Source organism: Microbacterium sp. A20, assembly GCF_004794515.1.
Taxonomy (GTDB): domain Bacteria; phylum Actinomycetota; class Actinomycetes; order Actinomycetales; family Microbacteriaceae; genus Microbacterium.
In genome coordinates this window covers 1-206166 of record NZ_SSDF01000082.1, presented here as the reverse complement: position 1 = coordinate 206166, position 206166 = coordinate 1, and the positions used below count along the sequence as shown (strand labels likewise).

The 206166-nt window shown below is 68.9% G+C and carries 193 protein-coding genes; 108 read left to right on the top strand and 85 right to left on the bottom strand.

Annotated elements, in window-relative coordinates:
• From DW298_RS19370 to DW298_RS12825, 5 genes are all read left to right on the top strand, one after another.
• Positions 1–487: hypothetical protein (locus tag DW298_RS19370; protein ID WP_168443200.1), on the top strand; the 487-nt coding region annotated here is incomplete at its 5' end.
• Between the two features lie 90 nt (positions 488–577).
• A complete protein-coding gene (locus DW298_RS12840) occupies positions 578–751 on the top strand; it encodes a CsbD family protein (protein ID WP_136042862.1) in 174 nt (57 codons plus the stop codon).
• 125 nt (positions 752–876) lie between these two features.
• Positions 877–1443, top strand: coding sequence for an RNA polymerase sigma factor (locus tag DW298_RS12835; RefSeq protein ID WP_136042861.1), 567 nt, complete (start codon positions 877–879; stop codon positions 1441–1443).
• Positions 1440–2060: an Asp23/Gls24 family envelope stress response protein gene (locus DW298_RS12830; RefSeq protein WP_136042860.1), complete on the top strand. Its 621-nt coding sequence runs from the start codon at positions 1440–1442 to the stop codon at positions 2058–2060. The genes DW298_RS12835 and DW298_RS12830 overlap by 4 nt, the downstream gene beginning before the upstream one ends.
• Entirely contained in the window at positions 2042–2416 is a 375-nt protein-coding gene (locus DW298_RS12825; RefSeq protein WP_136042859.1) for a hypothetical protein, read from the top strand. Before DW298_RS12830 ends, DW298_RS12825 begins: the two co-directional genes overlap by 19 nt.
• A gap of 59 nt (positions 2417–2475) precedes the next feature.
• On the opposite strand, the gene DW298_RS12820 is transcribed toward DW298_RS12825, so the two are convergent.
• Positions 2476–3321: an SDR family oxidoreductase gene (locus DW298_RS12820; RefSeq protein ID WP_136042858.1), complete on the bottom strand. Its 846-nt coding sequence runs from the start codon at positions 3319–3321 to the stop codon at positions 2476–2478.
• A gap of 93 nt (positions 3322–3414) precedes the next feature.
• Here DW298_RS12820 and DW298_RS12815 point away from each other — a divergent pair, with 93 nt between their 5' ends.
• From DW298_RS12815 to glmM, 7 genes are all read left to right on the top strand, one after another.
• Positions 3415–3780, top strand: a complete 366-nt coding sequence (locus DW298_RS12815) for a helix-turn-helix domain-containing protein (RefSeq protein WP_136042857.1) — start codon at positions 3415–3417, stop codon at positions 3778–3780.
• A gap of 97 nt (positions 3781–3877) precedes the next feature.
• Entirely contained in the window at positions 3878–5419 is a 1542-nt protein-coding gene (locus tag DW298_RS12810) for an APC family permease (RefSeq protein WP_136042856.1), read from the top strand.
• A gap of 43 nt (positions 5420–5462) precedes the next feature.
• The gene (gene truA, locus DW298_RS12805; protein ID WP_136042855.1) at positions 5463–6347 is read left to right on the top strand and encodes a tRNA pseudouridine(38-40) synthase TruA; all 885 of its coding nucleotides are present in this window, start codon (positions 5463–5465) and stop codon (positions 6345–6347) included.
• Between the two features lie 12 nt (positions 6348–6359).
• The gene (locus DW298_RS12800) at positions 6360–7028 is read left to right on the top strand and encodes an endonuclease/exonuclease/phosphatase family protein (protein WP_136042854.1); all 669 of its coding nucleotides are present in this window, start codon (positions 6360–6362) and stop codon (positions 7026–7028) included.
• A 265-nt stretch (positions 7029–7293) separates the two neighbouring features.
• The gene (gene rplM / locus DW298_RS12795) at positions 7294–7740 is read left to right on the top strand and encodes a 50S ribosomal protein L13 (RefSeq protein ID WP_029261158.1); all 447 of its coding nucleotides are present in this window, start codon (positions 7294–7296) and stop codon (positions 7738–7740) included.
• A gap of 27 nt (positions 7741–7767) precedes the next feature.
• Positions 7768–8253, top strand: coding sequence for a 30S ribosomal protein S9 (gene rpsI, locus DW298_RS12790; protein ID WP_017828210.1), 486 nt, complete (start codon positions 7768–7770; stop codon positions 8251–8253).
• 14 nt (positions 8254–8267) lie between these two features.
• On the top strand, positions 8268–9626 hold the full coding sequence (gene glmM, locus DW298_RS12785; RefSeq protein ID WP_136042853.1) for a phosphoglucosamine mutase: 1359 nt from the start codon (positions 8268–8270) through the stop codon (positions 9624–9626).
• Between the two features lie 84 nt (positions 9627–9710).
• Here the strand turns inward: glmM and DW298_RS12780 are convergent, their stop codons facing one another.
• Together DW298_RS12780 and DW298_RS12775 are read right to left on the bottom strand one after the other, a co-directional pair.
• Positions 9711–11159 carry a hypothetical protein gene (locus DW298_RS12780; RefSeq protein ID WP_136042852.1) on the bottom strand — a complete coding sequence of 483 codons (1449 nt, stop codon included), beginning with the start codon at positions 11157–11159 and terminating at the stop codon, positions 9711–9713.
• The gene (locus tag DW298_RS12775; RefSeq protein ID WP_136042851.1) at positions 11156–11941 is read right to left on the bottom strand and encodes a glycosyltransferase family 2 protein; all 786 of its coding nucleotides are present in this window, start codon (positions 11939–11941) and stop codon (positions 11156–11158) included. Before DW298_RS12775 ends, DW298_RS12780 begins: the two co-directional genes overlap by 4 nt.
• 54 nt (positions 11942–11995) lie before the next feature.
• Between DW298_RS12775 and DW298_RS12770 the strand changes: the two genes are divergently transcribed.
• On the top strand, positions 11996–12439 hold the full coding sequence (locus tag DW298_RS12770) for a GtrA family protein (protein WP_136042850.1): 444 nt from the start codon (positions 11996–11998) through the stop codon (positions 12437–12439).
• A 20-nt stretch (positions 12440–12459) separates the two neighbouring features.
• On the opposite strand, the gene DW298_RS12765 is transcribed toward DW298_RS12770, so the two are convergent.
• A complete protein-coding gene (locus DW298_RS12765) occupies positions 12460–13917 on the bottom strand; it encodes a polysaccharide biosynthesis tyrosine autokinase (RefSeq protein ID WP_136042849.1) in 1458 nt (485 codons plus the stop codon).
• A gap of 111 nt (positions 13918–14028) precedes the next feature.
• Positions 14029–15378 (bottom strand): polysaccharide biosynthesis tyrosine autokinase, encoded by a 1350-nt coding sequence (locus DW298_RS12760; RefSeq protein ID WP_136042848.1) that lies wholly within the window; start codon positions 15376–15378, stop codon positions 14029–14031.
• Positions 15379–15448: 70 nt separating this feature from the next.
• Between DW298_RS12760 and DW298_RS12755 the strand changes: the two genes are divergently transcribed.
• From DW298_RS12755 to DW298_RS12700, 12 genes are all read left to right on the top strand, one after another.
• Positions 15449–16654, top strand: coding sequence for a hypothetical protein (locus DW298_RS12755; RefSeq protein ID WP_136042847.1), 1206 nt, complete (start codon positions 15449–15451; stop codon positions 16652–16654).
• Positions 16655–16788: 134 nt separating this feature from the next.
• Complete coding sequence (locus DW298_RS12750; protein WP_240745124.1) at positions 16789–18597, top strand: nucleoside-diphosphate sugar epimerase/dehydratase; 1809 nt, start codon at positions 16789–16791, stop codon at positions 18595–18597.
• A complete protein-coding gene (locus DW298_RS12745; protein ID WP_205820367.1) occupies positions 18594–19721 on the top strand; it encodes an aminotransferase class I/II-fold pyridoxal phosphate-dependent enzyme in 1128 nt (375 codons plus the stop codon). Before DW298_RS12750 ends, DW298_RS12745 begins: the two co-directional genes overlap by 4 nt.
• A 26-nt stretch (positions 19722–19747) precedes the next feature.
• Positions 19748–20713, top strand: a complete 966-nt coding sequence (locus tag DW298_RS12740) for an ATP-grasp domain-containing protein (RefSeq protein ID WP_168429465.1) — start codon at positions 19748–19750, stop codon at positions 20711–20713.
• Entirely contained in the window at positions 20706–21416 is a 711-nt protein-coding gene (locus tag DW298_RS12735) for an HAD family hydrolase (RefSeq protein ID WP_136042845.1), read from the top strand. The genes DW298_RS12740 and DW298_RS12735 overlap by 8 nt, the downstream gene beginning before the upstream one ends.
• A complete protein-coding gene (locus DW298_RS12730) occupies positions 21413–22627 on the top strand; it encodes a polysaccharide pyruvyl transferase family protein (protein ID WP_136042844.1) in 1215 nt (404 codons plus the stop codon). Before DW298_RS12735 ends, DW298_RS12730 begins: the two co-directional genes overlap by 4 nt.
• Positions 22624–23307 carry a sugar transferase gene (locus DW298_RS12725; RefSeq protein ID WP_136042843.1) on the top strand — a complete coding sequence of 228 codons (684 nt, stop codon included), beginning with the start codon at positions 22624–22626 and terminating at the stop codon, positions 23305–23307. The genes DW298_RS12730 and DW298_RS12725 overlap by 4 nt, the downstream gene beginning before the upstream one ends.
• Positions 23304–24527, top strand: a complete 1224-nt coding sequence (locus DW298_RS12720; protein WP_136042842.1) for a glycosyltransferase family 4 protein — start codon at positions 23304–23306, stop codon at positions 24525–24527. The genes DW298_RS12725 and DW298_RS12720 overlap by 4 nt, the downstream gene beginning before the upstream one ends.
• Positions 24528–24585: 58 nt before the next feature.
• Positions 24586–25632, top strand: a complete 1047-nt coding sequence (locus tag DW298_RS12715; RefSeq protein ID WP_136042841.1) for a polysaccharide biosynthesis protein — start codon at positions 24586–24588, stop codon at positions 25630–25632.
• An 11-nt stretch (positions 25633–25643) separates the two neighbouring features.
• On the top strand, positions 25644–26723 hold the full coding sequence (locus DW298_RS12710; RefSeq protein WP_240745123.1) for a capsular biosynthesis protein: 1080 nt from the start codon (positions 25644–25646) through the stop codon (positions 26721–26723).
• 1 nt (position 26724) lies between these two features.
• Positions 26725–27858, top strand: a complete 1134-nt coding sequence (gene wecB, locus DW298_RS12705) for a UDP-N-acetylglucosamine 2-epimerase (non-hydrolyzing) (RefSeq protein WP_240745122.1) — start codon at positions 26725–26727, stop codon at positions 27856–27858.
• Positions 27859–27860: 2 nt separating this feature from the next.
• Positions 27861–29174 carry a hypothetical protein gene (locus DW298_RS12700; RefSeq protein ID WP_136042839.1) on the top strand — a complete coding sequence of 438 codons (1314 nt, stop codon included), beginning with the start codon at positions 27861–27863 and terminating at the stop codon, positions 29172–29174.
• On the opposite strand, the gene DW298_RS12695 is transcribed toward DW298_RS12700, so the two are convergent.
• The 4 genes from DW298_RS12695 to DW298_RS12680 form a co-directional block, all read right to left on the bottom strand.
• Positions 29144–30421: an O-antigen ligase family protein gene (locus DW298_RS12695; RefSeq protein WP_168429464.1), complete on the bottom strand. Its 1278-nt coding sequence runs from the start codon at positions 30419–30421 to the stop codon at positions 29144–29146. The genes DW298_RS12700 and DW298_RS12695 overlap by 31 nt on opposite strands.
• 79 nt (positions 30422–30500) lie before the next feature.
• Positions 30501–31643, bottom strand: a complete 1143-nt coding sequence (locus tag DW298_RS12690) for a glycosyltransferase family 4 protein (RefSeq protein WP_168429463.1) — start codon at positions 31641–31643, stop codon at positions 30501–30503.
• Positions 31644–31795: 152 nt separating this feature from the next.
• The gene (locus DW298_RS12685) at positions 31796–33004 is read right to left on the bottom strand and encodes an O-antigen ligase family protein (RefSeq protein ID WP_136042836.1); all 1209 of its coding nucleotides are present in this window, start codon (positions 33002–33004) and stop codon (positions 31796–31798) included.
• Between the two features lie 36 nt (positions 33005–33040).
• The gene (locus tag DW298_RS12680; protein ID WP_136042835.1) at positions 33041–34732 is read right to left on the bottom strand and encodes a DUF4012 domain-containing protein; all 1692 of its coding nucleotides are present in this window, start codon (positions 34730–34732) and stop codon (positions 33041–33043) included.
• 254 nt (positions 34733–34986) lie between these two features.
• Here DW298_RS12680 and DW298_RS12675 point away from each other — a divergent pair, with 254 nt between their 5' ends.
• Entirely contained in the window at positions 34987–35919 is a 933-nt protein-coding gene (locus DW298_RS12675; protein WP_168429462.1) for a nucleotidyltransferase family protein, read from the top strand.
• An 87-nt stretch (positions 35920–36006) separates the two neighbouring features.
• Positions 36007–37254 carry a PqqD family protein gene (locus DW298_RS12670; protein WP_205820366.1) on the top strand — a complete coding sequence of 416 codons (1248 nt, stop codon included), beginning with the start codon at positions 36007–36009 and terminating at the stop codon, positions 37252–37254.
• Between the two features lie 8 nt (positions 37255–37262).
• Here the strand turns inward: DW298_RS12670 and lepB are convergent, their stop codons facing one another.
• Positions 37263–37940 (bottom strand): signal peptidase I, encoded by a 678-nt coding sequence (gene lepB / locus DW298_RS12665; RefSeq protein WP_168429461.1) that lies wholly within the window; start codon positions 37938–37940, stop codon positions 37263–37265.
• Positions 37941–37991: 51 nt separating this feature from the next.
• Between lepB and DW298_RS12660 the strand changes: the two genes are divergently transcribed.
• Positions 37992–39056 carry an acyltransferase family protein gene (locus tag DW298_RS12660; RefSeq protein ID WP_136042831.1) on the top strand — a complete coding sequence of 355 codons (1065 nt, stop codon included), beginning with the start codon at positions 37992–37994 and terminating at the stop codon, positions 39054–39056.
• A gap of 64 nt (positions 39057–39120) precedes the next feature.
• On the opposite strand, the gene DW298_RS12655 is transcribed toward DW298_RS12660, so the two are convergent.
• On the bottom strand, positions 39121–39669 hold the full coding sequence (locus DW298_RS12655) for a hypothetical protein (protein WP_136042830.1): 549 nt from the start codon (positions 39667–39669) through the stop codon (positions 39121–39123).
• A gap of 195 nt (positions 39670–39864) precedes the next feature.
• On the bottom strand, positions 39865–40761 hold the full coding sequence (locus DW298_RS12650; protein ID WP_168429460.1) for a helix-turn-helix domain-containing protein: 897 nt from the start codon (positions 40759–40761) through the stop codon (positions 39865–39867).
• Positions 40762–41124: 363 nt separating this feature from the next.
• On the opposite strand from DW298_RS12650, the gene DW298_RS12645 reads away from it, so the two are divergent.
• Positions 41125–42240 carry a hypothetical protein gene (locus DW298_RS12645; RefSeq protein ID WP_136042828.1) on the top strand — a complete coding sequence of 372 codons (1116 nt, stop codon included), beginning with the start codon at positions 41125–41127 and terminating at the stop codon, positions 42238–42240.
• Between the two features lie 7 nt (positions 42241–42247).
• Here the strand turns inward: DW298_RS12645 and DW298_RS12640 are convergent, their stop codons facing one another.
• The 4 genes from DW298_RS12640 to DW298_RS12625 all read right to left on the bottom strand — a co-directional run bounded on the left by DW298_RS12640 (position 42248) and on the right by DW298_RS12625 (position 46020).
• Positions 42248–43705 (bottom strand): polysaccharide biosynthesis tyrosine autokinase, encoded by a 1458-nt coding sequence (locus tag DW298_RS12640; protein WP_136042827.1) that lies wholly within the window; start codon positions 43703–43705, stop codon positions 42248–42250.
• A gap of 94 nt (positions 43706–43799) precedes the next feature.
• Positions 43800–44573 carry a low molecular weight phosphatase family protein gene (locus DW298_RS12635; protein WP_240745121.1) on the bottom strand — a complete coding sequence of 258 codons (774 nt, stop codon included), beginning with the start codon at positions 44571–44573 and terminating at the stop codon, positions 43800–43802.
• On the bottom strand, positions 44570–45040 hold the full coding sequence (locus DW298_RS12630) for a VanZ family protein (protein WP_136042826.1): 471 nt from the start codon (positions 45038–45040) through the stop codon (positions 44570–44572). Before DW298_RS12630 ends, DW298_RS12635 begins: the two co-directional genes overlap by 4 nt.
• Before the next feature lie 35 nt (positions 45041–45075).
• The gene (locus DW298_RS12625) at positions 45076–46020 is read right to left on the bottom strand and encodes a Ppx/GppA family phosphatase (protein ID WP_136042825.1); all 945 of its coding nucleotides are present in this window, start codon (positions 46018–46020) and stop codon (positions 45076–45078) included.
• A 147-nt stretch (positions 46021–46167) separates the two neighbouring features.
• On the opposite strand from DW298_RS12625, the gene DW298_RS12620 reads away from it, so the two are divergent.
• From DW298_RS12620 to DW298_RS12565, 11 genes are all read left to right on the top strand, one after another.
• Positions 46168–47655 (top strand): dicarboxylate/amino acid:cation symporter, encoded by a 1488-nt coding sequence (locus tag DW298_RS12620; RefSeq protein WP_136042824.1) that lies wholly within the window; start codon positions 46168–46170, stop codon positions 47653–47655.
• Positions 47652–48536 (top strand): fibronectin type III domain-containing protein, encoded by an 885-nt coding sequence (locus tag DW298_RS19365; protein WP_168429562.1) that lies wholly within the window; start codon positions 47652–47654, stop codon positions 48534–48536. The genes DW298_RS12620 and DW298_RS19365 overlap by 4 nt, the downstream gene beginning before the upstream one ends.
• A 40-nt stretch (positions 48537–48576) precedes the next feature.
• Positions 48577–50673 carry a fibronectin type III domain-containing protein gene (locus DW298_RS12605; RefSeq protein ID WP_136042822.1) on the top strand — a complete coding sequence of 699 codons (2097 nt, stop codon included), beginning with the start codon at positions 48577–48579 and terminating at the stop codon, positions 50671–50673.
• A gap of 84 nt (positions 50674–50757) precedes the next feature.
• Positions 50758–51711 carry a type I pantothenate kinase gene (coaA, locus tag DW298_RS12600; RefSeq protein WP_136042821.1) on the top strand — a complete coding sequence of 318 codons (954 nt, stop codon included), beginning with the start codon at positions 50758–50760 and terminating at the stop codon, positions 51709–51711.
• Between the two features lie 63 nt (positions 51712–51774).
• A complete protein-coding gene (glmS, locus tag DW298_RS12595; protein ID WP_136042820.1) occupies positions 51775–53622 on the top strand; it encodes a glutamine--fructose-6-phosphate transaminase (isomerizing) in 1848 nt (615 codons plus the stop codon).
• Between the two features lie 94 nt (positions 53623–53716).
• Positions 53717–54076, top strand: coding sequence for a holo-ACP synthase (locus DW298_RS12590; protein WP_136042819.1), 360 nt, complete (start codon positions 53717–53719; stop codon positions 54074–54076).
• Positions 54073–55179: an alanine racemase gene (gene alr, locus DW298_RS12585; RefSeq protein ID WP_136042818.1), complete on the top strand. Its 1107-nt coding sequence runs from the start codon at positions 54073–54075 to the stop codon at positions 55177–55179. The genes DW298_RS12590 and alr overlap by 4 nt, the downstream gene beginning before the upstream one ends.
• The gene (gene tsaE / locus DW298_RS12580; protein ID WP_136042817.1) at positions 55176–55673 is read left to right on the top strand and encodes a tRNA (adenosine(37)-N6)-threonylcarbamoyltransferase complex ATPase subunit type 1 TsaE; all 498 of its coding nucleotides are present in this window, start codon (positions 55176–55178) and stop codon (positions 55671–55673) included. Before alr ends, tsaE begins: the two co-directional genes overlap by 4 nt.
• Complete coding sequence (locus tag DW298_RS12575; RefSeq protein ID WP_136042816.1) at positions 55670–56479, top strand: response regulator transcription factor; 810 nt, start codon at positions 55670–55672, stop codon at positions 56477–56479. The genes tsaE and DW298_RS12575 overlap by 4 nt, the downstream gene beginning before the upstream one ends.
• Positions 56480–56685: 206 nt before the next feature.
• Entirely contained in the window at positions 56686–58281 is a 1596-nt protein-coding gene (locus DW298_RS12570; protein ID WP_136042815.1) for an ATP-binding protein, read from the top strand.
• A complete protein-coding gene (locus tag DW298_RS12565; RefSeq protein WP_136042814.1) occupies positions 58278–59417 on the top strand; it encodes a hypothetical protein in 1140 nt (379 codons plus the stop codon). The genes DW298_RS12570 and DW298_RS12565 overlap by 4 nt, the downstream gene beginning before the upstream one ends.
• Positions 59418–59439: 22 nt before the next feature.
• On the opposite strand, the gene csrA is transcribed toward DW298_RS12565, so the two are convergent.
• The 28 genes from csrA to DW298_RS12425 form a co-directional block, all read right to left on the bottom strand.
• A complete protein-coding gene (gene csrA, locus DW298_RS12560) occupies positions 59440–59691 on the bottom strand; it encodes a carbon storage regulator CsrA (protein ID WP_136042813.1) in 252 nt (83 codons plus the stop codon).
• Positions 59692–59695: 4 nt separating this feature from the next.
• Positions 59696–61756, bottom strand: a complete 2061-nt coding sequence (locus DW298_RS12555) for a flagellar biosynthesis protein FlhA (protein ID WP_136042812.1) — start codon at positions 61754–61756, stop codon at positions 59696–59698.
• On the bottom strand, positions 61753–62844 hold the full coding sequence (locus DW298_RS12550) for an EscU/YscU/HrcU family type III secretion system export apparatus switch protein (RefSeq protein WP_136042811.1): 1092 nt from the start codon (positions 62842–62844) through the stop codon (positions 61753–61755). The genes DW298_RS12555 and DW298_RS12550 overlap by 4 nt, the downstream gene beginning before the upstream one ends.
• Complete coding sequence (locus DW298_RS12545) at positions 62841–63602, bottom strand: flagellar biosynthetic protein FliR (protein WP_136042810.1); 762 nt, start codon at positions 63600–63602, stop codon at positions 62841–62843. Before DW298_RS12545 ends, DW298_RS12550 begins: the two co-directional genes overlap by 4 nt.
• Positions 63603–63606: 4 nt before the next feature.
• Positions 63607–63879: a flagellar biosynthesis protein FliQ gene (gene fliQ / locus DW298_RS12540; protein WP_017828226.1), complete on the bottom strand. Its 273-nt coding sequence runs from the start codon at positions 63877–63879 to the stop codon at positions 63607–63609.
• Positions 63876–64691, bottom strand: a complete 816-nt coding sequence (fliP, locus tag DW298_RS12535) for a flagellar type III secretion system pore protein FliP (RefSeq protein ID WP_136042809.1) — start codon at positions 64689–64691, stop codon at positions 63876–63878. Before fliP ends, fliQ begins: the two co-directional genes overlap by 4 nt.
• Entirely contained in the window at positions 64688–65152 is a 465-nt protein-coding gene (locus DW298_RS12530) for a flagellar biosynthetic protein FliO (protein ID WP_240745120.1), read from the bottom strand. Before DW298_RS12530 ends, fliP begins: the two co-directional genes overlap by 4 nt.
• Before the next feature lie 32 nt (positions 65153–65184).
• Positions 65185–65844 (bottom strand): flagellar motor switch protein FliN, encoded by a 660-nt coding sequence (gene fliN, locus DW298_RS12525; RefSeq protein ID WP_136042807.1) that lies wholly within the window; start codon positions 65842–65844, stop codon positions 65185–65187.
• Complete coding sequence (locus tag DW298_RS12520; protein WP_136042806.1) at positions 65841–66773, bottom strand: flagellar motor switch protein FliM; 933 nt, start codon at positions 66771–66773, stop codon at positions 65841–65843. Before DW298_RS12520 ends, fliN begins: the two co-directional genes overlap by 4 nt.
• A 46-nt stretch (positions 66774–66819) precedes the next feature.
• On the bottom strand, positions 66820–67629 hold the full coding sequence (locus DW298_RS12515) for a flagellar motor protein MotB (protein ID WP_136042805.1): 810 nt from the start codon (positions 67627–67629) through the stop codon (positions 66820–66822).
• Positions 67626–68435, bottom strand: coding sequence for a MotA/TolQ/ExbB proton channel family protein (locus DW298_RS12510; protein WP_136042804.1), 810 nt, complete (start codon positions 68433–68435; stop codon positions 67626–67628). Before DW298_RS12510 ends, DW298_RS12515 begins: the two co-directional genes overlap by 4 nt.
• Positions 68435–68677 (bottom strand): flagellar FlbD family protein, encoded by a 243-nt coding sequence (locus tag DW298_RS12505; RefSeq protein ID WP_136042803.1) that lies wholly within the window; start codon positions 68675–68677, stop codon positions 68435–68437. The genes DW298_RS12510 and DW298_RS12505 overlap by 1 nt, the downstream gene beginning before the upstream one ends.
• 296 nt (positions 68678–68973) lie before the next feature.
• Positions 68974–70134: a flagellar hook protein FlgE gene (locus DW298_RS12500; RefSeq protein ID WP_136042802.1), complete on the bottom strand. Its 1161-nt coding sequence runs from the start codon at positions 70132–70134 to the stop codon at positions 68974–68976.
• Positions 70135–70162: 28 nt separating this feature from the next.
• Positions 70163–70600: a flagellar hook capping FlgD N-terminal domain-containing protein gene (locus tag DW298_RS12495; protein WP_136042801.1), complete on the bottom strand. Its 438-nt coding sequence runs from the start codon at positions 70598–70600 to the stop codon at positions 70163–70165.
• Positions 70601–70615: 15 nt separating this feature from the next.
• On the bottom strand, positions 70616–72067 hold the full coding sequence (locus DW298_RS12490) for a flagellar hook-length control protein FliK (RefSeq protein WP_136042800.1): 1452 nt from the start codon (positions 72065–72067) through the stop codon (positions 70616–70618).
• Positions 72064–72486 (bottom strand): hypothetical protein, encoded by a 423-nt coding sequence (locus DW298_RS12485; protein ID WP_136042799.1) that lies wholly within the window; start codon positions 72484–72486, stop codon positions 72064–72066. Before DW298_RS12485 ends, DW298_RS12490 begins: the two co-directional genes overlap by 4 nt.
• Positions 72483–73778, bottom strand: a complete 1296-nt coding sequence (locus DW298_RS12480; protein ID WP_136042798.1) for a FliI/YscN family ATPase — start codon at positions 73776–73778, stop codon at positions 72483–72485. Before DW298_RS12480 ends, DW298_RS12485 begins: the two co-directional genes overlap by 4 nt.
• Positions 73775–74380: a FliH/SctL family protein gene (locus DW298_RS12475; protein WP_168443199.1), complete on the bottom strand. Its 606-nt coding sequence runs from the start codon at positions 74378–74380 to the stop codon at positions 73775–73777. Before DW298_RS12475 ends, DW298_RS12480 begins: the two co-directional genes overlap by 4 nt.
• The gene (gene fliG / locus DW298_RS12470; RefSeq protein WP_136042796.1) at positions 74370–75374 is read right to left on the bottom strand and encodes a flagellar motor switch protein FliG; all 1005 of its coding nucleotides are present in this window, start codon (positions 75372–75374) and stop codon (positions 74370–74372) included. The genes DW298_RS12475 and fliG overlap by 11 nt, the downstream gene beginning before the upstream one ends.
• Complete coding sequence (fliF, locus tag DW298_RS12465) at positions 75371–76999, bottom strand: flagellar basal-body MS-ring/collar protein FliF (protein ID WP_136042795.1); 1629 nt, start codon at positions 76997–76999, stop codon at positions 75371–75373. Before fliF ends, fliG begins: the two co-directional genes overlap by 4 nt.
• Positions 76999–77301, bottom strand: a complete 303-nt coding sequence (fliE, locus tag DW298_RS12460; protein WP_136042794.1) for a flagellar hook-basal body complex protein FliE — start codon at positions 77299–77301, stop codon at positions 76999–77001. The genes fliF and fliE overlap by 1 nt, the downstream gene beginning before the upstream one ends.
• The gene (locus tag DW298_RS12455; protein WP_136042793.1) at positions 77301–77693 is read right to left on the bottom strand and encodes a flagellar basal body rod C-terminal domain-containing protein; all 393 of its coding nucleotides are present in this window, start codon (positions 77691–77693) and stop codon (positions 77301–77303) included. The genes fliE and DW298_RS12455 overlap by 1 nt, the downstream gene beginning before the upstream one ends.
• The gene (locus tag DW298_RS12450) at positions 77690–78031 is read right to left on the bottom strand and encodes a flagellar basal body protein (RefSeq protein ID WP_136042792.1); all 342 of its coding nucleotides are present in this window, start codon (positions 78029–78031) and stop codon (positions 77690–77692) included. The genes DW298_RS12455 and DW298_RS12450 overlap by 4 nt, the downstream gene beginning before the upstream one ends.
• Before the next feature lie 109 nt (positions 78032–78140).
• The gene (locus DW298_RS12445; RefSeq protein ID WP_136042791.1) at positions 78141–78464 is read right to left on the bottom strand and encodes a hypothetical protein; all 324 of its coding nucleotides are present in this window, start codon (positions 78462–78464) and stop codon (positions 78141–78143) included.
• The gene (locus DW298_RS12440; RefSeq protein WP_136042790.1) at positions 78461–78847 is read right to left on the bottom strand and encodes a flagellar export chaperone FliS; all 387 of its coding nucleotides are present in this window, start codon (positions 78845–78847) and stop codon (positions 78461–78463) included. The genes DW298_RS12445 and DW298_RS12440 overlap by 4 nt, the downstream gene beginning before the upstream one ends.
• Before the next feature lie 2 nt (positions 78848–78849).
• Positions 78850–80232 carry a flagellar filament capping protein FliD gene (fliD, locus tag DW298_RS12435; protein ID WP_136042789.1) on the bottom strand — a complete coding sequence of 461 codons (1383 nt, stop codon included), beginning with the start codon at positions 80230–80232 and terminating at the stop codon, positions 78850–78852.
• Positions 80233–80307: 75 nt separating this feature from the next.
• Positions 80308–81138: a flagellin gene (locus DW298_RS12430; protein ID WP_136042788.1), complete on the bottom strand. Its 831-nt coding sequence runs from the start codon at positions 81136–81138 to the stop codon at positions 80308–80310.
• 84 nt (positions 81139–81222) lie between these two features.
• Positions 81223–82197: an NAD(P)-dependent oxidoreductase gene (locus tag DW298_RS12425; protein WP_136042787.1), complete on the bottom strand. Its 975-nt coding sequence runs from the start codon at positions 82195–82197 to the stop codon at positions 81223–81225.
• 91 nt (positions 82198–82288) lie between these two features.
• Between DW298_RS12425 and sigJ the strand changes: the two genes are divergently transcribed.
• The gene (sigJ, locus tag DW298_RS12420; protein ID WP_136042786.1) at positions 82289–83212 is read left to right on the top strand and encodes an RNA polymerase sigma factor SigJ; all 924 of its coding nucleotides are present in this window, start codon (positions 82289–82291) and stop codon (positions 83210–83212) included.
• A 51-nt stretch (positions 83213–83263) separates the two neighbouring features.
• Here sigJ and DW298_RS12415 read toward each other — a convergent pair whose 3' ends face one another.
• Positions 83264–84064 (bottom strand): sigma-70 family RNA polymerase sigma factor, encoded by an 801-nt coding sequence (locus tag DW298_RS12415; protein WP_136042785.1) that lies wholly within the window; start codon positions 84062–84064, stop codon positions 83264–83266.
• 196 nt (positions 84065–84260) lie between these two features.
• Between DW298_RS12415 and flgN the strand changes: the two genes are divergently transcribed.
• Genes flgN through DW298_RS12360 form a run of 10 tightly spaced genes read left to right on the top strand, consistent with a single transcriptional unit; the run spans position 84261 to position 92431 of the window.
• On the top strand, positions 84261–84743 hold the full coding sequence (gene flgN / locus DW298_RS12410; RefSeq protein WP_136042784.1) for a flagellar export chaperone FlgN: 483 nt from the start codon (positions 84261–84263) through the stop codon (positions 84741–84743).
• Between the two features lie 13 nt (positions 84744–84756).
• On the top strand, positions 84757–86166 hold the full coding sequence (flgK, locus tag DW298_RS12405; RefSeq protein WP_136042783.1) for a flagellar hook-associated protein FlgK: 1410 nt from the start codon (positions 84757–84759) through the stop codon (positions 86164–86166).
• A 12-nt stretch (positions 86167–86178) separates the two neighbouring features.
• Complete coding sequence (locus tag DW298_RS12400) at positions 86179–87060, top strand: flagellin (RefSeq protein ID WP_136042782.1); 882 nt, start codon at positions 86179–86181, stop codon at positions 87058–87060.
• A complete protein-coding gene (locus tag DW298_RS12395; protein WP_136042781.1) occupies positions 87057–87428 on the top strand; it encodes a flagellar assembly protein FliW in 372 nt (123 codons plus the stop codon). Before DW298_RS12400 ends, DW298_RS12395 begins: the two co-directional genes overlap by 4 nt.
• A 60-nt stretch (positions 87429–87488) precedes the next feature.
• The gene (gene tsaB / locus DW298_RS12390) at positions 87489–88106 is read left to right on the top strand and encodes a tRNA (adenosine(37)-N6)-threonylcarbamoyltransferase complex dimerization subunit type 1 TsaB (RefSeq protein ID WP_136042780.1); all 618 of its coding nucleotides are present in this window, start codon (positions 87489–87491) and stop codon (positions 88104–88106) included.
• Complete coding sequence (rimI, locus tag DW298_RS12385) at positions 88103–88591, top strand: ribosomal protein S18-alanine N-acetyltransferase (protein WP_136042779.1); 489 nt, start codon at positions 88103–88105, stop codon at positions 88589–88591. Before tsaB ends, rimI begins: the two co-directional genes overlap by 4 nt.
• Complete coding sequence (gene tsaD, locus DW298_RS12380; RefSeq protein WP_136042778.1) at positions 88588–89655, top strand: tRNA (adenosine(37)-N6)-threonylcarbamoyltransferase complex transferase subunit TsaD; 1068 nt, start codon at positions 88588–88590, stop codon at positions 89653–89655. Before rimI ends, tsaD begins: the two co-directional genes overlap by 4 nt.
• Positions 89652–90140, top strand: a complete 489-nt coding sequence (locus DW298_RS12375) for a hypothetical protein (protein ID WP_136042777.1) — start codon at positions 89652–89654, stop codon at positions 90138–90140. The genes tsaD and DW298_RS12375 overlap by 4 nt, the downstream gene beginning before the upstream one ends.
• A 4-nt stretch (positions 90141–90144) precedes the next feature.
• Positions 90145–91272: a hypothetical protein gene (locus DW298_RS12370; RefSeq protein WP_136042776.1), complete on the top strand. Its 1128-nt coding sequence runs from the start codon at positions 90145–90147 to the stop codon at positions 91270–91272.
• Positions 91256–92431 carry a hypothetical protein gene (locus DW298_RS12360; RefSeq protein ID WP_168429498.1) on the top strand — a complete coding sequence of 392 codons (1176 nt, stop codon included), beginning with the start codon at positions 91256–91258 and terminating at the stop codon, positions 92429–92431. The genes DW298_RS12370 and DW298_RS12360 overlap by 17 nt, the downstream gene beginning before the upstream one ends.
• A 22-nt stretch (positions 92432–92453) precedes the next feature.
• On the opposite strand, the gene DW298_RS12355 is transcribed toward DW298_RS12360, so the two are convergent.
• The gene (locus DW298_RS12355; protein ID WP_136042774.1) at positions 92454–93659 is read right to left on the bottom strand and encodes a class I SAM-dependent methyltransferase; all 1206 of its coding nucleotides are present in this window, start codon (positions 93657–93659) and stop codon (positions 92454–92456) included.
• Between the two features lie 157 nt (positions 93660–93816).
• Here DW298_RS12355 and groES point away from each other — a divergent pair, with 157 nt between their 5' ends.
• The 3 genes from groES (at position 93817) to DW298_RS12340 (ending at position 96623) form a co-directional block, all read left to right on the top strand.
• Positions 93817–94113, top strand: coding sequence for a co-chaperone GroES (groES, locus tag DW298_RS12350; protein WP_028502311.1), 297 nt, complete (start codon positions 93817–93819; stop codon positions 94111–94113).
• 179 nt (positions 94114–94292) lie between these two features.
• A complete protein-coding gene (rarD, locus tag DW298_RS12345) occupies positions 94293–95225 on the top strand; it encodes an EamA family transporter RarD (RefSeq protein ID WP_136042773.1) in 933 nt (310 codons plus the stop codon).
• 144 nt (positions 95226–95369) lie between these two features.
• A complete protein-coding gene (locus tag DW298_RS12340; RefSeq protein WP_136042772.1) occupies positions 95370–96623 on the top strand; it encodes an ABC transporter substrate-binding protein in 1254 nt (417 codons plus the stop codon).
• A 422-nt stretch (positions 96624–97045) separates the two neighbouring features.
• On the opposite strand, the gene DW298_RS12335 is transcribed toward DW298_RS12340, so the two are convergent.
• From DW298_RS12335 to DW298_RS12320, 4 genes are all read right to left on the bottom strand, one after another.
• Positions 97046–97837 (bottom strand): ABC transporter ATP-binding protein, encoded by a 792-nt coding sequence (locus DW298_RS12335; protein ID WP_240745119.1) that lies wholly within the window; start codon positions 97835–97837, stop codon positions 97046–97048.
• A complete protein-coding gene (locus tag DW298_RS12330) occupies positions 97834–98730 on the bottom strand; it encodes an ABC transporter ATP-binding protein (RefSeq protein WP_240745125.1) in 897 nt (298 codons plus the stop codon). Before DW298_RS12330 ends, DW298_RS12335 begins: the two co-directional genes overlap by 4 nt.
• Positions 98731–98830: 100 nt before the next feature.
• The gene (locus DW298_RS12325) at positions 98831–99808 is read right to left on the bottom strand and encodes a branched-chain amino acid ABC transporter permease (protein ID WP_136042770.1); all 978 of its coding nucleotides are present in this window, start codon (positions 99806–99808) and stop codon (positions 98831–98833) included.
• 3 nt (positions 99809–99811) lie between these two features.
• Positions 99812–101098, bottom strand: a complete 1287-nt coding sequence (locus DW298_RS12320; protein WP_136042866.1) for a branched-chain amino acid ABC transporter permease — start codon at positions 101096–101098, stop codon at positions 99812–99814.
• A 317-nt stretch (positions 101099–101415) separates the two neighbouring features.
• Here DW298_RS12320 and guaB point away from each other — a divergent pair, with 317 nt between their 5' ends.
• The gene (guaB, locus tag DW298_RS12315; protein WP_136042769.1) at positions 101416–102918 is read left to right on the top strand and encodes an IMP dehydrogenase; all 1503 of its coding nucleotides are present in this window, start codon (positions 101416–101418) and stop codon (positions 102916–102918) included.
• 70 nt (positions 102919–102988) lie between these two features.
• On the opposite strand, the gene DW298_RS12310 is transcribed toward guaB, so the two are convergent.
• The gene (locus tag DW298_RS12310) at positions 102989–103543 is read right to left on the bottom strand and encodes a DUF4190 domain-containing protein (RefSeq protein WP_136042768.1); all 555 of its coding nucleotides are present in this window, start codon (positions 103541–103543) and stop codon (positions 102989–102991) included.
• A 160-nt stretch (positions 103544–103703) separates the two neighbouring features.
• Between DW298_RS12310 and DW298_RS12305 the strand changes: the two genes are divergently transcribed.
• The 12 genes from DW298_RS12305 to DW298_RS12255 all read left to right on the top strand — a co-directional run bounded on the left by DW298_RS12305 (position 103704) and on the right by DW298_RS12255 (position 115669).
• Complete coding sequence (locus DW298_RS12305; protein WP_136042767.1) at positions 103704–104018, top strand: DUF2277 domain-containing protein; 315 nt, start codon at positions 103704–103706, stop codon at positions 104016–104018.
• Between the two features lie 214 nt (positions 104019–104232).
• A complete protein-coding gene (locus tag DW298_RS12300; protein WP_136042766.1) occupies positions 104233–105276 on the top strand; it encodes a response regulator in 1044 nt (347 codons plus the stop codon).
• Positions 105276–106265, top strand: coding sequence for an ATP-grasp domain-containing protein (locus DW298_RS12295; protein ID WP_136042765.1), 990 nt, complete (start codon positions 105276–105278; stop codon positions 106263–106265). Before DW298_RS12300 ends, DW298_RS12295 begins: the two co-directional genes overlap by 1 nt.
• Positions 106262–106975: a PHP domain-containing protein gene (locus DW298_RS12290; protein WP_136042764.1), complete on the top strand. Its 714-nt coding sequence runs from the start codon at positions 106262–106264 to the stop codon at positions 106973–106975. The genes DW298_RS12295 and DW298_RS12290 overlap by 4 nt, the downstream gene beginning before the upstream one ends.
• Positions 106975–108462 carry a glycosyltransferase gene (locus DW298_RS12285; protein ID WP_136042763.1) on the top strand — a complete coding sequence of 496 codons (1488 nt, stop codon included), beginning with the start codon at positions 106975–106977 and terminating at the stop codon, positions 108460–108462. The genes DW298_RS12290 and DW298_RS12285 overlap by 1 nt, the downstream gene beginning before the upstream one ends.
• Positions 108459–108602 carry a hypothetical protein gene (locus DW298_RS19360; RefSeq protein ID WP_168429499.1) on the top strand — a complete coding sequence of 48 codons (144 nt, stop codon included), beginning with the start codon at positions 108459–108461 and terminating at the stop codon, positions 108600–108602. Before DW298_RS12285 ends, DW298_RS19360 begins: the two co-directional genes overlap by 4 nt.
• Positions 108603–108613: 11 nt before the next feature.
• Positions 108614–108946, top strand: a complete 333-nt coding sequence (locus DW298_RS12280) for a response regulator (RefSeq protein ID WP_240745118.1) — start codon at positions 108614–108616, stop codon at positions 108944–108946.
• On the top strand, positions 108943–110748 hold the full coding sequence (locus tag DW298_RS12275; RefSeq protein WP_136042761.1) for an ATP-binding protein: 1806 nt from the start codon (positions 108943–108945) through the stop codon (positions 110746–110748). Before DW298_RS12280 ends, DW298_RS12275 begins: the two co-directional genes overlap by 4 nt.
• Positions 110749–110785: 37 nt before the next feature.
• Positions 110786–111034 (top strand): AbrB/MazE/SpoVT family DNA-binding domain-containing protein, encoded by a 249-nt coding sequence (locus DW298_RS12270; RefSeq protein WP_136042760.1) that lies wholly within the window; start codon positions 110786–110788, stop codon positions 111032–111034.
• Positions 111031–111396, top strand: a complete 366-nt coding sequence (locus DW298_RS12265; RefSeq protein ID WP_136042759.1) for a type II toxin-antitoxin system VapC family toxin — start codon at positions 111031–111033, stop codon at positions 111394–111396. Before DW298_RS12270 ends, DW298_RS12265 begins: the two co-directional genes overlap by 4 nt.
• 71 nt (positions 111397–111467) lie before the next feature.
• Complete coding sequence (locus tag DW298_RS12260; protein WP_136042758.1) at positions 111468–113156, top strand: ATP-binding cassette domain-containing protein; 1689 nt, start codon at positions 111468–111470, stop codon at positions 113154–113156.
• A gap of 146 nt (positions 113157–113302) precedes the next feature.
• Positions 113303–115669 (top strand): LuxR C-terminal-related transcriptional regulator, encoded by a 2367-nt coding sequence (locus DW298_RS12255; protein ID WP_168429500.1) that lies wholly within the window; start codon positions 113303–113305, stop codon positions 115667–115669.
• Positions 115670–115731: 62 nt separating this feature from the next.
• Here DW298_RS12255 and DW298_RS12250 read toward each other — a convergent pair whose 3' ends face one another.
• Positions 115732–116121, bottom strand: a complete 390-nt coding sequence (locus DW298_RS12250) for an SHOCT domain-containing protein (RefSeq protein WP_136042756.1) — start codon at positions 116119–116121, stop codon at positions 115732–115734.
• A 202-nt stretch (positions 116122–116323) separates the two neighbouring features.
• On the opposite strand from DW298_RS12250, the gene DW298_RS12245 reads away from it, so the two are divergent.
• From DW298_RS12245 to DW298_RS12210, 8 genes are all read left to right on the top strand, one after another.
• Positions 116324–117439, top strand: coding sequence for a GuaB3 family IMP dehydrogenase-related protein (locus DW298_RS12245; protein ID WP_136042865.1), 1116 nt, complete (start codon positions 116324–116326; stop codon positions 117437–117439).
• 58 nt (positions 117440–117497) lie between these two features.
• Positions 117498–118256: an SURF1 family cytochrome oxidase biogenesis protein gene (locus DW298_RS12240; protein ID WP_205820368.1), complete on the top strand. Its 759-nt coding sequence runs from the start codon at positions 117498–117500 to the stop codon at positions 118254–118256.
• 237 nt (positions 118257–118493) lie between these two features.
• A complete protein-coding gene (locus DW298_RS12235) occupies positions 118494–123116 on the top strand; it encodes an ExeM/NucH family extracellular endonuclease (protein WP_136042754.1) in 4623 nt (1540 codons plus the stop codon).
• A 259-nt stretch (positions 123117–123375) separates the two neighbouring features.
• A complete protein-coding gene (locus DW298_RS12230; RefSeq protein ID WP_136042753.1) occupies positions 123376–123888 on the top strand; it encodes a DUF3817 domain-containing protein in 513 nt (170 codons plus the stop codon).
• Positions 123885–125471, top strand: a complete 1587-nt coding sequence (gene guaA, locus DW298_RS12225; protein ID WP_136042752.1) for a glutamine-hydrolyzing GMP synthase — start codon at positions 123885–123887, stop codon at positions 125469–125471. The genes DW298_RS12230 and guaA overlap by 4 nt, the downstream gene beginning before the upstream one ends.
• 8 nt (positions 125472–125479) lie before the next feature.
• On the top strand, positions 125480–126865 hold the full coding sequence (locus tag DW298_RS12220) for a glycosyltransferase (RefSeq protein WP_240745117.1): 1386 nt from the start codon (positions 125480–125482) through the stop codon (positions 126863–126865).
• A 191-nt stretch (positions 126866–127056) separates the two neighbouring features.
• Entirely contained in the window at positions 127057–127482 is a 426-nt protein-coding gene (locus DW298_RS12215) for a YciI family protein (protein WP_136042750.1), read from the top strand.
• Positions 127482–128777 (top strand): RNA polymerase sigma factor, encoded by a 1296-nt coding sequence (locus DW298_RS12210; RefSeq protein ID WP_136042749.1) that lies wholly within the window; start codon positions 127482–127484, stop codon positions 128775–128777. The genes DW298_RS12215 and DW298_RS12210 overlap by 1 nt, the downstream gene beginning before the upstream one ends.
• A 60-nt stretch (positions 128778–128837) precedes the next feature.
• Here the strand turns inward: DW298_RS12210 and DW298_RS12205 are convergent, their stop codons facing one another.
• Both DW298_RS12205 and DW298_RS12200 read right to left on the bottom strand, forming a co-directional pair.
• Complete coding sequence (locus DW298_RS12205) at positions 128838–129110, bottom strand: GlsB/YeaQ/YmgE family stress response membrane protein (protein WP_028502343.1); 273 nt, start codon at positions 129108–129110, stop codon at positions 128838–128840.
• A 161-nt stretch (positions 129111–129271) separates the two neighbouring features.
• The gene (locus tag DW298_RS12200) at positions 129272–130198 is read right to left on the bottom strand and encodes a Bax inhibitor-1/YccA family protein (RefSeq protein WP_136042748.1); all 927 of its coding nucleotides are present in this window, start codon (positions 130196–130198) and stop codon (positions 129272–129274) included.
• 89 nt (positions 130199–130287) lie between these two features.
• On the opposite strand from DW298_RS12200, the gene DW298_RS12195 reads away from it, so the two are divergent.
• Complete coding sequence (locus DW298_RS12195) at positions 130288–131274, top strand: glycerophosphodiester phosphodiesterase family protein (RefSeq protein WP_136042747.1); 987 nt, start codon at positions 130288–130290, stop codon at positions 131272–131274.
• 26 nt (positions 131275–131300) lie between these two features.
• Here DW298_RS12195 and DW298_RS12190 read toward each other — a convergent pair whose 3' ends face one another.
• Both DW298_RS12190 and DW298_RS12185 read right to left on the bottom strand, forming a co-directional pair.
• A complete protein-coding gene (locus tag DW298_RS12190; RefSeq protein ID WP_136042746.1) occupies positions 131301–131762 on the bottom strand; it encodes a hemerythrin domain-containing protein in 462 nt (153 codons plus the stop codon).
• A 25-nt stretch (positions 131763–131787) separates the two neighbouring features.
• Positions 131788–132186, bottom strand: coding sequence for a YccF domain-containing protein (locus DW298_RS12185; protein ID WP_136042745.1), 399 nt, complete (start codon positions 132184–132186; stop codon positions 131788–131790).
• Between the two features lie 89 nt (positions 132187–132275).
• Between DW298_RS12185 and DW298_RS12180 the strand changes: the two genes are divergently transcribed.
• The 8 genes from DW298_RS12180 (at position 132276) to DW298_RS19665 (ending at position 143162) form a co-directional block, all read left to right on the top strand.
• Positions 132276–133322 (top strand): ABC transporter ATP-binding protein, encoded by a 1047-nt coding sequence (locus tag DW298_RS12180; RefSeq protein WP_136042744.1) that lies wholly within the window; start codon positions 132276–132278, stop codon positions 133320–133322.
• The gene (locus DW298_RS12175) at positions 133319–134338 is read left to right on the top strand and encodes an ABC transporter permease (protein ID WP_136042743.1); all 1020 of its coding nucleotides are present in this window, start codon (positions 133319–133321) and stop codon (positions 134336–134338) included. Before DW298_RS12180 ends, DW298_RS12175 begins: the two co-directional genes overlap by 4 nt.
• A 239-nt stretch (positions 134339–134577) precedes the next feature.
• On the top strand, positions 134578–137691 hold the full coding sequence (locus DW298_RS12170; RefSeq protein WP_136042742.1) for a lamin tail domain-containing protein: 3114 nt from the start codon (positions 134578–134580) through the stop codon (positions 137689–137691).
• Positions 137692–137795: 104 nt separating this feature from the next.
• The gene (locus tag DW298_RS12165) at positions 137796–140270 is read left to right on the top strand and encodes a UvrD-helicase domain-containing protein (protein ID WP_136042741.1); all 2475 of its coding nucleotides are present in this window, start codon (positions 137796–137798) and stop codon (positions 140268–140270) included.
• A 62-nt stretch (positions 140271–140332) separates the two neighbouring features.
• On the top strand, positions 140333–141490 hold the full coding sequence (locus tag DW298_RS12160) for an SseB family protein (protein WP_136042740.1): 1158 nt from the start codon (positions 140333–140335) through the stop codon (positions 141488–141490).
• Positions 141491–141551: 61 nt separating this feature from the next.
• Positions 141552–142625: a non-homologous end-joining DNA ligase gene (ligD, locus tag DW298_RS12155; RefSeq protein WP_136042739.1), complete on the top strand. Its 1074-nt coding sequence runs from the start codon at positions 141552–141554 to the stop codon at positions 142623–142625.
• 37 nt (positions 142626–142662) lie between these two features.
• Positions 142663–142926 carry a ribbon-helix-helix protein, CopG family gene (locus DW298_RS12150; RefSeq protein ID WP_136042738.1) on the top strand — a complete coding sequence of 88 codons (264 nt, stop codon included), beginning with the start codon at positions 142663–142665 and terminating at the stop codon, positions 142924–142926.
• On the top strand, positions 142923–143162 hold the full coding sequence (locus tag DW298_RS19665) for a toxin (protein ID WP_136042737.1): 240 nt from the start codon (positions 142923–142925) through the stop codon (positions 143160–143162). Before DW298_RS12150 ends, DW298_RS19665 begins: the two co-directional genes overlap by 4 nt.
• 46 nt (positions 143163–143208) lie before the next feature.
• Here DW298_RS19665 and DW298_RS12140 read toward each other — a convergent pair whose 3' ends face one another.
• The gene (locus tag DW298_RS12140) at positions 143209–144252 is read right to left on the bottom strand and encodes an ATP-dependent DNA ligase (protein WP_136042736.1); all 1044 of its coding nucleotides are present in this window, start codon (positions 144250–144252) and stop codon (positions 143209–143211) included.
• 56 nt (positions 144253–144308) lie between these two features.
• Entirely contained in the window at positions 144309–145760 is a 1452-nt protein-coding gene (locus DW298_RS12135; protein ID WP_136042735.1) for an NAD(P)/FAD-dependent oxidoreductase, read from the bottom strand.
• Between the two features lie 64 nt (positions 145761–145824).
• Here DW298_RS12135 and DW298_RS12130 point away from each other — a divergent pair, with 64 nt between their 5' ends.
• Complete coding sequence (locus DW298_RS12130; protein WP_136042734.1) at positions 145825–146313, top strand: hypothetical protein; 489 nt, start codon at positions 145825–145827, stop codon at positions 146311–146313.
• A gap of 133 nt (positions 146314–146446) precedes the next feature.
• Here DW298_RS12130 and DW298_RS12125 read toward each other — a convergent pair whose 3' ends face one another.
• The gene (locus DW298_RS12125; protein ID WP_136042733.1) at positions 146447–147682 is read right to left on the bottom strand and encodes an acyl-CoA dehydrogenase family protein; all 1236 of its coding nucleotides are present in this window, start codon (positions 147680–147682) and stop codon (positions 146447–146449) included.
• 63 nt (positions 147683–147745) lie between these two features.
• Complete coding sequence (locus tag DW298_RS12120) at positions 147746–148405, bottom strand: TetR family transcriptional regulator (RefSeq protein WP_136042732.1); 660 nt, start codon at positions 148403–148405, stop codon at positions 147746–147748.
• A 59-nt stretch (positions 148406–148464) separates the two neighbouring features.
• Between DW298_RS12120 and DW298_RS12115 the strand changes: the two genes are divergently transcribed.
• The 3 genes from DW298_RS12115 (at position 148465) to sucD (ending at position 151020) form a co-directional block, all read left to right on the top strand.
• Positions 148465–148818, top strand: coding sequence for a DUF2510 domain-containing protein (locus DW298_RS12115; RefSeq protein WP_136042731.1), 354 nt, complete (start codon positions 148465–148467; stop codon positions 148816–148818).
• A gap of 114 nt (positions 148819–148932) precedes the next feature.
• The gene (sucC, locus tag DW298_RS12110) at positions 148933–150099 is read left to right on the top strand and encodes an ADP-forming succinate--CoA ligase subunit beta (RefSeq protein WP_029262293.1); all 1167 of its coding nucleotides are present in this window, start codon (positions 148933–148935) and stop codon (positions 150097–150099) included.
• A gap of 18 nt (positions 150100–150117) precedes the next feature.
• Positions 150118–151020 (top strand): succinate--CoA ligase subunit alpha, encoded by a 903-nt coding sequence (gene sucD / locus DW298_RS12105; protein ID WP_136042730.1) that lies wholly within the window; start codon positions 150118–150120, stop codon positions 151018–151020.
• Positions 151021–151113: 93 nt separating this feature from the next.
• Here sucD and DW298_RS12100 read toward each other — a convergent pair whose 3' ends face one another.
• Positions 151114–151692 (bottom strand): TetR family transcriptional regulator, encoded by a 579-nt coding sequence (locus DW298_RS12100; RefSeq protein ID WP_136042729.1) that lies wholly within the window; start codon positions 151690–151692, stop codon positions 151114–151116.
• 70 nt (positions 151693–151762) lie between these two features.
• Here DW298_RS12100 and DW298_RS12095 point away from each other — a divergent pair, with 70 nt between their 5' ends.
• Positions 151763–152170, top strand: coding sequence for a VOC family protein (locus DW298_RS12095; protein WP_342670893.1), 408 nt, complete (start codon positions 151763–151765; stop codon positions 152168–152170).
• Positions 152171–152223: 53 nt separating this feature from the next.
• Here DW298_RS12095 and DW298_RS12090 read toward each other — a convergent pair whose 3' ends face one another.
• Positions 152224–153699 (bottom strand): NCS2 family permease, encoded by a 1476-nt coding sequence (locus tag DW298_RS12090; protein ID WP_136042727.1) that lies wholly within the window; start codon positions 153697–153699, stop codon positions 152224–152226.
• Between the two features lie 90 nt (positions 153700–153789).
• Here DW298_RS12090 and DW298_RS12085 point away from each other — a divergent pair, with 90 nt between their 5' ends.
• The 3 genes from DW298_RS12085 to purH all read left to right on the top strand — a co-directional run bounded on the left by DW298_RS12085 (position 153790) and on the right by purH (position 157477).
• Positions 153790–155181, top strand: a complete 1392-nt coding sequence (locus DW298_RS12085) for a DUF6350 family protein (protein WP_136042726.1) — start codon at positions 153790–153792, stop codon at positions 155179–155181.
• A 65-nt stretch (positions 155182–155246) separates the two neighbouring features.
• The gene (gene purN / locus DW298_RS12080; protein WP_136042725.1) at positions 155247–155834 is read left to right on the top strand and encodes a phosphoribosylglycinamide formyltransferase; all 588 of its coding nucleotides are present in this window, start codon (positions 155247–155249) and stop codon (positions 155832–155834) included.
• 35 nt (positions 155835–155869) lie between these two features.
• Positions 155870–157477, top strand: coding sequence for a bifunctional phosphoribosylaminoimidazolecarboxamide formyltransferase/IMP cyclohydrolase (gene purH, locus DW298_RS12075; RefSeq protein WP_136042724.1), 1608 nt, complete (start codon positions 155870–155872; stop codon positions 157475–157477).
• Positions 157478–157593: 116 nt separating this feature from the next.
• Here the strand turns inward: purH and DW298_RS12070 are convergent, their stop codons facing one another.
• From DW298_RS12070 to DW298_RS12025, 10 genes are read right to left on the bottom strand one after another with little or no spacing between them, the layout of a single operon-like run.
• Positions 157594–158118, bottom strand: coding sequence for a hypothetical protein (locus DW298_RS12070; protein WP_136042723.1), 525 nt, complete (start codon positions 158116–158118; stop codon positions 157594–157596).
• Positions 158115–159212 (bottom strand): C45 family peptidase, encoded by a 1098-nt coding sequence (locus DW298_RS12065; protein ID WP_136042722.1) that lies wholly within the window; start codon positions 159210–159212, stop codon positions 158115–158117. Before DW298_RS12065 ends, DW298_RS12070 begins: the two co-directional genes overlap by 4 nt.
• Positions 159209–159886 carry an FMN-binding negative transcriptional regulator gene (locus DW298_RS12060; RefSeq protein ID WP_136042721.1) on the bottom strand — a complete coding sequence of 226 codons (678 nt, stop codon included), beginning with the start codon at positions 159884–159886 and terminating at the stop codon, positions 159209–159211. Before DW298_RS12060 ends, DW298_RS12065 begins: the two co-directional genes overlap by 4 nt.
• Positions 159856–160875, bottom strand: a complete 1020-nt coding sequence (locus DW298_RS12055) for a P1 family peptidase (protein WP_240745116.1) — start codon at positions 160873–160875, stop codon at positions 159856–159858. Before DW298_RS12055 ends, DW298_RS12060 begins: the two co-directional genes overlap by 31 nt.
• Positions 160872–161663 carry an ATP-binding cassette domain-containing protein gene (locus tag DW298_RS12050; RefSeq protein ID WP_136042719.1) on the bottom strand — a complete coding sequence of 264 codons (792 nt, stop codon included), beginning with the start codon at positions 161661–161663 and terminating at the stop codon, positions 160872–160874. Before DW298_RS12050 ends, DW298_RS12055 begins: the two co-directional genes overlap by 4 nt.
• Entirely contained in the window at positions 161660–162655 is a 996-nt protein-coding gene (locus tag DW298_RS12045; protein ID WP_136042718.1) for an ABC transporter ATP-binding protein, read from the bottom strand. The genes DW298_RS12050 and DW298_RS12045 overlap by 4 nt, the downstream gene beginning before the upstream one ends.
• The gene (locus DW298_RS12040) at positions 162652–163536 is read right to left on the bottom strand and encodes an ABC transporter permease (RefSeq protein ID WP_136042717.1); all 885 of its coding nucleotides are present in this window, start codon (positions 163534–163536) and stop codon (positions 162652–162654) included. Before DW298_RS12040 ends, DW298_RS12045 begins: the two co-directional genes overlap by 4 nt.
• Positions 163533–164498 carry an ABC transporter permease gene (locus DW298_RS12035; RefSeq protein WP_136042716.1) on the bottom strand — a complete coding sequence of 322 codons (966 nt, stop codon included), beginning with the start codon at positions 164496–164498 and terminating at the stop codon, positions 163533–163535. Before DW298_RS12035 ends, DW298_RS12040 begins: the two co-directional genes overlap by 4 nt.
• Position 164499: 1 nt before the next feature.
• A complete protein-coding gene (locus tag DW298_RS12030) occupies positions 164500–166110 on the bottom strand; it encodes an ABC transporter substrate-binding protein (protein ID WP_136042715.1) in 1611 nt (536 codons plus the stop codon).
• Between the two features lie 36 nt (positions 166111–166146).
• Complete coding sequence (locus tag DW298_RS12025) at positions 166147–168174, bottom strand: primary-amine oxidase (protein WP_136042714.1); 2028 nt, start codon at positions 168172–168174, stop codon at positions 166147–166149.
• A 141-nt stretch (positions 168175–168315) separates the two neighbouring features.
• On the opposite strand from DW298_RS12025, the gene DW298_RS12020 reads away from it, so the two are divergent.
• Both DW298_RS12020 and DW298_RS12015 read left to right on the top strand, forming a co-directional pair.
• A complete protein-coding gene (locus tag DW298_RS12020) occupies positions 168316–169335 on the top strand; it encodes a LacI family DNA-binding transcriptional regulator (RefSeq protein WP_136042713.1) in 1020 nt (339 codons plus the stop codon).
• Complete coding sequence (locus DW298_RS12015; protein ID WP_136042712.1) at positions 169332–170483, top strand: CoA transferase; 1152 nt, start codon at positions 169332–169334, stop codon at positions 170481–170483. Before DW298_RS12020 ends, DW298_RS12015 begins: the two co-directional genes overlap by 4 nt.
• Here DW298_RS12015 and DW298_RS12010 read toward each other — a convergent pair.
• Positions 170480–171829, bottom strand: coding sequence for a PucR family transcriptional regulator (locus DW298_RS12010; protein WP_136042711.1), 1350 nt, complete (start codon positions 171827–171829; stop codon positions 170480–170482). The two genes, DW298_RS12015 and DW298_RS12010, sit on opposite strands and share 4 nt — an antisense overlap.
• Before the next feature lie 89 nt (positions 171830–171918).
• Here DW298_RS12010 and gabT point away from each other — a divergent pair, with 89 nt between their 5' ends.
• The 8 genes from gabT to DW298_RS11970 all read left to right on the top strand — a co-directional run bounded on the left by gabT (position 171919) and on the right by DW298_RS11970 (position 183137).
• Positions 171919–173244, top strand: a complete 1326-nt coding sequence (gene gabT, locus DW298_RS12005; protein WP_136042710.1) for a 4-aminobutyrate--2-oxoglutarate transaminase — start codon at positions 171919–171921, stop codon at positions 173242–173244.
• On the top strand, positions 173241–174422 hold the full coding sequence (locus tag DW298_RS12000; protein ID WP_136042709.1) for an acyl-CoA dehydrogenase family protein: 1182 nt from the start codon (positions 173241–173243) through the stop codon (positions 174420–174422). Before gabT ends, DW298_RS12000 begins: the two co-directional genes overlap by 4 nt.
• Positions 174422–175873, top strand: coding sequence for an aldehyde dehydrogenase family protein (locus DW298_RS11995; RefSeq protein ID WP_136042708.1), 1452 nt, complete (start codon positions 174422–174424; stop codon positions 175871–175873). The genes DW298_RS12000 and DW298_RS11995 overlap by 1 nt, the downstream gene beginning before the upstream one ends.
• A 187-nt stretch (positions 175874–176060) precedes the next feature.
• Positions 176061–177581, top strand: coding sequence for an AlkA N-terminal domain-containing protein (locus tag DW298_RS11990; RefSeq protein ID WP_136042707.1), 1521 nt, complete (start codon positions 176061–176063; stop codon positions 177579–177581).
• Positions 177578–178075 (top strand): methylated-DNA--[protein]-cysteine S-methyltransferase, encoded by a 498-nt coding sequence (locus DW298_RS11985; RefSeq protein WP_136042706.1) that lies wholly within the window; start codon positions 177578–177580, stop codon positions 178073–178075. The genes DW298_RS11990 and DW298_RS11985 overlap by 4 nt, the downstream gene beginning before the upstream one ends.
• Positions 178076–178436: 361 nt before the next feature.
• The gene (locus DW298_RS11980; RefSeq protein ID WP_240745115.1) at positions 178437–180389 is read left to right on the top strand and encodes an ABC transporter ATP-binding protein; all 1953 of its coding nucleotides are present in this window, start codon (positions 178437–178439) and stop codon (positions 180387–180389) included.
• Complete coding sequence (locus DW298_RS11975; RefSeq protein WP_136042705.1) at positions 180386–182200, top strand: ABC transporter ATP-binding protein; 1815 nt, start codon at positions 180386–180388, stop codon at positions 182198–182200. The genes DW298_RS11980 and DW298_RS11975 overlap by 4 nt, the downstream gene beginning before the upstream one ends.
• A gap of 121 nt (positions 182201–182321) precedes the next feature.
• Positions 182322–183137 (top strand): hypothetical protein, encoded by an 816-nt coding sequence (locus DW298_RS11970; protein WP_136042704.1) that lies wholly within the window; start codon positions 182322–182324, stop codon positions 183135–183137.
• 28 nt (positions 183138–183165) lie between these two features.
• Here the strand turns inward: DW298_RS11970 and DW298_RS11965 are convergent, their stop codons facing one another.
• The 7 genes from DW298_RS11965 to DW298_RS11935 all read right to left on the bottom strand — a co-directional run bounded on the left by DW298_RS11965 (position 183166) and on the right by DW298_RS11935 (position 191861).
• On the bottom strand, positions 183166–184605 hold the full coding sequence (locus DW298_RS11965) for a GH1 family beta-glucosidase (RefSeq protein WP_136042703.1): 1440 nt from the start codon (positions 184603–184605) through the stop codon (positions 183166–183168).
• Complete coding sequence (yicI, locus tag DW298_RS11960) at positions 184602–186836, bottom strand: alpha-xylosidase (protein ID WP_136042702.1); 2235 nt, start codon at positions 186834–186836, stop codon at positions 184602–184604. The genes DW298_RS11965 and yicI overlap by 4 nt, the downstream gene beginning before the upstream one ends.
• Positions 186836–187723: a carbohydrate ABC transporter permease gene (locus DW298_RS11955; protein WP_136042701.1), complete on the bottom strand. Its 888-nt coding sequence runs from the start codon at positions 187721–187723 to the stop codon at positions 186836–186838. Before DW298_RS11955 ends, yicI begins: the two co-directional genes overlap by 1 nt.
• The gene (locus tag DW298_RS11950; RefSeq protein ID WP_136042700.1) at positions 187723–188688 is read right to left on the bottom strand and encodes a sugar ABC transporter permease; all 966 of its coding nucleotides are present in this window, start codon (positions 188686–188688) and stop codon (positions 187723–187725) included. Before DW298_RS11950 ends, DW298_RS11955 begins: the two co-directional genes overlap by 1 nt.
• Positions 188689–188744: 56 nt before the next feature.
• The gene (locus DW298_RS11945; RefSeq protein ID WP_205820364.1) at positions 188745–190052 is read right to left on the bottom strand and encodes an extracellular solute-binding protein; all 1308 of its coding nucleotides are present in this window, start codon (positions 190050–190052) and stop codon (positions 188745–188747) included.
• Between the two features lie 128 nt (positions 190053–190180).
• Entirely contained in the window at positions 190181–191197 is a 1017-nt protein-coding gene (locus DW298_RS11940; RefSeq protein ID WP_136042699.1) for a LacI family DNA-binding transcriptional regulator, read from the bottom strand.
• 205 nt (positions 191198–191402) lie between these two features.
• The gene (locus tag DW298_RS11935) at positions 191403–191861 is read right to left on the bottom strand and encodes a GNAT family N-acetyltransferase (RefSeq protein ID WP_136042698.1); all 459 of its coding nucleotides are present in this window, start codon (positions 191859–191861) and stop codon (positions 191403–191405) included.
• Positions 191862–192037: 176 nt separating this feature from the next.
• On the opposite strand from DW298_RS11935, the gene DW298_RS11930 reads away from it, so the two are divergent.
• Entirely contained in the window at positions 192038–194257 is a 2220-nt protein-coding gene (locus DW298_RS11930; RefSeq protein WP_136042697.1) for an NADP-dependent isocitrate dehydrogenase, read from the top strand.
• A gap of 63 nt (positions 194258–194320) precedes the next feature.
• On the opposite strand, the gene DW298_RS11925 is transcribed toward DW298_RS11930, so the two are convergent.
• Together DW298_RS11925 and DW298_RS11920 are read right to left on the bottom strand one after the other, a co-directional pair.
• The gene (locus tag DW298_RS11925; RefSeq protein WP_136042696.1) at positions 194321–195811 is read right to left on the bottom strand and encodes a L,D-transpeptidase family protein; all 1491 of its coding nucleotides are present in this window, start codon (positions 195809–195811) and stop codon (positions 194321–194323) included.
• Positions 195812–195917: 106 nt separating this feature from the next.
• Entirely contained in the window at positions 195918–196322 is a 405-nt protein-coding gene (locus tag DW298_RS11920) for a RidA family protein (RefSeq protein WP_136042695.1), read from the bottom strand.
• 26 nt (positions 196323–196348) lie between these two features.
• On the opposite strand from DW298_RS11920, the gene DW298_RS11915 reads away from it, so the two are divergent.
• From DW298_RS11915 to nagB, 5 genes are all read left to right on the top strand, one after another.
• Entirely contained in the window at positions 196349–197566 is a 1218-nt protein-coding gene (locus tag DW298_RS11915) for an alanine racemase (protein WP_136042694.1), read from the top strand.
• On the top strand, positions 197557–200826 hold the full coding sequence (locus DW298_RS11910) for a family 20 glycosylhydrolase (RefSeq protein WP_136042693.1): 3270 nt from the start codon (positions 197557–197559) through the stop codon (positions 200824–200826). The genes DW298_RS11915 and DW298_RS11910 overlap by 10 nt, the downstream gene beginning before the upstream one ends.
• Before the next feature lie 79 nt (positions 200827–200905).
• Positions 200906–202093 carry an ROK family transcriptional regulator gene (locus DW298_RS11905; protein WP_136042692.1) on the top strand — a complete coding sequence of 396 codons (1188 nt, stop codon included), beginning with the start codon at positions 200906–200908 and terminating at the stop codon, positions 202091–202093.
• A gap of 43 nt (positions 202094–202136) precedes the next feature.
• Complete coding sequence (locus DW298_RS11900) at positions 202137–203102, top strand: ROK family protein (RefSeq protein WP_205820363.1); 966 nt, start codon at positions 202137–202139, stop codon at positions 203100–203102.
• Positions 203095–203874 (top strand): glucosamine-6-phosphate deaminase, encoded by a 780-nt coding sequence (gene nagB, locus DW298_RS11895; protein ID WP_136042691.1) that lies wholly within the window; start codon positions 203095–203097, stop codon positions 203872–203874. Before DW298_RS11900 ends, nagB begins: the two co-directional genes overlap by 8 nt.
• Before the next feature lie 16 nt (positions 203875–203890).
• Here nagB and DW298_RS11890 read toward each other — a convergent pair whose 3' ends face one another.
• The 3 genes from DW298_RS11890 to DW298_RS11880 are packed head-to-tail and all read right to left on the bottom strand — an operon-like array spanning position 203891 to position 206051.
• Positions 203891–204298: an NUDIX domain-containing protein gene (locus tag DW298_RS11890; protein ID WP_136042690.1), complete on the bottom strand. Its 408-nt coding sequence runs from the start codon at positions 204296–204298 to the stop codon at positions 203891–203893.
• On the bottom strand, positions 204291–205655 hold the full coding sequence (locus DW298_RS11885; protein ID WP_136042689.1) for an FAD-linked oxidase C-terminal domain-containing protein: 1365 nt from the start codon (positions 205653–205655) through the stop codon (positions 204291–204293). Before DW298_RS11885 ends, DW298_RS11890 begins: the two co-directional genes overlap by 8 nt.
• A 24-nt stretch (positions 205656–205679) precedes the next feature.
• The gene (locus DW298_RS11880; protein WP_136042688.1) at positions 205680–206051 is read right to left on the bottom strand and encodes a YrdB family protein; all 372 of its coding nucleotides are present in this window, start codon (positions 206049–206051) and stop codon (positions 205680–205682) included.
• Between the last annotated feature and the right edge of the window lie 115 nt (positions 206052–206166).

The window sequence follows — 206166 nt, the reverse complement described above, 5'->3', positions numbered from 1 at the left end:
GCCGGCGACCCAGGTCGCCGCCGCGTGGGAATCAGCCGAAGGCTGGACGTGGCAGGCAATGGGCATCGGCCCGGTGTCGATGCCGGTGCTGCTCGCCCTGGCGGCCGCGGTGGTGCTGACAGTGCTGCTTGTCGTGTTCCTGAGCTCCCGCCGACGGGGACGCTCGAAGACCGTGCTCGACGTCGTCACCGCCACCGGGCGGACGACGGTCGACCGCAACGTGGTCGACGCCGTCCTCACCGAGCCGCTGATCCGGCGACCCGACGTGCTCTCGGCACGCACCGGCACCTACCGTGTCGGCTCGACGCGCGCGGTCGAACTGGCGGTCACCGTGCGTCCGGGGGCCCCACTGGCGACCGTCGTCGCGGCGGCCGAGGCGGCGATCGGCGAATGGGACGACCTGTTGGGGTCCCGCATCCCGATCCTGCTGCACCTCTCGGATCGGCGCTGGCGCGAGGGTTTCCGTTCGCCGACCAGGGTGCAGTAGCCGGTCGTGGCGACGATACAGAGCCACGCGCGGACCACGCGCGTGCGGATACGCACCCGACATACGGGTGCGCTGAGGAAAGGAGACGCCATGGGCGCTGAGGACAAGATCAAGGCCGCTGCGGAGAAGGTCGCCGGGAAGGCGAAGGAGGCCGTCGGCAAGGTCACCGGCGACGACAAGCTCGTCGCCGAGGGCAAGACCGAGCAGGCCAAGGGCGAGATCCGCGACACGGCCGAGAACGTCAAGGATGCGTTCAAGAAGTAGCGGGTGCGGGGAGGGACCCGGACGGGTCTCTCCCGATCACTCCCAGGTGGGTCGGCGAGGATCCGATCCGGTGAGGCGTCCGTTCCGAATCCCCTGGGGGGATCGGATCGAGGGGTGGGGAACAGATGGAAGAGGAACGCTTTCGCAGAGCGCTCGAGCACGCTGACGACGGCATCGTCGCCGGGCGCGCGATGGACGGCGATGTCGAAGCGTTCGCCGTGCTCGTGCGGAGATACACGCCGATGATGCGCGCGTACACGCAGCGGATGCTGAACGCCTCGGCCGATGTCGATGACATCGTGCAGGAGTCCTTCGTCACCGCATGGCAGCGGTTCGGCGAGCTCGACGACCCGTCGAAGGTGAAGAGCTGGCTCATGCGGATCGTGGGCCGCAAGGCGGTGGATCGCATCCGCGCGACGCGACCGGTCGTGGACATCGACTCCATCGACCGCCCCGCGCCGCTGCACGCCTCGCCGTCGACGGTGGTCGAGGTGCGCGCCGGAGTCGCCGCGGTCGGTGCGGCGCTCCGCGAGCTGCCCGACGCGCAGCGCGAATGCTGGGTCCTGCGCGAGATCGGCGGCTACTCCTACGAGGAGATCGCGGAAGAGCTCGACATCCCCGTCTCGACCGCGCGCGGACTCCTCGCGCGGGCTCGGAAATACATGATCGTACGGATGGAGGAGTGGCGATGACCGACGAGAGAGACGTCCCCGAAGTCCGCCGTCTCGGTCTGGAACCGAGCGATCTCGACGGGCACACGCTCGACGAGCTCACCGACTACCTCGAAGCGGGACGACAGCCCTCCGACCGCTCGATCGACGAGTCGCCCGGATGTCAGCTGGCGCTGGACGCACTCGAACGACTGCACGGCCTGGGTGCAGAGCTGATGGCCGCCGAGACCGCAGCGGAACCGGAGGTCGATGCGAGCTGGGTCGACCGCATCCTCAGCGGCATCGCCATGGACGCGCGCTCGGGCAGACGCATCCCGTTCGATGCCCCGGATCCGTCGACGGATCTCGGGATCACCGAGGGTGCGGTGCGCGGACTCATCCGCGCGTCCGAGAGCACTGTGCAGGGACTGCTCATCGGGCGCTGCCGCCTCATCGGCGACGTGACCGTCGCGGATGCTCCGATCCGTGTGGAGATCGATGCCAGCGCGCTGCACGGGCAGCCGATCCCCGTGATCGCGGATCGGCTCCGGGTCGAGGTCGATCGGGCCCTTCGCGCGCACACGGAGTTGAACGTCGTCGCGATCGACATCGCGATCCGGGACATCAGGGAGGTGTCGTCATGGACGCAGGAGAGCTGACGGCGGCGGATGAGCGTGCGGCGCTCGCCGCCGCGATCGAGGCAGCGGTGCGGGCGACTCCTGGTGTCCGCAGCATGTACCGCTCCGGCTCGCTCATCTCGAACCTGCTCCGTGCGGGCGCCGCGGCGCTCGGCGGGCGACAGGAGGACGAGCCGCTCGTGTCGGTCGCTCCCGTGGGCGACGGCGTCGCGGTGGAGTCGTCGATCGGGGTGGACGCCGACGCGAGGTCGGGGGAGGCCATCCGCGCCGCGCACGCCGCGATCGAGGCTGTGCTCGAGGCGCGCGGGCTCCGGCGGGACAGCATCACCCTGACGGTCGTGCACGTGCAGTCCGCCGAGGCGGCGCACGCGGGGTGAGGCGGCGGGTGCCGCTCGTTCCTGGGTGAGGGGAGCGGCACCCGCCGGGCGCACGGCGATCAGGCGACGGTGCGCAGTCCCTCCACGAGCGGGGTGGTGGGGCGTCCGATCAGGCGCGCGAGCGTTCCGTCGGTGTCGGCCAGGGCACCATCGCGGATCCCGGCGTCGAGAGCGGCGACGAATCCGGCGGTTCCCTCATCCAGACCGGCTTCTCGGAGGGCCGCGAGCTGATCGTCGAACGAGACCGGGACGAACGTGACCTCGCGCCCCGTGACCTCGGAGAACGCCGAGGCGAGATCGCTGTAGGTCCAGGCGACGTCGCCGCCGAGCTCGTAGACCTCGCCGACGTGTCCGTCTTCGAGTGCGACGACCGCCGCAGCCTCTGCGAAGTCCTTGCGGCTGGCCGAGGCGACCCGCCCGTCACCGGTGCCGGCGGTGAGCACTCCGGTCTCGGCGGCGCGCGCGAGGTCGGCGGCGTAGTTCTCGGTGTACCAGTTGTTGCGGAGGATCACGGAGGGGAGTCCCGCGGCGGCGATCAGCTCTTCCGTCGCCTTGTGCTCGGGCGCCAGGACCAGGTCGCTGGTGGTCGCCTTCGGCGCGCTGGTGTAGACGAACTTGGAGACCCCGGCGGCCTTCGCGGCGTCGATGACAGCCTGGTGCTGGGCCACGCGCTGCCCGACCTCGGACCCCGATACGAGCACGACGGTGTCGACGCCCTCGACCGCCGCGGCCACCGAGGCGGGGTCGGTGTAGTCCAGACGCACGACGCGGACGCCGAGGTCGGCCGCCTTGACAGTGTCGCGTGCCCCGGCGACGATCGACTGCGGGTCGGCTCCGCGCTCGAGCAGGCTGGCGATGATGAGGCGTCCGAGATTGCCGGTCGCGCCGGTGACGAGGATGGTCATGAGGGTCCTTTCGTAGGTGACACCCTCGACAACCTCGCGACGGGCAGCGCGCATTCCGCCTTGACGGTACCCACTTTGAAGTAAGGTACCCACATGACGGTTAGTTTCGCGCAGATAAAGGAATCAACGCCGTTCGTCTTCGATCAGAACTGCGGCACGCGGGTCGTACTCGACCACATCATGAGCAAATGGGGCGTGCTCGTGCTCTCGTGCCTCTCCGACGGCACGCTCCGCTGGGGCGAGCTGCGCCGCGAGGTCGACGGCATCAGCGAGAAGATGCTCGCCTCCACACTGCGCACCCTCGCCGACGACGGTCTCGTGCATCGGGAGTCGCTCCCGACGGTGCCCCCGCACGTCGAGTACAGCCTGACCCCGCTGGGCCGCGATCTCATGGAGCGGATGCTGCCGTTGATGGAATGGGTCGCCGACCATGCCGACGGGATGCTCGGAAGGGTCTGAATCTGCGGATTCCGTCGCCCATCGCGCTGTCGGCTGCGGATTCGGTTGGCGAAAGAAACCATTGACGCGATAACCGCGGTGGCTCTACTGTTCTGACATGGCAGCAACGACGCCGATTCATCTGGAACGACCCGACGGCAAGGGTCTGGCTGCGGGGACGCTGGGACTCTGGGGTTCGACCGTCATCGGTCTGGCCTCGACGGCCCCGGTCTACTCGCTCGTGGCGACGCTCGGCTTCGTGGTGCTCGCCGTCGGTGCGCAGGCACCGATCGCCTTCATCATCGCCTTCGTCCCGATGCTCCTGATCGCCTTCGCGTATCGAGAGCTCAACAACGCGGTGCCCGACTGCGGCACCACCTTCACCTGGGGGACCAAGGCGTTCGGTCCGTGGGTGGGGTGGATGGGCGGCTGGGGCGTCGCGGTCGCGGGCATGGTCGTGCTCGCCAACCTCGCGCAGATCGCCTCGGTCTACTTCTGGTCGCTGATCGGACAGGACCTCGAGAACAACGACTGGCGCGTCGTCGTCGTCGCCGTGCTCTTCATCGCTGCGATGACCTGGGTCAGCTGGCGCGGTGTCGAGATCGGCGAGCGCATCCAGAACATCCTCCTCGGCATCCAGTACCTCGCGCTCGCGATCTTCGTGGTGACCGCGCTGTGGCAGTTCTTCGCCGGCACCGCCCCGAATCCCACGCCGTTCTCGTGGGAGTGGATGAACCCGTTCGCGTTCACCGACTGGTCGGGCTTCACCGAGGCCATCCTCCTCGCGCTCTTCATCTACTGGGGCTGGGACACGTGCCTCGCCCTGAACGAGGAGACCAAGGACCCGAAGCGCATCCCCGGCCGGGCCGCGCTGCTGACCACGGTCATCCTGCTGTTCACCTACGTCGCCGTGACCATCGCGGCCATGATGTACGCCGGGCTCGGCGAGGACGGCACGGGGCTGGGCAACGAGGCGAACGCCGACGACTTCTTCCTCGCCATCAAGGACGGGCTGCTCGGGCCGTTCGGCTGGGTGCTGGTCGTGTCGGTGATCATCTCGGCGATCTCGTCGACGCAGACCACCATCCTGCCGACCGCCCGCGGCACGCTCGCGATGGGCGTGTACCGCGCACTGCCGGCGAAGTTCAAGGAGGTGCACCCGACCTACAAGACGCCGTCGTTCTCGACGATCGTGATGGGCGTGGTCGCCTCGGTCTACTACATCGGCATGACGCTGATCAGCGACAACATCCTCCAGGACTCGATCCTCTCGCTCGGCCTCGCGATCGCCTTCTACTACGCCATCACCGGCTTCGCCTGCGTCTGGTACTTCCGGAAGGACCTGACCGCCTCGCCGCGGGAGTTCTTCTTCAAGGGGCTCTTCCCGCTGCTGGGCGGGCTCATGCTGACCTGGGCATTCGTGCAGTCCGCGATCGACATGTGGGACGTCGACTACGGGTACACGGTGCTGTTCGGCATCGGCGGCACGTTCGTGATCGGCGTCGGCTCGCTCGCGTTCGGTCTGGTGCTGATGTTCGTCTGGTACCTGTTCCCGCGGTCGAAGCGGTTCTTCCGCGGCGAGAGCCTGAACCGGGAGACCCAGGTGATGGTGCCGGATGAGCCGTCCGTCACGATCCGCTCGATCGACGGCGGCATCTGAGGTCGCCTCGGGCACGTCTGCGGACGTGTCCTAGGCTTGCTCCGTGCGCATCCGGCTCGACATCGCCTACGACGGCACCCACTTCCGCGGGTGGGCGAAGCAGCCGACGCTTCGCACGGTGCAGGGCACTCTCGAGGCGGCGCTCGCGCGGATCGTCGGGTCCGACGTGCAGTTCGTTGTCGCCGGTCGTACCGACGCCGGCGTGCATGCCAGCGGTCAGGTCGCGCACGTCGACCTGGACGAGAGACAGTGGGCGCGCATCGAGGCCAGGCAGGGGCGCGCGCCGATGGCTCCTGCGGAGACGATCGCCGGTCGCATGCGCGGGGTGCTCGGCGCGTACTCCGACGTCACCGTCACGAAGACGTCCATCGCTCCCGAAGGCTTCGACGCCCGGTTCTCGGCCGTGTGGCGGCGCTACCGCTACCGTCTCGCCGATGCGCAGGCCGGATTCGACCCGCTGCGACGGCACGACACGACGAACATCCGCGGGCGTCTCGACGAGCAGGCGATGGATGCCGCGGCGCGCAGCCTCATCGGACTGCACGACTTCGCGGCGTACTGCAAGCCCCGCGACGAGGCGACGACCATCCGCACCCTGCTCGACTACCGCTGGGAGCGCGACGCCGAAGGGGTTCTCGTCGCCGAGGTCAAGGCCGACGCGTTCTGCCACAGCATGGTGCGTGCGCTCGTCGGCGCGTGCGCGGCCGTGGGGGAGGGGCGCCTCGACGTCGAGGACGTCGTGGTCTTGCGCGACGCCTTGACGCGCACCAGCGAGTTCAAGGTGCTGGCGGCCCGAGGGCTCATCCTCACCGAGGTCGGGTACCCCGCCGATGAGCTACTGTCGGCACGAGCGGAGCAGACGAGGGCGCGTCGTGACGGTGTGAGCCGTCTTCGCGATCCGGAGCCCGACCACAGCCTGGGCGAGTAGCGTGGAACGGTCATGAAGGTCATCTCCTATAACCTCCAGAAGCATCGCGCGGCCGGAGAACTCGCGGCCCTCGTCGGCGAGCACGACCCCGACATCCTGTGTCTGCAGGAGTGCGACGTTCCGGAGCTGCCCGCAGAGATCGGCGACCTCGTGCTGGCGGATGCGACGCAGGGCAACCGACTCGGACTCGCGCTGTTCTACCGATCGAGCACCTACCACCTGCAGTCGATCCGCACCCTCGGGCTGAAGAAGTCGCTGCACGACCGCATCGCGAAGCCCGCTCACGAGCGTGTGCTGGGGGCGCGGCTGCGTGACATCGACGATGCCCAGGATTTCATCGTGGCCTCCTTCCATGCCGCCCCGCTGACGGCGCTGAACTCGCTGCGTCGGCACCAGATCCGCGCAGCGCTCAGCGAGCTCGCGACTCTCGGTGAGGGGCTGCCGCAGCTCATGGTCGGCGACTACAACTACCCGATCTTCAAGGAGAACCTCGGTCAGGCGGTGCGCGACCACGGTTACGCCCTCTCGCTCAGCGACGACCACACGTACACCCGCTACCGCGTGTTCCGCGGGCACTACGACTTCGCGACCTCGGCCGGTTTCGAGATCGAGCGCATCACGACTCTGCCGCAGGGGTCGAGCGACCACCGCCCGATCCTGGTCACGGTCAAGCCCGATTGACTCGACCCTCGTCCGCTCCGGTCGCACTTGCTGCCGCTCTCAGCCGCCGACAGCGGGAGAAAGTGCGACCGGAGCGAGCCGAGGGGGTGGGTTTGGGCATCCGCGCCCGGTGGCGTATGATTTCCCTTTGGTGCCTTTCCCGTCCGCGGGAGAGCGCATCGTCCGAACGTGAGCCCTCCACTGGCGTGTTCCTCCCTGTCGGGAAGAACCACCCCGGAGTGGGATTCACGAACTTCTCCGTTCGACACAAGAAAGCAGCACTATCGTGACGCGCACTTACACCCCCAAGGCTGGCGAAGTCCAGCGCGATTGGGTCGTCATCGACGCCACCGACGTCGTTCTCGGCCGTCTGGCTTCGCACGCCGCTACGCTCCTGCGTGGCAAGCACAAGCCGACCTTCGCCAACCACATCGACTCGGGTGACTTCGTCATCATCGTGAACGCCGACAAGGTCGCGCTCACCGGTCAGAAGCTCCAGAAGAAGCTGGCCTACCGCCACTCGGGTTACCCGGGCGGCCTGAAGTCGGTCACCTACGCCGAGCTCCTCGAGAAGAACCCGGTCCGCGCTGTGGAGAAGGCCATCCGTGGCATGCTCCCCAAGAACAGCCTCGGCCGCCAGCAGCTGACCAAGCTCAAGGTGTACGTCGGTGCCGAGCACCCGCACGCCGCGCAGCAGCCGCAGACGTACACCCTCGACCAGGTCGCCCAGTAAGCGCCGTAAAGACTTAAGGACATACTCGTGGCTGACATCCAGGACACCACCGAAACCCCCCAGAACTTCTCGACGTCGACTCCCGAGACCGACGTGGTCGAGGCGGCTCCCCGCCCCGTCCTCAGCGTCCCGGGTGCCGCTGTCGGCCGTCGCAAGCAGGCCATCGCCCGCGTGCGCATCGTCCCCGGCTCGGGCACGATCACGGTCAACGGCCGCACGATCGAGGACTACTTCCCGAACAAGCTGCACCAGCAGCTGATCAACGACCCGTTCACGGTGCTGAACCTCGCGGGTGCGTACGACGTCATCGCGCGCATCTCCGGTGGTGGCCCCTCGGGTCAGGCCGGCGCGCTCCGTCTCGGCATCGCTCGTTCGCTGAACGGCATCGACGAGGAGAACAACCGTCCGACCCTGAAGAAGGCCGGCTTCCTCTCGCGCGACGCTCGCGTCAAGGAGCGCAAGAAGGCCGGACTCAAGAAGGCCCGTAAGGCGCCCCAGTACTCGAAGCGTTAAGGTCCACTGCTCCGATGCCGATCTTTGGCACGGACGGCGTGCGAGGACTTGCCAATGGCATCCTCACCGCCGACCTGGCGCTCACCCTGGCCCAGGCGACTGCTGTCGTCCTGGGCCAGGGCCGTACTGCGGAGGCTCGCAAGGCCGAAGGCAAGCGACTCACCGCAGTGGTCGCCCGGGACCCTCGGGTCTCCGGACACTTCCTGACGTCGGCCGTCTCGGCCGGTCTCGCCTCCTCGGGGGTCGACGTGCTCGAGGCCGGTGTCATCCCGACCCCGGCTCTGGCGTTCCTCGTCGCCGACCGTGACGCCGATTTCGGCGTGATGATCTCGGCGTCGCACAACGCCGCTCCCGACAACGGCATCAAGATCTTCGCCCGTGGGGGCCGCAAGCTCCCCGATGAGGTCGAGCAGCGCATCGAAGAGGCGATGTCCGGTGAGATGCTGCGCCCGACCGGCGCCGGCGTCGGTCGTGTCGACCGCTTCTCCGACGCGGAGGACCGCTACGTCGTGCACCTCCTCGGCTCGCTGCCGAACCGTCTCGAGGGCATCCACGTCGTGCTCGACTGCGCCCACGGCGCGGCATCCGGCGTCTCGCCCGAGACGTTCCGCGATGCGGGCGCCGAGGTGACCGTCATCGGGGCCGACCCCGACGGCTGGAACATCAATGACGGCGTCGGCTCGACCCACCTCGACAACCTCGCCGAGGCCGTCGTGCGTCTGGGTGCCGACATCGGCATCGCCCACGACGGCGACGCCGACCGCTGCCTCGCTGTGGACGCCGAGGGCAACCACATCGACGGCGACCAGATCATGGCGATCCTCGCGGTCTCGATGAAGGAGCGCGGACGCCTCACCGACGACACGCTCGTCGCGACCGTCATGAGCAACCTCGGCCTGCACGTCGCGATGCGCGAGCACGGCATCACGGTGCGTCAGACCGCCGTCGGCGACCGCTACGTGCTCGAAGACATGAACGAGGGCGGATACGCGCTCGGCGGCGAGCAGTCGGGTCACGTCATCATGAGCGAGTTCGCCACCACCGGTGACGGCATCCTCACGGGGCTCCACCTGGTGGCGGAGATGGCACGGCAGAAGAAGTCGATCGCCGAGCTCGCGTCGATCATGACGGTGTACCCGCAGGTGCTCATCAACGTGCGCGACGTCGACAAGGATCGCGTCGCCGACGACGAGGTCGTGCAGCAGGCGGTGCGCGACATCGAGAGCGAGCTGGGGGAGTCCGGTCGTGTGCTGTTGCGCAAGTCCGGCACCGAGCCGCTCGTGCGCGTCATGGTCGAAGCCGCGGATGCGGAGTCGGTGCACGCCTTCGCCGGACGTCTGGCAGAGGTCGTCCAGGACCGCCTCGCGCTCTGACGCTCGCAGAACCTCGAACCGGCCGGTTGCTGATCTCAGCGGCCGGCCGGTTCTCTGTCTTCGGGGCGTCGCCGAGCTGCGCGGTCAGGGCGCCGCGCAGATGCGGTACTGGCCGGCGTCGACGAGGGTCTCGGTCGCGCAGGGCCGAGTGGTCAGCCGGGGCGCGTCGGCCATGGCGGGAGCGTCGAAGAGCCCGACGTGTGCACCCGTCAGGACGATCGGCGCGACCGCGTACCCCCAGGGCTCCGCCGCCAGCCATTCGATGTCGTTCGCCTCGACCCAGGCCGTGAGCGGCACAAGGGCGACCCGCTGGCTCTCCAGCGTCGTGCGGGGCTCGTACGTCGACACGACGTGGGAAACCCCGCCGCCGGCGATGATGGCGGCCAGTGCGGACGCGGCGACGACGCCGATGACACGGACGCCGTTGCGGCGCGGCAGGGCGGCCACGGCCCACAGGGCGACCGCGGCGATCACGGGGAAGAACGCCAGGATGCCGGGTGCGGGGTGTCGCACCCACAGCGGCAGTCGGGAGGCGGTGGCCCACCAGCCCACGAACGCGAGTGCGCCGACGATGGCCGCCAGAGCGTAAGCGATCACGATCCGGTCGGCGGCGCTCGCGTCACGCCAGCGCAGCACGATGCCGGTGATCGCGAGAGCGAGGGCGATGACCGCTCCGATCACGGCGAGGAAGCCGGGCAGCGACCACGAGTCCGCCAGCGTGCCGAGCTTCTGCAGCACCGTGGTCGCGGCGTCGCCCTGACCGCCGGTGCGGAGGAAGTGACCGAAGTCGCGCAGGTGCTGCACGAAGCCGCCGAAGCCCAGCGACAGCAGCGCGCCGAGCTCCAGGAGCAGCGTCGGCACGGCGGCCAGCAGGAGGGGCAGCCACGACCGCCGGAGGGTGTCGCTCACGCGGGCCCAGCCGGTGCCGTCGGAGAGCACCCACAGGGCGATCGCGAACGCCGGCAGTGCGAGGGCGGCGATGAGCTTCGCCTGGATCGCGAGACCCACGAGGAGGCCGGCCAGCCACGCGCGGCGGGGAAGGAGCGTGAGCGCCCAGACGAGGAGCGCGGCCGCGGGGATCTCGCCGAGCAGATCGGCGGGGCCCTGGATGGGGGAGAACCCGGCATCCGCGGTGAACGCCAGGGGGACCGCGACGGCGAGTAGAGCTGCCCAGCGTCCGCCGATGCGCCGTCCAATCACGGCGAGCCCGGCGAGGAGCGTCACCCAGAAGGCCAGAGGGACCAGCCGTGCCGCCAGCACCGGGTCCATCCCGGTCGCGAGGAGCGCGGCCACGGGCAGGAGCACGACGGGCCCGGTCGAGATGCGCGGGTCGAAGGGTGTGATGGTCGACCCGGAGAGGGCGCCGTCGCTGGAGTATCCGAGACCGTCGAGCAGGTTGAGCGGAACGGTGAGGTTGAAGGCCTCGTCCTCCCAGAAGCGCCAGACGAAGAGGCTGTGCCACGCGACGATGACGTGCCCGATCAGCAGGGCGACTGCCGCCGCCCAGAACGCGATCGTGCGTGCTCGCGTCATCGCGCGACGGTCTCCGGTCGACGGATGTTGCGCAGGGGAGCGGATGGCCGCAGTGAGAGCGTCCACGCCTCGACGAGGGCGACGCGCACGAACCGGCGCAGGCGCTTCGGCGGCAACGTGACGGAGTTCCCGCGCCCCCACATGGTGCCGGTGGTCGATTCTCCTCGTCGGGGGATGCTGGCCACACGGAGGTAGCGCACGGTGAAGCCCGCGCGAGCCTCGGCGAGGGAGAAGTGCACGTGCGGCACCGTGGCGTCGGCCGGGGTCGCATCGACGAGCAGTCGCAGGGCGTCGGGGCGGTAGGCGCGCAGCGGGGTGTTGACGTCGGGGATGCGGCGTCCGGCGGCGAGGGCGATCAGGAGGCCGACTGCGCCCGTGAGCACCTTGCGATACCAGGGGTCGTTGCGACCGTCGCGCACGCCGTGGACGACGTCGGCATCCTCGGTCGTGAGCGCGGTGATGAGTCGGGTGAAGTCGCTGCCGTAGAACTGGCCGTCGCCGTCCACGTGCACGAGCACGTCGGGGTCGGCGGCGAGTCCGGCGCGGTAGGCGGAGAGCGCGGTCGGGCCGTGACCGCGGTTGAGGGGCTGCACCTCGACGGTGACGTCGGAGACACCGTCGAACACCGAAGCCGTGGCATCCGTGGAGCGATCGTCGGCGACGTGGAAGGTGACGCGGTCGGCCAGGGGAGACACGCAGTCGCGGATCTCGTCGATGAAGCCCCGGATGCCTTCGGCCTCGTTATAGGCGGGCATGACGACGGCGAGATGGCGAAGGGTCACAGGGTCCTTGGGGTGGCGGAGGGCGCGGGGATCAGCAAGTAGCCTAGTTGAGCCATGAACCCTCCCTCTCGCATCCGTCGCCTCGCCGGCGTCGGCAGCCGTTTCCTCGTCGTCGGCGCTCTGAGCACCCTCATCGAGGTCGGCGTCTTCAATCTGCTGGTCTTCGCGTGGGGATGGGATGTCGTCGCCGCGAAGATCGTCGCCTCGCTCGTCGCGCTGGTCAACGCGTACATCGGGAACCGCGAGTGGACGTTCCGCCATCGCGACCGTCGCGGACGGGTCTCCGAGGTCACCCTGTTCCTCGTCACCAATGCCGTGTGCACGGCCATCGGCGCCTTCCTCGTCTGGGTGGGCGTCGAGGCGGTCGCCGCGGTCCTCGGCCGGGAGCCCGGAGCGGTCGCCGTCAACGTGGTGAACCTGACGAGCATCGTCATCGTGGTGCTGCTGCGCTTCGTGCTCTATCACGGCATCGTCTTCCGGGTGGCGCCGACCAAGTAGTACGGGTCGGTCGGGGCGGATCAGACTCGAGCGGTTTCGCGCTTCTTGGCGCTCTTCGCCTTCTTGGCACGCTTGGCCTTCCGACGATCCGTCGAAGTCTCGCCGTCCAGGTCGTGCGTCGACCCGTAGGTGTACGAGCCGTAGCCGTAGCTGTCCGGGCCCTTCGTGGGCAGCATCGTGACGACGACGCCGAGCATCTGCACGCCGGCGTTCTCGAGTGCGCGCAGTGCCCCGGAGAGCTCCTGCTTCTTCGTCTTGCCGGAGGCCGCGGCGAGGATGACGCCGCGGGTCTTGCTTCCCACCACGGCCGCATCGGTCACCAGCAGCAGCGGCGGCGCGTCGATGAGCACGTAGTCGAAGTAATCACCGAGCGACGTGAGCACCTGATCCATCGCGGCCGAGCCCAGCAGCTCGCTCGGGTTCGGCGGCACCTGCCCGCTCGGCAGGGCGTACAGGTCGGTGGTGCCCCACTTCTGCAGCGCGTCGGCCACGTCCACGCGTCCGATGAGCACGTCGGTGAGTCCGACGCCGCCCTCGATGCCGAGGTAGTCGGCCACGCGGGGCAGTCGCAGGTCGCCGTCGACCAGGGCCACACGGGCACCCGTCTCGGCGAGAGCGATGGCGAGGTTGGCGGTCGTCGTCGACTTGCCCTCACCGGGGCCTGCGCTGGAGACGACGAAGATGCGGGGGCCGGCGTCGAGGTTGAGGAACTGCAGGTTCGTGCGCAGGCTGCGGAACGACTCGGCGCGCGGGCTGCGCGGATCGGCGTGCACGATGAGCGGGCGCTTGGTGGCATCCGGGTCGTACGCGATGCCGCCGAGGACGGGGCGATCGGTGACTGCCTCGATGTCGTGGAGCGTGTGGATGCGGTTGTCGAGCACGGTGCGGAGCATCGCGATGCCGAGACCGAGAGCCAGGCCGATGATGCCGCCGAGGATGATCAGCAGGCGCACGTTGGGGCTCGTCGGGGTGGAGGAGGCGATGGCGGGCTCGGTCACGGTGATGCGCACCGGGCTGACGGCGTCTTCGGTCGCGGGCTGCTCGAGCGTCTTCTGCACCGCGTCCTGGAAGCTCACGGCGACGGCGTTGGCGATGGCCGCGGCCTGCTCGGGGTCGCCGTCGGTCACGCTGACGTCGATCAGGACGGTGTTGAGCGGGGTCGTCGCTGTGACGCGGCTGCTGAGGCCCGAGACCGAGTCGTCGAGGCCGAGTTCTTCGATGACGGGTTCGAGCACGAGCGCGGTGCCGACGACGTCGACGTAGCTGGTGACCATCTGCCGTGCGAAGGTCGTGCCCTGCACGAGGTCACCGGTGGCGGCGCCCTCGGTGCGGACCGAGACGTACAGCTGCGTCGATGCGACGTACTTCGGCTGCTGCAGCGCGGCATAGCCGGCACCGCCGGCGAGGCCGAGGACCATCAGGACGAGGATCAGGATCCAGTTTCTGTGCAGCACACGCACGTAGTCGCGAAGTTCCACGCGGCAGATTCCCCCTGATGCAGTGCGACCTCTGCCGATCAAGGCGGGCCGTGAAAACGGTATCCCAGTATTCTTCCACAGCGACGGTGGGACGACCGGCGCTGCGCGTGTTCAGTGCGTCGCCGGCGCGGCGGTGCCGTAGGTCGTGCTCGCGGCAGCGGTGACCGGAGCCTTCGTCAGCACCGTGCCGAGCACTCTCGCTCCGACCGACTCGATGCTCTTGGCCGCGTCGGCGAGCCGGTTGGCCTGCGACGATCCGGCGGCGGCGATCAGGAGGGCTCCCGTCGTCACGCGGGCGATCACCGCGGCATCCGTCACCAGCAGCAGCGGCGGGGCATCGATGATGACGACGTCGAAGGCCTCGGTGAGCGTCTCGATCAGGCTCTCCATCGCGGGGGAGCCGAGCAGCTCGGCCGGGTTCGGTGGCACGGTGCCGGCCGGGAGCACGAACAGGGCGCTGCGGCCCCAGCGCTGGATGACGTCGTTGAGCTGCACGCGGCTGGCCAGCACATCGCTGAGTCCGATGCCGCCCTCGATGCCGAAGTACTCGGCCACGCGGGGGAGGCGGAGGTCGCCGTCGAGCAGGGCCACGCGCTGACCCGCGTCGGCGAAGGCGAGCGCCAGGTTCGCGGCCGTGGTCGACTTCCCTTCACCCGGACCGGAGCTCGTCACGACGAAGACGCCCTGGTTGCCGGAGAAGAAGAAGCGCACGTTGGTGCGGAGGCTGCGGTAGGCCTCGGCGCGGAGACCGTGCGGTGTGGTGCTCATGGCGAGGGGGTGCTCACCGGTGTCGGGGTCCAGCGGGATCTGTCCGAGCACCGGCACCGGCACGGCCGCCTCGACATCCGCCGCGACGCGCACCCGGCGGTCGAGCGTCGCGCGCAGGAGAGCGATGCCGACGCCGACCGCGAGGCCGAGGAGGGCGCCGATCGTGAGAGACAGGGAGAGGTTCGGCGCGACGGGCTGCGTCGGCACCTGGGCCGGTTCGAGGGTGACGATCCGGATGCTGAACGCGGCGGTCTGCTCGCGCTCTTCGAGAGTGCCGGTGACGACGGTGGCGAAGCTCTCCGCGACGGCGTTCGCGATGCGCGCGGCCTGCCCCGGGTTGCGGTCGCTGACGCTGATCGTGATGATCGCGCTGTTGAGCGGTGCCGACGCGCTGATGCCGGAGGGCGCCGAGGAGAGGCCGAGGTCTTCGACCACGGGGTCGAGCACGAGCGAGCTCGTGATGATCGAGCGGTAGGTCTCCACAGCCTGCTTCGCGTAGCCGGTGGCGAGCGCGCGTTCCGCGGGGGTGGCGGTGTCGGCGACCTGCACGGCCACCATGACCTCGGTCGAAGCCTGGTAGCGGGGAGGGGTGAGCATCGCGACCAGCGCGCCGGTGGAGAGTCCGATGAGAATGCTCGCGACGATCACGACGATCTGGCGACGGAACACCCGAAGGTAGTCATGGATGTCCATAGCTCTCCAGCATGGTCGGGTGCGATCGGCGGTATCGTCTTCCGAGACTACCCATTCCTATGAAGGCGACATGACTCACCTCGACGAGCTCTTCCCCGACGGGCCCCGCGCCGGCGACGCAGGGACGGCGGTGCTGGACGACCATCACACCGCTCGCCGGTTGCGGGAGATGATCGGGGAGCCGAGGCAGAGTGGTGCATCGGCGACATCGGACGCGGACGCCCGAGCACTCGCTGACATGGTCGAGGCCGCCGCCCGCACCGCCGTTCCGGTCGGTGCAGGATCCGGTGAGTCGTCCCGTCCGAAGAAGCGCCCGAGACGATCGATCGACGCCGTCACGCTGTCGGCAGCCTCCCTCGCCGTCGTGGCCCTCGTGGTCGCCGGCACCGTCGGCGGCATCCAGATGGCGACGGCCAGCCCGGCCGCGAGTGCCGTGGAGTCGTTGGAGGCCGATGAAGCCTCCCTCCTGAACGCTCACCAGTCGTTGAAGACCGCGGGGGACCGCCTTGTCGCCGACATCGATGCGCAGACGGCGGAGGCCGCGCAGCTCCGCAGCGCGCTCACCGGGACGAGCACCGCCGCCGATCCGGCCGGCGAACTCGACGATGCGCCGCTCGCGGTCACCGACGCGGCCGCGCTCGCCACGGCGCTCGCGGCCGTCGATGCGTACGCCTCGGGGTTGGCGGGGATCGCCGTCCCCTCGTTGCCTGCCGACTACGTGCGCGACGATATCGACGAGGACTCGCTCGTGGAGGTCGGCGGCGCGATCGACGGCGTCCAGGAGCGTTTGGTCGCGATGGACGCTGCGACCGCCGAGGCACGGGCGGTCCGCGAGCGGCTCGATGCGCTTCGCCCCACGGCCGACGCGGCGGTCGCTGCCTACGCTGCGTCGTTCGTCGCCGCGGCGGATGCGGCGATCGCCCGCTACCCGGACGCTGAGGAATCGTTGCGCACGGCCGTGTCCGACGCCGCGACGCGTGTCGCTGCCGCGGATCTGTGGGCGGCGGAGGGTCGTTCCGCGCTGGCGGCGTACCGGGACGCGTTCGTCGCGTTGGCTGCGGACCAGCTGCGGTTCGAGATCGAGCGCGAGCAGCGTGAGCAAGAGAATCAGTGGCAGCCCCAGCAACAGCAGCAGCAGGGTGACGGGAACCAGACGCCGCCCACGGACGGGAGCACCGACCCGGGGACCGGTGTCACTCCGCCGGTGACGGGCCCTGGCGACGGCGAGACGGATCCCGGCACCGACCCGCCGGCGGACGGTGAGGGAACGCCATAACGGACGGACCTGCTCATTCGCTGTGAGAACATATCTCCAGGAGAGTGAATAAGTCTGAGGGGGCTCCGCACGTGAATCCGGATGGGTCGACCGACGTGTCTACCGGCAATATTCCAATATTGTCCGAGGTGTCCGTGAAGCAGCGACGACGCCGGATGCTGGCCGCGGTGGTCGATGGGCTCGCCTGGACTTTCGGCGTCGTTCTCGCGATCGCCCTCCGTTTCGAGTTCATGATGGACGCGCGGGGCTGGATCGCGACGATCGTGCTCGCGCTCTCGGCCGGTGTCATCCAGATGGCCGTCGGATTCGCGACAGCCCTCTACCGTGGACGATTCACCTACGGTTCCTTCGACGAGGTCCGCGCGGTGGCATTGATCGTCGTGGTCGAAGCAGTGCTGCTGTCGCTGATCGTGATTCCGATCGGGCCGATCGTCGGCATCCCGCGCGGAACGCTGCTGCTCGCGTTCCCGTTCGTGCTGCTGCTGATGTTCGGCGTGCGGTACGTGGCACGTCTGGCCATCGAGCGTGCGCGCAAGCCCGGTGCGGATGCCGAGGCGGCACTGATCATCGGTGCCGGATTCCTCGGGGACAAGCTGCTCGCGAACGTCACGACCGACCCGTCCTCGCCCATCCGGCCGGTCGGTCTGCTGGACGACGATCCGGCCAAGCGCAACCTCCGTCTGCGGGGCGTTCCGGTGCTCGGCACCACGCGCGACATCGCGACGGTCGCGCGGAGCACCGGCGCGAAGCTGGCCGTCATCGCGATCCCGAGCGCCGACAGCGCGTTGCTGCGTGCGCTGAGCGACCTGGCCGAGAGTGCCGGCCTGCGGGTCGCGGTCACGCCCACCCTGGCGACGCTCGCCTCGGGGGAGCAGTCGGTCACCGACGTGCGCGACATCAGCATCGAGGATCTGATCGGACGCCACCCCGTCGACACGAACGTCGAGCTGATCGCCGGGTACATCACCGGTCGACGCGTGCTGGTGACCGGCGCCGGCGGCTCCATCGGTTCGGAGCTGTGCCGACAGCTCGCCAAGTACGGTCCGAGCGATCTGATCATGGTGGACCGCGACGAGACCGGGCTCCAGGTGGCTCAGCTCGGGACGCTCGGACACGGGCTGCTCGACTCTCGCGACGTCGTCCTCGCGGACATCCGTGAAGAGCAGAATCTTCTCGACATCTTCGTCGACCGTCGCCCCGAGGTCGTGTTCCATGCCGCCGCTCTGAAGCACCTGCCGATGCTCGAGCAGTATCCCGACGAAGCGTGGAAGACGAACGTGCTCGGCACGCTCAACGTGATCAACGCCGCCCGCTCCGTCGGCGTCGACACCTTCGTCAACATCTCGACCGACAAGGCGGCCAACCCCACGAGCGTGCTCGGACACTCCAAGCGGGTCGCCGAGAAGCTCACTGCCTGGGCAGGCGCCGAGACCGGGATGCGGTACCTGTCGGTGCGGTTCGGCAACGTGATCGGCAGCCGCGGGTCGATGCTGCCGACGTTCCAGCGACTCATCGCGGAGGGCCGGCCGATCACGGTCACCCACCCCGAGGCCACGCGGTACTTCATGACCATCCCCGAAGCGTGCCAGCTGGTCGTGCAGGCGGGCGGTATCGGTCGGGCGGGCGAGGTGCTGATCCTCGACATGGGCCAGCCGGTGTCGATCCTCGAGGTCGCGAAGCGCATGATCGCGATGTCGGGCAAGAGCGTCGAGATCGTTTTCACCGGGCTCCGTCGCGGCGAGAAGCTGCACGAAGAGCTCGTGGGATCGCGCGAGAACCTGGAGCGGCCCTTCCACCCGAAGGTGTCGCACACGAAGGCCGACATCATCACGCCCGAGCGGCTCAACAAGGCGGGATGGCTGGACCGGATGTACGCGAGCCCGCGGATCAATGACACGGTGGCGATCGAGCCCATCCGTATGGAGAAGGGCGCTGACGCGTGAGTGAACGCATCTACATGTCTTCCCCCGATGTCGGCGAAGCGGAGGAGCAGGCGGTCGTCGCGGCGATGCGTTCCGGATGGATCGCGCCCCTCGGCCCCGACGTCGACGCCTTCGAGCGCGAGCTCGCCGAGCGAGTCGGAGTCGCTCATGCGGTGGCGCTGAGTTCGGGAACCGCTGCCCTGCACCTCGCACTTCTCACGCTCGGCGTGAAACCGGGCGACGTGGTGCTCACCTCGTCGATGACGTTCGCCGCGACGGCCAACGCCATCGTGTACACGGGTGCCGAGCCGTATTTCATCGACGCCGACCCCGCGACCGGGAACATCGACGCGGCGCTGCTTCGTGAGGCGCTCGCCGAGTTGCGCGACGCCGGCGAGCACGTGTCGGCCATCGTCCCGGTCGACCTGCTCGGCAAGGCCATCGACTACACGGCGATCCTCGCGATCGCCGACGAGTTCGGGGTGCCGGTCGTGGCGGACGCCGCGGAATCGTTGGGTGCCACGCACGCCGGCCGTGCAGCAGGCAGCTTCGGCCGAGCCTCCATCGTGTCGTTCAACGGCAACAAGATCATGACCACGTCCGGCGGCGGAATGCTGCTCACCGACGACGCCGAGTTCGCGCAGCACGTGCGCTACCTGGCCACACAGGCCCGACAGCCGGTGGTGCACTACGAGCACACCGACATCGGCTACAACTACCGGATGAGCAACCTGCTCGCCGCGCTCGGTCGCGCACAGCTCACCCGCCTCGACGCGATGATCGCGCGGCGCCGGGAGATGCGTGAGCTGTACAAGCAGCTCTTCGCCGACGTCGACGGCGTGGAGGTCTTCGGGGCTGAGGGAGACGAGGCGGACAACGTCTGGCTGACGTCGATCCTGGTCGACTCGTCGATCACGGGCTGGGAGCCGTCGGAGCTCGCCGCAGCGCTCGCCGCCGACGACATCGAGAGCCGTCCGCTGTGGAAGCCGATGCATGCGCAGCCGATCTTCGAGGGCGCGCGCAGCAAGACGAACGGTGCGTCCGAGAGCCTGTTCGCGCGCGGACTGACTCTGCCGAGCGGCTCGGCTCTGACCGACACGCAGCGCGAACGCGTGGTCACCGCGATCCGTGGCTTCCTGAAGTGATGGTGACGTCAGTGGGTGGGGAGAACGTGACCTGGCTGGTGTCCAGCGCAGGACGAAGAGGGTCTTTGGTCCGGCTGTTGAAGCAGCAATCGGCGGGGTCAAGGGTAGTAGCGACCGACCGCTCAATGCTCTCCGCCGCCGGTCATCTAGCGGATACCTTCGAGCTGGTTCCCTCTGTCGGGGATGATGAGTTCATCGCGAGGACGTTGGATATCGCGTTACGTCATGGTGTCGACGTCATAATCCCGACGATCGATCCGGAGATCGAGGTCTTTGCAAATCATCGTCAGGTTTTCGCCGAGCACGGCATAGATGTCTGGGTGTCGACCCCGGAGGTTTCTCGGCTCGGGTGGGACAAGTGGGAACTGTATCTCTGGTTGCGGGAACGCGGCCTCCCCACCGTCGACACCTTCCAGATCTCGGACCTGCCTGGGGCGACTATGCACGGGCCAGTGGTGGCGAAGCCTCGGTCAGGGTCGGCTGGGATCGGGGTACTGTTCGCCGAGACCGCAGACGAACTGGACTCTTCAAGCCTTGACATCAGCTACATCGTGCAGTCCCGCGCCCCCGGCGTTGAGGTGACTGTCGATTTTGCCGTCGGGCGTGAGGGGCGGGTGCTCGGTGTCGTCCCTCGTCGCCGCATCGAAGTCCGAGGTGGTGAGGTATCCAAGGGCGTGACGGTGGACTACCCCGCGGTCATACAGACCGCGCGTGCCGTCGCTGAGAGCCTGCCTGGTGCGTACGGTGCGCTCAATGTGCAGGTGTTCTACGAGCCTTCCACTGAGGAGATCAACGTCATCGAGATCAATCCGCGTTTTGGTGGCGGCTACCCGCTGACGCATCTCGCCGGAGCAAACTTCTTCGATGCGCTTACTCGCTCGGCGCGCGGAGAAGTCGTCGAAGACCTGGAATGGTCCCCCGGGACGCTCCTCCTGCGCTACGACGCAGAAGTAGCGGTCGCGGGTTTCGACGTTCGGACGCTTGATGCCTGAGCGCGTCTATGTCTTCGACCTCGACGACACGCTGTATCTCGAACGGGACTATGTGCGCAGCGGGTTCTCGCACATCGGCGAGGTTGCGCGTGATCGCTACGACGCGATCGGAGTGGGTGACTTCGCATGGTCCCTATTCGATCGCGGGGTTAGAGGGAACACCTTCGATCTCATCGTTGCTCGATTTGGCCTGCCCGCAGATGCGAGAGACGTCTTCATCGAGGAGTATCGCCATCACGAACCTGACATCGCGCTCCAGCCGGACGCGGGCTCCTTCATCCGTTCCTTGCCCGACGACGCCGTTGGAACGGGTGTGATCACAGATGGGTTCGCGGAGGGGCAGCGAAAGAAGTTGAATGCTCTGGGGGTCGCGGGGCTCCTCGAGAACATCGTCGTCACCGCGGAACACGGGCCCGATTGGACGAAGCCCAGCGAGATCGCATTCCGCCTGATCGCCTCAAGGTTCTCAGCACCGGGCATCGAATTCGTGTACTTCGGCGACAATCCGCGAAAGGACTTCGACGCGCCCCGTCAGCTGGGTTGGCGCACCGTCCGCGTTCGTCGACCGCTCGGACTCCACTACGGTGTGGAAGATGCCTTTGACGTAGATGAAACCGTTGCGGCGTTCCCCCCCACGGAAGCCAAGCCATGTAGTGCGGTGGGCGAAGCGTCCGACTGCGAGAAAGGAACACTTCTGCAGTGATCGGATTCACGGGGCCATATTCCGACGTCAACTTCGGTGACTACGCGATGCTGGTCAACAACATCTACGCACTCGACGCACAGGAAGCTTGTGTGTTCGTCTATGACGAGGGCTTCATGCGGCGGATTTGCCAGGACTACTTCCATGAGCGCGGCGTGCGTCTCGTCGAAGTATCCATGCGGCCCGGAGCTTTCTCGAGCGATCGCGAGATTCGTCACCTGACGCCGATCGAGATAATCGATCAGATCCAGAATCTCGACGAGGTGATCGCTGCCGTCTCAACGATGAGCACTCTGTACGTCAACGGCGGCGGGTACCTGAACTCTCTTTGGACTCAACCGCACCGCTTCGAAAGGTTGGTCCAGATCATCGCCCCCGCGCTCGTCGCCGCGACGCTTGGAGTACCCGTCAAGTTCACCGCGAATGGCTATGGCCCTTTCCGAGGTGACACGGAGTTCTTTGCGGCGTTCTTCGGATCACTACCAGGGGCAGAGTTCGGCATGCGGGATAAGATCCTCTCCCCGTATTGGCTGAACGCGGCCGGAGTCCCGCGAGACCAGATCCGGGCTCTTCCAGACGACCTCCTCTTTATCGAGGACGAGCTTGCCCCGGTGGTCGAGCGCGAGGGCGATCGATACGTCCTCATGGAGACCTACCTCCCGACGACGTTCCTCGAGGAGAATTTCTCGCACTTCGAGGCGTTTACCCGCAATCTCGCTGACCGGTACGGTTTGCGTGTTATTTTCGTCCCGTTCAATCTGGGTCACGGAGGGGTCGACCAGGGGGAGTACCTCGCATCTAGGCTTGCCGGGGTTGAGACCTTCGACATCAGCGGCCGCGGGTATCTGCCGATCGAAGAGGCAGTCTCGCTCGTGCGGAACGCGGAACTCGTGATCTCCAGCCGCTATCACGCCGTGATCCTCGCCCTGTCCGTTGGCACCCCTTTTGTCAGTGTGTTGAAGGACGTGCTCGGCGACAAGCAGTACTACTACGGGAAGAACGTCGGAGCATTGCAAGGCGTGTTGGAAGGGCAACCGCATGATGTTCGCGACTACTTCTTCATGGAGTACGTCGACGCCCTCACGGCTGTTGTCGACGATTTCGACGGCATCACCCGCCGACAGCGCGAAGCGTATTCTGCGGCTTTTCCGCGTACGAGCGTGACCCTCCGCGCAGCTCGCGAGGAGTACCTCCTGGAGAAGACCAAATGAGCACAGCCGTGCCGCGATCGGGGATCCGTAGCTTCTATGCCCGGGTGGGCAAGCGGATCATCGACCTGCTCGGGAGCGCGGTGGCGATCGCAGTGTTGAGCCCGATCTTCCTGGTCGCGGCGGCACTCATCAAGGTCTCGTCGCGCGGTCCCGTCTTCTTCTATCAGGACAGGCCAGGTCTGCGGGGGCACACATTCCGCATCGTGAAATTCCGCAGCATGCGGACGTTCGAGGACAGCTACGACGCCGAGGGCAACGAGCTGACTAACGATCAGCGAGTGACCCCGGTCGGAGCCGTGCTCCGCAGAACCAGCATCGATGAGCTTCCGCAGCTGTTCAATGTTCTCGTTGGGCAGATGTCGCTGGTTGGGCCACGCCCTGCTCTTCTGTACCAAGTCGAGCGATACACCCCCGAGCAACGGCAGCGGATGGCTGTGCGGCCGGGCATGACCGGCCTGGCCCAGGTGAGCGGGCGAAACAGCCTCACGTGGGAACAGAAGATCTCTCAGGACTTGAAGTATGTGCGGAACGTCAGTCTGGAGCTCGACGTGAGAATCGTCGTCCGCACCCTCGGGGTAGTTGTGTCCGGTTCTGGGCTTCGATTTGAAAAGCACGACGATTTGAGCGAGCACGGCGGACAATTGCGACGACACATCGGCGAGATTAAGGATGGCGCGTGAAGATCGCCATCGTCTCGCAGTATTTTCCCCCTGACAAGCCCGGTCGCATCACGGACGAACTTTCCCAGGAACTCGCACGCCGGGGGCACTCGGTGCGTGTGATCACAGCCTTTCCTCACTATGACGGTGGCAAGTTGGCGCCCGGCTATCGTCAAAGTTGGCGACACCAGGAGTCTCGCGGTTCGGTCGCAGTTCGCCGCGTACCCATTTTCGCCAGCCATTCGCGTAACGCGCTCGGCCGGATTGCCAACTACTTGAGTTTTCCGATCTCGGCGCGTGTCGCCGGCGCCTTCGTGAAGCAGGCAGATGTCATCTACGTCCATGGGACCCCGGCGACAGCCGCGCATGCGGCGTACGTCTGGTCGAGAAGATTCGGGATCCCGTACCTGTATCACGTCCAGGACATCTGGCCGGAGTCGGTGACCGGGTCCGGGTTCCTGCCGGCACGGGTGAGCAAGGTTGCGGATCGGGCTATCAGCAGCTGGTTGAGCAAGGTGTACGCACGTGCCGCGGCCGTGGTCGCCATCGCGCCGAGCGCGCAGCGCTTGTTCGAAGAGCGCGGTGCTCGGCCCGAGTCCATCCACCTCGTCTACAACTGGGCACGTGACGCCGATGGACTCGCCCCGGCAAGCGGGACGAGCCGCGACGGGCTGACGCTCCTATACGCAGGGAATCTCGGCGCACTGCAGGACCTCGAAACGCTGCTTGCGGCAGTTGCTCGTGTAGCGGATCTCGATGGGGTCCGCTTGCGGATCGCGGGCGCAGGAGTCTTGGAGAAGCGGCTCAAAGACCTGACGGTCGCGCTTGACTTGGGTGATCGTGTGGAGTTCCTCGGTCGGTTGGGGCCGGACGAGATGGCGGCTGAGTACGCACATTCGGACTTCCAGATTGTTCCGCTCAAAGACCTGGAAGTGTTCCGGAGTACGATTCCGTCCAAGTTTCAGGCAGGGCTCGCGCACCGGGTGCCGATCATCACGACAGTGCAGGGGGACGTGTCGGACCTGGTCGCCGAGCACCGCTTGGGCTTCGTGGCTCGACCGCAAGACGAGGAATCTCTCGAAGCGGCGATCCGGGAGGCTTACGGGACCACTGTCGACGAACGTGACGCGTTCCGAGAACGCGCCTCCGCCTTCTATGACCAGCACTTGACGAAGCAGCAGGCTGTCAACGAAATAGAAGCAATCCTGACGGCGATCAGAAGGGCCGGCGAGCCGCGATGAGCGCGTGTCTCCGGAAGCGCTGGTCGAATCGCCGAGATGACAACGAAAGAAGAGGAAGATGACGACCTACGCGAACAAGAAGATACTCGTCACCGGCGGAACAGGTTCCTTCGGGCACACGGTCACCTCGAAATTACTGCTCAGGGACGCTGCCGAGATCCGTATCCTCAGCCGAGATGAGGCCAAGCAGGATCTCATGCGACATGAGATCAACGATCCGCGCCTTCGTTTCTATGTCGGTGATGTGCGCGACTACGAGAGTGTTGAGCGAGCTACGCGCGACGTCGACTTCGTCTTCCACGCCGCTGCCCTGAAGCAAGTTCCGTCGTGCGAGTTCTTTCCGATGGAGGCAGTGCGCACCAACGTCACAGGAAGCGAGAACGTCGTGCGCGCTTCCGATCAGAACGGCGTGAAGTCTCTCGTCTGCCTCAGTACGGACAAGGCTGTGTACCCTGTGAACGCGATGGGCATGTCAAAGGCGCTGATGGAGAAGGTCGCGCAGTCCCACGGTCTCAACAATCCGAACGCCTCGACCACGGTCTCGTGCGTTCGATACGGCAACGTGATGTACTCGCGCGGATCTGTCATCCCGCTCTTCATTAGGCAGCTGAAGGCAGGCAAGAACCTCACCCTGACCAACCCGGACATGACGCGGTTCATGATGTCGCTCGCCAATTCCGTCGACCTTGTGGAGTTCGCCTTTCAGAACGCACAGCAGGGCGACCTCTTCGTCCGCAAGGCGCAGTCCTGCACAATCGGAGACCTCGCGCAAGCGCTCATCAATCTGTTCCGGACCAAGGCCGAGATCGAGGTCATCGGGACGCGCCATGCGGAGAAGCTGTCGGAGGCGCTGGCCACGCGTGAAGAGCTCGCTCGCGCTCAGGACATGGGCGAGTACTTCCGAGTCTCCGCCGACAACCGCGACCTGAACTACAGCGTCTACGTCGACGAGGGCGACATCACACAGAACCGCTTCGAGGACTACGACTCGCACACCGTCGAGCGCATGACGGTGCCCGAGGTCGAGAAGCTCCTCCTCACGCTTCCTGAGGTGCGAGCTGAACTCGCACAGGCCGGTATTGACTGGGAGAGCGCATCAGCATGACACACGTCGCAATGACCGGGGCAAACGGCTTCCTCGGTTGGCACACTCGTCTCGCGCTCCGCGCACGAGCTCTCGACGCCGCAGCATTCACCGTCGGATCCGGGTACGACGGCGATCGGGCTGCGCGCGCGATCAGCGGATCGGCGCGTGCAATCCACATAGCGGGAGTCAATCGGGCGAGCGATCACGAGGTGAGCGAGGGCAATCTACTCTTCGCGACACAGTTCGCTGATGCATTGCGTCGTGCGGAGGAGCCGCCGCCGGTTATCGCATACGCCAACTCGACTCAGAGCGCCAATGCCTCGATATACGGTGAGGCGAAGCTCAGGGCTGGCGAAATCGTGCGCAAAGCAGCCGAGGACGTCGGCGCGGCTTTCGAAGATGTGGTCCTCCCCAATATTTTCGGTGAGCACGGACAGCCGTTCTACAACGCGGTCACCGCCACGTTCTGCCACCTTCTTGCGGAGGGTGAAGTGCCAACCATCGCGCAAGACAAGGAGATGACTCTTCTGCACGCGCAGAACGCCGCGGATCTTCTCTCGGGCGGTACACAACTGGTGGATCAGGGCGCGTTCGAGGTGCACGAGTCAGTGAGTGGGCTGCTGAGCAAGCTTCAGCAGATCGCGAGAACCTACGCACGCGGCGAGATTCCCGACGTAGCGGATCCATTCGACAGGGATCTGTTCAACACCTATCGGTCCTACACTTTCCCGGCCGCCGCGCCGATTCGTCTGACCCGGCATGCGGATGCGCGAGGATCTTTCTTCGAGATCATCCGTGCCCACGGCGGCTCTGGTCAATCTTCTTTCTCGACGACGCTGCCTGGAATCAGCAGGGGCGACCACTTTCATCGACGGAAGATCGAGCGGTTCACGGTTCTCGCTGGTGAAGCCACGATCTCGTTGCGGAAGATGTTCACCGAAGATGTGATCGCATTCCCCGTTAACGGCGTCGAGCCAGCGGCAGTAGACATGCCGGTGGGCTGGTCCCACAAGATCCAGAACACTGGAACCGAGACGCTCTACACGTCGTTCTGGACGAACGAGATATTCGATCCCGAAGAGCCCGACACGATTGCAGAGGCAGTTTGACATGATGAAGAAACTCAAGGTAGTGACGGTGGTCGGAACGCGACCCGAGATCATCAGGCTCGCCGCGACCATCAAGTTGCTGGATCGGCACACCGACCACGTACTGGTCCACACTGGCCAGAACTACGACTACGAGCTGAACGAGGTCTTCTTCGAAGACTTGGGGCTGCGCCGTCCCGACCACTTCTTGGCGGCAGACACGTCATCGCTCGGTGCGGCTCTGGGGAGCATCCTTGCCCGCACCGAGGTCGTGCTCAAGCAGGAGTCGCCGGACGCATTCGTCGTCCTGGGCGACACGAACAGTTGCATCTCCGCGGTGATCGCAAAGCGGCTCAAGGTCCCGGTCTTCCACATGGAGGCGGGAAACAGATCTTTCGACGAGAACGTACCGGAGGAGACCAACCGGCGACTCGTCGATCATGTTTCCGACTACAACCTCGTCTATACCGAACACGCTCGACGGAATCTGCTTGCAGAGGGGATTCATCCGTCGCGGATTCTGCTCACGGGCTCTCCCATGCGCGAGGTCCTCGAGCAGAATGCAGACAGCATCGATGCGAGCGATGTCCTGGAGCGTCAGGAGCTCCAAGCGGGTCAGTACTTCCTCGTCAGTCTGCACCGTGAAGAGAACGTCGACAACGCAGACAGGCTTCGCAGCGCTCTTGCCTCCCTGCAGGCGCTGAGAGCGGAATATGGGCTCCCGATCCTCGTTTCCACGCACCCGCGTACCCGGAAACGACTCGAAGAACTCGACGACGACAGCAAGGAAGGGATCACCTTCCACCCGCCATTCGGATTCAACGACTACGTGAAGTTGCAGCAGGAGGCGAAGCTCGTGCTCTCCGACAGCGGCACGATCAGTGAGGAATCGTCGATCCTGCGGTTCCCTGCCGTGACCTTGCGTGATGCGATCGAACGTCCGGAGGCATTGGACGTCGGAGCGATCATCGCGGCAGGTGTGGACCCCGATTCGGTGCTCGATGCTGTGAGGATCACGCTTGCGCGGGCCGTCGAGGAGTCCCGGTACCCGATTCCCGCTGAGTACATGATCAGCGATACTTCGTATCGTGCTTTGGGCTTCATCCGGTCGAATGCGATCACGCATCACGCGCGCAACTCGATCCGAATGACGTAAGCATGGGTGCCAGCGGTGCGCCGGGACCTGGAAGGGTGCCCAGCGGGGCGATAAGGACAATCGGTGCGCGTGGGGGGTCGCTGCTCGCGACTTTTCTCCTATCGGCGAGCGCAGCTCGGTTTCTCGGGCCCGAGCTCGCGGGCGCCTTCTTCCTGACATACACAATCGTCGCCCTCTTCGCTACCGTCGGGCGCCTCGGTACCGACAACCTCGCGCTGCGTCTGATGGGGGGAGATACGAAAAGTCCGCTCACCGACATCACGCGGCTGCTGGTCCTCGCGAGCGTTGGCGGGATCGCGGCGTTCCTCGTCGGTGCGGTGGTGCTTCTCCTGGTCCTTGGCGATCGCCTGAGCCCCGCAATCGGCCTTATCGTCGCCACGTGTATCTTTGCGCAGGCATTGGCTGTCGTTTCAGGAACGGTCCTGCGAGGGCTGGGAATGCTCGCGTCGGGCGTCTTCGCTGAGCTCGGTTCGCTGCCAGCAATCGCCACCATCATCCTCGCCAGCCTCGGACTTATCGGTCCAGGACAGGTCACGCTGTCTGCCGCACTGCTGGCGATGACCGTGGCTGCGTGGGCAACTATGGCCTGGGCGGTTCCTCTCGCGGTGCTGATGGTGAGACGCAAGCTTAGCGATCAGGGGACTGCTCCGGCGCGGGCGGTTGAATTCCTACGAGAGCATCGCAAACGGCTGGCTTCGATGATGGGCACGTCTGTGCTTGCCTATGGGATGGTTTGGGCGCCGGTATTCGTTCTATCGATCGTCGGCGACTTGACGCAGGTTTCGTACTACTCGGTCGCTCTGCGATTGGCGAACATCGTCGCCCTCCTTCCCACGATTCAGATCTCCTATCTTGCCCCCGAGTTCGCACGCCGCTTTTATGCGCACGACCTGACCGGGCTGAACGCGCTAGCCGGGCGGTCCGCATTCCAAGTCAGCGCCATCACGGCTGTACCCCTGATGATCCTCATCGTGTTCGCATCACCGATCATGACGATCGCTTTCGGTTCTGAATTTGCCCCAGCGGCGCCGATCATGGTGATCCTGAGCGTGGGTGTCTTCCTCGTGATGCTCATGGGCCAGGTGAACCAACTCATGCTGTTGTGCGGCTTGGAGAGTACAGCCCTCGCGCTCTCGTTCTCGGGCCTGGTGATATGGGTCACCGTGGGGACCTGGCTGAGCGCGCAGAGTGGGGCGGTAGGAACTGCGTGGCTGGGCGCAGTCGTAGGCGTGAGCTATTCCGCGGCAGCAGCGGTTGCCCTGAAACGACGACAGGGCATCAGGTCCTACGCGCGGATTCCTTCGCGGCTGCGGTAGGCGGCGCTGGATGTTCGCGCTGCCACCAGTTCTGCACCGCGAAGGTCGCCCGGATCGTGGAATGATCGACCGTTCGCGGCGAACGCCAGGATCACGATCCATGCCGAGAGCGCACTGGGGCCGCCGAAGCCGAAGACCGACGATTCGGTGAGTTCCACGACGGCGATCGCCACGACCGGAATGATGAGTTCGTTCGTAGCGCCGCGACGGATCGATGCGGCGACCACAGAGATGATGAGCAGAAGAAACGTGCCTGCACCGACCAGACCGAGTTCGACAAGGATGCTGAGGTAGACGTTGTGCGCCGCGAGCCCGTCTGCGACGAGTTCCGTGGTGCGATACCCGATTCCAAAATACGGTGCGGTCGCGAAGAGCTCCAGCACGTTCTCGTAGATCGCCAGCCGTCCGGACGAGATGTCTGCGTTCGCATCCCGCAGAAAGAACTGTTGAATCGCCAGGACGAGCGCCGGATTGAACAGCGCGATCATGGCGCCGACCCCGGCGGCGATACCAGCCATCGTCAGCGCGACCCGGCGTGAACGTGACATCAGGAACATCACCGCAACGGCGACCGCAGTTGCCAGCAGGGCGCCTCGGGAACCCGACATGATCATCGTCGCCGTAAACACCAGCATTCCCGAGAACGTGGCGATCACGTGGCGATTGTTCTGAAGCAGGTAGAGGCCGAGCGTTAATCCTGTCGCTGACGCGATGCCTGCATAGTTCGCATTGGAGAAGAGACCCACGTATCGCCCGTAGTCGGGGTCATATGCCCAAGAAGCTGTCGCGGCTCCCAATAAACCAATGAATTGCAAGGAAAGGAGAGCTGCGAAGACGGTCGTGAGGTCGTGCCGAATTACGCCCGCAGACGACCACCGTCGACTGAAAGTGATGCCCAGGAGCGCGAAGACGGCCGCGAGAAGCGCGGATTGTGCGAGTGTCGTTGCGGGAACCGAGCTGACGAACGAACTTCCGGCTGCGACGAGCACGAGAAGGAAGAGACTTGCGAGGACGGCTCGGTCACTACCGCGAAGACGCACGGGCTTCGCCGCGGCTGCGGCTGCTGCTGCGATGATCACCGGCGCGAACTGCATGACGTACCACGTCGTCTCCGGAAATGTCTCGTTGAAAGACGAGGACCGTACTGCTGAGACGACGATCGACGTGAACACCATGGTGCGCCAGACGCCGAACTTCGCGATCCCGATACACAACGTGATCGCCGCGAAGATCGCGGCACCCGCCACCGGGTAGGCGAGGAAGAGGAACACGATAGCCAGGCAGGGGAGCGCGCACAACGCCACCCATTTGAACTGCACGCTGAGGTTAGTCTGCATCGTCGCCCTCGGGGACGATGCGTTCGAGCGCCTCGACGACCCGTTCGGCGCTGAGGCGGGCGTCGAATAGACGTCGTGCCGCAACCGACATGGTGCTGAGCCCGCCATCCTCGATCGAGCGTTCGAGCTCCCCGATTGCGGTGGCAAGTGCTAGAGCATCACCAGCAGGTACGGAAACGCCTGCGCCGTTCACAGCGACGAATTCGCCCGCGTCGGATGAGTCTTCGACGCAGACGAGCACGGGAATGCCGAGGCTGCAGTACTCGACGATCTTGGAGGGGAATGAGGGTGGGCTGATCCCCGGGACGGTGATCGCTATTCCGACGTGCGCGCTGCGAGCCAGCTCGCGGTAATGCTCTCGAGGAAGAGCGCCCAGGAAGTCGATGTTCGTAAGGCCGTGGGCGGCGGCCCTGCGCTCGAGGGCAGAGCGCTCAGGTCCGTCGCCGGCGACAAGGATCTGGACGTCAGCCGCTCGCTCCTGCAAAAGAGCCGCCGCGTCGACGAGCGTGTCGACTCCGCGGCCCTTGGCGATCTGCCCTCCGAACACGACGCGGAGTGGACCTTCCTCTGACGCAGTTCGGTCGATGAGTGGCTTCGTCGACGACCACGGTGGAATCTCGATGGTGCTGTTCGTGGCGCCCCGATGATAGCGAAGGAAGAACGATCTGTTGGCGGGGCTCATCACGGCGACGACGTCAGCCGCGTCGATGGCCTTTCTTTCGAGTGCCTTCATCGGCCGAGCAAGCCAGGGGATGTTGATCCGGCCGATTTCCATCTGATGGATGGGAAAGAAATCCCAGAGGAAGAGCAAGTTGCGTCGTGACACGCCAGCGCTTCGGATCCTTCGGGGGAACCCCCAACTGAAAGAGGCAGGCGATGTGGATACACACACGTCGTAGGAGCGGTGCCTTACCCACGAGTATGCGCGTGTGTGCAAACCGAGACCGACCCGGATATGCCCGATCAGCCGGCCGAGAGCACCTGAGGTTTTCTTCCGAGGGCCCACGCTGAATAGAGTGATCCGCGGGTCCTCCGCACGTTGTTCACCCGCGGCGCGCGGGGTCTTCGGATCGCCGACGATCACATCTACGCTGTGTCCCGCGTTCACGAGGGCCTCGGCAAGATCATCCATCAGCCATGGCTGACGACCGGGGCCCGCGAACCCGCCGGTGACCAACAAGAACCGCATCTCTCCCTCTCCGGCCGCTGGCCACGTTCGAATGGGGCAGCGACGGTCAGCTTCGGAGAGAGCGCAAAGTGTTGCGCGCCCGAGCCGACTGAATTCTATCTCCCAGAATACTGAGCTTCGGTTGTTCCCTCGCCGCGCAGGTCATCCTTCGATGATGTCGAAGTCGTCAGAACGGTGACCCGCGCGAAGAGGACAAGCGCTACCCAAGCAGCCGGCGCCGTGACCCACGCGCCGGTGAGATAGATCGGGGCGCTCACTGCGATGAAAGTTCCGATCATCAGCGCTCGGTTCGAGCCGGGCATCGTTCGAGTGCCAGTCCACAGCGCCGATCGGAGGACCCAGACATACAGGATGACTCCGATAATCCCGACGCCGACGGCGAGATCAAGAATGACGTTGTGCGCCGCAATGAGGTACCCACTTGCATAGGCGAAGCCGCTCGCACCGACGCCGACGATGGGGTGTTCAGCCCAGAGCGTTCGAGCGGAGTCCCACAGGGGCAGGCGCCCAGACCACGTCCCGGTCGCACGGTCTCCGGTTTCGAATTGAAGTGATGCGAGGTCGGCTACTCCGGAGACCACGACGATCGTTGCGATGATGAGCGCGAGTGTTATCGGGACCAATGTGCGAATGCGAAAGAGCCGCCAAAGGACGATCCAGATTGCCGCGCATACGACGCCGATCAACGCTCCGCGGGTTTCAGTCAGGACGATCCCGATCACGATGGCGAGAGCTGTCGCGATCAACCCAACTCTTGAGCGCAGTGTGAGGCGTGTCGCGCTGTTCCACAGAAGGACCACGAGAGCGAACCCAGTGGCCAGCGCGTAAGCGACGTAGTTCACGTTGACGTCTTCGAAGACCGTCGTCACGCGGGTGGACGCCGAGCCTGTCAGGTCGCCGGGATTCTCGATCAGCAATCGGACCACAGCAAGAAATGAACCCAGCAGGTATCCGATGGCTACCGCGCGTAACTGCTCCCGGGTCTGCACGAGGTGCAGGCCGGAGATGAACAGCAACCCAACAGCGACCCAGGTGATGGTGACGTTCACGCTGTACGGATTGACGGACCAAAGTCCGGAAAGGCTGGTCCAGACCACCAGGAAAAACATCGACGCGACCGGCGCCGTCACCTTAAACCGTGCCAGGTTGCTGAACAACAGGATGGCCGCTCCGCCAACCGCGCCGACGATGGTCGCGAGTGAGGGATCGAATGTGGAAAGTGCTCCGATACCCCCGAGCAGATATGTCCTCGGACCGACCCGGGGGCGGGATTCGGAGACTCTACCGCTCCGGGAGGAAACCACGGATCAACTCTACGGTAAGGAGATGCCCCCGACTAGTCAGCAGCCGTCTACGCTGTCGATGGTGGTCTCGCGAGTCATCGGCGTGTGCCAGACCTGCAGAGGAGCGACCGTGACCGTTGTCTCGAAAGCGAACGACAGGGTGTGCGAACTCACAAGATGATGGCCGACCTCGACTTTGACGGCGGGGCGCCCGAGGTGCTCTCCAGCGCTGAGAACACGCGCAGGAGCTCCGTCGATCGCGACGTCCGAGATCTGAGAACCCACCGGGCCGTAAAGCACGACGTACGTGCTGATGTCCCCCGGCGTGAAATACGGTCCCGCGATGTACCGGGGCAGACGTGCGGCTTCTTCTTCGGTCACAGACGAGGCGAGCGTCACCTCACCTTGAATTGTGCGATCGGCGACGCAGGTGGCGATACCCATGTCGAGGTAGTAACTCATCTTCGAACCGGTGTTGTCGTTCACGAAAACGCCGATAGTCGTCTGCTCCGCCGAGTCTGCCGGCATCACACCGCTGGCGCGTAGCGGTTCGATGAGCTTCATCTCCGCCGGGGAATCGCTCAGATACAGAAGGCGCCCTTCGTCGGCCGCCTTCGTCAGGGAAGACATCAACCCGGCCGGAGCGAAGTTTCCTCCGATGACGGCGTCGAAGACAGAGTCGGCTGCGGCCGTGAAGAACACGTTTTGGGCTAGCGGATCCTCGTAACGGAAGTACACCTCGTTAAGGAGGAGGGCGGCCGCGTTGTCGGAGTTGAGGACATCGCCCGTCGGCAAAGTCACGGGTCCTGTAGCAGTGAGCACATACGACAGGGCGACCGGGTCAAGGGAGAGAACCGCATCGAACGGATGGAACCCCTCGCGCGCCCACCATGCCTTGAGAATCTCGACTGCGTCAGGGTAGTCGGGAACCATGGTGAAGTCTGCGGTGAAACGGCCGATCTTGTCGCCGAAGATCGCTTCTGCTTGCGGGTCCAGGTCGAGGATCGGCTCCGGCGGACCATTGCGGAAATCTTGACTGGTGATGTGCTCGACGATGGTGAGTGCGCCTTGATCGGCGCGCAGCACCATGAAGACAGCAGCGTTGCCTCCAAGGCTTCTCGCTTCGGAAGTTCCTTGGAACATGAGGAGATAGTCCCGGGGTCCGTCGGCGCCGAGTGCCGCGGGAAGCACTGAGGCGATATCGCGGAGCGGGGAGACGACAGGCTTCAGAGCGGTGAGCTCGGTCTCTAGCCGAGAAACGCCCTCGGCCACCGCAGGTAGCAGGGCAGTCCGATCGACGGATGCGAGCGTATCTAATGCGCTGTCAAGCCCGGATGCCACCTGGTCGAGCAGCGGTGACAACCCCGACATCGCAGCGAGGTCCATGCGTCCATTGGACGGACGGAACGCGTTGAAAGAGATAGAGCTCGCGGGGGTCACGATCTCCGTGGAGAGCTCGTGAGATACCGCCGCAACGGTGCGAAGCGCTGAGAAGTTGTTGCCCGCGAAGGGGACCGCTTCGGCCAGCTTCCAGCGCCAACCCTGTGTTCCGGAAACCGCAGCCTGGGTCTCGTCGGCGAACCGGACCGAGGCAGAACTGGCGCTTTCCGCGTCTCCGGTGAGGATCGACGACTTGACCTCGCCGGCATCCGCGATAGCGGACTCAAGGTGGTGTCGAACCCCCATGGCCTGGTCATAAACCTGCTTGGCGACGATCGCGCCGCCGCCCACCAACAGAAGGAGAACCACCACACTTGACCACACCCAGAGCGCACGGCGTGAACGTCGTCTCGGTTGCTGGGTGAGCCGCTCTCCCGCGGCGGGGGTCGTCGCCACCGCCTGAGATCGGGCTTCGCGTCGACTTCGGGGCGGATGCGGCTCATTCACGGTCCCATCTAAGCATCACCGAATCACGTAATCCTGAGCGCAGGCCGCAGCGCATCCGCGCGAAGAGGTGATAGACATTCGGGCCCGCGTCCGCAAAACGTCCCTAAAGTGTGTACGTGAAGGAATTGAACGCGGAGGCAGCATCGTCAACTGTCCCGCTCTCACAGATCGTTGCGACAGACCTCGCTCATGCCTTCATAAGCCAATTGGCGACGTCCATCAACCTGCGCGTGCTCTCGATCAAGGGCCCGGTCGCGGACCGCTACCTCCTGCGAGATGCGCGAGTGTCGGCAGACGCCGACGTCTGGGTTGAACCCGCTGGATTCGATCGGTTGTGCGTCGCCCTGGAAAGCCGCGGCTGGCACAAGCGCGTCGGCAGGGCGATGCCGTCGTTGCTTCCGCCGCATGCGTCCACGTACATTCATGACGATTGGCCGTGCGACCTCGATGTCCACCGGACGTTTTCGGGCTTCTTCGCGGATCCGGACGAGGCGTTCGAGGCCGTCTGGACGACCCGCGCGACCATGATCATCGCGGGTCATCCGGTTGTCGTTCCCTCGCGCGCGGCAGCGGCACTGATCGGAGCGTTGCACTCCCTCCGCAACTCGGGGACGCGAAGGGCAGAAGAAGAAGGTCGGAGGGTGAGGGAAGTCATCGCCGACGAGTTTTCCAACGCTCAACGTGATGAGTTCTATCGGGTTGCACGCGAAGGCGGCGCGGTCTGGGTTCTGCGCGAGCTCATCTCGGATACGGGTCTCGGGGAGGTTTTTCTCGACCTCAGCCCCGAACAGGAACGCGCGTGGATGCTCCACGTGGCTTACGCGGCCGATGGATCAAGCGTCGGGTGGTGGGAACAGCTTCGAGGTGCGCGGTGGCTCTCGAAGCCGGGGCTGCTTGTGCGCGCTCTGTGGGTGCCTCGCGCCGAAATCCCGCGGAATAGCTACTCTGCGATGCCGAGTCGTCGGGATGCGCGTCGATATCAAGTTCGACGTTGGCGCCGAGGTCTCATCGCAATGTGGCGCTTCGCCGCGAAGCGAACTCCGTCCTGACGCTATCTCCGTGCAGGCAACTCGATAGGCTACGAGAATGTGCGATCGGTTGCTCCTCCGCCGCTGCCGGGGCTGTGGTGGGGTGGCATGAATAGCGTGGATCGAAATCCTGATGTCGTCGCCGCCCGGAGTGCAGGCGCCACTCACACGATGCTGACGAGGCCGTCCAGCAATGTGAGCGGAGCCGTGATCGAACAGCATTGTGGCGAGCTGTGGTTGCTTCACGCAACGGCGGTTGCGGACTCGTCCGGCAACGTCGTCGTGGCTATGTCTCCGAGCCGTGACGACGCTCGGTTCCACGTCGCGATCAAGCATCTCTCCCGGAGATTCTTCTGTGTCGGAACCGACGCGGTGGGTATCGATCACCAGGCAGGTGTGACACTGATCCGAACCCGATCGCGGGACGCCAATGGTACTGACGAGCGAGGTACCTCACGTGTGCCCGCTTCTCTGGTGGATGACGAGATGCTCCCATCGACGCTCAGGTTGGCGAAAATCATCTTGCTGGATGGCGATGATGAACACCCTCTGGAGCCAGTCGTCGAGTCCTTGGATCTAGGTGAGTCTCTTGAACTGCTGGCTCCCCGAAGCCCATTTCTTGCTCAATGGCCCGCCCCCCTACGGGCGGTCGCATCGATCCTCACAGCGAGCCAGGGCTCTGTCCGAGTGGCCTATCGTGATGCCGAGACGTTGATTCCCGTGGTCGAGCGTCTGATGGCGTCGGGACTTCGGGCTACTGTGTCGTCTGTTCGTCCCAGATCTGCTCGAGGTACGGCGGCGCTGCCGGCGACGGACGACGCGCTCTTTCGTGCCGCGACAGCCGACTCTGTGGAGCTGCCGGACGGGCGGACCGCCGTGCTTGGACTCCGTGGTTCCGACGAGCGCCTCCGGATTCTGGACGAGGTCTCGTCCGTGGTATGGCGTGCCGCGGATGGAAGCCCGCATGCCGCGCTCCGACGTGCCGTTCTTCGCCAACTCGATCCGCAACACGCTAATACGGATGCCGCGGCGGTGGATCAGGCCATCCAATCGCTCCGCGATGTCGGGATGCTGTCACGCACGCCAGCGTGGCGCATCGGAGATTCCTCCGTGTGGACGACGCATGCAGCCCAGACCTATGTGTTGAACACGAGTTTGACGCACACGCGACCGCTCGCTTTGCAGGGATCCGCGCACACCGTGTGGGAGGTGCTGGCGTCGCAGCCGGAGATTTCGCAAGAGCTTCTGATCCGCGAATGCGCGTTGGCGTTCGGAACCGACGCCGAACACATCGAAGCGGATATCGTCCGGTTACTTGCTGACCTATCGGAGCAGGGCGTGATCTCCCAGTCCTGAACTGCCCCCTACGGCCCACCCCACCGCCCGATCGGCCACAGAATCGCCCCGGCCTGACCGAACACGTCGTCGCGCGTCATCCAGCGCCAGCAGCTGTCGTCCGGCGCATCCGCACCGCGGCAGAGATACGCGGAGTCGGCCGAGTTCGCCCGGTTGTCGCCGAGCACGAAGTACGACTCTTCCGGAACGGTCACCGGCCCGAAGCAGCGGGTCGACATCGGCACGCTGTCGCAGTCGAGCGACCCGGCGACGAAGGGGAGGTCCTTGACGACGTAGGGCTCATCGAGCGGCTCTCCGTCGACGAGCACTCTGCCCTGGGCGTCGCAGCACTCCACGGTCTGTCCGGGGCCGGCGATCACCCGCTTCACGAGCACGTAGGGCCGGATCCCCGTGGTCTCGCCGACCCAGTGGAGGGCCTGCGTGAACCAGTTCCCGCCGGCTGGTTTCTCGCCCCAGGCCTCATCGGGGCGGAACACGACGATGTCGCCCGGCGCGGGGTCTGCGGCGACGTACGCGAGGCGGTTGACGATGAGGCGGTCGCCCGGCTCGAGCGTCGGGGACATGGATCCGGACGAGGGCTGGCCGATGAACGCGACGATGATGCCGGTCAGGGCGAGGGCGAGCGCGATGTTGACCCAGATGTTCCCGAGGAGTCGCCGACGCGGTCTCGGTGCATCTGTCGTCATCATCTGCTCTCCGGCTCGCGCGCTGCGGTGTCGACACAATACTGTCAGTGAATGGCCCAGTATTCCGGTGATGGCAGTCGCCGCCTGATCGAGTCCGCATCGGCGTCGCAGGCGCAGCGTCTGCTCATCCCCGATGTTCTCCGTGGCGTGGCGATCGTGGCGATGGTGATCGCGCACGCGAACCCCTTCCTTCCCGAACTGCCCTGGGCCGCCAAGTTCGTGACGGCGATGTTCAGCGACCTGGCATCGCCGCTGTTCGCCCTGGTCATGGGCATGTCGGCCGAGCTCGTCTGGCGCCGTGGCGGACGCGTCGGCGTGACCCTCCTGCAGCAGGTGATCCGTGGGCTGTTCCTGATCGCCCTGGGCGTCTGGATGGCGGCGTGGGGCTCGTGGGTCGATGTGATCCTGGCCTACCTCGGCGTGACCATCATCCTCGGAGCGCCGATCCTCCTGGCGCGAACGCCCGTGGTGATCGCCGTGACGGCGGTCCTGCTGCTCATCAGCCAGCCTCTGGTGGGGCTCGCCCGGACCTGGACCTGGGTGTACATGGCGCCCGCGCCCGTCCGCGACATCATGCAGTGGCTCCTTCTCGGGTCGCACTACCGCGTGCTCAACCTCCTGCCGATGTTCCTCATCGGCGCGCTGCTGATCCGACACGGTCTGCGGCGAGACCGGCTGCTCACGGCGCTGGCGATCGCTGCTCCCCTCGGATACCTGGCGTGGGCCGTCGGTCAGCGGCTCGGTGCGGTGCAGTCCGGCGACTACCTCGACACGCTGAAGGACTTCGGCCTCGTGTTCGCGGTGTACGTGATCGTGGTCTTCGCCGCGACCGCTCGACGCGACGGCGCGAAGCGGTTCTGGAGCCCGATCTTCGTACCCCTGGTCGCCTGCGGCCAAGTCGCGCTGAGCCTCTATCTGCTGCACGTCGGGCTCATAGCTCTGTGGAACAACGCGAACGGTCGGCCCACCGAGAACTTCTGGCCGGGCTGGCTCGTGATCGTCCCCGGCATGATCCTGGTCGGTTGGCTCTGGTGGCGGTTCGTCGGCACCGGCCCCGTCGAATGGGTGATGGGCTGGTTGACCGGTCGACGCAAGCCTCTGCTCCGCGCACGGTAACCCGGCAGCACAGACGAAAGAGAGCGCCGGCCCTGGGGCCGACGCTCTCTTTTCTCGGATCCGCTCAGAGGAGCGTGATGCCGACGTTCTGCGAGGTCGCGTTGTTGCCCGTGACGGAGTCGCCGGAGACGGTCGCGGACATGACCTGCTGCGGCCCGCCGAGGAGCGTGGTGAGCAGCCCGACGTTGAGCAGCGAGTCGAGCGTCGTGCCCAGACCGATCACGATGTTGCCGCCGGCGGGGATCGAAGGCAGCGTCAGCGTGTAGTTGCCGTCGGCTCCGCCGACGGACACACCGGCCACGTTCGCGATGTTCAGGCTCAGCAGGCCCGGGTTGTACTGCACGACAGCCGTAGCGCCGGCAGGCGAGGCAGCGGTGCCGCTGTTCGTGATGGTGAGCGTGTTCACCGTGTTGATCGTCGCCAGCGTCAGCGGCGGCAGGCCGAGGTTGAGGGTGATCGGGCCGCTGAGAGCCGGTACGAGATCGTCGCTCAAGACCGATGCGGCCGCGAGCGGCGTGGCGACGGCTGCCGCGATGACGGGGACCGACCATGCAGCGCCCTTGACGAGCGTGCGGCGCGAGACGCCCTTGTTCTTCTGGATTTCTTCGGTCACGTGAGTGCCCTCCCTGTTCGATGCAGATGCGGTTTCCCGCGGTGTCGTGAAGAGGCGACACGTTGTCTGCATCCCCCAGGAGCCTCTTCGTGCTCATCAAAGTAGGGAGCGGAAAAGGGGGAGGAAGGGGGTTTCGGTGAACTACGCGCGGGGTGCGCTCAACCTGCGCGCACTGTGCGTTCCGCGTGCGCGCAGCTAGGCCCGGCGCGAGGAGCGGAGCGTGCGCGGAGTGGCCTGGTAGGCCTCGTCGAGTGCTCTGCGCATGCTCATCGGAGAGTGGAATCCGGCACGCTGCGCGATCTGATCGATGCTCAGCACGTCGTACCGGCTGTCGACGAGCAGCGAGTGCGCCAGCCGAGCGCGCTGTCGACGGATCTCCGCCGCGACGCTGTTGCCGGATTCGGAGAAGACGAGCTGCAGCTGCCGCAGCGACGACTGCACCTCGTGCGCGACGCGGGACGGGTTCAGGGAGGGGTCACCGCACTGCTGCGAGATCACGGCGATGGCGCGCTCGCGCAGCACGGCATGCGGTGAGCCCTGGGCGCTGACGCCGCCGATCCGGTCGAGCAGCACCGCGCCGCACATCTCCATCACCAGCTGCTCGATCGCGTACTGCTCGATCGCCGACGCCCTGTCGTCGGTGTCGAGCAGGCACCCGACGAACTGCTGCATCGAGGTGTCCAGAAGCCTGCGGTCGGGGAACACGCTCGCGTCGGGAGGCAGCGACGGCACGAACGAGGCGATGGCAGAGCGGGGCACGAGCGCGGCGACGAAGCGCCATTGCCCTGCCCACCGCAGCCGGCGCGTGATGCCGTGTGCGGCGACGACGAGGCCTCCCTCGGTCTCGACCCAGGGCTCGCCCTCGACACGCGACCAGAGGGCCTGCGCCTCGACGAACGCGAAGACCGAGTGATCGGGGTAGCTGCTCGTCGTGTCGACGTGGAGCTCGGAGGTCCCTCCGCTCGTGGTGAGCAGGCGCACGCCGCCCGACGCTCGCTCTCGGGAACGCAGCCCCGGCCGGTCTCCGATGCGTCGGATGCCATGCTTCGCGAGCTCTTTGTCGTCGATGACCTGAGCGTATGTGTGACTCACGAGACGTTCCCCCTCAGGGTGCTGGAATGCAGCAGCGGCGCCTCTGTGGTTGGTGCGATCATGCCGTTCCGATCGACGCGCCGCGTCCCCGGTTGTCCGTCCTGATGCCTCGATACAGCGGTGAATTGAATATAGATTCAAGCATCCTGGACCTCCTGTCAACACAGATCGCGACTTCGTGCGGTGAGACGACACGAAACTCATCTGCATCCCCCAGGAGCCTCACTGCGAGCCACCGTAGAACGCCTTCCCGAGAATGTCCGGCGAATGGACGAAAAGCGCGCAATGTGCGTTGTTCCTGCGCGCAGTGTGCTTTACGTTCCGCGGCTCGCCGAGCCGAGGAACGTGGATAGGCTTGCTGCCATGTCCGATCGCTTCCTCGTCAACGCGGTCGGGGCCGTCATCGAGATCGACGCCTCTCAGCGCGATGAAGACTTCCGAGCTCGCGCCCTCGCGGCGTGGGTCGACGCACTCCACAACGGTGATCGCGTCGCCGATGCGGTCGCCGTCGTCCCCGCCGACACGGAGGATGCCGCAGCGTTGTCCGCGCTCTCGACCGACGTCACGATGAAAGCCCTCGCGCACCGCCGACACGACCCGGTCTGGATGCTGCACGCCGCCGGACTCGCCACCGACGACGGTCGTGTCGTAGTGCTCAGCGCGGCATCCGGCACGGGCAAGACGACGGCGGCCCGGCACCTCTCCCAGCGCTACGCCTACGTGAGCGACGAGACCATCGGCATCGACGACAGCGGACGCATCGTGCCGTACCGCAAGCCGCTGTCGATCATCGAACAGGCCGCCGTTCCCAAGGCTCAGCTCGCGCTTTCGAGCATCGGCGGATCGCACCCGCTCCCCGACGAGCTCCGCGTCGCGAAGATCGTCGTGATCGATCGGTCACCAGAGGGCCCAGAAGAGCCTGAGGTCGAACCGCTGGACATCGCCGACGCCCTGGCGCTGTTGGGCCCGCAGACCAGCTATCTCTCCGACGGCCCCGCACCCCTGCAGCGGATCGCTGCGCTGCTCGCGGCCACCGGCGGCGCCGTGCGCCTGCGCTACCGGGAGGTTTCGGGCATCGACGGGATCATCGACGATCTGCTCGACGTGGAGCCTGCTCCAGTGCCACCGATCGCGACCGGAGTCGTGCCCGCGGCCGATATGTCAGCGGCCGATACGTCAGCGCCCGATGCCTACCGCCGCGCGGAGACGGTCGACGAGCTGGTGCTCGATCAGCGCGTCGTCGTGCTGCGTCGGACACCGACCGGGGGACAGGTGCAGGTCCTCGACGGCATCGGTCCGACGATCTGGACCGCGACCGCCGGCGGAAGCACGCTCGCCCAGATCGTCGACGCGGTGGTCGCCGCGCACGGAGAGCCCGCGGACGGAGACCCCGCGTCGATCGTGCAGACGGCCGTGCAGGTGCTCGTCGACGATGGACTCCTGCTGCCGCCTCAGACCCCGAGCGGGCCTCAGACCTGAGCGGGCCTCAGACCTGAGCGGTGCCGCGCCGGCGCACGCCGGGTTCGGCCTCGGACTGCGTGCTCGCGTCGTCGTCCTTCGCGTAGCGCTCGTAGGCTCCGTAGTACTCGCGTCCGTAGTACGCCGACTCCGCACCCTTGCGGGGCACGCGGTTCAGCACCACGCCGAGCACCCGGCCCGTCGTGCGGGTGATGTTGTCGATCGCACGCTGCAGCATGTCGAAGGTGGTCTTCCCCGAGGAGACGACGATCAGCACGCCGTCCGCGCCGGCGGCCAGCACCGCGGCGTCGGTCACCGGCAGCACCGGCGGCGAGTCCAGGATGACGATCGCCGACTTGCTGATCTCCGCCAGGAAATCGCGCATGCGCTGCGACCCGAGCAGCTCGCTGGGGTTCGGCGGGATGCGCCCCGCGCCGACCACGGCCAGCGGGATGTCGCGGGATGGCCGATGCGCCACGTCCTGCAGTTCGGCACGACCCGCGAGCACGTCGGTGAGACCGACATCGTGGGACATCCCGAAGATGTCGGCGATCACCGGACGACGAAGGTCGCAGTCGATGAGGATGGCCCACTGTCCGGCGGCGGCGAGACTGGAGGCGAGGTTGACCGAGACGGTCGACTTGCCGTCTCCGGGCACGGAACTGGTGACCACGATCACGCGCGGCGGGTTGTCGACGTCGATGAACTGCAGGTTCGTGCGCAGCTCGCGCATCGACTCGATGAGGTGGTGCGACACCCCGTGCTGCGATTCGAGCGAGAAGTCGATCACCTGTCGCTCGTCGGCGATCGACTTCTCGAGCGGCAGGGTGCCGATGACCGAGACGCCCGTCTCGCGCTCGATGTCGCGAGGATGACGCACGCGACGGTCGACGGTGTGCCGCACGAACGCGTAGACGAGGCCGAGGGCGAGCCCGGCGAGAGCGCCGATGATCACGTTCAGCCGGGTGTTCGGAGACGACGGGCTGCTGGGGAGCCGCGCGGAGTCGCCCACGATGAGGGAGATGGCCGCGGGCGTCTCGGCCGTGCCGCCCTCGAGTTTCTCGATCTCGATCGCCATGCCGTCGAGCCAGGCCTGCGCGAGCGCCTGCGCCGACTCCGGCGTCGACCCGGTGGCCGTGACCTTCAAGGCAGTGGTGTCGATCGGGTTCGTCACCGTGACACGGTTCACCAGCGCGTCGGGCGAGGCATCGAGGTCGAGTTCGTCGATCGCGTGCTCGGCGACCGCCCGCCAGGAGCCGAGGTTGAGGTACGACTTCACGCGGCTCTGGGCGAGCTGGTTGCCGACCAGCGCGGAACCGCTCGTGCCGTCGCCGCCCACGGCCGTCACGATGCCGGTCGTATCGGCCGAGTACACCCGCGGCTGCAGGGAGCTCCAGCCGAACGCCAGCGCCGCGCCGACGAGCGTTGCGGCGACGATGACGATCCAATGCGCACGCAGAATGCGCGCGTAGTCTCTCAGTTCCAACTCTTCATCCCCTCGCACATCCCGCGGGGAGGTCGGGATGCAGACATGAGAATGAGCATACGGCGAACACCTCTCCGCCGGAGGCGCACACGGCTCACTTCAGAGCAGCACGCACGATGCGTTCGACCTCGACCAGTGCGGGAGTCAGCTCCGCCGCCGACCGGGCGTAGGTCTCGCGGGACCGACGGTACGGGTCGATCACGTCGTCGTCCTCGCCCGAAGAAGGGGTGACCCCACGCTGATCGTTGACCGCGCGCAGCACAGCGGCGAACCGATCGTGAGGGGACGAGCCGGCTGCATCGGCCGCAGCGCGGGCGTCGTCAGTGCTCAACGTCGACGCGAGGCGGGCGAACTCGCGGACCGTGAACGTGCGACGAAGCCGATTCGGCATCATCTTGACCACGTGCGACCGATGCTCGCGCGCCATGGTGAGCACGAGGTCGGCGTCCTCGAGGAGAGGGTCGACCAGGTATCGGGCCAGATGGGCGGATGCCGTCGCGGGATCGACGCCGGCCTGCGCGGCCAGCTCGAGAGCCTGCTCGGGCATGCCGTGACCCACGAGGGCGTGGGTCCCCGCGCTGTGCACGCGCACTCCGAGGGGTTCGAGGTCGGCCCGCAGCATGACCTCGGCGAGCGGCGACCGGCAGATGTTGCCGGTGCACACGGTGAGGATGGTGAGCTGCGACGTCGGAGCGTCCGACTCCGGTGCGCCCAGGATCGCGGCGAGGGGTGCGGAATCCTCTGCGGGGGTCGACGCGGGAACGACGGGTGCGGACGGCCCGTCCGTGGCGGTGGCGGAGTTCTGTCGCTCGCGCCATTCCCGGCGGCTCATACCTGCCGGGGGTCCATCGTCGTGCGGGGGGTTCACGCCACCAGCCTAGGGCTCCTCGCGGGCCGGGCCGGCAGGATCAGGACGAGCAGGGCCGCGATCACGCCGCCCACGAGCGTTCCGAGACTGTTCGCGATCACATCGGAGATCGTGGGGAATCGCGAGGGCATGAGCCCCTGGACCGACTCGATCAGACCGCTCATCAGCGCGCCGATCAGCACCACCTGCCACAGCCGCAGGCGCGACCAGGCGAACGGGAGCAGGAACCCCACCGGGACGAAGAGCGCGACGTTCGCGAGGAACTCGAACACCACGGCGCTCTGATAGTAGGGAGCGATGCCGGCTTCCGACACCCACCGGGCCATCACCCCGACCAGACCGGTGACCTTCGCCGAGACGTTCGCCGGCAGCCACACCGTGAAGCCGATGAAGAGCAGGTAGCCGACGAGTGCGATCCGGGCCGTCGCAGCCCCGGCGCGGACGGGAGCAGCGGTGGCGGAGGGCATGCCGTCATGGTAGCCGCGGCACCCCGGTGCGGCTCTCAGCTTCGGTCGTCGCTCCAGCTCAACTGCTCGATGTAGCGCAGCAGCACACCCTCGCGCAGCGCCCACGGCGACACCTCGAGCTCCTCCACCTTCAGCGCCGTCATCGCGGCATGCAGCGACACCGCCGCCGCCACGATCTGGAACGTGCGATCCGGGGTGATGCCGGGAAGCTCCTGCCGAGCCGACGCGGGCAGCCGCGCCAGCCGCGGGATCCACGAGCCCAGCGATGCCCGGGGGAGGAGCATTCGTTCGGTCCCCGACCACCCGGGCGCCGGGTAGCCGACCAGCCGCGCCAGGGAGCGGATGGCCTTCGACGAGCCGACGACGTGGTCTGGCCGGGGGAGCGCGGCGAACTGCGGCAGGACCGCGGCGAGCGTCTCGGCCGCGTGGATGCGCAGCTTCTCGACATCAGCCTCGCCTGGTGGGTCGTTCGGCAGGAATTGCACGGTCATGCGTCCGGCACCGAGGGGCACGGATGCCGCGGCATCGGGCATCTCCTCCGCGCCCGCGGCGATCTCCAGCGACCCTCCGCCGATGTCGAGGAGCAGCAGCTGTCCCGCCGACCAGCCGACCCAGCGGCGCACGGCGAGGAACGTCAGCTCGGCCTCGGTCTCGCCGTCGAGCACCTGGAGCGGCTGCCCGAGAGCCGCCTCGATGCGGGCGATCAGCTCGGCTCCGTTGCGCGCGTCGCGCACCGCGCTCGTGGCCGTCGCGAGCAGCGCATCCACCCGTTCGGTCTCGGCGACGCGGCGGGCCTGCGCGACCGCGGCTTCGAGCGCGACCACGCCCTCCTCCGAGATCGCGCCGTCGGGCGTGAGGTAGCGCATGAGGCGCAGCACCGTCCTGTCGCTCGTCGTCGCGAGCGGACGTCCACCGGGGCGGACGTCGGCCGCCAGCATGTGGACGGTGTTGGATCCGATGTCGAGGACTCCCAGGCGCACGGGAAGAGACTACTCGCGCCCGGAGCCGTCATCGCGCTCGTATCGTATGGCTGCCCTCGGGAACAGGGCGCCGACACGGTTCGTCACACATGGCAACAGATCGACCTGCCCGAAATGCGACTCACAGCAGATCGATAATCTCGCGCCATGCCCGACAGCACCGTCCTCCTGCCCATCGCAGCGCTCGCCGTCACCGTCGTCGCGTTCGTCGGCATCGCCCTGCTGCGTCGCCGCGGTGCGGGATTCACCTCGCTCGTCCTGATCGCGCTGGGTGTCGGCATCGGGATCGGGATCGCCTTCCGCGACGGTCTCGAGTACGTCGCCGTGCTGGGCGACCTCTACGTGCAGGTGATCACGGCGATCGTGGCTCCGCTGATATTCATCTCGATCCTCTCCAGCGTCACCTCGCTGGGCTCGGCCGTGAAGCTGCGCACGATCGGGTTGTCGAGCGCCTTCTGGCTGCTCCTCACCAACGCGATCGCCATCGTCCTCACCCTCGCCATCGCGCTGAGCGTCGGACTCGGCCAAGGCGTGCAGCTCGATCTGCAGGAGGGCAGCGGCGACACGCTGACCGGGCTGATAAAGCCGCTCGACGAGGTGCTGCTCGGCCTGTTCCCCTCGAACATCGCCGGCGACTTCGTCAGCAACAACATCACCGGCATCATCCTGTTCGCCCTGCTCTTCGCCGTCGCCTACCTGGTGGCCAATAGGGGGGACGACCCGAACCTGCGCTCGTTCAAGAGCGTGATCGACGGGACCAAGAAGGTCATCATGACCGCGGTGGGCTTCATCATCGAGCTCACCCCGTATGCGGTGCTCGCCCTCGTGGCCACGACGACCGCGACCGCCGTCACGCGCATCGAGACCGTGCTCGCGCTGCTCCTGGTGCTCGTGCTGGCGCTCGGGATCGCGTTCATCGACGCCTACGTCGTGAACGGCGTCCTGCTCCGGGTGTTCGCCGACGTGAATCCGATCCGGTGGTTCCGGCTGCTGACCCCCGCCCAGTACACCGCGTTCACGACCCAGTCGAGTGTGGGGACGCTTCCGCTGACCATCCCCACCCTCACCCGTAAGGTCGGCGTTCCCGAGGACGTGGCCGCGTTCACCGCCCCGATCGGCACGACCATCGGGATGCCGGGATGCGCCGGCATCTGGCCGATCATCGTCGCCGTCTTCTCGATCAACGTCCTCGGCATCCAGTACTCGGCATGGGACTACGTGGCGCTCGCCGGCTTGTGCCTGCTCGTCTCGCTCGGCACCGCCGGTGTTCCCGGGACCGCGATCATCACCGCCACCGCGGTGCTCAGCGCATCCGGATTGCCCGTCGAGGTGCTGGTCGTGCTCATCCCCATCAGCGCCGTCGCCGGGACCGCGTCGACCATGGCCAACGTCACCGCTGCGGCGACGGTGGCGACGATCGTCGCCCGCCGCCTCGGAAAGCTCGACGACGCCGTCTTCCGGGGCGAGCGTCCGCCCGTCGAGAGCCCGGCCGAGCCCGTCTCCCGACGCGAGCGCCGCCGTGCCCAGACCGGTCCCACACCCGTCGTCTCCGACCTCGGCATCCCCGCCGACCTCCCCATCGGGCAGTGCGAGCTGCCCGCCGCCCGTCCGATCCACGAGAGAGTCTCCCGATGAAATCCGTCCGCCGTTCCCGGCTGCTGTCCGCCCTCGCGGTCTCCGCCGCGTTCCTGCTCGCCCCGATCGCGATCCCGACCGCCGCTCACGCCGCGGGCGACGTCTGCGACCTGTGCTCGATCAACTTCGACCTGGGAGCCTGCGAGGGCCTCGGCGGCTACCCCTACGACTCGACGGTGGAGGCGCCCCCGGCGGCGATCTCCGGCGGTGGCGGAGGCGCGCCCAAGCCCGCGCCTGCTCCTGCCCCCGCTCCCGCGCCGAAGCCGGCACCCGCCCCGGCTCCCGCACCCAAGCCCGCGCAGCCGCCCGCGACGGGCAACGACAAGCCCGCGGCCGGCACGTCGAACTCCACTTCCACCACGACCACGACCACGAACACGAGCACGGAGAAGGCAGCGGTCGCGGCTACCGTTCCGACGGCGCCGACCGGCCTCTCCCACGAGGTCGACGGAGCGACGCTCGCCCTCGCCTGGACGGCTCCGGCCGACGGCGGCTCCGCGCTCACCGGCTACAAGCTGATCCTGAACGAGGGCACGCCGATCGCCCTTCCGGCAGATGCCACCGAGTACGAGATCGAGCTCGGCGAGGGCACGTACGACCTCACGCTGATCGCGACGAACGCCGTGGGCGATTCGCCCGCGTCTGAGTCGATCGAGGGCGTCGAGATCGCCGCCGAGGAGCCGGAGACGGCGGAGACCGCGAAGCCCGCCGCCGCCGATGCGCCCGTGCAAGCCGGGATCCCGCTGGCGGCGCCGCTGACGCTCGGCGGCATCGTCATCATCGCCGGCGGGCTGCTCACCTGGTGGTGGCTGCGTCGTCGCGCGACGATCGGTGCGTCCGTCCCGGCCGCGGCATCCGACGACGGCACCCCCATCCTCTGACCCGAACACACACACGTAGCGAGAACAGGAAACCCTCAACATGTCCACAGCAGCACGAGGCAGACGCCTCGCCGCCGGGTCCGTCATCGCGGCTCTCGTCGCGGGCGGAGCCGTGGGGCTCACCGCCCTCCCGGCAGCAGCCGCCCCCGCCCCGGCGCTCGACTACTTCGCCGACACCATCCCCGGCCTCCGCGCCGGCTCGGTGTTCGAGTCCGTGACGTTCGAGCGGTTCGAGAGCCTCCTGAACAGCGACGGCACGTACGCGTTCCTGCTCGGCGGCCCGAGCGATCCGACCACGCTCGCCACCGCGCCGCAGATCGACCAGGTCGCTCAGCAGTACGGCGTCGATGCGATCTACACGTTCGACCCGCTCCTGGACGGCGAATCCGTCGACATCCGCACCTTCGTGACGGGAGTGGCCGGCGAGGCCGCCGGTGCGCTCTACACGCGCCTCGTCGACGGCTACCTGAACAAGGACGCGACTCCGGAGTTCGGCGCGGGGACCGACCCCTACCTCTTCGTCTACGACGGCGACCGGCAGGTGGCGGGCGTCGAGGACCGCATCGTCTCGTCTCTCGGCGGGAGCGAGGACGCCACCTCGGCGGCGACGGACGGATACCGGCAGAAGGTGGCGTCGGTGTTCGACGCGGTCGCGGTGAACGGCCAGGCGAAGCTGGACACCCAGTCGCAGTACGAGTTCTTCTCGACCGCGGTCAACTCCCGCCACCGTGCGGCGTACAGCAGCAACCTCGCCGCCTACGGCGAGACCATCTTCACGGACGCGGACGCCGAAGACTTCGTGCTCCAGTCGATCACATACCCCGAGCTCGTCGACCTGCTCGAGTCGGACGGGGAGCACACGATCCTGTTCGGCGGCACCTGGTGCCACAACACCCGCGCCGTGATCCGCGACGTGAACCACAAGGCCGCGGAGTCCGGCGTGCAGACCGTGTACATGTTCGACCTGCGCCTGGACGGCTGGAGCGGGGCGAACGCGCACATCCGCGACACCAACTCGTCGATCGCCCATCTCTACGGCGACCTGGTGCAGAAGCACCTCCCGAACCTCAAGACGCAGTACGTGCTCGACGGCAGTGCCGGTCAGCGCGTCGAATACCACCCCGGCGGCGACACCTCCGCCGCGAAGGTGGCCGCCCGCAAGCTGCAGGTCCCGTACCTGTTCGACTACGACGGCTCCGCAACGGCGGCCCCCGTCACGAAGAACTGGATCCAGGACAACGGCCAGGCCGGCTTCCGCGAGTACATGACCGAGTGGTGGTGGATCTCCGACCTGCAGGGCCCCGCGAAGCGGCCGAACCAGACGGATGAGCAGTACGCGGCCGGCCGCGCGACGAGCCTCGCCTTCGCCGACGAGGCGCTCGTGAAGCTCGACGAGTTCTTCGGCCTGGGCGTCGAGCCCGTGGCGACCGCTCCCGCAGCGCCGTCGGCTCCGACGGTGACCGCCGTGGGCGATGCGGTCACGGTCAGCTGGGCCGCGCCGGCATCCGACGGCGGATCGCCGCTCACCGGGTACTCCGTCACGCTCGGCTCGACCACCGTCGCCATCGCGGCCGGGGTCACCAGCCACACCTTCACCGGGGTCGCGGTCGGCACCCACACGGCATCCGTGACGGCGCTGAACTCGGTCGGCAGCTCGCCGGCTTCCGCCACCGCTTCCGTCGTCGTCGGTGGCGACCAGCCCGGTGAAGGCGAGCCGGGCGGCGGCGAGGAGGGCGAGCTCCCCGTGGCAGGGGAGGCCTCGGTCACCGTGACCGGCGACCTGCGTCCCGGTGGCGAGATCCGCGTCGAGGGAGAAGGTATCGACCCCGAATCCGACGCCGTGCGCATCGAGCTGCACTCCGTGCCCACCGTGCTCGGCAGCACGACCGCCGCGGCCGACGGCACGTTCGCGCTGAACGCCACGATCCCGGCATCCATCCCGGCCGGTGGCCACGCGGTCGTCGTGTTCGTGGACGGCGTCGAGGTGGCTCGCACCTCCGTGACGCTGGCCGCATCGGGTCTGGCGAACACGGGAGCCGATGCCGGGCTGCTGATCGCGGGCGGCGTGACCGCCCTGGTGCTGCTCGGCGCCGGCGGACTGCTGGTGGCCCGCCGTCGGGCGGCGTCGGCATCCTGACGCACGCACGTCACACCCGGACGCCCCTTCCCTCCCGCGGGGGAAGGGGCGTCCGCGCATCCCGGGCGCGAGCACGCGGATACGATGTACTCCGTGACCACCGTCGACCCCACGCTGCCGCTGTCGCCCTATCGGGAGATCGGCCGCGCGGAATGGGCCCGGCTCGCCGCCGGACTGGAGCAACCGCTCACCGAGACCGAGGTCGTGGAGCTGCGCGGCATCGGCGACCGGCTCTCCCTCACCGAGGTGCGCGAGGTGTACCTGCCGCTGAGTCGTCTACTCAGCCTCTATGCGACCGCGACCAAGCGTCTGGGGGCGGCGACCTCGTCGTTCCTCCAGGAGGACGACACCACCACCCCGTTCGTCGTCGGCGTCGCCGGATCGGTCGCGGTCGGCAAGTCGACCATCGCGCGCCTGCTGCGCGAGCTCATGAGCCGTTGGCCCGGCACGCCGCGCGTCGAGCTGGTGACCACCGACGGCTTCCTCTATCCGAACGCCGAGCTCGAGCGTCGCGGGATCATGGACCGCAAGGGCTTCCCGGAGTCGTACGACCGCCGCGCGCTGATCGAGTTCCTGACGAACGTGAAGAGCGGTGCGACCGAGGTGCGCGCCCCGTTCTATTCGCACATGCGCTACGACATCGTGCCGGACGCCAACGTCGTGGTCCGTCGTCCCGACGTCGTCATCGTCGAGGGACTCAACGTGCTCCAGCCGCCGCCGGCCCCGAACGACGTCGCCGTGAGCGACCTGTTCGACTTCTCGATCTTCGTCGACGCCGAGACCTCGCACATCGAGAAGTGGTACGTCGACCGCTTCCTCGCCCTGCGTCAGGCCGCGTTCGCGAATCCCTCCTCCTACTTCAACGTGTTCGCGCACCTCACGGACGAGGAGGCGATCACGACGGCGCTCGGATATTGGAATGAGATCAACATGCCCAACCTCGTCGAGAACGTGATGCCGACGCGGCACCGTGCGCGACTGGTGCTGCGCAAGGGCGCGGATCACGACGTGGAGAGCGTTCTGCTGCGCAAACTCTGAGCGCCGTCGGGGGCGGGAGAATGTACGGACGACTCGCAAAAAACCCGCCTTACTCTTGATCCCATGTGTGGAATCGTCGGATACGTGGGCCCGCGCCCCAGCCAGGACATCCTTCTCGCCGGTCTCGCCCGGCTCGAGTACCGCGGCTATGACTCCGCGGGTGTCGCCGTGATCGACGGCGACGGCTCGCTCGGCATGCGCAAGAAGGCGGGCAAGCTCGCCATGCTGCGCGACTCGCTCGCCGACGCGCCGCTGCCCGACGGGTCGACCGGCATCGGTCACACCCGCTGGGCGACGCACGGCGGCCCGACCGACGTCAACGCGCACCCGCACCTGGCCGACGACGACAAGCTCGCGGTCATCCACAACGGCATCATCGAGAACTTCTCGGCCCTGCGCGAAGAGCTGCTCGCCGACGGCGTGGTGTTCCGCAGCGAGACCGACACCGAGGTCGCGGCCGCTCTGCTCGGGCGCGAGTACGCCGGCAACGGCGGCGACCTGCAGCTGGCTTTCCGCAGCGTAGTCAACCGCCTCGAAGGCGCCTTCACCCTCCTCGCGATGCACCAGGACCACCCGGGCCTCGTGGTCGGCGCCCGCCGCAACTCCCCGCTCGTGATCGGGCTCGGCGAGGGCGAGAACTTCCTCGGCTCCGATGTCGCCGCGTTCATCGAATACACCCGCAAGGCGCTGTCGATCGGACAGGACCAGATCGTCTCGATCACGCCGGAGGCCGTCACGGTCACCGACTTCGCCGGCACGCCCGTCGAGGCGGAGCCGTTCGACGTGTCGTGGGACGCCGCCGCCGCCGAGAAGGGCGGATGGTCGAGCTTCATGGCCAAGGAGGTCTCCGAGCAGCCCGAGGCCGTCGCGAACACGATCCGCGGACGCATCCAGGACGGCCAGGTCGTCATCCCCGAGCTCGACGGACTCGACGAGCTGTTCATCGGCATCAACCGCGTCATCATCACCGCCTGCGGCACCGCGTCCTATGCGGCGCTCGTCGGCAAGTACGCGATCGAGCAGTGGGCGCGCGTCGCGGTCGACGTCGAGCTCGCGCACGAGTTCCGCTACCGTGACCCGGTGATCGGAGCCGACACGCTCGTCGTCTCGATCAGCCAGTCCGGCGAGACCATGGACACGCTGATGGCCGTGAAGTACGCCCGCGAGCGCGGCGCACGCACGCTGTCGGTCTGCAACACGCAGGGCGCCACGATCCCGCGCGAGTCGGATGCCGTCGTCTACACCCACGCCGGACCCGAGGTCGCCGTCGCCTCGACCAAGGCGTTCTCGGCGCAGATCACCGCGCTGCTGCTGCTCGGCCTGCACATGGGCCGTGTGCGCGGGGCGATCGCCGACGCATCGACCGACGTGGCCGAGCTCGCAGCTCTCCCGGAGAAGATCGCGAAGGTCCTCGAGAGCGAGCAGGAGCACGTCACCCAGCTGGCCGGCTGGATGGCCGACACCCGTTCGGTGCTGTTCCTCGGTCGCCACGTGGGCTACCCGATCGCGCTCGAGGGTGCGCTCAAGCTCAAGGAGATCTCGTACATCCACGCCGAGGGCTTCGCCGCCGGCGAGCTCAAGCACGGACCGATCGCGCTCATCGAGCCGGGACAGCCGGTGTTCGTGCTGGTGCCGTCGCCGCGTCACTCCGCGCTCGTGCACTCCAAGGTCGTCTCGAACATCCAGGAGATCCGCGCCCGCGGTGCCCGCGTGATCGTGATCGCCGAAGAGGGCGACGCCGCCGTGCTGCCGTTCGCCGACGAGGTCATCCACATCCCGCTGGCCGGCGCGATGTTCGAGCCGCTGCTCGCCGTCGTGCCGCTGCAGATCTTCGCGATGGCGCTCGCCACCGCCAAGGGACTCGACGTCGACCAGCCCCGTAACCTCGCGAAGTCGGTCACGGTCGAGTAAGCCCCTCGACGCATCGCTGCGAATGGCCTCGTTTCCACGGAAACGAGGCCATTCGCACGATTCCGCCGGGATACAGGATCGGTAGGCTGAACGAGTGATCATCGGCACCGGCATCGACCTCGTGGACATCCCGCGATTCGAGCGGACGATGGCCCGCACGCCGCGCCTGCGGGAGCGGCTCTTCGCCCCCTCCGAGCGCACGCTGCGCCTTCCCTCGCTCGCGGCGAGATATGCCGCCAAAGAGGCGCTCATCAAGGCGCTCGGCGGTTCCGACGGCGTGCACTGGACCGAGATCGAGATCGCCTCCGAGCCGTCGGGTCGCCCGCACTTCGTCCTCAGCGGTTCGACCGCCGCAGTCGTCGAGGAGCGGGGCATCCGCACGCTGCATCTGACCCTCACCCACGACGCCGGTCTCGCCGCGGCGTTCGTCGTCGCCGAAGGAGCCCCGCTGTGACCGTCCCCTTCCGCGAGGCGACCATCGACCTCGATGCCATCGCCGACAACGTGCGGCACTTCCGCCGACTCACCGGCGTCGAGGTCATCGCCGTCATCAAAGCCAACGCCTACGGGCACGGTGCTGCGGCCACCGCGGTCGCCGCACTCTCCGCCGGTGCCACGCGCCTCGGCGTCGCCGAGATCCCCGAAGCGCTCGAACTGCGCAGGCAGGGCGTGCACGCGCCCCTCATGGCGTGGCTGCACGCACCGGGGGAGCGGTTCGAGCACGCGGCCGCACAGGACATCGAGATCGGCATCTCCTCCTTCGACCAGCTCGAAGCGGCAGCCGCGGCCGCCTCGGTCGACCGACCGGTGGGTGTGCACCTCAAGTTCGAGACCGGACTCTCGCGCAACGGCATCGCCCCGGCCGACTGGGGGCGCGTGCTCGCCGAAGCCGCGCGACTCGAACGCATCGGACGGCTGCGCGTCGTCGGCCTGTTCAGCCACCTCTCGAACACCTCCGCGGACGACGACAGGTCGGCGCTCGCGAAGTTCCAAGAGGGCGTCGCCGCGGCGGCATCGTTCGGCATCCATCCGGAGATCCGCCACATCGCCGCCACCGCCGCGGCCATCGACCTGCCCGAGATGCGACTCGACGCCGTGCGCATCGGTGTCGGCCTGTACGGCCTGTCTCCGTTCGACGACCGCAGCTCCGCCGAACTCGGACTGCGACCAGCCATGACGCTCCGCGGAGCGATCGCCGCCGTGCGCAGAGTGCCGGCGGGTACCGGCGTCTCGTACGGCTACGACCACCGCACCGACCGCGACACGACGCTGGTCCTCGTGCCTCTCGGATACGCCGACGGCGTGCCGCGGAGCGCATCGGGGAAGCTCCCCGTCTCGATCGGCGGACGCCGTTTCGTGAACGTCGGGCGGATCGCGATGGACCAGTTCGTCGTCGACGTCGGCGACACCCCGGTCTCGATCGGCGACGAGGTCGTGCTCTTCGGCGACCCCACCCTCGGCGTGCCCTCCGCCGCCGATTGGGCTGCGGCGGCCGACACCATCAACTACGAGATCGTCACGCGCATCGGCCCCCGAGTTCCCCGGCGGGCATCATGAGCCTCGACCCGGCCTTCCTCGGCCGACGGGAGATCGCGACGACCGAGGCGATGGAACAGCTGGGGTTCCGCATCGGCGAGCAGCTGGAGGCGGGTGACCTCCTGATCCTCACCGGCCCCCTCGGCGCCGGGAAGACCACCTTCACCCGCGGTCTCGCCGAAGGGCTCGGGGTGCGCGGTCCCGTGCAGAGCCCGACCTTCGTGATCGCACGCACCCATCCGTCCCTCATCGGCCGGGCCCCGCTCGTGCACGTCGACGCTTACCGCCTCGGGTCGGCAGCCGAGCTCGACGACCTCGACCTGGACCTGGAGCACTCGGTGGTCGTGATCGAGTGGGGACGCGGCATGGCGGAAGAGCTCGCCGATTCATGGTGGGACATCGAGCTGGAGCGGCCGGTCGGCACCTCCGACCTCGATCCCGCCGAGCTCGATCCCGCGGAGCTCGACGCCGACGCCCCGCGGATCGTGACCATCATGCGCGAGGAGATCACGTGACGGCGGCTGCGCGAACCCCGCTCGTCGCGGTCATCATCGAAGACGACCCCGGGGTCCGCTCGCTCCTGGACGAGGTGTTCCTCGCCGCCGGGTTCGAGACCCACCTCGCCGGGTCCGGCCCGGAGGGCATCGCAGCGATCGAGCAGCACCGCCCCGTGATCACCACGCTCGACATCAATCTCCCCGGCATCGACGGGTTCGAGGTCGCCCGACGCATCCGCCGGGTGAGCGACACCTTCATCATCATGCTGTCTGCGCTCTCCGACGAGTCGGACGTGGTCCTGGGGCTCACCTCCGGTGCCGACGAATACCTCGTCAAGCCGTTCCGGCCGCGGGAGCTGCGCGCGCGCATCCAGGCGCTCCTCCGGCGCCCCCACATCGCCGAGATCCACCCGGACACCTCGCCGGCCCCGACCCCGACCGTCGAGCACGAGCCGTCGACCGAAGGCGCCACCGTCCTGACGTGGCGAGGTCTGGTGCACCGCGACCTCAGCCTCGACCTGGACACGCATCTCGTGCTGGTCGGGCAGAAGCGGATCGACCTCACGCCGACCGAGTTCGACCTGCTCGCGGCGATCCTCGATGCCCGGCTCCGAGTGCTCAGCAAGGCGGATCTCGCGCGCGGACTGCGGGGCGCACCCGACGGCGCGAACGACTACGTGAGCGAACCCGACAAACGCGCGATCGAGACGCACATCGCGAATCTGCGGCGCAAACTCGGCGACAGCTCGTCGAGACCGCGCTACATCGAGACCGTGCGCGGAGTCGGCTACCGACTCGCCTCTGCCGACGACAGATCGGGCTGACCGGGGCGGAGCCGCGGTTCCCCAACCGCGGCCCCGATGCCTGCGAATCCCCATTCGCGTGGCCCCAGCTTCTGCGCTATTCCCCAGTCGCAGCGTCGGCCCCCACGTATGAATCTAGGGGTGCGGAGCCGCCTGAAGAGCGGGCTTGTCCGTTCTTTGAGTAATCTTGCGTTAAAGCTGAGGTTCTTGGGGGAGGGCGAGCGTCGATGATCCGCACCGTGTCGATCTGGCGCTGGCAATTGGTCTTCACCGGCAGCATGGTGGCCATCGTCGTGATGGTCGCCGCCTTCAAACCCCAGACCCTCGGAGTCCCCCTGTTCCTGGCGGGGATCACGCTCATCGTGGTCACGACTCTGGCGGCACTGCTCGTCCCCTGGCACCGTCTCCCGCGGACCGCCGTGACCGTCGTGCCCTTCCTCGACGCGCTCGCGGTCGGCCTCACCACCAACGCCCCCGACCTCCGGCTCGGCTTCCTCTGGGTGTTCCCGGTGGTCTGGCTGGCATCGTACTTCTCGATGCCCTGGGTGGTCGCCGGCATCGCCTTCATCAGCCTCTGCCTGGTGCTGTTCGCCGAACGCACCGGCACCCCGGCCGACGTGCTGCTGCGCGTGCTCACCGCTGTCATCACCCTGGGCTTCCTCGGCGTGACGGTGCGGATCGGGGCTCAGCGTGCGCGCGCCTCCCGGCGTCTGCTCCAACGGCGTTCGGAGCAGATCAACCGTGCCGCCGAGCGCGCGGAGACCAACCAGCAGCGGGTGACGCAGATCATCGACGCACTGGGTGTGGCGCTCGCCGTGGTGACGGCGGAGGGGCGCATCCTGCAGATGAACGACGCCTACCGGGCCCTGTACGGGCGCGACCGCTTCGGTGCCGCACTGCCCACCGCGGCCGTCGAATACGACGGACGGCGCGGCGCGACAGTGCCACCGGAGCGCACGACGCTCGCTCGTGCGGCGCGAGGGGAGAAGCTGCAGGACGAGAGGGTCTGGCTGTTCGACGGCACCGGGCAGTGGCACGCGCTCGAGGTGACCACGCAGGCGGTGGCCAGCGCGAGAGCGAGCGATCAGATCACCCTCGTCATCATCGACGACGTCACGATGCTTCTGGAAGCAGCCGAGGAGCGGCGCGCGCTCACCGCGATCGTCTCGCACGAGCTGCGCAACCCGCTGACCGCGATCGTCGGCCATGTCGACCTGCTGCGCGAGCGCGAAGACCTCCCCGGTCGCGTGCCCGCGCAGCTCGAGGTCATCGCGAACGCGGGAGAGCGGATGCAGGAGCTCGTCACGAACATGCTCGACCAGACGGGACGACCGGCGGAGGACCCGTTCGAGCCGGTGGACCTTCGTCAGGTCTTCGAGGCCGCCGCCGCGTCCTCCGCCCCGCTGATCACCGCCAACCGCCAGCGACTCGAAGTCACCGGCGTCGACTCGCTGGTGATCTACGGCGATGCGTTCCGGCTCCGTCAGGTGCTCGACAATCTGCTCAGCAACGCCGTCAAGTACACGCCGTCGGGCGGGCGCATCACGGCGCGGTTGCGCGCGATGGGTGCGCAGGCCGAGCTCGTCCTCTCCGACACGGGTATGGGTGTCGCGCCGGACGAGCTTCCGCGACTGTTCCAGCCGTACTTCCGCTCCGACGGTGCCATCCGCGGCGGCATCGCCGGCACCGGTCTCGGCATGGGGATCGCCCGCGAGATCGTGGTCGCGCATAACGGGAGCATCGACGTCGCGAGCGAGCTCGGGAAGGGCACCACCATCACACTCCGCTTCCCCCGCCGCCGTAGGAAAGAGGTGCAGGCATGACGCCTCTCGTACCCGTCAACGTCGACATCACCACGAGCATGGTGGCGGTGGTGACCGTGTTGACCGCCCTGGTGCTGGGGCTGGCCACACTCGCCCGTCCGTCGCGGGCCACGATCGTCTGGGGAACGGCCTTCGGTCTCGGCATGCTCGGCGCCTACCTCTGGCTCGCCGGTCACCAGAGCGACTTCCAGCCGCTGCGCAGCGCGGCATCTGCTCTCCTGCTGTGCGTCGAGCCCTTGATCTGGCTCGGCCTTCGGATGCACTTCGGTCGGCGTGCTCCCTGGTGGCCCGTGCTGACATTCGTGGCCACCGCTCTCGTGCTGCTCGTCGCGACCTCCGACACGGCGTGGTACCTGCCTTCCTTCCACCTCGTCTTCCTCGGCAGCGGCGTCTTCGCCGGGCTGGTCGCCTATGAGCTGCTCCGTGGGCATCCGGTCACGCGAGACATCGTGCTGCCCCTCGCGCTGGCGTCGTGCGGCTTCGTCGTGGTGGCGGTCGCCAGCGCGATCAGCGCGCTCGCGGTGGGCCCTGCGAGCACCGATGAGCAGCTGAGCGCTCTGCGGGGCATGAACGCCGTCGGCACGCTCATCGTGAGTACCTGCGCGGCCTTCACGCTGGTGCTGCTGGTGCGGGTGGGAGCGCCGCAGCAGACCGAGGCCGACGGCGTCGCCCAGCGGGCTCGTCGCAGGCTCCGGAAAGCCGAGGCCCAGAACGATCACGGCTGGTCGGTGCTCGAAGTGCGCCTGGATGACCCCGCCGACCTTCGCGAGGCCACGACCGGCTCGGAGTTCGCCCGCATCGTCGATCGCTTCCACGCCGACATCGAGGAGGCCCTCCCGCCTCTCGCCGACGCCGAGCGGGTCGATGACGGCCGGGTGATCGTGGTGATCCGCGCCAGCGACGAGGCCGTCCGGTTCCATATCCGGGCGGTGCTGAGCCGTATCTCCGACATCGAACGCGATGGTGCGGTCGACGGTATCCGCTGCTCGGCCAGCATCGGATGGGCGGCGGCAGACACCTGCGGTTACGACTACGACGCGCTCGTGGCGGAGGCGGCACGCGCGGCCGGACGTGCGCGTGAGGCGGGTGGCGACCAGTGGAAGCGGGCGACAGGGGCGGGCACCGCCACCGCCTGATCGGCGAGTGCGGACACGCCGACTAGGACGGGCGGGCCTCGCGGCCCCTGGCGAGCGCGGCGACGATCGCGTCCTCGGCATCGGCTCCGGTCTCGGCCGCGGCCGACACGTTCTCGGCGACCACGGCTTCGATGATCTCGGTGCGCTGGATGCGCGTCTCGCGCGGCGCCTTCACGCCGATGCGCACACTGTCGCCTTTGATCTCGAGCAGCGTGATCTCGATGTCGCCGTCGATGCGCACGCTCTCACCGATCCGCCTCGTCAAAACCAGCATTCGTTCAGCCTACTGCCGCGGAGACGGCGCCGATCGACGGCGCAGGCGCATCACGGACCACACCGACCGTCTCGATCGTGAGCGCAGCGGAGGTCGCCTCCGTGTAGGAGAGCACCGGGAGGCCGTCGGTCTGGGCCGACACGAGTCGCCGCACGGCGGGACGCAGCGACGGGGCGCACACCAGCACCGGTTCGCCGCCTTCGCGCACCGAGGAGACGGCCTGCTTCACCGACTCGACGACGGATTCCATGCGCTGCGGGTCGAAGACGATCTGCGTGCCGTCGTCGCCGGGGCGCAGGTTCTCGAGCATGGCCTGCTCGAGGAGCGGATTGATCATCACCACCCGCAGGATGCCCGCATCGGCGAAGCGCGCGGCGATCGCGGGTCCGAGCGCGGCTCGTGCCGCCTCGATCAGCCCCTCGGGATCGGTCGACGTCCTCGCCCGCAACGCCAGCGCCTCGTAGATGCGGCTGAGGTCGTTGATCGGCACCCGCTCGGCGAGCAGGCCCTGGAGCACGCGCTGGATCTCGGCGAGGGACAGCAGCGCGGGAGTGAGCTCCTCGACGGCGGCCGGGGACGCCTGCTTGAGGGCGTCGGTGAGCTGACGGACATCCTCCCGGCTCAACAGTCGCGCGGCATGGGCATGGATGACGCTGGAGAGGTGCGTGATGATGACGCTGGCCCGGTCGATCACGGTGGCCCCGGCGAACTCGGCGCTGTGCCGCATCTCCAGGGGGATCCACTTGCCCTCCAGCCCGAACACCGGGTCGAGGGTCGCCGTACCCGGAAGCGACTCCAGGCCCTGTCCGAGAGCGAGCACGGAGCCGACCGGCGCCGTGCCCCGGCCGGTCTCGACGCCGGCGATGCGGATGACGTACGTCGACTGCGCGAGCTCGATGCTGTCGCGCGTGCGCACCGGCGGGGTGATCAGGCCCAGGTCGAGGGCGATCCGACGCCGGAGCGCCTTCACGCGTGCCAGGAGGTCGTCCGGGCCGCCCGTGACCAGATCGACGATGTCGGGGGAGAGGAGGATCTCGAGCGGGTGCACGCGCATCTTCTCGATCAGCTCCTCCGGCTGGTCGGCCGGTGCGGCGGACGGCGTCTGGGCCGCGATCGCCTCCTCGCGCTGCTGGTTCGCTTTGATGCGCTGCGCCACGAACAGCAGGAGCGCGCCGATCGCGACGAACGGCAGCATCGGCATGTGCGGGATCAGCGACATGATGATCGCGGCGCATCCCGCGATGATGAGCGCGTTGCGGGACTGGCCGAGCTGCGCCGACGCCGCCGTCCCCATCTCGGCCTCGGCCGTGGAGCGGGTGACGATCATGCCGGTGGAGACGGCCATCAGCAGCGCGGGGATCTGCGTGACGAGCCCGTCGCCGATCGTGAGGAGGCTGTAGGTGCTCACGGCCTCGTCGATCGACATGCCGTGCTGCACGAGGCCGATCGCGATGCCGCCGACGATGTTGATGATGATGATGACGAGTCCGGCGATCGCATCGCCCTTCACGAACTTCGACGCACCGTCCATCGCGCCGTAGAAGTCGGCCTCGGCCGCGACCTCCGCGCGGCGTTCGCGCGCCTCGGCATCGGTGATGAGCCCGGCGTTGAGGTCGGCGTCGATCGCCATCTGCTTGCCGGGCATGGCGTCGAGGGTGAACCGGGCGCCGACCTCCGCCACGCGCTCCGCACCCTTGGTGACGACCACGAACTGGATGACCACGAGGATCAGGAACACCACGGCGCCGATGATGAGGGAGCCGCCGACGGCGATCGCGCCGAACGCCTCGATCACCTGCCCCGCATAGGCCTCGCCCAGCACGAGTCGGGTCGAGGCGACGTTGAGCCCGAGTCGGAACAGCGTCGCCACCAGCAGCAGCGAGGGGAACACCGAGAAGTCGAGCGGCTTCTTCACGAACATCGACGTGAGCAGGATCACGAGGGCGAACATGATGTTCAGGATGATGAGGATGTCGAGCAGGAACGGCGGCACCGGGACGACGAGCAGCATGATGATGCCGACGACCCCGATGGGCACCATGAGCTTGACGAACAGCTGTCTCATGCGGTCCTCCGGTAGGGAAGGGTGTGGATGCCGCGGGCGGCGCCGCGCCGACGCAGGGCGTCGACGAACACGAGCACGCGCGCGACGGCGTTGTACAGGTCTTCGGGGATCTCCTGGCCGAGCTCGCACGCGGCGTGCAGAGCGCGGGCGAGCGTGATCTCGCGCACGAGCGGCACACCGGCGCGCACGGCCTCGTCGCGGATGCGCTCCGCGATCACGCCGCTGCCCTTCGCGACGACCTTGGGGGCCGCGCGACCGGGCTCGTACCGGAGGGCGATCGCGATGTGCGTCGGGTTGACGACGACCACATCCGACCCGGCGACCGCGGCGATCATGCGGTTGCGGCTGACGGCGAGCTGCCGGGAGCGTCGCTGCTGACGGATCAGCGGGTCGCCCTCGGAGCTCTTGTTCTCGTCGCGGATCTCGCGCTTGGTCATGCGAGTGTGCTTGCGGTTGCGGCGCATCACGACGAACATGTCGATCGCGGCGAGGACCAGCCCCACGGCGATCGCGGTCTGCAGCAGGGCGGCCGTGCCCTCGGACGCCGTGCCGAGCAGGCGCGAGATCGAATGGGCGCCGCTGGCGGTGAGCACCGGCATCAGCCCCGCGATGACGACCCAGAGCGCGAGGCCGATCGCCGCGGTCTTCAGGAGCGCCTTGGCGCCCTCCCACAGCGCCTGCAGCCCGAACACGCGACGGATGCCGGTGACGATGTTGAACTGCTCGAAACGTCCGGTGAGCGGTTTCAGGTGCACGCCGCCCTGCACGACGGCGCCGATCAGCGTGACGATCGCGACGGCGGCGAGCATCACCGCGAGGGTCGGCAGCACCGAGGCCAGACCGCGTCCGAGCGCGCCGAGCGCCGCCTCCGGCGTGGGGCTGAACACCAGGGAGGTGACCGTGAGGAGCTGCTCCGTTCCGGCCGCAGCACCGAGCGCGATGGCCGCCGGCATGGCGATGGCCGCGGCACCGATGCCGAGCCACGCCGTGAGGTCCTGGCTGCGTGACAGGCGCCCCTTCTTGCGGGCCTCGTTGAGGTGCTTGTCGGTCGCCTTCTCGCTGCGTTCGCCGGTGTCGGTGCCGCTCACTCGTGCACCCCCTGCATCATCTTCAGCGCCTGCCCGGAGAGGGCGTCGACGATGCCGGGGAGCACGGCGTACACGGCGCCGGCGAGCAGCAGGGTGAGCAGGATCTTCACCGGGAAGCCCATCGCGAACGCGTTGAGCGCGGGCGCGACGCGGGTGATCAGTCCGAGCCCGACATCGGCGAGGAACAGCACCAGCACGAGCGGGCCGGCGATCTGCACAGCGGCCAGGACCATCTGCGACACCCCGTCGATGAGGAGTTCCGCCGGGGCCGCCACCTCGAAGATGCCGTCGACGGGCACCGCCTCGAAGCTGCGGGCGAGGCCGGCGAGGATGAGCTGATATCCACCGGAGGCGAACAGCAGCGTCAGCGCGGTGATGTGGAACAGCCGGGTGAACTGGGCGCCGTTCACGAGCGAGTGCGGGTCGAAGGCCTGAGCCAGCTGGAAACCGCCGAACACGTCGATCAGGCTGCCGGCGGCCTGCAGCGCCGAGAAGCAGAGCAGCACGAGGAAGCCGAGGAGCGCTCCGGTGAGCACCTGCAGCACCAGGGCGCCGAGGAACGGGCCGGTGTCGAGGTTCTCGTAGCCGGGAGCGACGGCCGTGCCCGCGGCGAGGGAGAGGCCGATCGCGAGCATCGCCTTCACCCGCACCGGGATCGCCCCGTAGGAGAACGGCGGGGCGATCATGATGAACGCCGTGATGCGCACCGCGGCGAGCATGGTCGCCTCGAGCCACGCGAAGTCGATGGGGATGTACACGTCGTCACCCGCTCAGCAGTGAGGGGATGCGGGCGAACATCTCGTTCGTGAAGGCGATCATCTCGGCGATCATCCAGTTGCCGGCGATGAGCAGTGCGATGCCGACGGCGACGATCTTCGGCACGAACGACAGCGTCACCTCCTGCACCTGGGTGATGGACTGCAGCAGCGAGATCGCGAAACCCACGACCAGCGCCGTGACGAGCACCGGCGCGGCCAGCTTCGCCGCGATGATCAGGCCCTGGGTGCCGATGTCGATGACCGCTTCCGGGCTCATCCCACACCTCCGTAACTCTCCAGCAGGGCGCGGATGATGAGCCCCCAGCCGTCGACGAGGATGAACAGCAGGATCTTGAAGGGCAGCGAGATCATGACGGGCGGCAGCATCATCATGCCCATCGACATCAGCGCGGCGGCGACGACCAGGTCGATCACGAGGAACGGGATGAAGATGACGAAGCCGATGATGAAGGCGGCGCGGAGCTCCGAGATCATGAACGCCGGGATGAGCGTGTACATCGGCACGCTCGAGGGATCCTCCGGGTTGGGCTGGCCCGCCATCCGTGTCATGAGGGCCAGGTCCTCTTCGCGCGTGAAGCGCAGCATCCACTCCTGCAGCGGCAGCTGGCCGACATCGATCGCCTGCGTGAAGGTGAGCGTGCCGTCGATGTACGGCTGCACGGCGACCGTGTTGATCTCGGTCAGCACCGGCCACATGATGAACAGCGACAGGAACAGGGAGAGCCCGGCCAGCACCTGGTTCGGCGGGATCGTGGGCAGAGACAGGGCGTTCCTGGTCATCGCCAGCACGACGAAGATCTTCGTGAACGACGACATCATCAGCAGGAGCGCGGGGGCGACCGAGAGCAGCGTGATGCCCAGCAGCGTCAGGATCGATCCCGACGGGCCGCCGTCGACACCGTTGATGTCGATCGTGACGCCCTCGCCCGGGTCGTCGGGGGTGACCTCGGCGTGGGCGGCGGTGCCGGAGAGCAGCGTGAGCGCCGCGACCAGGACGAGGGCTGCGACGAGGATCAGTGCGACACGTCGCAGCGCGCGGCCGTCGACGACCCCACGGGACGCGCTCATCGCGTGCGCCGGATGGCCTCGGCGGTCTGCCGCCAGGTTTCGGGGGAGAGGATGGAGCCGCGCAGCGGATCGTTCCGGTGACGGACGCGCCGCTGCGGAGTGGGACCCGACGGTGATGCCGCGGCCGTCTCGGTCCGAGCGGTCGCGGCGAGGATGCGGTCGAACTCCTCGGCATCGGATGCCGCCTCCGACGTCGCCGCCGACCACACGGGACGGGTGTCCTCGTCGGACTGAGCCGCGGCCTTCACCGGCAGCTTGTCGACCACGCTCACGCCGTGCTCGGTGACACCGAGGACGTAGCGGGCGTCCTCGGTCTGGACCACGACGACCTGCGCCTTCGGACCCACGCCCTGCCGCCCGAGCACCGTGATCACCTCACCGTCGCGACGACGGGCCTGCGTGCGCGCGACGCGACGCTGCAGGAACCACAGCACCCCGAGCACTGCGGCGAGCGAGAGCACGACCCGCAGGCCGAGCAGGAGGTCGTCCAGGGTCAGGCCTCGACGTTCTCGAGGATGCGGGTGATCCGCACCGCGTAGTCCTGGTCGACCACGACCACCTCGCCGTGGGCGATGATGCGGCCGTTGAGCTTGATGTCGGCCGGAGCGCCGGCGGAGCGGTCGAGTTCGACGATGCGGCCCGGCTCCAGGTCGAGCACGTCGCGCACCGCCATCCGGGTGCGTCCGATCTCGACCGTGAGCTCCATCTCGACGCCGGCGATGCGGTGCAGTCGGCGGGACGGGCTCGATGCCGCTGCCGGGGTGCGCGTGACGACGACGGCGAGGCGGCCGATCGTGCGGTCCGTGTCGTCCTGCAGGTCGAACAGCTGCGCCGACGGGTTCGAGAAGAGCGGAGAGGCGTCGCCGATCACGGCCTCGCCCAGCGCGCCGGCTCCCAGCGCGCTCGTGGAGGCTTCCAGGGCATCGCGCAGACGGTCGGCCAGGGGCGCGCCCGCGAGTCCGTCGACCAGGGTCTCGGGGTCGAAGAGCTGCACGGCGAGCTGCGCGCTCGCCTCGCCGACGAACTGCACGATCACGGCGTCGCCGGTGTCTCCGGAGACCTGCGAGGCGCGAGCGGTCAGTGCAGCCGCGGTCGGCAGCGACGCGGCGAAGGCGGCGGCGACGGCGGACTCATAGGTGGTGGTGCTGGTCACGCGGGCTCCTCGGCGAAGACGGGATCGGGGACGGTGGTGGCGACGACGCACGCGAGACGGGCGCCGGCGCTGCCCACGGCGGCGGTGGCGACGGTCTGATCGCCCACGGCGAGCAGCATCGGGCGGTCGGCGGAGTGCGGGAAGGAGACGATGTCGCCGACGGCGAGGTCGAGCACCTCGCGGGGGAGCACCGCGCGCGGAGCGAGCCGCAGCGAGAGCTCGACGGGGGAGACCTCGACCTGGCGTCGGACCAGCCCGGGCGCTGCGGCACGGTCGGCGTCGGAGGTGCGCACGGTGAAGCCGGCGAGCACCGATGCCGGCAGCATGACGCTCACCGGCACTGCCCGGCCCGCGAGGCGCATCGAGAAGCGGGCGACGATGACCGGTTCGCCCGATGCCGCGACCTGCGCGAACTGCGAGCTGTACTGGATGCCGCTCACGGTCACACCGGCGGGGAGCAGTCCGTCGAGGGAGCCGGTCAGGTGGTCGAGCGCGTCGACGATGAGCGAGCGGATCAGCGCCTGCTCGATCGGGGTGAAGGTGCGGTCCTCCGACGTCGACGATGCGCGCCCTCCGACCATCTGCACGATCCAGGTCGTGGCAGCGGAGGTCGGCAGCTGCACGATGAGCCGCTCGTCGGAATCGGGCAGTGCGCACACGATGAGGGTCGTCGTGGTCGGCAGCGAGGCGGCGTACTCGCCGTAGGTCAACATCCCGACATGCTCGACGGCGATGGTGGCACGCACGTGGATCTTCGCCGAGAGCTGCGCCGACCACTGCCGGGAGAACGTCTCGAAGGCCAGCTCCAGGGCGCGGGTGTGCTCGCGCGAGAGGGTCGCCGAACGGCCGAAGTCGTACACCTCGACTTCGGCGGTCTTCGTCGCCGTCGCTGTGCGCACGTCGGAGCGCACGCTGTCCTCGATCACCACGAACCCGACTATCGGGCGGTGATCGGCGTGCGTTAGGCGGGAACGGTCAGGAGGACGGCTGCGCGGCCTGCGCTTCGGGGATGAGTGCTCGCACCTCCTCCTTCGCATCCGAGAGGACGACGATGTCGACGCGCCGGTTCTGGGCCAGCGCCGCGGGCGAGGAACCCGCCGCGACGGGCCGCGTGTCGCCGAAGCCGACCGACTTCAGGTGCGCCGGCGGCAGCCCGGACGACTCGACGAGGTGCCGCAGCACCTGCGTGGATCGGCCGGCCGAGAGCTCCCAGTTCGTCGGGAACGGGGCGACCGATCCGCGGACGTCGGCGTGACCTTCGACCGAGATCTCGTTCGGGGCGGTGACCAGGACCGAGCCGAGTGCATCGAGCACCAGAACCGCCTTCGAGCTGAGGGTGGTGCTGTTCGTGGTGAAGAACGTCTCGGCGCTGACGAGTCCGATCGTCAGGCCCCGCTCGTCGATCGTGAAGGTGACGTCGGCTTCGAGGCCGTTTTCGGCGAGCACCTGGCGCAGACGCTCACGGAGGGCGGAGAGCTCGTCGAACTCGGTCTGCGCGGCCGCCAGGTCGACGTCGGCGAAGTCCTCGCCCTTCTCGTCGACCAGCTCCGGAGGGACGACGACCCCGGTGACGGCATCCACGTCCTCCGACGGCTCCTGACCGAACCCGGTCGCGAGGGAGGCGCTGAGCGCCTCGAACTTCTCCTGGTCGACCGTCGACATCGCGAACAGCACGATGAACATGCACATCAGCACGGTCACCATGTCCATGTAGGACGCCATCCACCGCTCGTCCGGACCGCTGTGCTCCTCCTGGGGCACGCGGCGACGGGCCCGGACGCTCATGACCCCTGCTCCGTCTCCTCGGGTTCCGAGGTGCGAGCCTTCCGGCCGGAGCGGGCGGAAGGGCGCTCGGACACGAGGGCGCGCAGACGTTCGCCGACGAACTGCGGCGGGGCGCCGGCCTGTACGGCCAGCATGCCCTCCATGAGCACGGTCATGCGTTCGAGCTCGAGCTCGCCGAGACGCTGGAGACGTCCGCCGATGGGCAGCCAGATGAAGTTGGCCGACAGGAGACCCCACAGCGTCGCCACGAATGCCGTCGCGATCATGGGACCGAGGGTGTCCGGCTTGTCGAGCTTCTCCAGCACATGCGTGAGGGAGACGACCGTGCCGATGATGCCGACCGTTGGCGCGAAGCCGCCGAGCGTCATGTAGAAGCGTGAGGCGGTGCGGTTACGGGCAGCGGTCGAGGTGAGCTCATCCTCCAGCAGGGTTCGCAGGTCTTCGGCGTCCGTTCCGTCGGCGATGCTCTGCAGTGCCTGGCGCAGGAACGGGTCCTTCTCGTCCTCCAGCCCCTGCTCGAGGGCGAGGAGCCCTTCGGCGCGCGCCTTCTCGGCGTAGCCGACCACCGTGTCGATCATGCTCGACGCGGTGCGGCGCTCGCCGCGGAAGGCGCGGGGGAGCGACTTGACCGCATGCAGCGCATCGCGCACAGTGCCGCTCGCGATGCCGACGGCGATCGTGGCTCCGAAGACCAGCACCATCGGGGCGGGGATCAGCAGCGATCCGATGGTCGCGCCTTCGAGGTTGATCATGGCGATCAAAGCGCCGAACGCGAGGATCAGGCCGAGGATGAGGGACGGATCCATCAGAGACCGACCTCGGGAGTGCGGGAGTCGCCGTCGGGTGCGGCGATCAGGGCGGCAGCAGTGGCGAGCACTCCGGCCCGGAACCGGGTGATCTGCGCGATCACGTCGTCCATCGTCTCGGTGACGACGAACGTCGCACCGTCGACCATGATGAGCGTCGTGTCGGGCGTTGCCTGGACACGTTCGATCAGGTCGGGGTTCACCGCGAACCGGGAACGGTTCAGGCGCGTGAGGACGATCATGGGCTCCATCCTGGAAAGATCCGTCCGCGTTCCGGGGAGCGCGGACCCGACGGCCCGTCCTGGGCTGTCGGAGGTGACTGTCGGCCGGTAGGCGTCGGGCGTTAGCGACAGGGCCGGTGGGCGCGGAACCGGCGCGCTGGTGCCTTAACCCCGAGTACGGGCTCCGTTACTCGTGGTTAAGGGCGCTAAACCTTAGTTTCGAATGGAGCGTCCGTGATAGTGCCCGAACGCAGACCGGGAGGGCTCCCCGCGATCACGCGGAGAACCCTCCCGGGGAAGCAGCGAGCGGCCGCGACTCAGCGCTTGAGGTTCGTGAGCTCCTGCAGCACCTCGTCGCTCGTGGTGATGATGCGGGCGTTCGCCTGGAAACCGCGCTGGGCGACGATCAGGTTGGTGAACTCCTGCGAGAGGTCGACGTTCGACATCTCCAGCGCGCCACTGATGATGCCGCCCAGACCGTCGGTCCCGGCCTGACCGAGCGTCGGCTGGCCCGAGTTGCCGCTGGGGCGGAACTGCGAGGACCCGGTCTTCTCCAGGCCGCCCGGGTTCACGAAGCCGGCCAGTGCGATGCGCGCGAGCACCTCGGTGTCGCCGTTGCTGAACGTGCCGACGAGGCTGCCGTCGTTCGTCAGGGCGTAGGAGCTCAGGGTGCCGGCCGGCTTGCCGTTCTGCTCCTTGATGGCGACGTCGCTGACGTCGGCGAAGCCGGTGACCGCCGACAGGTCGACCGTGATGCCGCCGGACACGATCGACGAGGCGCCCGCCTGCTTGCCGTCGGTGAAGGCCAGCGGGGTGCGCGCGCCGGCAGCGTCGGTGACGTCCCAGCCGGCGGTCGTGCGGGTGAACGTGAGGCGCATCGAGGTCTCGGTGCCCTGTGCGTCGTAGGTCTTGATGTCGCGCACGAGCGTGTCGCCGACGGCCGCGCCCGAGGGCAGGTTGCCGGTCACCCGCGCGGTGGTCGTCGCGGCGGCGGGGCTCAGCGCACCCACGGGGAGCGTGATGTCGCCGACGCCCTGACCGGGGACGATCGCTCCGTCGCGCGCGGTCCAGCCCTGCACGAGCGCGCCGTCGGCCGAGACCAGCTTGCCGCTCGCGTCGAACGAGAAGCCGCCGTTGCGGGTGTACAGCGTCTCGCCGCCGGAGCGGACCACGAAGAAGCCGTCGCCGGCGATCATGAGATCGGTGGGGACGCCGGTGGGCTGCGGTGCGCCCGAGGCGAAGTTGGTGCTGATGCCGGCGACCTGCACGCCGAGGCCGACCTGGGCGGGGTTCTGACCGCCGAGGTTCGTCTGCGGCATCATCGAGTTGCGCAGCAGCTGCGAGAGCGAATCCTGGAACTGCACGGCCGAGGCCTTGAAGCCGGTCGTGTTGACGTTGGCGATGTTGTTACCCGTGACGTCGAGCATGGTCTGGTGCGAGCGCAGGCCCGAGATTCCGGCGAAGAGGGAGCGGAGCATGGTGGTGCCTTTCTGGGTGCGGGGCTGATCAGGATTTGGGGACGAGGGAGACGCCGGAGACGGCGTCGAGGGCGATGGTGGCGTCGCCAATGGTGACGAGGGGGACGGCGCCCGCATAGGAGACGGAGGTGACGATGCCCTTCTGAGTGACACCGTCTTCGTCGACGTACTGCGCTTCGTGGCCGATCAGGGCGGCGGCGGTCTGCCGCATGCTGAGCGCGAAGCTCTCGGTCGAGGTGGCCGACAGCGCGGTCAACTGCTCCATGGAGGCCAGCTGCGTGGTCTGCGAGATCATCTCGTTGGTGTTCATGGGAGAGCTGGGGTCCTGATTGGTCAGCTGGGTCACCAGCAGCTTCAGGAACACCTCCGAGTCGAGCGTCTTCTTGCGTTCGACCGGGGGCGTGGTGCTGCCGGTCTGCACGCCGCTGGGCGGGATGGTGCCGGTGATGGGGTCGACCGTGGTCATGGGGTTCCTCTCGGATCAGGCGAAGACATCGATGCCGCCGTGCGGCGAGACGAGGGGGACGGGCGGTGTGCCGTCGGGTGCGGAGGGGACGGCGCCGGTGCTCGGTCGTGCGCTCGCGTTCCGGTCGGCGGGTGCGTCGCCGCGGGTCTGCCCGCCGCCCGCGCTCGCCGCGTTGCCGTTCGCAGCGTTGCCGTTTGCTGAGCCGCCGTTCGGTGAGCTCTGCGGGTTCGCCGAGCCGGGGCCGTCGTCCGAGCTCGAGAGCATCAGGGAGGCGTGCGGTGCCGCGGCCGCGAGATCCCGTCGCAGGTCGGCGAGGACGGTACGCAGCGCCTCGCGCCCGAGGTCGTTCGGGGCGTGCAGCTCGATGTGGATGGCGCCTCCGGAGATGTGCGCACGCACGGTCACCGGGCCGAGGTTCTCGGGCGACACGGTCAGCGTGAGGCTGTGGTCGCCGTCTGCAGCCTGGGCGAGCGCGACGACGGGCGCCGAGATCTGGGGGAGCAGGACCGGCCGGGCGATCGCCGCGGCGGCGACCGGGGTGCTCGGCGCGATCGGGGACGGTGATGCGGGAGCGGGTGCGGTGACGGCGGCGGTCGGGCCGGCGGCGTCTGCCGTGGCGGGTACCGATGCGGCGGGGGCGGCGACGACCGGAGCCGAGCCGGCAGGAGACGCCACGGTGTCGGGTGCCGTGTCGGGTGCGGTGGCCGTCGCGACCCGGAGTGCCGGGCCGGCGTTCGACGCCGATGCCGGTGCGGGAGCCGCAGCGACGGCACCGTGCTCGCCGGCAGCGGCAGCGGCAGCGGCACTGGAGGGGACGCGGGCGAGGCGGAGAGCGGCATCGGCCGGGACATCGGCCGTCGTGCTGTTCATGTCGGACGCTCCCGCCACCGCGGCGGTGCTGACCGGAAGGGATGCGGCACCGACGCCGGGGCTAGACGAGGTGCGCGGCGATGCCCCGGGGACGGCGGGCGGCGCGGCTGATGCTGCCAGGGCTCCCGCAGATGCCGTGGCGCGTGCCGGATCGACCGATGCGGCGACCGTGCTGGACGCCGCGATCGGCGGGAGGTCGGCGGAGGCCGCAGCGGCATCCACCGCTCCCGCGTCTTCCGCAGCATCCACCGGCGGCTGCATCGGGTCGAGGTCGAGGTCGAGGGTCGCATCCGTGGTGCTTCCCTCGACGGGAGCCGCCGTGCCCGAACCGCTCGGGAGGGGGGCGAGGGGCGCCGGGACCACGGGGAGAACCTGGCCATCGGGCTCGGTGGGGGCTTCCGTCGTGGCGCTTCCCGTCGATGAACCCTCAGCAGGGATGCCGTCGGCGGGGGCGTCATCCGCGCGTTGAGCCCGGGCAGCATCCTGGATCACGTCGGCGAAGGCCGCGGCGCCCGGGGTGGTGCCGCGCGACGGCGAGCCGCCGGTCGGGCGCGACGCGCGAGCGTCGAGCATGTCGACGATGCCGAGGGCGGTCACGACTGCCCCTCCGTATCGGTGCGCGATCCGATCTCGTCGAGCTCCGCCTGCTCGGCGTGCAGCTCGGCAGCCCGCACCCGCGCGGCGTGCGCCTGGGCGAGACGATCGAGTCCGCGCATCGCCCGTCTCGCCTCGGCGTGTTCGGTGCGGGCGTCGTCGACGGTCTGCGCCTGCAGGTGCGACAGCGTCGTCAGGTCGGCGAGGAGCGTCCGACCGGCGACGCGGGCGGCAGCGAGCGCGGCGAGCGAGCGGACGTCGACCGCTTCGCTCCCGGCTCCGGAGAGGTGCGCGCGAAGGGATCGATCGCGTGCCTCGGTGTGCTGGGCGTCGAGCACCGCGCGGGACAGTCGCTGGGCGGCGGCCCGCTCCTGGATCTCGCGCACGCGCAGCAGGCCCGCCAGGGAGAAGGACCGTGTCATGAGAGACCTCCGAAGCCGGAGACGAGTTCGTCGAGGCGACGCCACGATTCGTCGATCCGGCTCGTCTCGTCGAGGGGCTGGGTGAGGAAGGCCGAGATCGCCCGTTCGTGGGTGATGGCCGCGTCGATGCGCGCGTCGGCTCCCGGCTGGTAGGCGCCGATATCGATCAGGTCGTTCGCCCGGCGACGCGCGGCGAGGACCGCTCGCAGCGTCGCCGCGTGCGACCGCTGTTCCGAGGCGGTGATCTTCCCCGCCACGCGAGAGACGGAGCCGAGCACGTCGATCGCCGGATGGTGTCCGGAGAGGGCGAGTGCACGATCGAGCACGACGTGGCCGTCGAGGATCGAGCGCACGGTGTCGGCGATCGGCTCGTTGTGGTCGTCGCCGTCGACGAGCACGGTGTAGATGCCGGTGATCGAGCCGCGTCGATCGGTGCCGGCGCGTTCGAGCAGCCCGGCGAGGAGCGAGAACGTCGACGGCGGATAGCCGCGGGTCGCGGGGGGCTCTCCGGCGGAGAGGCCGATCTCGCGCTGCGCCATCGCGACGCGGGTCAGCGAGTCCATCATGAGGATGGCGTGCGCCCCGTCATCGCGGAAGGCCTCGGCGATCCTCGTCGCGGTGTACGCCGCCCGGATGCGGGACATCGCGGGCTGGTCCGAGGTCGAGACCACGACCACGGAACGGGCGAGGCCTTCGGGCCCCAGGTCGTCCTCGATGAACTCGCGCACCTCGCGGCCGCGCTCGCCGACGAGGGCGATCACGGTCACCTCGGCCTCGGTGCCGCGCGCGATCATCGACAGCAGCGACGACTTGCCCACTCCGGAGCCGGCGAAGAGCCCCACGCGCTGTCCACGTCCCACGCTGACGAGCGTGTCGAGCGCGCGCACGCCGAGCGGAAGAGGCGCATCGATCCGATCGCGCCCCATGATGGACGGCGGAGCGTGGTCGAGGCTCACGGGGATCGCGCCCGTCAACGGCCCCTTGCCGTCGATCGGCCGTCCGAGCCCGTCGAGGACTCGTCCGAGCAGTGCGGTTCCGGTCGGTACCCGGAGCGGACCACCGCGACCGCGCACCGGAGCCCCGACGGTCAGACCGGCGACGGCTCCGAGAGGCATGCACCGCAGGCCGCCCTCACCGATCGCGACGACCTCGGCATCGACCCCGTCGAGGGTCACGACGTCGCCGACGGCGCCGTCGAGGCCGCGCACCTGCACGCTCAGACCGCGCACCTGGGAGACGACGCCGATCCGCTCCGGCCGAACCGCCTCGCGCACGGCGGTCCAGGCCGTCATGACCCGGCCTCGACGAGTGCGCGGCGAGCGCGCTCGAGAGCGCTGCCGATCCGGGCATCGATGTGGCCGTGGGCCAGAGTCGCGACGGCATCGCCGCGCTCGAGCGTGTCGTCGGCGACGAGGGCGAACGCGGTCAACTGCGCATCCGCGGTCTGCAGCGTGCGCAGATCGTCGGGGTGCAGACGCACCTCGCGGATCTCCGCGGGTTCGGCGGCTGCGAGCACTCGCCGGGCTGCCGCCGCCGCAGATGAACCGGCGTCCGAGAGCTCGGCGCCGACGATGAGCTCGGCGAGTTCGATCGCACAGCGCAGCACCTCGTCGTGTGCGGCGGCGGAGAGCTCGCGCTCCCGGTCGCCCAGCGAGCGGGCTGCGGCGTGCAGGGCGGACACGGCGGTCTCCATCTCGCGCGCGGCCGCCGCGTCGCGGGCTGCCTGCTCCGCGGCGGCGACCCGCTGCTCCGCCTCGGCCTCGGCCCGCCCGGCACGGTAGCCCTCGGCATGCCCTTCGGCATAGCCCCGCATGCGGGCACGCGCATGCTCCGCGCCGTCCGCGCGTCCGTCGAGACGCGGGAACAGCACCGGAGAGAACGCGTCAGTAGACATATTCATCCTCGTCGGCGCGCTGCACCGTGATGTCGCCGGCGGCCTCGAGCGCGCGGATCGTGCGCACGATCTCGGCTCTGGCCTCCTCGACCTGCGAGATGCGCACCGGACCGAGGGTCCGTGCTTCCTCGTCCAGGTTCTCGCGGTTGCGCTCCGAGACGTTGCGGCGGATGAGGTCGGCGATCGGCTGGTTGGCGCCCTTCAGGGCGAGAGCCAGCGAGCGGATGTCCATGCCGCGCAGCACCCGCTGCGTGTCGCGGTCGTCGAGCTTGACGATGTCGGCGAAGGTGAACATGCGCGACCGGATGTCTTCCGCCAGGGCACTGTCGCGGTCCTCGATGCTCGCCAGCAGCGCCTTCTCGACGGTCGCTCCGGAGCGGGCGATGATCTCGACGAGCGGCTCGACACCGCCGAGGGTGTCCGGAGCATCACGGCTCGCGAAGCTTCCGGTGCGGGCCTTCAGCGCGTCTGCCACGATCGCGATCGCCTCCTGCGACGCGGTGCCCATGGTCGCGATCGCGTGGGCGACATCGGTGCGGGTCGGGTCGGGAAGAGCAGCCAGCACGGCTGCTGCCCGATCGGTGGGCAGGTGTGCGAGCACCAGGGCGACGGTCTGCGGAAGCTCGCCGTCGAGAAGGGTCGCCAGCTGCGCCGGGTCGGCCGAACCGAGGAACTCGAACGACGAGTTCATCGACGCCGAACCCACCCTGCCGAGCACGGCCGCGGCGCGCTCCGCCCCGAACGACGCCTCCAGCAACCCGGCTGCGAGGTCGCGGCCACCGCGGGCGGGCGGGAGGTGTCCGGTCGCGATCCGGTGGAACTGGCCGAGCGCCTGGGCGGTGGTGGCGGCGTCCAGATCCTGCAGCTCGATGATCTCGGCGGCGACGGCCTCGGCCTCCGACTCCGAGAGGTGCTTCATCACCTCGATCGCCTGCGCGCGGTCGAGGTTCATCAGCACCACGGCCGCCGTCTGCCGGTCGGTCAGGCCGCTCATACGTGCTGCCTGTCGTCGATGAGGGTCCGCAACAGCTCAGCCGTGCGCTTTGGGTCCTGACGCGTGAGGGAGTCGATCTCGGCGCGGCGGCGCTCGAGGCTCACCTGTGCGGGCTCGGGGTCCGGCTCCGGCTCGGGGTCGGGCGTCGTCTCCAGGAAGGCCAGCGGGGTCGTGGGCGCCTGCTCGATGGCGGTGGTGGCCGCACCGGGGTCGAGAGCCGCCGACAGCGGGGCGGGCCGCTCGCCGAACAGCTGGTCGAACTCGGTCGCCGAGTTGGCGCGACGCCGCATGCGAACGAGGGCCGCGATCACGGCCAGCAGCAGCGGCAGAGCGATCGCGGCGGCGATGATCGCGGTGTTCAGGAGCACGGCCTGACGCTCTGCGGCCTCGGCGTCCTTGGCAGCCTGGAGCGCGGCCTGAGCGGCTTCGGCATCCGTCTGGCTGAAGGAGACGAGCTCGACCGCGATGGAGTCTCCGCGTTCGGTGTCGATCCCGGCGGCGGTCTCGACCAGGTCGGTCAGCTGCGCGGTGCTCAGGTCGCCCCCGGCTCCCGCGTCGACGGCGACCGACACCGACTGACGCAGCACGTTCCCCGCCGGGGTCGAGGTGCTCTGGGTGCTCTTGTTGACGGCGTTGGTCTTCGAGGTCTCCGTGGATTCGGACGTGCCGTCCGCGCCGGCCGACGGCACCGCGATGTTGTCCGGTCCGAGCACGCCGGCGTTGGAGCTCGACCCGTTCTGGGTGTCCGTTCGCGACTGCTCGGTCAGCGGAGGTGCGCCCTCCGCCGGGGTGTAGGTTTCTTCGACGCGCTCGTTGACAGAGCGGTCGATCTCGGCGACGACCGTCACGGTGGCGTTGCCCGGTCCGACGACGGTGTCCAGCATCTGCTGCACGCTGGCCGTCACCCGCGCCTCGTAGTCGCCCGCCTGCTGGTCGACACCGCCGGTGGCCCCGACGCCGGCGGCCGAGAGCGTCTGGCCGCTCTGGTCCACGACGGCGACGTTCTCGGGCTTCATGCCGCTGACCGCCGCGGAGGTCAGGTGCACGATCGCCTCGACCTGCTTCGACGTGAGCGACGCGCTGCCGGACGTCTCCACGAACACCGATGCGGTGGAGTCCACCGTCTCCGAGACGAAGACGCTCTCCTCCGGGATGGCGAGCTGCACGGAGGCCGCGGTCACGCCCTCGATCGACGAGATGGTCGCGGCGAGCTCGCCCTCGATGGCGCGCTTGTAGGTCACGGACTGCTGGAACTCCGAGGTGGTCACGCCCATGTCGTCGAGCAGCGAGTATCCGCCGGAGCTCGCACCGGGGAGTCCGGCGGAGGCAGCCGCGAGCCGCTGATCGTAGACGTCCTTCTCCGGCACGAGCACGGTGGCGCCGCCGTCGGCGAGCTCGTAGGGGACCGACGACGACCGCAGCTGCTCGACGACGGCGTTCGCGTCGGAGGCGCTCATCCCGGAGAACAGCGGGGTGTAGGTCGGGCGGCTCAGCCAACTGGAGAGCGCGACGATTCCGAGCGCGAGCACGGCGACACCGATGATCGCGATCGTGCGCTGCGCGAGGGTGAAGCCCGCGATCACACGTCCGATCCGCTGGAAGACATTGGTCACTGCCTGAGGCATCAGGCCTGCATCCGCATGATCTCGTTGAACGCGTCGACGCCCTTGTTGCGCACGGCGGCGACGAGTTCGAGGGTGACCGAAGCGCGCGAGGAGGCGATCATGGCCGAGTGGATGTCGTCGAGGTCGCCGGTGACGGCGGCGACCTTGAGCGCGTCGGATTCGGACTGCAGGGAGCGCAGTTCGTCGATCGCACCGGTGACGCTGTTCGCGAAGGCGGTGTCGTCCGCCGCCTTCACGGGAGCTGTGGGCCGGGCGAGGGTGAAGGCCGAGGAGATGCCCTCGACGCCGGAGAGGGGATCCATCAGCTGCGTCCGATCTGGAGGGCGGATTCGTAGGCGTTGCGGGCACGGTCGACGATGCCGGCGCTGGCCTGGTAGCCGCGCTGGGCGAGGATGAGCTGGCTCATCTGGTCGCCGAGGTCGATGTCGGGGTAGCGGACGTAGCCGTCGGCGTCGGCGAGCGGGTGGTCGGGCTGGTGCACGAGACGACCCTCGGCGCTGCCCTGCACGGCACCGGCCACATAGACCCCGGGCGACTGGTCGCTGGTCTGGGCGGTGATGTACCGGGCGCGGAAGGCGGCGCCGTCGGTCGCGGTGACAGTGTTGATGTTCGCGATGTTGTCGCTGATGGCGTCGAGCCACTTGCGGTGCACGGTCAGTCCGGTGCTCGCGATGCCGATCGCGTCGAAGGTCATGAGGTCCTCATCGCCGCGCGCATCGACGCGAACGAGCCGTTCACGGCCTGCGTCGCGAACTGGTAGCGCAGCATCGTGTCGACGCTGGACAGGGTCTCGGTGTCGAGGTTGACGTTGTTGCCGTTCAGACGCGTCGGCTCGAGCGAGGCGCCGACCGTTGCGCCGACCCGTCCGTCGCCCGCCTGGACCGAGTCGGCGAGTGCCTCTTCGAAGCGCACCCGCTTGGCGTGATAGTCGGGGGTGTTGATGTTGGCGATGTTGTCGGCGATCGCCCGCTGGCGCAGCGCGAGGCCGTCGAGCGCGCTCGTCAGCGCGTTGATGGTCACAGAATCGAACACGACCGCTCCCCGTGTGTGGTGGTGTGGCCGATCCCTGGCCGAGTCTTGCGAGCCATCCGTGCTCTCCCTGGTCTATCGGCAGGGTGGCGCGCGTCGTTAGGGAGCGGTCTCAGCCGTCCACGTCGAGGTAGGCGGGTGCGTCGGGGCGACGGGTTCCCGGGATCCGATCCACGGCGCCGAGGTGCTGGCGGAGGTCGTCGAGATCCGTGCGGGTGCGTTCCATCGCGAGGCGCTGGCGCTCGATCACTCGGCGGGCGCGGTCGGCGAGGTGCACGGGGAGGGGAGTGCTGGGCGGTGTCCACGGTTCGATGACGGCCGTGTCCGCGGTTCCGGGGGCAGCCGTCAAGATCCGGTCGGCGTCGAGCTCGAGACGATCCAGCAGGTCGGTCCACTCGTCGATGTTCCGCCGGCCGAACTCCTCGTCGGCGCTCACGCCCTGGTCTCCGCAACGGTTCGCGCTGCTTCGTGCCAGGCATCCCGCAGCGGGGCGACGATCCCGTGGCAGGCGCGCGTACGTTCGGGATCGCGGCCGATGTTGGCACCGATCAGGGTCTGCGACAGGAACACGTACACCGAGCGCAGGCCGGCGCTGCCGTTCCAGTCGTCGGTGAGGGAGGAGGACAGCTCTGCCACGATGGCCTGCGCGTGCTGGAGCTGGGCGTTCGCCTCGGTCCAGTCCTCGGCCCGCTGCGCGGCCTCGCCGCGTTCGATGTCGAGCATCAGCCGGTCGTAGAGCAGTGTCACGAGACGCTCGGGCGGTGCCGACAGGACGGCATCGTCCCGGTAACGCTGCTGAGCGCGCAGGGCGGCGTTCATGCTCACTTCCCCGAGCTCGAGGTCGGCAGCGCGGCGATCTGCGAGGACAGGTACGTCGACTGCGACTGCAGCTGTGAGAGCATGACCTCGAGTCGGGCGTAGGTGCGCTCCAGGTTCGCCTTGCGCTGGGCGAGACGCACGTCCCAGCGCTCCATCTGCTCGCCGAGGCTCTTCACCTCGCTCTCCTGTCCGGTGATGCGGGACGTGAGCAGGCCCTCGTACTTGTCGGAGTAGACCTTCGCGGTCTCCTGCACGCGCGAGGCGACGTCGGAGAACAGTCCGGCGACCGCATCCGGGTCCTTCGCGAGGGCTTCGGCGAACTTCTCCTCGTCGAAGCTCAGCACGCCGTACATGTCGGTCGAGATGCCGATGGAGGAGGGGGAGACACCGTCGATCGGATGCTGGATGGCGTCGGCGAGCGCCGTACGCAGCGAGCGGACCGTGCTGTCACCGGTGAAGACACCCAGTGTCGTCTTCTCGCCCGCGTTCGCGGCGACGGTCGCCTTCGAGCCGTTGTCGATGCGCGTCAGGATGTCTTTGACCGCGGCGATGAACTCGGCGGAGGCTTTCGTGCGGGCCGCGGTATCGACGGTCACGCCGATCGTGACGGGATCGGCGGATGCCGCGGAGACCGTGACGTCGACGCCGTCGAAGAGGTCGGTGAAGGTGTTGCTCGACGAGGTCAGCACCTGCTCGGCACTGGTGCCGGCCCAGAGCCGCAGCTGTGCGTCGGCGCCCACCGCGATGACCGCCGCTCCCGCTTCGGTGGCGAGGTCGGATGCGGTGCCTGCCTCGACCGCGGCGACATCTCCTCGGTAGGCGCGGAATTGAGCGGCCTCGCCCGAGTCGGCCGCGCGCAGCTGCAGGCGGTGCAGGGGGTTGCCGTCGGCGTCGCGGCCGGCGGGCACCGCCGAGGCGACGACTCCGAAGCCCGCCTCGTTGATGGCCTGGGCGACGTCCTGCATCGAGGCGCCGTCGGCCTCGATCTGCAGACGCTCTCCCTTGGCGTTCTCGAGGGTGATCACGGGCGGGTCGACGGGCCACCCGTTCGATGCGGCCGAAACGATGGTGTGGTTCTTCGCGATCTTATCGATGACGATCTCCGCCGAGACCGGGGCGGCGCCGGTGCGGGTCGCGACCGTGACGGTGTTCGACGACGACGATGTCGTGAACCGGGCCAGACCGTCGGGCGACGCGGCCTTCCCTGCAGCGGTGGCGAGGTTCTGGATCGCGGTGTTCAGCGTCTGCAGCTGGGCGACGATGCCGTTCTTGTCATCCATCTTCGCCTTGAGCAGCGAGCGCGGGATGGCGTGCACGTCCATCAGGGCCTTGATGACCTCCGTGGTCTTCAGGCCGGAGACGAGGCCGTCGAGCGAGAGAGACATGATCGCCTTTTCAGGTCGGGAGCGGACAGGGTCCGGGCGACGGTCGCAGCCGCCGCCCGGACCCTATGGCGTGGATCAGCGCAGGAGCTGGAGAACGCCCTGGTTGGACTGGTTCGCCTGGGCCAGCATGGCCGTGCCCGCCTGCGACAGGATGTTCGCCGAGGTGAACTTGACCATCTCGGACGCCATGTCGGTGTCGCGGATACGGCTCTCGGCGGCGGACAGGTTCTCTGCCGACACGTTGAGGCTGTTGATGGTCGACTCGAAGCGGTTCTGCAGCGCACCGTAGCCGGCACGTGCGGTCGAGACCGCCTGGATCTGCGTGTCGATGCCCGCGAGCGCGGTGCCGTACGTCGCTGCGTCCGTCATCGTGGCCGCGAGCGTCTTGATGTCGGCACCGAGGGTGTCGAAGTCGGTCAGGGCGACCGAGATCTGGTCCTCTGCGGCGACCGCACCCGCACCGACCTGGAACGTCAGCGTCGTGCCGCCCGAGAGCAGCTTGATGCCGTTGAAGTTCGTGCTGTCGGCGACACGGGTGAGCTCGTCACCCAGGGTGTTGATCTCCTTCTGGATCGCCTCGCGCGACTTCGCGTTGTTCGAGTCGTTCGCGCCCTGAGCGGTCAGGTCGCGCACGCGCTGCAGGATCGAGTGGACCTCGGTCAGGGCGCCTTCCGCGGTCTGGATGACCGAGATGCCGTCCTGGGCGTTGCGGGCCGCGACGTTCAGGCCGTTGACCTGCGAGCGCAGGCCCTCGGAGATCGCGAGGCCGGCGGCGTCGTCCGCTGCACGGTTGATCCGCAGGCCGCTCGACAGCTTCTCGAGCGACTTCGACAGGTCGTTCTGCGTGTTGGACAGGTTGCGGTAGGCGTTGAGCGCCGACACGTTGGTGTTGATCTGCATACCCATAAGGGTTCTCCTCCGTGAATTTCGTTGTGCGGGAGACCATCCGTGGTCTCCCGCACACACCTATCGGCGGAGGGAGCGTGGGCGTTAGCCGAGCGGGTCGAGGCTCTGCGACCTCCCGGCGCTGGAGGCGGAGAGGCCGGTGCGGAACCCTTCCCGCCAGCTCGGGTACCGGGGCGTCCACCCGAGTTCGGCTTTCGCTTTCGCGTTGGAGGAGCCGCGGGCGGTCGTCATCCACGCGACGCCGAAGTCTCCGATGAGGAAACGCGCGAGCCAGGCCGGCACGCGCATCGGGCGCTTCCTGCCCACGATGCTCGCGAGAACGGGCAGCCACTCGGCGACCGGGGCGGGCTCGTCGTCGACGATGTTGTAGACGCCCGCGTCACCCTGCGTGATCGCCGCCACCGTCGCCGCGACGGCGTCGTCGATGTGGCAGAACGACCAGACTCCGGCGCCCGAGCCGACGATGGGCACCTGGCCCTTCTGCACCGACATGAGCATCTCCCCGCCCTCGCCGAGCGACTGCCCTGGCCCGTAGAAGTTGCCGAACCGCAGCGCGAGCCCGCCCGCTTCCACCGCGGCATGCTCGGCATGGGCGATCGCGGCGAGCGTGTTGCGCGCCGTCGGTACCGGGTTCGGGTCGAGGGGGTCGGCCTCGGTCTTCACGGCCGCCCCGGTGTGTTCGTTGGGCCACCCGGTGTAGCCCTGCACCACGATGCGGCCGGTCCCGGCCTCCTTCGCGGCCGCGATCAGCGCGTCGGTGCCGAGCGTGCGCAGCCGGTTGGTGACGGCGAAGGTCTCGTCCAGCCGCTTGAGGTCGAAGCTGCCCGACAGCGCGGTGAGCTGGTGCACGAGCACGTCGGGCTTCGCGTCGAGCACCGCACGGCGGATGGATGCAGGGTCGGTGCCGTCCATGATCACCCCGCGGCCGCCCGCCGCGGCGATCCGCGCCGCGCCCGCTTCGCTGTGCGCCGTCCCTGTGACCTCGTGTCCCGCCGCGACCAGCAGCGGAACCAGCCTCGAGCCGACGGCTCCCGAACCTCCTGCGATGAAGATCTTCATGATGCGTCCTTTCTCTCTCCTCACCCCCTTCGACGAACGACGATGCCGTGGTGTGACAGCCGACGCGAAAGTCGTGTGAAAAGCTGTGCGGATGGTCGATCTCGTCGTCGAGGCCTCTCGGCTCCGCCCCCTCATGTTCTCCATCGCGTACCGCATGCTCGGCAGCGTGAGCGAGGCGGAGGATGTCGTGCAGACCGGGCTCCTGCGCATGCACGAGCGCGTTCAGGGCGGCGTCGCGATCGATCGCGTCGACGCCTTCGCGTCCACTGTCGCGACCCGGCTCTCCATCGACGTGCTCCGCTCGGCGCGTCATACCCGTGAGACATACGTCGGCCCCTGGCTGCCGGAGCCGTTGCTCGCCGACGACGCCGACCCGGCGCACCGCATCGAGCACGACGAGACGTTGTCGTTCGCCGTGCTCACGTTGCTCGAGCGGCTCGGTCCCGTCGAGCGTGCCGTGTTCGTGCTGCACGAGGCACTGGGCTACGACTACGGCGAGATCGCAGAGATGGTCGATCGCGACCCGGCGGCGTGCCGCCAGATCATGCATCGAGCGAAGCAGCGAGTGGCTGCGGGCGACGTACGGTTCCCCGTGGATTCCTCGCATGCGGCTCGGCTCGCCAGCGATTTCCTCGGGGCGCTCCGCGGCGGCGACGTCGACGGCGTCATGCGGCTCCTCGCCGCCGACGTGGTGATGACGGCCGACGGCGGCGGCAACGCGCCCGCGATCCAGCAGCCGGTGTCGGGCGACCTGGCGGTGGCCCGGTTCCTCGTCGGCCTCATGCGGCGCGGCGAGGCGCTCGGCGTCCAGGTCGAGCCGACGATCGCGAACGGCGAGCAGACGCTGCTCTTCCGTGGTCGTGATGGAGCTCTGCTCTCGGTGCTCGCCCTGCACGTCGACAACGGCGCGGTGCGTTCCCTCGCAAACCAGTTGAACCCCGACAAGCTCGGACACCTCGGGCCGGTCGGCGACCTCTTCGCCCTGCTGCGCGACGGCGTCGCGGGCGTGAGTTGAGGCGAGACTCAGCGCACCGGGTCGAGGAAAGTCAGTTGTTGTCCCTCGAGATCAGGCGGGAGCCGATTCGCGGAAGACTCCGGCGATCCGCGCGCTGGCGGCGTCGGCGATCCGCGTGAAGTACGCATCGCGCGCGCTCGCCGACACCCGTGTGGTCGTGGCGGGGGCTGCCCCCTCGGCGAAGTACCGGTCCAGGGCGTCGCGCAGCAGGCGGATGGCTTCCGACCGCTGCTGCGATACGGCGGAATGCGTCACGCCGAGCTCCTCGGCGATCTCCTTCACGGGGCGTTCTTCGAAGTAGACGCTCTGGACGATCCGGCGCATGCGCTCGGGCAGCGCGGCTACGGCCTGCTCCAGCACCTCGCGCCGTTCGCCGACCAGCGCCGATTCCTCGGGCAGCAGGACCTCGGTCGCCACATCGCGTGCGGCGGGATCTTCCAGTGTGGTGACGGTGCGGGCGGCATCGCCGAGGGCTTCGAGGACGACATCCTTCGCGACACCCATGGCCGTGGCGACCTCGGCGGCTGTCGCCGTCCTGCCGAGACCGGCGGTGAGGGTTTCGCGGACGGCGACCGTCTCTTTGATGCGCTTGCGGATGCCGCGGGATGCCCAGTCCATGGAACGCATCTCGTCGGCGAACGCACCGAGGATGCGGCGGCGTGCATAGGCGCCGAAGGGCACGCCCAGAGCCGGGTCGAAGGCGTCGGCGGCGGTCACGAGCGCGAGCGCTCCGACCGACGCCAGCTCGTCACGGGGGATATGAGTGGCTCGAGCGTGCGTTTCGGATGCGAGGTAGCCGACCAGGGGGAGGTTGCTCTCGATGAGGAGATTGCGCTCAGCGCGCGACGACATGGGGGATGATCCACCTCTCTGGATTCACTCCGGAAGCTCCAAGGAGATGAGTAGATGCACATATCACACTTGTCGCGATCTGTACATGGGGAGAACTACCCACCGCCGTTCCACATAGTAACCTTAGGGGCGCGGCAGCCGATAGTGACCTTTGGCCGCGTTAACAGGCGTGGCGATCACTGGGGAAAAGGGGATCATGGGAGCCAACGAACTATCGATACAGCTGTGGCGAGAGCGTGAACTGCTCGAGATGCTGCTCTTCAAACTAGACGAACAGCAGCTGCTGCTCGCCGCCGGACGATCCCAGTGGATCCAGTTTGCCGCCCGCGAGATCGATCAGGTTCTCGATCGCCTGCGTGGTGCAGGACTCGCGCGCACCGTCGAGGTCGCCGCGGTCGCCGAAGAGTGGGGGGCTCCAGAGGGCGCGACGATCCGAGAACTGGTCGCGCATGCGCCGGAGGGAGCCTGGCAGGAGGTGTTCGCAGACCACATGCGGGCGCTGACCAGACTCGCCGCCGAGGTCGAGCAGCTGCGCGACGCCAACACGGAGCAGCTCAGCGGAGTGCTCCGCGCCACTCAGGAGACGCTCGCCGCGCTGGGGCACGAGACGGGCGAATACACGACGAACGGTGACCGCGCACGCGACGACGCAGCGCGCATCATCGACACCGAGATGTGACCGGAAGGGGATCATGTCGACCTTCAGTGGATTGAACACCGCAGCCAGCGGACTCGCGGCCGCGCGACGCGGTATGGATGTGGTCGGGCAGAACATCGCCAACCAGAAGACAGAGGGGTACACCCGTCAGCGGGTGCAGACCTCTGCGGTCGCCGCCATCGCCCAGTCGGGCCGATTCAGCGTCGGCGCCCTCCCCGGGCACGGCGTCTCGATCGACGGCGTGGCCCGGCTCGGTGATGCGCTGCTCGATGCTCGTGTCCGCGACTCGCTCGCCGCATCGGGCTTCTGGTCCACGCGCGCGGTGGCCGCGACCACGATCGAGGCTTCGCTCGCCGAGCCCACCGAGAAGGGACTGGCGGCCCGGCTGTCGAAGTTCTGGTCCGGATGGCAGGACCTCGCGAACACGCCGGACTCCGGCGCGGCGGCGTCCACCATCCTCGAATCCGCGAAGGAGCTCGCCTCCCACATCGCCGGCGGCTACCGCACCGTGGCTTCGCAGTGGAACGATGCGCGCGCGACGGCCGAGCGCACCGTGACCCAGGTGAACGCGGCTGCGGACCAGATCGCCGTGCTCAACGGCGAGATCCGCGACGCCCTCGCCTCCGGCCGCTCGGCGAACGAGCTCATGGACCAGCGCAGCGTCCTCGCGCAGAACGTCGCCCGGATGTCCGGGGCGGCGGCCACGATCGAGAGCGACGGGTCGATGACCCTCCGCGTCGGCGGCAACGCGCTGGTCTCGGGGTCCGATTCCCGACACCTCGCGCTCACCGGTCCGGCCTCGATCGACGCGGGTCAGCGCTTCACCGTCTCGTGGGAGTCCGCCCCCGACCTCCCGGCTTCGATCGACGGCGGCGAGCTCGGTGGTTCGCTCGCCGTGCTCGCACCGGCAGCGGACGGCGGGATGCTCGCTCAGCTCGCCTCGACCTACGACGCGGTGGCGACGGCACTGGCCGGTGCGCTGAACGCGCAGCACCGCGCGGGTGTCACCTCGTCCGGCCAGCCGGGCGGAGACTTCTTCACCCTCCCGACGACCGGTTCGGCCGCGCTCGGACTGCGGGTCGCCGTGACGAGTCCGTCTGAGCTGGCGCTCGCCGCACCGGGCGCCGGTGCGCTGGATGCGACGAATGCCGATCTGATCTCGCAGATCGGGCGGAGCGCCACCTCGCCCGACGCGCTCTGGTCCGATCACGTCACGCGCTTCGGGGTGGCGACGGCCGCCGACGTGCAGCGGGCGAAGGTCTCCGATTCGGCGGCGGTCGCCGCGGTCGGGGCGCAGCAGTCCGTGGCCGCCGTCGACGGCGACGAGGAGACCATCAGTCTGCTCACCTACCAGACCGCTTACCAGGCCGCAGCCCGCGTGATGACGGCGGTGGATGAGGCGCTCGACGTCCTCATCAACCGCACGGGCCTCGTCGGACGCTGATAAAGGAGCATCGTGATCTCTCGAGTGACATCGTCATCCATGACGCAGACGGCGATGCGCCAGCTGCAGTCGAACCTCACGGAGCTGGCACGTCTGCAGGAGCAGGCGACGTCGCAGCGCGCCTTCGCCACTCCGTCCGAAGACCCGGCAGCCGCGGCAGCCGCCCTCGCCCTGCACGCCGAGCAGCGCCGCAACGACCAGTACGCGCGCAACATCGACGACGGGCTCGCGTGGGTCACGGCGGCGGATGTCGCGATCACCGCGAGCACCTCGCTGCTGAGCCGGGTCCGCGACCTCACCTCCCAGGGTGCGAACGACGGTGCACTGGACGCGACCGCCAAGGAGGCCCTGGCCGTCGAGCTCGAGGGCATCCGCAAGGAGCTCCTCACGCAGGCGAACACCCGGCTGCTCGGCCGTTCGGTGTTCGCGGGTACCTCCGACACGGCGGCGTTCGCCGCGGACTACTCGTACAGCGGCGTGGCAGGGTCCGAGGTCAGCCGTCGCGTCTCCGACGCGGCATCCGTCCGGGTCGACACCGACGGCGCCGCGGTGTTCGGCACCGGTGACGACTCGGTGTTCGCGCTGGTCGACAAGATCGTCGCCGACCTGCGCTCCGGAACGAACGTCGGTCCGCGCCTCGCGGAGATCGACGACCGACGCACGGCCATGCTCGGGGTGCAGGGTTCCGTCGGAACCCGCCAGTCTCAGATCGAACGCGCCAAGGAGGCGGCAGTGCAGAATTCCGTGTCCCTCGAATCCCGCCGCACGGCGGTCGAGGACGTCGATTCGATCGAGGTGCTGGTGCGTCTGCAGGCGCAGGAGCTCGTGTACCGCTCCGCGCTCGCCGTCAACGCCCGCGTGCTGCAGCCCTCGCTGATGGACTTCCTGCGATGACCGCCGCACTCAGCTTCCTGACGCCCCCTCCGGGGCTCGCTCCGCACGTCGACTTCGCTCTCGCGCCGGTCGACGGTGCTGACGGTCTGTTCTCGATGCGGGCCGTGGACGACGTGGACCTGCGGCTGTACCTGGTCGACCCCCGGACCGTGCTCGGCGAGTACGCGCCGATCCTCTCCGACGAGCAGGCCGAGAGCCTGGCGCTCGGCTCGGCCGATGATGCGCTGGTCCTCGTGGTAGCCCACCCCTCCGCAGAAGGCGTGAGCGTGAACCTGATGGCTCCCGTGATCGTCAATCGCAGCACAGGAGCCGCGTCGCAGGTGATCCTCGAGGATCAGGACTACCCGCTCCGCGCTCCGCTGGGCTGAGGCGGCGGCAGCGGGCGGCCCGGGCCGCTCTCACAGCGCATGCACGGCTACCCTGGAGACGTGATCCTTGCCGTCGACACCTCCCTGGGTACTGCTGTGGCCCTCATCGATGCCGACGGGGCGCGACGCGCCGAGGCGGCAGCCGTCGACCCGCTGGGCCATGCCGAGGTGATCGGCGACCTGCTCGTCGAGGCGCTCGCCGATGCCGGTCCCGGTGAGGTGACGCATGTCGTCGCGGGCATGGGCCCCGGCCCCTTCACCGGTCTCCGCATCGGCATCGCCGCGGCCCGCGCCTTCGCGCTCGGACGCGACATCCCGGTCGTCCCGGTTCCCAGCCACCTGGCTGCCGCGCTCACCGCGCTCGAGACCGAGACACAGCCGTTCGCGATCGTCACCGACGCCCGCCGTCGCGAGGTCGCGATCACGGTCTTCGACGGGCTGGATGCCGATGGGATCCCGCACGTGGTCGCCGAGACCGTCCTCGTGCGGGCGGCGGACGCCGACGCCCACCTCGAGGGTGTTCGCCGCGTCGACGTCGCGACGCTGTCGGCGGTGGACCTGGCGCGCGTCGGAGCACGCGCCCTCGCCGCCGGCCGAGTGCTCACGGGCGACGAGCCGCTGTACATGCGCCACCCCGACGTGACGGTGCCCGGCGCGCCGAAGAAGGTCGGCTCATGACCCTCCGCGACGCCACCGTGGACGACCTCGACGCGATCATGACGATCGAGGAGCGGTCCTTCCCGACCGACGCGTGGAGCCGCGAGACGATGGCCGCCGAACTCGCGAGCGTCCACGGCCGCTACCTGGTCGACGAGCACGACGACGCGATCATCGGCTACGGCGGAGTGCGCGCCCTGCGTGGCAGTGCCGACGCCGACATCCAGACCATCGCGCTCCTCGCCGAGCACCGGGGGCAGGGCCGGGGCCGCGCGCTCCTGCGTGCCCTCCTCGCCGCCGCAGCGGAGCGGGGCGCCCGTGAGGTGTTCCTCGAGGTCAGGGCCGACAACCCCGCCGCAGAGGGGCTGTACCTCGCGGAGGGCTTCGAAGAGATCGGCCGCCGTCCCCGCTACTATCAGCCGGACGACGTGGACGCGATCGTGATGCGTCTGGAACTGCGCCGACACCCGGCGTCGCACGACACTTCCGAGGAGGCGAAGGCATGAGCGAGCCGCTGGTCCTCGGCATCGAGACGAGCTGCGACGAGACGGGCATCGGCATCGTCCGCGGGCGCACCCTGCTCTCGAACACCATCGCGTCGAGCATGGACGAGCACGCCCGCTACGGCGGCGTCGTGCCCGAAGTCGCCGCTCGAGCCCACCTCGAGGCACTGCAGCCCGCGATCGATGCGGCGCTCGCCGAGGCGGGGGTGCGTCTCGACGACCTCGATGCCGTCGCCGTCACGAGCGGTCCCGGTCTCGCCGGCGCCCTGATGGTCGGAGTGGGAGCGGCGAAGGGCCTGGCCGTCTCGATCGACAAGCCGCTGTACGCCGTCAACCATCTCGTGGGACACATCGCCGCCGACATCCTCACGGCCGATTCCGCGCCGCTCGAGTACCCGACCATCGCGCTGCTGGTCTCCGGCGGCCACACGTCCCTGCTGCACGTCCGCGACCTCACCACCGACGTCGAACTGCTCGGGGAGACGATGGACGACGCTGCTGGCGAAGCCTTCGACAAGGTCGCCCGCCTGCTGTCGCTGCCGTACCCCGGCGGCCCGGAGATCGACCGAGCGGCGGCCGACGGAGACCCGGATGCGATCCGGTTCCCGCGGGGTCTCTCCCGCGCATCGGATCTGGCGAAGCATCGGTACGACTTCTCGTTCTCGGGGCTGAAGACCGCCGTCGCGCGGTGGGTCGAGCGCTGCGAAGCCGACGGGGTCGAGGTGCCGGTGGCCGATGTGGCCGCGAGTTTCCGCGAGGCGGTCGTCGACGTGCTGGTGACCAAGGCGCTCGCGGCCTGCGCCGATCTGGGGGTGCCGCGCCTGCTCCTGGGCGGCGGGGTGATCGCGAACCGTCGGCTGCGTGAGGTCGCGCTCCGACGTGCCGCCGAGGCGGGTGTCACGGTGAGGATCCCGCCGTTGTCGCTGTGCACCGACAACGGCGCGATGATCGCCGCGCTGGCCGCCGAGCTGATCTCTTCGGGCCGCCGACCGTCGACACTGGCGTTCGGGGCGGACTCGACCCTCCCGGTCACCGAGATCCAGATCGCCGAGGCGGTGCCCGCATGAGCGATGTCTCGGGCTCGCCCGACGCGAAGACTCCCCAGGCGCCGCGGGCGCGCGTCGAACGCGCCAGTCACGAGGTCGAGCAGCATCCCGGAGCAGCGCCTCGGCTGCCGGGCGCCCGGCGCGACGGCTACACGAAACTCCCCACCGGGCCCGTCGGCATCGAGCCGGTGGTGGTGAGCGGGCCCGATATCGATGCCCCGGGCGAGGCGGAGTGGGAGCCGACGACCGGTGCCATCCCCGTCGACGACACCCGGCTCGCACCCTGGGCACTGCTCGCCGCGATCGTCGCCCTCGGGGCGTCGTTCTTCGTCGGCTGGGGGATCCCCGTCGCAGTTGTGGCGGTGATCGCGGCGATCATGTCGCTGCGTCGTCCGCTCGAGAGTCGCGCGATCGCGATGTGGGCGCTCGTGCTCGGGCTCTGCGCGACGGTGTACAGCCTGGGCTGGTTGGTCTGGGCCGGCATGCAGTTCGAGAAGCTCGGCTGAGCGGATGCTCGAGCCGGAGGAGTCGGAGGAGCTGCGCTCCCTGCAGGCACGGGCGTACGGGCGCGATTCCTCGCTGACGGCGGCCGAAGCCGAACGTCTTCGGGAGCTGGAGGACCGTCGACTCGCACCGGCAGCCGGGGCCGGACCGGACGCCGAGCACGCCGTGTCCGACCAGCGCAAGTCGGATGAGGCACCGGCCGATGACGACGCCGATGTCTCCGTCGGCGAGGGTGAGGCGGAGGATGCGGCTGTGGCGGCGTCCGCCGATGCAGCGAGCGATGACGCGGTCGATGCAACCGCATCCGCATCGTCGTCCTGGCGCTCCCTGTTCTCCCTGCTGCGCACGCGCTGGCGGCCGGTCGCCCTCGCAGCCGTCGTGGTGCTCGCGATCGGGGTGGGTGTCGGCTGGCTCGCGTTCGGCCGGTCCGGAGCCGCGGCGGTGGAGCTGACCGCCGAGCAGCAGACATGGCAGAACGAGCTCGTCGCGGCCGGTGTGTACGACCCCGGCTCGATCCGCGCGCTCGGCGTCCAAGAGGACGTGGTCATCTGGACGGCGACGAAGGATGCGAAGGAGCGCACCTGCCTGATCCTGGGCACGGGTGAGGCGACGGTTCCGTCGTGCGACCGTACCGAGGTTCTCGCCGAGACCGGGATCTACGGTTCGATCTCGGTCAAGGGCGATGGAGCTCTGCAGCGAGAGGTCAGTGCGCAGCTGCTGTTCACCGCGTCGGGCGAACCCGCAGTCGCGGTGAGCGCCTACGATTTCGACCCGACCGACAGCGGCATCACCTACGCGAACGAGGCCGAATCGGAGACAGCGGCTCGACTCGCCGAGAACGGGTTCCAGGCCGGTTCGCTCTGGGTGGTCGGCTACGACGGCGACGTGCCCATCTGGACGGCGGTGCAGATCGAGTCGCAGAATCAGTGCCTCATCTACGACGGATCGACCGATGAGGCTCCGGTCGCCTGCGCCGACCCGCAGACCATGCAGGAGCAGGCCTCGAGTCTCGTGCTCAACGTCGTCGACGCCGAGACGGGTGGCGTGACGAACTTCGAGATGAGGTCGAATCAGGGGCCCGGGTATCTGGTGATCACCCGGGAGGGAGGCACCTCCGGTGCCGGGGGCGACTGACACCGCGGAGCTCCGGGCGCTGCAACGGAAGGCCTATGGGCGAGGCGGACAGCCGACGGAGGCGGAATCCGAGCGCCTGCGCGCGCTCGAGGGCGGGGGCACCGCGCAGCCGACCGCGGATGTGGCGGACGCTCCCGACCCGAGACAGCCCCACGGCGTGCCGGAGGCGAAGGCGGAGGAGGCGGAGGAGGCGCAGTCGCAGACGCAGGATGCGCAGGAGACGCGGTCGCACACGCGGGATGCGCAGGAGACGCAGGAGACGCCGGCCCGTGGCGTCACGCGCCGGCGGGCCATCGTGGCGCTGATCGCCGCGACCGCCGCTGTCCTCGCCATCGGGGTCGGCATCGGCGGGGCGCTCTTCGCGCCGCGAGACGCGAGCATCCCGCTGACGCCGGAGCAGCAGCAGCGCCGCGGAGAGCTGGCGACCGAGGCGTTCGACCCCGGTTCCCTCCGTGCGGTCGCGCAGAACGCCGGCGCACTGGTCTGGTACGCGACGCAGGATGGCGGATCCGTGGCCTGCCTGATCCTCGATGTCGATGAGTTGTCGCAGACGAACTGTCTCGCCGTGGAGGAGACGGAGCGCGGACTGTCGGCGGCTCTGTCGCTGCCCTCCGAAGCTTCGGGCGAGGTGGCAACCTCCGACACCGTCTACGCCACGATGCTGATGTCGACGTCGGGGGAGCCGCTGGTCGCCATCCAGCGGTGGGGTGGGGTGGATTCGCTCACGGCCCAGTTCCCCGAAGAGGTGCGCGACCGCGCCGAGTCGCTGTTCACGGATGGCTTCGAACTCGGTCTCTCGCTCGTCGGGACGTTCCGCAGCGCGCCGGTGTGGCTGGCGGATCGGCTCTCGGATGCGGGAGTGACGGAGCGATGCCTGATCGTGGATGCCGCCGGTCCCGTGGTGTGCAAGGGTGTCGACACCGCGGTCGCGGAGGGGCTCGGCATGGAGCTCGTATCGGTCGACCAGGCGACGGGCGGCACAGAAGCGGTCACAGCGCTCGACCTGCGGTTCACGAGCCAGCACACGCCGTATCTGACGGTCTCGGTCGAGGCCGAGGAACTCGAGGCCGAGGAGCTCGAGGCCGTGGACGACCCCTACATGATTCAGGTGTCGCCGGGTGAGCAGATCGAGATCCCGGACCCGGGCGACGACGGCTGACCGCGTCCGAGCGCGGTGGCGGTCAGCTTGCGGCAGGAACCCGATCGGCGAGGATCGCCCGCCGCTGATCGCCGATGCGCGCGAGGATCAGCGTGGCCTCCTTATCGCCGCGCAGCACGAGCTTCTTCCGGAACGTCGCAGGGTCGACGTCGACGCCGCGCTTCTTGATCTCGATGCGACCGATGCCGTGCGCCTTGAGAGCGGCGCTGATGGCCTTGGGGTTGGCGGGCAGGGTCTCGCGCACGCGGAACGACTGCACGAACGGGCTCGTCAGGGCGGCATCCGAGGTGAGGTAGGCGATGTGCTCGTCGAGCATCCCGGCATTGAGGCTCCGGGCGACATCGCCGATCAGGCGGGCACGGATCACGGCGCCGTCGGGCTCATGCAGGAAGGCGCCGAGCTCGCGCACCGGTTCGTCGGCGACGTCGGCCGGTGCGGTCATCTCGTGCGAGCGGTCGCCCCGGATCACGAGTGCTGAGCGCCGCACGCCGTCTCGGGCGAGGGCGCCGCTCCATACGACCAGCTCGACGACGCTGCCGTCGGCGCTCACCCACTGCGCCTCGGCGTCGGCGGGAAGCGCGTCGCGGTCGTGCGCAGGGCCGAGCTTGATGCCCGTCGGCACGCGCGCGGCGACGTCGAACGCCCAGTCCAGCGAGGGGGAGTAGTCGTCGGCGGACACGCGACGGGTCTCGCTGTGCCCGGAGGTGCGCCGCGCGGGGTCCATCCAGGTCGCGCGCCCGGCCTCCGAGTCGTCGAAGGCGTCCTCCGCCGTGCTGTGCCGCACCACCGCACCCTCTCCGAAGGGCGCGAGGTTGTAGGCCGCGATGGCGGCGGTGACCTCGTCGGCATCGACGGCGAGCACATCGAGCCCGGCTCCGGCGAACGCGAGCGCGTCGCCGCCGATCCCGCACCCGAGGTCGGCCACGGCCGTGAAACCCGCGCTGCGGATCCGCTGTGCATGTCGTGCGGCCACCCCGAGCCGTGTCGCCTGCTCGAGCCCGGCTCTGGTGAAGAGCATCCGCGCGGCGAAGGGGCCGAACTTCGCCGACGCCTTGGATCGCAGGTGCGCCTGGCCGACGACCGCCGAGACCAGCTCGGGGGAGTGACCGGCGGCGCGCAGCCGCGACACGGCGCGCGCGACGTCGGCCGTCGACTCGACGGCCCCGACCGCATCGAGCAGTTCGAGACCGGCGGGGGTCAGCAGGGCACGCAGCTCGGACATCTCCACGCCCTCAGCCTAATTCCCGCCCGTGCCCGTGAATCGCGGCGGGCGTTGGCACTCGCATTGCATGAGTGCCAGCCCAGCGCATAGACTGGATTAGCACTCTCGGGTTGAGAGTGCGAACAAGTCTTTCGTGTCAGTGTCAAGAAAGAAGAGGTAGACCGTGTCGGTTTCCATCAAGCCGCTCGAAGACCGCATCGTCATCCAGCAGGTCGAGGCCGAGCAGACCACCGCGAGTGGCCTGGTCATCCCCGACACCGCCAAGGAGAAGCCCCAGGAGGGCGAGGTCGTGGCTGTCGGCCCCGGCCGCATCGACGACAACGGCAACCGCGTTCCGATCGACGTCGCCGTCGGCGACCGTGTCCTGTACAGCAAGTACGGCGGCACCGAGGTGAAGTTCGGCGCAGACGAGTACCTCGTCCTGTCCGCTCGCGACGTCCTGGCGGTCGTCGTCCGCTGATCTGCTGAACCCGGTTCCGTCCCTCTCGAAGAGGGCGGGCCAGGTCCCAAAAGGGGCTCGGATGCGTGTGCATCCGAGCCCCTTCTGCATCCCGCCATCGGGCATCCGATTCCTGCCGATCTCCGCGGGGCGGCCGACCGGCGCACTCCGCGCCTCCACCGCGGGAATAGGGTTGTGCGGTGACCCCCGAGACGACCCGCGCCACTCAGACCGCCGGAGTCGCGTACGCCGGATCCGCCTACCTCCTCTGGGGCGTGCTCCCGCTCTACTTCCTCCTCCTCGTCCCGACCGGTCCGTGGGAGGTCGTCGCGTGGCGGGTGCTGCTGTCATTCGTCTTCTGCCTCCTGCTGCTCACGGTCACGCGCGGCTGGGCGCCGTTCGGTGTGATCCTGCGGCAGCCGAAGCTGCTGGGGTGGACCGCGCTCGCCGGTCTGCTGATCTACGTCAACTGGCAGGTGTTCCTCATCGGAACCCTCAGCGACAACGTGGTGGAGACGAGTCTGGGCTACTTCATCAATCCGATCACCACGGTGCTGCTGGGCGTCTTCGTGTTGAAGGAACGCATCCGGAAGCTGCAGTGGGCCGCGATCGCCATCGCCGCGATCGCGGTCGTCGTGATCATCGTGGCCTACCGCGCGTTCCCGTGGATCGCCCTCTCGCTGACCGCGTCGTTCGGGGTATATGGGCTCATCAAGAAGAAGATCGGTCCGGCGGTGGACGCCGTCAGCGGTCTGACCCTCGAGTCGTTCTGGCTGATCCCGATCGCCGTCGTGCAGCTCATCGTGGTCGCCTCGACCCCCGCAGGCCTCACGATGGGCGGGAACGGATGGGCCCACGCGGTGCTGCTGGCATTCGCCGGCGTCGCGACGGCGGTCCCTCTGCTGCTGTTCGCGGCGGGCACCCGGAGGATCAACCTCACGGTGATCGGGATGATCCAGTTCATCACCCCGGTGATGCAGTTCGTGATCGGTGTCGCGGTCCTGCACGAGCCCATGCCGCCCGAGCGCTGGGCCGGGTTCATCATCGTCTGGATCGCGATCGGCGTCTTCGTCGTCGACCTGCTGATCGCCGCCCGCCGAGGGCGCAGGATCGCGCAGCCCGAACTGGTGTGAACCCGCGGTTCTCCGGCCCGGAAACCCGGTGTCGGATCGTTAACGCACCGAAATACTTGCACCCCCTGTGCGCGGGCCCCACGCCCTAGTGTTAGAGCACCCGCCCGTGGTCACAATCCACGTTCAGTTACGCAAGGGAGCATCATGAACGCATTGAAGGGTTCGCGCACCGCGAAGGTCTTCGCCGGGATCGCTTTGATCAGCGCATCCGCCATCGTCATCGCCGGCTGCAGCAGCACGCCGAACGCCGAGCCGAGCGAAGGCGGTGAGAAGCCGGCCGTCGATCTGACGCTCAAGCTCGGCTCGCTGCTTCCCGCGACCGGTTCGCTCGCGTTCCTCGGTGCACCGATGGAGGCCGGCGTCCAGCTGGCCGTCAACGAGATCAACGAGGCCGACGCCGGTGTGACCATCGACCTCACCACCGCCGACGAGGGCGACCTCGACAACAAGGCGTACGAGACGTCGATCACCAACCTCCAGAACGAGGGCATCACCGCGATGGTCGGCGCCGCATCGTCGAGCGTCACCAAGCTCATCCTCGACGGCAACGCCGGAGCGGGGATCCTCACCGTCTCGCCGTCGAACACCTCGCCGGACTTCTCGGGCATCAACCCGCTGTACTTCCGCACGGCACCGAGCGACAACCTGCAGGGTGAGGTCCTCGGCAACCAGATCGCCGAAGACGGTCACAAGACCCTCGGCATCATCTACCAGAACGACCCCTACGGCACGGGCCTGTTCGAAGCCATCAAGTCGACGTTCGAGGGCACCGGTGGCGAGGTCGTCGCCGATGCATCCTTCAACCAGGGCGACGGCCAGTTCAACGCTCAGGTCTCCGAGATCGCGGCTGCCAAGCCCGACGCGGTCGCCGTCGTCTCGTACGACCAGTTCGCGACCATCGCGCCGCTGCTCGGCAACGCGGGCGTCGACACGGGCTCGCTGTACCTCGTCGACGGCAACCTGAAGGACTGGGGCACTGACGTCTCGGTCAACCTCGAGGGCTCGAAGGGTACCCGCGCCGGCGCCGAGCTGCCGCAGGACTTCCTCGACCAGCTCAACGAGGTCTGGACCGCCGACGGCAACGACCCCATCGACGCCGTGACCTACTCGGCCGAGGCGTACGACGCCGTCATCCTCATGGCGCTGTCGGCTCTGGCCGCCGGCTCCGTCGAGGGTGCTGACATGGCCGAGCAGATGGCCACCGTGTCCGGCGGCGGCGACGAGGGCGAGAAGTGCACCACGTACGCCGAGTGCGCCGACATCATCAACGGCGGCGGCACGGCGGACTACGACGGCCTCTCCGGTGAGATCACGTTCGACGAGAACAACGACCCGAAGGGCGCCGCCATCGGCGTCTACGAGTTCGGCGCCGACAACACCACGACGCGCCTCAAGTAAGCGCGTAGACGAGGCCCCGGATGCTCGGCATCCGGGGCCTTCGTGTCCCCGGCTCGTTCCCGGCTCGTCCCCGGCTCGTTCCCGGCTCGTCCCCGGCTCGTCCCGGCTCGTCCCCGGCTCGTCCCGGCTCGTCCCGTCCCGGTCCCCGGCCGATTCCTCGTCCCCGGCTCGTCCTCGGCTCGTTCCGTCCCGCCCGCGTCCGGTTCCCCGTCCCCGTCCATGTCCCCGGTTCATCCGTCGGGAGTTTGTACGGATGTCGGGAGAAACGCCGGGCGAGTACCCGACGGATGCGCGAACTCCCGACGGATGCGCGCGAGGGCGCCCGACGGATGCTCACGCGAGGGCGCCCGACGGATGCTCACGCATCGGGGGACACACACAGAACGGGGGGATGCCGCGCGGCATCCCCCCGTGTGACGCGCTCAGGCGGCGTCGGTGCCGAGTGTGCCGAGGTACAGACCGATGACCTTGGGGTCGTTCAGCAGTTCACGCCCCGAGCCCTCATAGGCGTCCTTGCCCTGATCGAGCACGTAGCCGCGGTCGCAGATCTGGAGGCAGCGCCGCGCGTTCTGCTCGACCATGATCGTCGTCACGCCCGCCTTGTTGATGTCGGAGACGCGGATGAACGCATCATCCTGACGCACGGGGGAGAGGCCGGCGGAGGGCTCGTCGAGCAGTAGAACAGATGGGTCCATCATCAGCGCCCGCGACATGGCGACCATCTGCCGCTCGCCGCCCGAGAGTGAACCTGCGCGCTGCTTGAGGCGCTTGCCCAGCTCGCCGAAGATGCTGCTGACGAACTCCAGGCGCTCGGCGAAGATCTTGGGGTTCTGGTACAGCCCCATCTCCAGGTTCTCCTGGATCGTGAGCGACGGGAACACGTTGTTCGTCTGCGGCACGAAGGCCACGCCACGGCGCACGAGCTTGTCGGCCTTGAGCCCGACGATGCTCTCGCCCTTCACCGTGACGTCGCCCGAGCGGATCTCGACCATGCCGAAGATCGCCTTGAGCAGCGTCGACTTGCCGGCGCCGTTCGGACCGATGATGCCGATCAGCTCGCCCTTGTGGGCCACGAGGTTGGCGCCGTTGAGGATGTTCACCCCGGGCAGGTACCCGGCATGCACATCGGTCAGCTCGACGATGACGTCGTCGTTCTTGATCTCATTGCGCTCGGCGGGTGCGGGCGCCGGAGTGGGCGCGGATGCGTCGGTCATGCCTTCTCCTCCTCGACGTCTTCGGCCTCGACCTCAGCCTCGACCTCAGCCTCGACCTCGGTCTCGATCTGCTCCCGGATGCGGATCGCGTCCTCCTCCGAGATCACGGGGAGGCGGCCGGTGACGGCCCCGAGATCGACGTCCTGGTGCGCGCCCAGGTAGGCGTCGACCACGGCCGGATCCTCCATGACCTGGTCGGGCGGACCCTCGGCCACCACGCGGCCCTCGGCCATCACGACCACCCAGTCGGCGATGTGCCGGACCATGTGCATGTCGTGCTCGACGAACAGCACCGTCATCCCCAGGTCCTTGAGGTCGAGGATGTGCTCCAGCAGCGACTGCGTGAGCGCGGGGTTCACGCCGGCCATGGGCTCGTCGAGCATCACCAGGGTCGGGTCGCTCATGAGGGCGCGGGCCATCTCGAGCAGCTTGCGCTGACCGCCCGAGAGCGATGCGGCGAAGTCCTGCTCCTTGGCGTCGAGTTTGAAGCGGGTGAGCAGCTCGTGCGCACGCGCCTCGATCTCCTGATCCTGCTTGCGCCAGAGGAAGGGGAACAGCCCCGCCCAGAAGCCCTCGCCGCGCTGATCCTTCGCACCGAGCTTCATGTTCTCGAGCACGGTGAGCAGCGACAGGGACTTGGTCAGCTGGAAGGTGCGGACCTGTCCCATCCGCGCGACCTTGAACGAGGGGATGCCCGACAGGTTGGTGCCGTCGAACGACCAGGTGCCGCTGTTCGGCTTGTCGAAGCCGCACAGCAGGTTGAACAGGGTCGTCTTGCCGGCGCCGTTCGGGCCGATCAGCGCGGTGATCGCGCCGCGCGGGATCTCCAGGTGATCGACGTCGACCGCGGTGAGACCGCCGAAGCGGCGCTCGACGGCATCGACGACGAGGATCGGGTCGACCTTCTTGACGCCCGGCGCTGCGGGTCCAGCGGCGAGCCCCTGGGTCTTCGCGCGGGGCGTGCTCTTCGCGGATGTGACAGCCGCGTCGTCATTACTTGACAAAGGTCATCTCCCTCTTGTTTCCGAGGATGCCCTGCGGGCGGAAAATGACGATCAGCATCAGCACGATGCCGATCACGATGTACCGCACGACGTCGGCCTGTGCGCCGGACATCGGCAGGTATCCGGCGTTCGCCATCGCGGGGAGGAGTGCGCCGAGGAAGGCGAACACCACCCAGAACAGCACCGCGCCGAGCGTCGGTCCGAGCACGGTGGCCGCGCCGCCGAGCAGGAGGATCGTCCACAGGAAGAACGTCAGCGACGTGGAGTAGCTGCCGGGGATCACCGCCGACGGCAGGATGAAGACGATGCCGCCGACGGCGCCGATCACACCACCGACCACGAGTGCCTGCATCTTGTACGCGAAGACGTTCTTGCCGAGCGAGCGCACCGCATCCTCGTCTTCGCGGATGCCCTTGAGCACGCGGCCCCACGGGCTGCGCATGAGCGCCCACACCACGAGCACGGCGATGACGAGCGCGATCAGTCCGACCACGCGCACCCACAGGTCAGTGGCGTTGTACGTCCACGGGCCGAAGCCGTAGGTTCCCGGCGGGAACGGGTTCGAGTCACGGAAGCTCTGGTGGTACCCGGAGAGTCCACCGGCGGAGTTCGTCCAGTCCTTGAAGAGCTCGGTCACGAACATGAGCCGCACCACCTCGGCGGCGGCGATCGTCGCGATGGCGAGATAGTCGGCGCGCAGGCGCAGGGTCGGGATACCGAGGATGAGCGCGAATGCCGCTCCGCCCAGCATGCCGACGAGGACGCCGGCCCACCACGGGAACCCGAAGGTCAGGATCGAGATCGCGTAGCCGTAGCCGCCGATGGCCATGAATGCGGCCATACCGAAGTTGAGCAGGCCGGTGTAGCCGAAGTGCACGGCGAGGCCGGTGGCCGCCAGGGCGTAGGCGATCGTCGTCGGGCTGAAGAGATAGGAGGCGGTGTTGCCGAAGATGCTTCCGAAGTCCATGCGTCAGCCCAACCTTTCCTTGCGTCCGAGGATGCCTTGCGGCCGCACCAGCAGAATGATGATCAGGGCGACGAGTGCCGTGGCGTACTTGAGATCCGACGGCACGCCCAGCAGGGTCGACACCTCGACGGCGAGCCCGACGATGATCGAGCCGATCAGGGCGCCGATCGCCGATCCGAGGCCGCCGAGCGTGATCGCGCAGAACATCAGCAGCAGCATCTGCATGCCCATGTCCCACTTCACGCCGGGGCGGAAGTACGCCCACAGGATGCCGGAGATCGCGGCGAGCGCCCCCGCGAGGATCCACACCGTGCGGATGACCTTGTCGACGTCGATGCCGGATGCCGCGGCCAGTTGCGGGTTGTCCGAGATCGCTCGGGTCGCCTTTCCGGTGCGGGTCCTGGTGAGGAAGAACGCGACACCGAGGATCACGATGATGCTGGTCGCCATCGCGATCATGTCGATGTACGACAGCGAGATGGGTCCGAGGCGGATGGGCTCGGGGCTCGCGCCCGGCAGCTGATAGGTGTTGCCGCCGATGAAGTACTGCATGCCGTATCGGAGGGCGAGGGAGAGGCCGATGCTCACGATCATGAGCTGGACCACACCGAGACCTTTTCGACGCAGGGGCTTCCAGATCCCGGCATCCAGCGCCCACCCGAGCGCGGCTCCGCCGATGACGGCGGCGATGATGCCGAGCCAGAGGGGGAGGTTCCAGAAGGTCGTGCACAGCAGCGCGACCACGGCACCCCACGTGACCATCTCGCCGTGGGCGAAGTTGGAGAGGCGAGTGGTGCCGTAGATGAGCGCGGCACCCATCGACGCGAGTCCGAGGAGGAGCCCGAAGTTCAAGCCGCCGACGATGCGTGACAGGAGCTGATCGAGGAACGACACGGTGACCCGCTCGCCCGCTCCGAGGAAGAAGTTGACGATCTTGGTGCCCGTGAGGCCGAATTCGAGCTCGAACGACGCGGTGGTCCCCGATACGGGCTGGATGCCCTCGGGGAGCTGGGTCGCGTCGACGATGACACCCTTCGGCAGCGTGGATTCGTCCACCGTGAGGGTGTACGTCTCCATCTCCGGCACATAGAGGCGCCATTTGCCTTCGGCGTCGGTCTCGGTCTCGGCTTCGAAGCCGTTGCCCTCGATGGACATGACGACGCCTTCTACCGGTTCATCCGCGTTGGTGACGACACCGGCGAAGTAGAAGTCCGTGACCTCCTGCCCGTCGTCCGTCGTCTCGGCCGACGCCGATGAGGGGGGCAGGAAAAGGAACGCCATGAGCGCCATGAGGATACCGAGGCAGATGACGGCCCAGGGGCGCCTTCGCTGCACGGCGATTGTTGTGGGTCCCACGCAACCTCCACTGTGAGTGCTGTCACTGCGGCATCGGGTATGAACCGCAGGGATGGACGACGCATTTGAGCGTAGTGTGCGATCTGCGAATCACCTACCGTCGGGTCCAACGGTCCGGTAACGGCCGGCTCCGGGAATGTTCTCGGGCGCGTCGCGCTTAGAATCTTCATACGGGCCGCGGCCCCGCAAAGGCCGACGTCGACCGCCCCCCTCGCACTCGGACATGCGCGACTCGCGCAGAAGGAGAATCCATGGAACAGCACGATCCCTTCGGCTTCGTCGGACTGACGTACGACGACGTGCTGCTCCTGCCGGGGCACACCGACGTCATCCCCAGCGAGGCGGATACCTCGTCGCGGATCACCCGCCGGATCTCGGTCGCCACCCCGCTGCTGTCGAGCGCGATGGACACGGTCACCGAGTCCCGCATGGCGATCGCGATGGCGCGCGAGGGCGGCATCGGCATCCTGCACCGCAACCTCTCCATCGCCGACCAGGCCGCGCACGTCGACCGCGTCAAGCGCAGCGAGTCCGGCATGATCACCGACCCGATCACGACGACGCAGGACGCGACCGTCGAAGAGGTCGACAACCTGTGCGCGAAGTACCGCATCTCGGGACTGCCGGTGGTCGACGACGACGGCAAGCTCGTCGGCATCATCACGAACCGCGACATGCGCTTCGTCTCGGGCTTCGAGCGTCAGAGCACCTTCGTGAAAGACGTCATGACGAGCGAGAACCTCGTCACCGCCCCCGTCGGGGTGGCCGCCGGGGAGGTCATCGCGCTCTTCGCGAAGCACCGCGTCGAGAAGCTGCCGCTCATCGATGAAGACGGCAAGCTCGCGGGCCTCATCACCATCAAGGACTTCGACAAGAGCGAGAAGTACCCCCTCGCCACCAAGGACGACCAGGGTCGTCTGCGCGTCGGTGCCGCGATCGGCTTCTTCGGAGACGCGTGGGAGCGTGCCGAGGCTCTGCGCGACGCCGGCGTCGACGTGCTCGTCGTCGACACCGCCAACGGGCAGTCCCAGGGTGTCATCGACCTCGTCCGCCGCCTGAAGGCCGACGCGTCGTTCGAGCACATCGACATCGTCGGCGGCAACGTCGCCACGCGTGAGGGTGCCCAGGCTCTGGTCGACGCGGGCGTCGATGCCGTCAAGGTCGGCGTGGGTCCCGGCTCCATCTGCACGACGCGCGTCGTCGCGGGTGTGGGCGTGCCGCAGGTCACCGCCGTCTACGAGGCCTCTCTGGCGGCTCGCCCGGCCGGCGTGCCGGTGATCGCCGACGGTGGGCTGCAGTACTCCGGCGACATCGCCAAGGCGCTCGTCGCCGGTGCCGATGCGGTCATGCTCGGATCGCTCCTGGCCGGAACCGACGAGTCCCCGGGCGAGATCGTCTTCCAGTCCGGCAAGCAGTTCAAGCAGTACCGCGGCATGGGCTCGCTGGGCGCGATGCAGACGCGTGGCAAGCAGACCTCGTACTCCAAGGACCGCTACTTCCAGGCCGACGTCCCCAGCGACGACAAGCTGATCCCCGAGGGCATCGAGGGGCAGGTCCCCTATCGCGGCCCGCTCGCCGCCGTGGCCTACCAGCTGGTCGGCGGACTCCGTCAGTCGATGTTCTACGTCGGAGCCCGCACGATCGAAGAGCTCAAGACGCGCGGCAAGTTCGTGCGCATCACCTCTGCGGGACTCAAGGAGTCGCACCCGCACGACGTGCAGATCGTCGTCGAGGCGCCGAACTACAAGAAGTAGTCGTCAGACAGCGAGAGGGGCCGGATGCTGTGGGCATCCGGCCCCTCTCGCTGTGTGTCGTCGGTGCAGGTCAGCCGCATCGGTAGGTGATGCCGTCGACCTCCCAGACTCCGGGCCCGAGGTCCGCGCACATGCCGATGAGCGCGGCGAAGGCGGTGAAGAGCACGATCAGGAGGATCACCCAGAAGATCGTGATGAGCGCGCCGACGATGATGCCGGCGATGGCGAGGCCCTTCGGCTGACCGGTCTTGCCGAGCTTCACGGCGGCGACGATGCTGATGATCAGTCCGACCGGTGCCACCACGAACGCGAGCACGAACCCGACGATCGACAGGATCCGCCCCGGAGGCGCGGAGGTGGGTTGCGCGTAGGCCGAGGTGCCGGGCGCCGGATAGTCGGCGGCAGGGGGAGCGGAGTACGTCGCGCCTACGGGGGCCGGGTGGTCGTCTGCGGGGGAGCCGACCCCGGCGCCCGGGACTCCGTCCGGTGCGGTGTTCCAGTCCGGCGTGGGCGCCGAGGGAACATGTTCGGTCGGCGCGGGCGCGGGCGCGGCTGGTGGCGGCGGCGGTGTCTCGGGGACCGAGGAATCGGGGTTGGGCTGTTCGGGGAACGGAGGGTTCGTCATGTTCTGTCCTGTCGACGAGGGAACGAGAAACGTGCTGCGGTTCCGATTGCCCCGAGCGTAGCGAGGGCGGTACCGGTCGCACCATCCCCTCCCTGCTGCGGTACCGGTGCCGCGACCTGCTCCTCTTCCGTCTGTCCGGGACGCGGCGTAGCGTGCCGGTATGTGCCGAAACATCGTCCCGCTGAACAACCTCGAGCCTGCCGCGACCGATGACGAGTGCCACGACGCGGCCCTCCAGTTCGTGCGGAAGATCTCCGGAGCGAACGCGCCGTCGCGTGCCAATCGCGCCGTGTTCGACCGTGCGGTCGCCGAGATCGCGCAGGCGACGAGAGTCCTCCTCGACGAGCTCGTCACGACCGCGCCGCCGAAGAACCGCGACGAGGAGGCGGCCAAGCGCCGCGCCCGCTCGGCCGACCGTTACGAGGCCATCCGCGTCTTCCAGCAGGAGAAGCGCGCTGCGGCGGCCGGATCCTGAGACAGCGCCACGCAGGAGGGGCACGATCGGCGGGTGCGTCGAGGATCGATCTCGTCCATGAACGCATGCGGATGCGCCTCCCTCGGTGCGTGCGGGCCTATGCCAGAATCGACATACCCCGCTCGACTTTCCCAGCGGCCCCGGTGATGAAGGCGCCGAGGTCGCACGACCGATCCCCATCGGTCAGGGAACCTCCCCAAGGAGAGCCGCACCTATGCCAGAGGATGCTCCTCGCGTACTCGTCGTCGACGACGACTCGGACGTCGCCCTGCTCGTGAAGACCGTGCTCGAGAGGCGGGCCGGCTGCATCGTCGACGTCGCCGAGGACGGGAGGGCCGCTGTCGAACGCGTGGCGCAGGTGCGGCCCGACGTCGTCGTGACCGATATCGAGATGCCCGGACTCAACGGGCTCGAGCTTCTCGCCGAGCTCCGTCGCACGGTTCCCACCGTGCCCGTCGTGGTGATGACTGCCCATGTGTCGGTGGAGTACGCGGTCTCGGCGCTGCGCGCGCAGGCGGATGAGTTCCTCACCAAGCCTCTCGACAACGCCAAGCTCGTCGAGTCGGTCACGCGACTGGTCGAAGAAGGCCGCCGCCGCCGCGAGGAAGCACGCCCGAAGGAGCGCGTGCTCGCGATCGGCGCCCATCCCGACGACGTCGAGATCGGGGTCGGGGGACTCCTCGCGGCGCACTCCCGGGCGCAGGACGAGATCACGATCCTCACCCTTTCCCGCGGAGCGCGCGGGGGCGATGCCGAAAGCCGGCAGGACGAGTCGCTGGCGGCGGCGGAGATGCTCGGTGCCCGGCTGTTCCTGAAGGATCTCGTGGACACCGAGATCTCGGGCGGCGGCTCGACGGTGCGCCTCATCGAGGAGGTCGTGCAGGAGATCCAGCCGACGATCGTCTACACGCACTCGAGCAACGACCGCCACCAGGATCACCGCGCAGTGAGCGAGGCCACCATCGTGGCGACCCGCCGAGTGGGAACGGTCGCCTGCTACCAGAGCCCGTCGTCGACGATCGACTTCCGTCCGACCCGGTTCGTGCGGATCGATCAGTATCTCGACGACAAGCTCCGACTGCTGGAGCGCTTCGGCTCGCAGACGGCGAGCCGCGACTATCTGGCGCCCGAGTTCGTCACCGCGACGGCGCGGTACTGGTCGCGGTTCGGGGGCGGAACAGCCGTCGAACCCTTGGAAGTGGTGCGCGAGACAGCCGAGTTCATCGGCGCCCATGAACTCAGCCGACGGGAGAGCTGATGACGAAGCGTGTGCTGGTGACCGGAGCAGGCGGACCGGCCGGAGTCGCCGTGATCCGATCCCTCCTCCGCCGATCCGATCTGACCGTGTTCGCCGCCGACATGGACGGCTGGGCGAGTGGTATCTACCTGGTGCCGGCGGAGCAGCGTCGCCTGGTCCCGCCGGGAAGGGATGACGACTTCGTGCCGGCGATCGCGCGGCTGGTCGAGGCCGATCAGCTCGACCTCGTGATCTCGACGGTCGATGTCGAGCTCATCGCCCTGGCCGAGCGGCGGGAGGAACTCGCGCCCGCCGTGCTCGCGGCCCCGTCGGCAGACACGCTCAACACCGCTCTCGACAAGCTCGCGCTCGCCGAACGGTGCGCGCCGACCGGGCTCACTCCGCGCACGGTCCTCGCCGGCCCCGATGCTCAGGCGGTCGACTGGGAGTTCCCGGTCTTCGCCAAGCCGCGTCAGGGCGCCGGCAGCCGCGGCGTGCGCCTCGTGCCCGACCGGGCGGCACTCGAGGCGCTCCCGACGGACGAGGGTCTCATCGTGCAGGACTTCCTCCCGGGGGAGGAGTACTCGGTCGACGTCATCGCGGATGCGGCGGGACACGTGGTCGCCGCGGTGCCCCGCACCCGCGCGCGGGTCGATTCCGGGGTCGCCATCGCCGGACGTACCGTGCAGAATCCGGAGCTCGAGGACGCGGCGGCAGCGATCGCCCGCGCCATCGGACTCGTCGGAGTCGCGAACGTGCAGCTGCGCCGGGACCGCGCCGACCGGGCCGTGCTGCTCGAGGTCAACCCGCGCTTCCCCGGCGCACTGCCGCTGACGATCGCGGCCGGTGTCGACATCCCGTCACTCGTGGCCGACCTGTTCCTCGGACGCGAGCTGCCGGTGCGCGTGCCGTTCCGCGAGGTCGCGTCGGTGCGCTTCCTGGAGGATGTGATCGTCGAGGTCGACGACGTGCTGGTCTCCGCCCACGCGGGCCATCAGGAGGAGCTGTGAGTCACGCCGTGCTGCGCGGTGACTTCCACGTGCACTCGACCTTCTCGGACGATGCGGTGTCGACCCTCGCCGAGAACGTCGAGGCGGCGGCGGCCGCCGGGCTGACCACACTGCGTCTCGTCGATCATGTGCGCCAGAGCACCACGTGGGTGCCGGAGTACGTGGCTGCCGTCCGCGGGCTGCGGCTGCCCGAGGGACTGACCGTGCTCACGGGCGTGGAGGCCAAGATCCTCGACGCCGCGGGGTCGCTCGACATCCCGGCTCTTCCGAACGGCATCGACCGGATCCTGATCGCCGATCACCAGTTCCCGGGCGTCGACGGCCCGCTCGGCCCCACAGCCGTGCGCGAACGGATGGCCGCGGGCTGGGCCCCCGACGACGTGCTGGACGAGCTGGTCGACGCGCTCATCGCGACGATGCGCCGGCATCCCGGCAACCAGCTCGCGCACTGCTTCTCGATCCTCCCCAAGATCGGTCTGTCCGAGCTCGATCTCGGGCGGGAGCGCACGGAGGCGTGGGCGCGCGCGGCGGCCGAGACCGACACTCTGGTCGAGGTCAATGAGAAGTGGGGGTGCCCCGGCGCCGACGCGCTGTCGGCTCTTCTGCGTGCCGGGGGAGCGATCGTCGCCTCCACCGACAGCCACGATGCCGCCGAGGTCGGCCGATACTCGCGTGTCATCCCCCTGCTCGACGCGGTGGAGGCCTCCTGATGGCCGACCTGACCTGGCTGCAGACCGTCTTCGTGGTCATCCTCCTGCTGTGCGTCCTGGTCGGCACGCTGCCGGTGATCAACACCGGGCTGCAGTTCCTCATGCTTCCGGTGCACGCCTTCCGCAACCACTACGGCAAGGCGGCGCCGTACCATCCGAACGTCGCCGTCATCATCCCGGCGTGGAACGAGGGGGCGGTCATCGGCCCGGCGATCGAGCGGCTGCTCCAGTTGGAGTACCCCGCCGAGCGCCTGCGCGTGTTCGTCGTCGACGACGCGTCCACCGACGACACCCCCGCCATCGTCGCGGCGAAGGCCGATGCCCACCCCGGACGGGTCGTGCACCTGCGTCGGGAGAAGGGCGGCGAGGGCAAGGCTCACACGCTCAACCACGGCCTGGGCGTGGTGCTCGCCGATGCCTGGACCGAAGCCGTGCTCATCATGGATGCCGACGTCATCTTCGCGCGCGACTCCCTGCGCAAACTCAGCCGGCATCTCGCCGACGAGAAGGTCGGGGCCGTCACCGCCTATATCGCGGAGGGCAGCCGTGACCGGAACTACCTCACCCGCTTCATCGCGATCGAGTACGTGATCGGCCAGCTGTCCGCTCGCCGTGTGCAGAACGTGGGCGGCGCGATCGCCTGTCTCGCCGGGGGCGCCCAGCTGCATTCGCGGGCGAACCTGGAGGCGATCGGCGGGCGCATCCCGACGGGGACTCTCGCCGAAGACACGATGACGACGTTCGAGGGTCAGCTCAAGGGTCGTCGGATGGTCTTCGAGCCGCACGCCGTCGTGCTGGCCGAAGAGCCCCGGACGATCGACAGCCTCTGGAAGCAGAGACTGCGCTGGGCCCGCGGCAACGTGCAGCTCACCTCGATCTACCGCAAGCTGTGGTTCCGACCGAGCCGGGAGCACAACCTGGGCAGCTTCTCGTTCGGGCTGGCCTGGTTCACCATCCTGCTGCTCCCCGCGTTCATGCTCCTGGCGGCGGCGGGAATGCTCGCCCTGCTCTTCCTGCACAGCGACATCGCGGAGTTCGTCTTCCGCTTCATGTGGATCTCGGCGGCCTGCATCTACCTGTTCTCGATGCTGTACTCGGTGCAGCTCGATCCACGGACGGGCCGGCACTCCTGGCGCGAGGCGATCATGTTCCCGGGGCTGGGGGCGCTCATCCTGATGGCGATCGCCCTGTTCCCCTGGGCTTTCGAGTCCCTCCTCGCCGCTGTGGGGCTGGGCCTCACGGATCAGTCCCGCATCTTCTGGGCCGTGGTGTTCTACCTGTGGGGTCCGATCTCGATGCTCGGGATCTGGCTGGCGCGCGCGGTGGAGCCGCTCCCCGGCGGGCGGTTCTTCGCAGGGCTTCTGCTCTACGTCTGCGGCTACGGCTCCCTGCTGTGTGCCATCACCGTGGATTCCTACATCAAAGAGTGGCGTCGCGCAGACGCCTCCTGGATCAAGACCGAGAAGATCGGACGCGTCGACTCATGACCGCTGCACCGTCACCCGAAGCCGAGCGGGAGGAGATCGTCGCGGATGCCCGACGCGAGCGACGACTGATCCCGCAGGCGGCCCTCGCGCTCGCTGTCGTCATCGTCGTGGTCGTCGTGCGAGAGCTGTTCCTTCGATGACCGGGAGGCCGTTGGCTCTCGTCGTCGAGGACGCCCCCGATCAGGCTGCGCTCCTGCGCCGCTATCTCGAGCGCGAGGGCTTCGACGTCTTCATCGCGCATGACGCCGAGTCGGCGATCGCGGCATTCCCGGAGATCGATCCCGCGGTCGCCGTACTCGATCTGCTGCTTCCGGGGATCTCGGGGCAGGCGTGCGCGCGCCTGGTGCAGGAGCAGTTCCCCGACTGCTTCCTCGTGATCAGCTCGGTGCTCGATGCCGCCGACTACCCGCCGGCGGATGCCGCGCTGCCGAAGCCGATCACGGGCGCGGATCTGCATCGGATCGTGGAGCAGGTGAAGAAGTGAGGGCGACGGCCATCGACCGGGCCGAGAGCCGGTGGTACCGGATGTTCGACAACCCGAGCCCTCTGGTCAAGCAGCTGCCGTCCGCCGCCGCCATCGTCATCGCGGCGCTCCTGTCGTGGGGTAACGCGGACCTGCCGTTCACACATCTCGGCGTCGCCCTCCTGGGGCTCGGACTGGTCCTCGCAGCGACCGTGCAAGCCGTGGTGCTGAGCGCCCGCCATGTCTACGACGGCTGGGTCGTGCTGCTCATCCCCATGGTCGACATCATCGGGTTCGGGCTGTTCCGTGCCGGTACCGGTGGCGCCTCGTCGATCTTCGGCTCGCTGGTCATCCTCCCCGTGGTCTGGATCGCGGCTGCCCCGGGCATCCGCTGGGTCTTCGTCGTCGGCGGACTCACCTCCATCGCACTGCTCATGCCGTACTTCGCCGACCCGCCGTCGACCTCGGTCGAGTGGTTGCGCGGTGTCGTCGGGCCGCTGGTGTTCTCCGCGGTCGCCGCGGTCGTCAACGAGCTGTCCCGCCAGCAGCGCATGCGCGTGGAGCAGGCGGAGGAACTCGTCGTCGAGCGCACCAAGGCGCTGTCGGAGAACGTGGCGATGATCGTGCAGTTGCGCGACAAGGAGCGTCAGTACCGGGAACTGCTGGACTCCTTCGAGAGTCTGTGGGCGTCAATCACGGCGCAGGCGGTGATCGCGACGGACTGCAGCGGGAAGATCACGGCGTGGAACCCCGGAGCCGAGCGCCTGCTGGGGCTCTCGGCGGAGGAAGCGCGCGACGGCGTGCGCATCGACCGCTTCTTCTCCACGGCGGTCCTGTCGATGCTGGCGGCCGACAATGCGGACCGCCCCGGCTCGGACCACGAGCTTCTGCCCGGCTATGCGGATCTCTCGCCCGGAATCCAGGCGCTGTTCGCCCAGGCCGACGCCGGCCTTTCGGTCGACGGAGACATCGAGGTGACGACGGCGGGCGGCACGACGGTTCCCGCTCGGGTCACCGTCACCCCGCACAAAGACGGCGCGGGCGCGCAGCAGGGGTATCTGTTCGTCCTCACCGACGAGACCAGGGCCGTCGAGGTCGCGCGCATGAAGGACGAGTTCGTCGGGATGATCTCCCACGAGCTCCGCACGCCGCTGAGCGCGATCATCGGGTTCCTCGATCTGCTGCAGAACGACCCCGGACAGCCGCTGACCGAGGACCAGCAGGAGTTCGTCGGCATCATCGAGCGCAATGCGAAGCGTCTGCTCAACCTGGTCGGCGACCTGCTGTTCACCGCGCAGGTCGAATCCGGGCGGTTCCCGCTCGAGCGCGAAGAGGCGGATGTCGTCGAACTGGTGCGATCGGCTGTCGTCTCCGCGGGACCGCACGCGCAGCGCGAGGGCATCTCGATCGAAGCCGAGGTGGGGGCCGACGCGATCCCCCTCCTGATCGACTCCGGGCGGATCGGTCAGGCGCTCGACAACCTGCTCTCCAACGCCATCAAGTTCACCCCGCGTGGCGGGCGCGTCAGTGCCCGCGTCCGGGTGGTCGACGGGGGAGTGGAGCTCGCCGTGCAGGACACGGGTGTCGGGATCCCGGAAGACGAGCAGGGGATGCTGTTCACCCGCTTCTTCCGTGCATCGACAGCCACGCGCAACGCCGTGCCGGGTGTCGGGCTCGGTCTCACGATCACGCGGGCGATCGTCCTGGCGCACGGCGGGAGCATGGATGTGGCCAGCCAGGAGGGCGTGGGCACCGAGTTCCGCTTCATCCTGCCGTCCGCACCCCGCACCGAGGTGCTGACGAGTCTGAGCCGCGCCGACTGACCTCCCACCGCCTACTCGCGGGTGGTACCGTGGATGCATGGATACCACGTTCGTCGCACCGATGGGTGATCGCGGCCGTCTGGTCGTCCCCGCGGAGCTCCGCACCCGCCAGCACTGGGAGCAGGGCGTCCCGCTGCTGATGATCGAGACGGCGGGTGGGGTCATCCTCGTCACGCGCGAGCAGGCGAAGGCGCTCGTCAGGTCGCAGCTCGAAGGCAAGGACGCTCTGGAATCGCTCCTCGCCGAACGCCGGGCGGCCGCGAACTCCGAGGACGCCGCTGCGTGATCGTTCTGGATGCGTCCGCACTCCTCGCATTCCTGCAGGGCGAACCCGGAGCGGATCGCGTCGAGGAGGTTCTCGACGAAGCGGTGGTCGGGGCGGCGAACTGGTCCGAGGTCGCCCAGAAGGTGCGGGCCTCCGGTGCCGACTGGGGCGTGGCATCCGGACTGCTGCTCAGCTATCGACTGCGCGTCGAGCCGGTGTCGCACCGTGACGCCGAGGAGGCAGCCCGCCTGTGGAAGCGCGGGAGTGGACTCTCGCTCGGCGATCGCCTGTGCCTCGCGGTGGCGGCCCGCCTCGACGCGGTCGCGCTCACGGCGGATCGCGCCTGGGGGGAGTCCGAACGCGTCGAGCAGCTTCGGCGTTGACCTGACGGCGGCGGCCATGCCTGATAGCCTGGTCGGCTCGGCATGCGCGGGCGGAAGGACGGCCACGCACCGTGGGCTACATCGATGTCTCCAGTGTCTCGCTGACGCTCCCCGACGGCAGACCGCTTCTCGACGAGGCGACCTTCCGCGTCGGCGCAGGCTCCACCAGTGCCTTGATCGGCCCGAACGGGGCGGGCAAGACCACGCTGCTGCGCATCATCCGCGGCGATCAGGCGGCCGATGACGGTGTCGTCACGATCGACGGCGGCCTCGGCGTCATGGACCAGTTCGTCGGACACGGCGAGGCGGGCGAGACCGTGCACCAGCTGCTGGTGCGGGTCGCGCCCCGGCGCATCCGCGCGGCGGCCGAAGCCCTGGAGGCGGCGGAGAACGCGCTGATCGAACGCGACGAGCATGACACGCAGATGGCGTACGCGTCGGCGATCGCCGAGTACGCGGATGCCGGCGGCTACGAGCACGAGACCGTCTGGGATCAGTGCACGGTGGCCGCGCTGGGCGTCCCGTTCGAGCGGGCGCGGTATCGCGAGCTCACCACGCTCTCCGGCGGCGAGCAGAAGCGGCTCGCGCTCGAAGCCCTGCTGCGCGGACCCGATGAGGTGCTGCTGCTCGACGAGCCGGACAACTACCTCGATGTGCCGACGAAGCGGTGGCTGGAGGAGCAGCTGCGCCAGACGCCGAAGACCGTGCTGCTCGTGTCACACGACCGTGAGCTGCTCGCGCGCGCCGTCGACCGGCTGATCACGCTGGAGCCGGGCGGCGCCGGTGCCACGGCATGGGTGCACGGCGGTGGCTTCTCGACCTATCAGCAGGCGAGGAGCGACCGGCTGGATCGGCTCGACGAGCTGCGTCGGCGCTGGGACGAACAGCATGAGAAGCTGCGCACGCTCGTCGCGAACCTCAAGGTCAAGGCCTCGGCGAACGACGGCTTCGCCTCGCGCTATCAGGCGGCGCAGACGCGCCTGCGCAAGTTCGAGGAGGCGGGTCCGCCCGAGGAGCGCCCGCCCGCACAGGACTTCGACATGCGTCTGCGCGGCGCACGCACCGGCAAGCGGGCCGTGGTCGCGCAGCGGCTCGAGCTGACCGGGCTCATGCGTCCCTTCGATGCGGAGGTCTGGTACGGCGACCGGGTCGCGGTGCTCGGATCCAACGGGTCGGGCAAGTCGCACTTCCTGCGGTTACTCGCCCGCGGCGGCAGCGACCCCGATGCGACTCTCGGTCATGTCACCTCGAGCGGGGAGCAGCTGGGCGCGGTCGAGCACACCGGCACCGCGACTCTCGGCGCACGGGTCGTGCCCGGTCTGTTCGCGCAGACGCACGCGCATCCGGAGTTCGTCGGGCGCTCGCTCCTGGAGATCCTGCATCGGGGCGACGACCGCCGCGCCGGGATGCCGAGGGACGCCGCGAGTTCGGCGCTGGACCGGTACGGACTCGTGCGGCAGGCGCAGCAGACGTTCGACTCGCTGTCGGGCGGGCAGCAGGCACGGTTCCAGGTGCTGCTGCTCGAGCTCTCCGGGGCGACGCTGCTGTTGCTGGACGAGCCGACCGACAACCTCGACCTGGAGTCGGCGGAGGCGCTGGAGCAGGCGCTCGCGCGATTCGAGGGGACCGTGCTGGCTGTGACGCACGACCGGTGGTTCGCCCGGTCGTTCGATCGCTTCCTGGTCTTCGGGGCCGACGGCGAGGTCTATGAATCGGACGAGCCCGTGTGGGACGAGAAGCGGGTGGCTCGCGCTCGATGAGGGGTGGACCACGCTGACGCGGACCCACCTGTAAAAGGTGAAATAATACCGAGATGACAGATCTCGGGGACACTCATTCACGCGGGTCGGAGGCGGTTGCGTTCGTGCATCGCAGCGGCCTGGTCGACCGGCCTCGACTGCGGAAGATGTTCGACGCTCTCGAGCAGGGGTTCCGCATCGTGGGCATCTGGGCGCCTGCGGGCTCGGGCAAGTCCGCTCTTCTCGAGCAGTGGACGGCGACGCTCGACGGCGCCGTGTGGATCGCGGACGCCGGCGTCGAGGAACAGGCCCTCGACGCCATCGCGCGGAGCAGGGAATCGGGGGACCCCCGGGTGTACCTCGTCATCGACCAGCTGGATCGCGGGTCGGCGCGCGTGGTGGACGCCATCGCGTCGGCGATCGACAGCGGCGACGCCCGCCTTCGGGTGGTCCTGGCCGGACGATTCGACGCGCTTCCCGCGTCGCCCGCGAGATGGGCGCGGACGCGCGAGATATCCGGAGCAGATCTCGCGTTCACCGCCGAGGAGGCCGCCACACTGTTCGCCGGCGCGATGGATCCGGCCGGGAACACGCTGCGGGGACTCCTCGCACGCACCGGGGGATGGGTGACGGCGCTCGTGCTCGTGCGCCGGCTGCTGGAGACCGGCGACCGTGCGGCGATGGAACGCTTCGACGGCGACAGCCGCCCCGTCGCGGACTACCTCGTCGCCGAGGTGCTGGCCCCGCTCACGCCCGCGCAGGAAGAGGTGCTGCTCTGGTCGGCTGTCGCGAGGACGGTGTCGGCGGCTCTCGCGGTCGAGGTCACGGGGATCCCCGATGCCGGTCGTGTGCTCGATCGGCTCGCGCGGATCACCATGCTCGTGGTGCGCACGAAGGACGATTCCTTCCGTTTCCACCCGATCCTCTGGGCGTTCCTCGCAGCGGAGCAGCGTCGCCGTGACCTCCCGCGAGCGAACAGCGCTCATGCCGCGGCAGCCGAGTGGTTCTCGGCGAGAGGAGACCTGCGCCGCGCCCTCGATCAGGCTGTCCGGGCCTCCGACTCGACCGCTCTCGCTGCGTTCCTCGATCAGCATGGCTACGAGCTGATCTTCCGCGGCGAGTCCGGTTCCGTGATGCGCGCCGTTCGCGCGGTCGCGCAGAAGGATCGCGAGCGGCTGGAGGCGGATATGGGCCTCCTCCTCGCGGTCCCGTACTTCGACGACCGCCGCGGCGCGGCGCAGCTGCTGCGTGTGCGCAGTCGCGCCACGCAGAGAAGGCCTCCGAGCGTGGTGGACGAGATCGTGGACGCTCTCTGGGCGCACGCGAACCGACGGCAGGATGGCACCCGCGACGTGGCACTGCTGCCCGTCGCCGCACGCGTCTCGCGCGGAACCGCGCTCCTGCTCGAGTACGCGCAGGTGTGGACCGCGGGCGCGAGGGACGGCGAGATGGAGGAGAACAGGAGCGCGGCCCTCGTGCAACTCGGCTCGCCGACCGCAGACACCTCGGAACTGCGGTGGCTGCGGATGCTGATCCTGGAGAGTGCGCTGTCGATCGTCTCCCGGGCGCCGAGTCGGATCGGGATGGAGCCCGTCCTCCTTCAGCTCGAACGAAACCCGCTCAGTGGTGCCGACGAACGCGACGACGTGGCAGCGCGGGTCGTGTGCCTCCAGGCGACGCAGGCGTACCATCGGGCCGATCCTCTCGCGGTGAGCGTGCTGCGACGCTGGAGCCCGCGCGCCGGCGCGCGCGTCGATCATCTGACGCAGACGCTCCTCGCGCTCGACGAACTCACTCGCCGCGGTGGCACCGACGCGCTCGCGCACGTTGCGGCTCTGATCGAGAACGATCTCGCCGACTCGCTCGTCAGCCTCGCCTACGCCGTCATCCCCGCCATGGGCTCCGCAGTCCGTCAGGGTGACGGCCCCCTGGCCGACCGTCTGCTGGCGCGCAGCCGACGCGTCCTCGGCGAGTACAGCATCGAAACGGCGACCGTCGCGTTCCTCCGTCATCCGAATCGGGAGGGCGATCACGCCCTCCGGGAGGCGCTGGCACACGGTGCCCCGCGCTCCGCTCCGCTGACTCTCGCCTCCGCGTGGGTCGCCCTCGCCGTGCACGCGGAGCGGCAGCGTCGCGACGCGTCGGCGACAGCGGCGATCCTGAACGCGCTGATGTGTGCGGCCCCGCTGAGGGCGGTGCGGCCGTTCCTCCAGGAAGGTCAGGAGCCGGCTGCCGTGCTGCGCGCACGCATCGAGCGACTCGGAGCCTGGCGGCCGATGGCGGAGGCGATCCTCGCCCATCCGGACCTGGCGATGTCGGAGCAGACCGCACCCGTCGAGATCGCCAAACTCACGACGCGGGAACACGAGCTGCTGCGTGAGCTTCCCGCGTATCAGAGCATCGCCGAGATCGCAGGACGTCGGTACGTCAGCGCCAATACCGTCAAGTCCCAGCTGCGCAGCATCTACAGCAAGCTGCAGGTCAACGGACGCGCCGAGGCGGTCGAGGCCGCTCGACGCGTGGGTCTCCTCTGATCTCACCGATCGGGGAGGGGCTCGCCGCCATGTGAGACCACGAGCCCCTTCTTCGCATCCGGTCAGCCCGCGAGTACGCGCGTCTTGATCTGCTCGTACTCCGCAGCGTTGATCGTGCCGGCATCGAGGAGGGCCTTCGCCTTCGCGATCTCGTCGCTCGGGCTGCTGCCGGCGACCGACCTGATGTAGTCGGCGGCGGCTGCTTGCGTGGCCTGCGTGTCGCGAGCACCGCGCTCCGCCATTCCGCCCCCACGGGCGATCAGGTAGATCAGGGCGGTGAGGAACGGAACGAAGACCAGGAAGATCAGCCAGGCCGCCTTCGCCCATCCGTTCAGCTTGTGATCGCGGAACAGGTCCGTGATGATCGCGAACAGCGCGAACAGGTACGCGAACAGGACGAACGCTGCCAGGAACCACCAGACGATGTCCCAGAAACCGGCCCAAAGGGTCATGAAGTCACCTCTCATAGAGAACGGGACCCACTCGGATCCCGCGGTCTCAGACTCGCTCCAGCCGATGAGGGGCGTCATCCCCTCATCGGGGTGAAAGGCGGCAGGCCCGCTTCCCGATGCCGTCGCGGACCTTCGCCGCTCCGCACCGTCTCGAGCTCTGCCCGAGGCGACGGCCGCGCCCGGGTAGGCTGGTCGGGTGACCATGGAGATCGAGCTCGGCCGAGGAAAGCGCGCACGTCGCGCGTACACGTTCGATGACATCGCGGTGGTGCCTTCCCGGCGCACGCGCAACCCGGAGGATGTGTCCACCGCCTGGACCATCGACGCCTTCGGGTTCGGCATCCCGGTGCTCGGCGCGCCGATGGATTCGGTCGTCAGCCCGCAGACGGCGATCATGCTGGGCCAGCTGGGCGGGCTGGGCGTGCTCGACCTCGAGGGACTGTGGACGCGGTACGAGAACCCGGAGCCGCTGCTCGCCGAGATCGCCGGCCTCGACGAGGGCACGGCCACGGTCCGCATGCAGGAGCTGTACGCCGAGCCGATCAAGCCCGAGCTCATCACGAGCCGCCTCGCTGAGATCCGCGAGGCGGGCGTCACGGTGGCGGGCTCACTGACGCCGCAGCGCACCCAGGAGTTCTACGACACCGTGGCCCGCGCCGGCGTCGACCTGTTCGTCATCCGCGGCACCACGGTGTCGGCCGAGCACGTGTCGAGCGTCGCCGAACCCCTGAACCTCAAGAAGTTCATCTACGACCTCGATGTCCCGGTCATCGTCGGCGGGGCCGCCACCTACACCGCGGCCCTGCACCTCATGCGCACAGGAGCAGCCGGAGTGCTCGTCGGATTCGGCGGGGGAGCAGCGTCCACGACGCGCGCGACCCTCGGCATCCACGCGCCCATGGCGACCGCTGTGTCCGACGTCGCCGCCGCGCGACGCGACTACCTCGACGAGTCCGGCGGCCGCTACGTGCACGTGATCGCCGACGGTGGTGTCGGCACCTCCGGCGACATCGTCAAGGCGCTCGCCATGGGTGCGGATGCGGTCATGCTCGGCGTCGCGCTGGCTCGCGCCACCGACGCCCCCGGCCGCGGATTCCACTGGGGTCCGGAAGCCCACCACCCGAAGCTCCCGCGCGGCCGCCGGGTCGAGGTCGGAGGGATCGGCACGCTCGAGGAGATCCTCTACGGTCCCGCTCCGGTCGCCGACGGCACCGCGAACCTGATCGGCGCGCTGCGCAAGTCGATGGCGACCACCGGGTACTCCGACCTCAAGGAGTTCCAGCGGGTCGAGGTCGTGCTCGCGCCCTACGAGGCCTGAGGTTCAGCGCACCACCGTGACCACGCCCGCACTGTTCCCCCCGACCCTTCGTGAGGTCATGCTCCGGGGACGTTGGATCGGCATGCTGCTGCTGTGCCTCCTCGTCGCCGGTGTGTTCGCCTGGCTCGGGCAGTGGCAGCTCGAGCGGGCGATCGAGACGGATCCGCCCGAGCCCGGTGCGACCGAGCAGGTGCAGCAGCTCACCGAGGTTCTCGAGCCGGGGCAGTACCTCCCCGAGCCGCTGGTGGGACAGCGTGTGGAGACGTCCGGGGCCTGGGTCCCCGATGACTTCATCGTCGTGTCGAGCCGGTTCAACGACGACGTCGAGGGCTACTGGGTCACCGGTCAGCTGCGCGTCGACGAACGGAGATCGATCGCGGTCGCGATCGGCTGGGCCCCGGATCGCGCGGCGGCGGATGCGGCAGTGAAGGAACTCGAGGCCGGTGCCGACGGGTCGGTGGTCGAGATCTCGGGGCGCATCATCTCCGACGAGGGCCCCAAGGTTCCCCCGCACTCCGATCCGGAGCGGTTGGATCGGATGTCGCCGGCTGCTCTCCTCAGTCGTTGGCACGACATCGAGCAGCTCGACGTCTACCGCCCCTATCTGGCCTCGACGACGGCGACCGCCGGCCTGATCGACATCTCGTCGCCGGCGCCCGATGAGATGTCGCCGGTGAACTGGCTGAACGTCTTCTATGCGGTGGAGTGGGCGATCTTCGCGGGCTTCGCGTTCTACCTCTGGTACCGCCTGGCGAAGGATGCCTGGGAGCGCGAGGTCGAGGAGTTCGAAGACGCGGCTGCGGCGAAGACACCCTGATCATCGCGCGCATCCGCGCGCGAATCGATGCGCAATTGCGTGCCGTCTCTCCGCGATAGCGACCTTCGTCAGGGGTCGTCGAGGCCATCCGGTGAGCGCTCGATGACGAATCGGAAAACTCCGTTGAGGATGTCCGGACCGCTACGTATGCTCGCACCATGTGAGCACGCTGGGAGTTCTCCCTGTGCGCCGTGACAGTCCTGAGAAGTGTCGAACCCGACCGAGGAGACAGCACCGATGATGTCCGCTTCAGACGACGAGAACCGCAGGGTTCCCGTCTCGCACCGTAGAAGTCAAGGGCGCATCGGCGCTCTCGCCGTGACCTGCGTCGCCGCGCTGAGCCTCGGCTCGCTGGCCGCTGTGCCCGCCACAGCCGACACCACGGGCACGGGGGTGGTGATCAACGAGGCGTATCTCTCCGGCGGCAGCGCAGGGGCGGCGTTCAAGAACAAGTTCGTCGAGCTGTACAACCCGACCTCGGCGGCGATCACGCTCGACGGCATGTCGCTGCAGTACCGGTCGGCGACCGGCACCGGCGCCTCCAATGGCGTCGCCCCGCTCACCGGCGTGATCCCGGCCGGCGGCCACTACCTGGTGCAGGGCAACAGCAACGGCGCGAACGGTGCGGAACTGCCGGCTCCCGATGCCACGAGCACCCTGACTCCGAGCGGCACGAACGGCACGCTGGCGCTCGTCCAGGGCACGGCCGCGGTGACTCTCACCCCCGGCTCGGTCGTGGGCGTCGACGGTGTGATCGACGTCCTGGGCTACGGCACCTCCAACACGTTCGAGACGAAGGCCGCGACCCCGCCCGCCGGCAACACCGACGTGAAGTCGCTGAACCGCACCGACGGTGTGGACACCGACGACAACAGCGCCGACTTCACGCTCTCGGCCACGATCACTCCGCAGAACTCCGGCGACACCGACCCGGGCACCGACCCCGGCGGCGAGCCGACAGAGGCGACGATCGCCGAGGTGCAGGGCACGACCGACGTGTCGCCGCTGAGCGGCAAGACCGTGCAGGTCGAGGGCGTCGTCACAGCCGACTACCGCACCGGCGGCTACAAGGGCATCGTCATCCAGACGCAGGGCTCCGGCGGTGCGACGGACGCGACTCCCGGCGCCTCGGACGGCGTGTTCGTCTTCTTGAACGCACTGGCTCCGAGCGTCGAGATCGGAGACCTCGTCTCGGTCACCGGCTCCGTGAGCGAGTACTTCGGGCAGACGCAGCTGAACCCCGCTGCAGCCGCCGACATCGAGGTGCTGACCGCCGGCGTCGGCGTTCCCGCCGTCACGCCGCTGCCCGCCACGGTGCAGGGTGCCGACCGCGAGCAGTACGAGAACATGTACGTCGCTCCCGAGGGCAGCTACCGTCTCGCCTCCAGCCACCAGCTGTTCAACTTCGGCACACTGTGGCTGAATGCCGGTGCCGATCTGGCCGTGAAGAGCACCGAGACCACGCGTCCCGGCGCTGAGGCGGCGGCCATAGCCGCGGCCAACCGCGCCAACCGCATCCTTCTCGACGACGGCTGGTCCATCCAGGTGTCCAACAGCGGGCACCCCGGAGAGCAGCCGTACTTCACCAAGGACACGGTGGTCCGAAACGGCGACACCGTCGACTTCGGCGACAACGGCTACGTGCTGCAGTGGGGCTTCAACGACTGGCGTCTGCAGCCGGTCGTGCCGATCGACGACTCCTCGTCCGCCGACCTCAAGGTCGGGTTCGAGGCGACGAACCCGCGCACCGACTCCGCGCCTGAGGTGGGCGGCGACGTGCAGGTCGCGTCCTTCAACGTCTACAACTACTTCACGACGCTGAAGAGCGAGAACTCCAACGCCCGCGGGGCCGCGAACGCGGCGCAGTTCGCGATCCAGAAGTCCAAGATCGTCGCGGCGATCAACGGACTCGACGCCGAGATCGTCTCCCTCATGGAGATCGAGAATTCGGTCAAGCTGGGCAAGCCCGTCGACACGGCCCTCAAGGACCTGGTCGCCGGACTCAACGCCGACGCCGGCAGCGAGGTGTGGGACTACGTGCCCACGCCCGCCGCGCTGAACGACGCGGCGACGACCGACTACATCACCAACGCGATCATCTACAAGAAGGACGCCGTCGAGACCGTGGGCGACAGCGCCACGGTGACCGACGAGACCGTGTGGGGCAACGCGCGCGAGCCGATCGCGCAGGCGTTCGACATCGACGGCCGCGTCGTCACTGTGGTGGCGAACCACCTGAAGTCGAAGTCGCCGCCCGAGGGCGCAGGTGCCGAGCCGGCAGACGGACAGGGCTTCTTCAACGCCGACCGCGTGAAGCAGGCGAACGCGATCCTGGCCTTCACCGCCGAGCTCGAGGAGACCACCGGCAGCAGCGACATGCTGCTGATCGGCGACTTCAACGCCTATGGCAAGGAAGACCCGATCGACGTGTTCACCTCGAAGGGGTGGAGCGACCTCGTCGCCGACAAGACCGATGGTCAGTACACGTACACGTTCGACGGTGAGCTCGGTTCGCTCGACCACGTGATCGCGTCGCCGTCGCTCACCTCGTCCATCACGGGCGCAGGCGTGTGGGGCATCAACTCGCCGGAGTGGAGCGATCGCGGCTACGCGTACGGCGCCACCGAGTCGGGAACGCCGTACCGGTCCAGTGACCACGACCCGATCATCGTCGGCGTCTCCTCGGAGATCCCGCCGGTGAGCATCGACGTCGTCACGGTCAACGACTTCCACGGTCGGATCGAGGCCGACGGCGCCGCCGCCGGTGCCGCCGTGCTGGCGGGAGCCGTGAAGCAGTTCCGCGACGCGAACCCGAACACGATCTTCGCCGGTGCCGGTGACCTGATCGGTGCATCGACGTTCACCTCGTTCATCAACGACGACAACCCGACGATCGACGCGCTGAACGCGGCCGGTCTCGATGTCAGCGCCGCGGGAAACCATGAGTTCGACCAGGGCTGGGAAGACCTGCGCGATCGCGTGCAGGAGCGCGCGGACTGGGAGTACATCTCCTCGAACGTCTTCGTGACCGAGACGGGCGAGCCCGCGCTCGCACCGGCCTGGGTGAAGGAGCTCGACGGCGTGAAGGTCGGCTTCGTCGGTGCCGTCACCGAAGACCTCGACTCGCTCGTCTCGCCCGAGGGCATCAAGGACCTCGAGGTCCGCAGCATCGCCGACTCCGTGAACGCGGTCGCCGACGATCTGCGCGACGGCGACGAGTCCAACGGCGAGGCGGATGTCGTCATCCTGCTCGTGCACGAGGGCGCTTCCAGCGTCGAGCTGTCGAGCATCACCCCGGATTCGCCGCTCGGCGAGATCGTCTACGGCGTCGACGACGACGTGGACGCGATCGTGTCCGCACACACCCACCTCGCCTACAACCATGTGATCGACGGCCGCCCGGTCGTCTCCGCAGGGCAGTACGGCGAAAACCTGGGCCTGATGAACATCAAGGTCGACCCGAAGACGAAGGACCTGATCTCGATCACCAACGAGATCAAGCCCCTCACCGCGGCGGGCAAGCCGCTGTATCCGGCGGTTCCCGAGGTGCAGGCGATCGTCGACAAGGCCAAGGCCGAGGCCGACGTCCTGGGCGCGATCAAGGTCGGTGACATCACGGCCGACTTCAACCGGGCGCGCCAGAGCGACGGCAAGACGGAGAACCGCGGTGGCGAGTCCACCATCGGCAACTTCGTCGCCGACGTGCAGCAGTGGTCCACGGGCGCCGACCTGGCGCTCATGAACCCCGGCGGCATCCGCGCGAACCTCACCTACGCGTCGTCCAACGCGAACGATCCCGCAGGCAACGTCACCTATCGCGAGGCGGCGACGGTACAGCCGTTCGCCAACACGCTGGTGACGCTGACGCTCACCGGTGCGCAGCTCAAGGGCGTGCTCGAGGAGCAGTGGCAGCCGGCGGGTTCGGCGCGTCCGTTCCTGAAACTCGGAGTCTCGGAGGGTCTGGTCTACACCTACGACCCCGCTGCGGCACAGGGAGCACGGATCACGTCGATCACGCTCAACGGCACGCCGGTGGACCCGGCGGCGAACTACACGGTCGCCGCCAACTCGTTCCTCGCCGCGGGTGGAGACAACTTCTTCACCTTCAAGGAGGGCGCAGGCAAGCGCGACACCGGCAAGATCGATCTGCAGTCCATGGTCGACTGGTTCGACGCCAACAAGACCGCGAGCCCCGACTACGCCCAGCGCGCGGTCGGAGTGGCGGTCAGCCCCGCCGATGCCGACGGATACAGCGCCGGCGACCAGGTGACGGTGTCGCTCTCCTCGCTGGCCTTCAGCGCGGGCGAGCCGGCGCCGGGCGAGGTGACGCTCTCGCTGGGCGACACCGTGCTCGCCACCGGAGCCGTCGATCCGGCGGTCGTCGACACCACCGACGAGGGCGGTCGCGCGAGCCTCACCTTCACGGTGCCCTCCGGCGTCTTCGGGGAGCAGTCGCTCACCGTCGCCGTCGCCGGAACCGGGACGACCGTGCAGGTGCCGTTCGCGATCGCCGGTGAAGAGGAGTTCGCCGGCACGATCGCCCTCGGCTCGTCGAAGGTGACCGCGGGCAAGGGCCTCAAGGTCACCGGCGAGGGCTATGTGCCCGGTGAGACGGTGAGCATCGAGCTGCGTCCGAAGAAGGGCAAGCCGGTCCCAGTCGGCACCGTCCAGGTGGGTGCCGACGGCACGTTCAGCACCCAGGTCACCGTGCCGAAGAGCGCGCCGTCGGGCAAGTACACCGTCGCCGCGTCGCAGGCCGACGGGGATGCGGCGACCGCGACGGTCACGGTCAACCGTGCCGGCGGAATCGTCGGCGCGATCCTCGACTGGCTCTGGGAACTGCTCACGCGGTGGTTCTGATCCGGGACGAGTGGTTCTGATCCGATAGCCGGATGACACAGGCGGAGGCCGTCGGGAGTGATCCCGGCGGCCTTCGTCGCGCCCGCCGTCTCCGCCCCCGCTCCTCGGCACAACTTCGGAGTCCGAGGCAGACACGCCGGGCTGAACGCCCGAGGATCGGCGTGTGGCTTCCGATCTCCGAAGTTGTGTCGTCGCGGGTGGGGAGCGCGACCGTCTGCGGCCGGATTCGGCATGATTTCCCGGCGGCTAGACTGGACGCATGCCCGAACCGAAAGTCGCCAGCTTTCCGGCGATCCGCGGTGCGCTGAAGTTCTACCAGATCGCGTCGATCATCACAGGAGTCATGCTGCTCCTGCTGCTGACCGAGATGGTGCTGAAGTACACGCCGATCCACCTCGAGCTCTTCATGGGAGGCTCCGGAGGGCCGCTCTGGTTCGCCGGAGTGCTCGCCGGGCCCGACTGCCAGTGGTGGTCGCTCTTCGCCCCGATGACCAACTCCTGTGAGATGACTTCGCTGGGCGACGGGTTCAACCTCTCGCTGTTCATCCTCGTGGCGCACGGCTGGTTCTACGTCGTGTACCTCTTCGCGTGCTTCCGCATGTGGAGCCTGATGCGCTGGCGCTTCCCGCGGTTCATCATGCTCGCGCTCGGCGGCGTCGTGCCGCTGCTGTCGTTCTTCATGGAGGCGGTCGTCGCCCGTGAAGTCAAGACCTATCTCGCCACCAGAGAGGCCGCCGAGGCCTCCACCCCCGCCCCGGAAGGTGTCCGTTGACCGAACAGTCCGAGACCCAGCAGCGTCCTGCGCTCGTCGTCGACTTCGGCGCGCAGTACGCGCAGCTGATCGCCCGTCGTGTGCGCGAGGCCGGCGTCTACAGCGAGATCGTGCCGCACACGGCCACGGCCGAAGAGATCGCCGCCAAGAACCCGGTCGCGATCATCCTCTCCGGCGGTCCCTCGTCGGTGTACGAGGAGGGCGCGCCGAAGCTCGACCCGGCAGTCTTCGACCTCGGGGTTCCGACCCTCGGCATCTGCTACGGCTTCCAGTACATGGCCCAGACGCTGGGCGGCGAGGTCGCGAACACCGGCCTGCGCGAGTACGGCGCGACGGATGCCGCGATCTCCGGCGACGGCGGCACGCTGCTCGGCGGTCAGCCGGTGGAGCAGAACGTGTGGATGAGCCACGGCGACCAGGTCGCCAAGGCCCCCGAAGGCTTCGACGTGCTCGCGACCACGGATGCGACCAAGGTCGCGGCGTTCGCGAATGAGGAGCGCGGGTTCTACGGCGTGCAGTGGCACCCCGAGGTCAAGCACTCCGACCACGGCCAGCGCGTGATCGAGAACTTCCTGCACAAGGGGGCGGGTCTCGCCTCCGACTGGAACAGCGGCAACGTGATCGCCGAGCAGATCGAGCGCATCCGCGCGCAGGTGGGTGACGCCCGCGTCATCTCGGCGCTCTCGGGCGGGGTCGACTCCGCAGTCTCCACGGCCCTCGTACACAAGGCCATCGGCGACCAGCTCACCGCGGTCTTCGTCGACCACGGCCTTCTCCGCAAGGGCGAGCGCGAGCAGGTCGAGAAGGACTACGTCGAGTCCACCGGCGTGCGTCTCATCACCGTCGACGCGGCAGACACCTTCCTCGGTCACCTCCAGGGTGTGACCGACCCCGAGGAGAAGCGCAAGATCATCGGCCGCGAGTTCATCCGCGCGTTCGAGAAGGTGCAGCTCGATCTCGTCGCCGAGGCGAAGGCTTCGGGCGGCGCTCCCGTCAAGTTCCTCGTGCAGGGAACGCTCTACCCCGACGTGGTGGAGTCCGGCGGCGGTGCGGGCACCGCGAACATCAAGTCGCACCACAACGTGGGCGGTCTTCCCGACGACCTCGACTTCGAGCTGATCGAGCCGCTGCGGGCCCTCTTCAAGGACGAGGTCCGTGCGATCGGTCGCGAGCTCGGCATCCCCGAGGCGATCGTCGGACGCCAGCCGTTTCCGGGGCCCGGTCTTGGCATCCGGATCATCGGTGAGGTCACCGCTGACCGTCTCGAGATTCTGCGTGAGGCCGACGCCATCGCCCGCGAAGAGCTGACCAAGGCAGGGCTCGACCAGGAGATCTGGCAGTGCCCGGTCGTGCTGCTGGCCGACGTGCGCTCGGTGGGCGTGCAGGGCGACGGCCGCACCTATGGTCACCCGATCGTGCTGCGTCCGGTGTCGAGCGAAGATGCCATGACCGCCGACTGGACGCGTCTGCCCTACGACGTGCTGTCGAAGATCTCCAACCGCATCACGAACGGTGTGCGCGACGTGAACCGCGTCGTGCTCGACGTCACGTCGAAGCCGCCGGGGACCATCGAGTGGGAGTAGGGAGCGCGTTGCTCCCCGGTGCGGCGCCGGGCCTTCCCGACGCCGAGTACCTGGTGCTGTCCAGCCGGCTGATCCCGGGCCTCGACGGCGGGTACACGATCGCGACGCTCGCGCGCGCCCGTCAGCTTGCCGGAGCGGGCGTCGCCGACGGTGCCGGTCCGCAGCTGCTCACGTTCGATCCGGGAACCGCGGCCGATCACGCCGCGCACCGGATGACGTTCGCGGAGCACGGTGCGCTCGCGGACACGTCGCGGATGCGCAACCTCTTCGATGAAGCGGTCGCGCCCGACGGGGGATCGGCCGACTGGCTTCGTGATGCGGCGGATGCTGCCGTCACCGCCGACCCGGATGTCGAGTATCGCGTACTGACCGATGCCGAAGGGCGCCCGTTCGCGGCGCTGCCCGTCATCCCGGGCAACCCCGACTGGCACCTCACCGACGAGCCGGTCCTCGTGTACGACGAGTCCGGCGAGGTCATCGGAGCGCTGCACGGCTTCCGCGGCCTCTACCGCGCCTGGCTGGAACACGTGACGGCCGCGTTCGGCGACCGTCGCATCGTCGTGATCTGCGAGTCCCGTCAGCTGGGCGAACTCATCGCGGACTGGGCGGATCCGCGGGTGCGCGTCATCCACACGATCCACACCATGCACGTCGAGGCGCCCTACACGCCGGACGCGTCCATGAACACGCTCTGGACGCGCTGGTTCCGCCTGGCCGACCGCTTCGACGCCGTGATCTGGCCGACCGCCACGCAGCGGGATGACGTGGTCGCCCGGTTCGGGGAGTCGACGGTGCACGCGGTGGTGCCGAATCCGATCGCTCCCGTGGAGCCGCGGGACGAGCTTCGTGAACACGGTCTCGTCGTCGTGCTGGGCCGCCTCGCGCCCGGCAAGCGCATCGATCATGCGATCCGTGCCTTCTTGGCAGCCGACGTGCCCGGTGCCCGGATGGAGATCTGGGGCGGCGGTCCGGAGCAGGAACGCCTGCAGGCCCTGATCGAGGCGCTCGACGCGGGGGACCGCATCGTGCTCGCCGGATACACCGATTCGCCTGCGACGGTCCTGGACCGCGCCGCGCTCGTCGTCACGTCGACCGCTTTCGAGGGGCAGCCGCTCGGCGTCGTCGAGGCGCTCCTGCACGGCGCACCCGTGGTGGCGTACGACGCCCGCTACGGCATCCGCGACGTGCTGCAGCATGGCGGTGGCGTCCTGGTGCCGAGCGGAGACATCGACGCGCTGGGCGCGGCGATCCGTTCCCTCCTGACCGACCCCGACCGACTCGCGTCTCTGAGTGCAGAGGCGCCGTCGGTCGCCGCGGCGTGGAGCCCGCAGCGCTCCCTCGACGCCCTCACGGCAGTTATCGCTGAAGCGGCCTCCGCCCCTCCGCATCGCTGAGCCGTCCGCTCCCGTAACCTGCGCTCCCGCTCCGGTCGCAGTTTCTGTCGCTTCCCCGCGCTGAAACCGACAGAAAGTGCGACCGGAGCGGCGTCCAGAAAAAAGTTCTCGCCGATGTCGATCTGTGGCATTCCCGTTCGACGTCTGTAGTGAGAGGGTCGAGAGACGGCCCTTCGAACAAGGAGAACATCATGAAGTTCATGCTCATCATGCGCGCAGACGACAGCGGTGTCGAGGCATACAAGGAGATGCCCTTCGAGCAGGTCATCGAGGCCATGGGGAAGTACAACGAGTCGATGATCAAGGCCGGCGTGCTGGTCGCCGGCGAGGGCCTGACCGACGCGGCCGAGGGCTTCGTCGTCGACTTCAGCGCCGAGAAGCCGCTCATCACAGACGGCCCCTACGGCGAGACGAAGGAGCTGTTCAACGGCTTCTGGATCCTCGAGGTCTCCTCACGCGAAGAGGCGGCCGAGTGGGCGAGCCGTGCCCCCCTCGGCCCCGGATCCTTCCTCGAGGTGCGTCGCGTGACCGGTGTCGAGGACTTCCCGGCCGACAACGAGTGGATCGAGAAGGAAGCCGGCTGGCGCGAGGAGCAGGCCCAGCGCGCACAGCAGTGATGGACACTTCCGCACACAGCGAGACCGTGCGTTCCGCCCCCGATGACGGGTCGGCGGAGCGCGCGGTCGCCGCGGTGTGGCGCATCGAATCGGCCCGCATCGTGGGCGCGCTGACCCGCATGGTCGGCGACTTCGGTCTCGCCGAGGACCTCGCCCAGGAGGCACTGGTGGATGCGCTTCGGCAATGGCCGGTCGAGGGGGTGCCGCGCAACGCCGGGGCCTGGCTCACGGCGGTGGCGAAGCGCAAGGCGATCGACGGATGGCGACGCGCGGAGCGACTGGATGCCCGGGTCGCCGCTCTCGCCCACGACCTGGAGCGCGAACAAGCCGAGTCTGCGGACATGCTGTGGGACCCGGATGCCGTCGATGACGACGTGCTGCGCCTGATCTTCATCGCGTGCCACCCGGTGCTGTCGAAGGAGGCGCAGATCGCTCTGACCCTCCGGGTGGTCGGTGGCCTGTCGAGCGAGGAGATCGCCCGCGCCTTCCTCGTACCGACGGCGACCGTGCAGCAGCGGATCGTACGGGCGAAGAAGACCCTCGCGGCGGCGAACGCACCCTTCGAGGTGCCGCCTCGCGAGGAGCACGCCGCTCGTCTCGGCGCGATCCTGGGAGTGCTGTACCTGATCTTCAACGAGGCGCATGCGGCGAGCAGCGGGCCGGAGTGGATGCGCCCCGAGCTGAGCGACGAGGCCATTCGCCTCGGCCGGGTGCTCGCGGCGCTGATGCCGCGCGAGCCGGAGGTGCACGGGTTGCTCGCACTGATGGAGCTCACCGCGGCCCGGTTCGCCGCGCGGGTGGATCGGAACGGCGACCCCGTGCTGCTCGCCGATCAAGACCGCGGACGGTGGGATCGCGGGCGCATCGCCCGCGGCCGCGCGGCGTTGGCGACCGCCGACGCGCTCGGTCGAGGTCGCGGTTCGTGCTGCCTGCAGGCCGCGATCGCGGAGTGCCATGCGGTGGCGGCATCCGTCGACGACACCGACTGGGACCGCATCGTGCTGCTCTACGAGGCGCTCGGACGGATCTCGCCGTCGCCGGTCGTGGAGCTCAACCGTGCCGCTGCCGTGGCGATGGCCACCGGCCCCGCATCCGCGTTGCGGATCATCGATCAGCTGTCGAGCTCGGGGGCGCTGCGCGGCTACCACCTGCTGCCCGCCACCCGGGGTGAGCTGCTGCGGCGGCTCGGTCGCGAGGAGGAGGCGAGGAGCGAGTTCGCCGTCGCCGCGGGGCTCGCGGGCAATGATCGGGAGCGTTCCCTGCTCGAGCGGAAGGCCGCCGGGGCAGAGAAATGACCCGCCCCCTTCGGGAAGCGCGAGGCTGCCGAAGGGGACGGGCGTAGGGAAGGCGTGGTGTCAGTCGTTGACCTTCTGGCCACGACCGGCGATCAGGCCGTAGATCAGCAGCACGACGATCGAGCCGGCGATGGCGAGGAGCCAGGTGCCCAGGTCCCAGAATTCGGTCAGGGGCCGGTTGAGGATCAGGCTGCCGAGCCAGCCGCCGAGCAGGGCGCCGACGACACCGAGAAGGAGGGTGATGAACCACCCGCCACCCTGCTTGCCGGGCAGGATCAGCTTGGCGATGGCCCCGGCGATGAGGCCGAGGAGAAGAAAGCCGAGAAAACTCATGGTCAGCTCCTATGTGTCGGGAGCCCCGGGGTGCCGGGGCTTCGTGATGACAACACTGCCGGTCTTCGAGGCCGCGCGACAACCCCTTGCGCTCACCTCCCCGGGTATGCCAAAAGGCCCGCCTCCACGGGGGAGACGGGCCTCTCGAGGGGCGATTCGCGTCAGTTGTTGCCGCGTACGATCGCGATGATGCGCAGGATCTCGACGTAGAGCCACACGACCGTCACCATGATGCCGAAGGCGCCGAGCCAGCCGTACTGGCGCGGAGCGCCGTTGCGGACACCCTGCTGGATCTGGTCGAAGTCGAGCACCAGGGAGTATGCGGCCATGATCACGACGAGGACGCCGATGATGACGCCGAGCGGGATGCCCATGATGTTGGCGCTGAGGAGGCCGAACTCCTGGCCCTCGGGCAGCACGCCGGTCCACATGAGGACGAGGTTCAGCAGCGAGAAGACGAGGTAGCCGATCATCGCGATCATGAAGATCTTGGTCGCCTTCTTCGACGCGCGGATCTTGCCGTTCGCGAAGAGCGCCAGGGTCACACCGACGACCGAGACGGTCGCGAGGGTCGCCTGGAAGACGATGCCGGGGTAGATGACCTCGAAGAACGCGGAGATGCCACCGATGAAGAGGCCCTCGAGCGCGGCGTAGCCGAAGATGAGCGCGGGGCGCACCTTCTTGCGCGAGGTGAAGGTGATGACCATCGCGAGCACGAAGCCGCCGAGCGCGCCGATGATCCACGGCAGCATGTTGACGGGCGCCGGGTTCTGCGGGTTGTACGGAGGAGCGTCGATGCCGCCGAGCGTCCACACCCAGCCGATCGCCGCGGTGACGAGAAGGATGGCGAACAGGCCGGCGGTCTTCCAGACGGTGTCCTCGACGGACATCCGGTCGGTCTCGATGGCGCCTGCCGGCGGGGCCGCGTACATGCCCTCGAGCTGTGCGTTGGCCGCGGCATCCATCGCCCCGTGCTGGAGCGAGGCGTTCTGCGCGCCCTGAGCAGCCTGCGGTCCGCCCGGGTATGTCGCGACATTGCGCGGGTCCTGCTGCTGGAAAGCAGGGTTGTTGAAAGCGAAGTTGCTCATTGGTGGGCCTCACTCCAAAGGGGGTTGTAGGTCTCTTTCCTCCACGATACTCGGGTGGTGCCGCTCCGGGCGTGTTCTACGCTGAGAGCGTGCCCAGGAAATCACCCCTCGTCATCGGGCACCGCGGTGCGCCCGGCTACCGCCCGGAGCACAGCCGCTCCTCCTACGAACTGGCGCTCGCCATGGGCGTGGATGCCGTGGAACCCGACGTCGTCGCCACCAAGGACGGCGTCCTCGTCGTGCGGCATGAGAACGAGATCTCGGGCACGACCGACGTCGCCCTGCATCCGGAGTTCGCCGACCGCAAGACGACCAAGCGCGTCGACGGGCAGGCGCTGACCGGCTGGTTCACCGAGGACTTCACGTGGGCGGAGCTGTCGACCCTGCGCGGGCGCGAGCGGCTGCCCGAGGTGCGGGTCTCGAGTGCGAGCTTCGACGACTCGCAGGCCATCCTCCGCCTCCGCGACGTGCTCGACATCGTGCGCGACGGCTCGAACGAACACGGTCGGGAGATCGGCGTGGTGCTCGAGGTCAAGCACGCCACCTACTTCGCCAGCATCGGCCTCGACCTGGCTCCGCTGATCGAGCGTGAGCTGCGAGATGCCGGGTGGGCCGACGGCGAACTCCCGCTGGTGATCGAGTGCTTCGAGTCGACGGTGCTCGGGCAGCTGCGAGAGCGCGGCGTCTCCGCGTCGTACATCTACCTCATCGAGGCGAAGGGCCGCCCCTACGACCGGCTGGTGGCCGAGGGCAAGCAGGCGCTCACGTACAAGGCGACCGTCACGCCCCAGGGGCTCGACGGGTTGGTCGGCCGCGTCGACGGCATCAGCGTGAACAAGAAGATGCTGCTCGCCCGAGGCAACACGATCGTCGCCGATGCGCATGCCCGCGGCCTGCAGGTCTTCACCTGGACGTGCCGGCCGGAGAACGCGTTCCTGTCGCCGGAGTTCCGGGGTTCGGGTGGACGCTCCGAGTTCGGGGACTACGAGTCCGAGTGGGGCGTCATCGCGGGTCAGGGCGTCGACGGTGTCTTCGTCGACCACCCCGATCTGGGCGTCGCGTTCTTTCGCAGCTGAGGTGCGTGCGGGCCACGCATCAGAGGTCAGAGGGGACCGAGCACGCTCTTCACATCGTCGTCGAGTGCGAGCGCGCGCAGCGGTTCGAGGATCTCGCGCTCCTCGAAGCGGAAATGCGACTCCATGATCGCGGCGATGCCATCGAGGTGACCGGCGATCGTAGGCGCATCGTCACCGCGCTCGGCCGCGGTGCGCAGCGAGCCGAGCAGGTGCGCGAGCATCGAGTGGTCCTGCATCAGCTTGTCGATGACACCGCCGAGCTCGGGGAGCTCCGCGCGCAGCGCCGGGAACAGTGCGCGATCCTCGGCGCCGTGGTGACCGTCGAGCGCTGCGCAGAAGCCGATGCAGTAGAGCACGAGTTCGGAGGTCGCATCGGGGGCGGCGTCACCGCGGTCCAGCGCGTCACGGGTCGCGGCGAGTGCGGCACGGAGGCGGGAGTGGGCGGAGCGGAGTTCCTGATCCCAGGCGATCAGGCGGGCGGCATCCATCGCCCCAGTGTAGGTAGGCTCCCGGTCAGAGGGTGCGGTCGAAGGCGCCGCGGCGGGTCGAGACGATCTCCTTGCCGAGCGGCATGAGCGAGATCGGGACCATCTTGAAGTCGGCGATGCCCATGGGGATGCCGATGATCGTGATGCAGAGCAGGATGCCGGAGACGATGTGCCCGATCGCGAGCCACCAGCCGGCCAGGATCACCCAGAGGACGTTGCCGAGGAACGAGCCGACGCCCGCCGTCGGCTTGCTGACGACCTCGCGCCCGAACGGCCAGATCGCGTAGGCGGCGATGCGGAACGAGGCGATCGCCCAGGGGATCGTGATGATCGGGATGCACAGCAGGATGCCGGCCAGGACGTACCCGAGGAACAGGGCCCATCCGGCCAGGATGACCCAGATGATGTTGAGGATCGTGCGCATGGGGAGATTGTGTCACCCGCGTGACTCGCTGTCTGAGCATCCGCCCCGAGGTCCCCGGCCTCCGGTGTTCCCGATGCCAGACTGACCGCATGACCGGAATCGTGGTGCAAGACGTCAGTAGAGCGTTCGGGACGGTGCAGGCGGTGAGAGGGGCCACCCTGCGAGCCGAGCCGGGCCGCGTGACCGGACTGGTCGGGCCGAACGGCGCGGGCAAGACGACCCTGCTCCTGATGCTCGCCTCCCTCCTCGCGCCCGATTCCGGGACGATCAGCATCGCCGGCGTCGACCCGTCGGTCGACCCGCTCGCCGCACGGCGTCTGCTCGGCTGGATGCCGGATGCGCTCGGCGCCTGGCCCTCGCTCACCGCGAGGGAGACCATCGTCACGACGGCCCGCCTGTACGGCATCGAGAAACCGGATGCGGACGCTCGGGCGCAGCATCTGCTCGCCCTCGTCGGGCTCGCGGAGCTCGCGGACTCTCCCGCCAAGGTGCTCTCCCGCGGGCAGAAGCAGAAGCTCGGCCTCGCCCGCGCGCTCGTGCACGATCCGCAAGTGCTGCTCCTCGACGAGCCGGCCTCCGGCCTCGACCCGGAGGCGCGGGTCCAGCTCCGCGTGCTGCTGCGCCGACTAGCCGCTGAGGGCCGCACGGTCCTGATCTCGAGCCACATCCTCTCCGAACTCGAAGAGGTCGTCGACGACTCCGTCTTCCTGGTCGCCGGCGCCGTGGTGGATGCCGCGCCCGCGCAGGCCTCGGTGCGCGCCTGGCGAGTCCGGCTGGCGGGCGCGACGCCGGAACGCCTGAATGCCGACACGTGGCAGGTGGCGTCGAACCTCGGCCTCGCACCCGAGTCGGTCGCCACCGACCGTGGCGGAGTCCTGGTCGGATTCGCCGGTGACGACGCGGCGGCGCAGTCGCTGCGCCGGCTCGTCGAGGCGGGGCTGCCCGTCGCGGAGTTCGCCCCGGCGCAGAGCGACCTGGAGCACACGTTCCTCAACCTGCCGCAGGCGCCGGTGCCGCAGGCCACCGCCTCCGGCCTGCAGCATCCGGCGCCGCCGGCGGCATCCTCTCCCGCCGCGCCACCAGCGCCACCGGCTGCGCCACCCGCGGCACCGACCGGAACGGAGGCGGGAGCATGAGCCTCGCGAACATCGGGATCATCGCCCGACTCGAATTGACCCAGCGGCTGCGGAGCGTCGGCTGGTACGTCCTGTTGGGCGTGTTCGCCCTCATCCTGCTCGGGGTCACCGCACTCGCGTTCGCGGTGTACTCCTGGGGCGACTTCGTCGGTGCCGGCGTCTACTCGATCGTTGTCAACATCGTGCTGCTGCTGGTCGTGCTGGTCTCGCCGACCCTCAGCGGCAACGCGATCAACGGCGACCGCGATGCTGCGACCCTGGCCGCGGTCCAGGTGACAGCGGCTTCGACCGGTGACATCATGCTCGGCAAGCTCCTCGCCGCCGTCGCGACCGGAGGAGCGTTCCTCCTGGTCGCTGTGCCGTTCCTCGCACTGTCGCTGGTGGGTGGGGGAGCGGACGCGCTCGTGCTGCTGGTCTCGCTGCTCGTGCTCGCCGTCGAGATCATCGTGGTCGCGGCGATCGGTGTCGGCCTGAGCGGACTCATCGCCCGCCCGCTGTTCTCGGTCGCAGCGACGTACCTCGTGGTCGCCGGCCTGGTGTTCGGCACGCTCATCGCCTTCGGATTGGGCGGCATGGCCGTGCGCAGCGAGGCGACCACGTACTCCCGCCCCTACGACGCGAACGGTGCCCCCATCTGCGACGAGTGGGAGGTCGGCACCACCTACGAGGTGCCGCGGTTCGACTACGTCTGGTGGGCGCTGTCGGCCAACCCGTTCGTCGTGCTCGCCGATGCCACGCCCACGGAGTTCTCGCCGGAGGGCTACCCCGTCGATCTGTTCGGTCAGATCAAGCTCGGCGTGCGCAGCGCGCAGCAGTCGCCGCTCGAGCAGCGCTGGGACGAGTGCGACCCGGACGGCGGCTACCGTACGCCGGAAGAGACCATGGAGTCCTCGGTTCCCAGCTGGTTCGTCGGACTCGGGGTACAGGTCGTCATCGCCGGCTCGCTGTTCGCCGGGGCATGGGCGCGCACGCGGACGCCCGCGCGCCGCCTGCCGCCGGGAACCCGCATCGCCTGATCCGTTCCCCGGAGTGTTCCGGTCGCACTTTCTGCCGCTCTGATCCCGTTCAGGCGGCACAAAGTGCGACCGGAACGGGCGAGGCGTGACGGGGCGCCCGGAAGTCGCCACCTCCCGTTCACCTTCCGTGCACCGGGCGGACTCCCGGCGGCCACGCGGGATCGGTGGTCTGGGCTGGTACCCGACTGAGTCCGGTCGGCCCGCGTGGGCCCGCCGGCCAAGCCCACCAGGAGTCCTCCATGCCCCGCCTGCAATCCGCAGCCGCGGTCGCGGCGGTGTGCGCACTGAGCGCCGCCGCCCTGCTCGCCACTCCCACCGCCGCCATCGGCGCCGATCCCGGCATCCGCCCGACTGAGACCGTCGCGGCCGCCCCGAGTCTCGTGCTGAACGAGATCGTCTACGACGACGCGGCGACCGGCCTCGCCGACCAGATCGAGATCTACAACGCCGGCACCGAGACGATCGACCTCGCGGGCTGGAAGGTCGCCGACGAGAAGCGCGACAGCTTCGGCGCGGCTCCCGCGGGCACGTCGCTGGCACCCGGAGAGTTCCTCGTGCTCGTGAAGGACGTCGACTTCCCGTTCGGTCTCGGCAAGGGTGACGAGGTCGTGCTCTTCGACCCGAGCGGCACCGAGGCCGACTCCTATGCATACGAGAACACCGCGCCGCTGTCGGTGTGGGCGCGCTGCGCCGACGGCACGGGCGAGTGGGCGCATGCCACGGCGGCGACCCCTGGTGCGGCCAACGACTGCTCGGTCGCTCCCGTATCGGGATCCATCGTGATCAACGAGGTCGACTCGCAGCCCGCCGACTGGGTCGAGTTCTACAACTCCGGTACCGAGGCGCTCGACATCTCGGGTTACGAGATCCGCGACAACTCCGACGATCACCGCTGGCAGTTCCTGGCCGGCACGAAGATCGAGGCGGGCGGGTTCCTCGTGGTCGACGAGGGCACGATCGGTCTCGTCGGAGGCGCCGAGGCGGCGTTCCGCGACCCGATCGGCATCGGCAGCGCCGACCGCATCCGCCTCTTCGACGTGGCCGGCGCGCAGATCGACGACACCCTCCCGTGGGAGGGGCATGCCGCGATCGACGGTGACTTCGCCGCAGCCACGCTTGCGCGCTGCCCGGACGGCGTCGGCGCGTTCGTGCTCGCCCACTCGACGCCCGGAGCAGCCAACTCGTGCATCATGCCCGAGGTCGTGATCAACGAGATCGAGTCGAACGGCGACACCACCGACTGGGTCGAGGTCACGAACACCGGCAGCACCGCTGTCGACCTCTCCGGCTGGACCGTCATGGACAGCGACCCCACCGGTCACGCGGCCGAGACGACACCGCTGCCGGCCGGCACGACGCTGCAGCCGGGCGCCTACTTCGTCTTCGACCAGCCCGCGAACTTCGTCTTCGGTCTCGGCAACGGCGACACCGTGACGATCCGCGATGCGAACGGCAACACGGTCGACGAGCACGTGTACACCGCGCACGCCGCGGGCGTCCTGGCGCGATGCGCCGACGGCTCCGGCGACTTCGCCGATGTCGCGGTCTCGACCAAGGGGCTGCGCAACGCCTGCGGCAACCCGGTGCGCCTCAACGAGGTCGAGTCCGACGGCGGGTCGCCCGACGACTGGGTGGAGCTCGTGAACCCGACCGACGCGGCCATCGACGTCTCGGGCATCGTGGTGAAGGACGACGACGACACCCACGCGTACTCGATCCCGTCCGGCACCAGCATCGGCGCGGGGGAGTACCTCGTGATCGAGCGCGAGCAGCTCGGCTTCGGCCTGGGCGGCGGCGACGCGGTTCGCCTGTTCGACGGCGCGCTGGTCATCGACGAGACGACCTGGGGCGAGGGTCACGCGGCCGTCACCTGGGGCCGCTGCCCGGACACGACGGGGGCCTTCGCCGCCACGACCGAGTCCACGAAGGGCGCAGCGAACGTCTGCGCCGGCGAGGTCGCGGTCTCGCCGTGGCCCGGTTCGGCGGAAGTCCGCGTGCTCGACAGCGTCCCGACCTTCCTCGAGGACAGCTCGGGACTGGATGTGCAGGAGACGGCGGACGGCGCGTTCCTCTGGGCCGTGGACAACGGTGAGGGCCGCATCTGGAAGCTCGAGGCGCACGCCGACGGCTCGGTCGAGAAGATCGACGGCTGGGATGCGGGCAAGCGCGTGCGCTTCCAGAAGGATGCCGCGGATGCGGGTGCCGCAGGTCCGGACACCGAGGGCATCACGGTCGACGGCGACGGCTTCGTCTACGTGGCGTCCGAACGAGACAACAGCGCCAAGGGTGTGAACCAGAACGTCGTCCTGAAGGTCGACCCCGAGTCCTCGAACGGTGACCTCGTCGCCCAGCAGGAGTGGGACCTCACCGCGCTGCTGCCGTCCGTCGGTGCGAACCTCGGTATGGAGGCCGTGCAGTGGGTGCCGGATGCCGCGCTCGCCGGAAAGCTCTTCGACGACAACACCGGCGCGGCCTACAAGCCCGCGGACTACGCCGGCCACGGTGGCGGACTGTTCCTGGTCGCGGTCGAGGACAACGGTCACGTGTACGCCTTCGCGCTCGGCGGTGACGGCTCGGCGACGCTCGTGTCGGAGATCGCCCCCGGACTCGCGGGTGTGATGGCTCTCGACTACGACAGCGTGCGGGGCACCCTCTGGGCCGTCTGTGACGACGGCTGCCACGGCCGTTCGGCCGAGATCACCCTCAACGGCACTGCCAAGCCGGGCATCGCCCAGTACGACCGTCCGGCCGGCATGCCCGACATCAACAACGAGGGCTTCGCGACCTCGCCGGCATCGCTGTCGGTCGACGGCAAGCGTCCGGTGTGGTGGTTCGCCGACGGCTTCGCGTCCGAAGCGCTGCGCACCGGAACGCTTCCGGGCGTCGACGGCGAGAACCCCGGAGGCGAGAACCCCGGAGGCGAGAACCCCGGTGGCGAGAACCCGCCGCTGCCCGGTACGGATCTGGTCGACGGCAACCGCAACGGCGTGACGGTCGATCCCTCGGTCGCCACCCGCGGTCAGAAGGTCACGGTCACCGTCGGAGCGGACGCGGCAGGCGAGGACATCGCGGTGTGGATGTACTCCGACCCGGTGCAGCTCGCGACCGGCGCGCTGTCTGCAGCGGGCGCGATCACGGTGACGGTGCCGACGGATGCCGCACTGGGTGCGCATCGGATCGCGGTGTACGACGCCGACGGCGCACTGCTCGGCTGGGCCGACATCCGCATCGCCGACGGTGCGGGCGGGCTCGCGGCGACCGGTGCGGAGTTCCCGGTCGCGGCGATCGCGCTGGCGCTGATGCTCCTGGTCGCGGGAGGCGTGGCGGTCCGACGCCGCACACGCACCGCCTGAGGCCGGACGGGTGCGCGGTCGAACCCGCGCACCCGTCCGCAGCGGTCTCCGGCGCCGCATCCTCGTGCCGCAGTGTCGGTGCCGACGCCTAGACTCATAAGGCCATGACCGAAGCTCCTCTCATCGTCCCCGGATCCGTCGGCCCCCGCTCCTCCGGGGCCCCGGGGCAGGACGACCTCCTCGCCGGCCTGAACCCCCAGCAGCTCGAGGCCGTCACCTACCGCGGCCCCGCGCTGCTCATCGTCGCGGGTGCCGGATCGGGCAAGACGAGCGTGCTCACCCGCCGCATCGCCTCGCTGCTCCGCGGGCGCGAGGCCTGGCCGAGCCAGATCCTCGCGATCACCTTCACGAACAAGGCGGCCGGCGAGATGCGAGAGCGCGTCGAGGGGCTGATCGGCGACGCCGCCCGCGGCATGTGGATCTCGACGTTCCACTCCGCCTGCGTCCGCATCCTGCGCCGCGAGGCCCAGCAGTTCGGCTACACGAAGTCGTTCACGATCTACGACTCCGGCGACTCGCGCGCCTTGCTGAAGCGCCTGGTCAAGGAGCACGAGGCCGACGCCTACGGCCTCACCCCGGCAGCCGTGCAGTCGCGCATCTCCAAGCTGAAGAACGAGCTGTCCGACGCCGAGTCGTATGCGCGTCAGGCCAACATGAGCGATCCGGCCGAGCGGGTCTTCGTCGAGGTCTTCGCCGACTATCAGCGGCAGCTGCAGAAGGCCAACGCCTTCGACTTCGACGACCTCATCGGACAGACCGTCTACCTGTTCCGGGCTTTTCCGCAGGTCGCCGACACCTACCGCCGCCGGTTCCGGCACATCCTGGTCGATGAGTACCAGGACACCAACCACGCGCAGTACGCGTTGATCCACGAGCTCACGCGCCCGGTCTCCGGCGCCGCGGGCTCTGCTCCCGACCCGTATGCCTCGAACGGCATGATGATCTTCGAGCCCGATCCCGAGCCCACGGCGGATGCCGGCGAACCCGGCGCCTCGCTCACCGTGGTCGGCGACTCCGACCAGTCGATCTACGCCTTCCGCGGCGCAGACATCCGCAACATCAGTGAGTTCGAGCGCGACTTCCCCGGCGCCCGCGTGGTGCTGCTCGAGCAGAACTACCGCTCGACGCAGAACATCCTCTCCGCGGCGAACGCCGTGATCGGCAACAACTTCGACCGCAAGGACAAGAAGCTCTGGAGCGACAAGGGCGACGGCGATGCCATCATCGGCTTCACCGGCTACTCGCAACACGACGAGGCGCAGTTCGTCGCCGATGAGGTCGAGGCGCTGCATCGCGCTGGCATGCCCTATTCCGAGATGGCCGTGTTCTACCGCACGAACTCCCAGTCCCGTGCGCTGGAAGAGATCTTCATCCGCTCGGCCGTGCCCTACAAGATCATGGGCGGCACGAAGTTCTACGACCGCGCCGAGATCAAGGACGCGCTCGCCTACCTCGTCGCGGTCGCGAACCCGGCCGACGAGATGTCCGTGCGACGCATCCTGAACAAGCCGCGGCGGGGCATCGGAGATGTGACCGAGACGGCCATCGCCCGCTTCGCCGAAGAGCACGGCATCAGCTTCCGCGACGCGCTGTCGATGCCTGGTCAGCTCGGGGTCGGACCGAAGATCCAGGCGGCGATCGGGCAGCTCGACGCCGTGCTCACCGAAGCCGCCGCGATCCTGACCCCCGCCACGGGCGAGGTGCCGCCACCCACGAGCGTGGCCGACGGCCTGGGCGTGCTGCTCGGCAAGAGCGGCTACCTCGATGCGCTGCGCGCGAGCCGCGACCCGCAGGACGAGGCCCGTGTCGAGAACCTCGACGAGTTCGTGGCCGTCGCCCGCGACTTCGCCCGCAACAACCCCGAGGGCACGATCGTCGACTTCCTCACCGAGGTCGCGCTGGTGTCCGACGCCGACGACCTCGACGACGAGTCCGGCTCGGTGTCACTCATGACCATGCACACGGCGAAGGGCCTCGAATACGACGCCGTCTTCGTCACGGGTGTCGAGGAAGACCTCATCCCACACCGCATCTCGGCCGGTGAGCCCGGCGGACCGCAGGAAGAGCGGCGACTCTTCTATGTCGGCATCACGCGGGCCCGCAAGCGGCTGCACCTGTCGCTAGCGATGACGAGGGCGCAGTTCGGCGAGGTCACCGTGGCGATGCCCAGTCGCTTCCTGCAGGAGATCCCGGCGAACCTGATCGACTGGCGGCAGTCGCCGGGAGACGTGAACTCCCGCGGGGGCATGCAGTCGCGGGCTCTGAACGCCCGTCGCCAGGGCGGGTTCGGCGGTTCGGGCTCCGGTGACCGGTTCGCCGTCAAGGCGCTGCCCGGTCGCGACTCCCTGAAGCCGCTGTCGACCGCGATGGACAAGTTCCCCAATCGGGTCACGGCCAAGATGCGCGACAACGGCGACCTCGAGCTCACCGCGGGCGACCGCATCCGTCACGTCGACTTCGGCGAGGGGCGGGTGGATGCCGTGACCGGCGAGGGCGCGAAGCGCATCGCCCACGTGCGGTTCGACTCGGCGGGGCAGAAGAAGCTGCTCATCAAGGTCGCGCCCATCGAGAAGATCTGACCGGCGCCGCGCCTCCGTCGACGGCGGAGCGCACAGGGGAATGCCGGTTAGGCTGGCTGATTATGGCCCTCTTCTCCCGCCGCAAGAAGTCCGCAGACGATGCCGTCGCTCCCGCCGCTGAGACGGAGGAGACGGTGGCCGGGTCGGATGCCGTGAACACCGATCAGGGCGCGACCGAGGTCGAGCAGCCCGTCGAGGCACCCTCGATCGGCATCTCGGTGCAGGCGTTCCGCGGTGTGGGCGCCGAGGCCGGGCCGGAGGTGGCGCTGCCGACCTCCGATGCGCCGTCCGAGACAGCATCACCCGCTCCGCGTCCGGCGCAGTCCGCTCCGGCCGCGCAGCCTGCAGCCCCCGCTCGGCCCGCCGCTGTCGAGGAACGGCGCCTTCCGCTCGCCTCGCCGCTGCCGCCCGAGCAGACCGAGACCGTCGCGGGGATGAAGGACAACGTCCTGCTCCGTGAGGCGCTCACCGAGATCGAGGCGGGTGCGTCCAACGACCAGCTCCTCGGGGTGATGCGCCAGGCGCTCCAGGGACACCTCTACATCCGTGTGAACGGCGACGCGCGTGCGCAGATCAGCGAGGGCAAGCCGCTGTCTGTCGCTGTCGTGCGCGACAACGACGACCGGCAGTTCATGCTCGCGTTCAGCTCGGCGCGCGCGGTGCGCGACTCGGTGCAGCTCGAGGCCGATCCCGCGGCGACCTCCGCCGTCGCTCAGCCGGTGACCTCGGTGCTGCAGCAGGTCGTCTCCGGCGACTTCGCGGGTCTCATCGTCGACAATGCCTCCGCGCCGCACCGCGTGGTCTTCCCGACCGACCTGCTGCAGAAGACGCTCGAGCAGGCTGACGTCGAGATGACGGTCAAGAACATCCTCGCCGCTCCCCGAGAACAGGACTCCGGTCTCAAGGTCGGTGAAGCGCTCGCGGTGAAGCGGATGTGGGTCGCCGTGAACGAAGGGGACGGCAGCGGCCAGGCCGGCATCGCCGAGGCGCAGACCACCGACGGTCGCCGCTTCCTGCAGCTCTTCTCCCACCCTCTCGAGGTCATCGCGCTGGGCCGCGGCGACCGTCCGCTCCCGTTCGAACCGGAGCAGCTGGCGAAGGTCCTCTCGAGTCATTCGGACATGGCCGGAGTGATCGTCGACTCCGCGGGGCCGTCGATCATCGTCGAGCGGGATGCGCTCACTCCGGTGCTCGCGCTGGCCGTCGCGCTCGGCGACTGACGGATCACGCGGGGCAAGCGCGGGGGTTCCTTCCGTCGGAGCATCGCTCTAGGGTCGGAGCATGGCCTCAGAACGCGTGACTCTGACCGTCGCCGACTCCGATGGGGAACGCGAGGTCGCGCTGTCGAGTCCGAACCGCGTGGTCTGGCCAGACCTCGGCGTCACGAAGGCCGAGTTGGCCGAGTACGCGCAGCTCGTCGCGGAACCCTTCCTTGCGGCCAACGGCAATCGTCCGGTGTCGCTCGAGCGCTTCCGCGACGGCGTCGGCGCGTCCGGGGGGCCGCGGGCGGAGGGCTTCTTCTCGAAGAACCCGCCCAAGGGGACACCCGACTTCGTCGACGCTGTGACCGTCACGTACAACAGCGGACGCCAGCATCCGCAGATCGTGCTGAACAGGGCGAGCGCGATCGTCTGGGCCGTGCAGATGAACACGATCGTCTTCCACCCCTGGGCTTCTCTGGCCACCGACGCCGACAACCCCGTCGAGCTGCGCATCGACCTCGACCCGCAGCCGGGCACGGATTTCGCGGATGCCGTGACTGCCGCGCACACGCTGCGCGAGGTGCTGCGCGAGGCCGGGCTGGAGGCGTTCGCCAAGACCAGCGGCAACCGCGGCCTGCATGTCTTCGCACCGATCGAACCGACGCACGAGTTCCTGGACGTGCGGCATGGCGTGATCGCGGCCGGGCGCGAGTTGGAGCGACGGATGCCGGAACAGGTCACCACGAACTGGTGGAAGGAGGAGCGCGGGGAGCGGATCTTCGTCGACTTCAACCAGGCCAACCGCGACCGCACGATGGCCGGTGCTTACAGCCCGCGCGCGCTGCCGGGGGCGACGGTGTCCACTCCCGTCGAGTGGGACGAGCTCGACGGCCTGGACCCGCGCACGTTCACGGTGCGCAGCATCCCGAAGCGCCTCGAGGAGGTCGGCGATCCCTGGGCGACGATGCAGGCTTCCTCCGGCCGCATCGACACGCTGCTGGAGTGGTGGGAGCGCGACAAGGAGAACGGGCTGGGGGAGCTGCCGTTCCCGCCGGAATTCCCGAAGATGCCGGGGGAGCCCCCTCGGGTGCAGCCGAGCAAGAAGGTCGCCGCCAACTGGGACGAAGACGGCACTCCCGCCGAGAAGGACTGAACTTGCGGGCTGAGCATTTTCGTATGACAATATTTCTATGATCTCTCGCGAAACCATCGACGGCAGTCCGGTCACCGAGGAGCAGATCGCTGAATGGTCTGCAGAAGCGGAAGCCGGATACGACGCTGACGTTCTCAAGAAGCGTGGTCGCGGGCGGCCGGGACGTGGGGCGATGCCCTCACAAGTCGTGGCGCTGCGGCTTACTCTCGATGAGATTGCCGCGCTCGACGCCCGCGCGGAACGCGAAGGAAAAACTCGATCTGAGGTAATCCGCGAGGCGTTGTCGGCTGCAGCCGCGTGAAAGTCCATGCTGCCGCACTCAAGCACGGAGTCGAGCCTGACGACATCGTGCAGGCCGCAACCTGGGCCCTGTGGATAGAGGATCTGGACGATGACAGCCCTGCGCGTCAGCTGCGACTCGGATTCGATACGCGAGGGCGTCTGTTGGAAACCGTTGTTCTCGTGTTCGACAGCGGTCACGAACTCGTCATCCACGCGATGCCGGCGAGGCCTCAGATGATCGCTCTGCTCCCGTGAACGACGGAGGGCACGAGATATGTCGGGGGCTTCTCCGACGACCCCGTCAGCGGAGCACGTCCGCGAGGTCGTAGCCCGCGACCGTGTCGAGCTGGTCGTAGGTGCAGGAGCGGGCGTCGCGGTCGGGGCGCCAGCGCTCGAACTGCACCGTGTGGCGGAAGCGCGCGCCTTCGAGCTGGTCGTAGCGCACCTCGAGCACGCGCTCGGGGCGCAGCCGCACGAACGAGACGTCCTTGCTGCCGCTGAACCGGGAGCGCTCGCCCTCGGCGGTGACCGCTTCGCCGCTGTCGTCGCGCTCGATCAGGGGAGCGAGCTCGTCGACGAGCTGCTGACGCCGGACATCGCTCCAGGCGGCGACCCCGCCGACCTGTCGCAGCACTCCGTCGTCGCCGTACAGGCCGACCAGGAGCGACCCGACGCCCGAGCCGGACTTGTGGATGCGGTAGCCGAGCGCCACGACATCGGCCGTGCGGGCGTGCTTGATCTTGAACAGCGTCCGTTTCCCCGGCGCATACGGTTGGTCGAGGGGCTTGGCGACGACGCCGTCGAGTCCCGCCCCTTCGAACTCGGCGAGCCAGCGGACGGCCGCTTCACGGTCCCGGGTCGTCCGGGTGGTGTGCAGCGGGTGCTCGACGCCCTCCATGAGCGTCTCGAGGCGGGCCCGACGGGTCTCGAAGGCCTGCGTCAGCAGGTCCTCGTCGCCGTCGGCGAGCAGATCGAAGGCGATGAACGTCGCCGGTGTCTCCACGGCGAGCTTCGCGACGCGCGAGGCCGCCGGATGGATGCGCTGGCTCAGGGCCTCCCAGTCCAGGCGCTGCGAGCCGAGCGGTCCCGTGGCGACCACGATCTCGCCGTCGAGCAGGCACGGTCCCGGCAGCAGTTCCGGGATCGCCTCGACCAGCTCGGGGAAGTACCGCGTGAGCGGCTTCGCGCCCCGGGAGCCGATCTCCACGGTCTCGCCGTCCCACGCGATGAGGCCGCGGAAGCCGTCCCACTTGGGTTCGAACAGGAGTCCGCCCGGGGTCTTCGCCGGGTCGGGAACCGCCGGCACGGCCTTGGCGAGCATCGGCGCGGGGATCTCGTAGCGCATGGTCCCATCCTGGCCGCGGACTTTCGATTCCGGTACCCCGGTGTCGCCGACCGGGATCAGCCGAACAGCTCGTCGAGCCCGGCCGGCGTCCCGGCGTCGTGGAGCACCGTGCGGGCGGCGTGCCAGCCGGCCATCCCGTTCACGGCGGGACCCGGTGGAGTCGACGCCGACGCCAGGTACACGCCGCGCATCGGGGTGCGCCAGGGGGTCGGGGACAGCACCGGACGCCGGAGAGCCTGCCGCATGTCGAACACGCCGCCGGAAATGTCCCCGCCGATCTCCGCGGGGTTGATGGCCTCCCGAGACGACGCGGGAACCGCGTGATGCGCCAGGATCAGGTCCCGGAAGCCGGGCGCGAAGCGCTCGACCTGTGCCGTGATGAGCTCGGTGGGATCGAGGTCGGAGCCGTTCGGGACATGGATGTATGCCCACAGGACAGCTTTGCCCTCGGGGGCCCGCGTCGGGTCGAAGACCGAGGGTTGCACCGCGAGCACGTAGGGCTTCTCGCTCACATGACCCACGGCCACGGTGTTCTCGCTCGCCCATACCTCCTCTCGGGTGCCGCCGAGATGCACGGTCACGGCGTTCCGCACCTCCGGGTTCGACCACGGGATGGGGCCGTCGAGCGCGAAGTCGACCTTGGCGGCCGCGGCGCCGTAGCGGTAGCCGCGCAGTGCCCTGGCATAGCCCGTCGGCACGTCGGGGTGGGTGAGTGCGAGCCGGGGGGAGGTGTTCAGCAGGAGCACGTCTCCGCGTGAGGGGTCGCCGGCGTCGAGGGTGCGCAGGTCGTTCACGCGGGCACCGGTCTCGACCGTTCCGCCGTGCGCTTCGAGGTCGGCCACCAGTGCATCGGCGATGGTCTGCGAACCGCCGCGCGGGTAGGGCCAGCCTCCCGCATGCGCGAGAGCGGCGAGGAGCAGCCCTGCTGCGGCACCGGCGAGGGTCGGCTGCGGGGAGTTCGCGTGCGCGACGACGCCCGACATCAGGGCGGCGGCCTCCTCGGTCCGGAACGAGGTGCGGGCCAGGGGAGTGCCCTGGTCGAGCATCCGGATCGCGTAGCGCACCGCGGTGAGGGGCTCGGCGGGGATGCGGAGAAGCTGGTTGCCCGTGAAGTCGGTGACCCCGTCGATGTGGGTGCTGAGGGGGCGCAGGCGGGTGAGCCAGGCGTCGCGGTCGACTCCGAGGGCGGCAGCGGTTCGATCGATGTCACGCCAGGCGACGGCCGCAGCGCCGCCATCGAGCGGATGGGCGAAGGAGATGTCCGGGTGGATCCACTCGATGCGCTCGTCGAGCCGGAATGCGCGGAAGAAGGGCGAGGAGACGGCCGCCGGATGCACGGCGGAGCACACATCGTGGCGGAAACCGGGAAGCGTGCCTTCCCGGGTACGCAGCCCGCCGCCGATCGTGTCGGCGGCCTCGAGAACGCGCACCTCGTAGCCGGCGCGTGCGAGCGCCACCCCTGCGGCGAGGCCGTTGGGTCCGGACCCGATGATCGTCGCGCGTGCCATGCCGCCAGTCTCGCACGCGTCGAGTGGTCGAAAGAGGGGGTTGCGGCGTGCGATCCTGGAACTGATGAAAGAAGTACAGGGGCCGACCCCCGCAGGCACCTCCCGTCCATACCGTTCGCTCCAGGAAGCGCTGCGCGCGCACCGCATCGACCCGTCGAACCACGCGTTCATCGCGGAGATCACCCAGGCGATCGGGATCAGCTCGTTCATCGACCGTGGTCGCTACATCGAGGCGATCCGACGCGGTGAGGGCGCCCCGTTGCACATCGGTCGCACCTACACGAACGGCTTCACCGAGGATGAGCGACTCGTCGTCGGATCCGCGCCGTTGCGCCTGCAGCCGAGCGAGGGGCGGGCGCCGTACTTCTACGTCAGCCACCCGAGCGAGTTCATCCCGTTGACCGCACCGCGCGCGGCCAAGCGCACGACGACGCCGCGCGTCTCCGCGCCCCGCGCCGAGAAGGCGCCGAAGCCCGTCGAAGAGCGTGACTACGGCGTGTGCGACGTGTGCTTCATGGTGAAGACGCCGTCCGGCGGCTGCGGCTGCGACTGACGGTGAGCCCCGACGCGCACGGTCGAGTCGAGCGACCGATGATCCGTGTCGCGGATCTGACCGGCCCCGATGCGATCGCGGTCGGCTCCGCGGTGCGCCCGGTCTGACGAGACCGTACCCCGGCCGACCTCGGTCAGGCGAACGCGCTCATCCCGGTGATGTCACGCCCGAGAAGCAGCGCCTGCACGCTCTCCGTGCCCTCGTAGGTGTGGATCGCCTCGATGTCGGCCATGTGCTGGATGACGCCGTTCTCGAGCAGGATGCCGTTGCCGCCGAGCAGGTCGCGGGCGGTCGAGGCGATGCGTCGCGCGGCCCGCGTGTTGTGGAACTTCGCGAGCGACGCCTGGGTCGGACGCAGCTCGCCCGCGGTCTCCAGGTCGGCCATCCGCCGGCAGTACAGCTGCATGGCGGTGAGGTCTTCGAGCATGTGGGTGAGGCGCTCCTGCACCATCTGGAACTTCGCGAGCGGCTTGCCGAACTGCACCCGCTGGGTCGCGTAGGCGAGCGCGGCCTCGTAGCAGGCGGTCGCGTGCCCGAGCGCCGACCAGGCGACACCGGAGCGGGTCGCATAGAGCACGGTCGAGGCGTCTTTGAAGCTCTTCGTCCCCGGCAGCACGGCGTCGAGCGGCACCCGCACGTCGTCGAGGACGATGTGGGCCTGATGGATCGCGCGCAGCGAGGCCTTTCCGCGGATCACGCTGCCGGTGTAGCCCGGGGTGTCCTGCTCGACGAGGAAGCAGCGGACCGCTCCGTGCTCGTCGGCGCCCTCGTCGTCGACGCGGGCCCAGACGAACGTGATGCCCCCGGACGCGCCGTTTCCGATCCACTTCTTCGCGCCGCGGATGACCCAGGAGTCGCCGTCGCGGCGGGCGACGGTCTCGAGGGAGACGGAGTCCGAGCCGTGGTCGGGCTCGGTCAGCGCGAAGGAGCCGAGCACCGAGCCGTCGGCGAGAGCGGTGAGCCACTTCTCCTGCTGAACGGGTGAGCCGAACAGGGCGAGCGTGCGCAGGGCGAGCCCGCCCTGCACGGCGAGGATCGTGCCCAGCGAGCCGTCGCCGCGGGAGATCTCCATATTCACGAGCCCGGCGGCCAACGGCGACAGGCTCGTGAGCGCGGGGTGCTGGACACCGTCGACGACGAGGTCCATCTCACCCATCCGACGAGCCGCATCCAGCGGGTACTCCGCGCGGTCCCAGGCATCCGCCATCTGCGGTGCGACCTCGTCGACGTAGGACTTCGCGCGGTCCCACGCCTCGCGGTCGGCGGCGGGGATGTCGGTGAAGACGGCGTAGTAGTCGCTGTCCTGACGCGCGGTGATGTCGTACGACGAGACCCGCTCGCCGGGGAACGGGGTGGCTGCATCGCTCATGGGGCTCCTTCGTGGACCTGAGTATCGTACCTCTCGATACTCGGTTCCACGACCCGGGAGTGGCTAGTCGAGCTCCGACTGCAGGCGGCGGGACACCTCGGCGATCGGCATGGACCGCGGGAACACCGCGACGACCATGTCGTCCGGGGCGGTGGTGGCGTCGCCCGCCACACCGTAGCGACGGCGCACATCGGCCAGCGCCGTCTGCAGCGTGGCCAGCGGCACCTTCTTGCGTCCCCGCAGCAGCTGGCGCAGCACGTGGTTGTGCACGGCGGTCACGAGCGCGGCGAAGCCCACGGCATCCAGCGGGTCGACGCCGGGAAGCGCGCCGCGCAGGTACTCGTCGAACAACCGCTCGTAGCGGAACACCGTGATGATCTCGCGTTCGCGCAGCACGGGCACCTCACGCACGATCTGGTAGCGGCGCCGGGCGAGCTCCGGGTCGTGCGCGAAGTGCGCGAAGACCGACTCGGATGCCGCGCACACCGCGCCCCACGGGTCGTCGTGCCCCTCGTCGAGGAACTCCCTGAGCTGCTCGAGGAGCACCTCGTGATCGGCGAACACCACGTCCTCCTTACCGCCGAACTGGCGGAAGAAGGTCGAGCGCGAGACGCCGGCGGCCTTGGCGATCTGCTCCACCGAGGTCTGGTCGAACCCCTGGGCGCTGAAGAGCTCGAGCGCTGCGGCCACGACGCCGGTGCGCAGTTCTGCGGATTCGTGCATGGCGAAAGCCTAGACCTCGGCAGGCGGAGACGCCGAGGCGAGACCGTCATACTGAGAGCGTGAGTGAGCGCGGGATTGCGGCCGGATGGTACGAGACACGCCGCCGCGGCACCCTGCGGTGGTGGGACGGTGCGCGGTGGACCGATCGCATCGCGGTGCGCGGTCGCGAGACGACGCTGGCGGAGGACAGTGCCTCCACACGCCGGCAACTCCTCATATGCGAACTCGTGCTCGCCGCCGTCCTGGTCGCGTCCATCCTGTTCGCGCTGTGGGGCTCGCTGCCGGTGGTCGTGATCCGTCCCGTGATCGTCGCGACCGGTGCCGCCCTGGTCTTCACCCCGTTCGTGATCTCCCGCCAGCTCCGTCTCGTCGCACTTCCGGCGAGGCGCTGGGGCGTGCCGACGCTGCGCTGACCGGAGCGACCCGGTGGCCGCAGGAGCGTCCAGGCCGAGGTAGTAGGCTGGGGGACTGGTCGATGTCTCGACATCGAGAGAATTACCAGACAGCAGCCCAGTGAAGGAACCACAGTGGATCTGTACGAGTACCAGGCACGAGACGTTTTCGAAAAGTACGGAGTGCCGGTCCTCGCCGGCATCGTCGCGGACACCCCTGAAGAGGTGAGGGCGGCTGCCGAGAAGATCGGCGGAGTGGTCGTCGTCAAGGCTCAGGTCAAGACCGGCGGCCGTGGAAAGGCGGGCGGCGTCAAGGTCGCCAAGACCCCCGACGAGGCGTACGAGGCAGCGAAGGCCATTCTCGGCCTCGACATCAAGGGCCACGTCGTCAAGCGAGTCATGGTCGCGCAGGGTGCGCGCATCGCCGAGGAGTTCTACTTCTCCGTGCTGCTCGACCGCGCCAACCGCTCCTACCTGAGCCTCTGCTCGGTCGAGGGCGGCATGGAGATCGAAGAGCTCGCGGTGGAGCGCCCCGAGGCGCTCGCGCGCGTCGAGGTCAACCCGCTCACGGGCATCGACAAGGAGAAGGCCGTCGAGATCGCTCGCGCGGCGAACTTCCCGGAAGACCTCGTCGAGAAGGTCTCCGACGTCTTCGTCAAGCTCTTCGACGTCTACAAGGGCGAGGACGCGACGCTGGTCGAGGTCAACCCGCTGGTGCGCACCGAAGAGGGCGACATCATCGCGCTCGACGGCAAGGTCACGCTCGACGACAACGCCTCCGAGATCCGTCACCCCGAGCACGAGGCGCTCGAGGACAAGGACGCCGCAGACCCGCTCGAGGCCAAGGCCAAGCAGTCGGGCCTCAACTACGTGAAGCTCGACGGCGAGGTCGGGATCATCGGCAACGGCGCGGGGCTCGTCATGTCCACGCTCGACGTGGTCGCCTACGCAGGCGAGAACCACAACGGCGTCAAGCCGGCCAACTTCCTCGACATCGGCGGCGGCGCCTCGGCCGAGGTCATGGCCGCCGGCCTCGACGTCATCCTCGGCGACCCGCAGGTCAAGAGCGTGTTCGTCAACGTCTTCGGCGGCATCACGGCGTGCGACGCCGTCGCCAACGGCATCAAGGGTGCCCTCGAGACGCTGGGCGCCACGGCCTCCAAGCCACTCGTCGTGCGCCTGGACGGCAACCGCGTCGACGAGGGTCGCGCGATCCTCGCCGAGTACGCGCACCCGCTTGTGACCCTGGCCGCCACCATGGACGAGGGCGCCGACAAGGCCGCCGAACTCGCCAACGCCTGAGACTGAAGGACGAGAAGAATGTCGATCTACCTCAACAAGGACTCCAAGGTCATCGTCCAGGGCATCACCGGCGGTGAGGGCACCAAGCACACTGCACTGATGCTCAAGGCCGGCACCCAGGTCGTCGGTGGCGTGAACGCCCGCAAGGCCGGCACCACGGTCTCGCACACCGACAAGGACGGCAACGCCGTCGAGCTGCCCGTCTTCGCCTCGGTCGCCGAGGCCATGAAGGAGACCGGCGCCGACGTGTCGATCGCCTTCGTCCCCGGCGCCTTCACGAAGGACGCGATGATCGAGGCCATCGACGCCGAGATCCCGCTGCTCGTCGTCATCACCGAGGGCGTCCCCGTCGGCGACTCGGCCGAGGCCTGGGCCTACGCGCAGAGCAAGGGCAACAAGACCCGCATCATCGGGCCGAACTGCCCCGGCATCATCACGCCGGGCGAGGCGCTCGTGGGCATCACCCCCGCGAACATCACGGGCAAGGGACCGATCGGCCTCGTGTCGAAGTCGGGCACCCTGACCTACCAGATGATGTTCGAGCTGCGCGACCTGGGCTTCTCCACCGCCATCGGCATCGGCGGCGACCCGGTCATCGGCACCACGCACATCGATGCGCTCGCCGCGTTCGAGGCCGACCCCGAGACCAAGGCCATCGTGATGATCGGCGAGATCGGCGGCGACGCCGAAGAGCGCGCGGCCGACTACATCAAGGCGAACGTCACCAAGCCGGTCGTCGGCTACGTCGCGGGCTTCACGGCCCCCGAGGGCAAGACCATGGGTCACGCCGGCGCGATCGTCTCCGGCTCGGCAGGAACCGCTCAGGCGAAGAAGGAGGCCCTCGAGGCCGCCGGCGTCAAGGTCGGCAAGACGCCGTCCGAGACGGCAGACCTGATGCGCGCGATCATCGAGTCGCTCTGATCTGAGCTACGCTTGATCTGAAGGCCCCGGACTCCACTCCGGGGCCTTCTTTCATGCGCGCCGGCGGTGGGGCGTGGGGGAGTGCTGGACGAGTCAGCGCCGAGGAGCGACGGCGTCCAGGATGCCGTCGAGGGCTCCGTGGGCGTGCTCCCGGGCGTCGGCGTCGTTCGCATGCGCGGCCAGCCAGAGCGCGAGTTCGTTCATCGCTCCGGACAGCGCTGCGGTGAGCGGCTCGAGGAGCGCAGGGGAGACCCCGGCCTCGCGCAGCCCGGTGCGCAGCTCCTGCTCGGGGCCATCTGCGTCGAGCTGCCGCCACCCCTCCCACCCCAGCACCGCTGGTCCGTCGACGAGCAGTACGCGCGAGGCCGCTCCTCGGGTGATGGCGTCGAGGAAGGCGTGGCTGCCGTCGCGGAGTGCGGTGTCGGGTGTGCTGTCCGTGGTTGCCGCGACGATGGCTGCGGCGACGACCTCCTGCTGTGCGGCAGCGACGGCGGCGAAGAGCAGCGGCTTCGACGAGTAGTGGTGGTAGACGGCGCCGCGGGTGACACCGGCCGCCTGGGCGATCTCGTCGACGGACGCTGCGGCGTATCCGTGTTCGGCGAAGTGCGCGGTGGCGACGTCGAGGATCCGGCGTGCGGTCTCAGCCGCTTCTGCGGCGGATGCTCGGGGCATGGGGTTCCTTTACGTGCGGTGTGTATGTATTCTAGCCTAAGGATACAAACACACTGTATGTAAAGGGGAGATGATGGAGATCACGAGCTTCTATCCGGTGCTCATGGTGGACGACGTCGCCGAGGCGGCGCGGTTCTATCGCGAGGAACTCGGGTTCGAAGTGACCTTCGAGGCCGACTGGTACGTGAGCTTGCGCTTCGACGGCGGTGAGCTCGCGATCCTCGACCGCACGCACGAGACCATCCCGCACGGGTTCCGCCAGCCCGTGAGCGGACTGCTGCTCAACGTCGAGGTCCCCGATGCCGCAGCCGAGCATGCACGGCTGGTCGCGGAGCGGGGGCTGGCGGAGCGACTGCCGTTGCGGGACGAGGCCTTCGGGCAGCGGCACTTCATCGTCGAGGCTCCCGGCGGTGTGCTGATCGACGTGATCGAGCCGATCGAGCCGTCCGCCGAGTTCGCTGCCGCGTACGGGAGCTGAGCACGAAAGAGGGGCGGATGCCGCAGCATCCGCCCCTCTTGTGCAGCTTCGGGTCAGATCCCGACGCCGAAAAGCGCCTCGATGGGCCCTCGGGCGAAGAAGATCAGGAAGCCGGCGCCGACCACCCACAGCAGCGGGCTGATGGTCTTTGCCTTGCCGGAGAACGCGTGGATGAGCACCCAGCTCACGAAGCCCGCGCCGATGCCGTTCGCGATCGAGTAGGTCAGCGGCATGACCGAGACGGTGAGGAAGACCGGCAGCAGCACGCGGAAGTCGCTGAAGTCGATGTAGCGGATCTGCGCCATCATCATCGCTCCGACGATGATCAGCGCGGCGGCGGCGATCTCGGTCGGAACGATCGACGTCAGAGGCGTCAGGAACATCGCGATCAGGAAGACCACGCCGGTCACGACGTTCGCGAGACCCGTGCGCGCACCCTCGCCGATGCCGGCACCGGACTCGATGAAGACCGTGCTCGACGACGACGAGGTCGCTCCACCGGCGATCGCACCGACACCCTCGACGACCAGTGCCGACTTGATGCGGGGGAAGTCGCCGTTGTCGTCGGCGAGGTTGGCCTCCTTCGCAAGGCCGGTCATGGTGCCCATGGCGTCGAAGAAGTTGGTGAACAGCAGGGTGAAGACGATCATCACGATCGCCACGAGGCTGACCTTGCCGAGGTCGAAGCTGAAGTCGACCGCGCCGATCAGGCTGAGGTCGGGAATGCCCACGGGGGAGCCGTTCAGCGCCGGGACGGTGAGTCCCCAGCCGCCCGGATTGACCACGTTGCCCTCGTCGTCGAAGCCGCGGGCTCCGATGTGCCAGATCGCCTCGACGATCACGGCGAGCACCGTGCCGCCGATGAGGCCGATCAGCATGCCGCCCTTGATCTTGAGCGCGACGAGGATGCCCGTGAGCAGGAGCGTGATCACGAAGAGCAGCGTCGGCACGGTCGCGACCGAGCCGTTGACCCCGAGGCCGACGGGCGGCGACGAGGCGCCGGTCGCGGTGACGAAGCCGGAGTTGACGAAGCCGATGAAGGCGATGAACAGGCCGATGCCGACCGTGATCGCGATCTTCAGCTGGAAAGGCACGGCGTCGAAGATCGCCTTCCGGAGCCCGGTGGCGGCGAGCAGCACGATGACGACACCGTTGATCATCACCAGGGCCATGGCCTCGGGCCAGGTCACCTGGCCGACGACCGAGAACGCGACGAAGGCGTTGATGCCGAGGCCGGCGGCGAAACCGAACGGGAGGCGCGTGACGAGACCGAACAGGATCGTCATCACACCGGCGGTCAGCGCGGTGGCGGCTCCGACGGCGTTGAACTCGAGCATGTTCCCGGCGACGTCGGGCTTGCCGGAGAGGATGATCGGGTTCAGGATCACGATGTAGGCCATAGTGACGAACGTCACCAGACCCCCTCGGATCTCGGTACCGATCGTCGATCCGCGCTTGCTGATCTCGAAGAAGCGGTCGAGCGAGTTCTTGGGCTCGGTGGATGCCGGGGCGGGCGGGGCAGTTGTCATCGGGAAACCTCCGGAGAAACGCTATCGTGTCGCCGACCCCACGCGCGCCCCCAGGGCTTCGTCGGCAACTCGTCGTAGTCTCGAAACGCTATGCAACGCCTCCTCGTCGCGCTCCTCGCCGCCTTCGACGCCGCCATCGCCGCGGCGGTCGGTCTCGTCGTGCTGCTGGCACCGCTGACGCTGCTATGGACGGTCGCCTTCGGGGTCACGGCCGACTGGGGGGCGCTCTGGCCGCTCACCGGGACCCTCTGGGAGTTCGGTCACGGAGTTCCGCTGACGATCACGATCCCGGACGCGCTCCTGGTCGCGCTCGCGATCCCACCCGCGGCGGCGAACTTCGTCGTGTCGATCACACCGCTCGCCTTCCTCCTGTTCACACTGCTCTTCGCCGCGCGTTCGGGCAGCAGGGCGGCGAAGGCGGGCGCGTGGCTGCTGGGCTCGCTCACCGGAGCCGCGGTGTTCACCCTCATCTCCGTGGCGGTCGCGCTGAGCGCACGGCTGCAGGCGGCGCAGACGCCGTTGGCGCCGGCGATCATCCTGCCTGCCGCGGTCTACCTCGTGGGTGTGCTCTGCGGGGCGGTGCGTGTCGCGTGGGAGGACGGCGACGGCGGCATCCTCGACCGCCTGCACGACTGGTTCGACGCCCGCGAGGACTGGGCGCCCGTTCCGGCGGCGATCGTGCGCGGGGCGGCCTTCGCGCTCGTCGGGGTCGCCGGCGCATCCGCCCTCGCCCTGGCTGTGACCGTCTTGTTCCGCGGCGGCGAGGTGGTGGCGCTGTTCCAGACCGCCAGGGTCGACGCCCTCGGCGCGACGGTGATGACGCTCGCCCAGCTCGCCTACCTGCCGACCATGCTCGTGTGGACGGCGGCGTGGATCGCCGGTCCCGGCTTCGCGGTCGGTGCCGGAACGGCGGTGTCGCCCGCGGGTACGCAGCTCGGTGTGGTCCCCGGCATCCCCGTGTTCGGGCTGCTGCCGGAGAACAGCTCGATCTGGATGCTGATCGTCGTGCTCATCCCCATCGCCGCCGGTGCGTTCGCCGGCTGGGCGGTGCGCTCGCGCCTCGTCTGGGAGGGCACGCCGCTCGGGATGCTGCAGCGTGCGGTGATCGCCGTCGGCATCGCGGCCCTGAGCGCGGGGATCGGCGGTCTCGCCGCGGCCCTCGCGAACGGCTCGATGGGTCCGGGGCGGCTGGCGGTCGTCGGGCCGGCGGTCTATCCGTTCGCTCTCGCGCTCGGCGCGGAGGTTCTCGTGGGGGCTGCCATCCTCCTGCTCTCTCCTCGGAACCGCGATGAGCTCGCCGAGGAACGGACCGACCGCTGGATCGCCGAGATGACCGAGCTCGACCCGAACGCCGTCGTCATCGCGGGAGAGGCATCCGGTGCGCCCTCCGCGGGCGTGTCCGCCGCGGACGACACGGCTCCGCTCGATGACGTGCGCGGGTTCCTCCCGCCGCCGCGGAATCCTGCGGAACCGCGCGACTGACGACGACATGCGAGCGGTCCGGACACCGGGCGGGAGCAGTATGCACACCCCGGTAGACTGGGCGCGTGCTCACGGTCGCCGTTCTCATCTCGGGCACCGGCTCGAACCTTCGCGCCCTCCTCGAGGCCGCTCGTCATCCCGATTTCCCCGCCAGGGTGATCGTCGTGGGTGCCGACCGCGAAGCCGACGGGCTGGCCCACGCCGAGGAGTTCGGCATCCCCAGTTTCACGGTGCCGTGGCACGAGCACGAGAGCCGTGAGGCCTGGGGTGAAGAGCTCGCCCGCCAGCTCGCCGTCTGGAACCCCGACCTCGTGGTGCTGAGCGGACTCATGCGCCTGCTGCCGCCGTCGCTCGTCGCGCAGTACTCGCCGCGCCTTATCAACACGCACCCGGCATACCTGCCGGAGTTCCCCGGAGCGCACGGCGTCCGCGACGCGCTCGCCGCGGGCGTCACCGAGACCGGTGCCAGCGTGATCGTCGTCGACGACGGTGTCGACTCCGGACCGATCCTCGCCCAGGAGCGCGTGCCCGTGCTCGAGGGTGACACCGAGCACAGCCTGCACGAGCGCATCAAGCCCGTCGAACGACGTCTGCTCATCGACGTCGTCCGCGGGATCGCCACCGGCGACCTTCCCCTCACCTCTTCTTCCTGACCCCCACCCGACGCCCCCGCACGAAGGAGCCCATCATGGCCGGCCCCCGCCACGACCCCACGCTCTACCGCGATCGCGACACCGTGCCGATCCGGCGCGCGCTCGTCTCGGTGAGCGACAAGACCGACCTGCTCGTCCTCGCCGCGGCTCTCGCCGAGGCCGGGGTGGAGATCGTCTCGACCGGGTCGACGGCCGCGACCATTCGCGATGCCGGCTTCACGGTGACCGATGTCGCCGCCGTCACCGGCGTCGCCGAGATGCTCGACGGTCGCGTGAAGACGCTGCACCCGAAGGTCCACGGAGGCCTGCTCGCCGACCTGCGCCTCGAGGAGCACGAGCGTCAGCTCGAGGAGCTCGACATCGCGCCGTTTGAGCTCGTCGTGGTGAACCTGTATCCGTTCGTCGAGACCGTCGCCTCGGGCGCGGTCGGCGACGACGTGGTCGAGCAGATCGACATCGGCGGCCCCGCCATGGTGCGCGCCGCGGCGAAGAACCACGCCAACGTCGCGATCGTCGTGTCGCCGCAGTCATACCCCGCGATCGTAGAGGCCGTCGCCGCCGGCGGCACCTCCGTCGCGCAGCGTCGCGAGCTCGCGGCCCGCGCCTTCGCGCACACCGCCGCCTACGACACCGCGGTGGCCCAGTGGTTTGCCGAGGGCACGCTCACCGAGCCCGGCGACCTGCCCGCACACCTCACGATCCAGGCCGAGCGCCTCGCGACCCTCCGCTACGGCGAGAACTCGCACCAGCGCGGCGCGATCTACACCCGCGCCGGCGGTCACGGCATCGCCCAGGCCACCCAGCTGCAGGGCAAGGAGATGTCGTACAACAACTACGTCGACGCGGATGCCGCGCTGCGTGCCGCGTACGACATGGTCAAGCCGGCTGTCGCGATCATCAAGCACGCCAACCCGTGCGGCATCGCCACGACCGCCCCGAACGCCCTCGACCCGATCGCCAGTGCCCACCTGCGTGCGCACGAGTGCGACCCGGTCTCGGCCTACGGCGGGGTCATCGCCGCGAACGGCACCGTGACCCTCAAGATGGCCGAGAACCTCAAGGACATCTTCACCGAGGTCATCGTCGCGCCGTCGTTCGAGCCCGCCGCCCTCGAGGTGTTCAAGGCAAAGAAGAACCTGCGTCTGCTGCAGCTCCCGCAGGACTGGCAGCAGGAGCGCATGGACGTGCGCCTGGTCTCGGGCGGACTGCTGCTGCAGGATGCTGACCGCTTCCCGGACGACATCGGTTCCGTCGCGAAGAACTGGGAGCTCGTGTCGGGCGAGCGCCCGAGCGACGAGGAGATGGAGAACCTCATCTTCGCGTGGAAGGCCTGCCGCGCCGTCAAGTCGAACGCGATCGTCCTCGCGAAGGACAACGCCACGGTCGGCGTCGGCATGGGCCAGGTCAACCGCGTCGACTCGTGCCGCCTCGCGGTCGAGCGCGCCGGAGACCGTGCCGCCGGTTCGGTCGCCTCGTCGGACGCGTTCTTCCCGTTCGCCGACGGCGCGCAGGTGCTGATCGACGCCGGCGTCACGGCCATCGTGCAGCCCGGCGGATCGGTCCGCGACGAGGAGGTCATCGATGCCGCCCGCAAGGCCGGCGTCACGATGTTCTTCACGGGGGAGCGTCACTTCTTCCACTGAGCGGCCGGCGTCCGCGCCGAAACCCCCGCTTCTCGCCGAGACCCCGACCTGCCGACGCGTGCAGGCCGGGGTCTCGACGTTGTGACGGGGTCTCGGAACGGCAGGACGGACGCACCTCAGATGGCGACGATCGCGCACATCGCGACGGTGGACGCGGCCATGGTGACGTGATGAAGCCGATGCGGCCAGGAGCGCTCGGCGCGCAACGCCACCACGGTGAGGGCGAGCGTGCCCAGCGCCAGACCCGCGCTCACCAGCTGCGGCATCGTCGAACTCGCGCCGTGCGCGTGCGAAGGCGCGAGCACCGCAGGAGCCGATGACGTCATCGCCGGCATGAGGAGGATCAGCGCCGCGGTCGAGATCACTCCGAAGGCGAGGTGGGTGGAGAGCATCGCACCCGGCCGCGCGGTGGCGACGGGGCGCGCCCGGCGCCCTGCGGCGAGGGCGAGAGCCGTGGCGACCAGCGCGGCGAACCACACGACCGGCGGCAGGAGCGACAGCGTCATCGCATCCGCCATGCCCACGAGCATCAGTGCGGCCGCGAGGAGCTCGGCTCGACCGGCGTCTCTGCGCATCCGGACCAGGGTGCCGACCCCGATCGCGGCGGGGACGAGCGCACCGAGATGGAGGAGGCCGCTCACCGTCCGGCCGGGACGAGCTCATCCGCCACGCCGACCCGCCGCCACTCCGCGGTCGCGACATCGGCCGGCGCGGCGGCGGCGAAGGCGATCGCACCTCGTGCCACGTCGAGCGCGACCGTGAGCTTCGTCTCCCAGCGCAGGTGTTCTGGCTGCTCGGGCCGAGCGCGGACCGAGATCGGGGCCTCCGGGATCGCACCGAAGGCGAGCGCCCGTTCGCGGTCGTCGACGATGCGGGCGAGTTCCCCCGCATCGGTCAGACACCGGTACCGCGGAACGCTCGTCGTCTCATAGGGGGAGTACTCACCCGTGGCGAGGGTCTCATCGAGGAAGTGGTTCGTGTGCGCGAGCGTCCGTCCGCGCGGGGCGGACAGCACGGCCACGCCCGCCGGTGACACCTCCACGGCGGCGGCCTCGGGTGTCTCGCCGTCGAAGGAGACGACCGTGAGCACGCTGGAGGCGGCGAGAGGCACCGACCGGGCGATCGCGGCGGCCTCGGCCACTGTGCGCGCCCCGTCCAGGATCATCCGCGCGAGGACGTGCACGGGCACTCCCGCCTGAGTCCCGTCGCTGCGATGGTGGAGGATGTTGAAGTGCACGCCGAGGCCGCGGTCGTTGACACCGATCTTCGCGGGCTGACCGAATTCGGAGAAGGTCACCACCCGGGCGCCGGACGCCGAGTGCAGTCGCCGCACGACCGTCTCGTTCGAGAGTGTCTCGTGCCAGTCCCAGGTCTGCAGGGTGCGCGGCGGCGTCGCGTCATCCGGCACGTAGACGGCGGTCGAGCACTCCATCGACGGAGTCATCCGGGCGAGGATCTCGGTGCGTGCCGTGAGCAGGTGCACATCGGTGAGCGCGAGTCCGCTCCCTTCGGCGACGCCGCGGAACTCCTCGGCGACCTCCGGCGCGTGCGTCTCGATCATCTCGCGGCACTCGTCGGCCATGTTCCGCGCCTGCTCGGCGGAGACACCCGACTGCCCGAACAGTCGCAGGTACGAGTCGCGCGCGGCGAGCATCTGCGGCGCCCAGTGCGCGCCGAAGCGGCGACCCTCGTGGTGCTGGTCGGCCGTCTCCGACGTCCACTCGTGGACGATCATGCCTCTCCTCCGATGCGCTCCACGAGCTCGGCGACGTCGCCGTAGGGGCAGCCGCGTGCGCGCGATGCGGCCGCGACGCGCTGACGGACCTCGCGGGGCTTGTCCTGACTGACCTTGAACACGGCGCGCTGTTCGAGGATCTCGAAGCGGAACGACACGATCCCCCCGACGATGCGCTCGAACGTGGGGAGCGAGCTCGTCATGTCCCACGCAGTGGGTTCGAGGCTCTCCAGCTCCGCGACCGTGCGGGTCACGACATGCATCCCGTCGGCGGGGTCTTCCAGCACGGTCACCCGGGCGGTGAGGTGCACCGCGGCATAGTCCCAGGTCGGCACGTTCGGGTCGTCGGCATAGGTCGTGGGGGAGACGTAGTCGTGCGGCCCGGAGAACACCAGCAGAACCGCATCGCCGTCGGCGATCTGCTCCCACTGCGGATTCTTCCGCGCGATGTGCCCCAGGAGCTCACCGCCGACGAAGCCGCCGTCCTCCGCCATCCGCTCGATGATGATCGGCGTGTGCGTGACCGTCGGTGCGCCGGCCGCGCCGCCGCCGTTGGAGACGATCAGGGCGAACGGATGGCGACGCACGAGCTCGTTCACCTCGTGCTGCGAGGGGGCGAGGTACTTCTCGAACTCGTACACGATCAGCCCGCCGCGCAGAGGATCGCGTCCCACGCGGTCTCGCCCGCCAGGGTCGCGACCGCGGTGGAGTTCAACGAGAGCCGACCACGGGAGGTGCCCGGGTCTTCGGGGAGGGCGACCTCGTCGGTCGTGAGCGCGAACAGGGTGTCGCCGTCGAGAGGGGTGTGGAACGGCTGGATGCCGCGGTGCATCGAGCTGTGTACCTGCAGCCCGAACTGCCTGAGCTCGACGTCGGAGAGCTGCACGTTCGTGACGACGGCCGTGATCGTGGTGTTGCCGGACATGGAGTCGAGCAGGCGCGACTCGCCGATCGCCTCCTCGTAGTCGAGTGCCGGGTGGCGGCGCTCGCCGGTGGTGTCGTCGTAGTTGCCGCGGACGATGCGGCCTTGCCGGTCGAGGATCACACCGTACGGGTTGAGCACCGTCACCACGAGCACCTTCACATCGCCGACCTTGCGGAAGGCCACGCCCTGCCCGGTGAACTCGACACGGGCGGGATCGACCTTGCCGGAGGAGGCCGATGCTCCGCCGCCGACGCGACCGATCTCGACCACACCCTGACGTGCCGCCTGCAGTGCTGCCTTGCCGAGAGCGGTGTCGGGGAAGACCGAGTTGTCGCGGACCGAGTAGTCGTAGATGATCGCGCCGGACACGAGCTGGAGCTGGTCGAAGCCGGATCGGTGGTCCGCGCGCTCGAAGAGCGCCTCGGACACCCCGGCCACGGCCGACAGCCCGTAGACCGATCCGCCCGCGAGGCAGATCGCGTGGTTGTAGCCGTAGAGGCCGCTCGCACCGACCGCCCCTCCGCGTCGGTCGGTGAACGTCCGCGCGCCTGCGGGGATCGACAGCACCGTCGCCCCGGTGGGTCCCTCCGCGTACTCTGCGGTGCCGAGCAGCACCCCGGGGAAGTCGTACTCGACCTGCCCGCGGTCCGTGCCGTGCACGGGGGAGAGGGCGTAGTCGCCGTTGGAACGGCGCGGACCCGCGGGGACGACGGGGGCGAGGCGGTGGGTGTCGGTCACGATGAGAGCTCCTGGAACAGTTGACGCGAATAGGGATGGCTGGGGAGGTCGTAGAACACGTCGGTGGGCGCATGCTCGACGATCTCGCCGGCGCGCATCACCGCCACATGGTGGGAGATGTACCGCACGGCGGCCAGGTCGTGCGAGATGAACAGCGCCGCGAAGCCGTGCTCGGCCTGCAGGTCCTGGATGAGGTTGAGGATCTGCGCCTGCACGGATACATCGAGCGCGCTCACCGCCTCGTCGAAGACGATGAACGCCGGGTGGGTCACGAGCGCCCGCGCCACGCTCACCCGCTGCAGTTGACCGCCCGAGAGCTGATGCGGTCGGCGGGCGGCGAAGGACGCGGGGAGTCCGACACGGTCGAGCATGGCGATCGCTCGTTCCTCGACCGCGGCATTGCGCCGCTCGTGCACCAGCACGGGTTCGAGGACGGAGGAGAGCACAGTGGAACGGGGGTCGAGCGCCCAGCGCGGATGCTGGAGGACGGCCTGCATGCGGCCAGCGCGGGAGCGCAGGCTGCGGGCGAGGGGCGCGCTCTGGAATCGCACGTTCCCCGAGTCGGGGCGCTGCAGGCCGAGCACCACGGCGCCCGTGGTCGTCTTCCCCGAGCCCGATTCCCCGACGAGGCCGAGGGTCTCGCCGGGCCTCACCGCGAAGGAGACATGCGACATGGCCCTGACCTCGCGCCGCCCCGCTCCGAAGCCGGAGGTGAAGGCGACGTCGACATCGTCGAGCTCGATGACGGGTGTGGCTGCGGACGAGACGGCTGCATCTGCGGCGTTCATGCGGAGACCTCTTCCTCGGGCAGCAGTCGCGCCCGGCGATCGGCGTCGACGAGCTCGGCGGTGCGGATGCACAGGCTGTGCCGTGGAGGCACGGGTTCCGGACGGATCACGTCGCACGCGTCGATGCGGTGGGCGCAGCGCGCGGCGAAGGCGCAGCCCTCGGACTCGCCGTGCAACACGGGCGGGGAGCCGGGGATGCTGGACAGGCGCTCGCCGCGCCGGGCCCGGGAAGGATCGGTGGCGGCCAGGGCGCGGGCGTAGGGGTGGACCGGGCTGCCGAGTACTGCGGCTGCGGGTCCGCGTTCCACCACTCGACCCGCATACATCACGGCCACCTCGTCGCACCAGCGGGCGACGGCGGGGAGGTCGTGGCTCAGCCAGAGGATCGTCGTCCCTTGCTCTCGCGCCTGCGTGAACAGCAGCCGGATCACCTCCTCGCGCACCTGGCTGTCGAGGGCGGCGGTGGGCTCGTCGGCGATCAGCAGCTTCGGTCGACGGCACATGGCCATCGCGATCGCCACCCGCTGCGCCATCCCGCCGGAGATCTGGTGGGGGAAGAGCCGCACCACGCGGCCGGGGTCGGCGATGCGCATCGATTCCAGCAGCTCGATCTGGCGCGGCAGGGAGCCGTCGTCGCCGACAGATCGGAGCACGAGCTTCAGCTGCGCGCCGATGCGCATGGTCGGGTCGAGCGAGCCGATCGGGTCCTGTGCGATGTAGGCCAGGGTGTCGCGGCGATAGGTACGCAGCGCCTCGTGCCCGAGTCCGAGCACGTCGATCCCGTCGACCTCGAGTTCACCGCGCACGATCCGCGCCGAGCGGGGCTGCAGGCGGCCGATGACCGCGGCCAGCGTGGACTTGCCCGACCCGGACTCGCCGACGATGGCGACGGAGCTGCCGGCGTCGACCTCGAGGTCGACGCCGTCGAGGGCGCGGACGGTCGTCGCCCCGGTGAACTCCAGGGCCAGGTCGCTGATGCGTACGGCGGTCATCGGAGGGACCTCGTCTCTCGCGGTTCGAATCGGTCGCGGAGGCCGTCGCCGATGATGTTGATGCACAGGATCGAGATGACCAGCACGACGCCGGGGATGATGACGAGCTGCGGAGCCTGCGTCATGTAGAGCATGCCCTGCTGGATGAGCAGGCCGAGGGAGGCCTCCGGCACCTGCACGCCGAATCCGAGGAAGCTCAGGCCGCCCTCGACGAGGATCGCGACCGAGAGGGCGTAACTCGCCTGCACAGCGATGGTGCCGGAGATGTTCGGCAGGAGTCGGCGGGCGAAGATCACGGGTGTGCGCACGCCGCTGATGCGCGCCGACACGATGAAGTCCCGCTCGGCGACCGCGCGGGTCGCGATGCGCACCACCCGGGTCATGAGGGGGATCGTGATGACGACGATGCTGATGATCGCGGCCGGTCGTCCAGGGCCGAGGAGCGCCGAGACGAGGATCGCGAGCACGAGCGCGGGGAAGGCGTAGAGCACATCGGCGACGCGCATGACCGCTTCGTTCACCGCTCCGCCGTAGTAGCCCGCGAGCATTCCGAGCAGGGTGCTGACCACCGCCGAGCAGAGCACCGCGACGATCGAGACCACGAGCGTCGTCGCGGTTCCCTGGAAGAGTCGGGGCAGCAGCGACCGCCCGAGGTTGTCGGTGCCCAGCGGAGCGAGCGCGGACGGACCCTCGAGGCGGCCGGCCACCGTGGCATCCGTGGACCCGGTCAGCCCGGTGAGCACCGCGAAGACGGTGACGAGGACGATGACGCTCAGTACGACGATGGCGGTGCGCAGGACCGCGTCGCTGCGGCGCCACGCGCCCCTGGACGCTTCTCCGGCGGCGCGGATGCGATGCGTGGCCGTGGGTGCGACGGTCATCGGCTGCTCCCTCCGGTGAGGCGCAGGCGGGGATCCAGCGCGTTGGCGATGAGGTCGACGAGCAGGCTCGCGACGATGAAGACGATGGCCGCGAGCAGCACCGCGCTCTGCACGATCGCGTAGTCGCGTCTGCCGAGGGCGGTCTGCAGGTACGAGCCCATGCCCGGGATGTCGAACACGAACTCGACGATGACCGTGCCGCCGAGCAGCACCGCGACCAGTGCTCCGACGATGGTGAGGATGGGCGCCGCGGCGTTGCGCAGCACGTGGTGGCGGACGATGAAGCCCGGTGTCTCGCCGCGCGCCACGGCCGCCTGCACGTGAGGTTCGACGAGCACGTTCATGACCGCGTCCCTGGTGTTGCGTGCGACGACGGCCACGCAGCCCACGGCGAGGACCGTCACGGGAAGCACCAGCGAGCCGAAGAATCGTGCGGGGTCGACGGCGAACGGGGCGAACCGCCCGACCGACACTCCGAGCCCCAGCGTGGAGACGGCGAAGACGACGAGTCCGGCGAGGAGGAACTCCGGGATGCTGATGCCGAGGGCGCTGATGATGCGGCCGATCGCCCCGGCCGAGCCCTCGGAGCGAAGGGCGGCGAGGAAGCCGAGCGGGATGCCGACCAGGAGCGTGACCACGATCGTCAGCAGCGCGATCGTCGCCGTGACGGGGAGCCGTGCGCCGAACTCCTCGGACACCGAGACGTTCGACACGAACGAGTAGCCGAGGTCGCCGGTGAAGACGCCGAAGAGCCACCGGAAGTACTGCGCGACCACGGGATCGTCGAGTCCGGATGCGGCCACCGCCTGGGCCCGCTGCGCCTCGGTGGCGAGCGGACCCAGGACGAGGTCGATGTAGTCTCCCGGCATCAGACGCACCGACGCGAAGATCAGCACCGAGACGACGACCAGCGTCAGCAGTGCGGCGCCGATGCGCCGGAGGGACCACAGAGCGACGGTCATGTCAGCTGGCGCGGAAGTCGGTGATGTAGCGGAGGAAGTCGCCGTAGCCCTCGTCGCTGCTCAGCGTCGGGGAGAGCGACTCGGTGTTCCACCCGATCGTGGAGGGGCGCAGCACCAGCGGCACCATCTCGCTCTGCTCGTCGGCGAGTGCGCACAGGTCCTGGAAGACGGCTGCGCGGTCGTCGCCGGGCGCGGTGGTGTACCCGTCCGAGATCAGCGCGTCGAGTTCGTCGCTCCCCTTCATGAAGACCGCGGAGAAGCCGGCGACCTCGGGGTTCCACCAGGTCGTCACCATCGCCGGGTCCGCGTATCCGGCGAACCAGCTGAGTGCGAGGTCGAAGTCGGCCGGGCTGCCGTACACCTGGTCGGAGTACGTCGCATAGTCGACCTGCTGGATCTCGACCTTCACCCCGATCTCCGCCAGGTTCTGCTGCATCACCTGCGCGATCTGCGCGAGCACCGGCTCGTCCGTGTACACGACGAGGTCGAGTTCGAGCCCGCCGACCCCGTCGATCACGGCCTTGGCCGCGGCGACGTCGCGCTTCGCCGACGGCAGATCGGCTGCGATGCAGGCATCGGGCAGGCCCGCGGGAGTGACCCCGGTGGCCGCCGTCGATCCGTCGAAGGCGAGTTCGTTGATCGCGTCACGGTCGATGGCGGTGTTGATCGCGAAGCGCACCTCCTGATCCTGCAGCGCCTCGTCGCCGGTCAGGGAGTTGATCATCAGGTAGTGGAAGTCGGTGTTGCGCTGCCCGACCACCGTGACGTCCGAGGCATTGGCGAGCAGCTCGGCGGAGTCGATGGAGTTCAGCACGGCGAAGTCGGCGGATCCGTCACGGAGGGCCGCAGCACGGGTCGCCTCGTCGCCGACGATGTCGATCGTGAGCGTCGAGAAGCCGAGCGCCTCGGCATCCGGGTGGTGGGTGTTCGGCTCGAACGTCCACTCCTCGTCCTGGCGGTGCGCGGTCGCGACGAGCGGCCCTGTGCCGACCATCTCGGTCGTGATGTCGATCTCGCCGGCCTCGATCTCGGCCATGGGCAGGATGGCGGCCGGAGTGTTGGCGAGTGCCGCGAGGAACGGCGCATACGGGCTGGACAGGGTGACCGTGACCTCGAGATCCCCGGTCTCCTCGATCGAGGCGATCGGGCCGAGCTGGCCGGTCCACGTGGTCGGGGTGTCGACCAGGCGCTGCAGACTTCCGACGACGTCTGCCGCGGTCATCGGGCGGCCGTTGGAGAACACGGCGTCGTCGGCGAGCGTGAACACGTACTCGGTGTCGCTCGGGGTCTCCCACGAGGTGGCGAGCTTCGGGGCGACGTCGAGGTTCTCATCGATCGAGGTGAGGGTCTCGTACGAGAGCCCTTCCAGCATCCAGGACCTTGCCGTGGCGGCCCCCTGCGGGTCGAGGCCGCTCGCCTCGGCGGTGTCGTAGTCGACCTGGACGACGAGGTCTCCGCCGGCGTCGAATCCCTCGTCGGCGACGGCGAGGAAGCCGGGGGCCGCCTCGTCCTGTGTCGGTTCGGCGTCGGGTGATGCACCGGCGGCGCATCCGGTGAGGGCGAGGATCGCGACGGTGGCGGCGGCCACTCCCGCTCGAGCTGCTGTGTGCATGTCGGTGTTTCCCTTCGGGATGTCGGACGCGCCGGGTCAGGCGTCGTGCGACGACGGGCGGACAGAGAGGTGATGCAGATGGTGCTCGGGTGGTGCATCGCCGACGCCTGCGTGGTCGCAGGCGCATGCGCGGGGGGAGACCGGGACGTCGAGGGTCGGGTTCCGGTCGAAGAAGTCGTGGGGCTTCAGCGTGAACCCGCAGGTGTCGACCGGCATGATCGGCCAGTCCTCGGTGCGCGGGAAGTGAGTGAGGCCGAACGTGTGCCACAGCACCAGGTCGGCGCCGTCGAGGGACGCATCGTCGGCGACGAACGCGGGAAGGCCCTGCTCCGGTGCCGACTGGTTGACGACATCGCCGGCGGGGTAGCGCTCGTCGGGATCGTAGGCCGTGACCCAGAGGTCGGCGGTCGCGAAGCGCGCACGCGAGGCGATGACCGACTCGGGCTGCGCGAGGAGCACGGGCTTGCTCTCGGGGGTCAGGACGTAGGAGGTGGGACGGCCCAGCCGGTTGGTGGCCGTCGCGCTGCTCACCCGCCATGTGCGGTCGACCCGGGCATCCGCTCGCCGTCGACCTTCGAGCTCGCTGCGCAGACGCGTCTTCGTGAAGCCGATCGCGCTGCCGTGGAGGTTGTCGTCGTCGACGGGGAGGGCGTGCACGTCGACCTCGTCTATGACGGCCGGCCCGTCGTCGACCGCCATGTCGAGTCGGGCGCAGAACAGGTGCTGGTGGTACGGCGCGGCGAGACCGGGGGCGAGTTCGCTCGCGAACCTGCTGGTGCGCTCGTCGTAGGCGGCCGTGAACACGAGCCCGGTGGCCTTCGCCTCGAACTCGATCTTGCCGTCCAGGTAGAGGTACCAGTAGAAGCCGTAGTCGTAGTTGCCAACGGTGACGAAGAAGGAGATCACCAGCCGGCGCTGGCGGCGGACGTCGCTCGATCCGGTGAACTGCTCGGTGTGCTTCCAGAGCACTCCGGCATCCTCCTCGTGCACGCAGATCACGTTCGGCAGGATCTTCACGTTGCCGCGCGCGTCGGCGATCGGGACGTCGAGGTAGGTGATGTCTCCGACGCAGTCGCAGCCGAGTTCGAGGGAGTTGGCGAGCCGGCCGAGCAGGTACTCGCCGGTGTCGAAGTAGTTCTGCCAGAACCGCACCGGTCCGGGGTCGCCGTACGGCACCAGCATCTCGGCGATCGATGCGCGGTGCACGATGGGGCGGACCCGCCCGTCGTCCTCGAAGCCGATGCCGTGGAGGATCAGCCCTTCCCGCATGTCGTAGCCGATGCGCAGGGACCACTTCTCCCAGGAGATCACGTCGCCCTCGAAGGAGAAGCTCGGACCTTCGGGCTGCGTGATGACGATGGGCTTCTGCGTGGTCCGCTCCGGACCGAACGTGCCGGGCACGTGGTAGTCGCCGGTCTCCTGCGGGATCGGCATGACGCCCACGTCGATGACGTCGACCACGGTGCGGCTCGCGACGTCGACGTAGGCGACCAGCCCGTCGATCGGGTGCGCCCAGGGCATGGTCTGCGGAGTGGGCTGGTGGTGCCCGAGCACGCGAGCGAGCCGTCGCCCGCTCTCTCCCTCGATCGGGAAGCGGCCTGCCGACAGGCCGGCCAGCGCGACCGTGCTCGGGTCGTCGATGCCGCGGGCGGCGAGGGCGGTGGCCCAGCGCTCGTCGGTGCCGATCAGTTCGCGGATGATCGCGTGCTCCTCCTGGAGCAGCGGCACCTGCCCGTCGTGCTCCGGGTCGATGTCGACGTCCGTCGCGAGCTCGCCGGTGCCGATGTCGACCGAGATCGCGCGAGCGCGCCCGGTGTCGGTCTCGAGGAGCTGCACCCGGGCACGGCGGGGGACCGGACGTCCGGCGGCGACCTCGTGGCGGTCCGGCTCGTCGAGTCCGACGTACGCGATCCGGTGCGCCTCGTCCAGCGCACCGTGGGCGCGCAGCGTCTCGGCGACCCGCTGCAGTTCGTCCGCCGAGAGGGTCGCATACGGCGCACCGGACTCGTCGCCGAGTGAGCGCGAGCGCGAGGCGTGGTCGGACGGGGAACAGCTGCAGTTCATGGAGTCTCCATCGGATGTCGGTTCGGGAACGTCTGTGTGCCGGAACGTTCCGGCAAAAGTATGCGATGAACGTGTTACAGCGCAAGACCCGAACTGTTTCGAGTGGATTACGACTCGCCGCGTGTGGTTAGACTCGGCCGCATGCAAGAGCCACGGCGCGCCCGATTGATCGACGTCGCACGGCGCGCAGGGGTCGGGAAGACCACCGCGTCCGATGCACTGAGCGGCGGCGGTCGCGTCTCCCCGGCCACGCGCGAGGCGGTCCTGGCGGCGGCGGCCGAACTCGGTTACTCCGTGAACACCGCCGCCCGGCACCTGCGCGGCGGCAGCATCGGCACGATCGGGATCGTCCTCCCCGAGGTCGTCTCCCGGTCGTCGTACTACATGGCGTTCACGTTCGGCATCGTCACCAGCGCCGCCGCCCACGACATCGACGTGACCATCGTGAGCCCGTCCGTGTCGTCCGGACGATCGCGACCCATCCGCGCCGACGGGCTCATCATCGGAGACCCGCTGTCCGGCGATCCCGGTCTGCCCTCGCTCATGGGGTCGGGAATCCCCGTCGTCACGCAGGAGCACCTCCCCGAAGACGTCGCCGGCACGCCAGCCGGCGTGGTCTGGTCCTCTCACGAGGCCGGGATGCTGCGGCTGTTCGACGAGATCGACGTCACCGGTGCGCGGCATCCGGCGCTGCTCGTCGCCCCGGATGCGACCGACTGGTCGCGTCAGCTGGTGTCGGGCTATCGCGCCGGATGTGCGGCGCGCGGTCTCGAACCGGTCATCGCTCCGGTGTCGTTCGAGGCATCGTGGCCCGCGGTGCGCGCGGCCACGGAGCGCGTCCTGCAGACGCATCCCGAGACCGACGTGATCATCTGCGGCCCGGACTCGAGCGCGATCGAGGTGGCCGCCGTGCTGGGGCGGCAGGGGCGGACGATCGGGGAGGACATCACGGTCGTCTCCTGTGTCGACCACCCTTCGCTGCCCTTCCTGACGCCCTCGATCACCTCGATCGACCTTCGTCCGCGGGACTCGGGCGTCGCCTGTGCCGAGCTGCTCATCGATCTCCTCGAGGGGCGGGCCGAGCCTGGGGCGGACGTGGAGTTCCCGATCGCTGTCGTCGCGAGGGACTCCACCGCGCATCCGCTGCGGGTGCGCGCATGACCGCGCCCCTCGACGGCATCGTCGTCGCGGACTTCTCCCGTGTGCTCGCCGGCCCGCTGGCGACCATGACGCTCGCCGACCTGGGGGCACGGGTGATCAAGGTCGAGCGCCCCGGGACCGGGGACGACACGCGGGCGTGGGGACCGCCGTATGCCGAATCCGGCATGACCACGTACTTCGAGTCGGCGAACCGGGGCAAGGAGTCGGTCACGCTCGACCTCACCGACCCGGCGGATCGCGCCAGGGCGCTCGAACTCATCGCCCGCAGCGACGTGGTGATCGAGAACTTCCGGCCGGGGCTGTTCGCCAAACTCGGCTTCGACGGGGAGACCCTCTCCGCAGCCCACCCCCGCCTCATCTCCGTGTCGGTCAGCGGCTTCGGCCTGGGTGCGGGTGCGGACCTCCCCGGCTACGACTTCGTCGCGCAGGCGGTCGGCGGACTCATGCACATCACGGGCGAGCCGGACGGCGAGGCCATGAAAGCCGGGGTGGCGCTCGTCGACGTGCTCACCGGCAAGGACGCCGTGATCGGCATCCTCGCCGCGCTGCGCCGACGCGAGCTGACCGGACGAGGTTCGAGGGTCGAGGTGAACCTGCTCTCCAGCCTCCAGGCCGCACTCGTCAACCAGGTGTCCGCGCATCTCGGAGCCGGAACGGAGCCGGGAAGGCTCGGCAACAGGCACCCCTCCATCGCCCCGTACGAGTCGCTGCAGTGCGCGGATGCGCCGATCGCGGTCGCGTGCGGAAACGACGCGCAGTTCGCGAAGATGGTCGCGGAACTCGGCCGGCCCGAGCTCTCGGTCGATGAGCGCTTCCGCCGGAACTCCGACCGGGTCGCCCACCGCGAGGAGCTGGTGGTCGAGCTGGAGGCGGCGCTCGTCGGCGACTCCGCGGCGGTCTGGGCGGAGCGCCTGAACCGCGCCGGCGTCGCCGCCGGAGTGGTGAACAGCGTGGGGGAGGGCATCGCGCTGGCGGAACGCCTCGGTCTCGACCCCGTCCGCGACGCCGTGGGCGAGGACGGTCGGCGCTCGCGCCAGATCCGGTCGCCGCTCACCTGGATCCCGGAGATCCCGGTGGTCGCGGCCGCCCCACCGCGCCTCGGCGAGCATGACGAGCGAGTGCGCGCCTGGCTCGACAATCCCGCCTAGACCGCGCGCTCCCGCAGCGCGAGCCACAGCTCGGCCGCGACATCCGGGTCGTCCAGCGAGACGTCGAGGAGCCGCTCGACCGCGGCGATGCGCGGCCGCACGGTGTTGCGGTGCACGCCGAGTTCGCGCGCTGTTCGCTCGGCCTGCTGACGGTGCCGGAGATAGGCGATCACGGTGCGCTGCAACATCGGGTCCGCGTCGCCGAGCGCGGCAGCCCAGCGGGTCGCTCTCGGTTCGGACTCGATCACCAGGGCGGTTCCCGACGCGCGACGGTGCAGGGCGAGGGCCCTGGCGAATGCGGTGGGGACATCGTCGAGCACGACGGGAGCGCTGAGTACGCCGGTGCTCGCCCGGATTTCGGCGTCGGGGTCCCCATCGGCGGGGACGAGGGCGACGCGCACGCCGTCCTGCACCGCTCCGAAGCCGGTCGAAACGTCGCTGCCGACGAGCACGCGGAACTCGAGCGGCAGCGTGAGATCGGCCGCGGCGGCGAGTGCCCGCGCAGCCGCCACCTCGCCGCGGAGTGCGAGTGCCGTGAACCACCCTCCCGCGTCCGGCGTCGCGGTCGCCCGCACGGTGAGGAGTCGCAGGAGAGCGGTGGCCGTGAGCGCGAGCTGGCGGTCGGCGTTCGCCAGCGGCCTGCCGGCTCCGAGCGCCAGTGCGCCACGGGTGCGCTCGCCGTCGGTGACGGCGTGGGCCATCACGATCGAACCCTGAGACACGAACGACGCGGCCTCGACGCCGGAGCGCAGGAGTGATCTCTCGACATCCGCGCGCACCGCCGGCAGCAGGCCTTCCAGAGAAGCGGGATGCAGCGTCCCGCCCGACGCTCCGGGATCGAAGGGCAGCCACGCCACCCATCCGCCGATGGCCTGCGCCATCTGGCGGACGATCCCGGCGATCGGATCGGCGGTCGTCGCGGCCTGGACCAGCCGCGTGTGCGCGTGGGCGGTGCGCAGCGCCTCGTCCTGGCCGCTGCGCCCGGTGATCGACCAGAACGCCCGGGAGACATCGAGGAACGGCGCACCGTCCGGCACGGCGAACACCGGGATCCCGACCGCGCGACAGCGCTCGACGAGGGCAGCGGGCGCATCGTCCCAGCCCTCGCCGAGCCCGATCCCGATCGCGCCGATCCCCTGCGCCTCGAGTCTGTCGACGTAGGCGTCCACCGGCCGGCCGTGCAGCGGGATGCCGGTGGTGAGCAGCAGCTCGCCGCCGTCGAGATAACGACCGGGGTCGTCGAGTTCCGACACGTGCACCCCGGTGATCGTCCGCGCGGCATCGAACGGAGCGAGAGGGCGCAGGGAACTGCCGGCCGTGCGCACGAGTTCGCCGAGGGAGACCATGCATCCAGTGTGCGTGATGCACAGTCCTCTCGCCAACACTGGGCGAAGTGTTTCTCCCTGGCGGCCGCGCACCTTCTAGCGTCGTCCCCATGACGACAGTTCCCCTCCTTCGCACCGAGATCCCTGGACCGCGGTCGCGCGAGCTCCACGCCCAGCGCGAAGCCGCGGTCGCCGCCGGCTTCGGCATCGCCCTCCCGGTCTTCATCGCGCGAGCCGGCGTCTCGACGCTCGAGGACGTCGATGGGAACACCCTGATCGATCTCGCATCCGGCATCGCGGTGACCAGCGTGGGGGCGGCGAATCCGCAGGTGCGGGCCAGCGTCGCCGCGCAGCTCGAGCTCTTCACCCACACCTGCTTCATGGTGACCGAGTACGAGGGCTTCGTGCGCGTCGCCGAGTGGCTCAACGAGCACGTCCCCGGCGACTTCGACAAGCGCACCGCACTGTTCAGCACCGGTGCCGAGGCGGTGGAGAACGCCGTGAAGATCGCGCGAGCCCACACCGGCCGCCCCGCCGTGCTCGTCATCGACGAGGCGTACCACGGGCGCTCTCTGCTCACCATGGCGATGACGGCGAAAGAGCATCCGTACAAGACATCCTTCGGACCCTTCCCCGACGCCGTGGTGCGCGCACCCAACGCGAATCCCCTGCGCGGAGAGGGGGCCGAGCCCGCGCTCGCCGAGGTCGAACGCCTCATCCTCGAGCACGGTCCCGAGCACTTCGCGGCCCTGGTCGTCGAACCGATCCAGGGCGAGGGCGGCTTCGTCGTCCCCGCGCCGGGTTTCCTCCCGGGGCTCCGTCGCATCGCGGACGAGCACGGGATCGTCCTGGTCGTCGACGAGATCCAGTCCGGGCTCGGACGCACCGGCCGGCTGTTCGCGAGCGAGCACGAAGGCGTTGCCGGCGACATCACGCTGACCGCCAAGGCGCTGGGCGGCGGGCTGCCGTTGAGCGCGGTGACCGGGCGGGCGGAGATCATGGATGCCGCGCACCCCGGCGGCCTCGGCGGCACCTATGCGGGCAACCCGTTGGCCTGCGCGGCCGCCCTCGCGGTGTTCGACGTGCTCGACGAGCCGGGTCTGATGCCGCGGGTCGTCGGCATCGAGCAGACCATCCGCCGTCATCTCGAGCCACTGCGCGCCGAGATCGATGTCATCGCCGAAGTCCGCGGACGGGGAGCCATGATGGCCGTCGAGTTCGCAGACCCGCACACCCTGGCCCCGAGACCGGACCTCGCGCAGCGGGTAGCGGCGGCGTGCCACGCGGCGGGCGTCCTGGCGCTCACGTGCGGCACATACGGCAACGTCATCCGGCTGCTGCCACCCCTCGTGATCGAGGAGCATGTCCTGAACGCCGGTCTGGAGATTCTCACCGCGTCCATCCGATCCATCGCCGCCGAGGAGGCCGCCGCATGAGCACCGTTCCCGATCTGCTCGATTTCGACGAGCTCCTGAGCGACGACGAGCGGGCGACGCGCGACCGCGTGCGGGCATTCGTCGACGCGAGAGTCCGTCCGCACATCGCCGACTGGTATGACCGGGCCGTCTTTCCGACGGAGCTCGTCCCGGAACTCGCCGAACTCGGCGTGCTGGGCATGCACCTGGACGGATACGGCTGTGGTGGTCGGAGTGCCGTCGAATACGGACTGGCGGCCATGGAGCTCGAAGCGGGGGATTCGGGGCTTCGCACCTTCGTCTCGGTGCAGGGCTCGCTCGCCATGAGCGCGATCCACAAACACGGCAGCGAGGCCCAGAAGCAGGAGTGGCTTCCGCAGATGGCGCGGGGAGAGGCCATCGGATGCTTCGGCCTCACAGAACCGAACTCCGGCTCTGACCCGTCGAGCATGACGACGTTCGCGCGACGGGACGGTGACGGCTGGGTGCTCAACGGCGCCAAGCGCTGGATCGGTCTCGCCTCCATCGCACAGGTCGCGATCATCTGGGCGCAGACCGACGAGGGGGTGCGCGGATTCCTCGTCCCGACGGACTCGGCCGGATTCGTGGCGACACCCATCGCCCCCAAGCTCTCGATGCGGGCCTCGATCCAGTGCGACATCACGCTGACCGACGTGCGACTCCCCGCGGAAGCCCGACTTCCCGAAGCCAGGGGTCTGCGCGCGCCCTTCTCCTGCCTGAACGAGGCGCGCTACGGCATCGGCTGGGGCGTGATCGGCGCCGCCCGTGACAGTTACGCCGCGGCCCTGTCCTACTCGCAGACGCGCATCCAGTTCAACCAGCCGATCGGGGGGTTCCAGCTCACCCAGCAGAAGCTCGTCGACATGGCCGTCGAGATCGAGAAGGCGCAACTGGTCGCGCTGCGGCTCGGCAGGCTCAAGGATGCCGGCAGGCTTCAGCCCCACCAGATCTCCGTCGCCAAGCTCGGCAACACGCGCGCGGCGATCGCGATCGCCCGAGAGGCGAGGACGATCCTCGGCGGCAACGGGATCTCGGGCGACTACTCGCCGCTGCGCCACGCGGCGAACCTCGAGTCGGTGCGCACATACGAGGGCACCGACGAGGTCCACACACTGGTGCTCGGCGCCCACATCACCGGTTTCTCCGCCTTCCGCAGCACCGCCTCCGAGGGAGCATGATGAGCACCACATTCGATATCCGGCACTTCATCGACGGCGCCTGGGTGGAGGGTGCGGGCGACTCTCTCATCGACGTGAACCCGAGCCGACCCGACGACGTCGTCGGCGAAGGGCCCGGAGCATCCGATGCGGATGTCGACCTCGCCTATTCCGCCGCGCGAGCAGCTTTCGACGGGTGGCGCAGGACCCCCGCGCGCTCGCGTGCCGCCATCCTGCTGCGGGCGGCCGACATCATCGAGGCCCACCGCGACGAGTGGGGGCGTCAGCTGGCGCGCGAGGAGGGGAAGACGCTCGTCGAGGCGATCGCCGAGACCGGGCACGCCGCCAACATCCTCCGTTTCCATGCGCAGGAGGTCGAGCGTCAGAGCGGCGGCCTGTTCGAGTCGCCGAGTCCGGGGGAGCGCATCCTCGTGATTCGTCGCCCGGTCGGGGTGATCGGAGCGATCACGCCCTTCAACTTCCCGATCTCCATCCCGGCCTGGAAGCTCGCCCCCGCCCTCGTATGGGGGAACACCGTGGTCTGGAAGCCGGCGACCTTCGTCCCCGTGCTGGCGATGCGCTTCGCCGAGGCGCTCGAGCAGGCCGGGCTCCCGAAGGGGGTGCTCAACCTCGTGAACGGCACCGCCGCCGTCGGGGAGGCGATCGTGTCGCACCCGGAGGTGGACGCAGTGACCTTCACCGGTTCCACGAAGGTCGGGCGCATCATCGCCGCGCAGCTCGCGGCACGCGGCATCCCGTTCCAGGGCGAGCTGGGCGGCAAGAACGCCGCACTCGTACTGGCAGACGCCGACCTCGACGTGGCCGTCGAGCAGGTGGCGCTGGGGGCTTTCCGTGCGGCGGGGCAGAAGTGCACGGCGACCTCGCGGGTGATCGTGCACGAGGCCGTGGCCGACGAGTTCCTGCGGCGACTCGCGATCCGCACCGAGCGCATGGTCGTGGGCGATGCGCAGGACGAGCGCGTCGAGGTCGGGCCCGTAGTCGACGCCGGTGCCCGAGACCGCGTGGCCGCGGCCCTCGTCCGCGCCCGGTCCTCGGCGAAGGTGGTCGTCGCCCCGGAGCCGTACTCCGACGGCGATCTCGCCGAGGGCTACTTCATCCCGCCGTCCATCTTCGAGCTCGACGAGGAAGACCCGGGCGAGCTGTGGACGGAAGAGCTGTTCGGCCCGGTGGTCGGCGTCCGACGCGTCTCGTCCACCGCCGAGGGCATCGCGCTCGTGAACGACAGCGAGTACGGGCTCTCCACCGCCGTCTTCACGACGGGGCTGGCGGAGGCGCTCACCGCGATCGAAGACATCCGCGTAGGCGTGGTCCACGTGAACTCGGCCTCGGCCGGCGCCGACCTGCACGTTCCCTTCGGCGGGAGCGGGTCGAGCGCCCTCGGCCCCAAGGAGCAGGGCGCGGCGGCCAGGGAGTTCTTCACGGAGACCGCGACGGTCTACCTCCGCGGTTGAGTCGCGGGCAGCCTCCGCCCCCGACCCGCGCCGAAACCCCCGCTTCTCGCCGAGACCCCGACCTGCCGACGTGTGCAGGCCGGGGTCTCGGCGTTGTGACGGGGTCTCGGCGCGGCTCGCCGGACTCCGCTACAGCCATGTCCGATTTCCGCCAGTCGACGTCGGTGGCCCGTGACAGCATGGAGGCATGAGCTTCCCCGTGATCGACTTCGACGAGCGCTACCGTGCCATCAGCGCGCGCGACACCCGCTTCGACGGGCAGTTCGTGACGGCAGTGCGCTCGACCGGGATCTACTGTCGTCCGAGCTGCCCTGCGCGCACGCCGAAGCCGCAGAACGTGACGTTCTATCCGACGAGCGCGGCCGCGCACGAGGCCGGATACCGTGCCTGCAAGCGCTGCCTCCCCGAAGCCGCCCCCGGTTCGCCGGCGTGGGACATCCGCGGCGACGTCGCGGCCCGAGCCATGCGGCTCATCTCCGACGGCGTCGTGGAGCGCGAGGGTGTGCCGGGACTCGCCGCGCGCCTCGGCTATTCGAGCCGGCACCTCACGCGTCTGCTGACCACCGAGCTCGGCGCCGGACCCCTCGCCCTCGCCAGGGCGCACCGCGCGCACACGGCGCGGATGCTGCTCGTCGGCACCGACATGCCCATCTCCGACGTCGCCTTCTCGGCAGGCTTCGCCAGCATCCGCCAGTGCAACGACACGATCCGCGAGGTGTTCGGCCTCACCCCCGGCGAGCTCAGGGCGCGTCGACGACTGCCGGCATCCGCGGTTCCCGGCGCCATCGACCTGGTCCTGCCGTACCGCGGTCCACTCGACGCGAGCGGCATCTTCACCTGGATGGCGGCACGTGCCGTCCCCGGCGTCGAAGAGACCACGGCGACGTCGTTCTCCCGGCACCTCCGGATGGCGGGCGGTCCCGCCTGGTTCGAGGTGAGTCAGGATGCGACCCAGCGTCTGCACCTGCGCGCCCGTGTCGCGCGCCTGGGCGATCTGGCGCCGCTGGTGTCGACCGTGCGGCGCATCTTCGACCTCGACGCCGACCCGCTGGCGATCGACGAGGCACTCTCCGCGCACCCCGAGCTCGCACCGCTCGTCGCCCGCACGCCCGGTATGCGCGTTCCCGGCTCGGCAGACCCGCACGAGATGCTCATCCGCGCCATGATCGGGCAGCAGATCACGGTGGTCGCCGCCCGCACGGCACTCATCGCGCTCACCGAGGCGCTGGGGGAGCGCACCGAGCACGGGCTGCTCTTCCCCACGATGGCGGCGATCGCCGAACGCGGGGTCGAGGTGCTGCGTGGCCCCGCCGCGCGCATCCGCGCGATCACCGGTGCGGCAGCGGCCCTCGCCGACGGCTCGCTGCCGCTGACCGTCGGCGATGACGGCGTCGAGCAGCGGGAGGCCCTCCTCGCTATGCCGGGCATCGGACCGTGGACAGCCGACTACGTGCGCATGCGCGTGCTCGGCGACCCCGACATCCTGCTCCCCGGCGACGTCGCGCTGCGTGCGGGAGCTGCGGCCTCCGGGCTTCCGGGCGAGGCCCGTGCGCTCACCGCCTGGGCCGAGCGCACGGCCCCCTGGCGCAGCTATCTGAGTGCGCATCTCTGGCGCGCCGCCCCGGTGCGACCGGCAGGACCCCGACGGGCAGCATCCACCGCCAGCGCGGCCGCCACAACTGACACGACATCGAAGGAGACCTCATGACCGCTCTCATCCAGACCATCGAGACCCCGGACGGGGCCTTCACGATCCTCGCCGACGAGCGCCAGCGGGTGCTGTCATCGGGGTGGACCTCCGACGTGGGGGCGATCCTCGCGCGACTGTCGCCGGCGCTCCGCCCCGAAGAGCTCCGCGAGGGTCACACGGATGCCGCCGACGCCGCGCTGGCCTTCTATGCGGGCGACCTGTCCGCGATCGACGCGGTCGCGGTGAAGCAGTCGGGCACCGCCCTGCAGCTCGTGGGGTGGTCGGCGCTGCGGGCGATCGAGCCCGGAGCACCGCTCACCTACACCGGCTTCGCGGAGCTGCTCGGCAACCCGAACGCCGTACGTGCGGCCGCCTCGATCTGCGCTAGGAACGCTCCGGCGCTGTTCGTGCCGTGCCACCGCGTGCTGCGCACGGACGGCACCCTCGGCGGTTTCGCCTGGGGGCTGGACGTGAAGGAGAGCCTGCTCGCGCGCGAGAGCATCGCTGCCTGAACGACTCATGTTCGCCGCGCTGCCGGTATCCGGCGGCGCGGCGAAAGCATGCTCGGACACAGGACGCCGGCCCCGACGCAGGAAAGACGCCGAACAAATCGGGAATGCGTCTTGTGTTCAGCTGGTTCACAGCAATAGGCTGGTGGGCTGTCGCGCCAACCGGACGACACAGCCGAGCCCCTGAGGAGGACACCATGACCACGATCGCCACCGCGCGGATCGCAGCTCTCGGCTCGACCCCGGCGCGTCCGCTCTCCTAGAGCCACCCCGCCCCTCTTCGTCGGATGCCGGACTCTGCGAGTCCGCTCTCGCATCCGTCCCCTTCCGCAACCGCATTCCATACGAAACTCGTCTGAGAGACATGTCTTCCTCGCCTTCCGCGCAGAATCCCTCGCCCTCGTCCACCCTTTCCACCCCGGCCGCGCTGTGGCGGCTGAAGCCCTTCGTGAAGCCCGTCATCTGGCGGCTCGCCGGAGGTGCGGCCAGCGCGCTCATCGCGGCGATCATCGCCCTGATGATCCCGATCGTCCTCGAGCAGATCATCAGCGGGCCGGTCCGCACCGGCGAGATCAACGCGATCGTCTGGGGCGCCCTCGCGGTCTTCGCGCTGGCCCTCGGCGAGGCGCTGATGGTCTGGCTGCGTCGTCAGTTCGTGCTCAACCCCTCGACCGAGGTCGAGTACAAGATGCGCACCGAGCTGTACTCGCGCCTGCAGACCCTTCCGGTCTCGTTCCACGACAGGTGGGGTTCCGGCCAGCTGCTCAGCCGCATGATGCAGGACATCGGCCTCATCCGCCGCTGGCTGGCCTTCGGTCTCGTGCTGCTCGTCGTCAATGTCCTGACGATCATCATCGGATCAGTGCTGCTGTTCCGTTGGCACTGGCTGCTCGGCACGATCTTCCTGGTCACCGCGATCCCGCTGTGGATCCGCGGCTACCTGTTCGAGAAGCGCTACGGCGCGCTCACCCGCCGCAGCCAGGACCAGGCCGGCGACCTCGCGACCAGCGTCGAGGAGAGCGTGCACGGTATCCGCGTGCTGAAGGCGTTCGGCCGTGGCAAGCACGCGCTCAGCCGATTCAGCCGTCAGGCCGAGACTCTGCGCGAGACCGAGATGAGCAAGGCCGGCGCGATCGCGTCGATCTGGTTCTGGCTCGACATGATGCCGCAGATCGCGTTCGGGCTCAGCCTGATGTCCGGCATCTGGCTGATCTCGCAGGGGCAGATCGATGAGGCGCAGCTGTTCGCGTTCTTCGCGATGGCCGTCGTGCTCCGCTGGCCCATCGAGTCGATCGGGTTCCTGTTCTCGTTCATGCTCGACGCCCGCACGGCGACCGACCGCGTGTTCGACATCTTCTCCGAGACCAACACGATCACGGACCCGGAGAACCCCGTGCACATCGAGAACCCGCGCGGAGAGCTGGCGTTCGTGAACGCCCATTTCCGGTATCAGGACGCAGGGTCCCACGAACGCGATCTGCTCGACGGCATCGACCTGGACCTCCGCCCAGGCGAGACCATGGCGCTCGTCGGTCTCACCGGCAGCGGCAAGACCACGCTCACGACGCTGCCCACGCGCCTGTACGACGTGACGGGCGGCAAGGTCACGCTCGACGGCGTCGATGTGCGCGATCTTCCGCTGTCCGAGCTGCGCCGGCACGTCGCGATGGCCTTCGAGGATGCGACGCTGTTCTCGGCGACCGTGCGCGAGAACGTGCTGCTCGGCCGCGCCGACCTCGACGTGCACAGCGAAGAGGGCGAGCGCGTGCTGCGTGAAGCGCTCGACGTCGCGCAGGCGTCGTTCGTGGACTCGCTGCCCGACGGCGTCGAGACCGTGATCGGCGAGGAGGGGCTCAGCCTCTCCGGTGGGCAGCGTCAGCGTCTCGCCCTCGCCCGCGCGGTGGCGGCGGCGCCGAAGGTGCTCGTGCTCGACGACCCGCTGTCGGCGCTCGACGTCGACACCGAGGCGCTCGTGGAAGAGGCGCTGCGGCACGTCCTCGCAGAGACCACGGCTCTGATCGTGGCGCACCGTCCCTCGACCGTCGCGCTCGCCGACCGGGTCGCGCTGCTCGAGGCCGGTCGCGTCACCGCGGTGGGCACCCACTCCGAGCTGCTGAAGACGAGCCGGCACTACCGCCACGTGATCTCCAGCCTGGAGGCCGAGGAGGCGGCGCGGACCGGGGCGATCCCGATCATCCGCGACGAGCAGCTCGAGGTCGAGGACGAGGTCCGCGAGGGCCGCAGAGCCGAGGCCGCCGACGATGCTTCGACTGGCTCAGCAACCACGTTCGATGAAGAGAAGGAGGTGCAGCGATGAGCTCCGCCATCACCGGAACCCAGGACGAGGATCGTTCCGAGTACACCCGCGAGGAGAGCCGGGAGATCCGTCGTCGGTCGCTCCGGCTGCTCGGATCGCTGGTGCGCCCGCTGAAGCCGCAGATCGTGCTGGCCGCCGCCGTGCTGATCATCTCGACCGCGCTGCAGGTCGCAGGTCCCATCCTGATCAGCATCGGCCTCGACCGTGCCCTGCCGGCAGCCATCGACCAGGCCGACTGGATGCCGACATTCATGATCGGCGGCATCTACCTGGCCGCCGGCATCCTGGCCGCCGTGATGATCGCCTGGTACGTCATCATCGCCGCCAAGCTGACGCAGGCGGTGCTGCTCGATCTGCGCAAGCGGATCTTCCTGCACACCCAGCGCCTCAGCCTGGAGTTCCACGAGTCGTACACCTCCGGGCGCATCATCTCGCGCCAGACGAGTGACCTCGATTCGATCAAGGAGCTCCTCGACGGCGGCCTGAACGAGCTCGTCTCCGGCGTGCTCTTCGGACTCTTCACCTTCATCGCGCTGTGCTTCTGGGACTGGCAGTCCGGCCTGATCCTCGCGATCGGCGGCGTGCCGCTGTTCTTCCTGATGAAGTGGTTCTACTCGCGCTCGCAGCTGGTCTACCGCGAGTCGCGCGTGATCAGCGCGAAGGTGATCGTGCAGTTCGTCGAGACGATGACGGGTATCCGCGCCGTCAAGGCGTTCCGCAAGGAGCCGCGCAACGACAAGTCGTTCCAGGAGATCGCGGGGGAGTACCGCGATGTCAACCGTCGCTCGATGCTGCTGTTCGGCACGTTCGAGCCCGGTCTCATGGGCGTCGCAGCTCTCGTGCTGGGCATCGTCGTGCTGTGGGGCGGCATCCGCGTCTCGGAGGGGGCGCTCACCGTCGGTGTGCTGCTCTCGGCAGTCCTGTACGTCCGGAACTTCTTCGCTCCGATGCAGGAGATCGCGATGTTCCTGAACTCCTACCAGTCGGCCACGGCCGCGCTGGAGAAGGTGTCGGGCGTGCTCGAGGAGGTGCCGACGGTTCCGGATCCCGAGAAGCCGGTCGACCTGTGGGAGTCTCGTGGTCACATCCGGTTCGACGAGGTGACCTTCGGCTACAACGGCGAGAAGACGATCCTCCCGAACTTCTCGCTCGACATCCCCGCCGGGGAGACGATCGCCCTGGTGGGCACGACCGGCGCGGGCAAGTCCACGCTGGCCAAGCTCATCTCGCGGTTCTACGACCCCTCCGAGGGACGGGTCACGCTCGATGACATCGACCTCCGCTCGCTGCACCCGAAGGACCTCCGCCGCGCGATCGTCATGGTCACGCAGGAGGCCTACCTGTTCAGCGGAACGGTGGCCGACAACATCGCACTCGGCAAGCCGGATGCGTCGCTCGACGAGATCAGGGCGGCCGCACGTGCGGTGGGAGCGGACGCGTTCATCTCCTCGCTGCCCGACGGCTACGGCACCGATGTGAACAAGCGCGGTGGGCGAGTCTCGGCCGGCCAGCGTCAGCTCATCTCGTTCGCCAGGGCGTTCCTCGCCGACCCCGCCGTGCTGATCCTCGACGAGGCCACCGCCTCGCTGGACATCCCGTCGGAGCGGCTGATCCAGGATGCGCTGCAGACCCTGCTCAAGGACCGCACCGCGATCATCATCGCGCACCGCCTGTCGACGGTCGCGATCGCCGACCGGGTGCTGGTGATGGAGCACGGACGGATCATCGAGGACGACACTCCCGCCGCGCTCATCGGCGGTACCGGCAAGTTCGCCCAGCTGCATGCGGCCTGGCAGGAGACACTGGTCTGATGACGCCGATCACCTCACCTCTGCGGGCACGGGAACACCCCGTGCCCGCGGGGGTGGGGATCGGCCCCGAGCGCGCGGCACAGGGGATCCGTCGGTCGCCGCGCCTGGGTAGCATCGGATCATGGATCCTTTGCTGCTCGCCGCCGAGTGGTGGTGGATCGCGCCGACCGCAGTCGCTGCGGGAACGGCCGGCGCGTTCGGTCTGCGTCGCCGGAGCAGCACGATGAGCGGGCGCCGGCTCGAGGTCGATGCAGCGCGTCAGGACCTCAGGACCGCGCAGCGGATCGCGTCCGAGCGACGCATCGCGCTGAAGATCGCCCGCGCAGACCTCGCCCGCGTCACGGCGGAACGTGCGGCGCAGCGCGCGACGGCCGAGCAGGTCGCCGGAGCGCGACGGATGCTCAAGGAGCGGGAGCGCGACGCCAAAGCGGCCTCGGCCGACGTGCGCGCCCGGCAGGTGCGCCTGAACGCCGCACGTGCGGCGGTGCCGACGGCCTCCGAGCCCGGTCCCGTGGAACGGCTGCATGCCGCGCACGATGCCGTGACGGTCCGGTGGATGCGGTACGAGACCGACCCCGCGCTCCAGATCGCCTATCCCGCGATGACCGACGTCAAGCTCCCCGCCACGGCGGCGTACCTGCGGGCATCCGGACACGCGGCCGAGATGCGGCGCGCGGTCTCGGGCAAGACCACCCCTGCCGACTTCGCGGCCTACCGCGACGCCGTCTCCGAGCTCGAGCGCGCCTTCGAGGCGGCGGAGCATGCGGCGAGGGTCCAGGCCGGTGAGGCCCCGCCGAACGCGGCCTGGCAGGATGCGGCGCAGGACATGCTGAGCCGCTCGGCCGAGGCGATCGACCGTGCTGCCGGTGCGGCGGCATCCGCCATCGCCGCCTGGACCAACCGCAAGAGGCCCGGCAAGCCGGACGACCGTCCCTGACGGCCGCCCGGCGACGCCCGGAGCGAGGTCAGCCCTCCACGGTGCGGGTGCGGATGAGTTCCCGGTACCAGAGGCCGGAGTCCTTCACGGTGCGTGCGAGGTCGTCGAAGTCGACCCGCACGATCCCGAACCGCTTGGCGTAGCCGTATCCCCACTCGAAGTTGTCGAGCAGCGACCACACGAAGTACCCCCGCAGGTCCACACCGCGTTCGATCGCCCGGTGCGCCGCGGTGAAGTGGCGGCGCAGGTAGTCGGTGCGCTCGACGTCGTGAACCGCACCGTCTGCGGCGACCTCGTCTTCGAATGCGGCGCCGTTCTCGGTGACCATGAGCGCCTGCTCGGGGAACTGCTCGGAGAGTGACACCAGCAGCTCCTCGAGGCCCTCCGGAGCGATGTTCCAGCCCATCGCGGTGTAGGGGCCGGGCTGCTCCACGAACTCGACCAGCTGGTCGCTGCCGGGCCAGGCCGTTCCGCCGGCGGCACCCTTGTGTCCGTCGTTCTGCTGCTTCGGCGAGACGCCGTCCCAGAGGCGCACGGTCGCGGTCGAGTAGTAGTTCACGCCGAGCACGTCGATCGGCTGGGCGATCGTGGCGAGGTCACCGTCCTGCACGAAACCCCAGTCGGTGACCGATGCGGTGTCCTCGAGCAGATCGGCCGGGTACTCGCCGCGCAGCATCGGGCCGGTGAACGCGCGGTTGGCGAGAGCGTCGATGCGGCGCATCGCCTCCGCGGCGCCGTCTCCCTGTCCGCGCAGCACGTGGAAGTTCAGGGTGACGGAGTAGTCGGGGTCGCCGGTGGAGGTCGCGCGAAGCGCCTGCAGGGCGCGCCCGTGGGCGAGGTTGAGGTGGTGGACGGCCGACAGCGCCGATGCCGGTTCGTGGCGTCCCGGTGCGTGGCCGCCCTGGCCGTAGCCGAGATAGGCGGAGCACCACGGCTCGTTGAGGGTCGTCCAGGTGTGCACGCGGTCGCCGAGGGCCGTGCCCATGATCTCGGCGTAGCGCTCGAAGGCGTCGGTGGTCGCTCGCGATGTCCAGCCACCGGCATCCTCGAGATACTGCGGGAGGTCCCAGTGGTAGAGCGTCGCCACCGGACGGATTCCGCGCTCGAGCAGCCCGTCGACCAGGCGGGAGTAGAAATCGATCCCGGCCTGGTTCACTTCGCCGGACGCCGCGGGGACGATACGCGGCCAGGCGATCGAGAACCGATAGGCCTCGAGCCCGAGGTCGGACATCAGATCGAGGTCCTCGTCCACGCGATGGTAGTGATCGCACGCGACGTCGCCCGTGTCCCCGTTCCAGACCCGACCCGGTGTCTTGCTGAAGGTGTCCCAGATCGACGGGGTCCGGCCGTCTTCGGCTGCCGCTCCCTCGATCTGGTACGAGGCCGTGGCGGATCCGAACGTGAACCCATCGGGGAACACCAGGCCGGAGCCGCGGTAGTCATCGCGGGGCGTGAGCAGGCTGGTCATGCGGTGATCTCCTCGAGGTCGACGGTGTAGTCCTCGGCGCGGCCATCGGGGTCCGTCACCGTGACCGTAGTGCTGCCGGCGCCGCCGGGGAAGACCCGGAGCCGCAGTCCGTCATGGTAGTCGTAATCCGGGCGGTCGACCCGTGCACCCCAGGGGAGCGCCGTGCCCGGCCGCACGTACAGCGGCAGCGAGTCGAACCCGTGCTTCTCACGTCGCCAGCCGCCGCCGGTCACGGTCTCGCCCGTGAGCAGCGAGGTCCACTCCCCGGCGGGGAGGTAGAAGTCGACCTCTCCGTCTTCGGTGAACACCGGAGCGACGAGCAGGTCGGCCCCCAGCATGTACTGCCGGTCGAGGTAGGCGGTGGCCGGATCCTCGGGGAACTCCAGCATCATCGGACGCATCAGCGGCACGCCCGTCGCCGCGGCATCCAGCCCCTGCTGGTACAGGTACGGCATGAGGCGCATCTTGAGGTGCGTGAACTGGCGCGTCACCTCGACGGCCTCCTCGTCGAACGCCCACGGCACCCGGTACGAGCTCGACCCGTGGAAGCGTGAGTGCGAACCGAGCAGCCCGAAGGCCGTCCAGCGCTTGAAGACACCGGCATCCGGCATGCCCTCGAACCCGCCGATGTCGTGGCTCCAGAAGGCGAAGCCCGAGAGGGCGAGCGACAGCCCTCCGCGCAGCGTCTCGGCCATCGACGTGTAGGTCGAGGTGGAGTCGCCGCCCCAGTGCACGGGCATGCTCTGCCCGCCCGCGGTCGCCGAGCGCGCGAACAGCACCGCGTCGCCCTCCCCGCGCGTCTCGGTGAGCACGTCGAACACCGCGCGGTTGTAGAGCTCGGTGTAGAGGTTGTGCATGCGCTCGGGGGCTGCGCCGTCGGCCCAGACGACATCCGTGGGGATGCGCTCGCCGAAGTCGGTCTTGAAGCAGTCCACGCCCTGGGCGACGAGGCCCCGCAGCTTCGACTGGTACCAGGCTGTGGCGTCGGGATTCGTGAAGTCGACCAGGCCCATGCCGGCCTGCCAGAGGTCCCACTGCCACACCGAGCCATCGGCGCGCTTCACCAGGAAGCCCTGATCGGCGGCTTCGCGGAACAGCGGGGAGCGCTGGGCGATGTAGGGGTTGATCCACACGCAGACCCGCAGATCCTTGTCGTGCAGGCGCCCGAGCATCCCCTCGGGGTCGGGGAACACCCGCGGATCCCACTCGAAGTCGCACCACTGGAACTCGCGCATCCAGAAGCAGTCGAAGTGGAAGACGGAGACCGGCAGCTCGCGTGCGGACATCTCGTCGATGAACGAGTTCACGGTCTGCTCGTCGTAGTCGGTCGTGAAGCTCGTCGACAGCCACAGCCCGTACGACCAGGCGGGGACCACGGGCGGGCGGCCGGTGAGGGCCGTGTAGCGACCGAGCACGTCCTTCGGCGTCGGGCCCGCGATCACGAAGTACTCGAGCACTTCGCCGGAGACCGAGAACTGCACGCGCTCGACGGATTCCGAGCCGATCTCGTACGAGACGTGGCCCGGGTCGTTCACGAGCACGCCGTAGCCGCGATCCGAGAGGTGGAACGGGACGTTCTTGTAGGCCTGCTCGCTGGAGGTGCCGCCGTCGGCGTTCCAGATCTCCACGGTCTGACCGTTCTTCACCAGCGGTCCGAAGCGCTCGCCGAGCCCGTACACGTGCTCCCCGACGCCCAGGTCGAGCTGCTCGTGCACGTAGGCGGATGCTCGGGGCGCCGCGCCGCCCTGGCGCCCGTTGCCGACGATCCCGCGATCGACCTGCGCGTCGTCCGCCAGCCGCACGTAGCCCTGCGCCTTGTGGCCGCTGCCGGTCACTCGGCGGCCGTCGACCTCGAACGACAGGTCCCACGGATCGCCGGGGGCGATGCGGGCGACCAGCGACCCGGCGTCCAGCACGCCCCCCTGGTCGCCGAGGGAGATCGAGGCAGTGCCGGCGCCCGCGCCCGGCAGCGTGAATCCGCCGTGCCATCGACCGCCGGCGTGATGCGCGATGCGCACGCGGATGACGCCCTCGGCGGGGGAGGAGAGGGTGGTGGTGAGCACGGGCCGGTTGAGGGTGTCGCCGCGCTTCGCGATGACCATCGTGGGTGCCGTGATGACGATGCCGGCCCCGTCGGGAGTCTCATCGGTCTCGGCGATGTCGTAGGCCTCCTGCGCGTAGAGCGCCGTGACCCCGGGGCGCAGCTGCCAGAACCCGTCGGTGAACTTCATTACTTGACTGCTCCTGCGGTGATGCCCCTGGTGAGGGTGCGTTGGAAGATGAGGAAGAAGATGAGCGTCGGGATGATGCCGAGCAGCGCCGAGGCGCTCGTGGTGGTCACGTCCATCAGCCGGTCGCCCTGGAGCACGCTGATGGCCACCGGAACCGTCTGATTCGCGTTGGAGGCGAGGAACGTCAGCGGGATGAGGAACTCGTTCCAGGTCCAGATGAAGAAGAAGATCAGGAGCACCGAGAGCGTCGGACGGCTGATCGGGAAGATCACGCGCCACAGGATCTGCCAGCGGCTGGCACCGTCGAGCGACGCGGCCTCGAGGACCTCCTTGGGGAAGGTGCCGTACACGGACGAGAGCAGGTAGGTGCCGAACGCCGCCTGGATGACGGTGAACACGATGATCACCGACCACACGTTGTCGTACAGTCCGACGGATTTGAACATGTAATACAGCGGGTAGAGCAGCGCCTCCTGCGGCAGGAGGTTCGCCATGAGGAAGAGCAGCACGATCCACGAGCGACCGCGCACGCGGCCGATGCCGATCGCGAAGGCGTTGAGCATCGAGATGACGACCGCGAGCACCGACACGATCCCGGCGATGAAGATCGAGTTCCACACCTTCTCCGGGAAGTTCACCCGCTCCCAGAACTTGATGATGCCGCCGAAGTCGAGCGACTCGGGGAGGGCGAGGGGACCGGAGGTGGCGTAGTCGACGGGCGACTTGAAGGAGTTCACGAGAACCAGGTAGAACGGCGCGATGACCAGCAGCGCTCCGACGATGACCAGCGCGAGCAGCAGCCAGTCGATCGGGCGCTTCTTGGTCATGCCGCCGCGCGGGCGCGTCTTGGCGGGCTTTCCGGTGACGATGGCGGTGGTGGCGTGCATCACAGACCCGCCCTTTCCTTGCGCTCGAGGGAGTTCTGGACGCGGATGAAGATGATCGACACGATCACGACGACGATGGTGAGGACGGTGGCGATCGTGGCGCCGTAGCCGACGTTCCGCTTCGTGAAGAACTCCTGGTAGGCGTAGTAAGCAGGCACCAGGGTGGCGCCGGCCGGGCCTCCGCGGGTGATGATGTAGACCGGACCGAACACCTTGAGCGCGGCGATCGTGCAGGTCAGGGTGACGACGAAGATCTCCGGGCGGATGATGCTCATCGTGATCGCCGAGAACCGCTGGAACCAGTTCGCGCCGTCGAGCTCCGCAGCCTCGTACAACTCCGGGTCGACGCGCTGGAGTGCGGCCATGAAGACCACGACGGGGTAGCCGAGCTGCACCCACACCATCACGACCATGAGCACGATGAGCGCGGACGGCATCTGGCCGAGCCAGTCGTAGGCGGGCAGGCCGAACCAGCCGAGCATCTGGTTGAGGGCACCATCGCTGCCCGGGCGCACGATCCAGCCGATCACGATGCCGGCGACGGCGATGGGGAGGATCTGCGGAAGGTAGTAGGTGGCCCGGAGGAAGCTGCCGACCTTGCCGCCGAACTTGCGTCCGACCACGTCGAACAGGAGTGCGGCGACGACGAGCCCCACGATCGTCGGCACCACGACCATCGCGATGATCATCCACACCGAGTTGGTGAACGAGGTCCAGAAGTCGCTGTCGGTGAGGATCTTCTGCCAGTTCTCGAGCCCGATGAACTCCGGTGCGCGCACCCCCTTCCACTTCGTGAAGGTGAGGTACACGTTCCAGATGAGCGGAACGATCACGACGATGAGCAGGAGCACGAAGCCGGGGAGCAGGTAGAACCAGTAGGCACCGGTCCCACCGCTGCGCTGCGGGATCGACGGCTGTTCGGGCGGCAGCTTGGTGCGGCCCTCGCGGCGGGTGGCGAGTGACATCTTCATCTCCAGGAGGTGCGGGGGCGGCATCCGTGGATGCCGCCCCCGCAGGTCGATCAACGGAATTCGGCGGTGCCCTCGTCGTACTGCTCGCCGAGGTTCTTGTTCGTGGTCTTCACGTCCTGCACGCCGGTGACGAGGCCCTGCAGCTCCTGCACGATCACGTCGTAGAAGCCCGGTGCGGGCCAGTCCGGGTAGAAGGAGAGGCCGTCGGCGTCGAGGACCCCGTTGAAGGTCTCGATGAGGGCCGCGCTCTTCTCGTCGGTGATGTCGGCGGTGTCGGCCGCGACGGGCAGGCCGCCGTTGTTGCCGATGATCGCCTGGATCTCGGGGCGCATCGTGATGTCGATGAACTCGTAGGCGAGGTCCTTGTTGGCGGCGTTCTCGGGGACGACCCAGAGGTTGCCCGAGGAGCCGAGCGAGAGGTCGGCTCCGGGGAATGCGGCCATCGACCAGTCGAAGCCGGTGGCCTCGGCGACGAAGCGGCCGAACCACCACGAGCCGGAGACGAAGATCGGTGACGAGCCGTTGATGAACGAGACGCCCGCGTCCTCCGCCTTGACCGATGACACGTCGGAGGCGATGTAGCCCTTGTCGACGTACTCCTTCAGGGTCTCGGTGGCAGCCGTGACCTCCGGGCCCTGCCAGTCGACGGGGTTCTCGTAGAGCTGGTAGTCGTCGACGAAGCCGCGGTCGGCCTCGAGCAGGGCGAGCTGGTACCAGAGCTGTCCCAGCGGGTATTCAGCGCCGGCTTCCGCGAGGGGCGTGACGCCCTGGGCGACGAAGGCGTCGAGCACGTCGACGAACTCCTCGTACGTCGTGGGGATCTCGAGTCCCGCTGCGGCGAACGCATCCTCGTTGTAGTAGACGCCCACGAACTCGCCGTAGTTCGGAACTCCGAACCAGGTGTCACCGCCCATCACGCCGTCTTCCGAGTACTTGGCGGTGGTCTGCAGCGACGGTGCCAGCTTCTCGTCCCACCCGTACTCCTCGACCGCGTCCGAGATGTCGGCGATCAGGCCGGTGGAGGCGAGGAAGCCCGCGGTCGCGTTGCCCTTGTTGAACTCCATCAGGTCGGGCGCGGCATCCGTGTCGAGCACCTGGCTGGCGGTCTTCTGGATCTGCTCGAAGGACTTCTCCTCGAACTCGACCTTCGCTCCGGTCTCCTCCTCGAAGATCTTGATGGATTCGGCCCAGGCCTTGCCCATCGCACTGTCGGCGCCTTCGTAGTGCCAGAGCTTGAGGGTCTGGCCGTCGCCGCCGTCGTCACCGGAACCGGCTGTACAGCCGCTCAGCGCGATGCCGGTCGTCGTGAGCGCGGCCACCAGGGCCAGCGCCTTCGTCCTGCGGGTGGTGCGTGCCATCGTCGGCACTCCTTTCTCAATGGCCCCAAGGGCCGGACACTTCACTGGGTCGGATTGTTCAGTTGTGAGCGAGACATTCGTCGAAGCGTTTCGACCGCGACCATGCCTGCGGGAGCGTGGAGAGACGGTCAGTCTCGGGCGGGGGAGGAGACGGAGCCGACCGAGCGATACTCGGGCGGGATGAGATGGATCTCGGCGGGTGCGAGCGGGTCGTCCAGATGGCGGACCGCCAGGTCGACCGCGAGTTCGCACGATCGCTGCGGAACGAGAGGGATGGTGTCGACGGGAACGGGCAGCGCCGATGTGTCGAAGGACGCGGCGGCAGAGACCACCGAGACGTCGTCGCCGACGTGGAGGCCTTGTTCGGCCAGCACGGACAGCAGCACCTGATGCACGTCGTCGACGGCGTGCACGATGAACGCGCGATCGCCGCGAGCGAGCGCCGCCTCCACGGATGCGCGCACGGCGGCCGCATCCGTGACCGATGCGCCCGACTCCGACCAGTCGAGAGCCACCCCGCGGGCGGTTGCCTGCTCCTGCACGCCACGGAGCAGCCGGCGCGGGAAGTTCGACTTGCGGTACGAGACCTCGGTCTGACCGAGCAGGGCGATGCGTCGATGACCCGCGTCGGCGAGACGGTCCACTGCCAGATGACCGGCCGCCTCGAAGTCGAGGTCGACGCAGGTCAGGCCGGCGCTGTCGTCGGGCAGGCCGATGAAGATGGTGGGCGTTCCGATGGAGCGGGCGATGGGGACGCGTTCGTCGTCGGGAGCGACGTCGAGCACGAGGATCGCGTCGACGAGGTTGCTCGCCGCCACGCGGTTCATGCCCTCTGAGGCCTGCTCGTCGGTGAGGAGGAGGATGTCGAAGCCCTGTCGTCGCGCGGCGACCGCGGTCGCGAGCACGAAGGCCATGTGGGTCGGTGCATGCGTGTCCGCGCGCAGCGGCTCGGTCAGAGCGAAGATGTGCGTGCGGCGACCGGCCAGCATGCGCGCACCGGCATCGGGCTCATACCCGAGCGCGTGCACGGCGTCCTCGATGCGCAGGCGGGTCTTCTCCGAGACCGGACGCTTGCCGCTGAGCGCGTAGGAGACCGTGCTGATCGACACGCCGGCGGCGCGTGCCACCTCATGGATCGTCGTCATCGGGACTCCATCGTCAACGTGCGGGAAGTAATCGTCGAAGCGTTTCGCTCAAGCTTCTCCAGCGATGATAGGCACGACCCGATGCGGGACGCAAGCCTTTTGTGGTCATGCGCAACAAATCCGGGTTCGTGACCATGGGAGCGATCCCGCGGTCAGGGGCGACGAGGTCTCGATGGGGGAGGGATTCGAGACCCCGCCGCCGGCCCTAGGACGTGACGCGGATCTCGGCGATGACCTCGCCGTACTCGGTCTCTCCGACAGGCGTGAAGCCGACGCGGTGGAAGAAGGTCTCGGGCCCGCCCTCGCCGGCCTCGTAGATCACGTTCACGTGGTCGACGCCGCGCGCCTTGGCCTCGTCGACCAGCGCCTCGACGGCGAAGCGGCCGACGCCCCGACCCTGATCGTCGGCGTCGACGTTGATGCGCCACAGCACGGAGCGGAAGTGCTCCTCCGGCGCTTCGGGATCGAAGTTCGCGCTGACGAAGCCGACGACCTCGTTGCGATCGAGGATCACCCGCTGCCAGGACGTCTGCGGGTTGATGACTGTGGCTGCGATCCCGTACGAGACGGGAGCGAGGAACTGCTCCTGCCCGGGCTTGAGCGACAGGTTGTTCACGGCGACGATCGTCGCAGCGGAGAGTTCGACCATGCGCAGTTCGGACATGGACCCAGGCTAACGCCTCGCGGCGGACCCGACACCGTTCGGTCGAACTTTTCGTCCAGATCTGGCCGTTCGTCCCCACTCCTCGGACGGCGTGGAGAGGCCGGGGCCACGGGCTCGAGGCCACTCAGGTATCTTGGTATCGAGACAAATAGACCACAAGAGCGGAGAACCTCCCGGTGACCGACGAAGCCATCATCTACACCCACACAGACGAGGCGCCGGCACTGGCCACCGCCTCGTTCCTGCCGATCATCCAGGCCTACACGGGTCAGGCGGGCATCGACTTCGAGACCCGCGACATCTCGCTGGCCGGCCGCATCCTGGCCGCCTTCCCGCAGAAGCTCACGCCGGAGCAGCAGGTGGGTGACGCCCTCGCCGAGCTGGGTGGCCTGGCCACGCTCCCCGAGGCGAACATCATCAAGCTGCCGAACATCTCGGCATCGATCCCGCAGCTCAAGGGCGCCATCGCGGAACTGCAGGAGCAGGGCTACGACATCCCCGACTTCCCGGACGAGCCGTCGTCGCTCGAAGAGAAGGACGTGCGCGCGCGGTACGACCGCATCAAGGGCTCCGCCGTGAACCCGGTGCTGCGTGAGGGCAACAGCGACCGCCGTGCGCCTCTCGCGGTGAAGAACTATGCGAAGAAGCACCCGCACCGCAACAAGCCGTTCGCCGAGGGATCGAAGACGCGCGTCGCCACTCTGGGGCACGATGACTTCAAGCACAACGAGCGGTCCTGGGTCGCGGCCCACGACGACGTCCTGAGCTTCCGCCACACGGCGGAAGACGGAACGGTCACCGTGCTGAAAGAGGGGCTCAAGGTCCTGCCGCGCGAGATCGTCGACGCGACGTTCCTCTCCGCCACCGAACTCGACGCGTTCCTCGCCGAGACTCTGGCCACGGCGAAGGCCGACGACGTGCTCTACTCGGTGCACCTCAAGGCGACCATGATGAAGGTCAGCGACCCCATCATCTTCGGTCACGTGGTGAAGGCATTCTTCGCCGACGTGTTCGCGCAGTATGGCGACATGCTGGCTGCAGCCGGACTCAGCGCGAACGACGGTCTCGGCTCGATCCTCGCAGGGCTCGCGAACGTCACGGGCGGCGACGAGATCGCCGCGGCGTTCGATAAGGCCATCGCCGAGGGCCCTCGCCTGTCCTACGTGAACTCCGACAAGGGCACGACCAACCTGCACGTGCCCAGCGATGTCATCGTCGACGCCTCGATGCCTGCGCTCGTGCGCAACGGTGGCAAGCTCTGGGGCAAGGACGGTGAGGAGGCGGACACCCTCGCGGTCATCCCCGACTCCTCGTACGCGAGCGTCTACCAGGCCGTGATCGATGACGTCATCGCGAACGGACCGCTCGACCCCGCCACGATCGGCACCGTCCCGAACGTGGGGCTCATGGCGCAGGCGGCCGAGGAGTACGGCAGCCACGACAAGACGTTCGAGATCGCGGCGGACGGCATCGTCCAGGTGCTCGACAGCGAGGGCACGGTGCTCATCGAGCACGCGGTCGGCAAGGGCGACATCTGGCGGGCGACGCAGACCAAGCACATCCCGGTGATGGACTGGGTCAAGCTCGCGGTCACCCGCGCCCGCGCGACCGGCGTGCCGGCCGTGTTCTGGCTCGACGCGAACCGCTCGCACGACGCGCAGATCATCGCGAAGGTGCACCAGGGTCTGGCGACGCTCGACACCAAGGGCCTCACGATCACGATCCTCGCGCCCGAGGAGGCGACGCGCTACACGCTCGCCCGCATGCGTCACGGGCTCGACACGATCTCGGTCACCGGCAACGTGCTGCGCGACTACCTCACCGACCTGTTCCCGATCCTCGAGGTCGGCACGAGCGCCAAGATGCTCTCGATCGTTCCGCTGCTCGCGGGCGGCGGCCTCTTCGAGACGGGTGCGGGCGGCTCCGCCCCCAAGCACGTGCAGCAGCTGGTCGAGGAGAACTACCTGCGCTGGGACTCGCTCGGCGAGTTCTTCGCGCTGGCCGCATCGCTCGAGCACTTCGCCGACCGCACGGGCAACGAGAAGGCCCGCGTGCTGGCTGAGACGCTGGATGCCGCGACCGGCATCTTCCTCGAAGAGGACCGCTCCCCGGGCCGTGCGCTGGGCACGATCGACAACCGTGGCAGCCACTTCTACCTGGGCCTGTACTGGGCGCAGGAGCTGGCCACGCAGACGAAGGACGCCGAGCTCGCCGCGTCCTTCGCGCCGATCGCCGCCACGCTCGCCGAGAACGAGGAGAAGATCGTCTCCGAGCTCAACGCGGTGCAGGGCAAGCCGGTGGAGATCGGCGGCTACTACCGTCCCGACGAGAAGCTCGTCGCCGCGGTCATGCGTCCGTCCGAGACGCTGAACGGCATCGTCGACGCGCTGCGCTGACACACGAGAAGGGGGTGGATGCTTCGGCATCCACCCCCTTCTTCATGTCCGCGCCAGGGCGGCTCAGTAGTAGACCGACACCTCGAGGCCGACCGGCGACCAGTCGTAGACGTACTTGGCGAGGTCGATCGGGAGGTTCACGCAGCCGTGGCTCATGCGCTGGCCGAAGTTGTTGTGCCAGTAGGTGCCGTGGAACCCGATGTTCGGTGCGAACCAGGTGATCCAGGGGACGTCTTCGGTGCAGTAGGGCGCGCCCTCGTAGCAGCCCATGTCCTGGATGGACGTGTGCGCGAACACCTTGAAGTTTCCGGCCGGGGTCAGCGTGCCGGGCAGGCCGGTCGACACGGCCCAGGACTGGACGACCTCGTTGTTCTGGAACAGGTAGGCGCGCTGCGAGCTCAGGTTGATCTCGATGCGGCGGAACAGGTTCACCGTCTCGAACGCGGTCTCGCCCACGGTGAGCTTGAACACCCCGTCGCCGGCGGCGAGCTGCTGCGCGAACTGCTCGGCGACACCCGACGTGTCGCCGACGGCGCGGCCGACGACACCCTCCTGCTCGGCCCGCAGCACGGTGCCGGCGGAGTCGACGATGTTCGTGGCGTTGACAGGTGCCCGGTCGACGAGACCCGGAAGCGTGTCGACCGTGGCCTGGATGGCCTGCGGATCGGCTTCGATGCGCAACTGACCGTCTTCGGCGACCACGGTCAGCCAGGTGGCGGCGACCGCGGGCTTGACCGGTACGGTGCGTTCGTCGCCGACGTAGAAGCCGATCGTCCCGAGCATCGTGTTCAGCCCGGTGGCGGTCGCGGTGGCGTCGTCGTCGGAGACGGCAGGCAGGGCCTCGGCCGGACCGCCGGGGTATTCGAGAGACGTCTTCCCCTCGGCTACCGCGTCGGTGAAGGCGGCGGTGAGATCGTCGACGTCGATTCCGGTGCCGGGCTCCGAGGCCGTGACGATGTACTTTCCGCTGGCGGGGTCGAATGCGACGCCGGCGTCCACCGGGTCTTGGAAGCTCGTCGGAACGGCGCTGCGCAGCGCCGTAGAAGCCTTCTCCGCATCGAGGGCGATGTCGGCGGGAACCGGATCGCCCATCCACATGCCGAGGTTCCACAGGGGGCGTTCGGCGAAGGCGGCATCGGCGAGAGCGGTCGCATCGAGGGACGCGCCGAGGTCGGCGCCCGTCAGCACCGCGTCGTCTCCCTCGCCGGTGAGTGTGACCTCGGTCTCGGCGAGATGCGTGCTGATCGCTTCGGCAGCGGCGCCGGGGGTCATCCATCCGACCGGGATCCCGGCGACGGTGGTTCCCGGCGCGATGAGGACCAGCGAGGCGGCTCCTGCGCCCAGCGCGACGACACCGAGTCCGAGCCCGATCCAGAGCCCGAGGCGACGCTTCTTCGGTGCCGGCTCGACAGGCGCCCACGCCAAGGGCTGCTCGCCCGTGGTGGGCGGCTCGGTGTCGGAACCCGGCTCTCGCGGCGTGAGTACTGCGGTGGGCGTGGCGTCGTCGCCGTGCGCCTCTGCTGCTGCGCCCGGCGCGGAAATCAGATCGGTCACGAACTCACCCCCCGGCTCTCAAACGTGTCCTAGACGTCCAATGGTACGGGATGGGAGGTAACGGGGAGGCAACGGTCCGTGATATCGTCCCTCCCCGCGCCGGCGGTCAGTCGACGATGGCGATGCCGTCGATCTCGACGAGCATCTCCTCGCGGGGCAGACCGGTGAAGACGGTCGTGCGCGACGGGAGGATCCCGCTGGGGGTGTTCGCCGTCACGAAGGCGCCGTAGGCATCGTTCATGATCGGGAAGTCCTCACGCTTGGTGAGGTACACGCGCAGCATCACGACGTCGTCGAAAGTCGCGCCGGATGCCTCGACGATGGCCTTGACGTTCTCGAGTGTGCGCGTGGTCTGCGCGGCGACATCGCCCGGGAAGAGGTACTCGTTCGTCTGCGGGTCGACCGGGCCCTGGCCGGACACCTGAACGAACGCCCCCTTGCGGATCCCCTGAGAGAAGGTGTGCGCGGGAGCGGGGGCGGCATCGGTGGAAACTCGGATCTTCGCAGTCATGTCATCCAGCCTAGTAGCCTTGTTAGATGCCTCTACAAATTCCGGATCCCGTTCTCGGCGCCTGGACGAAGGGCTTCCCGGCGCATGCTGCGGGACTCCGACTCTCGGAGGTCGCCGGCGCTGATCTGCACCTTTCCGACCTGGTCACGCCGGTGCTCACGGTGCACGAGGGGGCGCTCGACCACAACGAGAGGACCGTCTTCGCGTGGGCGCGGGAGCAGAGGGTGCTGCTCGCGCCGCACGGCAAGACCACGATGGCGCCCGCCCTCTGGCAGCGGCTGCTCGATGCCGGTGCGTGGGGTATCTCGGTCGCGACACCGTGGCAGGCCGAGGTCGCCGTCGACGCCGGTGTCCCGACGGTGCTGATCGCCAACGCCGTCACGGACGCCGCCGCGGTGCGGCGACTGAGTGCGCTGCTCGCCGCCGATGAGGGGCTGCGGGTGCTGTGCTGGGCGGACTCCCTCGACGGCGTCGCGATCCTGGCGGACGGGATGCGCGGTGCCGCGCGGCCGCTCGACGTGCTGGTCGAACTCGGTGGGGCGCAGGGCCGGACCGGCGCGCGCAGCGTGGACGAGGGAGAGCGGATCGCGCAGGCGATCTCGGAGTCTTCCGGGCTGCGACTCGCCGGCGTCGCCGGATACGAAGGTCCGTTCGGGCCGGATCGCAGCGCTGCCTCCGTCGCGGCCGTCGACGCGTATCTCCGGACGATCGTCGAGCTCCACACGCGGCTGGTGTACCCCGAGGGTGTCCGTCCCGTGCTCAGCGCGGGCGGCAGCTCTTTCCCCGACCGCGCCGCGGCGGTCCTCGCGCCCGAGGGCGCCGATGCCGATGTCGTGCTGCGCTCGGGTGCCTTCCAGATCCACGACGACGGCTTCTACTCCCGCATGTCGCCGTTCGGCCCGTTGACCGGAACCGCTCGGCTCAGTTCCGCGATGCACGCCTGGTCGCGCGTCGTCTCTCAGCCGGAGGAAGGCCTCGCCCTGTTGGATGCGGGCCGACGCGATGTGCCGTTCGATCTCGATCTGCCGGTCCCGCAGTCGGTCGACGGCGAGATCACGGCGCTCAACGATCAGCATGCGTTCCTGCGGTTGGCGGAGGGCGCGTCGGCGGCGGTCGGCGACGTGGTGCGTCTGGGACTCTCGCACCCCTGCACGGCGTTCGACAAGTGGCGCGTGGTCGCGGTGATCGATGATCCCGATGCCGAGGATCCGCGCGTGATCGGAGCGGTCGCGACATGCTTCTGAGCGCGGAGAAGGCCGCTGCCGGCCTGGTGCGGGTGTACCGCGGAGCGACGGTCGTCGATGGGACGGGGTCGGCGCGCTACGTGGCCGACGTCGCCGTCGAGGGCGCGAGGGTGGCGGCGGTTCTGCCACTCGGGAGCGCCGGGGTCCTCGAGCTTCCGGAGGGTGCGGTGGAGATCGACGCGGCCGGTCTCGTGCTGGCGCCGGGATTCATCGACATGCACGCGCACAGCGACCTCGCCGTGCTGAGCGGCGCCGATCACGACGCGAAGATCCGGCAGGGCGTCACCACCGAGGTGCTCGGTCAGGACGGCCTCGGCTACGCCCCGCTCGATGACGACGCGGCCGCCACCATCCCCGGGCAGATCGCCGGATGGAACGGCATGCCGGCCGAGGTTCCGTGGCGGACGATGGGCGACCTGATCACTGCGATCGATGCGGCAGCCGTGGCCAACGCCGCGGTGCTCGTGCCGCAGGGGAACCTCAGGCTGATGGTCGTCGGGCACGAGAACCGCCCGGCGACAGCGGTCGAGATCACTGCGATGGCGGACCTGCTCGGTGCAGCGCTGGACGCCGGCGCCTTCGGGATGTCGAGCGGCCTCACCTACACGCCGGGAATGTATGCCGACACGGCAGAACTCGAAGCGCTGTGCCGCGTGGTCGCGGAGCGCGGCGGCTACTGGGCGCCGCACACCCGCAGCTACGGCGGGGGAGCACTCGACGCCTACCGGGAAGTGCTCGACATCGGTCGCCGCACCGGATGCCCCATCCACCTCACCCACGCCACGATGAACTTCGCCCCGAACCGGGGGCGGGCAGCGGAGCTCCTGGCCCTGATCGACGAGGCCATCGCGGATGGCGTCGACGTGACCCTGGACACCTATCCCTATCTGCCGGGAGCAACGACGCTCGCCGCGCTGCTGCCGAGCAGGCTCGCCGCGACGGGTGACCTGTTGCGGGCCGTCTCCGAGCTCGACGCGGCCGGCCGGGAGGCCGTTCGCGTGGAACTCGAGGAGATCGGGTGCGACGGCTTCCACGGCGAGAGGGCCGACTGGACGCAGATCCAGATCTCGGGCACGGCCCATCCTGCTCTCGCAGACCTGGTCGGTCGGACGGTGGCCGAGGTCGCCGAGACGACGGGGCGCCGAGCGGTCGACGTCGTGCTCGACACGATCGTCGCCGATGCCGATGCCGGTGCCACGGGCATCCTGATGCACATCGGCGATGAGGAGAACGTCCGCGCGATCATGCGCCATCCGCGGCACACGGGAGGAAGCGACGGGATCCTGATCGGCGCGCGGCCGCATCCCCGCGGTCGGGGCACGTTCCCGCGGTATCTCGGACACTACGTGCGCGAACTGGGCGTGCTCACGCTGGAGGAGGCGGTGCAGCATCTGACGGGGACGCCCGCCAGGCGGCTGGGCCTCGACCGCGACGATGCTCCGCGCGGTGTGATCCGCTCCGGTGCGACCGCCGACCTCGTGCTGTTCGATCCCGAGACCATCGCGGCCGGGGCGACATTCGAGGAGCCGTTCGCCGCACCGCTCGGCATCGTCGAGGTGCTGGTTGGCGGAGTGCCCGTCGTCTCCGACGGCGAGCCCACCGGCGCGACGCCGGGCCGGGCGCTGCGGATGCCGCCGGCGCTCCACCGGGCCACGGTGCCCCGCATCGACGCGCGCATCGACCCGATGGCGCCCGGGTTCGCCTGGTCGGGGAAGACGCCCGTGCTCGCCCCCGCGGAGCTCACGGCCGCTGCAGCCACGCTGGGCGGTCTCGGTGATGACGACGGAGGGCCGTGCATCCGCCTCGTGGTCGACGAGACGCTCGGCGACGATGCCGCAGCGGTCGGGCGCATCGGAGGCGAGGCGTTCCGCGTCAGCGTGAGCGAATCGGGCATCGAGGTCCGTGGCGCGACTCCCGCCGGCGTGTACCGCGGCGCAACGGTGCTGCGGCAGCTGCGCGACCCGGAGGGAGCCGCGACGCCGATCCCGGCCGGCGTGTGGGAGGGAGCACCCGCCTATGCGTGGCGGGGCGCGATGCTCGACGTCGCACGCCACTTCCGGACCGTAGAGGAGGTGCGTCGGCTCATCGACCTTCTGGCCGATCATCGCCTCAACGTCCTGCACCTGCATCTCACGGACGATCAGGGGTGGCGGTTCGAGGTGCCGGGGTTCCCCCGGCTCACCGAGGTCGGTGCCCGTCGAGCGGCGACGCAGCGCGGTCACGGTCCGCTCGCGACCGTCGAGCCGGGCATCCACGAGGGCTTCTACACGACGGCCGAGCTGCGGGATCTGGTGAGATACGCCGCCGATCGCTTCGTGACGCTGGTCCCGGAGGTCGAGCTGCCCGGTCACGTCCAGGCCGCGCTCGCCGCGTATCCCGAGCTCGGGAACACCGATGTCGGAGATCCGGTCGACTCGCCGTGGGAGCGGTTCGGTGTGAACCCGCGCACGCTCGCTCCGACCGAGGCTTCGCTGGTATTCGGCCGTGCAGCCATCGACGCCCTGTGCGACGTGTTCGACTCGGAGTGGATCGGCATCGGCGGGGACGAGGTGCCCGTGACCGAATGGGAGCAGAGCGCTGCAGCCGCCACCCGGATGCAGGAGCTCGGACTCGCCTCGGCGCACGACGTGCAGCCCTGGTTCACGGCCCACTTCGTCGCACATGTCCGCGCGAGAGGTCGCACGGCGCTGGCGTGGGACGAGGTGCTCGAGGGGGATGTCCCCGACGGGGTCCGGATCCTCGCCTGGCGCGGCCCGGTCGCGATGCGTGCCGCTCTCTCGCGCGGCATCGAGGTCGTGGCCTGCCCCGACCTCGAGGTGTACCTCGACTACCCCCAGTCCGAGTCCGCGGAGGAGCCCATCAGGGTCGGCCCTCCGCTGACGATCGAACGCGCCTACACGCTGCGTGTCGAGGATGGAGCGGTCGGCGGCCAGGCCAACGTCTGGAGCGAGCATCTGCCCACCCGTGATCGGGTCGACTTCGCGATGTTCCCGCGGCTGGCGGCGATCGCCGAACGGCTCTGGGAGGGTGGCGAGCCGGCACCCTACGCGGACTTCGGACGACGTCTGTCGACGCACCTGCGCCGCCTCCGTGCGGCGGGGGTGCGGTATCGTCCACTGGACGGACCTGCGCCCGATCAGCGGCGTCCCGGCGTGCCGGGCAAGCCCCTGACGATCGAGGCGCGCGAGCACATCGTCGCCGGTCTGGTGGCACGCCTTCTCGAGCGATCGCACAACGCCTCCGCCGAGTATCGAAATTAATGTAACGTTTCGGTAACCCTCCCCGCGCGTCTGCGGGGAGAGGTTGCACAAATTTTGTTCGTAAGGTCTACTAACAAACATGTCCGTTTCGGATGAACAGCGTCCCGCGCCGCAGGTGGAGTACCTCGGCGCGAACACGCATGCCTTCGGCCCTGGGCGCCACCTGCGCTCGCGCGCGAAAGTGCTCCCCGAGCATGCCCGCGGCCACAACCGTGCACTGGTCCTGCAGACGCTGTATCACGCCGGGGCGATGAGTCGTGCCGACCTCTCGCGCGAGACGGGCCTGACCAGGGTCACGATCTCCGATCTCGTCGCGGAGTTCATCGCCGACGGCATCGTCGTCGAAATGGGCGTCCGCGAGGCCGTCGGGCCCGGCAAGCCTCCGATCCTGATCGACATCGACCGCGTGGGCCATCAGATCCTCGGCCTCGATCTCTCGGGTCCCAGTGCTTTCACCGGGGCCGTGCTGAGCCTGGACGGCGACGTGCTCGAGCGGCGTGAAGTCCCGCGGCCGGAATCGCCCGACGGCGAGGCGGCGTACGCCGCCCTGCACGAACTCGCGAAGACCCTGGTCGCCGCCTCCACGCAGCCCCTGTTGGGCGTCGGCATCGGCACCCCCGGGGTCGTGCGGCCCGATGGACTCGTGCTCAGCTCGCCGAACCTCGGCTGGACGAACTTCCCCCTCGAGGCGAAGCTGGGCATCGACCTCGATCTGCCCGTGCTCGCCAGGAACGACGCCAACGCGGCGGTGCTCGCCGAATACACCTTCGGGGACGCGAAGGCCGACTTCATGCTGATCAAGATCGGCAAGGGCGTGGGCGCCGGGCTCATCACCGGCAGTCAGCCGTTGCTGGGCAGCCGCTTCGCGGCGGGGGAGATCGGGCACGTCGTCGTCGGCACCGACGGCGGTCCCCGGTGCGCCTGCGGCAAGGACGGCTGCCTCGAAGCCTGGCTGAGCGTCAGCCGCCTGCGCGCGGCATTGGAGTCCGACCCCGACGCCCGCGACGAGATCCTGCGCGACGCCGGAACCCGCATGGCGATCGCCATCGCTCCGATCGTCGCGGCCCTCGATCTCTCCGAGGTCGTGCTCTCCGGACCCGCGGATCTGCTCGACGGCATCCTGATCGACGCCGCGATCGAGACGCTGCACGCCCGCACGCTCGAGGGCGTCTTCGAGGACGTCGTCGTGCGCCGGACACATCAGGAGGACATCGTCCTGCGCGGTGCTGCGGTGATGGTGCTCTCCGGTCAGCTGGGCGTGTCGTGACGCTCCTCTGCACCACTGTCGAGACCGCCGGGAGCGGCATCCGATGAACGGTGCGAGTGTTGCCGACCCCACCGGTCGGCCGATTCGAGTGGGCCTGGACGTCGGTGGAACGAAGATCGATGCGGTGGCCGTCGACCCCTCCGGTGAGATCGTCGGGCGACTCCGCCGGGTCACCGGCTGGGGAGACGACGCCGTCGTCGAAAGCATCGTGGCGGCTGTCAGCGCTCTCGCCGATGAGGTCGGCTTGCCGTCGTCCGACATCGGCTCCGTAGGGATCGGCATCCCCGGGCTGGTCGATGCCGACGCCGGGCGGGTCGATCATGCGGTCAATCTCGGCGTGGAGTCGCTGGAGCTCGCCGACCGCGCGGAGCAGGCCCTCGGCATCCCGTTCCGAGTTGAGAACGACGTGAAGGCCGCAGCGCTCGGAGCGGCGGCCCTGAGCGGGGTCACCGGGTCGATGGCGTATCTCAACCTCGGCACCGGCGTCGCGGCAGGCATCGTGATCGACGGTCGCATCTGGCGCGGTTCCCGTGGCACCGCGGGGGAGGTGGGGCACCTCTCGGTCGACCCGAACGGCCGTCTGTGCGGATGCGGCCAGCACGGCTGCGTCGAGACGTTCTGCGGGGGCGGAGCGCTCGCCAAGGCGTGGGGGCGACCGGGTGCACTGCCGATCAGAGACATCTTCGATGCCGCCGACGCCGGCGATCCGCTCGCCCTCGCGCTCCGCACCGACCTCTTCCACGGCGCCGCCGCTGCGGTGCGGGTTCTCGTGCTCTCCGCCGACGTCGAGACGGTCGTGATCGGGGGAGGGCTCACGGCTCTCGGCGACCGACTGGACGGCGGCATCCGCGCAGCGTTGCACGCGGGCGCCGAGGCATCGCCGTTCATGCGGTCCCTCCGCCTGGATGAGAGAATCGAACTGCTTCCGGCCGGGTCTCCCGCTGCCGCTTTCGGCGCCGCACTCGTCGGCGCATCCATCACCGAGAAGGAGATCGTCCCGCATGGCTGAGGTCGTCATCGTCGAGAATGCCGAGGCCGCAGGCGCCCTGGTCGCCACCGAGATCGTCGAGCTGATCGAACGCCGCGCGGATGCAGTGCTCGGGCTCGCGACCGGGTCCACTCCACTCCCCGTCTACCAGGCGCTGCGCACGCAGCTCGCCGGTCGCGACGTCTCGCAGGTGCGCGGTTTCGCCCTGGACGAATACGTCGGCATCGACCCGGCTCATCCGGAGAGCTACCGATCCGTCATCACGCGCGAGGTCGTCGAACCGCTCGGGCTCGACCCGGAGCGCATCCACGTCCCGAACGGCGCTCTCGCGACGATTCAGCACGCCGGCGACGACTACGAGGCAGCCATCGAGGCCGCCGGTGGGGTCGACCTGCAGATCCTCGGGATCGGCACCGACGGACACATCGGCTTCAACGAGCCGGGGTCGTCGTTCGCCTCGCGCACTCGCGTGAAGACCCTCACGGAGCAGACCCGCGAGGACAACGCACGCTTCTTCGACTCGATCGACGACGTGCCGATGCACTGCATCACGCAGGGCCTCGGCACCATCCTGAAGGCGCGGCACCTGGTGCTGCTCGCGTTCGGCGAGGGCAAGGCAGAGGCGGTCGCCGGCGCGGTCGAGGGGCCGCTCACGGCGCTCCTGCCGGGTTCCGCCATCCAGCTGCACCCGCATGCGACCATCGTGGTCGACGAGGCCGCAGCCTCGCGTCTCCAGCTCGCCGATTACTACCGTTACACGTTCGCGAACAAACCGGCCTGGCAGGGCATCTGACGCCTGTCCGGCGCGCTCAGCCCGCCAGCGCGGGCCAGGCGATCGGCAGCAGGTGCTCGACGCTCAGGGGTGCCAGGGGGAGTGTCGCGACGTCCGCCGGAGTGATCCACCGCAGCTCGGCGAGTTCCGCCTGGACCGTGACGGCTCCGGGGTCGACGGATGCCGCGAAGGCCGCGGCGACGACACGGTGACCGGGTTCGTTCGCGGCCGCGGAGACGAAGGTCCCGAGCGGCTGAAGCTCACTCTCGTCGAGCGTCAGCCCCAACTCCTCGTGGAGCTCGCGGATCAGGGTCTGCACGGCGGACTCACCGGGCTCGGGCTTGCCTCCCGGCTGCATGAACCGAGTGGTGCCCTGTTTGCGGACGACCAGCACCCGCCCTTCGGCGTCGACGATCACGGCAGCGCTCACGTGGATGTCAGGCATCGGGGCTGAACACCTTTCCAGGGTTGAGGATGCCGAGGGGATCGAACACCGCGGCGATCTGTCGCTGCAGCAGCCACTGGTCTTCTCCGAGCTCGTCGGCGAGCCAGCGGCGCTTCAGGACGCCGATGCCGTGCTCTCCGGTCAGCGTCCCGCCGAGGGCGATCGCCGCGCGGAACAGCTCGTCGGCCGCCGCCCACACCTCGGGTGGGACGTCGGGGCCCTCGAAGAGGAAGTTGGGGTGCAGATTGCCGTCGCCCGCGTGCGCCACCGTCGGGATCGTGAGTCGGTATTCGCGTTCGATACGCGCGATCTCGTCGAACATGGCGGGCATCGCGCTGCGGGGCACGGAGACGTCTTCGATGAGCGTCGTACCCAGCGACGCCATGGCCGCGTGCATGGATCGGCGGATCGCCAGCAGCTGCTCTCCCTCCGCGCGGTCGTGCGAGACGACCGTCACCCCACGGTGAGCGCGAAGGATCTCCGCGATGGTATCGGCTTCGACGCGAGCGGCAGGGCCGTCGGTCTGGATGGTGAGCTGGGCCGCTCCCGGTGTCGGTGCTGGAAGGCCGAGGAGCGCGTGCACCGCGGTGAGGCTCGCGGCGTCCATCAGCTCCATGATCGCCGGTTGCACGCCCGCGGCGGTCACCGCAGCGGAGGCGGAGGCGGCGGCGCGCACGCCGGGGAAGGTGGCGACCACCGTGCAGGTCTCTCCCGGCACGAGCCTGCGCAGCTTGAGGGTCGCACCCACCACGACACCGAGCGTGCCTTCGGAGCCGACGACCAGCGCCGTGAGGTCGAGCCCGGTGACGCCCTTGACGCTGCGGTGCCCGAGGTGCAGCAGCCGCCCGTCGGCGAGGACCAGGTCGACGCCGAGCACGGCATCGCGGACGACACCGTATTTGGCGCAGAGCAGCCCGCCGGCACCGGTGGCGATGTTGCCGCCGACCGTGGAGATGTCGCGGCTGGCCGGGTCGGGTGCCCACCACAGCCCGTGTCGCGCGAGCTCTGCATTGAGGTCGGCATTCAGGATGCCGGGTTCGACGACGGCGAGCAGATCGTCTGGCCGCACCTCCCGGATCGCGGTCATCCGCCGCAGGGACAACACGATCTCGCCGCTGCCGGCGTTCGCCCCACCGGCGAGTCCGGTGCCGGCTCCGCGGATGACGACCGGTGTGCGCGCGGCCGACGCGATGCGCATCGTCTGCTGCACGTCCTCGACCCGTTCGGCGTGGACGACGGCGATCGGGCGTCCGGCTGCGGCATGACCGGAGCGATCGGCTCTGGCCTGCTCGAGAACAGCCTCGTCGGTGTCGACGAGCGCGCCGAGCGACTCCTTCAGCTGTGTCAGGACGCTCATGGCTGCGCGCTCACGACGGGAGGCTCACGACAGGGCGCGCCGACCGCTGAGGACGCCCGCGACGACGGCCACCAGGGCGAAGGCGGTGCCGATCAGCGCCTGACCCATCGACCACCAGGCGATCGTGACTCCGACGTAGATCAACAGCTCGACGGCGGCGCGGAGGAACGGGTGCACGCGCAGGACCGGACGCGGCGACAGGAAGAGTGCCCAGATGAGGATCACGATCACCGGTGCCCCGATGCCGAGGATCACGTTCCACGGGAGATCCCAGCTGGCGAATCCCCACAGCGCGAGAGAGGCGACGGCAGCGACCAGGACGACGGTGCGGACGACATCGAGGGCGGAGATGTTCGGGCGCTCGACGCCGGGAACGGGTGCGGGATCCGAGGACATGCAACCAGTCTATTCGGCGGCCGGAGCGTCCTCGGCCGGGGCGATGGCGGCGGTGTCGGTGGCGGGAGCGGCCGCAGCAGGTGCGGGCTCGGCGGGCGCCTCGGGAGCGGGAGCG

Excerpts from the sequence above, each read along its gene's own strand:
- DW298_RS12840 (WP_136042862.1), top strand. The coding sequence starts at position 578 with ATGGGCGCTGAGGACAAGATCAAGGCCGCTGCGGAGAAGGTCGCCGGG.
- DW298_RS12835 (WP_136042861.1), top strand. The coding sequence starts at position 877 with ATGGAAGAGGAACGCTTTCGCAGAGCGCTCGAGCACGCTGACGACGGC.
- DW298_RS12830 (WP_136042860.1), top strand. The coding sequence starts at position 1,440 with ATGACCGACGAGAGAGACGTCCCCGAAGTCCGCCGTCTCGGTCTGGAA.
- DW298_RS12825 (WP_136042859.1), top strand. The coding sequence starts at position 2,042 with ATGGACGCAGGAGAGCTGACGGCGGCGGATGAGCGTGCGGCGCTCGCC.
- DW298_RS12820 (WP_136042858.1), bottom strand. The coding sequence starts at position 3,321 with ATGACCATCCTCGTCACCGGCGCGACCGGCAATCTCGGACGCCTCATC.
- DW298_RS12815 (WP_136042857.1), top strand. The coding sequence starts at position 3,415 with ATGACGGTTAGTTTCGCGCAGATAAAGGAATCAACGCCGTTCGTCTTC.
- DW298_RS12810 (WP_136042856.1), top strand. The coding sequence starts at position 3,878 with ATGGCAGCAACGACGCCGATTCATCTGGAACGACCCGACGGCAAGGGT.
- DW298_RS12800 (WP_136042854.1), top strand. The coding sequence starts at position 6,360 with ATGAAGGTCATCTCCTATAACCTCCAGAAGCATCGCGCGGCCGGAGAA.
- glmM (WP_136042853.1), top strand. The coding sequence starts at position 8,268 with ATGCCGATCTTTGGCACGGACGGCGTGCGAGGACTTGCCAATGGCATC.
- DW298_RS12780 (WP_136042852.1), bottom strand. The coding sequence starts at position 11,159 with ATGACGCGAGCACGCACGATCGCGTTCTGGGCGGCGGCAGTCGCCCTG.
- DW298_RS12770 (WP_136042850.1), top strand. The coding sequence starts at position 11,996 with ATGAACCCTCCCTCTCGCATCCGTCGCCTCGCCGGCGTCGGCAGCCGT.
- DW298_RS12760 (WP_136042848.1), bottom strand. The coding sequence starts at position 15,378 with ATGGACATCCATGACTACCTTCGGGTGTTCCGTCGCCAGATCGTCGTG.
- DW298_RS12755 (WP_136042847.1), top strand. The coding sequence starts at position 15,449 with ATGACTCACCTCGACGAGCTCTTCCCCGACGGGCCCCGCGCCGGCGAC.
- DW298_RS12735 (WP_136042845.1), top strand. The coding sequence starts at position 20,706 with ATGCCTGAGCGCGTCTATGTCTTCGACCTCGACGACACGCTGTATCTC.
- DW298_RS12725 (WP_136042843.1), top strand. The coding sequence starts at position 22,624 with ATGAGCACAGCCGTGCCGCGATCGGGGATCCGTAGCTTCTATGCCCGG.
- DW298_RS12715 (WP_136042841.1), top strand. The coding sequence starts at position 24,586 with ATGACGACCTACGCGAACAAGAAGATACTCGTCACCGGCGGAACAGGT.
- DW298_RS12710 (WP_240745123.1), top strand. The coding sequence starts at position 25,644 with ATGACCGGGGCAAACGGCTTCCTCGGTTGGCACACTCGTCTCGCGCTC.
- wecB (WP_240745122.1), top strand. The coding sequence starts at position 26,725 with ATGATGAAGAAACTCAAGGTAGTGACGGTGGTCGGAACGCGACCCGAG.
- DW298_RS12700 (WP_136042839.1), top strand. The coding sequence starts at position 27,861 with ATGGGTGCCAGCGGTGCGCCGGGACCTGGAAGGGTGCCCAGCGGGGCG.
- DW298_RS12690 (WP_168429463.1), bottom strand. The coding sequence starts at position 31,643 with ATGGATGATCTTGCCGAGGCCCTCGTGAACGCGGGACACAGCGTAGAT.
- DW298_RS12670 (WP_205820366.1), top strand. The coding sequence starts at position 36,007 with ATGAATAGCGTGGATCGAAATCCTGATGTCGTCGCCGCCCGGAGTGCA.
- lepB (WP_168429461.1), bottom strand. The coding sequence starts at position 37,940 with ATGACGACAGATGCACCGAGACCGCGTCGGCGACTCCTCGGGAACATC.
- DW298_RS12660 (WP_136042831.1), top strand. The coding sequence starts at position 37,992 with ATGGCCCAGTATTCCGGTGATGGCAGTCGCCGCCTGATCGAGTCCGCA.
- DW298_RS12645 (WP_136042828.1), top strand. The coding sequence starts at position 41,125 with ATGTCCGATCGCTTCCTCGTCAACGCGGTCGGGGCCGTCATCGAGATC.
- DW298_RS12630 (WP_136042826.1), bottom strand. The coding sequence starts at position 45,040 with ATGCCCTCCGCCACCGCTGCTCCCGTCCGCGCCGGGGCTGCGACGGCC.
- DW298_RS12620 (WP_136042824.1), top strand. The coding sequence starts at position 46,168 with ATGCCCGACAGCACCGTCCTCCTGCCCATCGCAGCGCTCGCCGTCACC.
- DW298_RS19365 (WP_168429562.1), top strand. The coding sequence starts at position 47,652 with ATGAAATCCGTCCGCCGTTCCCGGCTGCTGTCCGCCCTCGCGGTCTCC.
- DW298_RS12605 (WP_136042822.1), top strand. The coding sequence starts at position 48,577 with ATGTCCACAGCAGCACGAGGCAGACGCCTCGCCGCCGGGTCCGTCATC.
- coaA (WP_136042821.1), top strand. The coding sequence starts at position 50,758 with ATGTACTCCGTGACCACCGTCGACCCCACGCTGCCGCTGTCGCCCTAT.
- glmS (WP_136042820.1), top strand. The coding sequence starts at position 51,775 with ATGTGTGGAATCGTCGGATACGTGGGCCCGCGCCCCAGCCAGGACATC.
- tsaE (WP_136042817.1), top strand. The coding sequence starts at position 55,176 with ATGAGCCTCGACCCGGCCTTCCTCGGCCGACGGGAGATCGCGACGACC.
- DW298_RS12570 (WP_136042815.1), top strand. The coding sequence starts at position 56,686 with ATGATCCGCACCGTGTCGATCTGGCGCTGGCAATTGGTCTTCACCGGC.
- DW298_RS12565 (WP_136042814.1), top strand. The coding sequence starts at position 58,278 with ATGACGCCTCTCGTACCCGTCAACGTCGACATCACCACGAGCATGGTG.
- csrA (WP_136042813.1), bottom strand. The coding sequence starts at position 59,691 with ATGCTGGTTTTGACGAGGCGGATCGGTGAGAGCGTGCGCATCGACGGC.
- DW298_RS12555 (WP_136042812.1), bottom strand. The coding sequence starts at position 61,756 with ATGAGACAGCTGTTCGTCAAGCTCATGGTGCCCATCGGGGTCGTCGGC.
- fliQ (WP_017828226.1), bottom strand. The coding sequence starts at position 63,879 with ATGAGCCCGGAAGCGGTCATCGACATCGGCACCCAGGGCCTGATCATC.
- fliP (WP_136042809.1), bottom strand. The coding sequence starts at position 64,691 with ATGAGCGCGTCCCGTGGGGTCGTCGACGGCCGCGCGCTGCGACGTGTC.
- DW298_RS12515 (WP_136042805.1), bottom strand. The coding sequence starts at position 67,629 with ATGAGCGTCCGGGCCCGTCGCCGCGTGCCCCAGGAGGAGCACAGCGGT.
- DW298_RS12510 (WP_136042804.1), bottom strand. The coding sequence starts at position 68,435 with ATGGATCCGTCCCTCATCCTCGGCCTGATCCTCGCGTTCGGCGCTTTG.
- DW298_RS12505 (WP_136042803.1), bottom strand. The coding sequence starts at position 68,677 with ATGATCGTCCTCACGCGCCTGAACCGTTCCCGGTTCGCGGTGAACCCC.
- DW298_RS12500 (WP_136042802.1), bottom strand. The coding sequence starts at position 70,134 with ATGCTCCGCTCCCTCTTCGCCGGAATCTCGGGCCTGCGCTCGCACCAG.
- DW298_RS12495 (WP_136042801.1), bottom strand. The coding sequence starts at position 70,600 with ATGACCACGGTCGACCCCATCACCGGCACCATCCCGCCCAGCGGCGTG.
- DW298_RS12485 (WP_136042799.1), bottom strand. The coding sequence starts at position 72,486 with ATGACACGGTCCTTCTCCCTGGCGGGCCTGCTGCGCGTGCGCGAGATC.
- DW298_RS12480 (WP_136042798.1), bottom strand. The coding sequence starts at position 73,778 with ATGACGGCCTGGACCGCCGTGCGCGAGGCGGTTCGGCCGGAGCGGATC.
- DW298_RS12475 (WP_168443199.1), bottom strand. The coding sequence starts at position 74,380 with ATGTCTACTGACGCGTTCTCTCCGGTGCTGTTCCCGCGTCTCGACGGA.
- fliG (WP_136042796.1), bottom strand. The coding sequence starts at position 75,374 with ATGAGCGGCCTGACCGACCGGCAGACGGCGGCCGTGGTGCTGATGAAC.
- fliF (WP_136042795.1), bottom strand. The coding sequence starts at position 76,999 with ATGCCTCAGGCAGTGACCAATGTCTTCCAGCGGATCGGACGTGTGATC.
- fliE (WP_136042794.1), bottom strand. The coding sequence starts at position 77,301 with ATGGATCCCCTCTCCGGCGTCGAGGGCATCTCCTCGGCCTTCACCCTC.
- DW298_RS12455 (WP_136042793.1), bottom strand. The coding sequence starts at position 77,693 with ATGACCTTCGACGCGATCGGCATCGCGAGCACCGGACTGACCGTGCAC.
- DW298_RS12440 (WP_136042790.1), bottom strand. The coding sequence starts at position 78,847 with ATGAACGCCGCCCTGCGCGCTCAGCAGCGTTACCGGGACGATGCCGTC.
- fliD (WP_136042789.1), bottom strand. The coding sequence starts at position 80,232 with ATGTCTCTCTCGCTCGACGGCCTCGTCTCCGGCCTGAAGACCACGGAG.
- DW298_RS12430 (WP_136042788.1), bottom strand. The coding sequence starts at position 81,138 with ATGGGTATGCAGATCAACACCAACGTGTCGGCGCTCAACGCCTACCGC.
- DW298_RS12425 (WP_136042787.1), bottom strand. The coding sequence starts at position 82,197 with ATGAAGATCTTCATCGCAGGAGGTTCGGGAGCCGTCGGCTCGAGGCTG.
- sigJ (WP_136042786.1), top strand. The coding sequence starts at position 82,289 with ATGGTCGATCTCGTCGTCGAGGCCTCTCGGCTCCGCCCCCTCATGTTC.
- DW298_RS12415 (WP_136042785.1), bottom strand. The coding sequence starts at position 84,064 with ATGTCGTCGCGCGCTGAGCGCAATCTCCTCATCGAGAGCAACCTCCCC.
- flgN (WP_136042784.1), top strand. The coding sequence starts at position 84,261 with ATGGGAGCCAACGAACTATCGATACAGCTGTGGCGAGAGCGTGAACTG.
- flgK (WP_136042783.1), top strand. The coding sequence starts at position 84,757 with ATGTCGACCTTCAGTGGATTGAACACCGCAGCCAGCGGACTCGCGGCC.
- DW298_RS12395 (WP_136042781.1), top strand. The coding sequence starts at position 87,057 with ATGACCGCCGCACTCAGCTTCCTGACGCCCCCTCCGGGGCTCGCTCCG.
- rimI (WP_136042779.1), top strand. The coding sequence starts at position 88,103 with ATGACCCTCCGCGACGCCACCGTGGACGACCTCGACGCGATCATGACG.
- tsaD (WP_136042778.1), top strand. The coding sequence starts at position 88,588 with ATGAGCGAGCCGCTGGTCCTCGGCATCGAGACGAGCTGCGACGAGACG.
- DW298_RS12375 (WP_136042777.1), top strand. The coding sequence starts at position 89,652 with ATGAGCGATGTCTCGGGCTCGCCCGACGCGAAGACTCCCCAGGCGCCG.
- DW298_RS12370 (WP_136042776.1), top strand. The coding sequence starts at position 90,145 with ATGCTCGAGCCGGAGGAGTCGGAGGAGCTGCGCTCCCTGCAGGCACGG.
- DW298_RS12340 (WP_136042772.1), top strand. The coding sequence starts at position 95,370 with ATGAACGCATTGAAGGGTTCGCGCACCGCGAAGGTCTTCGCCGGGATC.
- DW298_RS12335 (WP_240745119.1), bottom strand. The coding sequence starts at position 97,837 with ATGACCGACGCATCCGCGCCCACTCCGGCGCCCGCACCCGCCGAGCGC.
- DW298_RS12325 (WP_136042770.1), bottom strand. The coding sequence starts at position 99,808 with ATGGACTTCGGAAGCATCTTCGGCAACACCGCCTCCTATCTCTTCAGC.
- DW298_RS12320 (WP_136042866.1), bottom strand. The coding sequence starts at position 101,098 with ATGGCGCTCATGGCGTTCCTTTTCCTGCCCCCCTCATCGGCGTCGGCC.
- guaB (WP_136042769.1), top strand. The coding sequence starts at position 101,416 with ATGGAACAGCACGATCCCTTCGGCTTCGTCGGACTGACGTACGACGAC.
- DW298_RS12310 (WP_136042768.1), bottom strand. The coding sequence starts at position 103,543 with ATGACGAACCCTCCGTTCCCCGAACAGCCCAACCCCGATTCCTCGGTC.
- DW298_RS12305 (WP_136042767.1), top strand. The coding sequence starts at position 103,704 with ATGTGCCGAAACATCGTCCCGCTGAACAACCTCGAGCCTGCCGCGACC.
- DW298_RS12300 (WP_136042766.1), top strand. The coding sequence starts at position 104,233 with ATGCCAGAGGATGCTCCTCGCGTACTCGTCGTCGACGACGACTCGGAC.
- DW298_RS12295 (WP_136042765.1), top strand. The coding sequence starts at position 105,276 with ATGACGAAGCGTGTGCTGGTGACCGGAGCAGGCGGACCGGCCGGAGTC.
- DW298_RS12285 (WP_136042763.1), top strand. The coding sequence starts at position 106,975 with ATGGCCGACCTGACCTGGCTGCAGACCGTCTTCGTGGTCATCCTCCTG.
- DW298_RS19360 (WP_168429499.1), top strand. The coding sequence starts at position 108,459 with ATGACCGCTGCACCGTCACCCGAAGCCGAGCGGGAGGAGATCGTCGCG.
- DW298_RS12270 (WP_136042760.1), top strand. The coding sequence starts at position 110,786 with ATGGATACCACGTTCGTCGCACCGATGGGTGATCGCGGCCGTCTGGTC.
- DW298_RS12255 (WP_168429500.1), top strand. The coding sequence starts at position 113,303 with ATGTTCGACGCTCTCGAGCAGGGGTTCCGCATCGTGGGCATCTGGGCG.
- DW298_RS12250 (WP_136042756.1), bottom strand. The coding sequence starts at position 116,121 with ATGACCCTTTGGGCCGGTTTCTGGGACATCGTCTGGTGGTTCCTGGCA.
- DW298_RS12245 (WP_136042865.1), top strand. The coding sequence starts at position 116,324 with ATGGAGATCGAGCTCGGCCGAGGAAAGCGCGCACGTCGCGCGTACACG.
- DW298_RS12240 (WP_205820368.1), top strand. The coding sequence starts at position 117,498 with ATGCTCCGGGGACGTTGGATCGGCATGCTGCTGCTGTGCCTCCTCGTC.
- DW298_RS12235 (WP_136042754.1), top strand. The coding sequence starts at position 118,494 with ATGATGTCCGCTTCAGACGACGAGAACCGCAGGGTTCCCGTCTCGCAC.
- DW298_RS12230 (WP_136042753.1), top strand. The coding sequence starts at position 123,376 with ATGCCCGAACCGAAAGTCGCCAGCTTTCCGGCGATCCGCGGTGCGCTG.
- DW298_RS12215 (WP_136042750.1), top strand. The coding sequence starts at position 127,057 with ATGAAGTTCATGCTCATCATGCGCGCAGACGACAGCGGTGTCGAGGCA.
- DW298_RS12210 (WP_136042749.1), top strand. The coding sequence starts at position 127,482 with ATGGACACTTCCGCACACAGCGAGACCGTGCGTTCCGCCCCCGATGAC.
- DW298_RS12205 (WP_028502343.1), bottom strand. The coding sequence starts at position 129,110 with ATGAGTTTTCTCGGCTTTCTTCTCCTCGGCCTCATCGCCGGGGCCATC.
- DW298_RS12200 (WP_136042748.1), bottom strand. The coding sequence starts at position 130,198 with ATGAGCAACTTCGCTTTCAACAACCCTGCTTTCCAGCAGCAGGACCCG.
- DW298_RS12190 (WP_136042746.1), bottom strand. The coding sequence starts at position 131,762 with ATGGATGCCGCCCGCCTGATCGCCTGGGATCAGGAACTCCGCTCCGCC.
- DW298_RS12185 (WP_136042745.1), bottom strand. The coding sequence starts at position 132,186 with ATGCGCACGATCCTCAACATCATCTGGGTCATCCTGGCCGGATGGGCC.
- DW298_RS12180 (WP_136042744.1), top strand. The coding sequence starts at position 132,276 with ATGACCGGAATCGTGGTGCAAGACGTCAGTAGAGCGTTCGGGACGGTG.
- DW298_RS12175 (WP_136042743.1), top strand. The coding sequence starts at position 133,319 with ATGAGCCTCGCGAACATCGGGATCATCGCCCGACTCGAATTGACCCAG.
- DW298_RS12170 (WP_136042742.1), top strand. The coding sequence starts at position 134,578 with ATGCCCCGCCTGCAATCCGCAGCCGCGGTCGCGGCGGTGTGCGCACTG.
- DW298_RS12165 (WP_136042741.1), top strand. The coding sequence starts at position 137,796 with ATGACCGAAGCTCCTCTCATCGTCCCCGGATCCGTCGGCCCCCGCTCC.
- DW298_RS12160 (WP_136042740.1), top strand. The coding sequence starts at position 140,333 with ATGGCCCTCTTCTCCCGCCGCAAGAAGTCCGCAGACGATGCCGTCGCT.
- ligD (WP_136042739.1), top strand. The coding sequence starts at position 141,552 with ATGGCCTCAGAACGCGTGACTCTGACCGTCGCCGACTCCGATGGGGAA.
- DW298_RS12150 (WP_136042738.1), top strand. The coding sequence starts at position 142,663 with ATGATCTCTCGCGAAACCATCGACGGCAGTCCGGTCACCGAGGAGCAG.
- DW298_RS12140 (WP_136042736.1), bottom strand. The coding sequence starts at position 144,252 with ATGCGCTACGAGATCCCCGCGCCGATGCTCGCCAAGGCCGTGCCGGCG.
- DW298_RS12135 (WP_136042735.1), bottom strand. The coding sequence starts at position 145,760 with ATGGCACGCGCGACGATCATCGGGTCCGGACCCAACGGCCTCGCCGCA.
- DW298_RS12130 (WP_136042734.1), top strand. The coding sequence starts at position 145,825 with ATGAAAGAAGTACAGGGGCCGACCCCCGCAGGCACCTCCCGTCCATAC.
- DW298_RS12125 (WP_136042733.1), bottom strand. The coding sequence starts at position 147,682 with ATGAGCGATGCAGCCACCCCGTTCCCCGGCGAGCGGGTCTCGTCGTAC.
- DW298_RS12120 (WP_136042732.1), bottom strand. The coding sequence starts at position 148,405 with ATGCACGAATCCGCAGAACTGCGCACCGGCGTCGTGGCCGCAGCGCTC.
- sucD (WP_136042730.1), top strand. The coding sequence starts at position 150,118 with ATGTCGATCTACCTCAACAAGGACTCCAAGGTCATCGTCCAGGGCATC.
- DW298_RS12100 (WP_136042729.1), bottom strand. The coding sequence starts at position 151,692 with ATGCCCCGAGCATCCGCCGCAGAAGCGGCTGAGACCGCACGCCGGATC.
- DW298_RS12095 (WP_342670893.1), top strand. The coding sequence starts at position 151,763 with ATGATGGAGATCACGAGCTTCTATCCGGTGCTCATGGTGGACGACGTC.
- DW298_RS12090 (WP_136042727.1), bottom strand. The coding sequence starts at position 153,699 with ATGACAACTGCCCCGCCCGCCCCGGCATCCACCGAGCCCAAGAACTCG.
- DW298_RS12085 (WP_136042726.1), top strand. The coding sequence starts at position 153,790 with ATGCAACGCCTCCTCGTCGCGCTCCTCGCCGCCTTCGACGCCGCCATC.
- purH (WP_136042724.1), top strand. The coding sequence starts at position 155,870 with ATGGCCGGCCCCCGCCACGACCCCACGCTCTACCGCGATCGCGACACC.
- DW298_RS12065 (WP_136042722.1), bottom strand. The coding sequence starts at position 159,212 with ATGATCGTCCACGAGTGGACGTCGGAGACGGCCGACCAGCACCACGAG.
- DW298_RS12050 (WP_136042719.1), bottom strand. The coding sequence starts at position 161,663 with ATGAACGCCGCAGATGCAGCCGTCTCGTCCGCAGCCACACCCGTCATC.
- DW298_RS12045 (WP_136042718.1), bottom strand. The coding sequence starts at position 162,655 with ATGACCGCCGTACGCATCAGCGACCTGGCCCTGGAGTTCACCGGGGCG.
- DW298_RS12040 (WP_136042717.1), bottom strand. The coding sequence starts at position 163,536 with ATGACCGTCGCACCCACGGCCACGCATCGCATCCGCGCCGCCGGAGAA.
- DW298_RS12035 (WP_136042716.1), bottom strand. The coding sequence starts at position 164,498 with ATGACCGTCGCTCTGTGGTCCCTCCGGCGCATCGGCGCCGCACTGCTG.
- DW298_RS12030 (WP_136042715.1), bottom strand. The coding sequence starts at position 166,110 with ATGCACACAGCAGCTCGAGCGGGAGTGGCCGCCGCCACCGTCGCGATC.
- DW298_RS12025 (WP_136042714.1), bottom strand. The coding sequence starts at position 168,174 with ATGAACTGCAGCTGTTCCCCGTCCGACCACGCCTCGCGCTCGCGCTCA.
- DW298_RS12020 (WP_136042713.1), top strand. The coding sequence starts at position 168,316 with ATGCAAGAGCCACGGCGCGCCCGATTGATCGACGTCGCACGGCGCGCA.
- DW298_RS12015 (WP_136042712.1), top strand. The coding sequence starts at position 169,332 with ATGACCGCGCCCCTCGACGGCATCGTCGTCGCGGACTTCTCCCGTGTG.
- DW298_RS12010 (WP_136042711.1), bottom strand. The coding sequence starts at position 171,829 with ATGGTCTCCCTCGGCGAACTCGTGCGCACGGCCGGCAGTTCCCTGCGC.
- gabT (WP_136042710.1), top strand. The coding sequence starts at position 171,919 with ATGACGACAGTTCCCCTCCTTCGCACCGAGATCCCTGGACCGCGGTCG.
- DW298_RS12000 (WP_136042709.1), top strand. The coding sequence starts at position 173,241 with ATGAGCACCGTTCCCGATCTGCTCGATTTCGACGAGCTCCTGAGCGAC.
- DW298_RS11995 (WP_136042708.1), top strand. The coding sequence starts at position 174,422 with ATGAGCACCACATTCGATATCCGGCACTTCATCGACGGCGCCTGGGTG.
- DW298_RS11990 (WP_136042707.1), top strand. The coding sequence starts at position 176,061 with ATGAGCTTCCCCGTGATCGACTTCGACGAGCGCTACCGTGCCATCAGC.
- DW298_RS11985 (WP_136042706.1), top strand. The coding sequence starts at position 177,578 with ATGACCGCTCTCATCCAGACCATCGAGACCCCGGACGGGGCCTTCACG.
- DW298_RS11980 (WP_240745115.1), top strand. The coding sequence starts at position 178,437 with ATGTCTTCCTCGCCTTCCGCGCAGAATCCCTCGCCCTCGTCCACCCTT.
- DW298_RS11975 (WP_136042705.1), top strand. The coding sequence starts at position 180,386 with ATGAGCTCCGCCATCACCGGAACCCAGGACGAGGATCGTTCCGAGTAC.
- DW298_RS11970 (WP_136042704.1), top strand. The coding sequence starts at position 182,322 with ATGGATCCTTTGCTGCTCGCCGCCGAGTGGTGGTGGATCGCGCCGACC.
- DW298_RS11965 (WP_136042703.1), bottom strand. The coding sequence starts at position 184,605 with ATGACCAGCCTGCTCACGCCCCGCGATGACTACCGCGGCTCCGGCCTG.
- yicI (WP_136042702.1), bottom strand. The coding sequence starts at position 186,836 with ATGAAGTTCACCGACGGGTTCTGGCAGCTGCGCCCCGGGGTCACGGCG.
- DW298_RS11955 (WP_136042701.1), bottom strand. The coding sequence starts at position 187,723 with ATGCACGCCACCACCGCCATCGTCACCGGAAAGCCCGCCAAGACGCGC.
- DW298_RS11950 (WP_136042700.1), bottom strand. The coding sequence starts at position 188,688 with ATGTCACTCGCCACCCGCCGCGAGGGCCGCACCAAGCTGCCGCCCGAA.
- DW298_RS11945 (WP_205820364.1), bottom strand. The coding sequence starts at position 190,052 with ATGGCACGCACCACCCGCAGGACGAAGGCGCTGGCCCTGGTGGCCGCG.
- DW298_RS11940 (WP_136042699.1), bottom strand. The coding sequence starts at position 191,197 with ATGACGACGATCCATGAGGTGGCACGCGCCGCCGGCGTGTCGATCAGC.
- DW298_RS11935 (WP_136042698.1), bottom strand. The coding sequence starts at position 191,861 with ATGTCCGAACTGCGCATGGTCGAACTCTCCGCTGCGACGATCGTCGCC.
- DW298_RS11920 (WP_136042695.1), bottom strand. The coding sequence starts at position 196,322 with ATGACTGCGAAGATCCGAGTTTCCACCGATGCCGCCCCCGCTCCCGCG.
- DW298_RS11915 (WP_136042694.1), top strand. The coding sequence starts at position 196,349 with ATGCCTCTACAAATTCCGGATCCCGTTCTCGGCGCCTGGACGAAGGGC.
- DW298_RS11910 (WP_136042693.1), top strand. The coding sequence starts at position 197,557 with ATGCTTCTGAGCGCGGAGAAGGCCGCTGCCGGCCTGGTGCGGGTGTAC.
- DW298_RS11905 (WP_136042692.1), top strand. The coding sequence starts at position 200,906 with ATGTCCGTTTCGGATGAACAGCGTCCCGCGCCGCAGGTGGAGTACCTC.
- DW298_RS11900 (WP_205820363.1), top strand. The coding sequence starts at position 202,137 with ATGAACGGTGCGAGTGTTGCCGACCCCACCGGTCGGCCGATTCGAGTG.
- nagB (WP_136042691.1), top strand. The coding sequence starts at position 203,095 with ATGGCTGAGGTCGTCATCGTCGAGAATGCCGAGGCCGCAGGCGCCCTG.
- DW298_RS11890 (WP_136042690.1), bottom strand. The coding sequence starts at position 204,298 with ATGCCTGACATCCACGTGAGCGCTGCCGTGATCGTCGACGCCGAAGGG.
- DW298_RS11885 (WP_136042689.1), bottom strand. The coding sequence starts at position 205,655 with ATGAGCGTCCTGACACAGCTGAAGGAGTCGCTCGGCGCGCTCGTCGAC.
- DW298_RS11880 (WP_136042688.1), bottom strand. The coding sequence starts at position 206,051 with ATGTCCTCGGATCCCGCACCCGTTCCCGGCGTCGAGCGCCCGAACATC.